General features: G+C 71.5%; 151 protein-coding genes, 7 tRNA genes and 3 pseudogenes (1 of these 161 only partly in view). 119 read left to right on the forward strand and 42 right to left on the reverse strand.

The genetic code is table 11. The features are described 5' to 3' along the window. The 3 genes in view from AC0665_RS24175 to AC0665_RS24185 are tightly spaced (at most 42 nt apart) and all read left to right on the forward strand, a layout consistent with a single transcriptional unit that may run on beyond the window. Positions 1–385, forward strand: partial view of a hypothetical protein gene (locus AC0665_RS24175; protein WP_478606842.1) — the 3' portion only. It extends 428 nt beyond the left edge of the window; 385 of the gene's 813 nt are visible here — the last part of the coding sequence; its start codon lies off the left edge, out of view; the stop codon is at positions 383–385. Further along, positions 382–1,584 (forward strand): type VII secretion-associated serine protease mycosin, encoded by a 1,203-nt coding sequence (mycP, locus tag AC0665_RS24180; RefSeq protein ID WP_478705767.1) that lies wholly within the window; start codon positions 382–384, stop codon positions 1,582–1,584. The genes AC0665_RS24175 and mycP overlap by 4 nt, the downstream gene beginning before the upstream one ends. Before the next feature lie 42 nt (positions 1,585–1,626). Further along, a complete protein-coding gene (locus tag AC0665_RS24185; protein ID WP_366050916.1) occupies positions 1,627–2,355 on the forward strand; it encodes an SseB family protein in 729 nt (242 codons plus the stop codon). A 7-nt stretch (positions 2,356–2,362) separates the two neighbouring features. Here AC0665_RS24185 and AC0665_RS24190 read toward each other — a convergent pair whose 3' ends face one another. Then, positions 2,363–2,719, reverse strand: a complete 357-nt coding sequence (locus tag AC0665_RS24190; RefSeq protein ID WP_363120295.1) for a DUF1844 domain-containing protein — start codon at positions 2,717–2,719, stop codon at positions 2,363–2,365. Positions 2,720–3,114: 395 nt separating this feature from the next. Here AC0665_RS24190 and infC point away from each other — a divergent pair, with 395 nt between their 5' ends. The 10 genes from infC to AC0665_RS24240 all read left to right on the forward strand — a co-directional run bounded on the left by infC (position 3,115) and on the right by AC0665_RS24240 (position 13,890). Beyond that, complete coding sequence (gene infC, locus AC0665_RS24195) at positions 3,115–3,765, forward strand: translation initiation factor IF-3 (protein ID WP_468410707.1); 651 nt, start codon at positions 3,115–3,117, stop codon at positions 3,763–3,765. Positions 3,766–3,873: 108 nt separating this feature from the next. Beyond that, positions 3,874–4,068 carry a 50S ribosomal protein L35 gene (gene rpmI / locus AC0665_RS24200; protein WP_003977225.1) on the forward strand — a complete coding sequence of 65 codons (195 nt, stop codon included), beginning with the start codon at positions 3,874–3,876 and terminating at the stop codon, positions 4,066–4,068. 98 nt (positions 4,069–4,166) lie between these two features. Then, the gene (gene rplT / locus AC0665_RS24205) at positions 4,167–4,550 is read left to right on the forward strand and encodes a 50S ribosomal protein L20 (RefSeq protein ID WP_363120294.1); all 384 of its coding nucleotides are present in this window, start codon (positions 4,167–4,169) and stop codon (positions 4,548–4,550) included. Between the two features lie 86 nt (positions 4,551–4,636). After that, a complete protein-coding gene (locus AC0665_RS24210) occupies positions 4,637–5,497 on the forward strand; it encodes a TrmH family RNA methyltransferase (RefSeq protein WP_478509777.1) in 861 nt (286 codons plus the stop codon). Positions 5,498–5,551: 54 nt separating this feature from the next. Next, the gene (locus AC0665_RS24215; protein ID WP_468410362.1) at positions 5,552–6,703 is read left to right on the forward strand and encodes a sensor histidine kinase; all 1,152 of its coding nucleotides are present in this window, start codon (positions 5,552–5,554) and stop codon (positions 6,701–6,703) included. A 128-nt stretch (positions 6,704–6,831) separates the two neighbouring features. Further along, positions 6,832–7,959 carry a phenylalanine--tRNA ligase subunit alpha gene (gene pheS, locus AC0665_RS24220; protein WP_478705768.1) on the forward strand — a complete coding sequence of 376 codons (1,128 nt, stop codon included), beginning with the start codon at positions 6,832–6,834 and terminating at the stop codon, positions 7,957–7,959. Further along, positions 7,959–10,472, forward strand: coding sequence for a phenylalanine--tRNA ligase subunit beta (gene pheT / locus AC0665_RS24225; RefSeq protein ID WP_468410360.1), 2,514 nt, complete (start codon positions 7,959–7,961; stop codon positions 10,470–10,472). The genes pheS and pheT overlap by 1 nt, the downstream gene beginning before the upstream one ends. Positions 10,473–10,603: 131 nt before the next feature. Further along, a complete protein-coding gene (locus AC0665_RS24230; RefSeq protein WP_478705769.1) occupies positions 10,604–11,638 on the forward strand; it encodes a PP2C family protein-serine/threonine phosphatase in 1,035 nt (344 codons plus the stop codon). A 259-nt stretch (positions 11,639–11,897) separates the two neighbouring features. After that, positions 11,898–13,238, forward strand: coding sequence for an NsdA family TPR-like regulatory protein (locus AC0665_RS24235; protein ID WP_468410356.1), 1,341 nt, complete (start codon positions 11,898–11,900; stop codon positions 13,236–13,238). Between the two features lie 106 nt (positions 13,239–13,344). Continuing rightward, on the forward strand, positions 13,345–13,890 hold the full coding sequence (locus tag AC0665_RS24240) for an NUDIX hydrolase (protein WP_468410354.1): 546 nt from the start codon (positions 13,345–13,347) through the stop codon (positions 13,888–13,890). Here the strand turns inward: AC0665_RS24240 and AC0665_RS24245 are convergent, their stop codons facing one another. Both AC0665_RS24245 and AC0665_RS24250 read right to left on the reverse strand, forming a co-directional pair. Then, positions 13,891–14,148: a hypothetical protein gene (locus AC0665_RS24245; RefSeq protein ID WP_363120286.1), complete on the reverse strand. Its 258-nt coding sequence runs from the start codon at positions 14,146–14,148 to the stop codon at positions 13,891–13,893. A 250-nt stretch (positions 14,149–14,398) separates the two neighbouring features. Then, positions 14,399–15,274, reverse strand: coding sequence for a 3-hydroxybutyryl-CoA dehydrogenase (locus AC0665_RS24250; RefSeq protein WP_185009286.1), 876 nt, complete (start codon positions 15,272–15,274; stop codon positions 14,399–14,401). Positions 15,275–15,453: 179 nt separating this feature from the next. Here AC0665_RS24250 and AC0665_RS24255 point away from each other — a divergent pair, with 179 nt between their 5' ends. Continuing rightward, on the forward strand, positions 15,454–16,683 hold the full coding sequence (locus tag AC0665_RS24255; protein WP_478705770.1) for a glycoside hydrolase family 10-like protein: 1,230 nt from the start codon (positions 15,454–15,456) through the stop codon (positions 16,681–16,683). A gap of 2 nt (positions 16,684–16,685) precedes the next feature. Here the strand turns inward: AC0665_RS24255 and AC0665_RS24260 are convergent, their stop codons facing one another. Continuing rightward, on the reverse strand, positions 16,686–16,886 hold the full coding sequence (locus AC0665_RS24260) for a DUF1918 domain-containing protein (protein ID WP_107458238.1): 201 nt from the start codon (positions 16,884–16,886) through the stop codon (positions 16,686–16,688). Positions 16,887–16,980: 94 nt separating this feature from the next. Further along, a complete protein-coding gene (locus tag AC0665_RS24265) occupies positions 16,981–17,901 on the reverse strand; it encodes a DMT family transporter (RefSeq protein ID WP_478705771.1) in 921 nt (306 codons plus the stop codon). Between AC0665_RS24265 and AC0665_RS24270 the strand changes: the two genes are divergently transcribed. The 3 genes from AC0665_RS24270 to AC0665_RS24280 all read left to right on the forward strand — a co-directional run bounded on the left by AC0665_RS24270 (position 17,900) and on the right by AC0665_RS24280 (position 20,483). Then, positions 17,900–19,336, forward strand: a complete 1,437-nt coding sequence (locus AC0665_RS24270) for an aminotransferase-like domain-containing protein (RefSeq protein WP_363120283.1) — start codon at positions 17,900–17,902, stop codon at positions 19,334–19,336. The two genes, AC0665_RS24265 and AC0665_RS24270, sit on opposite strands and share 2 nt — an antisense overlap. A 40-nt stretch (positions 19,337–19,376) precedes the next feature. Further along, the gene (locus tag AC0665_RS24275) at positions 19,377–19,817 is read left to right on the forward strand and encodes a GNAT family N-acetyltransferase (protein WP_478705772.1); all 441 of its coding nucleotides are present in this window, start codon (positions 19,377–19,379) and stop codon (positions 19,815–19,817) included. A gap of 72 nt (positions 19,818–19,889) precedes the next feature. Then, positions 19,890–20,483 carry a histidine phosphatase family protein gene (locus AC0665_RS24280; RefSeq protein ID WP_468410343.1) on the forward strand — a complete coding sequence of 198 codons (594 nt, stop codon included), beginning with the start codon at positions 19,890–19,892 and terminating at the stop codon, positions 20,481–20,483. On the opposite strand, the gene AC0665_RS24285 is transcribed toward AC0665_RS24280, so the two are convergent. Beyond that, positions 20,465–20,911, reverse strand: a complete 447-nt coding sequence (locus AC0665_RS24285) for a DUF6314 family protein (protein ID WP_478606840.1) — start codon at positions 20,909–20,911, stop codon at positions 20,465–20,467. The genes AC0665_RS24280 and AC0665_RS24285 overlap by 19 nt on opposite strands. A 137-nt stretch (positions 20,912–21,048) precedes the next feature. Here AC0665_RS24285 and AC0665_RS24290 point away from each other — a divergent pair, with 137 nt between their 5' ends. Next, on the forward strand, positions 21,049–23,535 hold the full coding sequence (locus AC0665_RS24290) for an alpha-L-arabinofuranosidase C-terminal domain-containing protein (RefSeq protein WP_478705773.1): 2,487 nt from the start codon (positions 21,049–21,051) through the stop codon (positions 23,533–23,535). Between the two features lie 120 nt (positions 23,536–23,655). Here the strand turns inward: AC0665_RS24290 and AC0665_RS24295 are convergent, their stop codons facing one another. The 3 genes from AC0665_RS24295 to AC0665_RS24305 all read right to left on the reverse strand — a co-directional run bounded on the left by AC0665_RS24295 (position 23,656) and on the right by AC0665_RS24305 (position 25,815). Continuing rightward, positions 23,656–23,859, reverse strand: a complete 204-nt coding sequence (locus tag AC0665_RS24295; RefSeq protein ID WP_478705774.1) for a hypothetical protein — start codon at positions 23,857–23,859, stop codon at positions 23,656–23,658. Positions 23,860–23,908: 49 nt separating this feature from the next. Continuing rightward, positions 23,909–24,910 carry an ArsR/SmtB family transcription factor gene (locus tag AC0665_RS24300; protein ID WP_478705775.1) on the reverse strand — a complete coding sequence of 334 codons (1,002 nt, stop codon included), beginning with the start codon at positions 24,908–24,910 and terminating at the stop codon, positions 23,909–23,911. A 215-nt stretch (positions 24,911–25,125) separates the two neighbouring features. Further along, the gene (locus tag AC0665_RS24305) at positions 25,126–25,815 is read right to left on the reverse strand and encodes a DUF6215 domain-containing protein (protein WP_468410337.1); all 690 of its coding nucleotides are present in this window, start codon (positions 25,813–25,815) and stop codon (positions 25,126–25,128) included. 172 nt (positions 25,816–25,987) lie between these two features. Here AC0665_RS24305 and argC point away from each other — a divergent pair, with 172 nt between their 5' ends. From argC to AC0665_RS24330, 5 genes are read left to right on the forward strand one after another with little or no spacing between them, the layout of a single operon-like run. Then, positions 25,988–27,016 (forward strand): N-acetyl-gamma-glutamyl-phosphate reductase, encoded by a 1,029-nt coding sequence (argC, locus tag AC0665_RS24310; protein WP_478705776.1) that lies wholly within the window; start codon positions 25,988–25,990, stop codon positions 27,014–27,016. After that, positions 27,013–28,164, forward strand: coding sequence for a bifunctional glutamate N-acetyltransferase/amino-acid acetyltransferase ArgJ (gene argJ, locus AC0665_RS24315; protein WP_468410333.1), 1,152 nt, complete (start codon positions 27,013–27,015; stop codon positions 28,162–28,164). Before argC ends, argJ begins: the two co-directional genes overlap by 4 nt. Then, positions 28,161–29,075 (forward strand): acetylglutamate kinase, encoded by a 915-nt coding sequence (gene argB, locus AC0665_RS24320; protein ID WP_468410331.1) that lies wholly within the window; start codon positions 28,161–28,163, stop codon positions 29,073–29,075. Before argJ ends, argB begins: the two co-directional genes overlap by 4 nt. Next, the gene (locus tag AC0665_RS24325) at positions 29,072–30,271 is read left to right on the forward strand and encodes an acetylornithine transaminase (protein ID WP_478705777.1); all 1,200 of its coding nucleotides are present in this window, start codon (positions 29,072–29,074) and stop codon (positions 30,269–30,271) included. The genes argB and AC0665_RS24325 overlap by 4 nt, the downstream gene beginning before the upstream one ends. A 7-nt stretch (positions 30,272–30,278) precedes the next feature. After that, positions 30,279–30,830: an arginine repressor gene (locus AC0665_RS24330; protein ID WP_478606517.1), complete on the forward strand. Its 552-nt coding sequence runs from the start codon at positions 30,279–30,281 to the stop codon at positions 30,828–30,830. A 166-nt stretch (positions 30,831–30,996) separates the two neighbouring features. Here the strand turns inward: AC0665_RS24330 and AC0665_RS24335 are convergent, their stop codons facing one another. The 6 genes from AC0665_RS24335 to AC0665_RS24360 all read right to left on the reverse strand — a co-directional run bounded on the left by AC0665_RS24335 (position 30,997) and on the right by AC0665_RS24360 (position 36,708). Then, a complete protein-coding gene (locus AC0665_RS24335; RefSeq protein WP_468410327.1) occupies positions 30,997–31,800 on the reverse strand; it encodes an FAD:protein FMN transferase in 804 nt (267 codons plus the stop codon). Next, on the reverse strand, positions 31,793–32,851 hold the full coding sequence (locus AC0665_RS24340; RefSeq protein ID WP_478606515.1) for an FMN-binding protein: 1,059 nt from the start codon (positions 32,849–32,851) through the stop codon (positions 31,793–31,795). The genes AC0665_RS24335 and AC0665_RS24340 overlap by 8 nt, the downstream gene beginning before the upstream one ends. Before the next feature lie 40 nt (positions 32,852–32,891). Next, the gene (locus AC0665_RS24345) at positions 32,892–34,274 is read right to left on the reverse strand and encodes a ferredoxin reductase family protein (protein WP_468636968.1); all 1,383 of its coding nucleotides are present in this window, start codon (positions 34,272–34,274) and stop codon (positions 32,892–32,894) included. A gap of 128 nt (positions 34,275–34,402) precedes the next feature. Then, positions 34,403–35,104, reverse strand: a complete 702-nt coding sequence (locus AC0665_RS24350; RefSeq protein ID WP_478509766.1) for a L,D-transpeptidase family protein — start codon at positions 35,102–35,104, stop codon at positions 34,403–34,405. A gap of 3 nt (positions 35,105–35,107) precedes the next feature. Beyond that, positions 35,108–35,695 carry a pyridoxamine 5'-phosphate oxidase family protein gene (locus AC0665_RS24355; RefSeq protein WP_366050901.1) on the reverse strand — a complete coding sequence of 196 codons (588 nt, stop codon included), beginning with the start codon at positions 35,693–35,695 and terminating at the stop codon, positions 35,108–35,110. 140 nt (positions 35,696–35,835) lie between these two features. Beyond that, entirely contained in the window at positions 35,836–36,708 is an 873-nt protein-coding gene (locus AC0665_RS24360) for a hypothetical protein (protein WP_478705778.1), read from the reverse strand. Between the two features lie 291 nt (positions 36,709–36,999). On the opposite strand from AC0665_RS24360, the gene argH reads away from it, so the two are divergent. The 4 genes from argH (at position 37,000) to AC0665_RS24380 (ending at position 41,731) form a co-directional block, all read left to right on the forward strand. Continuing rightward, on the forward strand, positions 37,000–38,433 hold the full coding sequence (gene argH, locus AC0665_RS24365; protein WP_478606512.1) for an argininosuccinate lyase: 1,434 nt from the start codon (positions 37,000–37,002) through the stop codon (positions 38,431–38,433). Between the two features lie 144 nt (positions 38,434–38,577). Beyond that, positions 38,578–39,549: an aldo/keto reductase gene (locus tag AC0665_RS24370; protein ID WP_478606510.1), complete on the forward strand. Its 972-nt coding sequence runs from the start codon at positions 38,578–38,580 to the stop codon at positions 39,547–39,549. A gap of 98 nt (positions 39,550–39,647) precedes the next feature. Continuing rightward, positions 39,648–40,199, forward strand: a complete 552-nt coding sequence (locus AC0665_RS24375) for a TetR/AcrR family transcriptional regulator (RefSeq protein WP_468410309.1) — start codon at positions 39,648–39,650, stop codon at positions 40,197–40,199. Next, a complete protein-coding gene (locus tag AC0665_RS24380) occupies positions 40,196–41,731 on the forward strand; it encodes an MFS transporter (RefSeq protein WP_478705779.1) in 1,536 nt (511 codons plus the stop codon). Before AC0665_RS24375 ends, AC0665_RS24380 begins: the two co-directional genes overlap by 4 nt. 269 nt (positions 41,732–42,000) lie before the next feature. Here the strand turns inward: AC0665_RS24380 and AC0665_RS24385 are convergent, their stop codons facing one another. Then, the gene (locus AC0665_RS24385) at positions 42,001–42,675 is read right to left on the reverse strand and encodes a lysophospholipid acyltransferase family protein (RefSeq protein WP_363120449.1); all 675 of its coding nucleotides are present in this window, start codon (positions 42,673–42,675) and stop codon (positions 42,001–42,003) included. Between the two features lie 386 nt (positions 42,676–43,061). Between AC0665_RS24385 and AC0665_RS24390 the strand changes: the two genes are divergently transcribed. From AC0665_RS24390 to AC0665_RS24400, 3 genes are all read left to right on the forward strand, one after another. Then, positions 43,062–44,225 (forward strand): glycerophosphodiester phosphodiesterase, encoded by a 1,164-nt coding sequence (locus AC0665_RS24390; protein WP_478606504.1) that lies wholly within the window; start codon positions 43,062–43,064, stop codon positions 44,223–44,225. Positions 44,226–44,315: 90 nt separating this feature from the next. Next, the gene (locus AC0665_RS24395; protein WP_366050894.1) at positions 44,316–44,810 is read left to right on the forward strand and encodes a sigma-70 family RNA polymerase sigma factor; all 495 of its coding nucleotides are present in this window, start codon (positions 44,316–44,318) and stop codon (positions 44,808–44,810) included. Between the two features lie 57 nt (positions 44,811–44,867). Then, positions 44,868–45,365: a GNAT family N-acetyltransferase gene (locus tag AC0665_RS24400; protein WP_366051023.1), complete on the forward strand. Its 498-nt coding sequence runs from the start codon at positions 44,868–44,870 to the stop codon at positions 45,363–45,365. A gap of 73 nt (positions 45,366–45,438) precedes the next feature. Here the strand turns inward: AC0665_RS24400 and AC0665_RS24405 are convergent, their stop codons facing one another. After that, positions 45,439–45,870: a hypothetical protein gene (locus AC0665_RS24405; RefSeq protein ID WP_478606501.1), complete on the reverse strand. Its 432-nt coding sequence runs from the start codon at positions 45,868–45,870 to the stop codon at positions 45,439–45,441. After that, the gene (locus tag AC0665_RS24410; RefSeq protein ID WP_478606499.1) at positions 45,851–46,210 is read right to left on the reverse strand and encodes a hypothetical protein; all 360 of its coding nucleotides are present in this window, start codon (positions 46,208–46,210) and stop codon (positions 45,851–45,853) included. The genes AC0665_RS24405 and AC0665_RS24410 overlap by 20 nt, the downstream gene beginning before the upstream one ends. Positions 46,211–46,279: 69 nt before the next feature. Here AC0665_RS24410 and AC0665_RS24415 point away from each other — a divergent pair, with 69 nt between their 5' ends. The 10 genes from AC0665_RS24415 (at position 46,280) to AC0665_RS24460 (ending at position 59,529) form a co-directional block, all read left to right on the forward strand. Beyond that, entirely contained in the window at positions 46,280–46,930 is a 651-nt protein-coding gene (locus AC0665_RS24415) for an HAD family hydrolase (RefSeq protein ID WP_478606496.1), read from the forward strand. Positions 46,931–47,304: 374 nt separating this feature from the next. Further along, a complete protein-coding gene (locus tag AC0665_RS24420) occupies positions 47,305–48,339 on the forward strand; it encodes a methionine ABC transporter ATP-binding protein (RefSeq protein WP_468636950.1) in 1,035 nt (344 codons plus the stop codon). After that, a complete protein-coding gene (locus AC0665_RS24425) occupies positions 48,336–49,043 on the forward strand; it encodes a methionine ABC transporter permease (protein ID WP_468410297.1) in 708 nt (235 codons plus the stop codon). Before AC0665_RS24420 ends, AC0665_RS24425 begins: the two co-directional genes overlap by 4 nt. Positions 49,044–49,105: 62 nt before the next feature. Beyond that, entirely contained in the window at positions 49,106–49,930 is an 825-nt protein-coding gene (locus tag AC0665_RS24430) for a MetQ/NlpA family ABC transporter substrate-binding protein (protein ID WP_468410295.1), read from the forward strand. Between the two features lie 140 nt (positions 49,931–50,070). Then, a complete protein-coding gene (locus AC0665_RS24435; protein WP_468410293.1) occupies positions 50,071–50,703 on the forward strand; it encodes a GNAT family N-acetyltransferase in 633 nt (210 codons plus the stop codon). A gap of 142 nt (positions 50,704–50,845) precedes the next feature. Beyond that, positions 50,846–52,066 carry a precorrin-6y C5,15-methyltransferase (decarboxylating) subunit CbiE gene (cbiE, locus tag AC0665_RS24440; protein ID WP_478606493.1) on the forward strand — a complete coding sequence of 407 codons (1,221 nt, stop codon included), beginning with the start codon at positions 50,846–50,848 and terminating at the stop codon, positions 52,064–52,066. Between the two features lie 367 nt (positions 52,067–52,433). After that, complete coding sequence (cobT, locus tag AC0665_RS24445; RefSeq protein ID WP_478606490.1) at positions 52,434–56,819, forward strand: nicotinate-nucleotide--dimethylbenzimidazole phosphoribosyltransferase; 4,386 nt, start codon at positions 52,434–52,436, stop codon at positions 56,817–56,819. Between the two features lie 183 nt (positions 56,820–57,002). Further along, a complete protein-coding gene (gene cobA / locus AC0665_RS24450; RefSeq protein WP_468410287.1) occupies positions 57,003–58,244 on the forward strand; it encodes a uroporphyrinogen-III C-methyltransferase in 1,242 nt (413 codons plus the stop codon). Positions 58,245–58,308: 64 nt separating this feature from the next. After that, positions 58,309–59,127, forward strand: coding sequence for a TrmH family RNA methyltransferase (locus tag AC0665_RS24455; RefSeq protein WP_468410285.1), 819 nt, complete (start codon positions 58,309–58,311; stop codon positions 59,125–59,127). A 9-nt stretch (positions 59,128–59,136) separates the two neighbouring features. Then, positions 59,137–59,529, forward strand: a complete 393-nt coding sequence (locus AC0665_RS24460) for an NUDIX domain-containing protein (RefSeq protein WP_478606487.1) — start codon at positions 59,137–59,139, stop codon at positions 59,527–59,529. A 33-nt stretch (positions 59,530–59,562) separates the two neighbouring features. On the opposite strand, the gene AC0665_RS24465 is transcribed toward AC0665_RS24460, so the two are convergent. Then, positions 59,563–61,023 carry a serine/threonine-protein kinase gene (locus AC0665_RS24465; RefSeq protein ID WP_478606485.1) on the reverse strand — a complete coding sequence of 487 codons (1,461 nt, stop codon included), beginning with the start codon at positions 61,021–61,023 and terminating at the stop codon, positions 59,563–59,565. Positions 61,024–61,218: 195 nt separating this feature from the next. Here AC0665_RS24465 and AC0665_RS24470 point away from each other — a divergent pair. From AC0665_RS24470 to AC0665_RS24485, 4 genes and pseudogenes are all read left to right on the forward strand, one after another. After that, positions 61,219–61,518: pseudogene (locus AC0665_RS24470) on the forward strand (hypothetical protein); the annotation flags it as partial. Between the two features lie 205 nt (positions 61,519–61,723). Further along, positions 61,724–61,930, forward strand: a complete 207-nt coding sequence (locus AC0665_RS24475) for a hypothetical protein (protein ID WP_363120246.1) — start codon at positions 61,724–61,726, stop codon at positions 61,928–61,930. 202 nt (positions 61,931–62,132) lie between these two features. Continuing rightward, complete coding sequence (locus AC0665_RS24480) at positions 62,133–63,074, forward strand: phosphotransferase family protein (protein ID WP_478606483.1); 942 nt, start codon at positions 62,133–62,135, stop codon at positions 63,072–63,074. Positions 63,075–63,152: 78 nt separating this feature from the next. Next, positions 63,153–63,434 carry a TFIIB-type zinc ribbon-containing protein gene (locus AC0665_RS24485; protein ID WP_311684290.1) on the forward strand — a complete coding sequence of 94 codons (282 nt, stop codon included), beginning with the start codon at positions 63,153–63,155 and terminating at the stop codon, positions 63,432–63,434. A gap of 61 nt (positions 63,435–63,495) precedes the next feature. Here AC0665_RS24485 and AC0665_RS24490 read toward each other — a convergent pair. The 5 genes from AC0665_RS24490 to AC0665_RS24510 all read right to left on the reverse strand — a co-directional run bounded on the left by AC0665_RS24490 (position 63,496) and on the right by AC0665_RS24510 (position 63,960). After that, a tRNA-Val gene (locus tag AC0665_RS24490) sits at positions 63,496–63,567 on the reverse strand. 43 nt (positions 63,568–63,610) lie between these two features. Then, positions 63,611–63,682: transfer RNA gene (locus tag AC0665_RS24495), tRNA-Val, on the reverse strand. A 22-nt stretch (positions 63,683–63,704) separates the two neighbouring features. Beyond that, positions 63,705–63,776, reverse strand: a tRNA-Val gene (locus tag AC0665_RS24500). 1 nt (position 63,777) lies between these two features. Beyond that, a tRNA-Cys gene (locus tag AC0665_RS24505) sits at positions 63,778–63,851 on the reverse strand. A gap of 36 nt (positions 63,852–63,887) precedes the next feature. Then, positions 63,888–63,960: transfer RNA gene (locus AC0665_RS24510), tRNA-Gly, on the reverse strand. Between the two features lie 177 nt (positions 63,961–64,137). Here AC0665_RS24510 and AC0665_RS24515 point away from each other — a divergent pair. The 3 genes from AC0665_RS24515 to AC0665_RS24525 are packed head-to-tail and all read left to right on the forward strand — an operon-like array spanning position 64,138 to position 66,878. Then, positions 64,138–65,181, forward strand: coding sequence for a chorismate-binding protein (locus tag AC0665_RS24515; RefSeq protein ID WP_478606481.1), 1,044 nt, complete (start codon positions 64,138–64,140; stop codon positions 65,179–65,181). Continuing rightward, positions 65,178–65,999, forward strand: a complete 822-nt coding sequence (locus AC0665_RS24520; protein ID WP_478606478.1) for an aminotransferase class IV — start codon at positions 65,178–65,180, stop codon at positions 65,997–65,999. Before AC0665_RS24515 ends, AC0665_RS24520 begins: the two co-directional genes overlap by 4 nt. Positions 66,000–66,053: 54 nt before the next feature. Continuing rightward, a complete protein-coding gene (locus AC0665_RS24525) occupies positions 66,054–66,878 on the forward strand; it encodes a GNAT family N-acetyltransferase (protein WP_478606475.1) in 825 nt (274 codons plus the stop codon). 25 nt (positions 66,879–66,903) lie between these two features. Here AC0665_RS24525 and AC0665_RS24530 read toward each other — a convergent pair whose 3' ends face one another. Continuing rightward, positions 66,904–67,428: a DsbA family protein gene (locus AC0665_RS24530; RefSeq protein ID WP_478606473.1), complete on the reverse strand. Its 525-nt coding sequence runs from the start codon at positions 67,426–67,428 to the stop codon at positions 66,904–66,906. 174 nt (positions 67,429–67,602) lie between these two features. Between AC0665_RS24530 and AC0665_RS24535 the strand changes: the two genes are divergently transcribed. Both AC0665_RS24535 and AC0665_RS24540 read left to right on the forward strand, forming a co-directional pair. Beyond that, positions 67,603–68,049, forward strand: coding sequence for a hypothetical protein (locus tag AC0665_RS24535; protein ID WP_478606471.1), 447 nt, complete (start codon positions 67,603–67,605; stop codon positions 68,047–68,049). 157 nt (positions 68,050–68,206) lie between these two features. Further along, the gene (locus AC0665_RS24540; protein ID WP_478606468.1) at positions 68,207–68,404 is read left to right on the forward strand and encodes a hypothetical protein; all 198 of its coding nucleotides are present in this window, start codon (positions 68,207–68,209) and stop codon (positions 68,402–68,404) included. A gap of 80 nt (positions 68,405–68,484) precedes the next feature. On the opposite strand, the gene AC0665_RS24545 is transcribed toward AC0665_RS24540, so the two are convergent. Continuing rightward, positions 68,485–69,045 carry a CGNR zinc finger domain-containing protein gene (locus AC0665_RS24545; RefSeq protein WP_363120238.1) on the reverse strand — a complete coding sequence of 187 codons (561 nt, stop codon included), beginning with the start codon at positions 69,043–69,045 and terminating at the stop codon, positions 68,485–68,487. 306 nt (positions 69,046–69,351) lie between these two features. Then, entirely contained in the window at positions 69,352–69,765 is a 414-nt protein-coding gene (locus AC0665_RS24550; protein WP_004002642.1) for an SsgA family sporulation/cell division regulator, read from the reverse strand. A gap of 191 nt (positions 69,766–69,956) precedes the next feature. Here AC0665_RS24550 and AC0665_RS24555 point away from each other — a divergent pair, with 191 nt between their 5' ends. From AC0665_RS24555 to AC0665_RS24585, 7 genes are all read left to right on the forward strand, one after another. Continuing rightward, positions 69,957–70,415, forward strand: a complete 459-nt coding sequence (locus tag AC0665_RS24555) for a TIGR02611 family protein (protein ID WP_468410267.1) — start codon at positions 69,957–69,959, stop codon at positions 70,413–70,415. A 46-nt stretch (positions 70,416–70,461) separates the two neighbouring features. Further along, positions 70,462–70,533, forward strand: a tRNA-Val gene (locus AC0665_RS24560). 737 nt (positions 70,534–71,270) lie between these two features. Continuing rightward, a complete protein-coding gene (locus AC0665_RS24565) occupies positions 71,271–72,560 on the forward strand; it encodes an ABC transporter substrate-binding protein (protein WP_478606465.1) in 1,290 nt (429 codons plus the stop codon). Next, positions 72,560–73,561 (forward strand): carbohydrate ABC transporter permease, encoded by a 1,002-nt coding sequence (locus tag AC0665_RS24570; RefSeq protein ID WP_363121056.1) that lies wholly within the window; start codon positions 72,560–72,562, stop codon positions 73,559–73,561. The genes AC0665_RS24565 and AC0665_RS24570 overlap by 1 nt, the downstream gene beginning before the upstream one ends. Beyond that, on the forward strand, positions 73,558–74,478 hold the full coding sequence (locus AC0665_RS24575; RefSeq protein WP_478606463.1) for a carbohydrate ABC transporter permease: 921 nt from the start codon (positions 73,558–73,560) through the stop codon (positions 74,476–74,478). Before AC0665_RS24570 ends, AC0665_RS24575 begins: the two co-directional genes overlap by 4 nt. Before the next feature lie 7 nt (positions 74,479–74,485). Next, entirely contained in the window at positions 74,486–75,115 is a 630-nt protein-coding gene (locus AC0665_RS24580; RefSeq protein ID WP_478606460.1) for a hypothetical protein, read from the forward strand. A 112-nt stretch (positions 75,116–75,227) separates the two neighbouring features. Continuing rightward, positions 75,228–77,963: an exo-rhamnogalacturonan lyase family protein gene (locus tag AC0665_RS24585; RefSeq protein ID WP_478606457.1), complete on the forward strand. Its 2,736-nt coding sequence runs from the start codon at positions 75,228–75,230 to the stop codon at positions 77,961–77,963. 65 nt (positions 77,964–78,028) lie between these two features. On the opposite strand, the gene AC0665_RS24590 is transcribed toward AC0665_RS24585, so the two are convergent. The 4 genes from AC0665_RS24590 to AC0665_RS24605 all read right to left on the reverse strand — a co-directional run bounded on the left by AC0665_RS24590 (position 78,029) and on the right by AC0665_RS24605 (position 82,403). Beyond that, complete coding sequence (locus tag AC0665_RS24590; protein WP_468410257.1) at positions 78,029–78,235, reverse strand: hypothetical protein; 207 nt, start codon at positions 78,233–78,235, stop codon at positions 78,029–78,031. A 10-nt stretch (positions 78,236–78,245) separates the two neighbouring features. Next, on the reverse strand, positions 78,246–79,598 hold the full coding sequence (locus AC0665_RS24595; protein ID WP_478606455.1) for a type III PLP-dependent enzyme domain-containing protein: 1,353 nt from the start codon (positions 79,596–79,598) through the stop codon (positions 78,246–78,248). Between the two features lie 267 nt (positions 79,599–79,865). Next, positions 79,866–81,527, reverse strand: coding sequence for a helix-turn-helix domain-containing protein (locus AC0665_RS24600; RefSeq protein WP_478705780.1), 1,662 nt, complete (start codon positions 81,525–81,527; stop codon positions 79,866–79,868). 396 nt (positions 81,528–81,923) lie between these two features. Then, positions 81,924–82,403: an RICIN domain-containing protein gene (locus AC0665_RS24605; RefSeq protein WP_468636920.1), complete on the reverse strand. Its 480-nt coding sequence runs from the start codon at positions 82,401–82,403 to the stop codon at positions 81,924–81,926. A 511-nt stretch (positions 82,404–82,914) separates the two neighbouring features. Here AC0665_RS24605 and AC0665_RS24610 point away from each other — a divergent pair. Continuing rightward, positions 82,915–85,461: a GH32 C-terminal domain-containing protein gene (locus AC0665_RS24610; protein WP_478705781.1), complete on the forward strand. Its 2,547-nt coding sequence runs from the start codon at positions 82,915–82,917 to the stop codon at positions 85,459–85,461. A gap of 120 nt (positions 85,462–85,581) precedes the next feature. Here AC0665_RS24610 and AC0665_RS24615 read toward each other — a convergent pair whose 3' ends face one another. Together AC0665_RS24615 and AC0665_RS24620 are read right to left on the reverse strand one after the other, a co-directional pair. Next, a complete protein-coding gene (locus AC0665_RS24615) occupies positions 85,582–85,884 on the reverse strand; it encodes a putative quinol monooxygenase (RefSeq protein ID WP_478705782.1) in 303 nt (100 codons plus the stop codon). Between the two features lie 39 nt (positions 85,885–85,923). Continuing rightward, a complete protein-coding gene (locus tag AC0665_RS24620) occupies positions 85,924–86,904 on the reverse strand; it encodes a carbohydrate kinase family protein (RefSeq protein WP_478705783.1) in 981 nt (326 codons plus the stop codon). A 251-nt stretch (positions 86,905–87,155) separates the two neighbouring features. On the opposite strand from AC0665_RS24620, the gene AC0665_RS24625 reads away from it, so the two are divergent. From AC0665_RS24625 to infA, 8 genes are all read left to right on the forward strand, one after another. Then, on the forward strand, positions 87,156–88,172 hold the full coding sequence (locus tag AC0665_RS24625) for a sugar ABC transporter substrate-binding protein (protein WP_366050866.1): 1,017 nt from the start codon (positions 87,156–87,158) through the stop codon (positions 88,170–88,172). Between the two features lie 143 nt (positions 88,173–88,315). After that, entirely contained in the window at positions 88,316–89,329 is a 1,014-nt protein-coding gene (locus AC0665_RS24630; RefSeq protein ID WP_468410241.1) for an ABC transporter permease, read from the forward strand. Continuing rightward, the gene (locus tag AC0665_RS24635) at positions 89,326–90,162 is read left to right on the forward strand and encodes an ATP-binding cassette domain-containing protein (protein WP_468410239.1); all 837 of its coding nucleotides are present in this window, start codon (positions 89,326–89,328) and stop codon (positions 90,160–90,162) included. The genes AC0665_RS24630 and AC0665_RS24635 overlap by 4 nt, the downstream gene beginning before the upstream one ends. Positions 90,163–90,239: 77 nt before the next feature. Next, positions 90,240–91,268: a LacI family DNA-binding transcriptional regulator gene (locus AC0665_RS24640; protein ID WP_478705784.1), complete on the forward strand. Its 1,029-nt coding sequence runs from the start codon at positions 90,240–90,242 to the stop codon at positions 91,266–91,268. A 122-nt stretch (positions 91,269–91,390) separates the two neighbouring features. Beyond that, positions 91,391–92,404, forward strand: coding sequence for a LacI family DNA-binding transcriptional regulator (locus AC0665_RS24645; protein WP_478705785.1), 1,014 nt, complete (start codon positions 91,391–91,393; stop codon positions 92,402–92,404). A 184-nt stretch (positions 92,405–92,588) separates the two neighbouring features. Beyond that, positions 92,589–93,923, forward strand: a complete 1,335-nt coding sequence (locus AC0665_RS24650) for a glycoside hydrolase family 68 protein (RefSeq protein ID WP_478705786.1) — start codon at positions 92,589–92,591, stop codon at positions 93,921–93,923. A 260-nt stretch (positions 93,924–94,183) separates the two neighbouring features. Beyond that, positions 94,184–94,978, forward strand: a complete 795-nt coding sequence (locus AC0665_RS24655; RefSeq protein ID WP_478606436.1) for a GNAT family N-acetyltransferase — start codon at positions 94,184–94,186, stop codon at positions 94,976–94,978. After that, positions 94,975–95,199 (forward strand): translation initiation factor IF-1, encoded by a 225-nt coding sequence (infA, locus tag AC0665_RS24660; RefSeq protein WP_478606434.1) that lies wholly within the window; start codon positions 94,975–94,977, stop codon positions 95,197–95,199. The genes AC0665_RS24655 and infA overlap by 4 nt, the downstream gene beginning before the upstream one ends. Positions 95,200–95,310: 111 nt before the next feature. Here the strand turns inward: infA and AC0665_RS24665 are convergent, their stop codons facing one another. Next, positions 95,311–97,728, reverse strand: a complete 2,418-nt coding sequence (locus tag AC0665_RS24665) for an SCO7613 C-terminal domain-containing membrane protein (RefSeq protein WP_478705787.1) — start codon at positions 97,726–97,728, stop codon at positions 95,311–95,313. A 61-nt stretch (positions 97,729–97,789) separates the two neighbouring features. Here AC0665_RS24665 and AC0665_RS24670 point away from each other — a divergent pair, with 61 nt between their 5' ends. Both AC0665_RS24670 and AC0665_RS24675 read left to right on the forward strand, forming a co-directional pair. Next, positions 97,790–98,236, forward strand: coding sequence for an SRPBCC family protein (locus tag AC0665_RS24670; RefSeq protein ID WP_478705788.1), 447 nt, complete (start codon positions 97,790–97,792; stop codon positions 98,234–98,236). A gap of 39 nt (positions 98,237–98,275) precedes the next feature. Beyond that, a tRNA-Val gene (locus tag AC0665_RS24675) sits at positions 98,276–98,347 on the forward strand. 67 nt (positions 98,348–98,414) lie between these two features. Here the strand turns inward: AC0665_RS24675 and AC0665_RS24680 are convergent. Next, positions 98,415–99,143: an exonuclease domain-containing protein gene (locus tag AC0665_RS24680; protein ID WP_468410228.1), complete on the reverse strand. Its 729-nt coding sequence runs from the start codon at positions 99,141–99,143 to the stop codon at positions 98,415–98,417. Positions 99,144–99,313: 170 nt separating this feature from the next. On the opposite strand from AC0665_RS24680, the gene AC0665_RS24685 reads away from it, so the two are divergent. From AC0665_RS24685 to AC0665_RS24700, 4 genes are all read left to right on the forward strand, one after another. Next, positions 99,314–99,880: a DUF4365 domain-containing protein gene (locus tag AC0665_RS24685; protein WP_361876385.1), complete on the forward strand. Its 567-nt coding sequence runs from the start codon at positions 99,314–99,316 to the stop codon at positions 99,878–99,880. Next, positions 99,877–101,106 (forward strand): hypothetical protein, encoded by a 1,230-nt coding sequence (locus AC0665_RS24690; protein WP_478606429.1) that lies wholly within the window; start codon positions 99,877–99,879, stop codon positions 101,104–101,106. The genes AC0665_RS24685 and AC0665_RS24690 overlap by 4 nt, the downstream gene beginning before the upstream one ends. Positions 101,107–101,198: 92 nt before the next feature. Continuing rightward, complete coding sequence (gene thrS / locus AC0665_RS24695; protein WP_478606426.1) at positions 101,199–103,175, forward strand: threonine--tRNA ligase; 1,977 nt, start codon at positions 101,199–101,201, stop codon at positions 103,173–103,175. A gap of 66 nt (positions 103,176–103,241) precedes the next feature. Then, positions 103,242–103,802: an HIT family protein gene (locus tag AC0665_RS24700; RefSeq protein ID WP_468636896.1), complete on the forward strand. Its 561-nt coding sequence runs from the start codon at positions 103,242–103,244 to the stop codon at positions 103,800–103,802. A 92-nt stretch (positions 103,803–103,894) separates the two neighbouring features. Here the strand turns inward: AC0665_RS24700 and AC0665_RS24705 are convergent, their stop codons facing one another. Beyond that, positions 103,895–105,562, reverse strand: a complete 1,668-nt coding sequence (locus AC0665_RS24705; protein ID WP_478509744.1) for a hypothetical protein — start codon at positions 105,560–105,562, stop codon at positions 103,895–103,897. Between the two features lie 170 nt (positions 105,563–105,732). After that, complete coding sequence (locus tag AC0665_RS24710) at positions 105,733–107,931, reverse strand: elongation factor G-like protein EF-G2 (protein WP_468410219.1); 2,199 nt, start codon at positions 107,929–107,931, stop codon at positions 105,733–105,735. A gap of 223 nt (positions 107,932–108,154) precedes the next feature. Between AC0665_RS24710 and pgsA the strand changes: the two genes are divergently transcribed. The 15 genes from pgsA to relA all read left to right on the forward strand — a co-directional run bounded on the left by pgsA (position 108,155) and on the right by relA (position 123,356). After that, positions 108,155–108,913, forward strand: coding sequence for a phosphatidylinositol phosphate synthase (pgsA, locus tag AC0665_RS24715; RefSeq protein WP_478705834.1), 759 nt, complete (start codon positions 108,155–108,157; stop codon positions 108,911–108,913). Then, positions 108,910–109,818: a phosphatidylinositol mannoside acyltransferase gene (locus AC0665_RS24720; RefSeq protein ID WP_478606423.1), complete on the forward strand. Its 909-nt coding sequence runs from the start codon at positions 108,910–108,912 to the stop codon at positions 109,816–109,818. Before pgsA ends, AC0665_RS24720 begins: the two co-directional genes overlap by 4 nt. After that, entirely contained in the window at positions 109,815–110,978 is a 1,164-nt protein-coding gene (locus AC0665_RS24725) for a glycosyltransferase family 4 protein (protein WP_363121080.1), read from the forward strand. The genes AC0665_RS24720 and AC0665_RS24725 overlap by 4 nt, the downstream gene beginning before the upstream one ends. A gap of 97 nt (positions 110,979–111,075) precedes the next feature. After that, positions 111,076–111,618 (forward strand): hypothetical protein, encoded by a 543-nt coding sequence (locus AC0665_RS24730; protein WP_468410206.1) that lies wholly within the window; start codon positions 111,076–111,078, stop codon positions 111,616–111,618. A gap of 137 nt (positions 111,619–111,755) precedes the next feature. Then, entirely contained in the window at positions 111,756–112,661 is a 906-nt protein-coding gene (pdxS, locus tag AC0665_RS24735) for a pyridoxal 5'-phosphate synthase lyase subunit PdxS (RefSeq protein ID WP_363121085.1), read from the forward strand. Positions 112,662–112,667: 6 nt separating this feature from the next. Then, complete coding sequence (pdxT, locus tag AC0665_RS24740) at positions 112,668–113,273, forward strand: pyridoxal 5'-phosphate synthase glutaminase subunit PdxT (protein ID WP_468636882.1); 606 nt, start codon at positions 112,668–112,670, stop codon at positions 113,271–113,273. A gap of 48 nt (positions 113,274–113,321) precedes the next feature. Continuing rightward, complete coding sequence (locus AC0665_RS24745) at positions 113,322–114,074, forward strand: YebC/PmpR family DNA-binding transcriptional regulator (RefSeq protein ID WP_031116589.1); 753 nt, start codon at positions 113,322–113,324, stop codon at positions 114,072–114,074. A gap of 105 nt (positions 114,075–114,179) precedes the next feature. Further along, on the forward strand, positions 114,180–114,710 hold the full coding sequence (gene ruvC, locus AC0665_RS24750) for a crossover junction endodeoxyribonuclease RuvC (RefSeq protein ID WP_363121087.1): 531 nt from the start codon (positions 114,180–114,182) through the stop codon (positions 114,708–114,710). Then, the gene (gene ruvA, locus AC0665_RS24755; protein WP_468410202.1) at positions 114,707–115,312 is read left to right on the forward strand and encodes a Holliday junction branch migration protein RuvA; all 606 of its coding nucleotides are present in this window, start codon (positions 114,707–114,709) and stop codon (positions 115,310–115,312) included. Before ruvC ends, ruvA begins: the two co-directional genes overlap by 4 nt. Positions 115,313–115,341: 29 nt before the next feature. Then, positions 115,342–116,412: a Holliday junction branch migration DNA helicase RuvB gene (gene ruvB, locus AC0665_RS24760; protein ID WP_468636880.1), complete on the forward strand. Its 1,071-nt coding sequence runs from the start codon at positions 115,342–115,344 to the stop codon at positions 116,410–116,412. 185 nt (positions 116,413–116,597) lie between these two features. After that, the gene (gene yajC / locus AC0665_RS24765) at positions 116,598–117,077 is read left to right on the forward strand and encodes a preprotein translocase subunit YajC (protein ID WP_363121090.1); all 480 of its coding nucleotides are present in this window, start codon (positions 116,598–116,600) and stop codon (positions 117,075–117,077) included. A 132-nt stretch (positions 117,078–117,209) separates the two neighbouring features. After that, positions 117,210–118,976 carry a protein translocase subunit SecD gene (secD, locus tag AC0665_RS24770; RefSeq protein WP_468636879.1) on the forward strand — a complete coding sequence of 589 codons (1,767 nt, stop codon included), beginning with the start codon at positions 117,210–117,212 and terminating at the stop codon, positions 118,974–118,976. Position 118,977: 1 nt separating this feature from the next. Further along, positions 118,978–120,096 carry a protein translocase subunit SecF gene (secF, locus tag AC0665_RS24775; protein ID WP_478705789.1) on the forward strand — a complete coding sequence of 373 codons (1,119 nt, stop codon included), beginning with the start codon at positions 118,978–118,980 and terminating at the stop codon, positions 120,094–120,096. Then, positions 120,093–120,632 carry an adenine phosphoribosyltransferase gene (locus AC0665_RS24780; RefSeq protein ID WP_478509739.1) on the forward strand — a complete coding sequence of 180 codons (540 nt, stop codon included), beginning with the start codon at positions 120,093–120,095 and terminating at the stop codon, positions 120,630–120,632. The genes secF and AC0665_RS24780 overlap by 4 nt, the downstream gene beginning before the upstream one ends. A 204-nt stretch (positions 120,633–120,836) precedes the next feature. Next, positions 120,837–123,356 carry a GTP pyrophosphokinase gene (gene relA / locus AC0665_RS24785; RefSeq protein ID WP_363121094.1) on the forward strand — a complete coding sequence of 840 codons (2,520 nt, stop codon included), beginning with the start codon at positions 120,837–120,839 and terminating at the stop codon, positions 123,354–123,356. A gap of 75 nt (positions 123,357–123,431) precedes the next feature. Here relA and AC0665_RS24790 read toward each other — a convergent pair whose 3' ends face one another. Further along, positions 123,432–124,661: a DUF349 domain-containing protein gene (locus AC0665_RS24790; RefSeq protein WP_363121095.1), complete on the reverse strand. Its 1,230-nt coding sequence runs from the start codon at positions 124,659–124,661 to the stop codon at positions 123,432–123,434. A gap of 136 nt (positions 124,662–124,797) precedes the next feature. After that, positions 124,798–125,640 (reverse strand): peptidylprolyl isomerase, encoded by an 843-nt coding sequence (locus AC0665_RS24795; protein WP_478705790.1) that lies wholly within the window; start codon positions 125,638–125,640, stop codon positions 124,798–124,800. A 167-nt stretch (positions 125,641–125,807) separates the two neighbouring features. On the opposite strand from AC0665_RS24795, the gene AC0665_RS24800 reads away from it, so the two are divergent. Both AC0665_RS24800 and hisS read left to right on the forward strand, forming a co-directional pair. Then, positions 125,808–126,515, forward strand: coding sequence for an MBL fold metallo-hydrolase (locus AC0665_RS24800; protein WP_468410188.1), 708 nt, complete (start codon positions 125,808–125,810; stop codon positions 126,513–126,515). 11 nt (positions 126,516–126,526) lie between these two features. Further along, positions 126,527–127,789, forward strand: a complete 1,263-nt coding sequence (gene hisS, locus AC0665_RS24805; protein WP_363121098.1) for a histidine--tRNA ligase — start codon at positions 126,527–126,529, stop codon at positions 127,787–127,789. A gap of 54 nt (positions 127,790–127,843) precedes the next feature. Here hisS and AC0665_RS24810 read toward each other — a convergent pair. After that, positions 127,844–128,242, reverse strand: a pseudogene (locus AC0665_RS24810) (LuxR C-terminal-related transcriptional regulator); the annotation flags it as partial. Between the two features lie 128 nt (positions 128,243–128,370). After that, a pseudogene (locus AC0665_RS24815) lies at positions 128,371–128,913 on the reverse strand (ATP-binding cassette domain-containing protein); the annotation flags it as partial. 143 nt (positions 128,914–129,056) lie between these two features. On the opposite strand from AC0665_RS24815, the gene AC0665_RS24820 reads away from it, so the two are divergent. From AC0665_RS24820 to nusB, 17 genes are all read left to right on the forward strand, one after another. After that, a complete protein-coding gene (locus AC0665_RS24820) occupies positions 129,057–129,713 on the forward strand; it encodes a vitamin K epoxide reductase family protein (protein ID WP_478606416.1) in 657 nt (218 codons plus the stop codon). 57 nt (positions 129,714–129,770) lie between these two features. Beyond that, positions 129,771–131,123, forward strand: a complete 1,353-nt coding sequence (locus AC0665_RS24825; protein WP_478705791.1) for a replication-associated recombination protein A — start codon at positions 129,771–129,773, stop codon at positions 131,121–131,123. Positions 131,124–131,435: 312 nt separating this feature from the next. Next, complete coding sequence (rpsD, locus tag AC0665_RS24830; protein WP_010046470.1) at positions 131,436–132,050, forward strand: 30S ribosomal protein S4; 615 nt, start codon at positions 131,436–131,438, stop codon at positions 132,048–132,050. 177 nt (positions 132,051–132,227) lie between these two features. Continuing rightward, a complete protein-coding gene (locus AC0665_RS24835; RefSeq protein WP_079128891.1) occupies positions 132,228–132,668 on the forward strand; it encodes a DUF948 domain-containing protein in 441 nt (146 codons plus the stop codon). A gap of 9 nt (positions 132,669–132,677) precedes the next feature. Continuing rightward, positions 132,678–133,031 carry a hypothetical protein gene (locus AC0665_RS24840; RefSeq protein ID WP_363121105.1) on the forward strand — a complete coding sequence of 118 codons (354 nt, stop codon included), beginning with the start codon at positions 132,678–132,680 and terminating at the stop codon, positions 133,029–133,031. Next, positions 133,031–135,703: an alanine--tRNA ligase gene (alaS, locus tag AC0665_RS24845; RefSeq protein ID WP_366050850.1), complete on the forward strand. Its 2,673-nt coding sequence runs from the start codon at positions 133,031–133,033 to the stop codon at positions 135,701–135,703. The genes AC0665_RS24840 and alaS overlap by 1 nt, the downstream gene beginning before the upstream one ends. Before the next feature lie 17 nt (positions 135,704–135,720). Further along, a complete protein-coding gene (gene ruvX, locus AC0665_RS24850; protein ID WP_468410168.1) occupies positions 135,721–136,185 on the forward strand; it encodes a Holliday junction resolvase RuvX in 465 nt (154 codons plus the stop codon). A 123-nt stretch (positions 136,186–136,308) separates the two neighbouring features. Beyond that, positions 136,309–138,015 (forward strand): endolytic transglycosylase MltG, encoded by a 1,707-nt coding sequence (mltG, locus tag AC0665_RS24855; RefSeq protein ID WP_478705792.1) that lies wholly within the window; start codon positions 136,309–136,311, stop codon positions 138,013–138,015. Continuing rightward, a complete protein-coding gene (locus AC0665_RS24860) occupies positions 137,996–138,835 on the forward strand; it encodes a shikimate dehydrogenase (protein ID WP_478606410.1) in 840 nt (279 codons plus the stop codon). Before mltG ends, AC0665_RS24860 begins: the two co-directional genes overlap by 20 nt. Before the next feature lie 51 nt (positions 138,836–138,886). Then, the gene (locus tag AC0665_RS24865; protein ID WP_478705793.1) at positions 138,887–139,300 is read left to right on the forward strand and encodes a hypothetical protein; all 414 of its coding nucleotides are present in this window, start codon (positions 138,887–138,889) and stop codon (positions 139,298–139,300) included. Between the two features lie 141 nt (positions 139,301–139,441). Continuing rightward, positions 139,442–140,626: a chorismate synthase gene (aroC, locus tag AC0665_RS24870; RefSeq protein ID WP_468410160.1), complete on the forward strand. Its 1,185-nt coding sequence runs from the start codon at positions 139,442–139,444 to the stop codon at positions 140,624–140,626. After that, positions 140,623–141,138 carry a shikimate kinase gene (locus AC0665_RS24875; RefSeq protein ID WP_478606408.1) on the forward strand — a complete coding sequence of 172 codons (516 nt, stop codon included), beginning with the start codon at positions 140,623–140,625 and terminating at the stop codon, positions 141,136–141,138. The genes aroC and AC0665_RS24875 overlap by 4 nt, the downstream gene beginning before the upstream one ends. Further along, positions 141,135–142,226: a 3-dehydroquinate synthase gene (aroB, locus tag AC0665_RS24880; protein ID WP_363121113.1), complete on the forward strand. Its 1,092-nt coding sequence runs from the start codon at positions 141,135–141,137 to the stop codon at positions 142,224–142,226. The genes AC0665_RS24875 and aroB overlap by 4 nt, the downstream gene beginning before the upstream one ends. Positions 142,227–142,420: 194 nt before the next feature. After that, positions 142,421–143,281, forward strand: coding sequence for a Pro-rich N-terminal domain-containing protein (locus AC0665_RS24885; RefSeq protein WP_468410154.1), 861 nt, complete (start codon positions 142,421–142,423; stop codon positions 143,279–143,281). A gap of 195 nt (positions 143,282–143,476) precedes the next feature. Continuing rightward, positions 143,477–144,592 carry an aminopeptidase P family protein gene (locus tag AC0665_RS24890; protein WP_478606405.1) on the forward strand — a complete coding sequence of 372 codons (1,116 nt, stop codon included), beginning with the start codon at positions 143,477–143,479 and terminating at the stop codon, positions 144,590–144,592. Positions 144,593–144,645: 53 nt separating this feature from the next. Continuing rightward, a complete protein-coding gene (gene efp, locus AC0665_RS24895; protein ID WP_030843148.1) occupies positions 144,646–145,212 on the forward strand; it encodes an elongation factor P in 567 nt (188 codons plus the stop codon). A gap of 2 nt (positions 145,213–145,214) precedes the next feature. Then, positions 145,215–145,649, forward strand: a complete 435-nt coding sequence (gene nusB, locus AC0665_RS24900; protein ID WP_184981683.1) for a transcription antitermination factor NusB — start codon at positions 145,215–145,217, stop codon at positions 145,647–145,649. A gap of 185 nt (positions 145,650–145,834) precedes the next feature. Here nusB and bldD read toward each other — a convergent pair whose 3' ends face one another. Next, the gene (bldD, locus tag AC0665_RS24905; RefSeq protein ID WP_006131213.1) at positions 145,835–146,338 is read right to left on the reverse strand and encodes a transcriptional regulator BldD; all 504 of its coding nucleotides are present in this window, start codon (positions 146,336–146,338) and stop codon (positions 145,835–145,837) included. 266 nt (positions 146,339–146,604) lie between these two features. Between bldD and pyrR the strand changes: the two genes are divergently transcribed. The 14 genes from pyrR to AC0665_RS24975 all read left to right on the forward strand — a co-directional run bounded on the left by pyrR (position 146,605) and on the right by AC0665_RS24975 (position 163,475). Continuing rightward, positions 146,605–147,171 carry a bifunctional pyr operon transcriptional regulator/uracil phosphoribosyltransferase PyrR gene (gene pyrR, locus AC0665_RS24910; RefSeq protein ID WP_468410148.1) on the forward strand — a complete coding sequence of 189 codons (567 nt, stop codon included), beginning with the start codon at positions 146,605–146,607 and terminating at the stop codon, positions 147,169–147,171. Positions 147,172–147,273: 102 nt separating this feature from the next. Continuing rightward, a complete protein-coding gene (locus AC0665_RS24915; protein WP_468410146.1) occupies positions 147,274–148,251 on the forward strand; it encodes an aspartate carbamoyltransferase catalytic subunit in 978 nt (325 codons plus the stop codon). Positions 148,252–148,256: 5 nt separating this feature from the next. Beyond that, complete coding sequence (locus AC0665_RS24920; RefSeq protein WP_363121119.1) at positions 148,257–149,543, forward strand: dihydroorotase; 1,287 nt, start codon at positions 148,257–148,259, stop codon at positions 149,541–149,543. Continuing rightward, positions 149,540–150,109 (forward strand): PH-like domain-containing protein, encoded by a 570-nt coding sequence (locus tag AC0665_RS24925; RefSeq protein ID WP_468410144.1) that lies wholly within the window; start codon positions 149,540–149,542, stop codon positions 150,107–150,109. Before AC0665_RS24920 ends, AC0665_RS24925 begins: the two co-directional genes overlap by 4 nt. Beyond that, a complete protein-coding gene (carA, locus tag AC0665_RS24930; protein WP_478705794.1) occupies positions 150,106–151,248 on the forward strand; it encodes a glutamine-hydrolyzing carbamoyl-phosphate synthase small subunit in 1,143 nt (380 codons plus the stop codon). The genes AC0665_RS24925 and carA overlap by 4 nt, the downstream gene beginning before the upstream one ends. After that, a complete protein-coding gene (carB, locus tag AC0665_RS24935) occupies positions 151,241–154,549 on the forward strand; it encodes a carbamoyl-phosphate synthase large subunit (RefSeq protein ID WP_468410141.1) in 3,309 nt (1,102 codons plus the stop codon). The genes carA and carB overlap by 8 nt, the downstream gene beginning before the upstream one ends. Positions 154,550–154,619: 70 nt before the next feature. Further along, on the forward strand, positions 154,620–155,726 hold the full coding sequence (locus tag AC0665_RS24940) for a quinone-dependent dihydroorotate dehydrogenase (protein WP_478705795.1): 1,107 nt from the start codon (positions 154,620–154,622) through the stop codon (positions 155,724–155,726). Next, complete coding sequence (pyrF, locus tag AC0665_RS24945) at positions 155,723–156,568, forward strand: orotidine-5'-phosphate decarboxylase (RefSeq protein ID WP_478705796.1); 846 nt, start codon at positions 155,723–155,725, stop codon at positions 156,566–156,568. The genes AC0665_RS24940 and pyrF overlap by 4 nt, the downstream gene beginning before the upstream one ends. A gap of 277 nt (positions 156,569–156,845) precedes the next feature. Further along, positions 156,846–157,169 carry an integration host factor gene (locus AC0665_RS24950; protein WP_003977346.1) on the forward strand — a complete coding sequence of 108 codons (324 nt, stop codon included), beginning with the start codon at positions 156,846–156,848 and terminating at the stop codon, positions 157,167–157,169. 59 nt (positions 157,170–157,228) lie between these two features. Beyond that, positions 157,229–157,822: a guanylate kinase gene (gmk, locus tag AC0665_RS24955; RefSeq protein ID WP_051814725.1), complete on the forward strand. Its 594-nt coding sequence runs from the start codon at positions 157,229–157,231 to the stop codon at positions 157,820–157,822. Between the two features lie 68 nt (positions 157,823–157,890). Further along, a complete protein-coding gene (gene rpoZ / locus AC0665_RS24960) occupies positions 157,891–158,163 on the forward strand; it encodes a DNA-directed RNA polymerase subunit omega (protein ID WP_003988945.1) in 273 nt (90 codons plus the stop codon). 114 nt (positions 158,164–158,277) lie between these two features. Further along, a complete protein-coding gene (coaBC, locus tag AC0665_RS24965; protein ID WP_478705797.1) occupies positions 158,278–159,480 on the forward strand; it encodes a bifunctional phosphopantothenoylcysteine decarboxylase/phosphopantothenate--cysteine ligase CoaBC in 1,203 nt (400 codons plus the stop codon). Positions 159,481–159,716: 236 nt separating this feature from the next. Further along, positions 159,717–160,925, forward strand: coding sequence for a methionine adenosyltransferase (gene metK, locus AC0665_RS24970; RefSeq protein ID WP_478509728.1), 1,209 nt, complete (start codon positions 159,717–159,719; stop codon positions 160,923–160,925). 327 nt (positions 160,926–161,252) lie between these two features. Continuing rightward, on the forward strand, positions 161,253–163,475 hold the full coding sequence (locus AC0665_RS24975) for a primosomal protein N' (RefSeq protein WP_478705798.1): 2,223 nt from the start codon (positions 161,253–161,255) through the stop codon (positions 163,473–163,475). Positions 163,476–163,665: the final 190 nt, after the last annotated feature.

Here is a 163,665-nt window from a genome sequence, read left to right on the forward strand (position 1 = left end):
CGGCCTGCTCTTCACCACGGCCGACGCCCCGGGCATGACCGCCCTCGCGAACCGTTTCCGCAACGAGCGCCTCGACCGCCGCAGCGACCTGATGCCGCTGCCGTACGCCGCCGAGGGCACGCCCGCCGCCGGCTTCGGCGCCCGGCAGCGCGCCGCCTGGACCGTCTCCGTGCTCACCGAGGCCCCCGTCGTCGTCTACGCCGTCTCCGGATGGGCTGACGGCCGCAGCGTCGACGACCCGCAGCCGGCCGGGGACGCCATGGAGGCCGGTGCCAGCACCGCCGCCGCCCAGGCCGGCCTCGGCAACGAGGCCAAGGGCCTGGCGGACCGCGTGGAACGCGACTTCCGCAGAAACGTCCGCTCGGCCTCGGAGCAGCCGTCGTGAAGCACACCCGGCCCGGGAAACCCGCGCGCAGGCCGTCCCGGAGGGCCGTCGCCCTCGGTGCCCTGCTCACCGCGAGCCTGGTGCTCCTGCCCACCGCCACCGCGCACGCCGACGGCATCCGCGCCCAGCAGTGGGCCCTGGAGGCCATGCACACCGAACAGGCCTGGCATACCACGAAGGGCCGGGGCGTCACCGTCGCCGTGCTGGACACCGGCGTCGAAGCCGACCACCCCGACCTGGCAGGCAACGTCCTGCCCGGCAAGGACCTGATCCGGTTCGGCGCCGAGCCGGGCGACCGCGCCTGGGCCCGCCACGGCACCGCCATGGCCGGGATCATCGCCGGCCACGGACACGGCCCGGGCAACGCCGACGGCATCGTCGGCATCGCCCCCGAGGCGAAGATCCTCCCGGTCCGCGTGATCCTGGAGGACGGCGACCCCTCCCGTGCCAAGGCCCGCAGCACCCGTGGCAACGCCCTCGCCGAGGGCATCCGCTGGGCCGCCGACCACGGCGCCGACGTCATCAACCTCTCCCTCGGCGACGACTCCGCGTCCGCGCACCCGGAACCCACCGAGGACCAGGCCGTCCAGTACGCCCTGAAGAAGGGGGTGGTCGTCGTCGCCTCCGCGGGCAACGGCGGCGAGAAGGGCGACCACATCTCCTACCCGGCCGCCTACCCGGGTGTCATAGCGGCCACGGCCGTCGACCGCGCCGGCACCCGCGCCTCCTTCTCCACCCGCCGCTGGTACGCCACGGTCAGCGCCCCCGGCGTCGACGTCGTCATCGCCGACCCCGACCACAAGTACTACGAGGGCTGGGGCACCAGCGCCGCCGCCGCCTTCGTCTCCGGCGCCGCCGCCCTGGTCAAGGCCGCCCACCCTGGCCTGGCGCCGGCCCAGATCAAGTCCCTCCTGGAGGACACCGCCCGCAACGCCCCCGCGGGAGGCCGTGACGACTCCCGCGGCTTCGGCTTCGTCGACCCGGCCGCCGCCATCGAGGCCGCCGGCCGGCTGAAGCCGGAGGGCCTGCACTCGGCGTCCTACGGCGCGCGGTACTTCGGCGACGGCCCGGACGACGCCGCCTCCGGCGACGGCACCGCCGACTGGGCCGCCCCCCTCGCGGGCGGCGCCGGCGGCGTGCTGCTGGTCGTGGCGGTCGTGCTGTGGCGCGGCCGCCGTACGAGCCGCGAGGACTACTGAGCCGCTGCGGGCGGCACGGCGACCGGCCGATAGGGTCGACGGGTGGCGAACAAGAACATCCCGGACCCCGGCTTCTCCGACGACGACGGCTCCGCCGACCCCCGGCTGAGCGCGGCGCTCGCCGCCTGGTCCGCCGACCGCGGCGCGCTGGGTCCGGTCCTCGACGCCCTCAAGGGTGCCCGGCTGCTCGTGCCCGTCGTGGCCGTCCTCGGCGAGGTCGAGGAGGACGAGCGGGGACTGCGCCGCGAGAAGACCAGCGACATGGCCGTACCGACCCTGAAGGCCGGGAACCGCACCGCCTTGCCGGCCTTCACGTCCACGGAGTCCCTCGCCCGCTGGGACCCGGCCGCCCGCCCCGTCGCCGTACCGCTGCATCAGGCCCTCCAGGCCGCCGCGCACGAGAAGGCGGACACGATCGTGCTCGACCTGGCCGGGCCGGTGCCCTTCGAACTGACCGGCCCCGCCCTGCTGGCCCTCGCCGAGGGCCGTGCCACCACGGACCCGCTCGCCGATCCGGCCGTCGTCGAGGCCGTACGGGCCGCCGTGGCCGCCGAGCCCGCCGTCCTGCGCGCCCACCTCGGCCCCGGCCAGGCCGACGGCACCCTCGCCCTGGTCGTGGACCCCTCCGCGGCCCCCGCCGAGGCCGCCCGGTCCGTGGCCCGGCGGATCGCCGCCGACGAAACGCTGAGGGCCCGCCTGGTGCGCGGTCTCGACCTGGCACTGCTGCCGGCCGAGGCGACGCCACCGGGCGAGCCCCTGTTCGTCCGCTGAGGCCGGGCTAGCCGTAGACCGGGCCCGTGTACTTCTCGCCCGGTCCCTTGCCCGGCTCGTCCGGGACGAGGGAGGCCTCGCGGAACGCCAGCTGGAGCGACTTCAGGCCGTCGCGCAGGGGGGCCGCGTGGAAGGAGCTGATCTCGGTCGCGGTCGCGTCCAGCAGACCGGCCAGGGCGTGCACCAGCTTGCGGGCCTCGTCCAGGTCCTTGTGCTTCTCGCCCTCCTCGGTCAGACCGAGCTTCACCGCGGCGGCGCTCATCAGGTTGACGGCGACCGTCACGATCACCTCGACCGCCGGGACCTCCGCGATGTCGCGGGTCATGGCGTCGAAGTCGGGGGACTCAGGAGGGGTCTCACTCATGCCTCACACGATAGGCGCAGGCAGCGGGTGATCCCCACGTGCCCCCGGCACGCCCCCATTCGCCCTTCCTGGCCCTTGCTGGTAATCTCGTGTAACGACCGGTCGGACACGTGTGCCTCACAGCCCGCGAGCCCGGCCCACAAGTGGAGGCTTTCGAACTCCCACCCGATCGCCCTCAGGGCGGCGGGTCACCGGTCAGGCGGTCCCGTCCCCGTGGCGGCGTTCCGTCCGAAAGCGTGCCCCGCGGCTTCCCGCGGCGGTGCTCCGGTAGTTCGAGGAGCCTCGCCTGGGATCGTGCGGGGCATTTTTGTTGCCTCGGTGCGGTTAGGTCTATCGAACACAGACGTTACGCGGCCGTCCGCCAGACTGCCGCGTGGTGCTACCGAGGAGGATCCATCAGCGCCGAGCCCCGCATCAACGACCGGATTCGCGTTCCAGAGGTGCGACTTGTCGGTCCCAGTGGCGAGCAGGTGGGCATCGTCCCGCTGGCCAAGGCACTGGAGCTTGCGCAGGAGTACGACCTGGACCTGGTCGAGGTGGCGGCGACCGCCCGTCCGCCTGTGTGCAAGCTCATGGACTACGGGAAGTTCAAGTACGAGTCGGCCATGAAGGCCCGTGAGGCGCGCAAGAACCAGGCGCACACGGTCATCAAGGAGATGAAGCTCCGGCCGAAGATCGACCCGCACGACTATGACACCAAGAAGGGTCACGTCGTTCGGTTCCTCAAGCAGGGCGACAAGGTCAAGATCACGATCATGTTCCGTGGTCGCGAGCAGTCCCGGCCCGAGCTGGGCTACCGGCTGCTGCAGCGTCTCGCGGAGGACGTGGCCGACCTCGGGTTCGTGGAGTCGAACCCGAAGCAGGACGGCCGCAACATGATCATGGTCCTCGGTCCGCACAAGAAGAAGACCGAGGCGATGGCCGAGGCCCGCCAGGCGCAGGAAGCCCGCAAGGCGGAAGCGAAGGCCAACCCCGGCAAGTCGCAGAACGCCGCGGAGACCGAGGCGCCGGCTGAGGAGCCCGCCGAGGAGCACGCCGAGGCGTGACTCCCCGGGACGCCAGTCCCAGGAAGCAACCGAAACAAGACGACGCTCCACCGTGCCCGGTTTCACGACCGGGCACCGGAGCGCCACCGACGAGGAGAGAACGGCGCTATGCCGAAGAACAAGTCGCACAGCGGTGCCAGCAAGCGCTTCAAGATCACCGGCTCCGGCAAGGTGCTGCGCGAGCGCGCCGGCAAGCGCCACCTGCTCGAGCACAAGTCGTCCCGCGTGACGCGTCGCCTCACGGGCAACGCCGAGATGGCCCCGGGCGACGCCGCGAAGATCAAGAAGCTTCTCGGCAAGTGACGTCCGGGCGCGTGAGCGCCGGACGTACGCCAGACCGGGACCCAATCGATTTCGGGTCGTGTGAGCACCCCCACGACCCCGCTACAAGGAGTTAACAAGTGGCACGCGTCAAGCGGGCAGTCAACGCCCACAAGAAGCGCCGGGCGATCCTCGAGGCGGCCTCCGGCTACCGCGGTCAGCGTTCGCGCCTGTACCGCAAGGCCAAGGAGCAGGTCACCCACTCGCTGGTCTACAACTACAACGACCGCAAGAAGCGCAAGGGCGACTTCCGGCAGCTGTGGATCCAGCGCATCAACGCCGCCGCCCGCGCCAACGGCATGACCTACAACCGCTTCATCCAGGGTCTGAAGGCCGCCAACGTCGAGGTCGACCGCAAGATCCTGGCCGAGCTGGCCGTCAACGACGCCGGTGCGTTCGCCGCGCTCGTCGAGGTCGCCCAGAAGGCGCTGCCGAGCGACGTGAACGCGCCGAAGGCTGCGTGACACCGGCTCGAGCCGATGTGACTGAAGGACCCGCAGGCCGGACGGTCTGCGGGTCCTGCTGTGCAGCTACCGAGAAAGCGAACCGGATGCCTCCCGCCACCCCCGAGCTCATCTCCCCCCGCTCCCCCCGCGTCCTGGCCGCGCGTCGCCTGGCCAAGCGGAACTTCCGGGGCAAGGAGCGGCTGTTCCTCGCGGAAGGGCCGCAGGCCGTCCGGGAGGCGGCCGGGCACCGGACCGGGGGCGCGGCCACGCTCGTGGAGCTGTTCACCACGCTGGAGGCCGCCGAGCGCCACTCCGACATCGTCGGGGCGGCCCGGGACGCCGGAGCCCGGGTGCACCTCGCCGCCGAGCAGGTCATCGCCGACATCTCCACCACCGTCACCCCGCAGGGACTCGTCGGTGTCTGCCGGTTCCTCGACACGCCCTTCGAGGACGTCCTCGCGGCCCGCCCCCGGCTCGTCGCGCTCCTCGCCAACGTCCGCGACCCCGGCAACGCCGGGACCGTGCTGCGCTGCGCCGACGCCGCGGGAGCCGAGGCCGTCGTCCTGACCGACGCCTCCGTCGACGTGTACAACCCCAAGGCCGTCCGCGCCTCCGTCGGCTCCCTCTTCCACCTGCCCGTCGCCGTCGGCGTCCCCGTGGAACGGGCCGTCGACGCGCTGCGGGGCACCGGTGTCCGGGTCCTGGCCGCCGACGGGGCGGGCGACCGCGACCTCGACGACGAGCTCGACAAGGGCACCATGGGCGGGCCGACCGCCTGGGTCTTCGGCAACGAGGCGTGGGGCCTGCCGGAGGAGACCCGGGCCCTCACGGACGCCGTCGTGCGCGTCCCGATCCACGGGAAGGCCGAGAGCCTGAACCTCGCCACCGCCGCCGCCGTATGTCTCTATGCGTCGGCGCGTGCACAGCGCGCCTCCGGAGGGTGCCGCTCCGTCACCGGGAACTAGTAGGGTGACCAGCTCAGGGACCCCTCTGTGGAGCCTTGGAGGTGGGGTACGGGGATGAGCGTCGGCACGAGCAGCGCACCGGGGGCCCAGGACGCCGGGAGCCCGCCCGCCGCGTCCCGGCCGCCCGGTGATCCCTCCGGCCTCGGCATCGACCCCGACCAGCTGCCCGACGGGCTCGTCGTGGCCGACGAGCGCGGGCGCGTCATCTGCTTCAACGCGGCCGCCGAGCGCATCACCGCCGTCCGCGCCGGGGACGCCCTCGGACAGCCGCTGGACAAGGCCCTGCCGTTAGAGGACCTGGAGGGCCGGCGCTGGTGGCAGCTGACCGACCCGTACGGCGGCCTGGCCATCCGCGTCGGACAGCCCGAGCGCAACCTGCTCCTGCCCGGCGGCCGTGAGGTGCTGGTGTGCGCGCGCTACGTCCGCACCCGGCCCACCGGACCGCTCCGGCGCCTGGTCGTCACCCTGCGCGACACCGAGGCCCGCCGCCGCACCGAGCGCAGCCACGCCGAGCTGATCGCCACCGTCGCCCATGAACTGCGCTCCCCGCTGACCTCCGTCAAGGGCTTCACCGCCACCCTGCTGGCCAAGTGGGAACGCTTCACCGACGACCAGAAGCGCCTGATGCTGGAGACCGTCGACGCCGACGCCGACCGCGTCACCCGGCTCATCGCCGAACTGCTCGACATCTCCCGGATCGACTCCGGCCGACTGGAGGTGCGCCGCCAACCCGTCGACATCGGCGCCGCCGTCGGACGGCACATCCAGGCCTACGTCGCCGCCGGGCAGCCCGCCGACCGGTTCCTGCTGCGCGTGCAGCAGCCGCTGCCCGCCCTGTGGGCCGACCCCGACAAGATCGACCAGGTGCTCAGCAACCTGCTGGAAAATGCCGTGCGGCACGGCGAGGGAACTGTCACGATCGACGTCACGGCCACGGCGTCCCTCCGCGAGGGCGAATACGCCGAGAACGCAGCCACGTCGGTCACCGTGAGCGACGAGGGGCCCGGCATCCCGGAGGAGTCCATGAACCGCGTCTTCACCCGCTTCTGGCGGGGCAGCAAGCGCGGTGGCACCGGCCTCGGGCTCTACATCGTCAAGGGCATCGTCGAGGCCCACGGCGGCACCATCACGGTCGGCCGCGCCCCCGGCGCCGGCGCCGAGTTCCGATTTACGTTGCCCGTGAGCGCTCCGGCCTATCTCGCCTGAGCCCCGCGGGCGCATTCGTATTCCTCCACCCCGTTAGACTCGGCCATTGGCACCTTTGTGTCCCACCAGACGGCCGTCCGAGTCGGTGACGGGGACCTTCAGCCAGCCAATCGGAAGCACGGGAAGAGATGTCGGCACCGAATAAGTCGTACGACCCTGTCGAGGTCGAGACGTTGAAACCGGAAGAGATCGAGCGCATGCGGGACGAGGCGCTCGCCGCCTTCGCCGCCGCGGACTCCCTCGAAGCGCTCCACGAGGCCAAGGTCGCCCAGACCGGCCCCACCTCGCCGCTGGCCCTCGCCAACCGCGAGATCGGCGCCCTGCCCCCGCACGCCAAGGCCGAGGCCGGCAAGCGCGTGGGCCAGGCCCGAGGTGCCGTGAACAAGGCCCTCGCCGCCCGTCAGGTGGAGCTGGAGGCCGAGCGGGACGCGCGGGTGCTCGTCGAGGAGGCGGTGGACGTCACGCTGCCCTACGACCGCGTGCCGTCCGGCGCCCGGCACCCGCTCACCACGATGATGGAGCGGGTCGCGGACGTCTTCGTGGCCATGGGCTACGAGGTCGCCGAAGGACCGGAGGCCGAGGCGGAGTGGTTCAACTTCGACGCCCTGAACTTCCTGCCCGACCACCCGGCCCGGCAGATGCAGGACACCTTCTTCGTCCAGGGCCCGAAGGGCACCGACGAGTCCGGGTCCGGCGTCGTACTGCGCACCCACACCTCTCCGGTGCAGGCCCGCGCGCTGCTCGACCGTGACCTGCCGGTCTACATCGTCTGCCCCGGCCGCGTGTTCCGCACCGACGAGCTGGACGCCACGCACACGCCCGTCTTCCACCAGATCGAGCTGCTCGCGATCGACGAGGGCCTGACCATGGCGGACCTCAAGGGCACCCTGGACCACATGGTCCAGGCCCTGTTCGGCGCGGACATGAAGACCCGGCTGCGGCCGAACTTCTTCCCGTTCACCGAGCCCAGCGCCGAGATGGACATGCTCTGCTACGTCTGCAAGGGCGAGTCCATCGGCAACCCCGACCGCCCCTGCCGCACCTGCTCGTCCGAGGGCTGGATCGAGCTCGGCGGCTGCGGCATGGTCAACCCGCGGGTGCTCACCGCCTGCGGTGTCGACCCCGAGAAGTACAGCGGGTTCGCCTTCGGGTTCGGCATCGAGCGGATGCTGATGTTCCGCCACAACGTCGAAGACATGCGAGACATGGTCGAGGGTGACGTCCGGTTCACCCGGCCGTTCGGGATGGAGATCTGATGCGGGTCCCGCTTTCTTGGCTGCGGGAGTACGTCGACCTGCCGGAGACGGAGACCGGTCGCGACGTGCAGGCCAAGCTCATTTCGGCCGGCCTCGAGGTCGAGACCGTCGAGCAGCTCGGCGCCGACCTCAAGGGTCCGCTGGTCGTCGGCCAGGTGGCGACGATCGAGGAGCTGACGGAGTTCAAGAAGCCGATCCGCTTCTGCACCGTCGACGTCGGCCAGGCCAACGGCACCGGCGAGCCCCAGGAGATCATCTGCGGCGCCCGCAACTTCGCCGTGGGCGACAAGGTCGTCGTGGCCCTGCCCGGCGCCGTCCTGCCCGGTGACTTCCAGATCGCCGAGCGCAAGACCTACGGCCGGATGTCGCGCGGCATGATCTGCTCCAGCGACGAGCTGAACATGGGCGACGACGGCACCAAGGGCATCATCGTGCTGCCGCCGGAGACCGAGATCGGCAAGGACGCCGTCGAGCTGCTCGAGCTGGTCGACGAGGTCCTCGACATCGCCGTCACACCCGACCGCGGCTACTGCCTGTCGCTGCGCGGTGTGGCCCGTGAGACCGCGACCGCCTACGGCCTGCCGCTGCGCGACCCGGCCCTGATCGACGTGCCCGGCCCGAACGCGCACGGCTACCCGGTGCGGATCTCCGACCCCATCGGCTGCGACCGCTTCACCGCCCGCACGGTGACCGGCCTCAGCTCCGAGGCCCGCTCGCCGATCTGGCTCCAGCGCCGGCTGCAGAAGGTCGGCATGCGCCCGATCTCGCTCGCCGTCGACGTCACCAACTACGTGATGATGGAGCTCGGCCAGCCGCTGCACGCCTACGACCGCTCCCTGGTCCAGGGCACCATCGGCGTGCGCCGCGCCGAGCCCGGCGAGAAGCTCACCACCCTCGACGGCGTCGAGCGCACGCTGGACGCCGAGGACCTGGTGATCACCGACGACCGCGGCCCGATCGGGCTCGCCGGTGTCATGGGCGGCGCCAACACCGAGATCGCCGACCACGACGACGTGGAGAACGCCACCTCCGACGTCGTCATCGAGGCCGCGCACTTCGACGCGGTGTCGATCGCGCGCACGGCCCGCCGGCACAAGCTGTCCTCCGAGGCGTCCCGGCGCTTCGAGCGCGGCGTCGACCCGCTGGCCGCGGCGGCCGCCGCGCAGCGCACCGTCGACCTGCTGGTCCTGCTCGCGGGCGGCACCGCCGAGGCCGGCGTCACCGAGGTCCTCGCCCCGTCCGCGCCGCGCACCATCACCATCCCGGCCGACCACCCGGACAAGGTCGCGGGTGTCGCCTACGGCCGCGAGACCGTCGTGCGCCGCCTCCAGGAGGTCGGCTGCGACGTGTACGGGCAGGACGAGCTCATCGTCACCGTCCCGTCCTGGCGGCCCGACCTCACCGACCCGAACGACCTGGCCGAAGAGGTCATCCGGCTGGAGGGCTACGAGAACCTGCCCTCCACGCTGCCCAAGCCGCCGGCCGGCCGCGGGCTGACCGACCGGCAGCGGCTGCACCGCCGCGTCGGCCGGGCCCTGGCCGGTGCCGGGTACGTCGAGGCGCTGAACTACCCCTTCATCGGCGAGCAGGTCTTCGACCAGCTCGGCCTGGAGGCGAACGACCCGGTGCGCCGCGTCGTGAAGCTCAGCAACCCGCTGAGCGACGAGGAGCCCGCGCTGCGCACCACGCTGCTGCCGGGTCTGCTCGCCGCCCTGCGGCGCAACGACGGCCGCGGCTCGCACGACCTCGCGCTGTTCGAGACCGGCCTGGTCTTCCGGCCGCGCGAGGAGCAGCGGGTCGCCGCGGTGCTCCCGGTCGACCGCCGCCCGACCGACGAGGAACTCGCCGAGCTGAACGCGGCGCTGCCCGAGCAGCCCCGCCACGCGGCCGTGGTCCTCGCCGGCGCGCGCGAGCAGGCCGGCTGGTGGGGCAAGGGCCGTCCGGCCGACTGGGCCGACGCGGTCGAGGCCGCCCGGGCCGTCGCGCGGGAGGCCGGTGCCGAACTCGTCATCCGCAAGGGGCAGTACGGGCCGTGGCACCCGGGTCGGTGCGCCGAGCTGGTGCTGACCGTCGACGGCGCCGAGCGGGTCGTGGGACACGCGGGCGAGCTGCACCCGCGGGTCGTGAAGGCCCTCGGGCTGCCCGCGCGCACCTGTGCGATGGAGATCGACCTGAACGCGGTGGAGGCCGCCGGCGACGCCACGGCCGAGGCCCCGCGGATCTCCACGTTCCCGGTCGCCACGCAGGACGTCGCCCTGGTCGTCGACGCGTTCGTGCCGGCCGCCGAGGTCGAGGCGGCGCTGCGGGACGGGGCCGGGGAACTGCTGGAGTCGATCCGGCTGTTCGATGTGTACGAGAACGCCGAGCAGCTGGGCGAGGGACGGAAGTCGCTCGCCTACGCGCTGCGGTTCCGGGCCTCGGACCGGACGCTGACCGTGGACGAGGCCTCCGCGGCCCGGGACGCGGCGGTGGCCCTCGCGGGCGAGCGGGTGGGCGCCGAGCTGCGGAGCTGAGGCGCCTCACTCGTTCGAGTGCTAAACGGCGGTGATCCCTACCCTCCGCGGATGCGCTGTCGACAGAATCGGACCGGCCTTCTCGGGCCGGTCCGATTCTGTGTGTCAGGGCCTATTGGGGGGCCATCGGCATGATCCGCATCAGGGGTCGGGTGCGCAGCCTCGGTCTGCCCACGGTGTGGGGCGCGGCGGCCGTCACGTACAAGCTGGCCTGCCCACTCGCCCAGGAGACCGGCCTACAGGCCCGGATCGTCACCAGCGCCGTGTTCATGGCGGTCGGGACCGGGCTCGTCCTGCATGTGCGGCGGTCGCTGCTGCGCGAGCTGCGGCAGCTGCGCCGTGTCGCGGGCGCCGCGCAGAGCGCGCTGCTGCGGCCGTTGCCCGCCCGCGTCGACGGCCTGGAGGTGGCGGCCGTCCAGGTGCCGGCGGAGCGTGGCACCGCGGTCGGGGGCGACCTGTACGAGGTCGTCGCCACCGAGCACGGCGTGCGGGCCGTGATGGGCGACGTACGCGGGCACGGCATCGGCGCGTTCGGCACGGTCGCCGCCGTGCTGGGCTGTTTCCGCGAGGCCTCGCACGACGAGGAGGACCTCGGCGGGGTGCTGCGCCGGCTGGAGCGGGCCCTGGACCGGCATCTTCGCCGGCAGCATCCGGCGAGCGCCGCCGAGGAGTTCGTGACACTCCTGCTCCTGGAGATCCGGCCCGACGGGGAGATCCTCGCCCTGAACTGCGGACACCCCTGGCCGTTCCGGATCGGCGGCGGCCAGGTGGAACAACTCGTCCCCGGCGACCCGTACCCGCCCGTGGGGGTGGCCCCGCTGCCGCCGGTGCTGCCGGCGGTGGGGCTCGGCCGTCTCGGGCCCGACGACGCGCTGTTCCTCTTCACGGACGGCGCGCTGGACGCCCGGGACTCCGGTGGCCGCTTCTTCCCCCTGGCGACCGAACTGACGCATGTCGTGAGGGCCGGCCCGCTCTCCGCGCAGAGCGTCGTCGGCAGGATCTCGGCCGCCCTGCGGCAGCACACCCGGGGCACCGTCCAGGCGGACGACATCGCCCTGCTGGTGCTCGGGGGCGGCCAGGGCATGTCCGTCAGCGGCGCGGGGAACCGGGCGAACGACCACCACGCGCCCGCGGCGGACGACCCGCCTCTGACACAGCGGCGATGACCCGCCAGGCTGAGCCGGCGGAGCCGTCCGCCCCGCCACGGAGTGTCGGGCAGGCGGCCGGGCGGACGGCGGGTACGGGCCGCCGCACTGTACGAGGGGGAGCCGGCGGCCCGGCCGGCCTCTTTCGAGGCAGTTCAGTCAACCGGCCGGCGACTGTGAGCGACAGCGCGCACACGGTACGGATTCGAGCACTCCGTTCACACCCCGTGTGAAGCCGGACCCACTAACCTGGCCGCACCGAGCCACCCGGGGGGCCCACATGCAGCCCAACACTCTGCTCGACGCGATCCTGGACGAGGCGGGGATCTCGCACGCGGGGCTGGCCGCACACGTCAATCAGGCGGGACGGGCGCGCGGCCTGTCCCTGAGGTACGAACACACCGCCGTCGCCCGGTGGCTGAAGGGGCAGCGTCCCCGGGGCCAGGTGCCCGACCTGATCTGCGAGGTGCTCGCGGGCCGGTTGCAGCGGCACGTCACCCTCGACGACATCGGCCTCGGCGTGCCCGGCGAGCCGGCCGCCGCGCACACCGGCTCGCTGTCCGGGTTCGTCGAACGGGCCACCGCCCTGTGGCGTTCCGACCAGCAGCAACGCCCGCACATCCTGGGCGCGCCCGCCCTCACCGGCACGCCCGCGGTGATGCCGGTGTGGGAGTGGGAGAACCCGCCCGAGGACGTGGACGTCTCCCGCGGCGGCAGACACCGTGTCACCACGGGCGACCTGGAGATGCTGCGGGCCGCCCGCGCGCACTACGAGCAGATGTACCGCAAGGCCGGGGGCATCGCGACGCGGGCCCGGATCGTCGGCTTCCTCAACGCCGAGGCCGCCCCGCTGCTGCGCGGCAGCTACACGGACGAGACCGGCCGGCAACTGCACCGCGCCACCGGCGGGTTGGTGGCGGTGGCCGGCATCTGCGCGTACGACTCCGACGCGCACGGGCTCGCCCAGCGCTACTTCCACCAGGCGCTGCGGCTCGCGAAGGCCAGCGGGGACCGGGGGCTCGGGGCGTACGTGATCGCCCTGCTGGTCAACCAGTCGCTGTTCATGCGGGAGTACCGGCAGTCCGTGGCCTTCGCGGAAGCGGCGCTGCGGGCCGCCGGCAAGCACATCACCCCGGCGCTCGCCTCCGACCTGTACGCGATGCAGGCCAAGGCGTACGCGCATCTGGGCGACGGGGGCAGCGCCCTGTCCTGCATCCGGCGGGCCGAGCAGGCGGCCGAGCGGATCCGGCGGGGCCACGAGCCCGACGAGACCGGCTATGTCCAGCCGGGGCTCGTCAACGTCCAGGTGGCCGAGGCGCTGCTGAGCCTCGGGGAGATCGCGGCCGCCGGGGAGCACGCCGCCGCCGCCGTGGACAACCCGGCGCACGACCGCGGCCGGGTGCACCGGCTGGCCATGCTCAGCACCATCGAACTGCGCCAGGGCAACGCCGACAAGGCGGTGGCCATCGCCGTGCAGATGGCCGAGCAGGCCCGGGGCATGGAGTCCCAGCGGCTGCGCGACCGGTTGCGCGCGGTGCGGGAGCACCTGGTGCGCAGCGGCTGCGCGGGCACGGCCGAGGCGGCCGAACTCATCGACGGGGCGCTGCGCGTACCGTTGTAGGTCCGGGCGGTGTTGCCCGTGTCGCTCCGAGGCGCTTCCCGTGCGCCTGCTGTCCGTACGTCCCTGCTGCGATATTGCCACTTACTCGACGGAAGGTGGCAGAACCGTGCAGTGGACGAAACACAACGAACAAGGTGTGTACTCAAACCGCTGGTTCAGTGTCAATCTCGCGGATGTCGAACTGCCGGACGGCCGGCACCTGGAGCACTTCCTCATACGGCTCAGGCCCGTCGCGGTGGCCACGGTCGTCAACGAGGCCAACGAGGTGCTGCTGCTGTGGCGGCACCGGTTCATCACCGACAGCTGGGGGTGGGAACTCGCGGCCGGGGTGGTCGAGGACGGCGAGGACATCGCCCGCGCGGCCGCCAGGGAACTGGAGGAGGAGACCGGCTGGCGGCCGGGGCCCCTGCACCACCTCATGAGCGTGGAGCCGTCCAACGGGCTCACCGACGCCCGGCACCACGTGTACTGGGCCGACGAGGGCGAGTACGTCGGGCACCCCGTGGACGACTTCGAGTCGGACCGCCGGGAATGGGTGCCCCTCAAACTCGTCCCCGACATGGTCGCCCGCGGCGAGGTCCCGGCCGCCAACATGGCGGCCGCGTTACTTCTGCTGCACCATCTCAGGCTCGGTCAGGACACGTTGCCCTGACTAGCGCCCCAGCGCCTGCCAGATCGCCACGACGAGGGCACCCACGGCGGTGAGGGCGGCGACCGCGGGCAGCGGCCAGCGCGCGTGTTCGAGCGTGTGGATCCGGGTGTTGAGCTCGTCGAGTTCCTTGGCGGTCTCCTCGGTGCGGTGACTGAGCAGCGCCAGTCCGCCCTCGACACGGGCGTAGGCCACATCGAGGCGGCGTCGTAACTCTGCGAGTTCTCCATGGACGACCGGATGCTCGGGATCGACGGTCACGAGTCCGCTCCTTTCCGTAGTCGCTTCACATCCCTTGCATGCGCATGAGGAGTCAACTCGCCTGGTGGGCGCCTGGGGAGAGTGTGCGACGGGCATATGCGAGCCCGGCGCGCACACGGTGTGTGAATGCCGCGGGCCCGGCACCAACCCAGGTGCCGGGCCCGTCGCTTGGCCGAAATCTGACCGTCCGTAATCAGCCTCGGGGGGGTACCCGGACCGACATGAGGAGGTGGCTGTGACAACCGGACGGTCAGGCGTACGTGTAGAAGCCCGAGCCCGTCTTGCGGCCCAGCCGGCCCGCGTCGACCATGCGCTGCAGGAGCGGGGGAGCGGCGTACAGCGGCTCCTTGTACTCCTCGTACATCGACTGCGCGACCGAGGCGACCGTGTCCAGGCCGATGAGGTCGGAGAGCTTGAGGGGGCCCATCGGGTGGGCGCAGCCCATCTCCATGCCGTTGTCGATGTCCTCGCGGCTGGCGATGCCCGTCTCGAACATCCGGATCGCGGAGAGCAGGTACGGGATCAGCAGCGCGTTGACCACGAAGCCGGAACGGTCCTGGGCACGGATCGCGTGCTTGCCGAGCAGCTTCTCGGTGAACAGCTGGGCGCGGCTGATCGTGCCCTCGGAGGTGGTGAGGGCCGGGATCAGTTCGACGAGCTTCTGCACCGGGGCCGGGTTGAAGAAGTGGATGCCGATGACCTGGTCCGGCCGCGAGGTCGCCACCGCCAGCTTCACCAGCGGGATGGAGGAGGTGTTGGAGGCCAGGATGGCGTCCGGCCGGGTCACGACCTGGTCCAGGACCTGGAAGATCTCGGTCTTGACCTGCTCGTTCTCGACGACGGCCTCGATCACGAGGTCACGGTCGGCGAACTCGCCGAGGTCCGTGGTGAAGCTCAGGCGGGCCAGCGTGGCCTCCTGCTCCTCCTCGGTGATCTTGCCGCGCTCGGCTGCCTTGGCCAGGGAGGTGAACAGCCGGGTGCGGCCGATCTCCAGGGCTTCGCCGGTGGTCTCGGCGACCATGACGTCCAGACCGGCCCGGGCGCACACCTCGGCGATCCCCGCGCCCATCTGACCGCAGCCCACGACTCCGACGCGTGCAATGTCTCCCGCTGGGATGTCCGTCACATCGTCCCTTTCGCTGCTGATCCACGACCGGCAGGCCGGCCGGGTCCCGGCGCCTGCTCCGTTCGTGCACGTTACCGCCAAGTATCGATGATCGATCACGGGGGGCGGGCCGCGTTCGGGCATGCTGGGCCCGGAGCGATCCGCGACGGTGCGGATCCGCGGCATTTTGGGGCATGCGGATGGGACGAGTCTCACGCAGGGCGTTCGCCGTGGCGGCGCTGTCGGCTTTCACGATGATGCCCCGGGCGTCGGCCGCGTCCGGCCACCGGGGCGGGGCGCCGGCCGCCGAGATGCGCGGGGTGTGGCTCGCGACCGTGGCCAACCGGGACTGGCCCTCGAAGTCCGGACTGGCCGCCTCGCAGCAGCGCTCGGAGCTGCTCACCCACCTCGACACGGCGGTCCGCAACCGGCTCAACACCGTGTTCTTCCAGGTCCGGCCCACCGCGGACGCCCTGTGGCCCTCGCCGTACGAGCCGTGGTCGCAGTACCTCACCGGCACCCAGGGCAAGGACCCCGGCTGGGACCCGCTGGGTACGGCCGTCGAGGAGGCCCATGCCCGGGGCCTGCACCTGCACGCCTGGTTCAACCCGTACCGGGTCGCCGTCCACGCCGACCCGGCCCGGCTCGCCGCCTCGCACCCCGCCCGCCGGAACCCCGAGTGGGTGGTGACGTACGGCGGGAAGCTCTTCTACAACCCGGGGCTGCCCGAGGTCCGTGCCTTCGTCGAGGACGCCATGCTCGACGCGGTGGCGAAGTACCCCGTGGACGGCGTCCACTTCGACGACTACTTCTACCCGTACCCCGTGGCCGGGCAGAGCTTCGACGACGACGAGGCCTACGACGAGCACGGCGGTGACTTCCCCGAGCGGGCCGCCTGGCGGCGGGACAACATCGACCGGCTGGTGCGGGAGACGGCGGACCGCGTCAAGGAGGTCCGGCCGGGCGCACGCTTCGGCATCAGCCCCTTCGGCGTGTGGCGCAACGCCGGGACCGACCCGCTCGGCTCGGACACGAAGGCGGGCGTGGAGACGTACGACGATCTGCACGCGGACACCCGCAGGTGGGTGCGCGAGGGCTGGATCGACTACATCGTCCCGCAGCTGTACTGGAACATCGGCTTCGCCGCCGCCGACTACGCGAAGCTGGTGCCCTGGTGGGCGGAGGTCGCACGCGGCAGCTCGACGCAGCTCTACGTCGGGGAGGCGCTCTACAAGGCCGGCGACCCGGCGCAGCCCGCCGCCTGGCAGGAGACCGGCGAGCTGTCACGGCACCTGAGCCTCGCCGCGGAGCACCCCGAGGTGCGCGGACACGTCTACTTCGCCGCCAAGGACGTGGCGGCCGACCGGATCGGGGCGATGGCGCGGGTGGTCGCCGACCACTACGGGCAGCCGGCGCCGCCACCGCGCTGAGGTCAAGGCCCGGTGGTGGTCTCCCGGTGCCGGATCTCCGTGTCGGGCCCCGGTGAGCACACGCCCTCGTGCCCGTCCTCGAACCGGACGCGGTACGGCGGGCCGCCCTCCTGGCCGAGCACCTCGACGATCTCGCCGACCTTGTCGTGCTGACCGACCACCCTGCCGTGCTGGACAAGCTGGTCGCCCACGGTTGCGCGCATCTGGGGCCTCCTCACGAGGTGCGGGGCAGCGGTCCGTGGCCTCGCCGGTCCACGGCAGGCGGCGTCTGCCGGCGGTGGCCGTGCGCCGTCCCGCTCAGCCGCGTGACCGCTGTGTGACGGCGATGCAGACCAGCACCGCCGCGGCCGTCAGCGGGGCGGCGACCGTGAGGTGCTCGCCCAGCAGCAGCACCGACCACACCAGTGTGAGCAGCGGCTGGGCGAGCTGCAACTGGCTGGCCTTGGGGATGCCGATGGCCGCCATGCCGCGGTACCAGACGACCAGTCCGGCGAACTGCGAGCCCGCCGCGACCCACAGCAGTCCGGTGACGCTGTGCGCGGTCAGCCGCACCGGCTCGTGCGTCAGGGCGAGCGCGGCCACGGACACGGTGAGAGGCAGGCACAGCAGCAGCGCCCAGCCGATCACCTGCCAGCCCGGCATGAGCCGGGCCAGCCGGCCGCCCTCGGTGTAGCCGGCCGCGCAGACCAGCAGTGCGGCGAAGAGGTACAGGTCGGCGGTGGTCAGGGCGCCGCCGCTCTGCTGCGCCGTGAAGGCCAGCACCGCCGCCGCGCCCGCGAGAGCGGCGATCCAGAAGGTGCGCGAGGGCCGGGCGCCGACGCGCAGCGCGGACAGGAGCGCGGTGGTCAGGGGGAGCAGGCCCACCACGACCGCGGCGTGCGCGGTGGTGGAGGTCCGCAGCGCCAGCGTCGTCAGCAGGGGGAAGCCGAGGACGACACCGGCTGCGACCACCGCGAGGCCCGGCCAGTGCCTTCGGGCGGGCGGCGGCACGCGCAGGGCCAGCAGACAGCCGCCCGCGACGAGCGCGGCCAGGGCGCTCCGCACGGCCACCAGGGACCAGGGGCCGAAGCCCTCCAGCCCCCAGGCGGTGGCCGGGAACGTGAGGGAGAAGGCGACGACGCCCAGCGCGGCCTGGAGGGTGCCGAAGCCGGGGCGCTCCGGCTCTGAGGGGGCGACTGCTATCGCTGGTGCGGCAGTAGCGCTACTCTGTGCTCTCATGCAAGAGCGTAGCAGCGTAGGTGACCTGGCGGAACGGCTGAGGCGGGAGCTGGACCGCTACTCGCCCGGTGGAAAGCTGCCGTCGAGCCGCGCACTCGTCGAGCGGTTCCGGGTCAGTCCGGTGACGGTGTCGCGGGCCCTGGCGCAGCTCGCCGCCGAGGGCCTGGTGGTCACCCGGCCCGGAGCGGGCGCCTTCCGCGCGCAGGCCCGGACGGCACCGGCCCCCGCCGGGGACACCTCCTGGCAGGAGGTCGCGCTCAGCGCCGACGGAGCCGCCGATCTGGTCCCGCGCTCGGTGGACGCCTCCGGGGTCCTGGTGTCGCTGGCCGCGCCACCGCCCGGCGTGATCGAGTTCAACGGCGGCTACCTGCACCCCTCGTTGCAGCCGGAGCGGGCCATGGCGGCCGCCCTCTCCCGGGCCGGACGCCGTCCCGGGGCCTGGGGGCGGCCGCCCATGGAGGGGCTGCCCGAACTGCGCGAGTGGTTCGCGCGGAGCATCGGCGGCGCGGTCACGGCCGCCGAGGTGCTGATCACCGCGGGTGGGCAGTCCGCGCTCACCACCGCCCTGCGCGCCCTCGCCCCGCCCGGCGCGCCGGTCCTGGTCGAGTCGCCGACCTACCCCGGCATGCTCGCCATCGCCCGGGCGGCGGGCCTGCGCCCGGTGCCCGTCCCGGTGGACGCCGACGGCGTGCGACCGGAGCTGCTCGCCGACGCGTTCCGCGCCACCGGCGCCCCGGCCTTCGTCTGCCAGCCGCTCTTCCAGAACCCCACCGGCGCCGTGCTCGCGGCCGGGCGGCGCGCCGAGGTGCTGCGCATCGCCCGGGAGGCGGGCGCGTTCGTCGTCGAGGACGACTTCGTGCGGCGGCTGGTGCACGAGGACGCCGGGCCGCTGCCGCGCCCGCTGGCCGCCGACGACCCCGACGGCGTCGTCGTCCACGTCTCCTCGCTGACCAAGGCGACCTCGCCGAGCTTCCGGGTCAGTGCCCTGGCCGCCCGCGGCCCGGTCCTGGAACGCCTGCGCGCCATCCAGGTCGTCGACACGTTCTTCGTGCCGCGCCCCCTCCAGGAGGCCGCGCTCGAACTCGTCGGCTCGCCCGCCTGGCCACGCCATCTGAGGGCGCTCTCCGCGGAGCTGAAGACCCGCCGCGACGCGATGACCGGTGCCCTCGCCCTGCACCTGCCCGAACTCGCCCTGCCGCACGTGCCGTCGGGCGGGTACCACCTGTGGCCGCGCCTGCCCGACGGCACGGACGAGTCCGTGCTGACCTCCGCCGCCCTGCGCGCCGGCGTCGCCCTCACCCCCGGCCGCCCGTACTTCAGCGCCGAACCGCCGGCCGCGCACCTCCGTCTGAGTTTCGCCGCGGTCGCCGGGACCGGGGAGATCGCCGAGGGGGTGCGGCGGCTGCGCACCGCCTGTGACGAGGTGTGGGGATAACCGCTCGACGGGTCCGCGGACGGCTGCGAGCATCGCGGACATGACCGACACGCCGCGCCCGCCCGAGGGCTACGAGATCTCCACCGACCCCGGTCGCCTCGACCGCGACCGCGTGCACCACTGGCTGTCCACCGACGCGTACTGGGCGCTGGGGCGTTCGCGCGAGCAGCAGGACCGCGCGATCGAGGGCTCGCTCAACTTCGGTGTCCACGACGCGGTGTCGGGGGAGCAGGTCGCCTACGCCCGGGTGATCACCGACCGGGCGACCTTCGCGTGGCTGTGCGACGTGTACGTCAGTCCGTCGGTGCGCGGCAAGGGCGTCGGGACCGCGCTGGTGGGCGCCGTACGGGACGAGACGCGGTCCTACGGGGTGCGGCGGGTGCTGCTCGCCACGCACGACGCGCACGGGGTGTACCGCAAGCTCGGGTTCGCCCCGCTGGAGCGGCCCGAGCACTGGATGGCGCTCCTCTTCGGCCGGTGAGAGCCGCCGCCTCTCGGTAACTCGTAGGTAACACCTCTTGACCTGCGTACTTGCGGCGCACACCATCGCCGCATGCCACTGAGGGTCACGTTCGTCGCCGCCGCGCGCAGCTCCGCGCTGCTCGCCGAGCGCTTCGAGGACGACAGGCCGCTGGACCAGGCCGGCTGGGGCGAGGTGGAGCGTGTCGCCCAGGGGCTGCTGCCGCTCGCCGCGGCGGAACTGCGCTACTGCTCGCCGGCCCCGCGCAGCCGCTCGACGGGGGAGGGGCTGGGGTACGCCCCGTTGGTGCAGCTGGGGCTGCGGGACTGCGACATGGGCCGGTGGCGCGGGCTGACCCTCGGCGAGGCCATGGCCCGGGAGCCCGACGCCGTGGACGCCTGGCTGGCCGACCCCCGCGCCACACCGCACGGCGGTGAGTCCCTGGTCGACTTCATCACCCGCGTGGGCGGCTGGCTGGACACCCGGCCCGTCGAGGACGGCTGCCGGGTGGTGGCGGTGGCCGAACCGTCCGTGATCCGGGCCGCCCTGGTGTACGTCCTGAAGGCGCCGCCCTCGACGTACTGGAACCTCGACGTCCGCCCGCTCTCGGCGACCTCGGTGACCGGCCGGGCGGGCCGCTGGAACCTGCGTTTCGACGGGGCGTCCGATCAGCCCTCGCGCGCGTAGCCGGTCCGCAGCACCAGGTCCTTGGCGGGGCCCCTGACCCGCCACACCGTCCGCCAGTGGTCCGCGTCGCGGACGGTGAACTCGCCGCGGTAGAGGTCCGCGGAACACGGGTGGTCGGCGACATGCCGACCGGTGCTCAGGTCCAGGTCGTGGAACGGCCGCATGTCGGCGAACCGCACGTCGGCCGTGCCGTCCGGGCCCGGCAGGAAGCGCAGGGTGCGCTCCGCGGGCCGGACGACGCCCTGCCAGACGAAGGTGCCGGACTCCAGGTGCAGCAGCGCGCCGGGCTCCTCCCCGTCCGCACGGAACTCGGTGGCGCCGGTGAACTCCCCTTCCGTGCCGGTCGCGAGATCCCGCACCGAGCGTGACACCCGCCAGCGCCCGGCCAGATACCCCAGTACGTCCGGCACTGGCCAGAACTCGCCCATCCCGCCCCGCTCTCCGTCCCGGCCGTTGCTGCGCGACCCATTGACGCGCATCCGCCCCCTCCCTATCTTGCCGTTCGAAGTGCTGACCAATGTCTGATATTTCGAACACTCCTCTACCAGAGAGCCGCGGAGTATCCATGCCACGCACCGCCGCCCGCACCCGCCGGAGAGCCGGTCTCACGACCACCGCCCTCCTGGCGGCGATAGCCCTCGTACCGGCCCCCGCGCACGCCGAGGACGTCACCGACTACGCGATCACCGTCGACCCGTCCGCCCAGGGCGCGAAGATCGACGACACGATGTACGGCGTCTTCTTCGAGGACATCAACCGGGCCGCCGACGGCGGTCTGTACGCCGAGCTCGTGCAGAACCGGTCCTTCGAGTACTCCACCGCCGACAACGGCTCCTACACGCCCCTGACCTCCTGGACGGTCGGCGGTACCGCCGAGGTCGTGAACGACTCGGGCCGACTCAACGAACGCAACCGCAACTACCTCTCCCTGGCCGCCGGTTCATCCGTCACGAACGCCGGCTACAACACCGGCATCCGGGTCGAGCAGGGCAAGCGGTACGACGTCTCCGTGTGGGCCCGCGCCGAGAGCGGCAGCACCCTCACCGTCTCCCTGAAGGACGCCGCGGGCAGCCTGGCCACCGCCCGCCAGGTCGCCGTCAAGGGCGGCTGGGCCAAGTACAGGGCCACGTTCACGGCGACCCGCACCAGCAACCGCGGCCGGCTCGCCGTCGCCTCGACGAACGCCGCCGCGCTCGACGAGGTGTCGCTGTTCCCGCGCGAGACCTACAAGAACCAGCCGAACGGCCTGCGCAAGGACCTCGCCGAGAAGATCGCCGCTCTGAAGCCCGGGTTCGTGCGCTTCCCCGGCGGCTGCCTGGTCAACACCGGCTCCATGGAGGACTACAGCGCGTCCTCGAACTGGCAGCGCAAGCGCAGCTACCAGTGGAAGGACACCATCGGCCCCGTCGAGGAACGCGCCACCAACGCCAACGTCTGGGGCTACAACCAGAGCTACGGACTCGGCTACTACGAGTACTTCCGCTTCTCCGAGGACATCGGCGCCATGCCGCTGCCGGTCGTCCCCGCCCTGGTGACCGGCTGCGGCCAGAACAAGGCCGTCGACAACGAGGCGCTGCTCAAGCGCCACATCCAGGACACCCTCGACCTCATCGAGTTCGCCAACGGCCCGGCGACCTCCACCTGGGGCAAGGTGCGCGCCCGGATGGGCCACCCTAAGCCCTTCCACCTGACCCACATCGAGGTCGGCAACGAGGAGAACCTCCCCAAGGAGTTCTTCGCCCGCTTCCAGCAGTTCCGCGCCGCCGTCGAGGCCAAGTACCCCGACATCACCGTCATCTCCAACTCCGGCCCCGACGACTCCGGTTCGACCTTCGACACCGCCTGGCAGCTCAACCGCGAGGCCAAGGTCGACATGGTCGACGAGCACTACTACAACAGCCCCACCTGGTTCCTCCAGAACAACGACCGCTACGACTCCTACGACCGCGAGGGCCCCAAGGTCTTCCTCGGCGAGTACGCCTCACAGGGCAACGCCTGGAAGAACGGCCTGTCCGAAGCCGCCTTCATGACCGGCCTCGAGCGCAACGCGGACGTCGTCAAGCTCGCCTCCTACGCCCCGCTGCTGGCCAACGAGGACTACGTGCAGTGGCGGCCCGACCTGATCTGGTTCAACAACCGGGCCTCCTGGAACTCGGCCAACTACGAGGTCCAGAAACTGTTCATGAACAACGTCGGCGACCGCGTGGTGCCGTCGAAGGCCACCACCACGCCGAACGTCAGCGGCCCCATCACCGGCGCCGTCGGCCTGTCGACGTGGGCGACCAGCGCCGCGTACGACGACGTGAAGGTCACCTCGGCCGACGGCACGACCCTGCTGAGCGACGACTTCTCCGGTGACGCCTCGAAGTGGAAGCACTCCGGCGCCGGCAGCTGGAGCATCCAGGACGGGGCCTACGTCCAGACCGACACCGCCGCCGAGAACACCATGGTCACGGCGGGCGACCCGGCCTGGAAGGACTACGACCTGCATGTGAAGGCCACCAAGAAGTCCGGCAAGGAGGGCTTCCTCGTCGCCTTCGGCGTCAAGGACACCGGCAACTACTACTGGTGGAACCTGGGCGGCTGGAACAACACCCAGTCCGCGATCGAGCAGGCCGTGGACGGCGGCAAGGGCACCCTGATGACGAAGGCCGGGTCGATCGAGACGGGCCGGGCCTACGACATCGACATCAAGGTGCGCGGCCGTCAGGTCACCCTGTTCCTCGACGGCAAGGAGTGGGGCAGCTTCAAGGACGACAAGCCGGCCGAGCCGTTCCGTCAGGTCGTCACCAAGGACGCGACGACCGGTGACCTGATCGTCAAGGTCGTCAACGCCCAGCCGGCCGAGGCCCGTACGGCCGTCGACCTCGGCGGCGCCAAGGTCGCCTCCACGGCCCGCGTGACCACGCTGGCCGCCGACGAGGACGCCGTGAACACCGAGACGGACACCCCGGTGACGCCGGTGACGTCCACCTTCCGGGGCGTGGCGAAGAAGTTCACGTACACCTTCCCGGCGAACTCGGTGACGTTCCTGCGGATCAAGCAGAAGTAGGACCCGCCGGCACGGGCCGCCGTCCCCCGGGCGGCGGCCCGTGCCGCGGCCGTCACTGGTAGCAGTGTGGGTGGAGCACATCAACCGGTGGAGGTCCGCCCACCCCGACCTGACACCCGCTCAGGCCAGGGTGGTGGAGCGGGCACGGGCGGCGGCGTGGCGGGTGTCGACGTTCGAGTTCCAGCGGGGCCGCCGGGGCACCGACGAGATCCTGAGCATCGACGAAGCCGCCGAGGCCGCCTTCGAACCCGCCGAGGCCCACGCGCTGCCGGCCACGCTCGGGTCGGCCGACATCGCCGACGCCGAGTCTGGCCAGGAGCCCAACCGGGCGCACCGCCTTGAGAACGCAGTCGAAAAGCCCGCGTCGCGGGGTTCAGACGGCCGAGCCGGTACGGCCTTCGAGCAGGCCCGCGCCGAGCGGCGTGACGGTGTGCAGCACGGCGTTGCCGAGCCGGTGGGTGCTGAGCAGGCCGGCGTCCCGCAGCACGGAGGCGTGGTAGCTGGCGGTGGCGGCGGAGACTCCGGTGCCCTGCGCCAGTTCCGTGGTCGTGGCGCCGTCGCCGGCGGCGTGACGGAGGATCTCCGCCCGGGTCCGCCCCAGCAGGGCGACCAGCGGCCTGGCCGGGGTGGCGGTGCCGTCGGCGGTGGGACCGGCAGGGTGGGAGCCCTCGTGCGTCATGGGGTAGACGACCACCGGAGGCAGCGCGGCGTCCTTCAGCACCGTCGGGTAGCGCCAGCAGAAGTAGGACGGCAGGACCAGCAGTCCGCGTCCGCGCAGGTGCACGTCCCGCTCCACGCGCAGTCCGCCCACCGTCAGCACGGGTGGCCGCCAGTGCAGTTCGGGGTGCAGGGTGCCGAGCAGACTGCCGGCGCCGGCGGCCGGTGTCCGGCTGCGCACGGCACGCTCGGCCTCGAAACGGGCGCGGACATGATCCCAGCAGGGCGCCAGATGATGGGTGAAGTAGTCCCGCACGGTGCGCCCCAGATGGTGCACCGCCTCCGCGTCGCCGGCTGCCAGGGCCCGGCCCCACGGTGGCAGCCTGCGTCCCGAGGCCGCGAGTTCGAGCAGGTCGTGGCGCAGCCGCGCGCGGGGCGTGGACAGCAGGGCGTCGATGCCCGGCTCCAGACCGCCCTCGCCGGCGGCGGGCGTGAGGAAGTCCGGCGAATAGCCCACGGGCGGCGCCAGACGCAGCAGTTGGCGCTCCGGTGCGCCGAGGGCCGGGCGCGCCCCGGCGCGCCAGCGGCCGAAGACCGCCCAGCCGTCCCGGCTCTGGAGCATGTGCATGCTCTGCAGGGTCTCCCACATCGGGTCGGGTGCCTGGGCGAATCGGATGCGGGTGAGGTCGTCGTCGGTGAAGTGAATGCGCAGGGCCATGCGAGCCATCCCCGTGGACACCGTGGGCATCCCCCGTGGTTGCCCCCCGGCGCCGGTCCACCCATGGTCGGCTTCCGTCCCGCGCGTCGCGAGGGCCTTCACAACATACCCACGCCGGGTACGGCCCCGTACGCCTCGTTCCGGCCACCGGGCCCCAGCCGCGCGGGCCCGGCCGCCGGGCCCCAGCCGCGCGGGCGCCGAGGCGGCGGGCCGGATCAGCCGCGCGCGGTCCAGCCCGGAACCGTGGGCAGCACCTTCTCGGCGACGCCCAGCAGCACCGCGTCCTCCGGCACCCCTCCGTCCGCGCGCCACATCACGACGTCCAGGGAGCCGCCGCGGTCCTTCGCGTCCCGGGCCACGCTCAGGGCCCGGGCCGGGACGCCGGGACCGCTGTCGGCGTCGCCGCCGTCCAGCCGGAAGCTGATGCTGAGGGTGCGCTCCGAGTAGAGGACCCCCGGACGGCCCAGGACCTTCTGCCGGCGGGCGTCGCTGCCGAGCAGGGTCTCCGACCCGGCCACCGGCAGGCCGTCGTAGGTGGCCGCCAGCGTCACGGTGTACGTCTCGAACTCCACCCGTGCCTGCGGTGTGCGGATCTCCTTGCCGCTGCCGGTCTTGAAGGAGCTGTCGCTGCCGTAGGCGGTCTGCGCGATCTCCGCCGGCGTGCCGAGCAGCGCGGCCAGGTCGGACCGGTTCAGCGCCTCGCAGAGCTGCGCGCCGGAGAGGTGCCCGCCCTTCGGGGCCGGGGTCTCCTCGTCGGAGCAGGTGGCGGGCTTCGGCACGCTCTCCTCGGCCGAGGTCTTCGCGAGCCCCCAGAACCCCGCGCCGAGCGCGCCCACCAGCACCACCGCCGCGAGCGCCTGCCCCCACGCGCTCGCGCTCGTCATGGTGTCGTTCTCCTCGGCCATGTCCCCCCACCCGCCGTGATCTCCTGCATGTGCCCGGGGACCCTAACCTGTGGTCATGGCCAGGACAAACCTGGTTTTCTGAAGCCCTTGCCGCGCCGCGGCCACATCCATGCATGGGATTGCATAAACGTGCAGCGAAACGTATAGTCATGCCCTCTAAGGAGGAGGTTCCATGGCGGTACGTGCGGCAGTGGCCGGAGCGAGTGGATACGCGGGCGGGGAACTGCTGCGTCTGCTCCTGGCGCACCCCGAGGTAGAGATCGGCGCCCTGACCGGCAACTCCAACGCGGGACAGAAGCTCGGTGCGCTCCAGCCGCACCTGCTGCCCCTGGCCGGGCGGGTGCTCCAGGAGACCACCCCGGAGGTGCTCGCCGGACACGACGTCGTCTTCCTCGCGCTGCCCCACGGGCAGTCCGCCGCCGTCGCCGAGCAGCTCGGCCCGGACGTGCTGGTCGTCGACATGGGTGCCGACTTCCGGCTGACGGACGCCGCCGCCTGGGAGAAGTTCTACGGCTCGCCCCACGCCGGAACCTGGCCCTACGGCCTTCCCGAACTGCCGGGCGCCCGCGCTGCACTGGAGGGGTCCAAGCGCATCGCGGTGCCCGGTTGCTACCCGACCGCCGTCTCCCTGGCCCTCTTCCCGGCGTACGCCGCGGGGCTGGCCGGGTCCGAGGCCGTGATCGTCGCCGCCTCCGGCACGTCCGGCGCGGGCAAGGCGCCCAAGCCGCACCTGCTGGGCAGCGAGGTCATGGGCTCGATGTCCCCGTACGGCGTCGGCGGGGTGCACCGGCACACCCCGGAGATCACCCAGAACCTCAGCGCGGCCGCCGGGCAGCCGGTCACCGTGTCCTTCACCCCGACCCTCGCGCCGATGCCCCGCGGCATCCTCGCTACGTGCAGCGCCAAGGCCGCCGACGGGGTCACGGCCGAGTCCCTGCGCGCCGCCTACGAGAAGGCCTTCGCCGACGAACCGTTCGTGCACCTGCTGCCCGAGGGGCAGTGGCCCGCCACGGCGTCCGTCCACGGTTCGAACGCCGTTCAGGTGCAGGTCGCGTACGACGAGGCCGCGGGACGGATCATCGTGATCAGCGCCATCGACAACCTCACCAAGGGCACCGCGGGCGGTGCCGTCCAGAGCATGAACATCGCCCTGGGTCTCGACGAGACCACCGGGCTTTCCACGATCGGAGTCGCACCGTGAGCGTCACGGCAGCCAAAGGGTTCACGGCGGCGGGCATCGCCGCCGGGATCAAGGAGAACGGCAACCCGGACCTGGCCCTCGTGGTCAACAACGGGCCCCGCCGCGCCGCCGCCGGCGTCTTCACCTCCAACCGTGTGAAGGCCGCCCCGGTCCTGTGGTCCGAGCAGGTACTCAAGAGCGGCCAGGTCTCCGCCGTCGTCCTCAACTCCGGCGGTGCCAACGCCTGCACGGGGCCGAAGGGCTTCCAGGACACCCACGCCACCGCCGAGAAGGCCGCCGAGGTCCTCGGCCGGGGCGCCATCGAGGTCGCCGTCTGTTCGACCGGCCTCATCGGCGTCCTGCTGCCCATGGACAAGCTGCTCCCGGGAGTCGAGACGGCCGCGGCCCAACTGTCCGAGCACGGCGGCGAGAAGGCCGCCATCGCCATCAAGACCACCGACACCGTCCACAAGACGTCCGTCGTCACCAAGGACGGCTGGACGGTCGGCGGCATGGCCAAGGGCGCGGGCATGCTCGCCCCCGGCCTCGCCACCATGCTCGTCGTCCTCACCACCGACGCCGCCGTCGACGACGCCGACCTGGACAAGGCGCTGCGGGCGGCCACCCGCACCACCTTCGACCGGGTCGACTCCGACGGCTGCATGTCCACCAACGACACCGTGCTGCTCCTGGCCTCCGGCTCCGCCGAGGTGACCCCCGCCTACGAGGAGTTCGCCGAAGCCGTACGGCAGGTCTGCGACGACCTCGGCCAGCAGCTCATCCGGGACGCCGAGGGCGCCAGCAAGGACATCAAGGTCGAGGTGGTGGGCGCCGCGACCGAGGACGACGCCGTCGAGGTCGGCCGCTCCATCGCCCGCAACAACCTCCTCAAGTGCGCCATCCACGGTGAGGACCCCAACTGGGGCCGCGTCCTCTCCGCGATCGGCACCACGTCCGCCGCCTTCGAGCCCGACCGGCTCAACGTCGCCATCAACGGCGTGTGGGTCTGCAAGAACGGCGGCGTCGGCGAGGACCGCGACAAGGTCGACATGCGCTACCGCGAGGTGCACATCGTCGCCGACCTCGCCGCCGGGTCCGAGACCGCCACCATCTGGACCAACGACCTCACCGCCGACTACGTCCACGAGAACAGCGCGTACTCGTCATGAGCAGTGGAGCGACACGCAAGCACACCGCGCTGCCCAAGGCGCAGATCCTCATCGAGGCCCTGCCCTGGCTGGTCCGGCACAACGGCAAGACGGTCGTCATCAAGTTCGGCGGCAACGCAATGATCGACGAGGACCTCAAGGCCGCCTTCGCCCAGGACGTCGTCTTCCTGCACCACGCCGGCCTCAAGCCGGTCGTCGTGCACGGCGGCGGACCGCAGATCAGCGCCGCCCTCGACCAGCACGGCATCGTCAGCGAGTTCAAGGCAGGCCTTCGGGTGACCACCGAGGACGCCATGGACGTCGTACGGATGGTGCTGGCCGGGCAGGTCCAGCGCGAGCTGGTCGGGCTGCTCAACCGGCACGGGCCGCTCGCCGTCGGCCTGACCGGCGAGGACGCGCACACCATCACCGCGACCAAGCACCAGCCCGAGATCGACGGCGAGCTGGTCGACATCGGGCGGGTCGGCGAGATCACCGCCCTCGACACCGGCGCCATCGAGGCCCTGCTCGCCGACGGCCGCATCCCGGTCGTCTCCTCGATCGCCCGCTCCCAGGACGACGGACATGTCTACAACGTCAATGCTGATACGGCGGCTGCGGCACTCGCTGCTGCACTGGGCGCCGAAACCCTCATGGTCCTCACGGACGTCGAGGGCCTCTACGAGGACTGGCCGCACAGCGACGAGGTGATCAGCCGCCTCACCGCCTCCGAACTGGAGCGCCTGCTGCCGGACCTGTCCTCCGGCATGGTGCCGAAGATGGAGGGCTGCCTGCACGCCGTGCGCAACGGCGTCACCACCGCCCGCGTCATCGACGGCCGGGTCCAGCACTCGATCCTGCTGGAGATCTTCACCGACGAGGGCATCGGCACGATGGTCGTGCCCGACGAACACGAGGGGGAAGCCGTATGACCGCCCAGCAGGAGTACGCCGAGCGGTGGCAGGGCGCGCTCATGAACAACTACGGCACCCCGCTGCTGCCCCTGGCACGCGGCGAGGGCACCCGCGTCTGGGACGCCGACGGCACCTCCTATCTCGACTTCGTCGGCGGCATCGCCACCAACGCCCTCGGCCACGCCCACCCGGCGATCGTCGAGGCCGTCACCCGGCAGATCGGCTCCCTGGGCCACATCTCCAACTTCTTCATGGCGGAGCCGACCGTCGCCCTCGCCGAACGACTGCTGCGCCTGTTCGGCCGGGACGGCAAGGTCTTCTTCTGCAACTCCGGCGCCGAGGCCAACGAGGCCGCCTTCAAGATCGGCCGGCTGACCGGGCGGACCCACGTCGTGGCCACCGAGGGCGCCTTCCACGGGCGGACCATGGGCGCCCTCGCGCTGACCGGCCAGCAGGGCAAGCGGGAGCCGTTCCTGCCGCTGCCGGGCGACGTCACCCACGTGCCCTTCGGCGACGCGCAGGCCCTGGCCGCCGCCGTCACCGAGGAGACGGCGCTCGTCGTCCTGGAGCCGATCCAGGGCGAGCTCGGCGTCGTCGTCCCGCCGGCCGGCTACCTCAAGGCCGCCCGGGCCATCACCGCCGCGACGGGGGCGCTCCTGGTCCTCGACGAGGTGCAGACCGGCATCGGCCGGACCGGGCACTGGTTCGAGTACCAGGCCCACGAGGGCGTCCTGCCCGACATCGTCACCCTCGCCAAACAGCTCGGCGGCGGCTTGCCGCTCGGCGCGACCGTCGCCTTCGGGCGGGCCGCGGACCTGCTCCAGCCCGGCCAGCACGGCACGACCTTCGGCGGCAACCCCGTCGCCTGCGCCGCCGGGCTCGCCGTCCTCGACACCATCGAGAACGAGGGGTTGCTGGAGAACGTCAAGCGGCAGAGCGAGAGGTTGCGGGACGGAATCGAGGCCCTCGGCCATCAGTTGATCGATTTCGTCCGGGGCTCGGGACTCCTCCTGGGTATCGTGCTCACCGAGCCGCTCGCGCCCCAGCTGCGCCAGGCGGCTCAGGAGGCCGGATTCCTGGTGAACGTGCCCGCCCCCGACGTCGTCCGGCTGATGCCGCCGCTGAACCTCGGCGACGACGAGGTGGACGCGTTCCTCGGGGCGCTGCCCGGCATCCTTCAGGCAGTGAACGGGGACGGACGATCCGGGGAATGAGACGACGATGAGCCAGGCGCAGGACCACGAGCAGCCGGGGGCGAACGGGCCCGCCGTGCCGCAGACCCGCACCGCACGCCACCGCCGGATCGTGGACATCCTCAACCGGCAGCCGGTCCGCTCCCAGAGCCAGCTGGCGAAGCTGCTCTCCGACGACGGGCTGAGCGTCACGCAGGCGACGCTCAGCCGGGACCTGGACGAGCTGAACGCGGTGAAGATCCGCAACACCGACGGTGACCTGATCTACGCGGTGCCCAGTGAGGGCGGTTTCCGTACGCCCCGGGCGCCGCTGGGCGGGTCGGCGAAGGAGGAGCGGATGCGGCGGCTCTCGCAGGAGCTGCTGATCTCCGCGGAGGCGTCGGCGAACCTCGTGGTCCTGCGTACCCCTCCGGGGGCGGCGCAGTTCCTGGCCTCGGCCATCGACCAGGCCGAGCTGCACGACATCCTGGGGACGATCGCGGGTGACGACACGCTGCTGCTGATCAGCAGGGAGCCGACGGGTGGGCAGGCGCTGGCGGATCATCTGCTGAGGCTGGCGCAGAACGGGCACGCGCCGTAGAGGTGCGGGTGGGTGGCTGCGTGCGGGTGGTGAGTGGCTTGTCGCGCAGTTCCCCGCGCCCCCAGGCCGGCCCCGCTGCGGGCATGCGTGCCGCTGAGGGCGGCACGGGTGGGCGCAGCGGCACCCCGCTACGCCGGGCTGCGAAACGCCCCGCCCCAGCCACAACTCACCCCAGCCTCGCCGCCAACCCCCCAGTGCAGCGCACCTCGTCGCCGGCCGTGATCAGCAGCGCTTCCACGTCCGGCAGCGACTCCAGCCACGCCAGACCCTCACGCGAGCCCATCGCGAACGCCGCCGTCGCCCAGCAGTCCGCCCACGTCAGCCGGGGACCCACCACCGTCACGGCGACCAGGTCGGTCACCGCCGAACGGCCCGTGCGCGGGTCGACGATGTGCGCGCCCCGTTCCGCCGTACCGGACGTGGCCACGGACAGCTCGTCCACCCCGGCCGCCGAGATGACCGCCGCCAGACCTCCCGGCCGCAACGGGTCGGCCACGCCCACCCGCCACGGCCGCTGCGCCCCCGGCGTCCCGAGGAGCTGCACGTCCCCGCCGCCGTTGAGGTTCACCCCGCACACCCCGGGCACCTCGGCCAGCCGGCGAGCCGCCCGTTCGACGGCCCAGCCCTTGACGATGCCGGTCGGGTCGAGACGGCCCTCGTACGAGGTGCTGAACCAGCCGCCGCTCAGCCGCTCCGCCTCGGCGGCCAGTTCCAGGATCTCGGCGACCTCGGGATCGCACTCCTCGACCGTCACCTCGCCGCGCTGCAACCGGGAGATCTGGCTGTCCTCGCGGTAGGTGCTGAACACCGCGTCGACCCGGTGCAGCCCGGCGACCGCCTCGTCCAGGGCCGCGCGCACCGCGGCCGGTTCCCCGCCGCGGACGTCGAAGGAGAAGACGGTCCCCATCGTCTCCTCGGTGTGACGTACCGCGGCGGGTGCCTGTGCGGGATCGGCCACCGTGTCAGCCACCGGCCTGGTCCAGCGCGGACTGGAGGGACTTCTTGTAGCCGGCGCTGGTGTAGGTGGCGCCCGAGACCGCGTCGATGTCGGCGGTTCCGGCGGCGACGGCGGCCTGGTTGAGGCGGGGTACCGAGCTCGAGGTGATCTGGTCGCTGCGGCCGCCCTTGGGGGCCTGGACCGCCTCGGCCTTGGTGATCTTCCCGCCCGCGACGGTCACCCGTACCTGGACGGGGCCGTACTGCGTCTGCGCCACGCTGCCGGTGAGGGTCCGAGTCGCGGCCTGGCCGCCCCCCGAGCCCGCGGCCTGCGAGGAACCGCCCCCGGCGGGGGCCTTGTCCAGGGCGGACTGGAGGGACTTCTTGTAGCCGGCGCTGGTGTAGGTGGCGCCCGAGACCGCGTCGATGTCGGCGGTTCCGGCGGCGACGGCGGCCTGGTTGAGGCGGGGTACCGAGGTCGAGGTGATCTGGTCGCTGCGGCCGCCCTTGGGGGCCTGGACCGCCTCGGCCTTGGTGATCTTCCCGCCCGCGACGGTCACCCGTACCTGGACCGGGCCGTACTGCGTCTGCGCGACATCGCCGGTCAGCGTCTGCGCGCCGCCGCCCGACCCCTGCTGCGGTCCGGCCGACGCCTTCGCCTTGTCCAGGGCCGACTGGAGTGACTTCTTGTAGCCGGCGCTGGTGTACGTCGCCCCGGACACCGCGTCGATGTCCGCGCTCTGCGCCGCCACGGCCGCCTGGTTCAGGCGCGGCACCGAGCTCGCGGTGATCTGGTCGCTGCGGCCGCCCTTGGGGGCCTGGACCGCCTCGGCCTGGGTGATCTTGCCGTTGTTCATCGTCAGGCGGACCTGCACGGCGCCGTACTGCGTCTGCGCCGCGTCACCGGTGACCGCGCCGTTCACACCGCCCTGCGGTGCCTGCCCGGCCGCCGCGGGCGGAGCCTGCCCCGCCGCCTGGGCCGACCCCGGGTCGGAGGCCGGCTTCAGGGACAGCAGCAGCACGATCCCGGAGACGGTGGCTGCGCCGGCGAGCACGGCGCGCCGGACGGGGTGAGACTTCCTCATCGTTTCCCAAACTCCTGAAGGGCTGTTGGTGTCCCGTCGCTCACATCTCGAACGACTCGTGATGGATACGGCGGGCGGGTACTCCCGCGCCGCGCAGTGCCTCGTAGACCGTCTGCGCGAAGCCGGGCGGCCCGCACATGAAGACGTCGTGGTTCTCGATGTCCGGGATCTTCCGCTGGAGGGACTCCGCCGAGATGTCGGGGCGCTCCCCGTCCGGGCTGTTGACCGCGTACATCAGCCGTGCGCCCCGCTCGTCGGCGATCTTGGCGAGTTCGCCCCACAGGGCCAGGTCCTGGGTGCTGTTGGCCCGGTAGAGGAGCGTGATGTCACCGGACGCGCCCGGCAGCGTCTCGAACAGGGCCCGCATCGGGGTGATGCCCACACCGCCCGCCACCAGCAGCACCTTGCCCCGGCTGCGGCGCTGCGCGGTCATCGCCCCGTACGGCCCCTCGGCCCACACCCGGGTGCCGGGCGTCAGGTCCCGCAGCCGCTCGGTGTGGTCGCCGATCGCCTTGACGGTGATCCGCAGCATGTCGGGGCGGGGCGCCGCCGACAAGGAGTAGGGGTGCGAGCTGAAGCGCATGCCCGGCGCCATGAACCGCCAGCGGAAGAAGTGCCCGGCCTCCGCGCCCATCCGGTGCAGCTTCCGCCCGCCGATCAGCACGGACACGATCCCCGGGGTCTCCTCGATGACCGCCTCGACCCGCATGCGGTGCCGCAGATTCAGCCGGATCGGGGTCAGGATCCGGTACCAGAGGACCAACGCGGTCACCACGCCGTACAGCCCGTACCAGAAGGTCTTGGCCGTGGGCTCGACGGCGAACTCGTTGCCCGTCGTGATCTGGTGCCAGAACGTCAGGTACACCGCGGCGTACGTGAGCAGGTGCACGTGGTACCAGGTGTCGTAGCCGATCAGCCGGCGTACGCCGCCGATCGACAGGATCCCGATGAGGAACAGCAGGCCGGTGCCGATGGCCGCCTTGCCCATGTCCGGCAGCTGGTTGATGGAGTCGGTCGTCTGCTGGACGATGTCGCCGAGTCCCTTGCCCGCCTGGAGGGCGTAACCCCACATGGTCAGGAAGACATGGGCGAGGACCAGGCAGAGCGTGTAGCGGCCGGTCATGGCGTGCCAGCGGGCGACCCGGTCCGTTCCCACCCGGCGCTCCAGCGCGGGCACCCGGGCCATCTGGAGCACCACCAGCGCCATGAGGTAACCGGCGAGCAGACCGGTGATCCGGCCCGCGGCCAGGATCTTGCTCGGGGTGTCCGCGAGGGACGGGGTGTTGTCCCACCACAGCCACAGCACGGCGGCCGCACCGGCCCACAGGGCGATCAGCAGCGGGACGGCCGGGGAGCGGCGCGGGCGGATGCGGCGCATCGTCTGGCGGCGGGCGGCACGTCCGCCTGCGAGCGTGGTGGTCACGGTTCCTCCGTGGGGACTTGACCCTTGGCCCACAGATACGTGCCGCGGCACGGGAGTGTTCAGCCGCCTGCCGAGTCGTGCGCGAACAGCGGTGACCACTGGTAACACTCAGCCGGGCCGGTGGCCTTTCACAGACGCGTGACGGCCGTGCTCCCGCTCCGCGTCCCCACGGCGATGTGCGGCCGCCGCGCGGGGTCGGCCCACAGGAGGATCCGCCGCATCGCGTCCTCGGGGACGGAGACACAACCGGCGGTCGCCCCGCGCCCGTCGACGTGGAGGAAGATGCCCGCGCCGCGCCCCCGCACGGGACGCTCGTAGTTGAAGCCGATGACGAGTGCGTGCGCGTACTGCGGGCGATAGGTGATCAGGTGCTCCGACTCGGCGGCCCGGCAGTCGGCCGCGCGCGGCTCGCTCCAGCGGTTGTAGGCGCGGGAGTCGTTGTCCTGGCACCACCAGGAGTCCTGCCGCACCCGGCGGTAGCGGTACGCCGTCCCGTCCGGCGCCGCCTCGATGCCGAAGGCGTACGGCAGGCCGTACAGGCCGGTGGGCGTGGTGTTCGTGCCCTGGGTGCGGGAGGTGCCCTCGACGAGTCCGTTCGCCCCGAAGCGCGCGGGCGCGGAGCCCTTCTTCACCCAGCGTCCGCCCCGGTCGCGGTCCCACCAGGTGACCGTGCCCGTCGTCGAGGCCCGTTTCGGGGCCACCGCGGTGATCAGCTGGGTGCCGCCACCGGTGTGGGCCATCCGGGCCGGCAGTGGCGGAGCGGGGGCGGACGGCCCGGTGCCGGGCACGACGAGACAGCAGACGGCGAGGGCGACGGCACCGGGGCGCATGCCTCAGACCGTAGAGGGAGGCAGCGGCAACGGCAGCCCGGGCAGTCCGTCCAGGCTGGTGGCGATGTACTCCTTCTTGGTGAAGTAGGCGCTCAGGGAGGCGTCGTCCTCCCGGGCGAACCGCTTGGCGTGCAGATCGCGGTCCGTCTCGTACGCCATGAAGGGCACCCCGTAGCCGCAGGTGTCGCGGACGAGTTCGGCGGTGACGACGATGATCGCGCGCAGGCCGTGCTGCGCGGGGTCGATGTCCGGGAAGTGGGCGAGGAGTTCCGGGAACCGGGGGTCGTCGCGGAAGACCGGTTCCCCCTTGCCGTGCACGCGGACGATGTTCGGCGGGCCCTGGAAGGCGCACCACATCAGGGTGATCCTCCCGTTCTCCCGCAGGTGGGCGATGGTCTCGGCGTTGGAGCCCGCGAAGTCCAGGTAGGCCACCGTGTGCTCGTCGAGCACCGCGAAGGAACCCGTGAGGCCCTTGGGGGAGAGGTTGACGGTGCCGTCGGCGGTCAGCGGGGCGGTGGCGGTGAAGAAGACCGGCTGCGCCTCGATGAAGGTGCGGAGCCGGCCGTCTATGCGCTCATAGGTCTTTCCCATGTCGAACGATTATGGTCGTGAATCTTTCGAGCGTCTAAAGAATTGCGGGATCCGGTCACCTCTGCCGGATCCCGCGTGCAGGCGTCGTCCGTGGCCGCCCCGGCCGGCGCTCCCACGGGGCGGCCACAGCGCCTGTCACCTCACTTGGTGAGCGTGCAGGCGGCCAGGGAGTCCAGGCCCTGCGGCTTGGCGGCGGTGCGGCCGATCGCGGTGGCGATGCGGTTGACGGTGGCGACGCGCTTGTCCTTGAGGGGGCCGAGGATGGCGTTCTGGACGAAGTTCGGGCCGCCCTGGCCGACGGTGTCGACCAGGCGCTTGTTCGCTTCCTGGATCTGCGTGTTGAGCAGGGCCAGGTTGCGGTCGACCTCTGCCTTGGCGGAGGCGGGGACGGCCGGGAGCTTCGAGCGGACGTCCGGGCAGGAGATCGTCCCGGCACGGCCGCCGTTGCCCGCGTTCCCTGCGTTGCCCGCGTTCCCGGCATTGCCGGCGTTCCCCTGGTTTCCGGCGTTGCCCGCGTTGCCGCCGGCCTGCGGCTTGCCGGCCGCGCCCCCGCCCGCGTTGGTGCCCGCGCCGCCGAGCGTGCAGGCGGCCAGGGAGTCCAGGCCCTGCGGCTTGGCGGCGGTGCGGCCGATCGCGGTGGCGATGCGGTTGACGGTGGCGACGCGCTTGTCCTTGAGGGGGCCGAGGATGGCGTTCTGGACGAAGTTCGGGCCGCCCTGGCCGACGGTGTCGACCAGGCGCTTGTTCGCTTCCTGGATCTGGGTGTTGAGCAGGGCCAGGTTGCGGTCGACCTCTGCCTTGGCGGAGGCGGGGACGGCCGGGAGCTTCGATCGGACGTCCGGGCAGGAGATCGTGCCGGGGCCCGCGAGTGTCCGGGCGCTGGTCCCGTCGCTCTTGGAGCCCTCCCCGGCGAGGGCGAATCCGGCGATCACCGTGCCGGACAGCGCCACCGCGGCGGCGCCGCCGATGAACGTGACGCGACGCTTGTTGTACTTCGGAAGAGCCCTGGACATGCGGATGCCTCACTAGGGGTCGGGGGGTTCGTCGGTCGAAACGCGGCGCCTGCGTTCGGCGAGAGGTACGGGTAAGCGGTTTCCCGTGTTCAACGGATCCTCAAATTCTTCTCGCGGACGTCCGGAGCCCGGCCCGCACCCCGAGTTCGATTGACGAATCATGCAGAGCTCTGCATACTCATGCATGACGATCGCAGCCCGGCGGGACCTCACGCACGCAGTAGCGTGACGACCGCCTCCCCGGCAGCGGGGAAGCGGTGGCACATCCACACCCACAGAGGAGTGCAGCAGGTGAGCAGCAACAGCGGTGACGTCCGGCTCTGGGGCGGTCGTTTCGCCGACGGTCCCGCCGAGGCCCTGGCGAAGCTGTCCGCGTCCGTCCACTTCGACTGGCGGCTGGCGCCGTACGACATCGCCGGTTCGCGTGCCCACGCGCGTGTGCTGCGCAAGGCGGGCCTGCTCACGGACGACGAGCTGACCCGCATGATCGCCGGACTGGACCAGCTGGAGGCCGACGTCGCCGACGGCTCCTTCGTGGGCACGATCGCCGACGAGGACGTCCACACCGCCCTGGAACGCGGCCTCCTGGAGCGCCTCGGGCCCGACCTCGGAGGCAAGCTGCGCGCCGGCCGGTCCCGCAACGACCAGGTCGCCACCCTCTTCCGCATGTACCTGCGCGACCACGCCCGGATCGTCGGCGGTCTGCTCGCCGAGCTCCAGGACGCGCTGATCGGCCTCGCCGAGGCCCACCCGGACGTGGCGATGCCCGGCCGCACGCACCTCCAGCACGCCCAGCCCGTCCTCTTCGCCCATCACGTCCTGGCCCACGTCCAGTCCCTCTCCCGGGACGCGGAGCGGCTGCGCCAGTGGGACGCCCGGACGGCGGTCTCGCCCTACGGCTCGGGCGCCCTGGCCGGTTCCTCCCTCGGGCTGGACCCGGAGGCCGTGGCGGAGGACCTCGGCTTTGAACACGGCAGCGTGGGCAACTCGATCGACGGCACGGCCTCCCGGGACTTCGTCGCCGAGTTCGCCTTCATCACCGCCATGATCGGTGTCAACCTCTCCCGCATCGCCGAGGAGGTCATCATCTGGAACACGAAGGAGTTCTCCTTCGTGACCCTGCACGACGCGTTCTCGACCGGCTCGTCGATCATGCCGCAGAAGAAGAACCCGGACATCGCCGAGCTGGCCCGCGGCAAGAGCGGCCGTCTCATCGGCAACCTGACGGGCCTGATGGCCACCCTCAAGGCCCTCCCGCTCGCGTACAACCGCGACCTCCAGGAGGACAAGGAGCCGGTCTTCGACTCCATCGACCAGCTGGAAATCCTGCTCCCGGCCTTCACCGGCATGATGGCCACCCTCACCGTCCACCGCGAGCGCATGGAGGAACTGGCCCCGGCCGGCTTCTCCCTGGCCACGGACATCGCCGAATGGCTGGTCAAGCAGGGCATCCCGTTCCGTGTGGCCCACGAGGTCGCCGGTGAGTGCGTGAAGGCCGCCGAGGCCGAGGGCAAGGAACTGGACGAGCTGACGGACGAGCAGTTCGCCAAGATCTCCGCCCACCTGACCCCCGAGGTCCGCACGGTCCTGAACGTCCCCGGCGCGCTGGCCTCCCGCAGCGGCAGGGGCGGCACGGCCCCGAGCGCGGTCGCCGTCCAGCTGGCCGAGGTGAAGGCCGATGTGGCGGCCCAGCACGAGTGGGCGGTGGCCAGGAAGCAGGCCTGAGGGGATCGCCCTCAGGGGTGCGGGGGAGTGCGCGGACCGGCGCGGGCGACCCGCACCCGCCGAAACACCGCAACGGCCGAGCTCAGGGACGAAGGTCATCGCGGGTTACGTTGGTCGTCAGCCGCCGACCGAACGGAGCCAGCGATGCCCTTCGCCCGTCTCGCGAACGCCACGACCCCCACCTGCCACATCGGCCTCGGCCTCGCCGCCGTAGGGCGCCCCGGCTACATCAACCTCGGCCGCAACGAAGACCTCGGCGAGGACCGCAGCGTCGAGACGCTCCGCGACCGCACCCATGAACTCCTCGACGCCGCCTACGCCCAGGGCGTCCGCTACTTCGACGCCGCCCGCTCCTACGGCCGCTCCGAGGAGTTCCTCGCCGGCTGGCTGAAGGACAGGCCCGGCCTCGACGACATCGTCGTGGGCAGCAAGTGGGGCTACACCTACACCGCCGACTGGTCCACGAACGCCGAGAAGCACGAGGTCAAGGACCACAGCCTGGCCACCTACGAACGGCAGCGCGCGGAGAGCGACGCCCTGCTCGGCGACCGGCTCGACCTCTACCAGATCCACTCGGTGACCCCGGACAGCCCGGCCCTCACCGACAAGGAACTGCACGCGAAGCTCGCGGAAGCCGCCGCGCGGGGCCTCACCGTCGGCTTCTCCACCAGCGGCCCCGCCCAGGCGGACGCGATCCGCGCGGCCCTCGCCGTGACGGTCGACGGCGAACCCCTGTTCCGCACCGTGCAGTCGACGTACAACGCGCTGGAGACCTCCGCCGGGCCGGCCCTCGCCGAGGCGCACGACGCCGGACTCACCGTGATCGTCAAGGAGGGCATGGCCAACGGCCGCCTCGCCGGGCCGCACGCCCCCCACGCGCTGAAGGAGATCGCCGAGCGGACCGGACTGGGCTGCGACGCGGTCGCCCTGGCCCTGATCCTCCGGCAGCCCTGGGCCGGTGTGGTCCTCTCCGGGGCCGCGACCACTGCCCAGCTCGCCTCCAACCTGCACGCCGCGGTGGTCGACCTCGACGACGACCAGCTGGCGCGCCTCGCCGCGCTGGTCGAGGAACCGCACGCGTACTGGCAGCGGCGCGCGCAGTTGCCCTGGCACTGATCGCCCACCCCTTTCCGGTGGCGCGCACCTGGCGTCATCGGTGAGTCACGCATGCCCAGAATGAGACATCAATGTCTCACCTGGGTTATGGTTGTCTCATGGCTGTCGATCCCGAGCATGTGCTGCGCGCTGCCGCGGCCCTGCTGACCCGCAAATCCACCGCGACGATGGACGAGGTCGCCAAGGCCGCCGGAATCAGCCGGGCCACCCTGCACCGGCACTTCGCCGGACGTGACGCCCTCGTCCGGGCGCTGGAGGCGCTCGGCATCGCGGAGTGCGAGGCCGCCCTGGACGCGGCCCGGCTGGAGGAGGGCACCGCGAGCGAGGCCGTACGCCGACTCGTAGGAGCCGTCGAACCGGCGGCCGGACTGCTGGCGTTCCTCTACTCCGAGAACCAGCTCTTCGAAGGCGAGGAGCAGAACGCGGGCTGGACCCTCCTCGACGACCGGATCTCCGCCCTGTTCCGGCGCGGCCAGCTCAGCGGTGAGTTCCGCATCGACCTCACGCCCGCCTGGCTCACCGAGGCGCTGTACGGACTGCTGGCCTCCGGCGCCTGGATGGTGCAGAGCGGCAAGGGCGCCCCCAAGGACTTCCAGCACATGATCGTCGAGCTGCTGCTCGGCGGCGCACTCAGAAGAGAGGAATCATGACCAGCACCCTGCGGCCGGCGAACCGCACCGAGACGGCGGAGCGCCCGGGCCGCTGGCTCGCGCTCGGCGTTCTCGTGCTCGCCGTGCTGCTGGTGGCCGTCGACGCGACCGTCCTCGGTCTCGCGACCCCCTACATCAGCGAGGACCTCAAGCCCTCCGGCACCCAGCTGCTCTGGATCGGCGACGTGTACTCGTTCGTCATCGCCGGTCTGCTCGTCTCCATGGGCAGCCTTGGCGACCGGATCGGCCGCAAGCGGATCCTGCTCATCGGCGCCACGGCGTTCGGCGCGATATCCGTCTTCAACGCCTACGCCACGACCCCCGAGATGATGATCGTCGCGCGGGCGCTGCTCGGTGTCGCGGGCGCCACCCTGATGCCGGCCACCCTCGCCCTGATCCGCAACCTCTTCCACGACCCGCGTGAGCGCAGTCTCGCCGTCGGCATCTGGGGCGCCACCGCCTCCGCCGGTACGGCCGTCGGCCCGATCGTCGGGGGGTTCCTGCTGGAGCACTTCTGGTGGGGTTCGGTCTTCCTGATCAACCTGCCCGTGATGGCCGTGCTGGTGCTCGTCGGGATCAAGCTGCTGCCCGAGTCGCGCACCGCGAACCCCGGGCCCTGGGACCTGAGCAGCGTCATGCTGTCGCTGGTCGGCATGATCGGCGTCGTGTACGCGATCAAGGAGGCCGCCACCCACGGCTTCGCCTGGGGCGCCCTGGCCGCGGGGCTGCTGGGCGCGGCCGCCCTGTACGGATTCGTCCGCCGTCAGCTGCGACTGCCGATCCCGCTGCTGGACATGCGGCTGTTCCGCCACCGCGGCTTCAGCGGGGCGGTGCTGGCCGACCTGCTGACCATTCTCGGCCTGTCCGGGCTGGTGTTCTTCCTCTCCCAGTACCTGCAACTCGTCCAGGGCAGGCGCCCGTTCGAGGCCGGTCTGGCGGAACTGCCCGCGGCCGTCGGCGCGGTGGTGGCCGGACTGATCGCGGGCCGCGCGGCCCGGCGCTTCTCGGTGAGGGCCGTCGTCTCCGGTGGTCTCGCGGCAATCGGTCTCGCGCTGGCCGCGCTCACGGTGCTCGGGCAGTCCACCGGCTATCCGCTGCTCGGCACCGCACTGCTGGTGGTCGGAGCCGGCGCCGGTTTCTCGTTCACCGTGACCGCCGACGTGATCCTCTCCAGCGTGCCCAAGGAGCAGGCGGGCTCCGCGTCCGCCGTGTCGGAGACGGCGTACGAACTGGGCGCCGCGCTCGGTATCGCCGCGCTCGGCTCGATCGTGACCGGCGTCTACCGCGACTTCACCGGCCCCGCGGGCACACCGGCCGCGGCCCACGAGTCCCTGGGCGGCGCGGTCGAGGCGGCGGCACACATGCCCGCCCACAGCGCCGACGTGATGCTGGACGCCGCCCGCACGTCCTTCGTCGACGGCCTGGCCCTCGCGGCGGGTGTCGGAGCCGCGGTACTCCTCGCGGCGGCGGTGGCGGCATGGTTCCTGCTACGGGGCCAGAAACTGGAAGACAGCGAACCACAACCGACATGAGAACCACGCCCTCAGGGGCGCGGGGAACTGCGCAACACAGGCACGGGGCTCCACGCGATCACGTCGTTGGGGCCATGCCCCTCAGGGGCGCGGGGAACTGCGCAACACAGGCACGGGCCTCCACGCGATCACGCCGTTGAGGTCATGCCGCCTCAGGGGCGCGGGGAACTGCGCGACAAGCCCCCACGCACCCGCAGCCGCCGACGATCCGAAGGCACCGACGATCCGAAGCCGCTCAAGCCCAGGGCGGCGACCCCGGGCCCGAAAAACTACGCCGCTTCCTTCGCCTTGCTCGCGTACATGTCCACGTACTCCTGCCCGGACAGCCGCATCACCTCGGCCATCACCGAGTCCGTCACGGCACGCAGCACATACCGGTCCCGGTCCATCCCCTCGTAACGGGAGAACTCCATCGCCTCACCGAACCGCACGGTGACCTTGCCCGGCCGGGGCAGCCCCGCCCCACCCGGCTGAAGCTTGTCCGTGCCGATCATGGCGAACGGCACCACCGGCGCACCCGTCATCAGGGTCAGCCGCGCGATACCCGTACGCCCCCGGTACAGGCGCCCGTCGGGCGACCGCGTCCCCTCCGGGTAGATGCCGAACATTCGGCCTTCCTCCAGCACCCGCCGCCCGGTCATCAGCGCGGCGACACCACCCCGGCCCCCGTCGCGGTCCACCGGGATCATGCCGACGCCCGTGAAGAACCAGGCCATCAGCCGGCCCTTGAGGCCCTTGCCGGTCACGTACTCGTCCTTGCCGATGAAGACGACCTGACGGTCGCAGACCAGCGGCAGGATCATCGAGTCGATGAACGTCAGGTGATTGCCGGCGAGGATGACCGGGCCACTGCCGGGAATGTGCTCCGCACCCTCCACCTGTGGGCGGAACATCAGGCGCATGATCGGACCGAGCACTGCCTTGATGAGCGCGAAGCGGGACAACGGACCCTCCGGTGTCAAGGGGTTCTGTATGAGTCTGTGCAGGTGAGGACGATACTCGTGGCCCCGGGCATCGCGCACATCGGGCACGGCGACTTCACCGAGGTCTTACGCACTGTTGACGCGTGTTTACCTGCGGTGGCGTGTCGCCGACGACATGTCACACGGCCGACACGATGTGACGCACATCGCCCGGGAGCACACCGGACGCGTTCCCAGAACGCGCGGGCCGAATCGAACGGATACGACGAGCCGTCAACTCATCCTCCCCACCAGCCACTACGACATCCGACATCACCCGCGTGTTCCACCCGGGGTCTCCCGCCGGTCATGTACGCGCCCCTACGATCGCCCCGCACCGGCAAGCCGAACGGCCAGGGAGGGCGCTCATGGGAACGCAGGAGTCGAACGAAGAAACGAGCGGTACCGGACGACGGGCCCTGCTCGGCGCCGCGGTGCTCGGCGCCGGTGGCGCGGTCCTCGGCATGGCCGGAACGGCCCGGGCCGACGGCGCCCGGCACGGCGGCGGGGGAGTGCGCAGCCTGCCCAGGCCGACGATCATCGGCCACCGCGGTGCCAGCGGCTACCGCCCGGAGCACACCTTCGGCTCCTACCAGCTGGCCCTCGACATGGGGGCCGACATCGTCGAGGCGGGCGACCTGGTCCCGACAAGGGACGGCCACCTGGTCTGCCGTCACGAGCCGGAGATCGGCGGCACCACGGACGTCGCCGACCACCCCGAGTTCGCCGGTCGCAAGAAGACCAAGCTGCTCGACGGCGTCTCCACCACCGGCTGGTTCACCGAGGACTTCACGCTCGCCGAGCTGAAGACGCTGCGCGCGGTCGAGCGCATCCCGGCCAACCGCCCGCACAACACCCTCTACAACGGCCGCTGGGAGATTCCCACCTTCGAGGAGGTCCTCAGGTGGCAGGACGAGCAGACCCGCAAGCGCGGCAAGCAGGTGTGGATCTACCCCGAGCTCAAGCACCCCACCTACTTCCGCAAGCAGGGCCTGCCGCTGGAGGAGCGCGTGGCCAAGCTTCTGCACAAGCACCGCAAGGACCGGCGCACCTCCCCGGTCATCCTCCAGTCCTTCGAGCCGACAAGCGTCCAGCGCCTGCACAGGCTCGTCGACAACCCGCTGGTCGTCCTGCTGTCCTCGGCGGACTCGCGCCCCTGGGACTTCGTCGAGACCGGCGACCCGCGCACGGTCGCCGACTTGATCAAGCCGGCCGGCCTCAGGGAGATCGCCTCCTACGCGCAGGGCATCGGCCCCACCCTGGACCTGGTCGTCCCGCGTGACGCCCAGGGGCGTCTGACCCGTCCGACCACGCTGGTCTCCGACGCGCACAAGGTGGGCCTGCTCCTGCACCCGTACACCCTGCGCAACGAGAACCCGTTCCTGCCCGCGGACTTCCGCAAGGGCACGGAGGCGGACGCCTACGGAGACGTCTTCGGCGCGTACGGGACGTACTTCGCGACCGGCATCGACGGCGTCTTCACCGACCAGCCCGACACGGGTCTGCTGGCCCGCGCCGACTTCCGCGGCTGAGGTCGTCAACACCGCACCTCACACCCCCCGGTCGAGTGAGCTTCGGCCGCCCGGGCAACCCACCGCCCGGGCGGCCGCGTCGCTCCGCATATGACGCACGACCTGGTCACCGCCCTGCGCCCGCTGCTCACCGCCGAGGCCTCCGCGGAGGCATATTCCGCCGGAACCGAGCCGGGCGACCTGGAGCAGGCGGTCTGGCTCCGCCTGCTGGAGCGCCTCGACGCCGAGGGCCCGCCGCTCGACCCCGAGGAGTGGCTCCGCAGGGCCGTCCGCTCCGAGGCGCGCCGCACCCGCCGTACGAGCCGCCTCGAACGGCCGTACGCCGGTGAACCGGTCGACGACGGCGGTCATGACCCCGAACAACTCGCCCTCGACGCCGCCCGAGGCCGGGCCCTGCGCGAGGCGGTGCGCCGCCTCCCCGGCCGCTGCCCCCGGCTCATCGAGGCCCTGCTCTCCCCGAAGGACCTGACCTACCGGGAAATCGCAGGGGAGTTGGGTATGTCACAGGGGAGTCTTGGACCGGAACGTTCCAGATGCCTGGGATGTCTGCGGAGATTGCTCACACCGGAGGTTGCGGCCCGCTGAGGACGGGGATAGGAGTGAGGGACCACCGGTGATCAGATGAGCGGGAGGCGTGCGCACATGGGCATGAGCGTGACCATCTCTGCGGCGACCGAGCAGGACGCGGAGCAGATCTTCAGGCTGCAGTACCTGTGCTTCCAGACGGAGGCCGCGCTGTACGGGAACTACCGCATCGACCCGCTCGTCCAAACCCTCGACTCGGTCCGGGAGGAAGTCGCCCGGGACTGCGTCTTCGTGGCCCGGCTCGGCGACGAGGTCGTCGGCTCGGTCCGCGGGTCGGTCACCGAGGACGGCGCCGCCGCGATCGGCAAGCTCTGTGTCCACCCCCGCCTCCAGGGCCACGGCATCGGAGCCCGCCTGCTGCGCGCGGCCGAAGCGGCCCTCGCCGACCGGCACGGCGCCACCCGCTTCCGCCTTCACACCGGCCACCGCAGCGAGGGCAATCTCCGCCTCTACCGCAAGGTCGGCTACGAGACGGTGGGCACGTCCCAGGGCTCCGACGGCGTACCGATGATCATCCTGGAGAAGCCGGCCGGCACCTACGCGGCGACGGCGTGATGTTCGGCCCTCTTTAGGGGCACGGGGGAACCGCGCGACGAGCCACGGACGGCCCGCGGCCGCCTGACGAACCTCAGGCGGCATCCCCATCGCGCGAACGCGAAGCCCGCAGCCAGTAAATGGCGGACACCGGCAAGATCACCGGAATGAAGAGATACCCCATCCCGAAGTCCGACCACACGGTCGCGTCCGGGAAGGCGGACGGCTCGGCCAGGGTCCAGGTCCCCACCGTCAGTACCCCCGCCAACTCGGCGACACAGCACGCCAGTGCGGCCTTGCGTGCCGTCTCCCCGCCCCGCACCAGCGAGTACGTGATGAACCCGTACACGACACCGGCCACTGCCGACAGCGAGTAGGCGAGCGGAGCCCGGTCGAACTCCGTGGCGATCTGATACGCGGACCGGGACACGGCCCCCACCACCATCACGCCGTACAGCCACACCAGCAGCGTGCCCGGCCCGCTGATCAGCCGCCGCCGGCCCACGTCAGCCTCCCCAGATGTCATAGAGACGCACCTCCAGCACGGCCAGCACCACGCCGCCCGCGGCGACCGTCACCGAACCCCACCGGGTCCGCTCGGCCAGCGACATGAACCCCGCCGCCGGGACGCACGCGAACGCCCCCAGCAGATACGCCACGAAGATCGTCGTGTCCTGCTCCGGCTTCTCGCCCCGCGCCAGCAGCACGATCCCCACCACCAGCTGGATCAGCGACAGCAGCGTGACCACGGCCATCCCGATGAAGTGCCAGTCCTTGGTGGGCTGGTCACGGTAGGCCGCCCAGCCGCACCAGGCGGCCAGCAGCAGCGCGGCGACGCCGGTCACCAGCGTCAGGACATCAAGCATGCTGCGACCTTATTACGGCCGAAAAGGCCCGATGCCTGCGGCCCCGGCCCGCACCGTAGGGTCGAGGGCATGACCATCCACGCCCAGGCCCTGCTCTTCGACAACGACGGAACCCTCGTCTCCTCCCTCGCCTCGGTGGACCGCTGCTGGACGCGGTGGGCCGGGGAGTACGGGATCACGGCCGAGGAGTTCGCGCGGGTGGAGCTGCACGGCCGGCCGGCCGCCGAGATAGCCGCCGACCTGCTGCCCGCCGAGGTCGTGCCGCGGGCCGTCGCGCGGATCGAGGACCTGGAGGTGGACGACGTCCCCAACGGCGGGGTGCACCTGCTGCCGGGTACCCGGGCCCTCCTCGACGCCCTGCCCGCCGACCGCTGGGCCGTCGTCACCTCCGCGACCCGGCGCCTTGCCGAGGCCCGGCTCGACGCCGTGGGCATCCTGCCCAAGACGCTCGTCGCCGCCGACGACATCGCCCGCGGCAAGCCCGACCCCGAGCCCTACCTGCTCGCCGCCCGCGCGCTCGGCGTCGACCCGGCGCACTGCGTGGTCTTCGAGGACGCCCCGGCGGGCCTCACGGCCGGCCGCGCCGCCGGCATGACCACCGTGGCGTTGACCACAACCCACCAGGCCCACGAACTCCACGCAGACCTGGTCGTCGAGAACCTGTCGGCCCTGTCCGTACTGGTCACCGAGCGGGGCGTGGAGATCTCCCCGCGCGGCTGAAACGCACCGCCTCTGTCCACGACTGTCCAGCATCCGGACAACGCGGGGCCGGTCAGGACCGTACACATGTTTTACTGACGGCATGACCACGACGAGCGACCGCATTCCCGCGACCGAGGCGACCATGACGCCCGGTGCTCGTTGTATGTGTCGAATGTGCGCCTTCTAGAGGGCCCCCGCACCACCCCCTGAGCTCGCGCCCCGAAGCGAGACGCGGCCCGTCCGCGCGCCCTGAGCGCTGCGCGACCGTCGCCGCCCCGCGCACATGTTCTCCCCGGTCGCACTCCCCAGCGAGAACCGTGTCGCGTCTTCGACCGAATGCACCTGTGCCCGGGCACACCCACGCCCGCGCACTCGACAGTGACGGAATCCCAGTGATCACCACCTCGGGCCTGACCAAGGTCTACCGTGCACGCGGCCGCGAGGTCACCGCCCTGGACGGCGTCGACCTGCACGTCCGCGAAGGCGAGGTGTACGGCGTCATCGGCCAGTCCGGCGCCGGCAAGTCCTCGCTCATCCGCTGCGTCAACCTGCTGGAACGCCCCACCTCCGGCACCGTGACCGTCGACGGGCAGGACCTCACCGCCCTGGCCGGCCGCGGCCCGCGCGCCGGAAGGGAGCTGCGCCGGGCGCGCAGCCGGATCGGCATGGTCTTCCAGCACTTCAACCTGCTGTCCTCGCGCACCGTCCAGGACAACGTCGAACTGCCCCTGGAGATCCTCGGCGCATCCGGGCAGGAACGCTCCCGCAAGGCGCTGGAGCTCCTCGACCTGGTCGGCCTCGCCGACAAGGCGAAGTCCTACCCCGCGCAGCTCTCCGGTGGCCAGAAGCAGCGCGTCGGCATCGCCCGCGCCCTCGCCGGCGACCCCAAGGTGCTGCTGTCCGACGAGGCCACCAGCGCCCTCGACCCGGAGACCACCCGCTCGATCCTGGCGCTGCTGCGCGACCTCAACCGCCAGCTCGGCCTGACCGTCCTGCTCATCACCCACGAGATGGACGTCGTGAAGTCGGTCTGCGACTCGGCCGCGCTGATGGAGAACGGGCGCATCGTCGAGTCCGGCACGGTCAGCGAGCTCCTCGCGACCCCCGGCTCCGAACTGGCCGCCGCCCTGTTCCCGCTCGGCGGCGAGGCCTCCGGCGAGGACCGCACGGTCGTCGACGTCACCTTCCAGGGCGAGAGCGCCACCCAGCCCGTCATCTCGCAGCTCGCCCGCACCTACAACATCGACATATCGATCCTCGGCGCCGCCATCGACACCGTCGGCGGCCTCCAGGTCGGCCGGATGCGCATCGAACTGCCCGGCCGCTACGAGGACAACGTCGTGCCGATCGGCTTCCTGCGCGAACAGGGCCTCCAGATCGACGTCCTGGGCCACGAGTCCGTACTGGTGAAGGAGAGTGCCAAGTGACCTGGTCCGAGATGCAGCCCCTGCTGGAGCAGGCGTGTTGGGACACGCTCTACATGGTCGGCTGGTCCACGCTCATCGCCATCGCCGGCGGACTGCCGCTCGGCATCCTGCTGGTCCTGACCGACCGCGGCGGCCTGCTGCAGAACCTCGCCGCCAACAAGGTCATCGGGCAGGTCGTGAACATCGCCCGCTCCCTGCCGTTCATCATCCTGATGGTCGCGCTGATGGGCTTCACCCGCTCGATCACCGGCACCACCATCGGCCGTGAGGCCGCCATCGTGCCGCTCGCCGTCGGCGCCATCCCGTTCTTCGCGCGCCTGGTCGAGACGGCCGTCCGCGAAGTGGACCACGGGCTCGTCGAGGCCGTGCAGTCCATGGGCGGCAACACCTGGACCATCGTCCGCAAGGTCCTCGTCCCCGAGTCCCTGCCGTCGCTGATCTCCAGCACCACCACCACGATCGTCGCCCTCATCGGCTACTCCGCCATGGCGGGCACCGTCGGCGCCGGCGGCCTCGGAGACATCGCCATCCGCTACGGCTACCAGCGCTTCGAGACCCAGCTGATGTGGATCACCGTCGCGATCCTCGCCGTCGTCATCTCGGTCATCCAGTTCGCCGGCGACTACGCGGCCCGCTCCCTGCACCGCCGCGGCGCCCACTCGGGCCCCGCCCCCAAACTGCGGCTCCTCAAAGCCGCCTCCTGAACCCCCCGTTCACACCCGACGGGGTCGCATCACCCGCAAGGTCATAAGGAAAGGCACTTTTCGTGCGTAACACCGCCAAGATCACCACCGCCGTCCTCGCCGCCGGAGCCCTCACCCTCGGGCTCACCGCCTGCGGCTCGGGCAAGGACGCCTCCGACACCTCCGGCCCCCTGGTCGTCGCTGCGAGCCCCGTGCCGCACGGCGAGATCCTCGACTTCGTCAAGAAGAACCTGGCGAAGAAGGAGGGCCTCGACCTGGAGGTCAAGGAGTTCACGGACTACACGTCGCAGAACCCCGCGACCCAGGACGGCTCGGTGGACGCCAACTACTTCCAGAACAAGCCGTACCTCGACGACTACAACAAGAAGAACGGCACCGACATCGTGCCCGTCGTCACGGTCCACCTGGAGCCGCTCGGCCTCTACTCCCACAAGGTCGAGAAGGCCGACGACCTGAAGAGCGGTGCGACCGTCGCCATCCCCAACGACACGGTCAACGAAGCCCGCGCCCTCAAGCTCCTCGCCGCCCACGGGCTCATCACCCTCAAGGCGGGCGTCGGCAACGAGGCGACCCCCTCGGACATCACCAAGAATCCCAAGAAGCTCACGTTCAAGGAGCTGGAGGCGGCCCAGACCCCGCGCTCCCTCGACGACGTGGACGCCGCCGTGGTCAACGGCAACTACGCGATCGAGTCCGACCTCGAGCCGTCCAAGGACGCCCTCGTCCTGGAGTCCCCGAAGAACAACCCCTACGGCAACTTCCTCGCCGTGAAGAAGGGCAACGAGGACGACCCGCGCGTGAAGAAGCTCGCCAAGCTCCTCACCTCGCCCGAGGTCAAGAAGTTCATCCAGGACAAGTACGCCGGCTCGGTGCTCGCCTCCTTCTGAGCCCCTGTCCGGCACCCGCGCACAGGGCCCTTCCCCCGCCCGCCGGGGGAAGGGCCCCGTGATGCGGACAAGTGCTTTCATGCTGCATGCTGGGCAGTTCAGCATGCCCTGAAGGTTCACCGAAGGTTACGGAGCGGCGCATGACGAGCACCTTCCCCAACATCTCCATCAGCACGGAGCGGTTGGTGCTGCGTCCCCTCGACGAAGACGACGTCGCCGCACTGGCCGCGATGATGAACGACGAACAGGTCGCGGCCTGGACCTCCGTCCCGCAGCCCTTCACGGAGCACGGCGCACGCACCTGGATCACCGAGTACGCCCCCGCGCAGCGCACCGAAGGACACGGAATCGACTTCGCCGTCACCGAGTTCCTCACCCAGCGCCTGGTCGGCGTCATCCAGCTCGGCAGGACCAACTGGCACGTACGCTCCACCGAACTGTCCTACATCATCGCCCCCTGGGCCCGCGGCGAGGGCTACGCCTCCGAGGCCGCCCTGGCCACCGCCCAGTGGCTCTTCGGGGACCAGAAGTTCGAGCGCATCGAGCTGCGCACGGCGGCCGACAACACCGCCTCCCAGCAGGTCGCCCAGAAGATCGGCTGTATCAGCGAGGGCGTACTGCGCAACGCCTGTATAGCCAGGGCCCGTGCCGAGGACGGCACATGGACCGACGTACGCACCGACTTCATCGTCTGGAGCCTGCTCCCCGAGGACCTGGAGGGCGTCGGCGAGCAGCTCCGCGACGGCTTCACGTCCTTCGGCGACTGGAACTGACCGGAACCGACCGGAGGACGACGGCGACGACCACACCGGCGCCCCCTCCGACATCTCCACCGGGTACCCTCACGGAGCCCGCCCCGGGGCGGATCCCCGCAACGACACGCACGACCTGCGAAAACCCTGGAGACTGACGACGATGGCCGACCGGGTCACGGTGATCGGCTGGGACGGTTCGCCGCTGACCGCCACGGCGAGCGCCGCCCTGGGCGCCGCCACACTGGTGGCGGGCGCCGCCCACCACCTGGCGCTCCCCGAAGTACCGGGCGGCGCCGAACGCATCCGCCTCGGCAGTGTCGCCCTCGCCGCCCGCCGCATCGCCGCCCACCGCGGCACGGCCGTCGTGCTCGCCGACGGCGACCCCGGCTTCTTCGGCGTCGTACGCGCCCTGCGCGCCCCCGAGTTCGGCCTCGAGGTCGAGGTCGTGCCCGCCGTCTCCTCCGTCGCCGCCGCCTTCGCCCGCGCGGGCATGCCCTGGGACGACGCACAGGTGGTCGTCGCCCACCCCCGCACCCTGCGCCGTGCCGTGAACGTCTGCCGCGCCCACCCCAAGGTGGCGGTGCTCACCTCACCCGGCGCCGGACCCGCCGAACTCGGCCTGCTCCTCGAAGGAGTCCACCGCTCCTTCGTCATCTGCGAGGAACTCGGCACCGCCCGCGAGCGCGTCTCCGTCGTCACCTCCGACAAGGCCGCCGACCACACCTGGCGCGACCCCAACGTCGTCATCGTCCTCGGCGGCCCGGCCGGACCCGGCACCGCGGGGGAGACGGGCGGCTGGATCTCCGGCCGCGACCCGTCCGCCGGACCGCGCGGCTGGACCCTGCCCGCCGACGCCTACGGCACGGACTTCGGCGAGGGCGAGACCCCGCTGCTGCGCGCCTCCCAACTCGCCCGCCTCGGGCCCCGCGTCGGCGATCTCGTGTGGGACATCGGCTGCGGCAGCGGCGCCTTCGCCGTCGAGGCCGCCCGTGCCGGCGCCGCCGTCCTCGCCGTCGACGGCCACCTGGACGCCTGCGCGCGCACCGACGCCGCCGCCCGCCGCCTCGGCGTCCAGCTCCAGATCGTGCACGGCACCGCCCCGCACGTTCTGGAGAACCTCCCCGAACCCGACGTCGTCCGCGTCGGCGGCGGGGGAGCGGCCGTCGTCTCGGCGGTCGCCGACCGCCGCCCGCAGCGCATCGTCACGCACGCCGCCACCCGCGACGCCGCCGAACTCATCGGCCGCGACCTGACCGAGCACGGCTACGGCGTCGAGTGCGCCCTGCTGCAATCCGTCGAACTCGACACCAGGGCCTGGACGGAGAAGGAGCGGAGCGTCGCGTTCCTGCTCAGCGGCGTGCTGCCGCGACGCGGGGCCTGACCCCGCCGCCGTCCCCGTGATCGGGTTGTCGTACCGCGCGCGGTAGGCTGGCCGATCGCTGCACCGCACAAGGACGCCCGGCGCTTCGTCGGGCAATGTCCGGAAAACCCGCCCGTTTTGGGGTGTGTGTGGTACGGCAGAACCGGAGGACGCGCAACGTGTCGCAGTCCACAGCGGAACCGGCGTGGATCAAGCTGCCGTGGGGGTGGTTCGACCGCGACAATGCCAGTGAATGGCTTTGTCGCCTTTTCCGGGCGGACCGTTCGTGCCGCTGGGGACGCACGCTCGTTCTTCACTGCGGGGCGGTCGGTGCGCCGTTCCGGGCGAGCTGGTCGTAGGAGCACTAACCGATGGGCGAGGGGTACGCATGACCGACACCGGCCAGGTCCCGGGCGAGGGACTGCCGGAGAGCGCAGGCATGGTGGAGCAGCCGGGCGCCCCCGCGCACGGTGCGTACACCTACCTCTCCGAGACCACCGCCGAGACCGAGGACGAAGACCTGCTGCTGTTGCCGGGCGCCCAGGGCGCCTGGGGCAACGAGGTCCCTCCGCCCGCGCCGGAGCCGGTCGTGGAGACCGTGCACCAGCCGGGCCCGCACGAGATCTCCGGCCGCGACAGCGGCTCGGTCGACCTCGGCGGCGTTCGCCTGCCCGACCCGCCGCCGATCCCGCCCATCACCCCGCGCCGGCCCCTGCACCTCGGCCCGCCGCTGCCCGACAGCTCCTCCAGCCCGGTCCGCTCCCTCGCCGACCGCGGCCCCGCCGACGCGCCCGTACGGCAGCCGGCACCGTCGCCGGCGGGCCCCGAGTACCTCGACGGCCCCCGCGCCCCCGAGACGCCCGCGGCCCCCGCCGCGCCCTGGGGCGAACAGGTGACCCACCCGGCTCCGGTGAGCGCCGGGGCGGCACCTGCGGAAACGGTTGTTCCGGCGGCGGACCCGATGGGCACGGCCCAGGCGGTCGCGACCCACACGACGACCCACACGACCCCGCCCGTGGCGGCCGGTGAAGACCCGTCCACTGCTCAGCACCAGACGCCCGCCGAGGCCGGTCAGGCCGCCCCCGCGGCGGTCGCCGCCGACGCCGGGGCGATGGACGCGGGCCCGGCACGGAACCAGGCCGACGCCACCGCCGAGCAGGCCGTCCCGGCTGACGCCGGTGGCGGGGCGGCGCAGGGCGCGGCCGCGGCTGCCCCGGAAGCCACGCTGCCGCCGGTTGTGGCGGACGCGGGCCAGGACGCCGGGGTGCCGGGGCCGGACTCCGCGGGCGAGCAGGCCGCGGTTGCGGACGCAGCCGAGCAGACCGTGACTTCGGCTCCTGCCCCCGAGACCGGGCAGACTCCTGCGGCGGTCCCCTTCCCGGAGGCCGCGTCCGGCCCGGAGCACGCCCCCGTCACCTCACCGGAGACCGTCGGCACGGAGACTGCGGCGCAGGCACCGGACGGGTCGGACGAGGCGGTGACCCCCGAGGCGGTCGCCAAGGTACCGGCCGCCGGTGCCGCGCCCGAGGCCGCCGCGCCGCATGCCGAGGCGGCGACTCCTGAAGCGGTTGCCCAGACACCGGCCACCGGCGTCGCCCCCGAGGCCGCCGCGCCGCTTCCTGACGCGGTGGTGCCTGAGGCGGCGGCGCAGGCGCCCACCCCGAACGGTGAGACCGAGGTTGTGGCACCTGCTGTGGACGCGACCGCAGCCCCGCAGGTCGCCGCGCCGCTTCCCGACGCGGTGGCGCCTGAGGTGGTGGCGGAGATGCCGACGGCGGGTGCCGAACCCGCGGCTGCGGCACCGGCTGCGGCACCTGCTGCGGACGTGACTGCGGCCCCGCAGGCCGCCGCGCCGCTTCCCGACCTGGCGACCCCGGAGGCGGCGGCGCAGGCGCCCACCCCGAATGCTGGTCCCGAGGCTGTGGCACCTGCTGCCGAGGCGACCGCGGCTCCGCAGGTCGCCGCGCCGCTTCCTGACCTGGCGACCCCGGAGGCGGCGGCGCAGGCGCCCACCCCGAATGCTGGTCCCGAGGCTGTGGCACCTGCTGCCGAGGCGACCGCGGCCCCGCAGGCCGCCGCACCGCTTCCGGAGGCGCCCGCTCCCGAGGCGGCGCCGCAGGTACCCGCCCCGGGTGTCGACCCCGAGGCTCCCGCCGCAGGCGTGCCCACGAGCGCCCCCGAGGCCGTTGCACACGTACCGGCAGCGGATGTTGATCCCGACGCCGCCGCACCGGGCGAGGACGCGAGCACATCCGAGACCGCCGCACCGGCCGTTGCCGTGAACACCCCCGAGGCCGTTGCGCAGCCCCTGGACGTGGCCGCCCCCGAGACCCCCGCACCGGCCCCTGAGGCCACCGCCCAGGAGACCCCCGCACCGGAGCACGTCGCCGCCCAAGAGGCCGCTCCCGAGCCTCCGGCCGCCCCTGCCGCGCCGCAGCCCGAGGCGACGGACTCCCAGGCGACGGACCCCCAGCCCGCCGCGCCCCACCCTGAAGCGCCCGGCCAGGACGCCACCGCGGCCCCGGCCCCGGACGCCCAGGGCGCCGCCCCCGCGCTCCCCGGAACCGCCGTGCCGGCCGAGGCCCCGCACCCCGCCGCCGCCCCGGACGCGTCCGCCCCGGCCCAGCCCTCCGCGGCAGCGGCACCCGATGAGGCCCCGGCCCCCGGGTCCGCCCCCGCCGCCGACGCGGTCCCGGCCGAGGTCCCCGACGCCGTCACGGTCACTCCCGCCGCCGAGCCCGCGACCCCGGCACCCGCCGAGGACGTCACCGTCGTACTCCCGGCCTCCGTCGCGGCCCCGGTCGCGGACGAGTCGGCCGGGCAGCCCGTGCAAGGCCCGCAGCAGTCACTGCCGGCACCGTCCGAGACGCTGGAGCCGTCCGCACCCATGACCACCGTCCCGGCACCACGCGACGGCGACGCCGAACTCGCCCAGAACGCCGACGACCTGGACACCCGGGCCGCCGAACAGGAAGACCTGGCCGACCAGGAACGCCGAGAAGAGAGCGCGGTCGCAGTGGCAGAAGCCCGACGGTCCACCGGCCCCGCCGCCCCCGGTTACGACCCCGCCGAACGCGAGGCCGTCCTGAAGGTGATGCGCGAACGCCGCGACATCCGCAACGGCTTCCGCAGCGACCCGATCCCGCACGAGGTGCTGCTCCGTGTCCTGGAGGCCGCCCACCACGCGCCCTCCGTCGGCCACTCGCAGCCGTGGGACTTCGTCGTCATCCGCTCCGCCGACACCCGGCGCGCGATGCACGAACTGGCCATGCGCCAGCGCGACGCCTACGCGAAGTCCCTCCCCAAGGGCCGGGCGAAGCAGTTCAAGGAACTGAAGATCGAGGCCATCCTCGACACGCCGGTGAACATCGTCGTCACCGCCGACCCGACCCGCGGCGGCCGCCACACCCTGGGCCGCCACACCCAGCCCCAGATGGCCCCGTACTCGGCCGCCCTGGCCGTGGAGAACCTCTGGCTCGCCGCCCGTGCCGAAGGCCTCGGCGTCGGCTGGGTCAGTTTCTTCGACGAGCGCGAGATGGTCCGCGCCCTCGGCCTGCCCGAGCACCTGGAGATCATCGCCTACCTGTGCGTCGGCTACGTCGACGAGTTCCCGGACGAGCCCGAGCTGTTGCAGGCCGGCTGGTCCAAGCGCCGCCCGCTGTCCTGGGTCGTGCACGAAGAGACATACGGCCGCCGTGCCCTGCCCGGAGAGGAACCCCACGACCTGCTCGCCGAGACCGTCGCGCAGATCCGCCCGCTGGACGCCAAGGCGCTCGGCGAGGCGTGGGAGCGCCAGAAGCGTATGACCAAGCCGGCCGGTGCGCTGGGCATGCTGGAGATCATCTCCGCCCAGCTGTCCGGTCTGTCCCGCCAGTGCCCGCCGCCCATCCCGGAGCCCGCCGCGGTCGCCATCTTCGCGGGCGACCACGGTGTGCACGCGCAGGGCGTCACCCCCTGGCCGCAGGAGGTGACGGCCCAGATGGTGGCCAACTTCCTCGGCGGGGGCGCGGTCTGCAACGCCTTCGCGACCCAGGTGGGCGCCGAGGTCTGCATCGTGGACGTGGGCGTCGCCGCCGACCTCCCGGCCACCCCGGGCCTGCTGCCCCGCAAAATCCGCGGCGGCACGTCCGACATGACGACCGGCCCGGCGATGACCCGCGAGGAGGCCAGGCAGGCCATCGAGGTCGGCATCGAGACCGCCCGCGACCTGGTCGCCGCCGGCAACAAGGCCCTGCTCACCGGTGAGATGGGCATCGGCAACACGACCGCGTCGGCCGCGCTGATCTCCGTCTTCACGGGTGCGGACCCGGCCGAGGTCACGGGCCGGGGGACCGGCATCAACGACGAGACCCTCGCCCGCAAGACGGAGGTCGTCCGCCGCGCCCTCGAACTCCACCAGCCGGACCCGGCCGACCCGGTCGGCGTGCTCGCCGCGATCGGCGGCTTCGAACACGCCGCCATCGTCGGCCTGCTCCTCGGCGGCGCCTCCCTGCGTACGCCGGTGATCCTGGACGGCGTCAGCGCCGGGGCCGCCGCCCTGGTCGCCCGCGCGATCGCCCCGGAGGTCCTGGCGGCGTGCATCGCGGGTCACCGCAGCGCCGAGCCCGGCCATGTCGCCGCCCTCAACAAGCTGGGCCTGCGCCCCCTGGTCGACCTCGACCTCCGCCTCGGTGAGGGCACCGGCGCCCTGCTCGCCCTCCCGCTGGTCCAGAGCACCGCCCGGGCCATGCACGAGGTGGCGACGTTCGACTCCGCAGGAGTGACGGAGAAGTAGGCCCGCCGTCGTCGACGTGGCTGCGTGACCGGGCGTTCCGCTGACCGGGACGCCCGCCCACGGACCACCCCTCGGCGGGCGCCCGGGTGCCCAGCCACCGGACCGCCCGAGCCGCTCTCCCGCCCGCCCATTAAAATCCGCACGTCAGGGCACTGAATACCGCCGCAACAGGAGCCGCACCCCATGGCCGAACACCCCGCCTACCCCGTAGGCCTCCGCCTCACCGGCCGCCGCGTGGTCGTCCTCGGCGGCGGCCAGGTCGCCCAGCGCCGCCTCCCGGCACTGATCGCGGCCGGCGCGGACGTCCTCCTCGTGTCACCCGAGGCCACTCCGTCCGTCGAGGCCATGGCGGACGCCGGCGAGATCACCTGGCAGCGGCGCCCCTACCAGGAGGGCGACCTCGCCGACGCCTGGTACGCCCTCATCGCCACCAGCGACCCCGAGGCCAACACCGCCGCCTCGGCCGAAGCCGAGCGGCACCGCGTCTGGTGCGTCCGCTCCGACGACGCCGACCGGGCGACGGCCTGGACCCCGGCCACCGGCCACAGCGAGGGCGTCACGGTCGCCGTCCTCACCACCGACGCCAAGGGGCGCGATCCCCGCCACACCGCCGCCATCCGCGACGCGGTCGTCGAGGGCCTGCGCGACGGCACGCTCGTCGCCCCGCACCACCGCACCCGCACCCCCGGAGTCGCCCTGGTCGGCGGCGGACCCGGCGACCCGGACCTGATCACCGTGCGCGGCCGCCGTCTGCTCGCCGAGGCCGACGTGGTCATCACCGACCACCTCGGCCCGCGCGACCTGCTCGCCGAACTCTCCCCGGGCGTCGAGGTGATCGACGCGGCGAAACTGCCCTTCGGCAGGTTCATGGCCCAGGAAGCCATCAACGACGCCCTGATCGAGCACGCGCGCCAGGGCAAGTCGGTCGTCCGGCTCAAGGGCGGCGACCCCTTCGTCTACGGACGCGGCATGGAGGAGGTCCAGGCCCTGGCCGAGGCCGGCATCCCGTGCACCGTCGTGCCCGGCATCTCCAGCTCCATCTCGGTCCCGGGCGCCGCCGGCATCCCGGTCACGCACCGGGGCGTCGCCCACGAGTTCACCGTGGTCAGCGGCCACATCGCCCCCGACGACGAGCGTTCCCTGGTCGACTGGCCGTCTCTGGCCAAGCTGACCGGCACGCTGGTGATCCTGATGGGCGTCAGCACGATCGGCAAGGTCGCCGAGACGCTCATCGCCCACGGCAAGTCCCCGGACGCCCCCGTCGCCCTGGTCCAGGAAGGCACGACGGCCGGCCAGCGCCGTGTCGACGCCACGCTCGCGACGGTCGCCGAGACTGTACGGACCGAGGACGTGAAGCCCCCGGCCGTGATCGTCATCGGCGAGGTCGTGAAGGTCGGCCCCAAGACCCCCGCGCCCCGAAAGTAACCCCGGGTAACACAACCCGTACCGAGCCGTTGGCACCGCACCCAGGACAAGGCAGTATCACCCTGTGGCCGATCTCATCACCGTCGAGGACCCCGACGACCCGCGTCTGCGCGACTACACCGGCCTGACCGACGTGGAACTGCGCCGCAAGCGCGAACCCGCCGAGGGCCTGTTCATCGCCGAGGGCGAGAAGGTCATCCGCAGGGCCAAGGAAGCCGGCTACGAGATGCGGTCCATGCTGCTGTCGGCCAAGTGGGTCGACGTCATGCGCGACGTCATCGACGAACTCCCGGCCCCGGTCTACGCCGTCAGCCCGGAGCTCGCCGAGCAGGTCACCGGCTACCACGTGCACCGCGGGGCGCTTGCCTCCATGCAGCGCAAACCCCTGCCCACGGCCGCCGACCTCCTCCGCACCGCCCGCCGCGTCGTCATCATGGAGTCGGTCAACGACCACACCAACATCGGCGCCATCTTCCGCTCGGCCGCCGCCCTCGGCATGGACGCCGTCCTGCTCTCCCCGGACTGCGCCGACCCCCTCTACCGCCGTAGCGTGAAGGTCTCCATGGGCGCGGTCTTCTCCGTCCCGTACGCCCGTCTGGACACCTGGCCCAAGGGCCTGGAGTCGGTCCGCGAGGCGGGCTTCACGCTTCTCGCCCTCACCCCCGACGAGAAGGCCCGGTCCCTCGACGAGGCCGCGCCGCACACCATGGACCGCGTGGCGCTCATGCTCGGCGCCGAGGGCGACGGCCTGTCCACCCAGGCCCTGGTCGCGGCCGACGAGTGGGTCCGCATCCCGATGTCCCACGGCGTCGACTCCCTCAACGTGGGCGCGGCGGCGGCCGTGGCCTTCTACGCCGTGGCCACGGGCCGGCCCCAGGTCTAGGACGCGTCCATGGAGCAGCGCGAGGCCGTCGTCGCCGTCCTCCTGCGCGGCGACCGTCTCCTCGCCGTGCGGCGCGGACCGGCGGTCGTCCGCCCCGGCTACTGGCAGCCCGTCAGCGGCAAGGTGGAACCGGGGGAGACCCAGGAGCAGGCGGTCGTCCGGGAGGTGCACGAGGAGGTCGGCCTCACCGTCGTGCCGGAGGCGAAGGTCTGGGAGTCGGAGACCGACGACCGCCGCTTCCGCCTCCACTGGTGGACCGCCCGCGCCGGCACCGGCGAGGTGGTCCCCGACCCGCGCGAGGTCGCCGAGACCCGCTGGGTCACCCCGCGGGAGTTCCTGGCGCTGGACCCGGTCTTCGACGGTGACCGGGAGTTCTTCGAACGGATCATGCCGGAGCTCTGACGGCCCGCCGAACAGCGGGCCGTCGTCCCACGGCTAGAAGCCCCGCGGAGAGCCGTCCTGCCGGACCTGCTCCTGCCGGACCTGTTCCTGCCGTACGCCGCCCCCGTCGCCGCCCAGTCCCCGGGCCGGGCCCTGACAGCCCTGCACCAGGGCGATGCCGACCGCCACCAGCAGCGTCACCACGACGAAGACGAACAGCCGCTGCCGCAGCAGCCGCGGGTTGGCGGGGCGCAGTTTGGTGCCCGTGTTCCGGGATGCCGGGCGTCCGGTGCCGCTGTGCGGGGCGGGGCGACTGCCGCTGCCCGAGCGGGTGCCGTTGCGCCCGGTGGGCGTCGGCCGCGACCCCGACCGCGACGGGGCGCCGCCGCGCGAGGCACCGGATCCGCGCACCGGAGCCCGGCCACGGCCCGTGCCACCCGTCGAACGGGGACCGCCCCCGGCCGACCGCGATCCGCCCCTGCTCGGGGAAGGCGTACCCTCCGGCGCCCCATGTCCGTCCCGGGACGGCGACCCACCACGCGGCGGGGGAGTGCTCCGGCCCCGCTGCGCCCCGGACGCCCCCACGCCCTGCGGCCCCTGCGGACGCCGGGTCCGCTCGGGGTAGGTGTCGGCGAGCCGGTCGGACTCGGCACCGCGCGGCGCGGGCGGCCGGACACCGGCGAGGTCCTGCGACTCCCGGGCCGCGATCTCCTTCAGCCTGAGGGACAGTTGGAGCGTGCTGGGCCGCTCCTCGGGGTCCTTGGCCAGGCACGCCCGGACGAGCGGTGCCAGCGCGTCGGGCACACCGTGCAGTTGCGGTTCCTCGTGCACGACGCGGTACAGCATCACCTCGGAGCTGCCGTGCCCGAAGGGCGAGTCCCCCATCGAGGCGTACGCGAGCGTGGCGCCGAGCGAGAACACGTCCGTGGCCGGTGTGACGGTGGCCCCGCGCACCTGCTCCGGCGCGAGGAAACCGGGCGAGCCGACCGCCGTGCCGACGTGGGTGAGCGTCGAGGCGCCGGTGGCCCAGGCGATGCCGAAGTCGATGATCCGCGGCCCCTTCGGGGACAGCAGGATGTTGGACGGCTTCAGGTCCCGGTGCACCACCCCGGCCTCGTGCACCGCGACCAGGCCCTCCGAGAGGGCGGCGCCGACGGCCGCGACGTCGGCGGCGCCGAGCGGCCCCTCGGCCGCGACCTTGTCGTGCAGGGAAGGGCCGGGTACGTACTGCGTGGCGAACCAGGGGCGGTCCGCGTCGAGGTCGGCCGCCACCAGGCGGGCCGTGCAGCCGCCGCGGATCCGCCGGGCCGCCGAGACCTCGCGGGCGAACCGTGAACGGAACTCCTGGTCCTCCGCCAGGTCGGGCCGGATGACCTTGAGCGCGACCCGCTGCCCCTTCTTGTCGGAGCCCAGGTAGACCACGCCCATCCCACCCGCGCCGAGCCGTCTGTGAAGCTTGAACGAGCCGACGACGCGCGGGTCCTCGCGCCTCAGGCGCATCATCGCCATGTTCATCCCCGCTGCCCGGTCCTGTGACGAGCCACAGCTTACGTTTCCACGGCCGCCCGCGCGCAGAGGCCGCGCCCTCTCAGGGTGATGGATTGTCAGTGGCCGGCGGGAGACTTGAAAGGCGGTCAGGGAGGGCGCGAGGAGGCGGACTTCGCCCAGCGGGTGCTCCCAACCGCCCGTGCGCTTAGGGGGATTGGTCCTGTGCAGGGTGATCGTGTGGAGATGGCCGTGGACGCCGGGAACACGACGCACACGTCAGTGGTGATGGCGAGCGGGGCGGGCCACAGGGTGGAGACGGCGGGGCGCCGAGGTGTCGTGGAAGTGAGCGAAGTCACCCGGCGGGGCTCCCCCACGCCGTGTGGGCAGTAGGGAGGGGCGGTCGGGCGCACCGCCCGCTGTATGGCGAATCGGGTGCCGATCCTGGCGGAACAGCCGGTTCCGCAGGAGGAGAGCACCGGCAAACCGGAACGATCCGGGCGCCCCGTCGGGGAAGACCCTGAGACCCGTGTCCCCGTCTCCACCCAGGGGAGTACACCGCAGGTGGCGACTCATCCTCCGGGAGGCCCGGCAATCGGTACGAGGGCATGACGCCCGAAGCGGGCCCGGCGCCTAGATTTGAGGTCAAGCGGCGGGTGGCAGCACTCGTCCCCCGAGGTCAGACGCCCGCCGCTGTCAACGACAACCGATCACGGTCAGGAGAGGGGCCATGGCCCAGACGGCTCCGCGGACGCTGCTCCGCGCAGAGGGACGCAAGGTGTACGCCGCCGCGTTCCGCCGCCGCCCGGGCCGTCGCCACCCGGTGGTGGCGACGCTGATGGCCCTTCCCCTGGCGGTCCTGCTCCTCCTCGTCTTCGACGGGTGGGAGACAGTGGCCACACAGGCGTCGTCCGTGGGAGAGATGCTGGGGCGCTGAGCGGCGACCCCAGGCCCGGAAGAGCGGTCCGGGCGGGGACATCCCACCCATGAAACCCCGTGGGGACGGGGGTGCGGCGGACGGCAAAAATGCCGGCGCAGCTGGGGAGCTGCGCCGGCATTGCTTTTGCCCCGCGGGCGTCGAGCACCGGAACGGTGCGGTTCCCTGCGGCGGGGCCCCTGTCTGCACGTACTCTCAGCCGGTGAACTCCGCCCCCGGGCCGCTCCTGGCCGATCTCACCGCCGAGGCCCGAGCCGCCGCCCACACGCGCTCATCGGCCTGCCCCTGCGGCGCGGCCACGCTCGCCGACCGCCCCGACGGCCTGGTGGTGCGGCACGCGGACACCGTCGCGAAGGCCCACCCCCCGGGCACCGACCCGGCCGAACTCGCCGCCCGCCTCACCCTCGCCGCCCGGCACCCCGGCATTCTCCTGCCCCCGCTGCACCCCACCCCGGTCGCCCTGCACGGCCGCCCGGTGACGTTCTGGCCGTACGGCACCCCCGTGGATCCGGACGATCCGGACGCCGCCCCCTGGGAGGCCGCCGCCGTTCTGCTCGCCCGCCTGCACCGCACCCCGGCCCCCGCGGACCTGCCCGCCATGCGCGGCCCGGTCAAGGCGGCCCGGGCCATCGCCCGGCTCCGCGAGGCCGGCCCGCACCCCGCCGCCGCCCCGGTGCTGCGCGCCTGGGCCACCCTCCCGCCGTGGTCCCGGGGCGAGGCCCCGATGCCGCACACCGGCACCCTCTGCCACGGCGACCTCCACCTCGGCCAGCTGGTACGCCACCCCGCCCCGGCGGGCCCCTGGCTGCTGATAGACGTGGACGACCTCGGCGTCGGCACACCCGCCTGGGACCTCGCCCGCCCCGCCGCCTGGTACGCCTGCGGCCTGCTCCCGCCCGACGCGTGGGACCGGTTCCTCACCGCCTACCGGCAGGCGGGCGGCCCGGCCGTCCCCGCCCAGGGCGATCCCTGGCCCGCCCTGGACGTCGCGGCCCGTGCCCTCACCGCGCAGACCGCGGCCCGGGCCGTGGTCAAGGCGGCCGCGGCAGGCCGGGCGCTGGACGACGTGGAACAGGCGGTCGTGGACGCCTGTGACCGAATGGCCGCCGTCCCGCCGCAGTCGGCGCAGGACCACGCGAAGTAGGGTGCAACCGATCACAGCGGGACAGAGTCTGTCCTGGCGAGAGGTGAAGCAGGACCGACGGCGAGGAGTTGAACGACCATGCAGTGTCCGAAGTGCCGTGCGCCGATGCACACGTACAACCGCAACGGTGTCCAGATCGAGCAGTGCAGCGGCTGCCGAGGAATCTTTCTCGACTACGGCGAGCTGGAGTCGCTGACCCGTCTGGAGGCCCAGTGGTCCCAGCCGGCTCCGCCACCCCCGCCCGCCCCGCAGGCCTACCCGGCCCCACCGGCTCCCGCCTGGGGCGCCCCGCACGGCGGCCACGGCCACCACGGTCACCACCGCCACAAGAGCTTCGGCCACATGCTGTTCTCTTCGTGACGTGAGGTCGTGACATCACCGGAGCCCCCGGCCGAGAACGGCCGGGGGCTCCGGTGTGATGTGGACGATACTGGGATTGAACCAGTGACCTCTTCCGTGTCAGGGAAGCGCTCTCCCGCTGAGCTAATCGTCCTCGGGACCATGACCACAGTCAGCGACGGGTCGTGGGCACTGCGTGCGCGATACTGGGATTGAACCAGTGACCTCTTCCGTGTCAGGGAAGCGCTCTCCCGCTGAGCTAATCGCGCGGGGCGGATCTCGAAGATCCAGTGGACGATACTGGGATTGAACCAGTGACCTCTTCCGTGTCAGGGAAGCGCTCTCCCGCTGAGCTAATCGTCCTTGGAGGTGGAGACGGGATTTGAACCCGTGTAGACGGCTTTGCAGGCCGTTGCCTCGCCTCTCGGCCACTCCACCAGGAGTGCGGGGGACCGGGATCCCCCTCTTCCTTCGAGCGGACGACGAGGTTCGAACTCGCGACCTCAACCTTGGCAAGGTTGCGCTCTACCAACTGAGCTACGTCCGCCTGTCGGTTCGGTCCGCTCTCGCGGCCCGGCGACGTGTTGAACTCTAGCGGATTCCGGGGCCAGTACAAAAACGCGTTTGTGCAGCGTGCTGCGCTTCCCCTGCTCAGCGACGTCACAGGGCCGCCCGGGGAGACATCCCCCGGTCACCCGCGGGACACCCGCCTAGACTCGACTGCGTGCTCGACCTCCCTCCTCTGGCCCGCTTCGGTGACCGTGTCGCCACCGGGCTCCTCGATGTCACCGACGATCCCGAAGCCCTGGAGTCCAGCGGCTTCTGGGCCGTCTGCGCCGACTTCGAGGGCCGTCTGGCCTGCGCCCGCTTCGCGGAGGTCCGGACGGCGCACGTGCCGGCTCCCGTGCCCGGCGCGTGGCACGGACCGGCTGCCGGCGACTGGACGTCCTCGCTCGACCGCGCCGCGTACACGGCCGCCGTGCGGCGGATCCGCGCCCACATCGCGGCCGGGGAGGTCTACCAGGCGAACCTGTGCCGGGTGCTGTCCGCGCCCGTCCCGCCCGGCGCCGACGTGGACGCGCTCACCGCGCTGCTGGCCCGGGGCAACCCGGCCCCCTATGCCGGAACGATTCGCCTGCCGGGGCACGGCGTGGAGATCGCCACCGCCTCCCCCGAACTCTTCCTGCGGCGCGACGGCCGGACCGTCGAGTCCGGGCCCATCAAGGGCACCGGCAGGACCGAGGCGGACCTGCTGGAGAAGGACTACGCCGAGAACGTGATGATCGTGGACCTCGTCCGCAACGACATCGGGCGGGTCTGCGCCACGGGCAGCGTCACGGTGCCCGACCTGTGCGCCGTGGAGAAGCACCCCGGGCTGGTCCATCTCGTCTCGACGGTCCGCGGGGAGCTGGCGGACGGGGCCGGCTGGGCCGAACTGCTCGGCGCCGCCTTCCCGCCCGGCTCGGTCACCGGCGCGCCCAAGTCCAGCGCCCTGCGGATCATCGACGCCCTGGAGACGGCGCCCCGTGGCCCCTACTGCGGCGGGATCGGCTGGGTGGACGCCGACCGTGGGACCGGGGAGCTGGCCGTCGGCATCCGTACCTTCTGGATCGACCGGTCCGACGGCACGCTGCGGTTCGGCACCGGCGCCGGCATCACCTGGGGCTCCGACCCGGAGGGGGAGTGGCGGGAGACCGAACTGAAAGCGGCCCGGCTGCTCGCGATAGCGTCGGGAACCCACGAGGCGAGGGAAGAGGACCTGACGTGAAGATCTGGCTCGACGGCGGGCTGCGGGACATCGAGTCCGCCCGTGTCTCCGTCTTCGACCACGGGCTGACCGTGGGCGACGGCGTCTTCGAGACCGTGAAGGCCGTGCACGGCCGGGTGTTCGCGCTCACCCGGCACCTCGACCGGCTGACCCTCTCCGCGCGCGGCCTCGGCCTGCCCGAACCGGACCACGACGAGGTGCGCCGCGCCTGCGCCGCCGTCCTGGAGGCCAACCCCGTGCCGCTCGGCCGGCTGCGCATCACCTACACCGGCGGTCACGGCCCCCTCGGCTCCGACCGCGGCGAGCACGGCCCCACCCTCGTCGTCGCCGTCGGCGAGACGACCCGCCGCCCCGACTCCACCGGCGTGATCACGGTCCCCTGGACCCGCAACGAGCGCGGCGCCCTCACCGGCCTGAAGACCACCTCGTACGCCGAGAACGTCGTCGCTCTCGCCCGCGCCCGCGAACAGGGCGCCTCCGAGGCCCTGTTCGGCAACACCGTGGGGCGGCTGTGCGAGGGCACCGGGTCGAACGTCTTCGTCGTCCTCGACGGTGAGATCCACACGCCGCCGCTCGCCTCCGGCTGCCTCGCGGGCATCACACGCGCGCTGACGGCCGAATGGACCGGCGCCATCGAGACCGACCTGCCGCTGGACGTCCTGGAGCGGGCCGACGAGATCTTCCTGACCTCCACCCTGCGGGACGTGCAGGCCGTGCACCGCGTCGACGGCCGTGAGCTGCCCGGCGCGCCCGGCCCGGTGACCGCCAAGGCCATGCGGATCTTCGAGGAGCGGTCCGGGAACGACCTCGACCCGTGAACCGCCCCGGATAATCGGCTGACCGGGGCCCTGGTTGCGGGTAGAACACCCCTGATGACCACGACCCTGCGGCCGACCGAGCCGCTTCAGCAGAACGACGACGGGACGCGCTCACGCCGTTTCCAGGTGTGTGTGAACAGCCGTCCCGTGGGGGTGATACACCTCGGCACACACCCGGTCTTCGGCGCGGCGGTGGCCCGGATCATGAAGCTGCGCATCGACGAACCGGACCGCGGGCGGGGCCGCGGCACCGTGGCCGCGCTCGCCGCGGAGGAGGTCGTGCGCGGCTGGGGGTGCCGCCGCATCGAGGCGACGGTCCCCGCCGAGTCCACGGCAGGACTCCGGCTCGCCACGGCGCTCGGCTACGTCGTCCGCAACCGCGGCATGGAGAAGCCTCTCGGGGACACCCCGCCCGACCTGCCGGAGGGCAGTCGCGCCCGGCCCATGACCGAGGCGGAGTTCGGCCCCTGGCTGGAGCAGGGCAAGGAGCACTACGCCCGCGGCTGGATGGAGCGGGGTGTCCCGGAGGCCGAGGCCCGGGCCAAATCGCAGCGCGACCACGCCACCCTCCTGCCCGAGGGGCTCGCCACCCCCGGCATGCTCATCAGCGTCGTCGAACACCTGGGCACACGGGTCGGCACGCTGTGGCTGGCGGTGCGCGAGAACAGCGCGTTCGTCTTCGACGTCGAGGTCGACGCCGCCCACCGGGGGAAGGGCCACGGCCGCACCCTCATGCTCCTGGCGGAAGCACAGACGATCGCCGAGGGCAGGCGGACCCTCGGCCTCAACGTCTTCGCCGGCAACACCCCGGCCGAACGGCTCTACGCGTCGCTCGGCTACGAGACGACGCAGTACGCCCTGTACAAGCCGCTGTTGTAACGGCCCGTGAGCCGGGCGAGGGCGGTCACTGCTCCTGCCCGGCCAGCAGCCGGTCGGCGATCTCCTCGATCCGCTCGCGCAGCCCCTCCTGGCTCTTGCCGCCGTCCAGCCGCTCACCGCCGATGACGTACGTCGGGGTGCCGGTCACGCCGAGCGCCTTGCCCTCGGCCTGGTCGGCGTCCACGATCAGGATGTGCCGGCCGTCGACCAGCGCGGTGTCGAACTCCTCGGCGTCCAGGTCCAGTTCGCGGGCCAGCTGGACCAGGAAGGGCTCACCCGCACGGGCCAGTTCCTCGACCCGCCCCAGCAGCGCCTCCACGTACGGCCATCCCCGGCCCTGCTCCCAGGCCTCCTCAGCGGCCTGGGCGGCGGCGAAGGCGTGCTTGTTCTTCTCCAGCGGGAAGTGCCGCAGCCGCAGCTCCAGACGGTCGCCGTAGCGGGCGCGCAGGGCATGGAGATCGTCCAGCGCGGTACGGCAGTCCGGGCACTGGAGATCGCACCAGATCTCGAGGACGGGAGCGGTGGAACGGTCGGGGGTGGAGTCACTCATGCCGACAGTCTCCCAGCAGTGGCGGCCGGGGGCGCAGCGCACCGGCACCTGCGGAGGAGACGACCCGGAGATGTCCCTGATGTCGGAGCGGACCATGGCCCGGCGGGGTGGGGCGGGTGCAGGATGGAAGGGACGAAGTGCCCCGACCCGACCGCGCCACGCCTGGAGGACCGGATGATTGCCGAGACCGTCTGCTCCGCCGTGTCCGCGGCAGGCCTGGGCATCGCCGTGATCACGGCGTACCGCAAGCGCTACCTCGCGGCGGTCCGCATCGCCGCGTACGCGCTCGTCCCGATCGGCCTCGTCATGACGGGGGTCGTCGAATGGCTGGCCGACACCGCGTTCAGCCCGACGGCCTGGGCCGGATTCGGCGTGCTCGGTCTCGCGTGGTTGCTCTTCATGACCACACGAGCCGTGGAGCGGCGTCGCGGCGGCACCCGCAAGGAGCGCAGGGCCGCGGCCCGCGCGGCGGAGCAGCCCGACGCGGTGGCCCCGGCGGCCTCGACGCCCGGCCTGGCCCGGGGCGGCGCTCGCCCGGCCGCGGCCCGTCCCGCCCCCGCCTCCCGGGGTGACGACGACTTCAGCGACATCGAGGCCATCCTCAAGAAGCACGGCATCTGACCGAGCGGCCCGCCCGGGGCCGAATCGTCACAGAGGGTCCGTCCGTGCGCGGAAGTGATCACAACCCGAACCGGACCTCACGGAATCGGCGCATCCCCGCACGCGACGACGTCGCCGATCGCGCCCGGCCGGGCGACTGCGTCATCATCGCCGCGAGATGCTGGACACGACGAAACAGAGCCACCCCGCACCGCCGCGGGACCGGCCGCACCCCCCGCGGGACGAGCCACGTCCGGGGCAGGACGAGCCGCGCGGTTGCCTCTTCGCCCTCTCCCAGCCACCGCTGATGATCTTCCTGGCGGTGATCGGGTGCCTGCTGCTCATGGCCGCGTTGCACGATCTGCTGTTGCTGTGAGCCTCAACCCGCGGTACCCGGCGCCACCCGCCGGGTCCGCGCCGGCGCTCTTTCCCGACCTCGCGGACCTGCGGCGGCTGTCAGCCCGCCGCCTCCTTGCGGCGCGCCCGGTACGCGGCCACATGCAGACGGTTACCGCAGGTACGGCTGTCGCAGTACCTGCGCGAGCGATTGCGGGAGAGATCGACGAAGGCGCGCCGGCAGTCGGGCGCCTCGCACCGCCGCAGCCGCTCCTGCTCCCCAGCCACCACGAAGAACGCCAGCGCCATCCCGCAGTCGGCGGCCAGGTGATCCGCGACCGAGGCACCGGGCGCGAAGTAGTGCACGTGCCAGTCGTAGCCGTCGTGATCCGTGAGCCGGGGGGTGGTGCCGGCGGCCGCGACCAGCTCGTTGATCTGCCCGGCGGCGCTCCGGGCGTCGGGGGCCGCGAAGACGGCGGCGAAGCGTTCGCGGATCCTGCGCACCGCGGAGAGGTCGAACTCCGAGAGCACCCCGACGTCGCTGATCTCGTGGTTGCGCACGAAGTCCGCGAGGGCCGCCACGTCCGGCAGCCCGTCCGCGGCCGTGTCGTCCTCCGGTGCGGTGTTCACCAGATCGACCACGGTGTCGAGGGCGCACCGGGTGTCGTGGGTGATCAGCACGATTCGCTCCCTGGCCTGAGGGTCGGGCGGGCGCCCGCCGATGCTGGCCGATGGTAACGGCTCCACCGCCGCCGGACCGCCCTCATGCCCGCACATGGCTTCGAATAGAACGCCGCCGGGCCCGCCGTGGTTCCCGCGGGCACCGGCAGGGGAGAGATGCCGACGGGGGAGTGGAGCCGGCACGCGAACCGGCGCCGAGCCGCGTGATCCGCGGTACCGGCGCCGGTGTCATCCCGTATGCGGTTGTCCGAGCCCGAGCCGTCTCCCCGAGTCGACGGCGCCGGGCGGCTTGGTGAGCGCCTCGCCCTAGCTTTCCGCCAGGATGTGCGAGAGCTCCTGATCGAGGTCGAAGTGCCGGTGTTCCGTGCCGGGGGGCACGGCGGCGTCGGTCCGCTTCAGGAAGGACTCCAGGGCCCGCGCCGGGGCCTCGAGCAGGGCCTCGCCCTCCGGCGAGCTCAGGGCGATGCAGACGACGCCCTGACCGTGACTGCGCGACGGCCAGACACGGACGTCGCCGGTGCCCGTAGGGCGGTGAAGTCCCTCGGCGAGGAGGTCGCGGGCGAACACCCACTCGACGGTTTCCTCGGCTCCGGTGTGGAAGGTGGCGTGCACGGCGTAGGGGTCGGCCGTGTCGTACCGCAGGCCTGCGGGGACAGGCAGGGATGACTCGCTCGACACAACGAGGCGCAGGTGCAGCTCGCAGCTGACCGTGGTGTTCATAAGCGCCAGGGCCTTTCGCTCAGTGTGCGCTCGGGGATTCGCACGTCGGCGAAATCGACATGCCACCTACGGTGCCGTTGTAAACCCCTCTGAGTGTTTTGCGTGCCTTTACGTAACTCTTCCGGCCGAGGGATCGTTCGCGGCATGCGGCCATTCCGGTGACTGGTTTCGCTCCGGTAGTGTTCGTCCGTATGAATACGGGGAGTAACGAGCCGGGCGAGGTGGCCGTGGCGTCGGACGAATCGGGGACGGGCGAGGTGCACGGCGAGCAGGACCGGGGCCTCGGCTCCCGGGCGCCGGAATTCATCAAGGCGCGTCGCGCGCTGCACCTGAGCTGGCAGGTCGGCGTTTTCATCATCGGCCTCGCGGTGGTCGTGGCCGGCATCATCATGCTGCCCCTGCCCGGTCCGGGCTGGGTCGTGATCTTCGGCGGCATGGCGATCTGGGCGACGGAGTTCGTCTGGGCGCAGCTGGTGCTGCGCTGGACCAAGCGGAAGGTCACGGAGGCCGCCCACCGGGCCCTCGACCCCAGGGTGCGGCGCCGCAACATCATCCTGACGTCGGTCGGGCTGGTGATCGTGGGCGTGATCGTCGGTTTCTACCTGTGGAAGTTCGGCGTCGTCATGCCGTGGAAGATCAAGGACCAGTGAGCGTCACACGCACCCCCTGACATGGGGTAATGTTCTTCCTGCGTCCGGGCGATTAGCTCAGTGGGAGAGCGCTTCGTTCACACCGAAGAGGTCACTGGTTCGAACCCAGTATCGCCCACCCGGACCGGCGGCCCACCTGCGACCAGCAGGTGGGCCGCCGTCGTTCTGCCAGCGGCGGGGCGGTGGTGCGGGTGCCCTCTCCGGCGGTGTTCGCCGGCCGGGTCCGACCTGCTGCCATCGGCTCCAGGGGCCCTGCCGCTGAACCCGATGCTCAGACCCCCGTCCGCTGGATCTGTCCGCCGGACCTCTGTCACCGCCTCCGCTGGTCAGGCCCGACAGCGCGCCCCTCACCGGTCAAGCTCCATGTCACCCCCGCCGAGCAGGGCCGGCACCCACCCTCCGCATCGCTTCGTTCCGGCCGACCTGGTGCCGCCCGGGGGAAACGTCAGCCCACCCGTCCGTTCCTGCTACCCCCACACCCAGCCCCACCCCCGCTCCGTAACCCCCAGTCGCCGCCCCCCTCACCCAGCTCCACCCCATCCCAGCGCCACATGGCCGAAACAGACCCACACCCCTGAACCCGCGACTCCCACCCCACCGTCGTCTTCCGGTCGCGCACAAAACTCACCCCGCCACCCGCACCCCGTTCGGCGATCCGACCACACCGCCGTCACCAGCGGCGTCGCCCCGCCCCGTCCCTGGTGCTGCCCGCTCCGCCCGCTCCAGCGGTCGGCTCTCGGTAAGAAAATCTTGTCCGAATCATTGACGCACCCTCAGCCCCTCCGTAACTTGTGCCAGCAAGCGCTTACTTGAAACGATTCATGCGAGCGGGACGACGTGCGGGGAGGTCCAACGGTGCTGAACGGCAGGAACGTTGAGAGACGTACGATTCTGAAGGCGGCCGGGGCTACGGCGGCCACGATGGGGCTGGCGGCGACCACCGGCTGCGGTGGCGACGGAGGGACCTCCGCGGACGGGACGGTGACGATCCGTTACGCGTGGTGGGGTGCGGAGGACCGCGCAGAGCGAATCAACAAGACGATCGAGCTCTTCCACAAGAAGTACCCGAAGATCAAGGTTAAAACGGACTTCCAGCCTTATCTCGACTTCTGGAAAAAGTTCAACACCCAGGCCTCCGGCGGAAATCCGCCGGACGTGTTCCAGAATGCGATCGGCTTCCTCCGGAAATACGACGCGAAGAACGTGCTGCTCGATCTCAGCGAGCAGGTCAAGGCGGGGCACCTCCGGATGGAGGGATTCCGCGCGGGCCTGGAGAAGTTCGGCGAGGTCGACGGCAAGCTCCTCGGCGTTCCGGTCGGTTCGAACTCCATGTCCCTGGTCATCGACAAGCCCGTCTACACGCGAGCCGGTGTGAAGCCGGAGCAGGGCTGGACGTGGGACGACTACCACGCGGCGATGAAGAAGATCCGTGACAAGACGGGGCGTGCGGGTGACACCGGCCCGTACAACATCATGTACCTCTACGACCTCTACCTGCGCCAGAACGGCAAGGCGTTCTTCACCGAGGACGCCCTCGGCTTCACCGAGGCGGATCTGACGGACTGGTGGACGAAGGCGAAGCAAGGCGTCGAGGACGGCAGCTATGCCAACCAGAAGAAGGTCGCCCAGATCAAGCCCAAGTCGGCGGTCGCCGGGGAGATCTCCGCCGGTGAGTTCACCTGGGACAACTTCACCGTCCGCTACACCTCCGAGGGCAAGAGCGAGTACGGCCTGGCCCCCATCCCGACCACGGACGGCAAGAAGACCGGCCAGTACCTGGGTTCCCTCATGCTGAGCGCCGCCAAGCGCACCCAGCACCCCAAGGAAGTCGCCCAGTTCATCGACTTCATGGTGCACGACCCCGAGGTCGCCAAGATCATGGGCTACGACCGCGGCGTCCCCGCGACACAGGCGCAGTTCGACGCGTACAAGCCGACCGACGAGGTCAACAAGGCGATCGCCGCCTACGAGGAGTCCCTCGTCAAGGCGGGCGTCCTGGAGCCCATCACCCCGCACCCGAACGGCGCGGACGTCTGCGAGGCCGCCTTCCTGCGCATTGGTGAGGAACTCGGCCTGGGCAAGCGCTCGGTGGCCGAGGCCGTCAAGCAGTTCTTCAGCGAGTCGAAGACGGCTCTCGGCACCTGATGGGAACCACCGTGACACACGCCCCTGCGATGGAGGGCCTGTCAAAGGACTCCGAGCCGCGGCACGGTCCGGTGACACCCGAGCGCCCCGCCGCCCTCAAGCGGCGGCGGCGCCGGGAGAACCTGGCCGGCTATCTCTTCATGTCCCCGTGGATCGCCGGGTTCCTGCTGCTCACCGCGGGCCCGATGATCGCCTCGCTCTACTACGCCTTCACCGACTACAACCTCTTCGACGCCCCCAAGTGGATCGGCCTCGGCAACTTCTCCGAGATGTTCGGCGATCCGCGCTGGCGCCACTCGGTGCAGGTGACGCTCTGGTACGTCGCCGTCGGCACGCCGCTCAAGCTGATCGCCGCCCTCGGTGTGGCCCTGCTGCTCGCCCAGAGCCGGCGCGGGCAGGCCTTCTACCGGGCCGCCTTCTACGCGCCGTCCCTCATCGGCGCGAGCGTCTCCGTCGCGATCGTCTGGAAGGCGATCTTCTCGGACGACGCGATCGTCGACCGCACCCAGAAGATGTTCGGCATCGACGTCGGCGGCTGGACCGGCGACCCGGACATGATCATCTACAGTCTGGTGGCCCTCACCGTCTGGCAGTTCGGCGCCCCCATGGTCATCTTCCTGGCCGGTCTCAAGCAGGTCCCGCGCGAGCTGTACGAGGCGGCCGAGGTCGACGGGGCGGGCAAGCTGCGGCGGTTCTGGAACATCACGCTGCCGATGATCTCTCCGGTCCTCTTCTTCAACGTGCTGCTGGAGACGATCCACTCCTTCCAGATCTTCAGCTCGGCGTACATCGTCGGCGGCGGCGCCGGTGGCAACGCCTGCGGTCCGGCCGACGGGTCGATGGTCTACACCTGCTACCTCTACGTCCAGGGCTTCGAGAACAGCCGCATGGGTCTGGCCTCCGCGATGGCCTGGCTCCTGCTGGTCGCGGTCGCCCTGGTGACGGCGGTGCTGTTCTGGTCCCAGAAGCGCTGGGTGCACTACGAGGAGGGCGCCCGATGAGCTCCCCCAATCTCTCGACTCCGCTCGATCAGGGGGCACCCCCATCGGCCACCGACGTCAAGGCCACAGCCGGAGCGCTCCGGCGCAAGCTGCCCGGCTCCCTCGCCTGGCACATCGGATCACTCCTGGTTCTCGCGGTGATCCTCTACCCGGTGATCTGGGTCATCGGCGGGTCCTTCAAGAAGAGCGACGAGATCGTCGGCAGCCTGGACCTCCTCCCGACCGACCCGGTCATCGCCAACTACAAGAGCCTCGCCGACGGCATCGCGGACATCTCGATCTCCACGTTCTTCTTCAACTCGCTGTTCCTCGCGGTGGGTTCCGTGATCGGGGTCCTGGTCTCCTGCTCGCTGACGGCCTACGCCTTCTCGAGGATCCGGTTCGCGGGCCGCAATCTGCTGTTCACGCTGATGATCGGCACGCTCCTGCTGCCGTACCACGTGCTGCTGATCCCGCAGTACGTGCTGTTCCGCAACCTTGAACTGATCAACACCTACACGCCGTTGCTGCTCGGGAAGTACCTGGCCACCGAAGCGTTCTTCGTCTTCCTGATGGTGCAGTTCATGCGCAACATGCCCAAGGAACTGGACGAGGCGGCCCGGCTCGACGGCTGCGGGCACTTTCGGACCTACTGGTCGATCGTGCTGCCGCTGAGCAGGCCGGCCCTGATCACCAGCGCGATCTTCACGTTCATCAACTCCTGGAACGACTTCATGGGCCCGCTGATCTACCTCAACGAGCCCGACAAGTACACGGTCTCGCTCGGCCTGAAGATGTTCGTCGACCAGGAGGGGCTGGCCAACTACGGCGGCATGATCGCCATGTCACTGGTCGCGCTGCTTCCGGTGCTCGCCTTCTTCCTCGCCTTCCAGCGCTACTTGATCGACGGCATGGCCACGTCGGGCCTGAAGGGCTGAGGCGGGCATGGCCGGGACACGGGTGAAGGCACGGGGGGAGTCGGCGTCGGCCCATGGGGCCTTTACTGCTCGAGCGGAGTCGAGAGCTTGGGGAAGGTTCGCGGTGTTCGCCGAGTGCCTGCTGACCGGTGTGTGGATCGCGGTGGCCTGTCTGGGAGTGGTCACCTACCCCGCCGCGTTCGCCGCCGGGGCGCGGCACCTGCGACGCCATACGGCACATGAGGGCGGCGGCCGGCGGGAGTTCGTCGCCGACTTCCGCACGGCCCTGCGCGGTGGGTGGCTCGCCGGGATCGCCGGGTGGGCCGCGGTGGGCGCGGTCTGGGTGGACGTGCGGGCGGCCCGGGCGGGGATTCCCGGCGGGCCGCTCGTCGGCGCCCTCGGTGTGGTCGCGCTCATCGGGCTCGTCGTCGCCGGGCTGCGCGCGTCGGCGGTGTGGGCGCCGGGCGCCCGCTGGCGGACGCTGCTGGCCGGGGCCGGGCGGCGCACGGTGCTCGACCCGGCCGGTTCCTTCCTGATCGTCGGCGGGCTGGCCGTGGTGGCCGTGTCCGCCTGGTTCGCCGCGCCGCTGGCGCTCCCCGTCCTCGGGGCCGTGGCGGCCGCGGCCGTCGCCGTGGAGGAGCGGTACCGGCACCGCTGACGGCGGTGCCCCCCTTCCAGGCCGGCGCCCCCGGCGCCGCGCCTTGCTCTGTCATGCCCCTGACCCCCGCACGGATTCGCTTCCCGCACGGACAAGGAAAGGCAGCATCGCCATGTCTCCCATCCCCCGCAGATCCCTCCTCAAGGCGGCCGCCGTCACCGGAGCCGCCACCCAGTTCAGCTGGGCACTGGGAGCCCAGGACGCCCAGGCCGCGCCCGGAGCCGAAGCCGCCGACGCGGAGCCGGTGACCCTGGACTGGCTGGAGGACGGCGGCCTCGGCGCCGCACCCGGCTCCACCCTCGGCGTGCCCTGGCCCAAGGGCGCCTACCAGAAGGACCAGACCTTCGCGCTGACGGACGCCGGCGGCAAGGCCGTACCCGTACAGTCCTGGCCGATCGCCTACTGGCCCGACGGCTCCCTCAAGTGGACCGCGCACGCGGTCGCCTCGAGCGACGGCAAGCTCACCCTCGCCCCCGGGACACCCGCCGCGCCCGAGAAGAAGGTCACCGTCGGCAAGCACGGCGGCACCATCGACATCACGACCGGCGTCATCACGGCGAGGATCGGCACATCCGGCTCCACCCTCGTCAAGTCCGTCACCCGGGGCTCCACCGAGATCGCGAAGAACGGCCGGCTCGTGCTGATCCGCCAGCCCGAGATCGAGGACGAGGACCAGGGCGCGGTCAAGACCGAACGCTTCGACGGCGCGATCTCCAAGGTCGAGGTCGAGCAGGCGGGCCCGGTCCGCGCGGTCGTCCGCATCGACGGCAAACACCGCAAGGGCGGCCGCAGTTGGCTGCCCTTCTCGATCAGACTCTATTTCTACGCCGGCGCCGACTCCTTCCGCATGGTGCACACCATCACCTACGACGGCAAGCAGGAACCGGGCAAGGCCAGTGGCGACTTCATCCGGGGCCTGGGAGTCCGCTTCACCGTGCCCCTGCGGGACGAGTCCTACGACCGCCACATCCGCATCGGCGGCGAGGGCACCGGAATGCTCCGCGAGGCCGTCAAGGGCATCACCGGACTGCGCCGGGACCCCGGCGCGGCCGTGCAGGCGGCCCAGTTCGAGGGCAGGAAACTGCCCGACCCGGCCACCTGGGACCAGCGGGTGACGACCCGGCTGCAGTACATCCCCGAATGGGGCGACTACACCCTCTCCCAGCTGTCCGCCGACGGCTTCACCCTGCGCAAGCGCACCAAGAAGGGGCACGGCTGGGTCGCCGCGGGCGGTGGCGGGCGCGCCTCCGGCTTCGGCTACGTCGGCGGGGCGAGCGGCGGGTTCTCCTTCGGGCTGCGCGACTTCTGGGAGAAGTTCCCCGCCCAGCTCGACATCCGGGACGCGCACACCGACGAGGCCGAGGTCACCCTCTGGCTCTGGTCGCCGGAAGCACAGCCCATGGACATGCGCTTCTACCACGACGGCATGGGCCAGGACACCTACCCGGAGCAGATCGAAGGACTCAACATCACCTACGAGGACTACGAGCCGGAGTTCGGCACCCCGTACGGCATCGCCCGCACCTCCGAACTCCTCTTCTGGGCCAACGAGTCGACACCGAGCCCCGACCGGCTCGCCGAGCAGGTCAAGGCCGTCCGCGTGCTGCCGCAGCTGGCCGCCCCGCCCAGGCAGCTCATCAAGGCCAAGGTCTTCGGCCCGGGCATGTACTCCGAGCCCGACCGCTCCACCCCGGCCAAGGCGAAGATCGAGGACCACCTCGACTTCCTCTTCACCTACTACAAGGACCAGGTGGAGCAGCGCCGCTGGTACGGCTTCTGGGACTACGGCGACATCATGCACACCTACGACACGTTCCGGCATCAGTGGCGGTACGACATCGGCGGCTACGCCTGGGACAACTCCGAGCTGTCGCCGGACCTGTGGCTCTGGTTCGCCTACCTGCGCTCCGGCCGCGCCGACATCTTCCGCTTCGCCGAGGCGATGACCCGGCACACCGGCGAGGTCGACGTCTACCACCTGGGCAAATGGGCGGGCCTCGGCACCCGGCACGGTGTGCAGCACTTCGCCGACAGCGCCAAGCAGCAGCGCATCGCCAACACCACCTACCGGCGCTACTACTACTTCCTCACGGCGGACGAACGCGTCGGCGACCTCATGCACGCCAACGTCGACTCCGACGAGACGTTCCTCGCCCTCGACCCGCTGCGCAAGATCCGCACCGAGCCGTACACCCCCGACCGGCACGCACTGTCGGTCGGCTTCGGCACGGACTGGAGCGGCCTGGTGTCGGCCTGGCTGACGGAGTGGGAGCGCAAGGGCCCCAAGTGGGAGAAGGCCAAGGCCCGCGTGCTGTCCACCATGGAGACCATCGCCGCCCAGCCCAACGGCTTCATCCAGGGCAGCGGCCTGTACGACCTGGACACCGGCAGGTTCGCCGTCGCCGGGGCCCCCAAGGTGGAGGTCTCGCACCTCTCGGCCGTCTTCGGCCTCAACGAGCTGTGCGCCGAGCTCATCGACCTCGTCGACATGCCGAAGTTCAACGAGGCGTACTTCGACTACTGCCGTTACTTCAACGCCACCAAGGCCGAGCAGAAGGCCCGCTACGGCTCCGACTTCGGCAACCTGCTGCTGTTCCAGGGCCACTCGCGCCTCGACGCGTACGCGGCCGTCAAGACCGGGGACGAGAAGCTCGCCAAGCGGGCGTGGGAGAAGTTCTACAACTCCGACGGCTACAAGGAGTCGGCGCCCTGGAAGACGGAGAAGCTGAGCGGCCCGGTCGCGCTGGTGCCGGGCAGTGAGGCCACCTGGGTCTCCACCAACGACACCGCGCTGTACGGCCTCGCCGCCATCGAGAACCTGGCGCTGCTCGGCGACAAGATGCCGTAACGGAAGCCGGGCGAACACAGGGCCGGACGAGCGGTTCCCGGGCGCCACTGCGGGAACCGCTCGTCCTAGTCGATGATCTGGTTGAAGAACAGCACGGCGGGGGCCAGCACCCCGCCCCCGACGCTCACCGCGACCGGCCACACATGGCCGGCCAGTGCCGCCAGGACGGTGGCACCGATGCCGACCAGGGCCGCCAGCAGGAAGACGATCGCGGCGCGCTGACTGAGGAGCGGTCCGTCCCGGCCGGGCCCGTCGCGGTCGGCCTGTGCCACCTCGGTGCCCCTACCCGGCGCTGCGAACGGGCTCGGGCGCCCGGCGCCGCGGCGGCACGAGGTGGGCCTCCTGGCCCGGCACGTCCCAGGGGTTCTGCGCCGGACGCAGCAGTTCGAAGCGGACGCCGCCGTCACCGTCCGTCCGGACCCCGTGCACGGCGGGCTCGGGCAGGCTGTTGTAGTGGAACGGCGTCGAGAAGTAGTAGGCGCCGGTGTCCGGGACGGTGACGAGGTCACCGGGCTCCAGCAGCGGCAACGCACGGTCGCGTGCCAGCAGGTCCCCGGCGAAACAGGCAGGTCCCGCGATGTCCTGGCGGACCGGTCCGCCCCGCTTGGCCCTGCCGCTTGCCTCGTGCGCCTCGATGCGCAGGGGCCAGGCGTCGGGGTTGAACACCGTCCGGGTGGCCACCTGCACACCGGCGTGGGTGACCGCGATCCGCCGGCCCCCCATGCTCTTCGTGTACTCGACGTACGCGGTGAGGAAGCCGTTCTTGGCCAGGACGGAACGCCCGAACTCGGTGACGATCTCGTACCGGCCGGAGAACAGCGCGGGAGCCTGTGCCCGCAACTGCCGGACATAGGTGTCGAACGTCGGCGTGGTCTCGTCGTCGGCGAAGTTGACGGGCAGTCCGCCGCCGATGTCGATGCCGACGACCTGACGCCGTCCGAGCGAGGCGTTGACCTCTTCGGCGAACGCCACGGCCCGGGCGACCCCGGCGGCCATGAGGTCGAGCGGGCAGCCCTGTGAACCCGCGTGCGTATGCACCCAGGTGAGCCACGGGTGGTCGTGGTAGGCGCGCAGCAGCCGCTGCCGGCTCCCCGGGTCCGCCAGGGGCACACCGAACTTCGACGTGCTCGTCGCGGTGCTCATCGCGGCGATGCTGCCCCCGCCGAGCTGGGAGTTGACCCGCACCCCGATCCGCGAGGCCGGGACGCGGTCACCGAGCGCCCGGTCGATCCTCGCCAGTTCCTGATAGTTGTCCACGTTGACGGTCACCCCCAGGTCGAGGGCGTGCCGCAGTTCGGCCTCCGTCTTGGCCGGTGAGTCGAACACGATCCGCTCCGGCGCGAATCCGGCGGCCAGCGCGCGGGCCAGCTCACCCGCGGTGGCCACCTCGCAGCCCATGCCGAGCCGCCGCAGCTCCGCCAGCACCGGCACCAGACAGTTCGCCTTGGCCGCGAACGCGTGCAGGACACCGGGGGACGTGGGGAAGGCGCGGTGCAGGGACGCGACGGTCGCGGCGACGCCGTCGAGGTCGACGAAGGCGGCCAGGGGGAACCGCTCGGCATCCAGCAGCCCCTGGCGCACCGCCTCCTGGAGGATCCGTTCGCGTCGCTCGGCGGCGGCAGTCAGTCCGGTCATGGTGTGCCCTTCCGGTGTCGTAGGCGCGGCGCCCCGGACCGCCCGGGGTGGACCACCAGGCTGCTCTCCGCGCCCGGCCGGCGTCTTCGTCGGATCCTCAAAGACACGGGCCGCACGGACGACGGGCGGCGGCAACAACTCGCCTTCCGGGCAGAGGCGTTGTGCGATACGACAACGGGGGAGCCTCCGGTTGGTGTCCGCGGCCGAACGACGGACCGCCCGCGCGCTCGCGCCTCGGCGCGGGGCGTCCGGCGCCGGGCCGGGCGTTCAGGGGCGGGTGCCCTCGGTCTCGCCGCCCAGACGCAACTGCACCTGGGCCAGCAGCCGGGCATCGGGGTCGCCCAGGTCCAGCCCGGACACCTGCGTGATGCGGCGCAACCGGTAGCGCAGACTGTTGGAATGGACGCCCAGGGCGCGCGAAGCGGCGGACACGTCCCCGAAGTGGTCGAGGTAGGCGCGCAGGGTCTCCACGAGGCAGCTTCCGCTGTGGTCGGCGTCGAACTCCCTCAGCCGGGCCACCGAGGTCCGCGCCGGCAGCGTCACCTCGCGCAGGACGTCGACGACCTGGAGGATGCCCACGGTGTCCGCGACGTCCTCGCTCCGCGCCACGGTGTGCGGCCCGCCGGAGGCGACGATCGCCTGGAGGGCCTGCTCGGCCGACCTGCGGGATTCGGGCGCCCGTGCCAGGCCGGGGACCACGTCACCGAGCCCGGCCTTCACCGTCGAGCCGATCGTCGCCGACAACTGCTCGGCGAGGGCGTGCCCGAGCCGTCTCACCTGGGCGTCGGCCCGCCGCGGGTCGCGTTCCAGCCCGCTCAGCAGGATCAGGGTCCTGCCTCCCGCCGGGACCACCACGACGCGGTGGCCGAGGGCCGCGCAGTGCAAGGTGAGCAGGCCGTGGAGCCCGGCCGGGCCGTCGTCCGCGGGGTGGCCGGTGCCGGTCCCCACCGCCAGGACGGCACAGGGCTCCCGGGGTGGCAGCCCGGCCCGCTCCGCGAGCACCTCGACCGAGCCGCGGTCCTCCAGCAGCGCCCGGGCCGCGTCCTCCACCAGCCGGCCGTCGGAGCTGTGGGTGCGGTGGTGCAGCAGATGGGCTGCGGCGGCCCGGACCGCCGCGCGCAGCGTCTCCGCGGCGTTCGGCGACAGTGGTCGACCGGCCACGGCCGCCACCCAGATGGACCCGAGCGCCTCTCCGCCCGCCCGCACGGCACCGACCAGACGCTCGGGATCCTGTCCTCGGGCGGGCCGGTGCAGCACGTCGTCCGCACCCCACAGCGCCTGGAAGAACCCCGCCTCCCGCATGGCCGCCACCCGCCAGGGCGGCACGCGACGGCCGAGGATGGTCAGCCGGCGCATCTCGTCCACGTTCTCCTCCGTGGAGGAGTAGGCCAGCACCCGCGACTCCGTGTCCTCGATCGTCACCGAGCCTCCCACCAGGGCGGCCACCGCGTCGGCCAGCGAGTCCAGGTCGCCCGGGCGTACGTCGCCGGCCGTGGGCACCGCGGGCGCGCCCGCCGCGGCCAGCCCCGCCCTCAGCACCCCCACCAGCTGGGCCCACGGGCACCAGGCGGTGCGGAAGAGCACCGCCGTGCCGCTCCCCTCCGCGGCCGTCTGCAACGCCCGCGCGGTGGACTCCGGCCGGCCCGGGCCGAACACCACGCCCGCCGCACCGGCCTCACCGGCCCGGCGCACCACGTCGACCGCGTGCGCGGAACGCGGGTCCACGCCGACCGCGAGGAGTAACTCCCGCGCTCGGATCGCCGGTTCCAGGGCGTCCAGCACATGGACACCGGTGACCTTCGCCCGCAGGCCCCGCGGGGCCGTGTGCAACTCCACGGCTCCCGCCCCCACCATCGAGAGCAGCCGCTCCAGCGTCGCCCCGTCCTCGGTGCCCGGCCCGATGCCCGACGATTCCCCCAGGTCCGTCACGGTGCCTCCCCGTCCCAGCCGACCGTGCCGCCGCCGGGCGGCCGTTCGGAGAAGACGTATGACATCACGGGCCTGTCCCGCAGTCGAGAGGTCCTTCGAGGCACACAGGCGCCGACGGCGCGAACCACGGGCGGCGCGCGCCCCCTGGCCGTTCGTCTGGATCAGCCGGTCGTCGGGTGGGGTGTGCCCCGCAGAATCCGGACCGCACCTCGGCCGATGGGTCGGCCACTGAGTTCACGGGTCCTGACAGGACTGCTGAGCGATGCCGGCGCCGCCGGCCTGGGTGACCGCCGTCGCATCGCCGTCGCGGCCGACGCTCGGCGGCCACCCGATGGCGGCCCGGCACGCTTCAGGCGGCACTCCCCGCGGTGGGGCGGCGAGCGTGCTCGTCCGGAGTCATCCCTGGTCCTCTGAGGAGGGATAGATCCGCCACAGCTGGGAGAGGTTCGGCCCGCCCCACATGCGGGTGAGGCCCACCAGCCGGTCGTTGCCCTGAAGGTGGTCGGCGATGGCCAGGGCGTAGCGCGGGTGCACGACCGAGACCATGTAGAAGTCGTTGCCGCGCTCCGCGTGGGAGATCAGGCGCCAGTGCTGGTTGAGGCTGTCGGTGCGTTCTCGAAGTGTCACGATGTCGGGCGGGTTGGCCCCCGCGGTGAGGCAGCGGCGGTTGGCGTACGACTCGATGCGCACGGTGCCGTCGGCGTTCTGCCGCAGGAACCACCGGTGCGAGTTGTTGTCCTTCGCGAAGGGGTCTTGTGCCCAGGTCTGGGTGTGGTTGCCGACACCGTCGTGCCAGTCGTTGCACATGAAGTAGGTGCCGGTGACGTGGTGGGTCATCGTCACCGATCCGCCCGCGAGCAGGAGGAGGTCGCTCAAGTCAGTGCTCCTCAGCCTCGAGTGTTTTTCACAGGAGCGGTTGCCCCCGCAACTCAGCGTAGGCAGCCGGCTGTTGTTGCGGAGCGTGGCGAACCGGTCGTTTCCCGAGGCCACAGCCTGTCCGGACGGTCTCGAACGAGTGGACGGCGGTACTCGGCGCACCTGACCGAGCGTCACCCACAGGTACCGCACCGAGCGCAACGCTGCGGCAGAGCACCGCTCGATTCGCACGGGCACGGTGACCACCTGGCGGCAGGGGAGAGCGGCAAGAACGAGAAACTGACAGCCGCCCCGAGAAGGCGCTGTCTCATACAAACCGCATCCACACCGTTGACGCGGCCACCTGACTGCGTCTCATAATCGGGCAGCCACTGTCATCGATGACACAAGTCAACGATGACACCCTCGGGCGGCGGCGGGGCAGCCTTCGTCGGGCCGGGGTGCACTTCTCGGTCGTCGCGCAGGGTTCTTTCCCACCGCCGCGTGGACGGCCGTGGGACAAGGAGCCGCTATGAGCCGAATACGCGTATCCCGGCAGGCCCGCATGCGGATGGCGACGGTGGTGACCGCCTGCGCCCTGTCGGCAGCCCCGCTCGTTCCTCAGGGCGTCGCACCGGCATACACCGAGACGTACAGACCCCAGTTCCACTTCACCCCGCAGAAGAACTGGATGAACGACCCCAACGGCCTCGTGTACTACAAGGGCGAATACCACCTCTTCTACCAGTACAACCCGAACGGCGACTCATGGGGCGACATGTCCTGGGGGCACGCGGTGAGCAAGGACCTCGTGCACTGGGAGGAGTTGCCGCTCGCCCTGTCGCACGACCACGAGGAGATGGTCTTCTCCGGCGGCGCCGTCGTCGACTGGAACAACACCTCCGGGTTCGGCACCAAGGAGAACCCGCCCATGGTGGCGATCTACACCAGTGCCTACAAGAACGGCGGCAAGCAGGCCCAGTCGCTCGCCTACAGCACCGACCGAGGCCGCACCTGGACCAAGTACCAGGGCAATCCCGTGATCGACATCGGCTCCGACAACTTCCGCGACCCCAAGGTGCAGTGGTACGCGCCGACCAAGAGCTGGCTGATGACGGTGTCTCTGTCCGCCGAGCACAAGGTGCGGTTCTACTCGTCCAAGAACCTCAAGGACTGGGAGCAGCAGAGCGAGTTCGGGCCGGCCGGTGCGACGGGTGGCGTGTGGGAGTGTCCGGACCTGTTCCCCCTCGCGGTCGACGGGGACCCGAAGAAGATCAAGTGGGTCCTGGTGGTCAACCTCAACCCCGGTGGCATCGCGGGTGGTTCGGCCGCCCAGTACTTCGTCGGAGACTTCGACGGCAAGAAGTTCACCCCCGAGGACAAGGGCACCTACACACCGCCCACGGGCGACGTCGTACAGGACTTCGAAGGCGCCGGCTTCGGGGACTGGACGGTGACCGGGACCGCGTTCGGCCGAGGGCCGGCGACCGGTCCGGTGGACGGCCAGGGAACCGTCTCGGGCTTCGACGGCAAGGGCCTCGCCAACAGCTTCCACGGCGGTGACGGCGCCACCGGCTCCCTCACCTCCCCCTCCTTCACCGTGACCAGCCCCTACCTGAACTTCACCATCGGTGGCGGGCGGCATCCGCACGAGGACGGTACCGTCCTGGAGAACACCCCGCCCGAGGGCACGCTCCTCGCCGACTTCGAGGGCGGCGGCTACGGCGACTGGACGGCGACCGGGGACGCCTTCGGCACGGCACCCGCCACCGGCACCCTCCCCGGCCAGCAACAGGTCTCCGGATACCTGGGCAACGGCCTGGTCAACACCTTCCGGAGCGGCGACTCCACCACCGGCACCCTCACCTCGCCCGAGTTCACCGTCGACAAGAAGCACATCAACTTCCTCGTCGGCGGCGGGAACCACCCGGCAGGCTCGGCCGGCCCCACCGCCGTCGAGCTGCTCGTGGACGGCCGGGTCGTGCGCAGCGCCACGGGGAAGAACTCCGAGGCGCTCAACTGGGCTTCGTGGGACGTCGGCGACCTGGCCGGCAAGAAGGCGCGGATCAGGATCGTCGACGACAACACCGGCGGCTGGGGCCATGTCAACGCCGACCACATCGTCATGTCCGACACCCCGGCTCAGCGCGTCTCCCAGGAGACGTCCGTCAATCTGATCGTCGAGGGCAAGGTCGTCCGCAGTGTGACCGGCACCGACAGCGAGACCCTGGACTGGGCGTCCTTCGACATGCGCCCGTACGTCGGCAAGAAGGCGCAGATCCGGATCCTCGACATGAACACCGGCGGCTGGGGCCACGTGCTGGCCGACCGGTTCACCACCGCGGACAGACCCGCCGAGTCCGCTCTGCGGCGCGCCGGCTGGGCCGACTACGGCAAGGACTATTACGCGGCCGTGTCCTGGGAGAACGTGCCGGGCGGCAAGCGCTACATGATCGGCTGGATGAACAACTGGGACTACGGCGGGTCCGTCCCCACCTCCCCGTGGCGCGGCGTGCAGAGCGTCCCGAGGGAGATGGCCCTGCGTACCGTCGACGGCCGGATCCGGCTCACCAGCAAGCCGGTGGGCAGCCTGGAGTACCTCCGGCAGAAGGATCCGGCGACGGCGTCCGGTGTCACCGTCGAGAGCACCTCGAAGTCCCTGACCGGCCTCGGGGCCGAGGGCAAGGCGCTCGACATCGAGGCGACCTTCTCCCTCGAGGACGCGGATCGCTTTGGACTCAAGGTGCGCACCGGCGCGGGCGGCGAGGAGACCGTCATCGGCTACGACACCGCCGCCCAGGAGCTGTACGTCGACCGCAGCCGATCCGGCGCCGGGGACTTCGGCAGCGCGTTCCCCGGCGTGCAGACAGCACCCCTGAAGGCCGAGAACGGCAAGGTCAGGCTGCGGATCCTCGTCGACTGGTCGTCCGTGGAGGTCTTCGGCGGACGCGGCGAGTCCGTGATCACCGACCAGATCTTCCCCGACCCCTCCAGCACCGGTGTCCAGGTGTTCGCCGAAGGAGGCAGCGCCACCCTCGACGGCCTCCGTGCGTGGCGGCTGAAGTCCATCTGGCGGTGACGAGCCGTCTCCCCGTGAAAACCGGGAGGCGCCACACGGGCACCTCCCGGCCGGAGCCGAACGCGGCGGCCACCACCACGTCCCGCTCCTCCTGGCGATGGGCCCGCCGGCCGACGCCCGTCAGGGACGCGTGTCCAGTGGATCGAGGAACGTCAGTACGGAGGCGTCCTCCTCGATCAGCGGAGTGAGCGCGGCGTTGAACGGGCCGCCGTACGGGGCGTTCAGGTGTACCTGGAAGGCGTCCTCGTCCCGGTAGACCTCGAAGATCCAGTAGCCGCGGGGGTCGGCCGCCTTGGTGTAGACGTCGAACGTCACGTTGCCTTCCTCCTCGCGCACCTTCAGGGCGTACTCCTGGATCAAGCGGGCGACCTCGTCCTCCGCTCCCTCTCGGGCGGTGAATTCGGCGAGCAGGGTCTTCGTCATGGTCTTCCGTCCTCGTCCGTGGGGTTCAGTGCGTGCGGTTCAGTGGGTGGAGTCGAGATGCCGGACCGCGCGGGCGCCCGGCGTGGGCTGCGGCAACTGGTCCCGCCAGGGCGGGTTCGGGCCGGCGACCGAGCAGGTCAGGGAGGCGACCCGCACGGCGAACAGGCAGGCCGCCTCGACGTCGGCGAGGCGCAGGTCCGTCAGTCTGCCGCCGAGGAGTCCGCGGGTGGCGAGGTGGTGCAGCAGGCCTGCCGTGAAGGAGTCCCCCGCACCGACCGTGTCGACGACCGGCGTCGCCACCGCCGGCACCCGCACGCGCTCCCCGTCGAGTGAGGCCAGGGCTCCTGCCGCGCCGCGCGTGATCACCACGAGCCGCGCTCCCGCCGCATGCCAGGTGTCGCACGCCTGCTCGGGCGGTGTTCCGGGCAGGAGGAGCTCCAGATCGTCCTCGCTCAGCCGCAGCACGTCCGCGAGGCCGCACCAGTGCGCCAGCCGGGCGCGGTAGACCTCGGGACGCACCAGGAGTGGGCGGACATTGGGGTCGATGCTGATGGTGGCCCTCGGGGCGGCCGCCGCCAGGAAGTCCTCGACCACCGCCGCTCCCGGCTCCCTGACCAGGGCCAGTGAACCGGTGTGCACGCAGGCGGTGCCGGCCAGGTCCACCCCGGCCAGTTCCGCGGTCGTCCACTGCCAGTCGGCGGTGGCCTGGGCGTGGAAGGAGAACGCGGCCTGGCCCTCGGCGTCCAGTTCGGCGACGGCGAGCGTGCTGGGCTCGGCGGCCTCGACGGCGTGCGAGAGGTCCACGCCGGAAGCCGCGAGGTGGGCCCGGAAGAGGCGGCCGAACACGTCGCCGGACAGCCGCGCGAGGAAGCGGGCGGGGGTGCCCAGGCGGGCCAGGGCCACCGCCGTGTTGGCCGGCCCGCCGCCCGGCAGGACGCGCAGGGCGAGTTCGTTCGGGGCAGGTGCGGGCTCGGTGAACGCGTCGGCGACGCATTCTCCGAGGACGGTGATCCGGCTCATGGGCTGCTCTTCTCTGGGACGCGCGGAGCGGAAACGGTCATGACCCGGGCACGCCGGTGTGCGCCTTCGGGGCGGGGCGGCCGCCGAGGGGCGTTGCCGATTTGTGACGAGTGCAAGGCATTGACGTTGCCGGTGAGCGGAGTCCATCATCCTCGCCAAGCAGTGTCAACGATGACATCGGTCATCGTTGACATCGCGGGACGGCAGGCCCCGCTGCCGACCACCCGCCCGACATCCCGCTGGAGTCGTTCATGTCACGCACCTCTCGTCTGCCCTCCTCTCTGCTCCGAGCCGCCGCGTGCACGGGCATCGCGGCCCTGACCCTGACCGCCTGTGGATCCGGATCGGGATCGGGCAGCGCGAGCACCGGCTCGGGCGAGGCCAAGGTCGGCCTGATCACCAAGACGGACACCAACCCGTTCTTCGTCAAGATGAAGGAGGGCGCGGAGAAGACCGCGAAGGCCGAGGGCGTCCAGCTCATGACCGCCGCGGGCAAGTTCGACGGTGACAACGCCGGGCAGGTCACCGCGATCGAGAACATGGTCGCCGCCGGTGTGAAGGGCATCCTGATCACCCCGAGCGACTCGAAGGCGATCGTGCCCGCGATCGAGAAGGCCAAGGCCAAGGGTGTCCTGGTCATCGCCCTGGACACCCCGACCGAGCCGCAGAGCGCGGTCGACGCCCTCTTCGCCACCGACAACCTCAAGGCCGGTGAGCTGATCGGCGAGTACGCCAAGGCCGCGATGAAGGGCAAGACCGCGAAGATAGCCGCCCTCGACCTCGCGCCGGGTGTGTCCGTAGGCGTCCAGCGGCACAACGGCTTCCTCAAGGGCTTCGGCGCCACCGACAAGGACGTCGCCTGTGCTCAGGACACCGGCGGCGACCAGTCCAAGGGCCAGACGGCGATGGAGAACTGCCTCCAGAAGGAACCCGGCATCAACGTCGTCTACACCATCAACGAGCCCGCGGCGCTGGGCGCGTACACCGCGCTCAAGGCCAAGGGCCGGGAGAAGGACGTCCTGATCGTCTCCGTCGACGGCGGCTGCACCGGCACCCGGGCGGTCAAGGACGGCAAGATCGCCGCGACCTCGCAGCAGTACCCGCTGAAGATGGCCGCCGAGGGCGTCAAGGCCGTCGTGACGTACGCCAAGGACGGCAAGAAGGCGTCGGGTTACACCGACACCGGGGTCACTCTGATCACCGACAAGGCGCAGGACGGGGTCGCTTCGAAGGACACCGCCTACGGCCTGGACAACTGCTGGGGCTGAGCCGCCGGCTCCCGCTGCCACCGTCCGACACCCCTCAGCGGGGCGGCCGCCCCCTCCTCCCCGAACCGGGACGGCCGCCTCCTCGTCCTCCTGCCGCCCTGAAGGGACGGACAAGGACTTCTGTCTTCCGACAAGGACCTCGCATGACTGCCACGTCCACGCCACCCTCCACGTCCACCCCGTACGCCGATCTCAAAGCGCCGACCACGGTCCGCAGGCTGCTCACCCAACCGACCACCGGCCCGCTGATCGCCCTCCTGCTGGCCTGTGTCTTCTTCACCGTCTCGACCGATCAGTTCCTCACCGGCGGGAACTTCTCGCTGATCGTCCAGCAGGTCATGGTCGTCGGCACGCTGGCCATCGGCCAGACGCTCATCATCCTCACCGCGGGCATCGACCTGTCCTGCGGAGCGGTGATGGCGTTCGGCAGCATCGTCATCGCGAAGATGGCCGCCGAGGGTTCCCTGCCGCCGCTCGCCGCGATCGCGCTGGGCCTGGTCGTCTGCGGCGGCTTCGGGATGCTCAACGGGGCCCTGGTGCAGAAGGTCCCGCTGCCGCCGTTCATCGTCACCCTCGGCATGCTCAACGTGGCGTTCGCGCTGACGCACATCTACTCCGAGGAGCAGACGGTCAGCAACCTGCCCGGCCCGCTGACGGCCCTCGGGCAGACCTTCCCGCTGGGCAGGACCGACATCACCTACGGCTCGCTGGTCACGATCGCCCTGTTCCTCCTGCTCGCCTACGCGCTGAGCAGCACCGGCTGGGGCCGCCACGTCTACGCACTGGGCAACAGCCCGGAAGCGGCGCGGCTGAACGGCATCCGCACCTCCCGGCTGACCATCGGCGTCTACACCGTGGCCGGTCTCCTCTACGGCGTCGCCGCCCTGCTGCTCATCTCCCGTACCGGAGTGGGCGATCCGCAGGCCGGGCAGACCGACAACCTCGACAGCATCACCGCCGTGGTGCTCGGCGGCACCAGCCTCTTCGGCGGACGCGGCTCGGTCCTGGGCACGTTCATCGGCGTCCTCATCGTCGGCGTCTTCCGTAACGGGCTCCAGCTGATGGGCGTCGCCTCGATCTACCAGACCCTGATCACCGGGGTCCTGGTGATCCTCGCGGTGACCGTCGACCAGATCTCCCGGAGGAAGGCCCGATGACCACGACCACCACCCAGACCCCCGTGCTGCAGGCCCGCGGTCTCGTCAAGCGCTACGGCCAGGTCACCGCCATCGACGGCGCCGACTTCGACCTGCTGCCCGGCGAGGTCCTCGCCGTCATCGGCGACAACGGCGCCGGCAAGACCAGCCTCATCAAGGCCCTCACCGGCGCGGTGGTGCCGGACGAGGGGGAGATTCGCCTGAACGGCGAGCCGATCCAGTTCTCCGGCCCGCAGAGCGCACGCGCCCACGGCATCGAGACGGTGTACCAGGACCTCGCCGTGGCGGCGTCCATGGACATCGCCTCGAACATGTTCCTCGGCCGCGAGCTGCGCCGCCCGGGCGTCCTCGGCAGTGCCTTCCGCATGCTCGACAAGAAGCGCATGCGCCAGGAGGCCGCCGAGCACATGGCGGATCTGAAGATCGGCCTGCGCTCGCTGACCCAGGCCGTCGAGACCCTCTCCGGCGGACAGCGGCAGGCCGTCGCGGTGGCCCGCGCGGTCGCCTGGGCCCGCAGCGTCGTCGTCATGGACGAACCCACCGCCGCCCTCGGCGTCAAGGAGTCCGGCCAGGTCCTCGACCTGATCCGCCGTGTTCGCGACAAGGGCATGCCGGTCGTCCTCATCAGCCACAACATGCCGCACGTCTTCGAGATCGCCGACCGGATCCACGTCCACCGGCTGGGCCGGCGCGCTGCCGTGATCAAGCCGTCCGACTACTCCATGGCGGAAGTCGTGGCCATCATGACGGGTGCCCTCACCGTCGACGAGGCCGGAGATACTGTCGTAGCGGATTCCGAGGCCGCGAAGGCCGCCGGAGTACAGGCCACCTGACAGCGCAACCCCGCTCCCGCATGTTCCGGCCGAGGCCGCGGCCCGGAACCGGGAGCATCCAGGAGACGGTTTACTCCATGGCAGCGAGCCGCCGACCCACCTTGGCCGATGTCGCCCGAGAAGTGGGTGTCAGCGCCAAGACGGTCTCCCGCGTCCTCAACGAGGACGGGCCCGTATCGGCCCGGACGCGGGAGCAAGTGCTCGCCGCGGTGGCCGAGTTGGGCTTCCAGCCCAACCTCATGGCCCGCAACATCCGCGTCGGCGGTCCGGACACGACCATAGGGCTGGTCATCCCCGACCTGGCCAACCCCTTCTTCGGAGCCGTGGCCCGCGGGATCGAGGACACGGTCCGGGACCGCGGACTGACGCTGCTCATGGGCTCGTCCGCGGACGACCCCGAGCGCGAACGCGCCCTGACGGCGCAGTTCCTGGCACGGCGCGTCAGCATCCTGATCGTCGTGCCGTCCGTCGGCGCCGACCACTCCGACCTCAAGTCGCACCGTACGGCGGGGCTGCCCGTCGTCTTCCTCGACCGGCCCGGGGTCGGCCTGTCCACGGACAGCGTCGTCAGTTCCAACCGTGCGGGGGCGCAAGAGGGCGTCGCGCACCTGGTCGCCCACGGGCACCGCCGCATCGGGTTCGTCGGCGACCTGCCGGTCAAGCTGTACACCCGCCGCGAACGCCTCGCCGGATACCGGGCGGCCCTGCAGGAAGCCGAGATCCCCTACGACCGCTCCCTGGTCGTCAGCGCGCACGATCAGCAGGGGGCGGAGGCCGTGACGGCTCAACTCCTCGAACTGACCGATCCCCCCACGGCCCTGTTCGCCGGGAACAACATCATGGCGCTCGGCATCGTCGCCGAGCTCGCCCGCAGCAAACGCAAACACGTGGCCGTCGTGGCCTTCGACGACGTCTCCCTCGCCGAAGCGCTGGAACCGGCCCTGACGGTCGTCGCCCAGGACCCCGAGGAGATCGGCCGCAGCGCCGCGGCCACCGCCCTGGCCCGGCTCGACGGCGACCGCTCCCGGGCCCGCACGATCACCGTGCCCACCCGGCTGGTCGTCCGTGGGTCGGGAGAGCAACGCATCCGGGACGGCGGTCGCTGACGGTCCGGCCCCCGGGCGGTGGACGCCCGGGGGAAACAGCGGCTGACGGACCCGACCGGCACCTGGGAACCGAGGATGTGCGAGTCAGGAGGCTGATCTGCGAGTTCGGGTACTGTACGGCCGTGGGAGAACGGGCGACCATCGGCGATGTCGCGGCCCGGGCCGGGGTGGGCGTCGGCACGGTTTCGCGCGTCCTGAACGACAGCGGGAACGTCAGCGAGGACACCCGCGAGCGGGTGCTGCGGGTGATCCGGGATCTGGAGTACCGGCCCAACCGGCGCGCTCGCGCCCTGTCCACGGGACGCACCCAGAGCATCGCCGTCATCGCGCCCTTCGCCACCGAGCCGTCGGTCGTCGAGCGGCTGCGCGGCATCTCACACGTGCTGCACGGCAGCGACCACGACCTCACGCTGCTCGACGTGGCCACCCCGGATCAGCGCGATCAGCAGTACCGGGCGGTGGCGGCCGGCGACCGCTTCGACGGGCTGCTGGCGATCTCACTCGCTCCCACCGACGAAGAGGTGAAGCAGCTGGTCCGGGCCGGTCTGCCCACGGTGCTGCTGGACTGTGAGCACCCGGACCTGCCCCGTGTGGTGATCGACGACGTGCGCGGCGGCATGCTGGCGACGCGTCATCTGCTGCAACTCGGCCATCGTCGCATCGCCTTCATGGGCGACGTCGCCGACGACCGTTTCCGTTTCAGCGCGAGCGCCCGTCGCCGCGAAGGCTGCGAACGGGCGCTTCAGGCGTACGGCCTCGCGCTGGAGGAGCCGTACGTGCGGATCGGACCGCACGGCCGTGCCGTGGCGCATCGCCTCACCGACGAGTTGCTGGCCCTTCCGGAGCCCCCCAGCGCGATCGTCACCGCGTCCGACACCCGGGCGCTGGGGGTGATCGAAGCGGCGAGGTCGGCGGGCGTGAGGGTTCCTCAGGACCTGTCCGTGGTGGGCTACGACGACCTCGACGTGGCGGCCTACGTGGGGCTCACCACGGTACGCCAGCCCCTGCGGGCCAGCGGCGGGATCAGCGCGCGCCTGCTGCTGGAGCGCATCGGCCGGCCCCTTGGCGCCCCCGTCGAGGAGATGCTGGAACTGGAGCTCGTGCCCCGGCGTACGACGGTCGCCGCGGGAGCCTGATCCACGCTGCGCCGACCTCGCTGGATCGGTTCCAACGAGTTCCACAACGCGACACCGACCGCTGTTCGTACGTGTGCATCTTTACCTCTCAAGTTCACCGCTTTTTACGGTAATTGAGGTACTGTCAACCATGGAACCGGTTCCACATCTTCCATTCGTTCCCTCTTCCCCCCAAGGGTGACGTATGCACAGAGCAAGACGAGTGCTGCTCCGGCTGGCGACGGGTGCGGCAACCCTCGCGATGCTGACCGGCATCACCACTCCCGCTTCCGCCTCCCCCCACGACCCGTCCCGGACGGGCACACGGCAGTACACCGCTGACGACGACTACACAGCCGTCTGGTCCCGCGCGGACGCCCTGAAACTCCGGCAGGACAGGACCAACACCGCCCCTCGCGTGTCACCCGACTTCCCGGTGATGACCGACAAGGTGTGGGTGTGGGACACCTGGCCGCTCACCAAGCTCAACACCAAGACCGCCACCTACAAGGGCTGGCACGTCATCTTCTCGCTGACGGCCCCGCGCTCGGTGCCGTTCGGCGACCGGCACTGGTACGCGAAGATCGGCTACTTCTACTCGCGTGACGCCAAGAGCTGGAAGTACGGCGGCGACCTGTTCCCGGCCGGCACCTCGTTCGGCTCACGTGAGTGGGCCGGCTCGACGGCGCTCATCGGCGACAAGGTGCACTCCTTCTACACCGCCTCCGGGCACGACAACGGCGGGGTCGACCCCAGCGACGCGCTGCAGCGTCTGGCGCAGGCGACCGGCAAGATCCACGCGGACAAGAACCGCGTGTGGTTCACCGGCTTCCGGGACCACCGCATCATCGCCCAGGCCGACGGCAAGCTATACCAGACCCTCGAACAGTCGCAACAAGGCCCGATCATCTACGCCTTCCGCGACCCGTTCGTCTTCCGCGACCCGCGAGACCGCAAGATCCACCTGCTGTTCGAGGGCAACACGGGCGGTACCGCGGGCACGTACCAGTGCACCGAGCGTGACATAGGTGACGTCCCGGCCGGCCACGAGGTGCCGAAGGACGCGAAGTACTACACGGGCAACATCGGGCTGGCCACGGCCGACGGCGCCGGCATGAAGAACTGGAAGCTCCAGCCCCCGCTCCTCTCGGCCAACTGCGTGAACCAGCAGACCGAGCGGCCGCACCTGATCATCCGCGGCGGCAAGTACTACCTGTTCACGATCAGCCACAAGTTCACGTTCGCGCCGGGGCTGAGCGGCTGGGACGGCCTCTACGGGTTCGTCGGCCCGGGGCTGCGCAGCGACTACCGGCCGCTCAACGGCAGCGCGCTGGTGCTGGGCAACCCCGAGGACGCCCCGACGCAGCAGTACTCGCACTACGTGATGCCCAACGGGCTGGTGGAGAGCTTCATCGACACGGTCCCGACGGCTGACGGCGGGACCCGCTTCGGCGGCACCCTCGCACGCACGCTCGTGCTGTCCCTGCACGGCGACAGGACGAGGCTGGCCGGTCAGTTGGACTACGGCTACATTCCATAGACCGCACCGAGCAGGTCGGGGGCGGCTGATCCGATCAGCCGCCCCCTTCCCGTACCGCCACCCGCAGGTCGGAAAAGGCTTTGAGCGCGGCCATGGCCCACTGCTACGGTCCGGGTCGGACCGTGAAGTCGCCGTAGGGAGGTGAGCCCCGTGAACGCAGTTACCCGTGGGTGCTCCCTCAACCCGTCACGGTCCGGCGGCTGACGTTCGGTGTCGCCAGGAGCGCCTGAGATCGAGGCACTCCTGGGAGGGAGACTCCGATGGACACAAAGCCTTACGCATCCCGCCTGAGCGAGAACGCGGTGACGGTCACTCGCGTCGCTGACAGGCAATGGCACGCACTGGAAGACGACCTGGTGGTCGGCCGCGGGCACGCGCTCCACCGGCCTGACGGGCGCTTGTTCGTCAGCATCGACGCCTGGCATGACGTCGCCTTCGACCGGCTCGCCGGAGTGATGGTCGCAAAACTGCCGGCGCCGCTGTACACGGTGGTCGACGAAGCGGACGCAGAGCTGACGGCCGGCTGGCGACGGGCCGGTTTCACGGTTCGGCGCCGCGAGTGGGAGTACGCCGTGCCGACCGACCCGCGGGTCACCGGGCTGGAAGAGGTCGCGCCGCCTTCGGGCGTGACGATCGTGCCCGCCGGTCAGGTGGACGAGGGTCAGCTGCGGGAGGTGGACCGCGCGATCCGGGACGAGGTCGAGGCGACGGCCGGGTGGTGGCAGTCCATGCCCGCGGAGGTGATGCCCCGCACCGAGGGTGACACCGTCGTCGACCCGACGAAGTACGCGGTGGCCGCGGCGCCTGACCGCTACCTGGGGCTGATCCGGGTGGTGACGGCGATCCGGCCGCGCATCGGGCTGGTCGCGGTCCGGGCCGGCGAACAGCGCCGTGGCGTGGCGCGGGCCCTGCTGGCCCACGCGCTCATCACGGCACACCGCTCCGGGTTCCCCACGGCCTGGACCGAGGTCCACGAGTCCAACCACGCGGCCACGGCATTGTTCGAGGGCGTCGGCGCGCGGCCGGTCAGCAGCAACCTGGAGCTGGTGCGATGACGAAGAACAAGAACGTCGTCGAGGTCGAGGGCAGGGTCGTCGAGTGCCTGCGCAGCGCCATGTTCACCGTGGAGCTGGAGAACGGCCACCAGGTGCTCGCGCACATCAGCGGGAAGATCCGCAAGAACTACATCAAGATCATGCTTGAGGACCGGGTGCTGGTGGAGCTCCCGCCGTACGACCTGACGCGCGGTCGGATCGTGTTCCGGTACCGGAACTAGGGCATTTTCCGAGGCGGTTGACGCATCGCTCGACCGTGTCGCGTTGTTCCCGCGTCGGGTTCGCCGGTCGGGGCCCCCTTTCGGGGGTCCCAACCCCTCAGGACCAGCTCACTAGCTCATCCTCCCCAGAACCTCCCGCATCCGCCGGACGTCCCGGATCCGCTGCTCGTACGTCGCCCCGAGCGCCAGCAGCAGGAGGCCGGCCAGGGCGGGAGGCGCCCAGCGGGGGAGGGCCCCCGTCACCTGGACGACGTACGGGGCCAGTTCGTGCAGGGTCACCAGGGACAGCACCCAGCCGCCGAGCACCAGCGGTGCCCGCAGCCGGTGCCGGGCGCCCAGCAGGGTGACCAGCAGCGCGGCGACGCCCAGCAGCAGCGGACGGGTCCACCGCGGGTCGGCCCAGGCCGCGACCAGGCTCGGCAGCAGGGTCGCGGCGAGCCCGGGGCCGTACGCCGTCCAGGAGGACACCCGCGGGTCGCGGCGCCGCCGGAGCGCTCCGACGAGCAGCGCCGGGACGGTCACGGGGAGGGTGTAGGCCTCCGGTGTGCCGACGTCCCAGGCGGCCAGGCGGACCCAGGCGGCCAGTACGAACAGGGCCGTGGCCGCGTAGCCGACGGAACGGCGCTCGGCGCGCAGGGCCGTGCCCGCGGCGATCACCCCGCACAGGCCCAGCACCAGCGCGAGCAACGGCGGGTCGGTGACGGCGAGAGCCGTGGCGACCAGCCCGACGGCCGCGCCCGTGGCCTCGACCGGCACCGTCGTCCGGGACGCGCCGAGACGCGCCGCCAGCAGGGCGGCAGCGGCGGGGACCACCAGGAGCAGCAGGGCGGTGCGGGCCGGCGGCCAGTCGGCGGCGGCACCGGACGCCGAGGCCAGCGCGGCGGCGTGGACGAGAGCGGCCGGAGCCGTGAAGGGCGAGACGCCCGCCCGCCAGGAGGCCGCGGCGAACAGCACCGTCAGCCCGGACAGCACGACGAGCGTCGCGGACTGGGAGGCGAGGGAGACCAGGGTGAGGCTGACAGCCGTGACCAGGGCGAGGACCAGAGCCGTGACCCGTGCCGCCGACACCGTGACCCGGCACGCGTACAGCGCCGCCGCCGTCACGACACCCAGGACCAGCATCCCCGCGACATAGGGAACCTGGAGGACCGCCGGAAGCGTCAGGACCGCTGCCCACAGCAGGGCCGGCGCACCCAGCCGGGCCCGCGCACGCCACGGCTCCGCGCGGACCGCCAGGGCCACCACGGCGGCGACCGCCACCAGCACGAGGGGAGCCATGGCCGCGTCGGGCGGCCAGGGCACGTCCACGGTCACCGCGGCACGGGCGTCGGCGGGAGCACCGCTCCACACCCGGCCGAGCAGGCCGGCCGGGCCCAGCACCACCACGGCGACGACCGGCAGGGCCCACAGCACGGCCAGCGCCTGCACGGCACCGGAGGCCCAGGCGAAGCCCAGCCGTATCGCGTCCGGCAGCCGCTCCACCCGCACCACCGCCAACAGGGCGATGCCGACCAGCAGATGGGCCGGAACCACCCACTGCGACGGCACCGCGAAACGTGCCACCCCGCCGAGCGCACCCACCACGAGCAGCCCGGACGTGATCGCGAGGCCGAGGGCCTGCCCGGTGCCCGGCCCGCGCCGGGCCGCACCCAGGGCGATCGCAGCGGCGAGCAGGAGCAGAGCCCCGGCACGGAAGGCGTCCCCCGGACCGTCGGCCGTCAGGGACAGCCAGCCGGAACCCAGCACGCCCCAGCCACCGATGCCGTACGCGCCCACCACCGCGGTGACCCGCACCGCCCCGGCAGGCGACCGCACCGCCGCCACCGCGTCGAGCCCGGCCGTCACCAGCAGCGCGGCCGTGATCAGGTACGGGCTCGCGTCGGCGGCCAGAGTCCACAGCAGCAGCGGGAACTGGGCCGCCGCCAGAGCGCAGGGCAGGGGCAGACGCAGCGCGGACGTGGCAGGCAGCAGGCCGTACGCCGACCAGGCCGCCGCGAGCACCGCCGTGGCGGCGGCCGCGTACCCGGTGCCGTCCGTGCCGGACAGGGCCGCCGCGTGCAGCGCGTAGGCGTCCAGGACGGTCAGGGCGAGCCCGAGACCCGCCACGGACTCGGCCGTCGACCGCAGGCCCCGCTTCAGCAGGGCCACGGGCGCCGCGAGCGTGGCCAGCGTGACCGCGCCGAGCACCAGCGCCCGGCCCGCGATCCCCAGGTGCCCCCAGCTGACCAAGGTGAACACGGCGGCCGCGAGCGTGAGCAGCACACCCCCGAGGATCAGGAGCAGATTCTGGACGCTGGGCGCGGCCGTCTCCGGACGGGGCGGTGCGGCGGCAGGCGGCCGGGCCGACGCGTGGGCACGCGACTGCTCCGGCTGGTGCAGGGCCGCCACCAGCCAGGCGCGACGGGTCAGCAACTGGGCGCGGCGGGCGTCCAGTTGCCACAGTTCGGCATCGAGGAGCCGCAGTTCCTCGGCCGGGGGCGGAAGGTGGGTCATGCTCCGCAGTGTGGCCCGCGTCACCTCGCAAGGCATGAGCGCGGATACTCAGGCGCGTACTCAGACCGTCCACGCCGTGACCGGGCAGACTCCCGGCATGGACTGGAACCGTTACCGCTTCCGCAGCCTGTGGGTCCTGCCCGCGCCCCCCGGCGCCGTGTACGACGTGCTGGAACGCCCCGAGGACTACCCGCACTGGTGGCCCCAGGTGCGCGAGGTGACCCGGCTCGACGACACCACCGGAGTGTTCCGCATCCGCTCCGTGGTGCCGTACGACATGACCTTCACGGCACGGGAGGTGCGGCGGGACCGGGCGGCCGGGGTGCTGGAGACCTCCCTGTCCGGGGACATCGAGGGCCGGGCCCGCTGGACGGTCGTGCCGCGGGGGACGGGCACACTCGCCCGGTACGACCAGACCGTCACCGTGCACAAGCCGCTGCTGCGGCGGCTCGCCGTGCCGGGACGGCCCGTCTTCCGCGCCAACCACGCGCTGATGATGCGGTCCGGGCGGCGCGGACTCCTCAGGCACCTCCGAGCGGTTTGAAGGAAACGCGCCCGGGCCTGTATGGTTCAGTGCGTTCCCGGGCGATTAGCTCAGTGGGAGAGCGCTTCGTTCACACCGAAGAGGTCACTGGTTCGAACCCAGTATCGCCCACCGGAAACAGCCGGTCCGTCACAGACGGACCGGTTTTTTCATGCCCTCGCCAGCCCTGACCAGGTGTTCAGGCCGCCGCCGGCAGTTCCGGACGCAGCGGCCAGGCCGGGTCGACCGCCTCGTCCACCCCGCTGCGCGCGAACCACGCCTGCAACCCCCGTGCCTGTGCCGCGTGCCACACCGCCTGGAGGGTGTGCAGCTCGCCCGGGGCGAGCCGCTCCAGCCGGGACGCGAACCGGCGGCCCACCGCCCGGGTGACCTCCAGTGCCGCCACGGCGTCGGCCGCCGCGTCGTGCGCGCCCTCCAGGTCGACGCCGTAGTGCGCGCACAGGTCGGTGAGCGTGCGACGGCCCTTGCGGTAGCGGTCCAGGTGCTTGTCCAGCACCCGCGGGTCGAGCACCGACAGCGGCGCCGACTCGAACCAGCGGCCGAGCGCCGAGGCGCGGTGCCGGCGCAACTCCCGGTCCAGCAGGGTCAGATCGAACGGCGCGTTCATCACCACGACCGGCCGCCCGGCGCGCGCCTGCTCGGCCAGCGCCTGCGCTATCTCGTACATCACCGGCGCCGGCCACCGGCCGTTGCGCTGGAGGTGCTCCTCCGTCAGTCCGTGCACCGCCGTCGCCTCGGCGGGCACCGGCACCCCCGGGTTCACCAGCCACCGGCTCACCCGCGGCCGGATGCCCGGGGCATCCTGGACGACGACGGCGGCCGACACGATCCGGTCGGTCTCGACGTCCACGCCCGTCGTCTCCGTGTCGAAGGCGGCCAGCGGCCCCTCGTACCAGCACGTCGTCATAGAGCACACAACCCCTCGTTCACCTTCGGCAGTTGACGTCCCGTCCGCTGCCCGATCCGGTGATACCCGGGCTGTTTGCGCCGTACGCCGGAAGGAGACAACAGGAGTACGGGTCGACGCAGTTCAGCGGCCCACAGCGGGGAAACACTTGTTCTGGAAGGCTGTTGGCCATGGCCATAGCGCAGCCCGAACGGGGCGGGCTGCTGCCCGAGCGCACGGCTCCCTCGCGCGGCACTCTCGCCACCACCGCCTGCATGGAGACCTTGCAGGTCGGCTATCTCCACGCCGTCGCGGCGGCCGCCGGCTGCTCGCTGTCCCAGCCCTTTCCCGACAACGGCATCGACTGGCACGTCAGCCACAGCGCCCCCGGCCACACGGTCGACGACGAGGTCACCATCAAGGTGCAGCTCAAAGCCACCTACCAGGTGCCGCCCCACCCCCCGGGCCGCACCTTCTCCTTCACCCTCGACAACGACCACCTGGCGAAGCTCGCCCGCACCCCCGTGTCGGTGCACAAGATCCTCGTCGTGATGCTGGTGCCGCGCTCCCAGGACGACTGGCTGCGGGCCGGCCACGACCGGCTCGACCTCAGGCACTGCTGCTACTGGACCAACCTCGCCGGACAGCCGATCACCGGCCGCCGCCGCACCACCGTGCGCATACCGACCTCACGCATCTTCGACGACCGGGCCCTGTGCGAGATCATGACGAGGGTCGGGACGGGAGGGAAACCGTGACGCACCGCCCGACCGAGGAGCCCCGCAGGCCGGTCCGGCCGCACCCCGTCGACACAGCGGGACGCACCGGTCACCCGCCCGAGCCCGCCGACGTCGACCCGGCCGTGCTGGGCGCCCTGCTGCGCCGGCACGGCTGGCAGCGACGCGGCGGCGCCCCCGGCCGCTACGGCCGCTGGACCCCGCCCGGCCCCGGCGCCGGCGGCACCAGTCTCCTGGTCCCCGAGAGCCGCGCCTTCCCCGACAGCGACGACCTGCTCGCGGAGGCCCTGCTCGCGCTGTCCCGCAGCGGCGCGCCCTCCGCCCGCGAGGTCCTGGTCTCCCTCACCGTGCCCAGCGACGAGATCCGCTGGTGGCACGACGTCCCCGCCGGGCCCGCCGGCACCGCGTCCTGGACCGTCGAGGACCGGCTGCGCGGCGCCGCCCGACGGATGCTGCTCGCCGCGGCCCTCGCCACCCGAGCGCGGGCCGGCTACCACGGCGCCCGCCACCGGCGCTCCGCCGCAGCGGCCCTGGCCGACGTCCTCGTCGGCTCCGCGACCGACGGCCGGCTCACCGCTTTCGTGCCCGTCGCGGGCGGACGCCCCCTGGCCGTACGCCTCCACCAGGCCCTCTTCGCGGCCCGGGAGGCCATCGACTACCAGCGGGCCACCGGCGGCATGGACGCCTTCGACGCGGCCGTCGAGGCCGGGGTGAGCCACGAGCTCACCGAGGCGCTCGTGGCCCTCGTCCGGGGCACCGAGGGCGCCCGGATCGCCGTCGCGTGGGCCCCGGCGGCCGGTGTGCCCGAGGGCTGCGCGCCCTCCGCCGAGCCCGTCGAGTTCTCACCCGGCGATCTGACCGTGCTGCGCGAGGCGGGCGCCCGCTACCTGCGCGAGGAGCCCGCCGTCCCGGTGCGGATCACGGGAGCGGTGGTCCGGCTGCGCCGGTCCGGGCCGCGCGGCGACGGCACCGTACGCCTGCGCGTGCTGGCCGGGGCCGACGTGCCGAACGTCCGGATCACCCTCGACGAGGAGGGCTACCGCATCGCCGGCCACGCCCACCTCGTCGGACTCCCGGTGCGGGTGCAGGGGCGGCTGGAGAGCCGGGGCGGGTTCCGCCGCCTCACCGGCGCCCACGGCGTCGTCCCCGTACAGGTCGACGACGCCGAGCGGGACCGGCTGCTGAAGGAGCTCCACGAGAACCTGGACTTCTTCGAGGAGGCCTGCGGAGGGGAGTGCGGGGACTGATTTCGCGAAGGGTGGTGTCGGGTCGGTACGATCCTTACTCGTGCGCGCGCTCCGGTATGGCGCACGCAGCCCCCTTCAGTCAGGAGAGACCGGTGTCAGACGTCCGTGTGATCATCCAGCGCGATTCCGAGCGGGAAGAACGCGTGGTGACGACGGGCACTACGGCCGCCGAGCTCTTCGCGGGCGAGCGCTCCATCATCGCCGCGCGCGTCGCCGGCGAGCTCAAGGACCTGTCGTACGCCCTGTCCGACGGCGACGAGGTCGAGGGCGTCGAGATCTCCTCCGAGGACGGCCTCGACATCCTGCGCCACTCCACCGCTCACGTCATGGCGCAGGCCGTGCAGGAGCTCTTCCCCGAGGCCAAGCTGGGCATCGGCCCGCCGGTCAAGGACGGCTTCTACTACGACTTCGACGTCGAGAAGCCGTTCACGCCCGAGGATCTCAAGGCCATCGAGAAGAAGATGCAGGAGATCCAGAAGCGCGGGCAGCGCTTCTCCCGCCGCGTGGTCACCGACGAGGCCGCCCGCGAGGAGCTCGCCGGTGAGCCCTACAAGCTGGAGCTGATCGGCCTCAAGGGCTCCGCCTCCTCCGACGACGGTGCGGACGTCGAGGTCGGCGCCGGCGAGCTGACGATCTACGACAACCTCGACGCCAAGACCGGCGACCTGTGCTGGAAGGACCTCTGCCGGGGCCCCCACCTGCCGTCCACCCGCGCGATCCCGGCGTTCAAGCTCATGCGCAACGCGGCCGCCTACTGGCGCGGCAGCGAGAAGAACCCCATGCTCCAGCGCATCTACGGCACCGCCTGGCCCACCAAGGACGAGCTGAAGGCGCACCTGGAGTTCCTCGCCGAGGCCGAGAAGCGAGACCACCGCAAGCTGGGCAACGAGCTGGACCTGTTCTCCATCCCCGAGCAGATCGGCTCCGGCCTGGCCGTCTTCCACCCCAAGGGCGGCATCATCCGCCGGGTCATGGAGGACTACTCGCGCCGCCGCCACGAGGAGGAGGGCTACGAGTTCGTCTACACCCCGCACGCCACCAAGGGGAAGCTCTTCGAGACCTCGGGCCACCTGGACTGGTACGCCGACGGCATGTACCCGCCCATGCAGCTCGACGAGGGCGTGGACTACTACCTCAAGCCCATGAACTGCCCGATGCACAACCTGATCTTCGACGCGCGCGGCCGCTCCTACCGCGAACTGCCGCTGCGCCTGTTCGAGTTCGGGACCGTGTACCGCTACGAGAAGTCGGGCGTCGTGCACGGCCTGACCCGGGCCCGCGGCTTCACCCAGGACGACGCGCACATCTACTGCACCCGTGAGCAGATGTCCGAGGAGCTCGACAAGACGCTCACCTTCGTGCTGAACCTGCTGCGCGACTACGGCCTGACCGACTTCTACCTCGAGCTGTCCACCAAGGACCCGGAGAAGTTCGTCGGCTCCGACGAGGCCTGGGAGGAGGCGACCGAGACGCTGCGCCAGGTCGCCGAGAAGCAGGGCCTGCCCCTGGTGCCCGACCCGGGCGGCGCCGCCTTCTACGGCCCGAAGATCTCCGTCCAGGCCAAGGACGCCATCGGCCGCACCTGGCAGATGTCGACCATCCAGCTCGACTTCAACCTGCCGGAGCGCTTCGACCTGGAGTACACCGCCGCGGACGGCACCAAGACCCGCCCGGTCATGATCCACCGCGCGCTGTTCGGCTCCATCGAGCGCTTCTTCGCGGTGCTCCTGGAGCACTACGCGGGCGCCTTCCCGGCATGGCTGGCGCCGGTCCAGGCGATCGGCATCCCGATCGGCGACGCGCACGTGGAGTACCTGGAGAAGTTCGCCGCCGCGGCCCGGAAGAAGGGCCTGCGCGTCGACGTCGACTCCTCCTCCGACCGCATGCAGAAGAAGATCCGCAACGCCCAGAAGCAGAAGGTGCCCTTCATGGTCATCGCGGGCGACGAGGACATGTCCCACGAGTCCGTGTCGTTCCGCTACCGCGACGGCTCGCAGGAGAACGGCATCCCCTTCGACGAGGCCATCGCGAAGATCCAGAAGGTCGTCGAGGAGCGAGCCCAGGTCTGATCTCACGCGCTCGAGGCCCCCGGGGGATCCCGGGGGCCTTTGCCGCCCCCCCCAGCTCGACGCCATATGCTGCACAGCATGACGAGTGAGCCGGAGCAGCAGCTGGGAGTGGGGACGCAGGACGCGTTCCAGCGTCTGTGGACGCCCCATCGGATGGCCTACATCCAGGGCGAGAACAAGCCGACCGGCCCGGGCGCCGGCGACGGCTGCCCCTTCTGCTCCATCCCGGCCAAGTCCGACGAGGACGGGCTCGTCGTCCGCCGCGGCGAGCAGGTCTACGCGGTGCTCAACCTCTACCCGTACACCGGCGGGCACCTGATGACCGTGCCCTACCGGCACGTCGCCGACTACACCGACCTCACGGCGGGGGAGACCGCCGAGCTCGGCGAACTCACCAAGCAGGCGATGACGGCCCTGCGCGCGGCCTCCGGCGCGCACGGCTTCAACATCGGCATGAACCAGGGCACGGTCGCCGGTGCGGGCATCGCCGCGCACCTGCACCAGCACATCGTGCCGCGGTGGGGCGGCGACACCAACTTCATGCCGGTGGTGGGGCACACCCGGGTGCTGCCGCAGCTCCTGGCCGACACGAGGAAGATGCTGGCGGAGGCCTGGCCGGCCACCTGAGCCCGGCGGTCGCTGTCAGCCCGTCCGGCGCTTGAGGCGGAGGCCGTTCAGACCGGTGGGGACACGAGCCCCCACCGGCCGACGCCGGAGGCCTACGCGTCGTACACGTCCGCCTTCTTCGGCGCAGCCTCCTGCACGGCCCCGCTGAGCGCCGCCGACCTGGATCCGAACTTCTCCACGTCCACGCCGTTCTCCCGCAGCACCTTCAGCGCCGCCGCGTGCACCACCCGCAGCACCGGCGTGGCCGCCCGCAGCGCGTCGTCCGCCATGAACCGGTGCCGCCACGGCTGATCCGCCCACGCGTGCCGCAGGCCGAACGGCTCCGGCAGCGTCAGGGAGCCGCCGAGCCAGTTCAGCAGCGGCGGGTACCAGGTCAGGGGGGCGCGCGCGGCCAGCCGTACGACCTCGTCGGCGTCGATCAGGGGCATCTTCACCGTGCGGGTCTCCCAGAAGCGGAAAGCCTTCTGGACCTTCTTCTCCTTGGCCGCCGGCTTCTCGTTGAACAGGGAGTTGACCGGCCCCAGGGCGTGCCCGGTGACCTCGATGCGCAGCGTGTCGTGCAGCACGGTCACCGTGATCAGCATCGTGATCACCAGGTGGCCGTCCCACAGGGTCCACTGCACACCCAGGTAGTGCCGGTCGCCGCTGCCGAACTGCTGCTTGTTGCAGATGTCCTGTATGGCGTGCGTCCGGACCGTGTACGCGTCGACGTCCGTGCCGCTCGGCCGGGACACCTCCGTCGCCTTCTCGCCGATCGGCGTGACGACCCAGTGCGTGATGGACGGCTTGGGGAAGCCGCCGGTGTTGATGGACGTACGCTCCAGCATGCCCAGGCCGCCCTGGATCGCCACGATGACGTCCCAGCTGCGGAAGGGGTGGAACTCCTTGCCCGGCTCGGCGGAGACCAGCTCCTCGGCCAGCTGCCAGCTGCCCCACCGGGTGCCCATGCCGAGTATGCCCTTGGGGCCCGCGTAGAAGACCGAGTTGGACCGCTGCTCGGCGGCGAGGCGGGCCAGTTCCTTGCGGACCTGCTCGGCCGCGTCACCGGGATTGCCGGGGACGGCCTCGGGGATCTTGGCGCCCACCCCGCCGCCCGACAGCAGGCTCGACCAGCGATCCCGCAGGTCACGCGCGGTCCGCTCGCAGATCTGCTTGGCCCAGAACCAGCCGACGACCGGCATGATCACCGCCGCGCGTCCGTACAGCGCCCAGAAGCCGGTGAACGGCATGCGGATCACGAAGAGCACGGCCAGCGCGCCCATGGCGAGCAGCAGGGTCGTGGCGAGGGCACCGGCCCGTTTGTCCTCGCGCTTGGTCATGGTGGTGCGCAGCGTGAACACCAGCAGCCACACGAGGAAGCCCGGCAGGAACAGCAGCCCGCAGATCACCGTGATCGCCGAGAGCCAGTTGTCGCGGTCGCGGCGGATGCGGTGGGCCGCGAGACAGTGCTCCACGACGACCTGGGGCTCGATGCCGAAGGACTGGATGACCGGCTTGCGCCCGGCACCCAGCATCCGGTCGATCACCGCGCGGGAGAAGGCCTCGCCCAGCCGGGGGCGGAAGATCTTCGCCCAGGGGCGCGGCGGGGTCACCGTCGACTGGTGCCACTCGTTGTCGGCGGCCAGGATCTTGGTGACCTCGTCGTCCCGGTAGGCCGCCGCGGCGAGCGCGTAGGTCGCCGCCGTCTGGCCGCTCGCACCCGCCAGGGGCACCTGGGCCCCCGGGCTGAAGTCGAATCCGTCCGTCACTGCCGCCCCCATCGCTGCCGCATCCGCATCTGCGGCCTTCCCGACTTCCGCGCTGCGCACACCTGTTGATCAGGTCATCAGCGTATCCGTCCGCATCGGCGCACGGGGGCGGGCGCCCGTCAAGCCGCCCGCCCCCGCGGAGGGAAGCCTCCACAGGGGCACTTGGGGGCGCCCGGCGCCAACTACGAGGCCTTGCGCTCCTCTTCACGAACCCGGTCCGCCACCTGCTGCGGCATCGGCTCGTGCCGCGCGTACCGGCGGCTGAACCCGGCGGTGCCGTGCGCCATCGACCGCAGATCGATCGCGTAGCGGCCGATCTCGATCTCCGGCACCTCGGCCCGGATCAGGGTGCGTCCGCCGGGTGTCTGCTCGGTGCCGAGCACCCGGCCGCGCCGCCCCGACAGATCGCTCATCACGGCGCCCACGAACTCGTCGCCGACCAGCACCGACACCTCCGCCACCGGCTCCAGCAGATGAATCCTCGCGTCGGCCGCGGCCTCCCGCAGCGCGAGCGCGCCGGCCGTCTGGAAGGCGGCGTCGGAGGAGTCCACCGAGTGCGCCTTGCCGTCCAGCAGGGTCACCCGCACGTCGATGAGCGGGTACCCGGCCGCGACCCCCTTCGCCGCCTGGGCGCGTACGCCCTTCTCCACCGACGGGATGAACTGCCGAGGCACCGCGCCGCCCACCACCTTGTCGACGAACTCGATGCCGGACCCGCCGGGCAGCGGCTCCACCTCGATCTCGCAGATGGCGAACTGCCCGTGCCCGCCGGACTGTTTGACGTGCCTGCCCCGGCCGGCCGCCTTGCTCGCGAACGTCTCGCGCAGGGACACCCGGTGGGGCACGACGTCGACCTGGACGCCGTACCGGCTGCGCAGCCGCTCCAGGGCCACGTCCGCGTGCGCCTCGCCCAGGCACCACAGGACCACCTGGTGGGTGTCCTGGTTCTGCTCGAGCCGCATCGTCGGGTCCTCGGCCACCAGCCGGGCCAGGCCCTGGGACAGCTTGTCCTCGTCCGGTTTGCTGTGCGCCTGGATGGCCAGCGGCAGCAGCGGGTCGGGCATCTGCCAGGGCTCCATCAGCAGCGGGTCGTCCTTGGCGGACAGGGTGTCACCGGTCTCGGCGCGGCTCAGCTTGGCCACGCACGCCAGATCACCCGCGATCACGTGCGGCACCGGCCGCTGCTGCTTGCCGAACGGTGTGGACAGGGCGCCGATCCGCTCGTCGACGTCGTGGTCCTCGTGCCCGCGGTCGGCCAGCCCGTGCCCGGAGACGTGGACCGTCTGGTCGGCGCGCAGGGTGCCGGAGAACACACGGATCAGCGACAGCCGGCCCACGTACGGGTCCGAGGACGTCTTCACGACCTCCGCGACCAGCGGGGCGTCCGGGTCGCAGGGCTTGAGCTCGCGCGGCTTTCCGTCGATCGTCGTCACCCGCACGGTCTCGTGCTCCAGCGGCGTCGGGAAGCCCCGCGTGATCAGCTCCAACAGCTCCACGGTGCCGAGCCCCTGCCGGGCGCCCTCGCCCGCCGGAGCGGCGGCCAGGACCGGGAAGAAGGCCCCGCGGGCGACGGCACGCTCCAGGTCCTCGATGAGCGTGGCGACCTCGATCGGCTCACCGCCCAGGTAGCGGTCCATGAGGGTCTCGTCCTCGCTCTCCGCGATGATCCCCTCGATGAGCCGGTTGCGGGCCTCCTCGATGAGCGGCAGCTGGTCCTCGCCCGGCTCGGACTCCTTGCGCTCGCCGGCCGAGTAGTCGAACAGCTTCTGCGACAGCAGCCCGATCAGCCCGGTCACGGGAGCGTGCCCGTCGGGGGCCTGGGGGCCGCGCAGCGGCAGGTAGAGCGGCAGGACCGCGTCGGGATCGTCCGCGCCGAAGGCCTCCGCGCAGGTGCGGGTCATCTCCTCGAAGTCGGAGCGGGCCGACTCCAGGTGCGTGACGACGATGGCCCGGGGCATGCCCACGGCCGCGCACTCCTCCCACACCACGCGGGTCGAGCCGTCCACGCCGTCCGAGGCCGACACGACGAAGAGGGCCGCGTCCGCCGCGCGCAGACCGGCCCTGAGCTCACCGACGAAGTCGGCGTATCCGGGGGTGTCGAGAAGGTTGACCTTGATGCCGTCCCACTCGACGGGCACCAGGGAGAGCTGTACCGAGCGCTGCTGCCGGTGCTCGATCTCGTCGTAGTCGGAGAGGGTGCCGCCGTCCTCCACGCGGCCCGCCCGGTTCACCGCCCCCGCCGTCAGCGCGAGGGCCTCCACCAAGGTGGTCTTGCCCGATCCGGAGTGGCCGACCAGCACCACATTCCGTACGGACTGGGGGTGGTCGGCCGCCTGTGCCCTGCCGGCGGCCCCAGGGTGTGTCTGTGCCTTGTCGCCCATGATCCTGCCTCCCGTGCACGGTGAGGTCACTGTGGGCGCGGACACGCGGGACCCGCGTCGCGTGCGGTGCGGCTCCGGCGACGCCCGCGGTCATTCGACCTTCCCACTGTCGTCACGGGGCGTCCATACGAACGACGTGATCCCACCGCCCACCAGGGGCGCACGGGTTCCCCCGAAAGGGGTCCGGGTGCCCGCACCTCGACCACGCGCGCGCGTGACTACGATGGGCCAGCCGGTGGCCAGCAGGGGCCAGACGGCGACACCGACCCTCGGGAAGGCCATGCTGAACAAGTACGCGCGTGCATTCTTCACGCGTGTCCTCACACCGTTCGCCGCGTTTCTGATCCGCCTGGGCGTGAGCCCCGACACCGTCACGCTCATCGGCACCGCCGGTGTGGTCGCGGGCGCGCTGGTCTTCTACCCCATGGGCGAGTTCTTCTGGGGCACGGTCGTGATCACGCTCTTCGTGTTCTCCGACCTCGTCGACGGCAACATGGCCCGCCAGCTCGGCCGCTCCAGCCGCTGGGGCGCCTTCCTGGACTCCACGCTCGACCGGGTCGCCGACGGCGCGATCTTCGGCGGCTTCATCCTGTGGTACGCGGGCGGGGGCGACGACCTCGTGCTCTGCGCGGTCTCGATCTTCTGCCTGGCCAGCGGGCAGGTGGTGTCGTACACCAAGGCACGGGGCGAGTCGATCGGGCTGCCGGTGGCGGTCAACGGGCTCGTCGAGCGCGCCGAGCGGCTGGTGATCTCCCTGGTCGCGGCCGGACTGGCGGGCCTGCACGCGTTCGGCGTGCCGGGCATCCAGTACCTGCTGCCCGTCGCCCTGTGGATCGTCGCCGTGGGCAGCCTCGTCACACTGATCCAGCGGGTCGTCACCGTCCGCCGGGAGTCCGCCGAGGCCGAGCAGGCGGCCGCCGCCGCGCAGGACGACGAGGGCGAGCAGCACAACGCCTCGCACGGGAGCGAGGCCGCCACGTGAGCGCCCAGGACCGGCTGACGGACGCGCTGTACGGCCTCGGCTGGAGCACGGTGAAGAAGCTCCCCGAGCCGGCCGCCGTACGGCTCGGGCGCACCATCGCCGACGCCGCCTGGAAGCAGCGCGGCAAGGGCGTGCTGCGCCTGGAGAGCAACTACGCGCGCGTGGTGCCCGGCGCGAGCCCCGAGCGCCTCGCCGAGCTGTCCCGCGCGGGCATGCGCTCCTACCTGCGCTACTGGATGGAGTCCTTCCGCCTCCCCGCCTGGAGCGCGGAGCGGATCGCGGACGGCTTCACCGCCAAGGACCTGCACCACCTCACCGAGGGCATGGACGCGGGCAGGGGCGTGATCCTCGCCCTGCCGCACCTGGCCAACTGGGACCTCGCGGGCGCCTGGGTCACCACCAAGCTGGGCATCCCCTTCACCACGGTCGCCGAGCGCCTGAAGCCCGAGACGCTCTACGACCGGTTCGTCGCCTACCGCGAGGGCCTCGGCATGGAGGTCCTGCCGCACAGCGGCGGCACCGCCTTCGGCACCCTGGCCCGGCGGCTGCGCGACGGCGGCCTGGTCTGCCTGGTCGCCGACCGCGACCTGTCGGCCTCCGGGGTCGAGGTCGACTTCTTCGGCGACACCGCCCGGATGCCGGCCGGACCCGCCCTGCTCGCCCAGCAGACCGGCGCCACGCTGCTGCCCGTCACCCTCTGGTACGACGACTCGCCCGTCATGCGCGGCCGCGTCCATCCGCCCGTCGAGGTCCCCGAGTCAGGCACGCGCGCCGAGAAGACGTCCGTCATGACACAGGCGCTGGCCGACGCCTTCGCCACCGGCATCGCCGACCACCCGGAGGACTGGCACATGCTGCAACGCCTGTGGCTCGCGGACCTCGACCCCGAGAAGGGGCGCCCGTGAGGATCGGCATCGTCTGCCCGTACTCCTGGGACGTGCCGGGGGGCGTCCAGTTCCACATCCGCGACCTCGCCGAGTACTTCCTCCGCCTCGGCCACGAGGTGTCCGTCCTGGCCCCCGCCGACGACGACACCCCGCTGCCCCCGTACGTGGTCTCGGCCGGGCGCGCGGTGCCGGTGCCGTACAACGGCTCGGTGGCCCGGCTGAACTTCGGGTTCCTCAGTGCCGCCCGGGTGCGCCGGTGGCTGCACGACGGTTCGTTCGACGTGATCCACATCCACGAGCCGACCTCGCCCTCGCTGGGCCTGCTGACCTGCTGGGCCGCCCAGGGCCCGATCGTGGCGACCTTCCACACCTCCAACCCGCGCTCCCGCGCGATGATCGCCGCGTACTCCATCCTCCAGGCCGCGCTGGAGAAGATCAGCGCGCGGATCGCGGTCAGCGAGTACGCCCGCCGCACCCTGGTGGAGCACCTCGGCGGGGACGCGGTGGTCATTCCCAACGGCGTCGACGTCGGCTTCTTCGCCGAGGCGGAGCCCAAGGCGGAGTGGCAGGGCGACACGATCGGCTTCATAGGGCGCATCGACGAGCCCCGCAAGGGACTGCCGGTGCTCATGAAGGCCCTGCCGAAGATCCTCGCCGCCCGGCCGCGGACCCGTCTGCTGGTGGCCGGACGCGGCGACGAGAAGGAGGCGGTGGAGTCCCTGCCCGCCGAGCTGCGCTCCCGCGTGGAGTTCCTCGGCATGGTCAGCGACGAGGACAAGGCCCGCTTCCTGCGCAGCGTCGACCTGTACGTCGCGCCCAACACCGGCGGCGAGAGCTTCGGCATCATTCTGGTCGAGGCCATGTCCGCCGGCGCCCCCGTCCTCGCCTCCGACCTGGACGCCTTCGCCCAGGTCCTGGACAGGGGAGCGGCGGGCGAGCTGTTCCCCAACGAGGACGCGGACGCCCTGGCCGACGCGGCCGTACGCCTCCTGGACGACCCGGAGCGGCGGGCGGAGCTGCGTGCGCGGGGGAGCGCCCACGTACGGCGCTTCGACTGGTCGACCGTCGGCGCGGACATCATGTCCGTCTACGAGACGGTCACGGCGGGCGCGGCGGCGGTGGCCGAGGACGAGCGGACGACCGGGCTGTGGGGGCGTCTGGGGTTCGCCCGGGACTGACCCGGGAGCCGTGGGGTGCCTTTCCGGTCCCGCCCGCCGCGACCGCGGGCGGGCGGGGTGAACCGGCGGTCCTGTCGTGCCGCTAGCCTTGCCGCCCGTGACCACCACTCTCATCTGGATCGCCGTCGCCCTGGTCGCGATCGGGCTCTACCTGAGCTGGACCGCCGGCCGGCTCGACCGTCTGCACGCCCGGATCGACGCCGCCCGGGCCGCCCTGGACGCGCAGCTGCTGCGCCGGGCCTCGGTGGCGCAGGAACTGGCGACGGCGGGGGTCCTGGATCCGGCCGCCTCCATCGTGCTCTACGAGGCCGCGCACGCCGCCCGGCAGGCCGAGGAGGAGCAGCGGGAAGTCGCCGAGAGCGAACTGAGCCAGGCGCTGCGGGCCGTCTTCGGCGAGGCCCCGCAGGTGGAGGCGGTGCGCGAGGCACCCGGGGGAGAGGAGGCGGCCCGGGAGCTCACCGAGGCGGTCCGGCGGGTGCCGATGGCCCGGCGCTTCCACAACGACACCGTCCGCGCGGCCCGTGCCCTGCGCCGCCACCGCAAGGTGCGCTGGTTCCGCCTGGCCGGTCACGCGCCCTTCCCCATGGCCTTCGAAATGGACGACGAGCCTCCGGCGGCCCTGGTGGCCCGGGCCGCCTGACCCCGTTCCCAGGGGCGTTTTCCGGCCGTCCGACGCAAAAAGGATCCACGGCGTTCCCATTGGCCCTTGCTGTGGACTGGTTCTCTCACGTTTCCTCAGTGCTGCAGAAATCCCCTTTTCCCTCAGCGAGGTCACCCGTGTCCATCTCCGAAAACCAGGCTCCCGCCACCGGTACCGCCCGAGTCAAGCGCGGCATGGCCGAGCAGCTCAAGGGCGGCGTCATCATGGACGTCGTCACGCCGGAGCAGGCGAAGATCGCCGAGGACGCGGGCGCCGTGGCCGTCATGGCCCTGGAGCGGGTCCCGGCCGACATCCGCAAGGACGGCGGCGTGGCCCGCATGTCCGACCCGGACATGATCGAGGGCATCATCGACGCCGTCTCGATCCCGGTCATGGCCAAGTCCCGCATCGGCCACTTCGTCGAGGCCCAGGTGCTCCAGTCCCTCGGCGTCGACTACATCGACGAGTCCGAGGTCCTCACCCCGGCCGACGAGGTCAACCACTCCGACAAGTGGGCCTTCACCACGCCGTTCGTCTGTGGCGCCACCAACCTGGGCGAGGCCCTGCGCCGCATCGCCGAGGGCGCGGCGATGATCCGCTCCAAGGGCGAGGCCGGCACCGGCAACGTCGTCGAGGCCGTCCGCCACCTGCGCCAGATCAAGAACGAGATCGCCCGCCTGCGCGGCTACGACAACAACGAGCTGTACGCCGCCGCCAAGGAGCTGCGCGCCCCGTACGAGCTCGTCAGGGAAGTCGCCGAGCTCGGCAAGCTCCCCGTGGTGCTGTTCTCCGCCGGTGGCGTCGCCACCCCGGCCGACGCCGCCCTGATGCGCCAGCTCGGCGCCGAGGGCGTCTTCGTCGGCTCCGGCATCTTCAAGTCGGGCGACCCCGCCAAGCGCGCCGCCGCCATCGTGAAGGCCACCACCTTCTACGACGACCCGAAGATCATCGCCGACGCGTCCCGCAACCTCGGCGAGGCCATGGTCGGCATCAACTGCGACACCCTGCCCGAGGCCGAGCGCTACGCCAACCGCGGCTGGTAACCACTCATGAGCACTCCTGTCATAGGCGTCCTGGCCCTCCAGGGCGACGTCCGGGAGCACCTCGTCGCCCTGGCCGCGGCCGACGCCGTGGCCAGGCCGGTGCGGCGCCCCGAAGAACTCGCCGAGGTGGACGGCCTGGTCATCCCCGGCGGGGAGTCCACCACCATCTCCAAGCTGGCCGTCCTGTTCGGAGTGATGGAACCCCTGCGCGCGCGTGTGCGGGACGGCATGCCCGTCTACGGCACCTGCGCCGGCATGATCATGCTCGCGGACAAGATCCTCGACCCGCGTTCGGGCCAGGAGACCATCGGCGGCATCGACATGATCGTGCGCCGCAACGCCTTCGGCCGGCAGAACGAGTCCTTCGAGGCGGCCGTCGACATCGCGGGCGTCGAGGGCGATCCTGTGGAGGGCGTCTTCATCCGCGCCCCCTGGGTGGAGTCCGTCGGCGCCCGGGCCGAGGTGCTCGCCGAGCACGGCGGTCACATCGTCGCCGTACGCCAGGGCAACGCCCTGGCCACCTCGTTCCACCCGGAACTGACCGGCGACCACCGGGTGCACGCCCTGTTCGTCGACATGGTGCGGGCGAACCGGACAGCCGAGTCCTTGTAGGATTCCTGCGTTCGTTGCTGAGATGGGTTACGCGAAGGAGACAGGCAGATGTCCGGCCACTCTAAATGGGCCACGACGAAGCACAAGAAGGCCGTCATCGATGCCAAGCGCGGCAAGCTCTTCGCGAAGCTGATCAAGAACATCGAGGTCGCGGCGCGCATGGGCGGCGCCGACCCCGAGGGCAACCCGACGCTCTACGACGCCATCCAGAAGGCCAAGAAGTCGTCGGTCCCCAACAAGAACATCGACTCCGCGGTCAAGCGCGGCGCCGGCCTCGAGGCCGGCGGCGCCGACTACGAGACGATCATGTACGAGGGCTACGGCCCGAACGGTGTCGCGGTGCTCATCGAGTGCCTCACCGACAACCGCAACCGCGCCGCCTCCGAGGTCCGCGTCGCCATGACCCGCAACGGCGGCTCCATGGCCGACCCGGGCTCGGTGTCGTACCTGTTCAACCGCAAGGGCGTCGTCATCGTCCCCAAGGGCGAGCTGACCGAGGACGACGTCCTCGGCGCCGTCCTGGACGCCGGTGCCGAGGAGGTCAACGACCTCGGCGAGACCTTCGAGGTCATCAGCGAGGCCACCGACCTGGTCGCGGTCCGCACCGCCCTCCAGGACGCCGGCATCGACTACGACTCCGCCGACGCCAACTTCGTCCCGACCATGCAGGTCGAACTGGACGAGGAGGGCGCCAAGAAGATCTTCAAGCTGATCGACGCGCTGGAGGACAGCGACGACGTGCAGAACGTCTTCGCCAACTTCGACGTGAGCGACGAAGTCATGGAGAAGGTCGACGCCTGACACGCGCACGGAAGCGACGGGCCGACGGGACACACCCCGTCGGCCCGTCGCGTTGTCGGTGGCACCCGATAGCCTGCACAAACAGGTGAGCGAAAGGGAGGGCGCGTGCGCGTACTGGGGGTGGACCCGGGGCTGACCCGGTGCGGTGTCGGCGTGGTCGAGGGCGTCGCCGGACGGCCGCTCACCATGATCGGCGTCGGTGTCGTGCGCACACCCGCGGACGCCGAGCTCGGCCACCGCCTGGTCGCGGTCGAGCAGGGCATCGAGCAGTGGCTGGACGAGCACCGGCCCGAGTTCGTCGCCGTCGAGCGCGTCTTCAGCCAGCACAACGTCCGCACGGTGATGGGCACCGCCCAGGCCAGCGCCGTCGCCATGCTGTGCGCCGCCCGCCGCGGGATCCCCGTCGCGCTGCACACCCCCAGCGAGGTCAAGGCCGCCGTCACCGGCAGCGGCCGGGCCGACAAGGCCCAGGTCGGCGCCATGGTGACCCGGCTGCTCCGGCTCAGCGCCCCGCCCAAGCCCGCCGACGCGGCCGACGCCCTCGCCCTCGCCATCTGCCACATCTGGCGCGCCCCCGCGCAGAACCGACTCCAGCAGGCCGTCGCCCTGCACACATCGAAAGGCCGTACGGCATGATCGCCTTCGTCAGCGGCACGGTCGCCGCGCTCGCCCCCGACGCCGCGGTCGTCGAGGTCGGCGGCGTGGGCATGGCCGTGCAGTGCACGCCGAACACGCTGTCCACGCTCCGCACGGGCCGGCCGGCCAAGCTGCACACCTCCCTCGTCGTGCGCGAGGACTCCCTCACCCTGTACGGCTTCGCGGACGACGACGAGCGGCAGGTCTTCGAGCTGCTCCAGACCGCGAGCGGCGTGGGACCGAGACTCGCCCAGGCCATGCTCGCCGTGCACACCCCCGACGCGCTGCGCCGGGCGGTGTCCACCGCCGACGAGAAGGCGCTCACCGCCGTCCCCGGCATCGGCAAGAAGGGCGCCCAGAAGCTGCTGCTGGAGCTCAAGGACCGGCTCGGTGCCCCGGTCGGCGCACCCGCCGTCGGCGCACCGGTCAGCTCGGGCTGGCGCGACCAGCTGCACGCCGCCCTCATCGGCCTCGGCTACGCGACCCGGGAGGCCGACGAGGCCGTGTCGGCCGTGGCCCCGCAGGCCGAGGCCGCCGAGGGCACACCCCAGGTGGGCCAGCTGCTCAAGGCCGCCCTGCAGACCCTGAACCGCGCCCGATAGTCCGCACCGAGATTCCCGAGGCACCCTCCATGAACTGGGACGACACGACCGACGCCGACGCCGCGGAGCGGCTGGTGGGCCCCGCCGCCGACGGTGAGGACCAAGCGGTCGAGGCCGCCCTGCGCCCCAAGGACCTGGACGAGTTCATCGGCCAGGAGAAGGTCCGCGAACAGCTCGACCTCGTTCTGCGCGCCGCCCGCGCACGGGGCGCGACCGCCGACCACGTGCTGCTCTCCGGCGCCCCCGGCCTCGGCAAGACCACCCTGTCGATGATCATCGCGGCCGAGATGGGCGCCCCCATCCGGATCACCTCGGGCCCCGCCATCCAGCACGCCGGCGACCTCGCCGCGATCCTCTCCTCCCTCCAGGAGGGCGAGGTCCTCTTCCTCGACGAGATCCACCGCATGTCCCGGCCCGCCGAGGAGATGCTGTACATGGCGATGGAGGACTTCCGCGTCGACGTCATCGTGGGCAAGGGCCCCGGCGCCACCGCCATCCCCCTGGAGCTGCCCCCCTTCACCCTGGTCGGCGCCACCACCCGGGCCGGCCTGCTCCCGCCCCCGCTGCGCGACCGCTTCGGCTTCACCGCCCACATGGAGTTCTACGAACCGGCCGAACTGGAGCGGGTCGTCCACCGCTCGGCCAACCTCCTGGAGGTCGAGATCGACCCGGCGGGCGCCGCCGAGATCGCCGGCCGCTCCCGCGGCACGCCCCGCATCGCCAACCGCCTGCTGCGCCGCGTGCGGGACTACGCGCAGGTCAAGGCCGACGGCCTGATCACCAAGGACATCGCGGCGGCCGCCCTCGCGGTGTACGAGGTGGACGCGCGCGGGCTCGACCGCCTCGACCGGGGCGTGCTGGAGGCCCTGCTCAAGCTGTTCGGCGGCGGTCCGGTCGGTCTGTCCACGCTCGCTGTCGCGGTGGGCGAGGAACGTGAGACCGTGGAGGAGGTCGCCGAGCCCTTCCTCGTACGGGAGGGCCTGCTGGCCCGCACCCCGCGCGGCCGGGTCGCCACCCCCGCCGCATGGGCGCATCTCGGCCTCACCCCACCCCGCTCCCAGACCACCGGAAACGGACAACAGGACCTGTTCGGGGCGTGACGGCGCCGTTACGGCTCCGAGGCGGCGAGGTCGGTGGCCGGAGCAGGAACCCCGGTGCCATGCTGAGCGTTGTTCCCTGCGCGCGGACTCGCTTAGACTCCGCCGATGCCGCCTTTGCCGGCGGCGTACACACCCCCAACCATCTGGCCGCTCACAGCGCGGTCGTGTGAAGGAAGTACCGACCCGTGAGTCTCCTGACCCTCCTCCCGTTCATCGTGCTCATCGGGGCCATGTTCCTGATGACCCGATCGGCCAAGAAGAAGCAGCAGCAGGCCGTGGAGATGCGGAACCAAATGCAGCCCGGCAGCGGTATTCGCACGATCGGGGGCATGTACGCCACGGTCAAGGAGGTCAACGAGGACACCGTCCTCGTCGACGCCGGTCCCGGCGTCGAACTCCTCTTCGCCAAGAACGCCATCGGTGCCGTCCTCACCGACGACGAGTACAACCGCATCGTCCACGGCGTCGAGCACGACCTGAAGTCCGACGCCGACATCGTCCCGGACGACGCCTCCTCCCTCACCGAGACGGGCGACTCCACCGCCGACGCCCCTGTTGACGACAAGGCTGTCGACCTCGGCAAGAAGGACGCGGCCGAGGACGTGCCCGAGGTGAAGACGGACGCAGAGCCGAAGAAGACCGACGGCGACTCCGAGGCGAAGTAGTCGTGACCCGGGGTGCGCGGGCCCGTCCCGCGCACCCCGGGACACGCCCAGCTCGCACGGAATCCCGACACCATGTCATGGCCGCCCGTCCGCCGATCCGGAGCGAGGTGGCCCGAGAGGGAGTACGAGAAGGTGGCCACACCTAAAAAGGGCAGGAGCGCGAGCGCCCAGAGCAAGCCGTGGCGCTCGCTGGCCCTGATCCTGATCGCCATCGCGGCGCTCACCGGTGGGATGTTCGCCTCGGGGCACACGAAGCCGCGTCTCGGCATCGACCTTGCCGGCGGTACGAGCATCACGCTCCGCGCGGTCCCCGAGGCCGGCAACGAGTCGGCGATCAACAAGACCAACATGGACACGGCCGTCTCCATCATGGAGCGCCGTGTCAATGGTCTGGGCGTCTCGGAGGCCGAGGTCCAGACGCAGGGCCGCGACAACATCGTCGTGAACATCCCCAAGGGGACCAACTCCGAGCAGGCCCGCAAGCAGGTCGGCACCACCGCCAAGCTCTACTTCCGCCCGGTCATCGCCACCGAGGTCTCCGGCGGCAAGGGCGCGCCCAGCCCGTCCCCGAGCCCCACCGGCACCCCCTCGGGGCAGCCGTCCGGCAAGGCGTCCGACAAGCCCGAGGCCACCGACAAGAACTCCGCCTCGCCGTCCGCCTCGCCCACCACCCAGGGCCGCGCGGTCACCGACGGGCTGAAGGCCGACGCCACGCCGTCCCCGAGCGCCTCCGACAAGGGCAAGGCCAGCCCCTCCCCGTCGGCGAGCGGCGGCACCGCCGAGGCGGACGCGAAGGCGCTGCAGGCGAAGTACGCCGAGCTCGACTGCACGAACGCCAAGACCCGCTCCAGCGTGGGCGACGGAGTCAAGGCCTCCCAGCCCACCCTGGCCTGTGGCAAGAACTCGGGCGGCCAGTGGCAGAAGTACATCCTCGGCCCCGCCGAGGTCGACGGCACCGACGTCGACAAGGCCCAGGCCACCCTGGACACCCAGCGGGGCGCGGGCTGGACGGTCCAGATGGACTTCACCGGCGGGGGTGCCAAGAAGTTCGGCGACATCACCGGCAAGCTGGCCCAGAACCAGCCGCCGCAGAACCAGTTCGCGATCGTCCTGGACGGCGACGTGGTCTCCGACCCGTCCGTCAATCAGGCGCTGACCGGCGGCAACGCGGAGATCTCCGGCAACTTCACCCAGCAGTCCGCCCAGGACCTGTCCAACATGCTGTCGTACGGCGCGCTGCCGCTCACCTTCAAGGTGGACAGCATGACGACCGTGACCGCCGCGCTGGGCGGTGACCAGCTTGAGGCCGGTCTTATCGCCGGCGCGATCGGTCTCGCGCTGGTCGTCATCTACCTGCTGGCCTACTACCGCGGTCTGTCCTTCGTCGCGATCCTCTCGCTGCTGGTCTCCGCCGCCCTCACCTACACGCTCATGGCCCTGCTCGGCCCGGCCATCGGCTTCGCGCTGAACCTGCCGGCCGTCTGCGGTGCCATCGTCGCCATCGGCATCACGGCGGACTCGTTCATCGTCTACTTCGAACGCGTCCGGGACGAGATCCGCGAGGGCCGTACGCTGCGCCCCGCCGTCGAGCGGGCCTGGCCTCGCGCTCGGCGCACCATCCTGGTCTCCGACTTCGTGTCGTTCCTCGCCGCCGCGGTGCTCTTCATCGTCACCGTCGGCAAGGTGCGCGGCTTCGCCTTCACGCTCGGCCTGACCACGCTGCTCGACGTCGTCGTGGTCTTCCTCTTCACCAAGCCGCTGCTGACCCTGCTGGCCCGTCGCACCTTCTACGCGAGCGGCCACAAGTGGTCCGGCCTCGACCCGAAGAGCCTGGGTGCGCAGCCGCCGCTGCGCCGCACCCGCCGTCCCTCCGCCCCCGTCGAGACGAAGGAGGCGTGAGATGTCGAAACTCGGCAACCTCGGCGCCCGGCTGCACCGCGGCGAGATCGGCTACGACTTCGTCAAGAACCGCAAGATCTGGTACGGCCTGTCGATCCTGATCACCATCACGGCCATCGTCGGCCTGGCGGTGCGCGGCCTGAACATGGGCATCGAGTTCCAGGGCGGTGCCGTCTTCACCACCCCGAAGAACATCAGCGTCTCGGTGTCCCAGGCCGAGGAGTACGCGGAAACGGCCTCCGGCCACGACGCGATCGTCCAGAAGCTCGGCGACGGCAGCCTGCGCATCCAGGTCGCGGGCATCGAGACCGACAAGGCCAACCAGATCAAGAGCCAGCTCTCGGACGACCTCAAGGTCGACGCGGAGCAGATCAACGCCGAGCTGGTCGGCCCCAGCTGGGGTGAGCAGATCGCCAACAAGGCCTGGCAGGGCCTGGGGATCTTCCTGATCCTCGTGGTCGTCTACCTGGCGATCGCGTTCGAGTGGCGCATGGCGGTCGCCGCGTTCGTCGCCCTGATCCACGACATCACGATCACGGTCGGCATCTACGCCCTGGTCGGCTTCGAGGTCACCCCGGGCACGGTGATCGGTCTGCTGACCATCCTCGGCTACTCGCTCTACGACACGGTCGTGGTCTTCGACAGCCTCAAGGAACAGACGCGGGACCTCACCAAGCAGACCCGCTGGACCTACAGCGACGTCGCCAACCGCTCGATCAACAGCACCCTGGTCCGCTCCATCAACACCACGGTGGTCGCCCTGCTGCCGGTCGCGGGCCTGCTGTTCATCGGTGGCGGTGTCCTCGGCGCCGGCATGCTGAACGACATCTCGCTGTCGCTGTTCGTCGGCCTCGCGGCCGGTGCGTACTCCTCGATCTTCATCGCCACCCCGCTCGTCGCCGACCTCAAGGAGCGCGAGCCGGCGATGAAGGCCCTCAAGAAGCGCGTCCTGGCCAAGCGGGCCCAGTCCGCCGCCAAGGGCGAGCCCACCGAGGCGCAGGAGGGCCACGAGTCGTACGCCGACGAGCCCGAGGACGCCGCACCCGCGGTCGTCGGGCCGCGCAACCAGCCCGCCTCCCGCAACCGCGGCCGTGGCCGCACCTCGGGGAAGCGCCGATGACCGACATCAGGGAACTGCTGCTCAGCCGCATCCGTGACGTGGCCGACTACCCGGAGCCGGGGGTGATGTTCAAGGACATCACCCCGCTCCTGGCGGACCCGGCGGCGTTCACCGCGCTGACCGACGCGCTCGCCGAGATCGCCGAGCGCACCGGCGCCACCAAGGTCGTCGGCCTGGAGGCCCGGGGCTTCATCCTCGGCGCCCCGGTCGCCGTCCGGGCCGGCCTCGGCTTCATCCCCGTGCGCAAGGCGGGCAAGCTCCCCGGAGCGACCCTCGCCCAGGCCTACGACCTGGAGTACGGCTCGGCGGAGATCGAGGTGCACGCCGAGGACCTCACCACCGGCGACCGCGTCCTGATCGTCGACGACGTCCTCGCCACCGGCGGCACCGCCGAGGCCTCGGTCCAGCTCATCCGCCGGGCCGGAGCCGACGTGGCGGGTCTCGCCGTCCTCATGGAACTCGGCTTCCTGAGCGGCCGCGCCCGCCTGGAGCCGGCGCTCAACGGTGCTCCGCTGGAGGCGCTGCTCACGGTCTAGCGGCCGCGCGGCCCTCCCGGCGGGGAACGGCACGACAACGCACGAGGCGGGCCCCGGAGGAATCCGGAGCCCGCCTCGTGCGTTGTCCGCGTTTCCGGGTAGACGGTCCTCACATTGGCCTGAAGGCGATCCTGGAGCTCAGGATCGCTACCATGGGGGTCCGGAGCCTGACCGGGGGACCCGGATCGCGCACGAGGAGCCCTCTTGCCAGACGAGGCCCAGCACCTGACCGCCGCCAAGCCCGAGTCCGCCTCGGCAGCCGCGGCGAAGCCCGCGCCGAACGCGCCCCACGCGAAGAACGACACACGCGGGCCGGTCGAGCACGCCCAGGCGGCGCCGGCCGACAAGTCGGAAGAGCAGTCGCGGCCCAAGCCCACCCCGCCGCCCGCGGTGCGGCAGAGCGCCGGACAGCCGGCCCGCTCCGGCTCCTCCAACCGCGTCCGCGCCCGTCTGGCCCGGCTCGGCGTGCAGCGCGCGAACCCGTACAACCCGGTGCTGGAGCCGCTGCTGCGGATAGTGCGCGGCAACGACCCGAAGATCGAGACGGCCACGCTCCGCCAGATCGAGCGCGCCTACCAGGTCGCCGAGCGCTGGCACCGCGGCCAGAAGCGCAAGAGCGGCGACCCGTACATCACGCACCCGCTCGCCGTCACCACCATCCTCGCCGAGCTGGGCATGGATCCGGCCACGCTGATGGCCGGCCTGCTGCACGACACGGTCGAGGACACCGAGTACGGCCTGGACGACCTGCGCCGCGACTTCGGCGACGTCGTCACCCTGCTCGTCGACGGCGTCACCAAGCTGGACAAGGTCAAGTTCGGCGAGGCCGCGCAGGCCGAGACCGTGCGCAAGATGGTCGTGGCCATGGCCAAGGACCCGCGCGTCCTGGTCATCAAGCTCGCCGACCGCCTGCACAACATGCGCACCATGCGCTACCTCAAGCGTGAGAAGCAGGAGAAGAAGGCGCGCGAGACCCTGGAGATCTACGCGCCGCTCGCCCACCGCCTGGGCATGAACACCATCAAGTGGGAGCTGGAGGACCTCGCCTTCGCGATCCTCTATCCCAAGATGTACGACGAGATCGTCCGGCTGGTGGCCGAGCGGGCACCCAAGCGCGACGAATACCTGGCCATCGTCACCGACGAGGTGCAGCAGGACCTGCGCGCCGCCCGCATCAAGGCGACCGTCACCGGCCGCCCGAAGCACTACTACAGCGTCTACCAGAAGATGATCGTCCGCGGCCGTGACTTCGCGGAGATCTACGACCTGGTGGGCATCCGCGTCCTCGTGGACACCGTCCGCGACTGCTACGCGGCCCTCGGCACGGTGCACGCGCGATGGAACCCGGTGCCCGGCCGGTTCAAGGACTACATCGCGATGCCCAAGTTCAACATGTACCAGTCGCTGCACACGACGGTCATCGGCCCCGGCGGCAAGCCCGTCGAGCTGCAGATCCGCACCTTCGACATGCACCGCCGCGCCGAGTACGGCATCGCCGCGCACTGGAAGTACAAGCAGGAGGCCGTCGCCGGCGCGTCCAAGGTGCGCTCCGACGCCCCCAAGTCGTCCGGCAAGGGCAAGGACGACCACCTCAACGACATGGCATGGCTGCGCCAGCTGCTGGACTGGCAGAAGGAGACCGAGGACCCGGGGGAGTTCCTGGAGTCCCTGCGCTTCGACCTGTCCCGCAACGAGGTCTTCGTCTTCACCCCCAAGGGCGACGTCATAGCGCTCCCCGCCGGTGCCACCCCGGTGGACTTCGCCTACGCGGTGCACACCGAGGTCGGCCACCGCACCATCGGCGCCCGCGTCAACGGCCGGCTGGTCCCGCTGGAGTCCACCCTCGACAACGGCGACCTGGTGGAGGTCTTCACCTCCAAGGCTGCCGGAGCCGGCCCCTCCCGCGACTGGCTCGGCTTCGTCAAGTCGCCGCGCGCCCGCAACAAGATCCGTGCCTGGTTCTCCAAGGAGCGCCGCGACGAGGCGATCGAGCAGGGCAAGGACGCCATCGTCCGCGCCATGCGCAAGCAGAACCTGCCGATCCAGCGCATCCTGACCGGCGACTCCCTGGTGACCCTCGCGCACGAGATGCGCTACGCCGACATCTCCGCCCTGTACGCGGCGATCGGCGAAGGCCATGTCTCCGCGCAGAACATCGTGCAGAAGCTGGTCCAGGCCCTCGGCGGCGAGGAGGCCGCCACCGAGGAGATCGACGAGTCGGTCCCGCCGGCCCGCGGCCGCAGCCGCAAGCGCCGCTCCAGCGCCGACCCGGGCGTCGTCGTCAAGGGTGTCGACGACGTGTGGGTCAAGCTGGCCCGCTGCTGTACCCCCGTCCCGGGCGACCCCATCATCGGCTTCGTCACCCGCGGCAGCGGCGTATCGGTGCACCGCAGCGACTGTGTGAACGTCGACTCGCTGTCCCGCGAACCCGAGCGCATCCTCGACGTCGAATGGGCGCCCACCCAGTCCTCGGTCTTCCTGGTCGCCATCCAGGTCGAGGCCCTGGACCGCTCCCGGCTGCTCTCGGACGTCACCCGCGTGCTGTCCGACCAGCACGTCAACATCCTGTCCGCGGCCGTGCAGACCTCCCGCGACCGGGTCGCCACCTCCCGCTTCACCTTCGAGATGGGCGACCCGAAGCACCTCGGCCATGTGCTGAAGGCGGTCCGCGGCGTGGAGGGCGTCTACGACGTGTACCGGGTGACGTCGGCGCGCAGCAAGTAGGCCGCCCGCGCGGCGACCACACGAAAGGGGGGCTTCCGTCCGACGTGGACGGAAGCCCCCCTTCGCGTCGGCTGATCAGCCTCCGAACTCCTGCAGCCCCTTCAGCGCCTGGTCCAGCAGCGCCTGGCGGCCGTCGAGCTCACGCTGGAGCTTGTCGGCCTTGGCGTTGTTGCCCTGCGCGCGGGCCTGCTCGATCTGGCCCCGCAGCTTGTCCACCGCGGCCTGGAGCTGGCCGGTCAGACCCTCGGCACGCGCACGCGCCTCCGGGTTCGTCCGGCGCCACTCGGTCTCCTCGGCCTCCTGGATCGCCCGCTCGACCGCGTGCATCCGGCCCTCGACCTTGGGCCGGGCGTCGCGCGGGACATGACCGATGGCCTCCCAGCGCTCGTTCAGGTTCCTCAGGGCGGCCCGGGCCGCCTTCAGGTCCGTGATCGGCAGGAGCTTCTCGGCCTCCTCGGCCAGCTCCTCCTTGAGCTTGAGGTTCTCCGACTGCTCGGCGTCCCGCTCGGCGAAGACCGAGCTGCGGGCCGCGAAGAAGACGTCCTGGGCGCCGCGGAAGCGGTTCCACAGGTCGTCCTCGTGCTCGCGCTGGGCGCGGCCCGCGGCCTTCCACTCGGACATCAGCTCGCGGTAGCGCGCGGCCGTCACGCCCCAGTCCGTCGAGTTCGACAGCGCCTCGGCCTCGGCGACCAGCCGTTCCTTGGTCTTGCGGGCCTCCTCGCGCTGCGCGTCCAGCTGCGCGAAGTGCTGCTTGCGCCGCTTGGAGAACGCCGACCGGGCGTGCGAGAACCGGTGCCACAGCTCGTCGTCGGACTTGCGGTCCAGACGCGGCAGACCCTTCCAGGTGTCCACCAGCGCCCGCAGCCGCTCACCGGCCGCCCGCCACTGGTCCGACTGCGACAGCTCCTCCGCCTCGGCGACCAGCGCCTCCTTGGCGTGCCGGGCCTCGTCGGACTGCTTCGCGCGCTGCGCCTTGCGCTCCTCGCGGCGCGCCTCCACCAGCTCCACGAGCTTGTCCAGCCGGACCCGCAGGGCGTCCAGGTCGCCCACCGCGTGATGCGCGTCGACCTGTTCGCGAATGTGGTCGATGGCGGCCTGGGCGTCCTTCGCCGACAGGTCGGTGGTCTTCACTCGCTTCTCGAGGAGGCCGATCTCGACAACCAGGCCCTCGTACTTGCGCTCGAAATAGGCCAGCGCCTCATCGGGGGAGCCTGCCTGCCAGGAACCGACGACCTGCTCGCCGTCGGCTGTACGCACGTACACGGTCCCCGTCTCGTCGACGCGGCCCCACGGGTCGCTGCTCACAGCGCCTCCTCCACATGATGCCTGCGAGGGGCCTGAAGCTCCCCCGGGCATCGTCCACAGTTTCGTCACGGCCAACATAGGCGACCGGCGGGGGGCGTGTCCGCATCCCGCGCGACCGAAATTTCGCAGTTGGGGCTCAGGATTCCGTGATCGTGGCCTTGTTGATCACGACCGTCGCGTTGGGCGCCGTATTGCCCGTCTGGGGGTCGGGGGCCTGCGCTCCCGCCTTGGCGATCTTCTTCAGGACCTTCATGCCCGCCTCGGACACAGTGCCGAACGGTGTGTAGTCGGGCGGCAGCTGACTGTCCTGGTAGACGAGGAAGAACTGGCTGCCGCCGCTGTCGCGGCCCTGCTTCGTCTGCGCGTTGTACTGGTTCGCCATCGCGACCGTGCCGGCCGGGTACACCCCGCCCTTGAGGCTCTTGTCCTTGAGGTTCTCGTCCGGGATGGTGTAGCCCGGTCCGCCCATGCCGGTGCCCTTGGGGTCGCCGCACTGCAGGACGTAGATGCCCTGGTCGGTGAGCCGGTGGCACTTGCTGTGGTCCAAGTAGCCCTTGCCGAGCAGGAAGTTGAACGAGTTGACGGTGTGCGGCGCAGCCGACGCCTTCAGCGCGACGTCTATCTCACCGCACGTCGTGTCCAGCTTCATCGTGTACTTCGCCGACGTGTCGATGGTCATCGCCGGCTCCTTCCTCCAGGTCTCCGACTTGACCTTGCCCGGGGCCGGCTTCTCGCACGGGTCCGGGGCCTTGCTCGGCGTCGCGCTCGGCGTGACCTCCGCGTTCGCGTTCTTCTTGCCGTCGTCCTCGAACGGCTTGGTCAGGAAGACCGTCACCGAGAGCACCACGACCACGCCGAGAGCCGAGGCGATCACGGAGTTGCGGATACGGGCCTTGCGTCGCGCGTCCGTGCGTCGCTGCTGCTGCCGCAAGAACTTCTCCCGGGCGAGCTGACGCCGCCGCTGTTCCTGGCTGACCACCGGGTTCTCTCCTCATGGGTCTCGAACGTCGACCGGTACGCGTGCGTCCTGTGTGCCGAGCGCCTGCGTGTGCCCCGTACCGTATATGGGTTCGCTGAGGAATCGGCAGCGCCGGTAGGCTCTGTGAGCAGCCGTAGCCGCCCGTATCGACACAACGAAGGACGATCGTGCTCATTGCCGGGTTCCCCGCCGGGGCCTGGGGGACGAACTGCTACCTCGTCGCCCCCGCCGCCGGTGAGGAGTGCGTGATCATCGACCCCGGCCATCAGGCCGCCGACGGCGTCGAGGAAGCGATCAGGAAGCATCGCCTCAAGCCCGTGGCGGTCGTCCTCACCCACGGCCACATCGACCATGTCGCCTCGGTCGTCCCGGTGTGCGGCGCGCACGACGTGCCGGCCTGGATCCACCCCGAGGACCGGTACATGATGAGCGACCCCGAGAAGGCGATCGGCCGTTCCATCGGGATGCCGCTGCTGGGCGAGCTGACCGTGGGGGAGCCCGATGACGTCAAGGAGCTGGCCGACGGGGCGAAGCTGGAGCTGGCGGGCCTGGAGCTGTCCGTCGCGCACGCGCCCGGCCATACCAAGGGGTCGGTGACCTTCGGCATGCCCGAGGCGGCGGACATCCCGCCGATCCTGTTCTCGGGCGACCTGCTGTTCGCCGGCTCCATCGGACGCACCGACCTGCCCGGCGGTGACATGGCCGAGATCCTCGAGTCGCTGGCCCGTGTGTGCCTGCCGCTCGACGACTCGACCGTGGTGCTGTCCGGCCACGGCCCCCAGACGACCATCGGCCAGGAGCGCGCCACCAACCCGTATCTGCGGCAGGTGGCCGCCGGCCAGGGAGCATCCCCGGCTCCCCGACGAGGAATGTGACGAGACCTTCCGTGAGCACCTTCAAGGCCCCCAAGGGCACGTACGACCTGATCCCGCCGGACAGCGCCAAGTACCTCGCCGTCCGTGAGGCGATCGCCGCGCCGCTGCGCAACTCCGGCTACGGCTACATCGAGACGCCCGGCTTCGAGAACGTCGAGCTGTTCGCGCGCGGGGTCGGCGAGTCCACCGACATCGTGACCAAGGAGATGTACGCCTTCGAGACCAAGGGCGGCGACCAGCTCGCCCTGCGCCCCGAGGGCACGGCCTCCGTCCTGCGCGCGGCGCTGGAGGCCAACCTGCACAAGGCCGGCAACCTCCCGGTCAAGCTCTGGTACTCCGGCTCGTACTACCGCTACGAGCGCCCCCAGAAGGGCCGTTACCGCCACTTCTCCCAGGTCGGTGCCGAGGCGATCGGCGCGGAGGACCCGGCGCTGGACGCCGAGCTGATCATCCTGGCCGACCAGGCCTACCGCTCGCTGGGCCTGAGCGACTTCCGGATCCTGCTCAACAGCCTCGGCGACAAGGAGTGCCGCCCGGTGTACCGGTCGGCGCTCCAGGAGTTCCTGCGCGGCCTCGACCTCGACGAGGAGACCCTGCGCCGCGCGGACATCAACCCGCTGCGGGTCCTCGACGACAAGCGCCCGGAGGTTCAGAAGCAGCTGGCCGACGCCCCGCTGCTGCGCGACTACCTGTGCGACGCCTGCAAGGCGTACCACGAGGAGGTCCGTGAGCTGATCACGGCGGCGGGCGTGGCCTTCGAGGACGACCCGAAGCTGGTGCGCGGCCTGGACTACTACACCCGCACCACCTTCGAGTTCGTCCACGACGGCCTCGGCTCGCAGTCCGCGGTGGGCGGCGGCGGCCGCTACGACGGCCTCTCCGAGATGATCGGCGGTCCCGCGCTGCCGTCCGTCGGCTGGGCCCTCGGCGTCGACCGCACGGTCCTCGCCCTGGAGGCGGAGGGCGTCGAGCTCGAACTGCCCGCCACCACCAGCGTGTTCGCCGTCCCGCTCGGCGAGGAGGCCCGCCGCATCCTGTTCGCCAAGGTCACCGAACTGCGCAAGAACGGCATCGCGGCCGACTTCTCCTACGGCGGCAAGGGCCTCAAGGGCGCGATGAAGAACGCCAACCGCAGCGGCGCCCGCTACACGGTCGTCGCCGGCGAACGCGACCTCGCCGAGGGCGTCGTCCAGCTCAAGGACATGGAGTCGGGCGAGCAGACGGCGGTGGGCGTGAACGAGATCGTGGCGGAGCTGGAAGCCCGGCTCGGCTGAACACCTCGCACACCCTCCGTACACGAGGAAGGCGCCGGTCGTACGGCGCCTTCCTCACTGCTCCGGCAGTCCCAGCCGCAGGGCGCTGGTGACCGCCGCGGTCCGGTCGTCCACTCCCAGTTTGGCGAAGGCCCGCAGCAGGTGCGTCTTCACCGTCGACTCCCCGATGAACAGCCGCCGCCCGATCTCCGCGTTCGTGCAGCCCTCGGCCACCAGCCGCAGCACGGCCGTCTCACGCTCGGAGAGCCGTGGCCGTTGCGGCTTCGTCCTCAGCCGGTCGACCAGCCGGGCCGCCACCGACGGCGCCAGGACCGTCTCGCCGCGCGCGGCGGCCCGTACCGCCTCCGCGAGTTCCGCTCGCGGCAGGTCCTTCAGCAGATAGCCCGCGGCCCCCGCCTCCACCGCCCGCAGGATGTCCCGGTCCGTCTCGTACGTCGTCAGCACCATCACCCGTCAGCGAGTCGTCGGCGTACGCCAGCGACACGCCGACCGCCACCGGACTCCCCGCGTGCCTAGGACGTTGGCCAACGCCCCCTGGCAGCGCGCAGCGCGACCATCTCCGGCCAGGCGGGCGCGCCCCCGGCGACCAGGGCCCGGGCCTCGGCGAGACCGCGCCGGGCCGCCGGGTCGAAACCGGTCGTCGGCTCGGGAGGTCAGCGCCGGCGCCTGGACGTGGCGCTGGGTGTCATCGGGGGCCCTGAGCTGCTGCTCCTGGACGACAGCGCCTCGATCCGGCTGCCCGCCCTCGCCTCCAGACCGACCAGGGCGATGACCTCCTCCGGGTTGCGCGGCCGGGGGTAGTAGCGGGCGAAGTGCCGCACCGTCTCCGGGACCGTCAACTCGGCGGGCGCCGATTCGTCCTGCCAGACGATTCCGACACGTGAACGCCACGCGCGCGTGCCGGTAGCCGGATCCGCCCCGAGCACACCTCGCCCGCGTCCCGGTTCCGGTCGCCCTGGAGGATCTCCACCGGGGTGCTCTTGCCCGCGCCGTTGGGCCCGAGCAGGCCCGAACACCTCGCCCCGCCGGATGCCGAGATCGATGCCGTCGACGGCGGTCACGCCCCCGTAGCGCTTGCGCAGGCCCCGCACGTCCACGGCGAGTTCGTATCCCTGTGCTGTCATACGACGAGCGTCGGCCGGAACACGCCCCTCGGGGACGACCGGGCGGCCGCCCTTATGTCCACTGAACGGTGGACAGGGGCACCGGTGCGGCACAATGGCCCCTGCCCGAAGATGTTCAGGTCTCAAGTGACGGAATCGGCGTGATGAGCAAGACGACAGTCAAGGACGTCTCCACCGAGCCCGAGCCGGAGCGCGCCGAGATCGCGCCCCGCGCGGAGGGCGGCAGCCGGGCCCTCGCCCTGCTGCTGGTGATCACCGGCGCGGCCGGACTGCTCGCCGCGTGGGTCATCACGATCGACAAGTTCAAGATCCTCGAGGCCAAGGTCGCGGGCACGACGTTCACACCCGGGTGCAGCCTCAACCCGGTCGTCTCCTGCGGCAGCGTCATGGAGAGCAAGCAGGCCGCGGTCTTCGGCTTCCCGAACCCGATGCTCGGCCTCGTCGCCTACGGCATCGTCATCGGCGTCGGCATGAGCCTGCTCGCCCGCGCCCGCTTCCCGCGCTGGTACTGGCTCACCTTCAACGCCGGCTGCCTCTTCGGCGTGAGCTTCTGCGCCTGGCTGATGTTCCAGTCCCTGTACCGGATCAACGCGCTCTGCCTGTGGTGCAGCCTGGCCTGGGTCGCCACCATCCTGATGTTCTGGTACGTGACCTCGTTCAACATCCGCAAGGGCTTCCTGCCCGCCCCGACCTGGCTCAGGAGCTTCTTCGGCGAGTTCACCTGGGTCATGCCGGTGCTGCACATCGGCATCATCGGCATGCTGATCCTGACCCGCTGGTGGGACTTCTGGCTCAGCTGAGCCGGGCCGCTGCCGGGGCCGGCCGGACTGTCGGTGCCGTGAACTAGGGTTTCTGACGTGGAGCCCGACCTTTTCACCGCCGCCGCCGAAGAACGCCAGGAGAAGGAGCCGTCCAGCAGCCCCCTGGCGGTGCGGATGCGCCCGCGCACCCTCGACGAGGTCGTGGGCCAGCAGCACCTGCTGAAGCCGGGCTCCCCCCTGCGCAGACTGGTCGGGGAGGCCTCCGGCCCGGCCGGACCCTCCTCGGTGCTGCTGTGGGGCCCGCCCGGCACCGGCAAGACCACCCTGGCGTACGTCGTCTCCAAGGCGACCGACGCCCGCTTCGTGGAGCTCTCGGCGATCACCGCCGGCGTCAAGGAGGTCCGCGCGGTCATCGACGGCGCCCGCCGCGCCTCCGGCGGGTACGGCAAGGAGACCGTCCTCTTCCTCGACGAGATCCACCGCTTCAGCAAGGCCCAGCAGGACTCCCTGCTCCCGGCCGTCGAGAACCGCTGGGTGACGCTCATCGCGGCGACCACGGAGAACCCGTACTTCTCGGTGATCTCGCCCCTGCTGTCGCGCTCCCTGCTGCTCACCCTGGAACCGCTCACGGACGAGGACATCAGGAGCCTCGTCCGCCGCGCCCTGACCGACGAGCGGGGTCTCAAGGGCGCCGTCGCCCTCCCGGAGGACACCGAGAGCCACCTCCTGCGCATCGCCGGGGGCGACGCCCGCCGCGCCCTGACCGCCCTGGAGGCGGCCGCCGGGGCCGCCCTCGACAAGGGCGAGGCGGAGATCGGCCTGACGACCCTGGAGGAGACGGTCGACCGGGCCGCCGTGAAGTACGACCGCGACGGCGACCAGCACTACGACGTGGCCAGCGCCCTGATCAAGTCCATCCGGGGCTCCGACGTCGACGCCGCCCTGCACTACCTGGCCCGGATGATCGAGGCCGGTGAGGATCCCCGCTTCATCGCCCGGCGCCTGATGATCTCCGCCAGCGAGGACATCGGCCTGGCCGACCCGACCGCCCTGCAGACGGCCGTCGCCGCCGCCCAGGCCGTCGCCATGATCGGCTTCCCCGAGGCCGCCCTCACCCTCAGCCACGCCACGATCGCCCTGGCCCTCGCGCCCAAGTCCAACGCCGCGACCACCGCGATCGGCGCCGCCCTGGAGGACGTCCGCAAGGGCCACGGCGGACCCGTGCCCGCCCACCTGCGCGACAGCCACTACAAGGGCGCGACCAAGCTCGGCCACGGCCAGGGCTACGTCTACCCGCACGACCTGCCCGAGGGCATCGCGGCCCAGCAGTACGCGCCGGACGAGCTGAAGGACCGCGAGTACTACGAGCCGACCCGGCACGGCGCCGAGGCCCGCTACGCGGACGCCGTGGAGTGGACCCGGAAGAACCTCGGTCGAAAGCGGTCCTGAGCACCCTGTAAACTCGATCGGAGTGCCGCGTCCCGTGCAGTCAGAACGGGGCAGTCGGCCGGAGCCGGTCAGGGGCATGGTCCCCCGGCAGGCTCCAGGAGCGTCGCGCACCGTCGAACGGTGTCGCGGGCAGCCCACCACCATCCGTCGTACGACGGCACCGGTCGGTGGGCCACTCGCGTGCTGCACGTATGTGCCCAGACCAGGGGAGCGGCTGCCCACCGAGGTCCACCAGGACCGCGGCGGGTTTCCCCGGCTGCGGATGCGACCTCCCACAACCCTGACAAGCCGATACAACGAAAGCGAAAAACAGTGGCGAACCAGTCCCGCCCCAAGGTCAAGAAGTCGCGTGCCCTCGGCATCGCGCTGACCCCGAAGGCCGTCAAGTACTTCGAGGCCCGCCCCTACCCGCCGGGTGAGCACGGCCGTGGCCGCAAGCAGAACTCGGACTACAAGGTCCGTCTGCTCGAGAAGCAGCGTCTGCGCGCGCAGTACGACGTGTCCGAGCGCCAGCTCGTCCGCGCCTACGAGCGTGCCTCCAAGGTCCAGGGCAAGACCGGTGAGGCCCTGATCATCGAGCTCGAGCGCCGTCTCGACGCCCTGGTTCTGCGTTCGGGCATCGCCCGCACGATCTACCAGGCCCGCCAGATGGTCGTGCACGGCCACATCGCCGTCAACGGCAAGAAGGTCGACAAGCCCTCCTTCCGTGTCCGTCCGGACGACGTCGTGCAGGTCCGCGAGCGCTCCAAGGAGAAGACCCTCTTCACGATCGCTCGTGAGGGTGGCTTCGCCCCCGACGGTGAGACCCCGCGCTACCTCCAGGTGAACCTCAAGGCCCTGGCCTTCCGCCTGGACCGCGAGCCGAACCGCAAGGAGATCCCGGTGATCTGCGACGAGCAGCTCGTCGTCGAGTACTACGCCCGCTGATCCTCGGCAGGCACGCGGTACCTCAGCCCGCCGTCTCCCCACCTGTCCGGGTGGGCGAGGCGGCGGGCTTTCGCGATTCCCCAGCTCCCGCGCGGGAAACCGGTACGGAGCGCAACCTCCGGCGCGATAGGCTCGTCGCACGACTTTTTCGATGTTCAGGCACGTTTCAGGGAGCGGGTGCACACAGTGTCCGGTGGAGAGGTTGCCGGGATCCTGGTGGCCGTGTTCTGGGCGATCCTGGTCTCCTTCCTCGCCGTCGCCCTGGCGAGGGTGGCCCAGACGCTCAAGGCGACCACCAAGCTCGTGGCGGACGTGACCGATCAGGCCGTCCCGCTGCTGGCCGACGCGTCCGCGGCGGTGCGCTCCGCGCAGACCCAGATCGACCGGGTCGACTCGATCGCCTCCGACGTCCAGGAGGTCACGTCGAACGCCTCCGCACTGTCGACCACCGTCGCCTCCACCTTCGGCGGCCCCCTGGTCAAGGTCGCGGCCTTCGGCTACGGCGTGCGCCGGGCCCTGGGCGGCCGCAAGGAGGACGTGCCCGCCAAGGCGTCCAGGCGCACCGTGATCGTGGGCCGTACGGTCACCCGGCGCAGCGCCCGAGGGAAGAGGGACTGAGAGCCAGCGATGTTCCGCCGCACCTTCTGGTTCACCACGGGCGTCGCCGCCGGTGTGTGGGCCACCACCAAGGTCAATCGCAAGCTGAAGCAGCTGACCCCCGAGAGCCTCGCGAGAACCGCGGGCAACAAGGCGCTCGAGGCCGGTCACCGCATCAAGGACCGTGCCGTCGGCTTCGCGCTCGACGTCCGCGACAACATGGCCGTGCGCGAGGCCGAACTGAGCGACGCCCTCGGCATCAACGAGAACCCCGAGCTTCCCGCACCCCGGCGTCACATCGCCATCGAGAACCGCAACCACCCGAAGTACGTCGAGGGTTCGACGTACCAGACGTACCCGTACAACCGGAATGAGGACCACTGATGGAGTCGGCTGAGATTCGCCGCCGCTGGTTGAGCTTCTTCGAGGAGCGCGGTCACACCGTCGTCCCTTCGGCGTCGCTCATCGCGGACGACCCGACTCTGCTCCTCGTCCCGGCCGGCATGGTGCCCTTCAAGCCCTACTTCCTCGGCGAGGTCAAGCCGCCCTTCAGCCGCGCCACCAGCGTGCAGAAGTGCGTGCGCACGCCGGACATCGAGGAGGTCGGCAAGACCACCCGGCACGGCACGTTCTTCCAGATGTGCGGCAACTTCTCCTTCGGCGACTACTTCAAGGAAGGCGCCATCAAGCTCGCCTGGGAGCTGCTCACCAGCGCCCAGGACAAGGGCGGTTACGGCCTCGACCCCGAGCGCCTGTGGATCACCGTCTACAAGGACGACGACGAGGCCGAGCGCATCTGGCACGAGGTCGTCGGTGTGCCGAAGGAGCGCATCCAGCGCCTCGGCATGAAGGACAACTACTGGTCCATGGGCGTCCCCGGCCCCTGCGGCCCCTGCTCCGAGATCAACTACGACCGCGGCCCCGAGTTCGGCGCCGAGGGCGGCCCCGCCGTCAACGACGAGCGGTACGTGGAGATCTGGAACCTCGTCTTCATGCAGTACGAGCGGGGCGAGGGCATCGGCAAGGACAACTTCGAGATCCTCGGCGACCTGCCCAGCAAGAACATCGACACCGGCCTCGGCCTCGAGCGTCTCGCCATGATTCTGCAGGGCGTGCAGAACATGTACGAGATCGACACCTCGATGGCCGTCATCAACAAGGCCACCGAGCTGACCGGCGTCCGCTACGGCGACGCCCACGCCTCGGACGTCTCCCTGCGCGTGGTCACCGACCACATGCGCACCTCCGTGATGCTCATCGGCGACGGCGTCACCCCCGGCAACGAGGGCCGCGGCTACGTGCTGCGCCGCATCATGCGCCGCGCCATCCGCAACATGCGCCTGCTCGGCGCCACCGGTCCGGTCGTGAAGGACCTGATCGACACCGTGATCGAGATGATGGGCCAGCAGTACCCCGAGCTCATCACCGACCGCGAGCGCATCGAGAAGGTCGCCGTCGCCGAGGAGAACGCCTTCCTCAAGACGCTGAAGGCCGGCACCAACATCCTCGACACGGCCGTCACCGACACCAAGGCCGCCGGCGGCACCGTCCTGCCCGGCGACAAGGCCTTCCTGCTCCACGACACCTGGGGCTTCCCGATCGACCTCACCCTGGAGATGGCCGCCGAGCAGGGCCTGTCCGTGGACGAGGACGGCTTCCGGCGCCTGATGAAGGAGCAGCGGGAGCGCGCCAAGGCCGACGCCCAGGCCAAGAAGACCGGCCACGCCGGCGCCGGCGCCTACCGCGAGATCGCCGACCAGGCCGGTGCCACCGACTTCGTCGGCTACACCGACACCGAGAGCGAGTCCACGATCGTCGGCATCCTCGTCGACGGCGCCTCCTCCCCGGCCGCCACCGAGGGCGACGAGGTCGAGATCGTCCTCGACCGCACCCCGTTCTACGCCGAGGGCGGCGGCCAGATCGGCGACACCGGCCGCATCAAGGTCGACACCGGTGCCGTCATCGAGATCCGCGACTGCCAGAAGCCGGTCCCGGGCGTCTACGTCCACAAGGGCGTCGTCCAGGTCGGCGAGGTGACCGTCGGTGCCAAGGCTCACGCCTCGATCGACGACCGCCGCCGCAAGGCCATCGCCCGTGCCCACTCGGCCACGCACCTGACCCACCAGGCCCTGCGCGACGCTCTCGGCCCGACGGCCGCCCAGGCCGGTTCCGAGAACCAGCCCGGCCGCTTCCGCTTCGACTTCGGTTCCCCGTCCGCCGTTCCGACGGCCGTGATGACCGATGTCGAGCAGAAGATCAACGAGGTGCTCGCCCGCGACCTCGACGTCCGCGCCGACGTCATGGGCATCGACGAGGCCAAGAAGCAGGGCGCCATCGCCGAGTTCGGCGAGAAGTACGGCGAGCGCGTGCGTGTCGTGACCATCGGCGACTTCTCCAAGGAGCTGTGCGGCGGCACCCACGTGCACAACACCGCCCAGCTCGGCCTGGTGAAGCTGCTCGGCGAGTCCTCCATCGGCTCCGGTGTGCGCCGGATCGAGGCCCTGGTCGGCGTGGACGCCTACAACTTCCTCGCCCGGGAGCACACGGTCGTCGCCCAGCTCCAGGAGCTGATCAAGGGCCGCCCGGAGGAGCTCCCGGAGAAGGTCTCCGCCATGCTCGGCAAGCTGAAGGACGCCGAGAAGGAGATCGAGAAGTTCCGCGCCGAGAAGGTCCTCCAGGCCGCCGCCGGTCTCGCCGAGTCCGCCAAGGACATCCGCGGCATTGCTGTCGTGACCGGCCAGGTCCCGGACGGCACCACCGCCGACGACCTGCGCAAGCTCGTCCTTGACGTGCGCGGACGCATCCAGGGCGGCCGGGCGGCCGTCGTCGCTCTCTTCACAGTGGTGAACGGAAAGCCGCTCACGGTGATCGCCACCAACGAGGCCGCCCGCGAGCGTGGCCTCAAGGCCGGCGACCTGGTGCGCGCGGCTGCCAAGACCCTCGGCGGCGGCGGTGGCGGAAAGCCGGACGTCGCCCAGGGCGGCGGCCAGAACCCGGCCGCCATCGGTGACGCCGTGGACGCCGTGGAGCGTCTGGTCACCGAGACCGCCAAGTAAGAGACGGGTCGGACAGCATGCGCAGAGGACGTCGACTCGCGATCGACGTCGGGGACGCCCGCATCGGGGTCGCCTCGTGCGACCCCGACGGGATCCTCGCCACCCCGGTCGAGACGGTCCCGGGGCGTGACATCCCCGCGGCTCAGCGACGGTTGAAGCAACTCGTCGAGGAGTACGAGCCCATCGAGGTGGTGGTCGGTCTCCCGCGCTCCCTCAAGGGAGGCGAGGGCCCGGCCGCGGTCAAGGTCCGGGGCTTCACCCAGGAACTGGCCCGCCTGATCTCCCCGGTTCCGGTCCGACTCGTCGACGAACGCATGACGACGGTGACGGCCAGTCAGGGACTGCGTGCCTCGGGCGTGAAGTCCAAGAAGGGCCGGTCGGTCATCGACCAGGCGGCAGCGGTGATCATCCTGCAACAGGCCCTCGAATCCGAACGGGTGTCAGGTAAAGCACCCGGCGAAGGCGTCGAAGTGGTCATCTGATCGCGATACGGTAACGTTCCGCGCGATGCGACGGCATTCGAACAGCCGCCGCACAGCAAAGAGGCGGGACGGGAGCCGGGGCCGGAAGCCGCGCCACCGCCGCCTCGCGGCTCTAGGGGATCGATGACTGAGTATGGCCGGGGCCAAGGCTCCGAACCGTGGCATCCCGAGGACCCGTTGTACGGGGACGGCGGATGGGAGGGGCAGCAGGCCCAGCAGGGTCAGCAGTCCCCGTACGGCGGCCAGCCGCAGCACTACCCGCAGCAGCCGCAGTACGGTGACTGGGGCACCGGTGACCAGGGCGGATACGGTCAGGAGCAGCAGAACCCGTACGACCAGCAGTACGTGGCGCAGGCCCACCCGCACCAGCAGTACCCGGGGCAGCCGGACCACGGACACCAGCAGGCCCAGGGCTACCACCAGCAGCCGTACGACAACGGCGGCTGGGCCGGCGAACCGCAGCAGCAGGTCTCGTACCCCGGTGATCCCCAGGACCCTTACGGGCAGCAGGCCGGTGCGTACGGAGAGGGCCGGCAGGACTACTACGGCACCCCCGACGCGTACCCGCCCCCCGAGCCGCCCGGCCGGCGTGGGGTCGAGCCCGCATCGGAACCGGAGACCGACTGGGACCCCGGACCCGACCAGGGCGAACACGCCTTCTTCGCGGGCGGGGACGACGATGACGACCGTGACGAGCCCGACGGGCGTCGCGGCCGCGACGACAAGCGGGGACGCGGCGGCAAACCGAAGAAGCGCCGCAACGGCATGGCCTGCCTGCTGGTCGCGGTGCTCCTCGGCGGCGGCCTGGCCGGTGTCGGCTACTTCGGCTACCAGTTCTACCAGGATCGTTTCGGCGACGCCCCGGACTACGCGGGGGACGGCAACGGGCAGCAGGTGACGGTCGAGATCCCCGAGGGAGCACTCGGGTACAAGATCGGTCAGGTGCTGAAGAACGCGGGGGTCGTCAAGAGCGTCGACGCCTTCGTCGCCGCCCAGCAGAGCAACCCCGACGGCAAGAGCATCCAGGACGGCGTGTACACGCTGCAGAAGCAAATGTCGGCCGACAGTGCGGTCGAACTGATGCTCAGTCCCAAGAGCCGCGACAACCTGATCATCGCCGAGGGCAAGCGCAACGCCGACGTCTACCGCCTCATCGACAAGCGGCTGGGCGTCAAGGCGGGCACCACCGAGGCGGTCGCCGAGAAGGACTACAAGAAGCTCGGCCTGCCCGCCTGGGCGCAGAACCACCCGAACGTCAGGGATCCGCTCGAAGGGTTCCTCTACCCGTCCAGCTACGGCGTCAGCAAGGGGCAGAAGCCCGAGGCCGTGCTCAAGCAGATGGTGGCCCGGGCCACCGCGGCGTACGAGAAGGCCGGCGTCGAGAAGAAGGCCAAGAGCCTGGGACTCGAGAACCCGTGGCAGCTCGTCACCGTCGCGAGCCTCGTCCAGGCCGAGGGCAAGACGCACGACGACTTCCGGAAGATGGCCGAGGTGGTCTACAACCGCCTCAAGCCCACCAACACGGAGACCAACCAGCTGCTCCAGTTCGACTCGACCTTCAACTACCTGAAGAACCAGAGCAACATCCACATCAGTGAATCCGAGATCAACAGCAACAAGGACCCGTACAACACGTACACCAACAAGGGCCTGCCGCCGGGGCCGATCGACAACCCCGGGGACGTCGCCTTGCGGGCGGCCCTGAATCCGACGAAGGACGGCTGGATCTACTTCGTGGCGACCGACGGTGTGCACAAGACCGAGTTCGCCAAGGACTATGCGCAGTTCCAGAAGCTCAAGAGGAAGTTCGATGCCAGCACAGGCAACTGACGCCCGCCGTGCCGCGGTGCTCGGCAGCCCCATCGCCCACTCCCTTTCCCCGGTCCTGCACCGCGCGGCCTACCAGGAGCTGGGCCTGGAAGGCTGGACCTACGACAGGTTCGAGGTCGACGAGGCCGGGCTGCCCGGGTTCTTCGAGGCGCTCGGGCCCGAGTGGGCCGGGCTCTCGCTGACCATGCCGCTGAAGCGGGCCGTGATCCCGCTGCTCGACGAGATCAGCGACACCGCCGCCTCGGTCGACGCGGTCAACACCGTCATCCGCACCGAGGACGGCCGCAGCATCGGTGACAACACCGACATCCCCGGCATGGTCGCCGCCCTGCGTGAGCACGGCATCGACAAGGTCGACGCCGCCGCCGTGCTCGGCGCCGGCGCCACCGCCTCCTCCGCGCTGGCCGCGCTCTCCCGGATCTGCCCGGGCGAGATCGCCGTCTACGTGCGCAGCGAGGCCCGGGCCGCCGAGATGCGGCAGTGGGCCGAGCGGCTCGACATCACCGTGCGCATCGCCGACTGGGCGGACGCCGAGCAGGCCCTGCGTGCCCCCCTGGTGATCAGCACCACCCCGACCGGTGTCACCGACACCCTCGCGCGGTCCGTACCGGAACGACCGGCGGCCCTCTTCGACGTCCTCTACGACCCCTGGCCCACCGACCTCGCCGCCCGCTGGTCGGCGTACGGCGGTGCCGTGGTCAGCGGCCTCGACCTGCTGGTGCACCAGGCCGTGCTCCAGGTCGAGCAGATGACGGGGCGGGGCCCCGCACCCCTGGATGCCATGAGAAAAGCGGGCGAGCGGGCTCTCGCCGCCCGCTAAGATCCGCTCTCGGTTCCGCAGGGGGCGGAACAGGGGAGGGGAACGTCCGTCATGTCCACAGGCCTGCCTCAGGCGTCCGTCAAGTCCCAGATATTCGAGTCCCTGCTCGGATTCCTGCCCGACTGGGTGCAGATCACGGTCCTGGCCCTGATCGTGGCCGCCGTCGTGGCGTCCTGGGTCGTCAAGATCAAGCGCAAGATCGCCTACCGGCGGGCCGTCCGCGCGGGGCAGCCGGTCCACGCCGCCGCCCAGTACGGACAGGGGCGCGGTGCGGACTACCTGGGGCAGTACGCGCCGCAGCAGACGCAGCCGGCCCGGCAGCAGGGCAGCGGGGCCGACCACCTGGGCGCCTACGCGCCGCAGCAGGCCGCGCCCGCGCCGCAGTCCAGCGGTGCCGACTTCCTCGGGGCGTACGCGCCGCAGCAGCGCCAGGGGGAGGGTCCGTCCGCGAACGCGTCCGCTTGATGGACCGGCCGCAGGGCACAGGGCCCCGGCGTGGGAGGATCGGAGACGGCGGACCGGGCCGCGCACCCGGTCGTGCCGTCGCCGTACGCGACGAGGCGCGTACGCAGGGCAGTACCGAGGCGCGAGCACTGAGGAGCACCGTTGAGCAGGTTGCGCTGGCTGACCGCGGGGGAGTCCCACGGTCCCGCACTCGTGGCGACGCTGGAGGGTCTTCCCGCCGGCGTGCCGATCACCACGGACATGGTGGCGGACCATCTCGCGAGGCGGCGCCTGGGCTATGGACGCGGCGCCCGGATGAAGTTCGAGCGCGACGAGGTCACCTTCCTCGGCGGCGTCCGGCACGGCCTCACCCTCGGCTCCCCGGTCGCGATCATGGTGGGCAACACCGAGTGGCCCAAGTGGGAACAGGTCATGGCCGCCGACCCGGTCGACCCGGAGATCCTCGACGGGCTCGCCCGCAACGCCCCGCTGACGCGCCCGCGGCCCGGCCACGCCGACCTCGCCGGCATGCAGAAGTACGGCTTCGACGAGGCCCGGCCGATCCTGGAGCGCGCCTCCGCCCGTGAGACGGCCGCGCGGGTCGCCCTGGGCGCGGTGGCCCGGTCCTACCTCAAGGAGACGGCCGGCGTCGAGATCGTCAGCCACGTCGTGGAACTGGCCGCCGCGAAGGCGCCGCGGGGCGTCTACCCGACCCCGGCCGACGTCGAGAAGCTGGACGCCGACCCCGTGCGCTGCCTGGACGCCGACGCCTCGAAGGCGATGGTCGCCGAGATCGACCAGGCCCACAAGGACGGCGACACCCTCGGCGGCGTGGTCGAGATCCTGGCGTACGGCGTGCCGGTCGGCCTCGGTTCGCATGTGCACTGGGACCGCAAGCTGGACGCCCGCCTGGCCGGTGCCCTCATGGGCATCCAGGCGATCAAGGGCGTCGAGATCGGTGACGGTTTCGAGCTGGCGCGGGTGCCCGGCTCCAAGGCGCACGACGAGATCGTGAAGACGGACGACGGCATCCGCCGCACCTCCGGCCGCTCCGGCGGCACCGAGGGCGGCCTGACCACCGGCGAGCTGCTGCGGGTCCGCGCGGCGATGAAGCCGATCGCGACCGTGCCGCGCGCCCTGCAGACCGTGGACGTCACCACCGGCGAGCCGGCCCAGGCCCACCACCAGCGCTCCGACGTGTCCGCGGTCCCGGCCGCCGGCATCGTCGCCGAGGCCATGGTGGCCCTGGTGCTCGCGGACGCCGTGGCGGAGAAGTTCGGTGGCGACTCGGTGACCGAGACCCGCCGCAACGTGACGTCGTACCTCGACAACCTCGCCATCCGATGAGCGGTCCCCTGGTCGTCCTGGTCGGCCCGATGGGCGTGGGCAAGTCCACCGTCGGGCAGCTGCTGGCCGAACGGCTCGGCGTCTCCTACCGGGACACTGACGACGACATCGTCGCCGAACAGGGCCGGACCATCGCCGAGATCTTCGTCGACGACGGCGAGTCCGCCTTCCGCGCGATCGAGAAGGCGGCGGTGCACCGGGCGATCGCCGGGCACGACGGGATCCTGGCCCTGGGCGGCGGCGCGATCCTCGACGACGGCACCCGCGCGCTGCTCGCCGGGCAGCGCGTGGCGTACCTGTCGATGGACGTCGAGGAGGCGGTCAAGCGCACCGGCCTCAACGCGGCCCGGCCGCTGCTCGCGGTCAACCCGCGCAAGCAGTGGCGCGAGCTGATGGAGGCCCGCCGCCACCTGTACGAGGAGGTCGCCACGGCCGTGGTCCCCACCGACGGCCGGACCCCCGAAGAGGTCACCGAAGCCGTCCTGGACGCACTGGAGTTGAAGGAAGCATGAGCGAGGCAGTGACGCGGATCCAGGTCGGCGGCACGGCGGGCACCGACCCGTACGAGGTGCTGGTCGGCCGGCAACTGCTCGGCGAACTCGCCGGGTTGATCGGCGACAAGGCCAAGCGGGTGGCGATCGTCCACCCCGAGGCGCTGGCCGAGACCGGTGACGCGCTGCGCGCCGACCTGGCCGAGCAGGGCTACGAGGCGGTCGCCGTCCAGGTGCCCAACGCTGAGGAGGCCAAGACCGCCGAGGTCGCCGCCTACTGCTGGAAGGCGCTGGGGCAGTCCGGGTTCACCCGCACGGACGTCATCGTCGGCGTCGGCGGCGGCGCGACCACGGACCTCGCCGGGTTCGTGGCGGCCACCTGGCTGCGCGGAGTGCGCTGGATCGCCATTCCGACCACCGTGCTCGCCATGGTCGACGCGGCCGTCGGCGGCAAGACCGGCATCAACACCTCCGAGGGCAAGAACCTCGTCGGCGCCTTCCACCCGCCCGCCGGTGTGCTCTGCGACCTGGCCGCGCTGGAGTCCCTCCCGGTCAACGACTACGTCTCCGGACTCGCCGAGGTCATCAAGGCCGGCTTCATCGCCGACCCGGTGATCCTGGAGCTCATCGAGTCCGACCCCGAGGCCGCCCGCACCCCGGCCGGTCCGCACACCGCCGAGCTGATCGAGCGCTCCATCCGGGTCAAGGCCGACGTCGTCTCGTCGGACCTGAAGGAGTCCGGCCTGCGCGAGATCCTCAACTACGGGCACACCCTCGGCCACGCCATCGAGAAGAACGAGCGCTACAAGTGGCGGCACGGCGCGGCCGTCTCGGTCGGCATGCACTTCGCCGCCGAACTGGGCCGTCTGGCGGGCCGGCTGGACGACGCGACGGCCGACCGCCACCGCACCATCCTCGAAGCGGTCGGACTGCCCCTGCACTACCGGCACGACCAGTGGCCCAAGCTGCTGGAGACCATGAAGGTCGACAAGAAGTCCCGCGGCGACCTGCTGCGCTTCATCGTCCTCGACGGTCTGGCCAAGCCCACGGTCCTGGAAGGACCCGACCCCGCCGTGCTGCTCGCCGCCTACGGCGAAGTGGGCCAGTAAGTCCACCGGCGCTCGTTCCGCCCGAAATCACCCTGCGGGCCGGGCACTTCGGGCCGCCCCCGGCCGTTCACACATCGACGACCGGGGGCGGTACCGTTCGGACGGGGGTGCCCCCACGCCCTTTAGGCTGTGGGGGAAAGCGGGCTCCCCCCGCTGTCAGCGCCCATCGCCTGTACGAGACGGAGTGGCACCGGATGCAGCACGCAGTGGGTTCTCCGCTGCCACCGCCCCACCGACCGGGGCACGGACCGGCCGGCGGCTGGTCGTCGGCCGCACATCACCCGGTTCCGCCGAACCCGGGAGCGCACCAGGGCTCCGCGCCCGTGCCCCCGCCGCTTCCGGCACCGGGCTATCCGGCGCCCCCGCCCGGACCGGCCGCGGCCATGCCGCCCTCCGGCCCGCCGGTGCCGGAGACCACCGGCCATGTGCCGCTGCCGCCCGGCGGTCCGGTCGCCATGCCGACGGCCCCGCCCGCCGCGGCGGCCTCCGATCCCACCGCCACGACGCTCGCGGTGCTGCTCATCGGCCCCGCGGGTGCGGGCAAGACCAGCGTGGCCAAGTTCTGGGCGGACCACCGCCGGGTGCCCACCGCCCACATCAGCCTCGACGACGTCCGCGAGTGGGTCCGCTCCGGCTTCGCCGACCCGCAGTCCGGGTGGAACGACAACTCCGAGGCCCAGTACCGCCTGGCCCGCCGCACCTGCGGCTTCGCGGCGCGCAACTTCCTGGCCAACGGCATCTCGTGCATCCTCGACGACGCGGTCTTCCCCGACCGCCCGGTCGTCGGCCTCGGCGGCTGGAAGCGCCATGTGGGACCCGGCCTGCTGCCGGTCGTCCTGCTGCCCGGGCTGGACATCGTCCTGGAACGCAACGCGGAGCGCTCGGGCAACCGGCGGCTGTCGGACGAGGAGGTCGCCCGCATCCACGGCCGTATGGCCGGGTGGTACGGGTCCGGCCTGCCGATCATCGACAACTCCCAGCTGGACGTCCCGGAGACGGCGAGGGTCCTGGACGACGTCCTGGCCCGCTCCATCGCCAGCCCACCCCAGTGGTGAACGCCCCTCAGTCGAGCGCCCCATAGGGGCGCGGGGAACTGCGCGACCAGCCCCCACCCAGCCGCGGACGGCACACGCCCCCGCGCGGCACGCCCCCTCCCGAAACAGCACCCCAACCCACCCTGACAAACCGGGCACCGCCCACTCAGACCCCCTCAACCAGCGCAAAACCGGCGGAGCCCATACGCTCGGGTCATGTCAGAGGTGTACGCGGCCCGCCGGACGCGTCTGAGGGAATACTGCAACGCGGGCGGCAGCGCGGCGGCGCTGGTCTCCCGCCCCGCCAATGTGCGCTATCTCGCGGGCGCGGCCCCGCACGGCGCCGTCCTCCTGCTCGGCAGGACCGAGGAACAGGACCTCCTGGTGTGCGCCGGCCCGACGGCCGACCGCCCGGCCCAGGAGCGCCCCGACGAGGCCCTGCGCGTACAGCTCCTGCCCGGAGTCGGCGGGGGTGATACGGCCGTCGCGGCCGCCCGCCTCGCCGACGGCCAGGGCGCCGACTCGCTCGCCGTGGAGGAGCACCACCTCACCGTGGCCCGGCACCGGGCGGTCGGCTCGGTCGCCCCCCGGCTGCGCCTGGCGGGCCTCGGCAAGGCCGTCGAGCAGCTCAGGGTCGTCAAGGACGAGGAGGAGATCTCCTGTCTGCGCATCGGCGCCGAGATCGCCGACCAGGCCCTGGGCGAACTGCTGGAGTCGATCCTCGTCGGCCGCACCGAGCGTCATCTCGCCCTGGAACTGGAGCGACGGCTCGTGGACCACGGGGCGGACGGGCCGGCTTTCCCGACGTCCGTCGGCACCGGGCCGAACGCCGGGCGTCCCGGACACCGGCCCACCGACCGCCGCGTCGAGGAGGGCGACTTCCTCTCCGTGTGCCTCGGCGCGACGTACCGCGGATACCGCTGCGAGATCGGCCGCACCTTCGTCATCGGCACCGCGCCCGCGGACTGGCAGATCGAGCTGTACGACCTGGTCTTCGCCGCCCAGCGCGCCGGGCGTGAGAGCCTGGTTCCCGGCGCCGCCTGCCGGGACGTCGACCGCGCCGCCCGTCAGGTCCTGGACTCCGCGGGGTACACGGAGGGCCTCACGATCCTGACCGGACACGGTGTCGGGCTCGAAATCGACGAGGACCCTCAATTGAGTCCCGCGGCCATGGGTAAACTGGACGCTTGCGTGCCGGTCACCGTCGAACCGGGGGTCCACCTCCCGGGCCGGGGCGGTGTCAGGATCGATGACACGCTCGTCGTCCGCCCCGAGGCGGACGGCGGACCCGAGCTACTCACCATCACGACCAAGGAGCTGCTCGCCCTGTAGCCAGGCAGGCGCGTGCACCGGGGTCGTACGTCAGTCCAGGAGATTCCGCAACCGTGGCTTCCACGAACGACCTCAAGAACGGCATGGTGCTCAAGCTCGAAGGCGGCCAGCTCTGGTCCGTCGTCGAGTTCCAGCACGTCAAGCCCGGCAAGGGCCCGGCCTTCGTGCGCACCAAGCTCAAGAACGTGCTCTCCGGCAAGGTCGTCGACAAGACCTTCAACGCCGGCGTCAAGGTCGAAACGGCCACCGTCGACAAGCGCGACATGCAGTTCTCCTACATGGACGGCGAGTACTTCGTCTTCATGGACATGGAGACCTACGACCAGCTGCACGTCGACAAGAAGGCCGTCGGCGACGCCGCGAACTTCCTGATCGAGGGCTTCACGGCCACCGTCGCGCAGCACGAGGGCGAGGTGCTCTTCGTCGAGCTGCCGGCCGCCGTCGAGCTCGTCATCCAGGAGACCGAGCCGGGCGTCCAGGGCGACCGCTCCACCGGTGGCACCAAGCCCGCCATCCTGGAGACCGGTCACCAGATCAACGTGCCCCTCTTCATCACCACCGGTGAGAAGATCAAGGTCGACACCCGCACCAGCGACTACCTCGGCCGGGTGAACAGCTAACCGTGGCTGCCCGCAACACGGCCCGTAAGCGCGCCTTCCAGATCCTCTTCGAGGGGGACCAGCGCGGCGCCGATGTGCTGACCGTCCTCGCGGACTGGGTCCGGCTCTCCCGGGCGGACACCCGGCAGCCGCCGGTCAGCGAGTACACGATGGAGCTGGTCGAGGGCTACGCGGAGCACGCGAAGCGCATCGACGAGCTGATCGCGCAGTACTCCGTCGGCTGGACCCTCGACCGGATGCCCGTGGTCGACCGCAACATCCTGCGGCTCGGCGCCTACGAGCTGATCTGGGTCGACGGGACCCCGGACGCCGTCGTCCTCGACGAGATGGTGCAGCTGGCGAAGGAGTTCTCCACGGACGAGTCGCCCTCGTTCGTGAACGGCCTGCTCGGCCGCCTGAAGGAACTCAAGCCCTCGCTCCGCCGCGACGAGGTCTGAGACGGATCACACGCCGGAGGGCCCGCAGCGACACCGCTGCGGGCCCTCCGGCGTCTTCATGCCTCCTGCGGGGCCCTGGCCCGCCACCTGGGTCCCCAAGGGCCACACAACGCCGCCGGGGTGGCCGAGAACCATACGGTTTCGGCCACCCCGGCGGCACGTTTCTGCTGGGCCCGCCGTGCGGGTCAGGCGTCCTCGTGGGACGCCACCGCGCGGCGCGCGTCCGCGTCCAGGACACCCCAGCTGATCAGCTGCTCGGTGAGGACGGAGGGGGACTGGTCGTAGATGACGGCGAGTGTGCGCAGGTCGTCCTGGCGGATCGAGAGCACCTTGCCGTTGTAGTCACCGCGCTGGGACTGGATCGTGGCCGCGTAGCGCTGCAGCGGGCCCGCCTTCTCGGCCGGCACCGTGGCCAGCCGCTCCAGGTCCAGGACCAGCTTCGGCGGCGGCTCGGCCGCCCCGCCCGGGGTGGTGCCCGGAAGCAGCTCCTGCACCGGAACGCCGTAGAAATCCGCCAGCTCGGCAAGGCGCTGCACGGTCACGGCACGGTCGCCGCGCTCGTACGAACCGACCACGACCGCCTTCCAGCGTCCCTGGGACTTCTCCTCGACACCGTGGAGGGAAAGGCCCTGCTGGGTGCGGATCGCCCGGAGCTTGGCCCCGAGCTGTTTGGCGTATTCGCTGGACATATAGCTCCCCGGCACTGTGTCGACGCGTCTGGCGTGGGTGCCAGGCCGCGCGGCTGGTAACTCACTGTGAGGTTACGCAGCGTTACTCTGCCGCGTCAAGCCGAATGGTCCGCACCGACTCTTCCGTGGTAGTGGCCTCGCATTGGGCCGGATGGGTGATCCATGGGGGCCGTTCGGGCGACCGTGGCGACCTGCTACCGTGTATGGCGCAATCCCGACGTCCTTTAAGGTCCGTCCCGTGAGGCGGAGAAGGAGGTCCGTTTCATATGGACACGCACGACACGCAGTCCGATGCCCGGCCCGTTCTCGAAGGGCCCGACATCGCGCGGGTACTGACCCGCATCGCCCACGAGATCGTCGAACGCGCCAAGGGCGCCGACGACGTGGTGCTCCTCGGCATTCCGACCCGGGGTGTCTTCCTCGCCCGCAGGATCGCGGACAAGCTGGAGCAGATCACCGAGCGCAAGGTTCCCTGCGGCTCGCTCGACATCACCATGTACCGCGACGACCTGCGCATGCACCCGCCGCGTGCGCTGGCCCGCACCGAGATCCCCGGTGACGGCATCGACGGCAGGCTGGTCGTCCTCGTCGACGACGTGCTCTTCTCCGGCCGCACCATCCGCGCCGCCCTCGACGCCCTGAACGACATCGGGCGCCCGCGCGCGGTGCAGCTCGCCGTGCTCGTCGACCGCGGCCACCGCGAACTGCCCATCCGCGCCGACTACGTCGGCAAGAACCTCCCCACGTCGTTGCGGGAGACGGTCAAGGTCCAGCTCGCCGAGGAGGACGGTCGCGACACCGTGCTGCTCGGTGCCAAGCCGGACGCTCAGTAGCACTCCGGGCGTACGCCGCTGTCGTACGCCGGCTCAGTGCGCGCGCCCGCGCGCCCGTCTGCCCCGAATCTCCCGTTTGAACTGCCTTACGGAGCCTGACAGATGCAGCGTCATCTCATCTCGGCCGCCGACCTCACCCGCGACGACGCCGTCCTGATCCTCGACACCGCCGAGGAGATGGCCCGGGTCGCCGACCGGCCGATCAAGAAGCTGCCGACCCTGCGCGGCCGCACGATCGTCAACCTCTTCTTCGAGGACTCCACCCGGACCCGGATCTCCTTCGAGGCCGCCGAGAAGCGGCTGTCCGCGGACGTCATCAACTTCTCCGCCAAGGGCTCCAGCGTCTCCAAGGGCGAGTCCCTGAAGGACACCGCCCAGACCCTGGAGGCCATGGGCGTCGACGCCGTCGTCATCCGGCACGGCGCCTCCGGGGCCCCCTACCGCCTGGCCAACTCCGGCTGGATCGACGCGGCCGTGGTCAACGCCGGCGACGGCACCCACCAGCACCCCACCCAGGCCCTGCTGGACGCCTTCACCATGCGCCGCCGCCTGATCGGCCCGGACGCCGGGCTCGGCCAGGACCTCGAAGGCAAGCGCATCACCATCGTCGGCGACGTCCTGCACAGCCGGGTCGCCCGCTCCAACGTCGACCTGCTGCACACCCTCGGCGCCGAGGTCACCCTGGTCGCACCGCCCACCCTGGTGCCGGTCGGGGTCGAGACCTGGCCCTGCGAGGTGTCGTACGACCTCGACAGCACGCTCCCCAAGTCCGACGCGGTGATGATGCTGCGCGTCCAGCGCGAGCGGATGAACGCGGCGTTCTTCCCGACCGAGCGCGAGTACTCCCGGCGCTACGGCCTCGACGGTGAGCGCATGGCGCGGATGCCCGAGCACGCCATCGTGATGCACCCGGGCCCCATGGTCCGCGGCATGGAGATCACCGCCGAGGTCGCCGACTCCGGCCGCTGCACCGTCGTCGAGCAGGTCGCGAACGGAGTGTCCATCCGGATGGCCGTTCTGTACCTGCTGCTCGGGGGCAACGAGCCCGCCGTCACCCACCCCCGTACCGAGGAGAAGTAAGACAGATGAGCAAGACCCTGATCCGTGGTGCGAAGGTGCTCGGCGGCGAGCCGCAGGACGTGCTCGTCGACGGCGGGACGATCGCCGAGGTGGGAAGCGGACTGAGCGCCGAGGGCGCCGAGGTCGTCGAGGCCGGGGGCAAGGTGCTGCTGCCGGGGCTGGTCGACCTGCACACCCATCTGCGCGAGCCCGGCCGCGAGGACTCCGAGACCGTCCTCACCGGCACCCGGGCCGCGGCCTCCGGCGGCTACACGACCGTCTTCGCCATGGCCAACACCTTCCCGGTCGCCGACACCGCCGGTGTCGTCGAGCAGGTCTGGCGGCTCGGCAAGGAGCACGGCTACTGCGACGTGCAGCCCATCGGCGCCGTCACCGTCGGCCTGGAGGGCAGGAAGCTCGCCGAGCTGGGCGCCATGCACGAGTCGGCCGCCGGTGTCACCGTCTTCTCCGACGACGGCAAGTGCGTCCACGACGCCGTGATCATGCGCCGGGCCCTTGAGTACGTGAAGGCCTTCGGCGGTGTCGTCGCCCAGCACGCGCAGGAGCCGCGGCTGACCGAGGGCGCCGAGATGAACGAGGGCGTCGTCTCCGCCGAACTGGGCCTCGGGGGCTGGCCCGCGGTGGCCGAAGAATCGATCATCGCCCGGGATGTCCTGCTCGCCGACCACGTCGGCTCCCGCGTGCACATCTGCCACCTGTCGACCGCCGGTTCGGTCGAGATCGTCCGCTGGGCCAAGTCCCGCGGCATCCAGGTCACCGCCGAGGTCACCCCGCACCACCTGCTCCTCACCGACGAGCTGGTCCGCACCTACAACCCCGTTTACAAGGTCAACCCGCCGCTGCGCACCGAGCGGGACGTGATGGCCCTGCGCGAGGCGCTCGCCGACGGCACCATCGACATCGTCGCCACCGACCACGCCCCGCACCCGCACGAGGACAAGGACTGCGAGTGGGCCGCGGCGGCCATGGGCATGGTCGGGCTGGAGACGGCCCTGTCGGTGGTGCAGGAGACCATGGTCGAGACGGGTCTGCTGGACTGGGCCGGTGTCGCCGACCGGATGTCCGTCACACCCGCGCGGATCGGACAGGCCACCGGCCACGGCCGTCCCGTCTCGGCAGGTGAGCCCGCCAACCTCACCCTGGTCGACACGGCATACCGTGGGCTGGTGGAACCCGCGGGCTTCGCCTCGCGCAGCCGCAACACCCCCTACGAGGGGCGTGAGCTGCCGGGCCGTGTGACGCACACGTGGCTGCGGGGCAAGGCCACGCTCGTCGACGGGAAGCTCACGTGACACCTGTACTCCTGCTGGCCGCCGAGAAGGAATCGGCGCAAGTGACCGACTGGGCCGCCCGCATCGGCTGGGTCGTCGGCCTCGCCCTGTTCGTCGCGCTCGTCTACTGGCTGATGCGCGAGGGCTGGAAGTGGCGCGGCACCCTCCAGGGCGACCTGCCCGAGCTGCCGGTCACCCCGGACGACCCGGGCCCGGCGCGCCTGACCATGAGCGGCCGGTACCACGGCTCCACCACCGCCGGGCAGTGGCTCGACCGCATCGTCGCCCGGGGCCTGGGCACCCGCAGCCGCGCCGAGCTGACCCTGACCGACACCGGTCTGGACGTCGTACGCCCCGGGGCGAGCGACTTCTTCGTCCCGGCAGAGCGGCTGCGCGAGGCCCGGCTCGACAAGGGCATCGCCGGCAAGGTGCTCACCGAGGGCGGCCTGCTGGTCGTCACCTGGGAGCACGGCGACCGGCTGATCGACTCCGGGTTCCGCTCCGACCACGCGGCCGAGCACACCGCTTGGGTGGAAGCCCTCACCACCATGATCGAAACGAACAGCAAGGAAGGCGCCGAACGATGACCACCTCCACCAGGGGAGCCGCCAGAACTCCCGCCGTACTCGTCCTGGAGGACGGCCGGATCTTCCGCGGCCGTGCCTACGGGGCCGTGGGGGAGACCTTCGGCGAAGCGGTGTTCTCCACCGGCATGACCGGCTACCAGGAGACCCTCACCGACCCCTCCTACCACCGCCAGGTCGTGGTGATGACCGCCCCGCACGTCGGCAACACCGGCGTGAACGACGAGGACATGGAGTCCCGGAAGATCTGGGTCTCCGGCTACGTCGTGCGCGACCCCGCGCGCGTGCCGTCCAGCTGGCGCTCCCAGCGCACGCTGGACGAGGAGCTGGACAGCCAGGGCGTCGTCGGCATCAGCGGCATCGACACCCGCGCCCTCACCCGCCACCTGCGCGAGCGCGGCGCCATGCGCGTCGGCATCTTCAGCGGCGACGCCGTCCGCGACGACGCCGCGCTCCTCGCCCGCGTGCAGGAGGCCCCGCAGATGAAGGGCGCCGATCTCTCCGCCGAGGTCGCCACCTCCGAGCCCTACGTCGTGCCCGCGATCGGCGAGAAGAAGTTCACCGTCGCCGCCGTCGACCTGGGCATCAAGGGCATGACCCCGCACCGCATGGCCGAACGAGGCATCGAGGTGCACGTGCTCCCGGCCACCGCCACCGTCGACGACGTCTACGCGGTGAACCCGGACGGCGTGTTCTTCTCCAACGGCCCGGGCGACCCGGCCACCGCCGACCACCCCGTCTCCGTGATGCGGGGCGTTCTGGAGCGCGGCACCCCGCTCTTCGGCATCTGCTTCGGCAACCAGATCCTGGGCCGCGCCCTCGGCTTCGGCACGTACAAGCTGAAGTACGGCCACCGCGGCATCAACCAGCCGGTGCAGGACCGCACGACCGGCAAGGTCGAGGTCACCGCGCACAACCACGGCTTCGCCGTCGACGCCCCGCTCGACCAGGTGTCCGACACCCCGTTCGGCCGCGCCGAGGTGTCGCACGTCTGCCTGAACGACAACGTGGTGGAGGGGCTCCAGCTCCTCGACCGCCCCGCCTTCAGCGTCCAGTACCACCCCGAAGCGGCAGCGGGCCCGCACGACGCCGCCTACCTGTTCGACCGCTTCGTCTCCCTGATGGAGGGCCAGCGTGCCTAAGCGCACCGATATCCAGTCCGTCCTGGTCATCGGCTCCGGCCCGATCGTCATCGGCCAGGCCGCCGAGTTCGACTACTCCGGCACCCAGGCGTGCCGCGTCCTCAAGGCCGAGGGTCTCAGGGTCGTCCTGGTGAACTCCAACCCGGCGACGATCATGACCGATCCGGAGATCGCCGACGCCACCTACGTCGAGCCGATCACGCCCGAGTTCGTCGAGAAGATCATCGCCAAGGAGCGCCCCGACGCGCTGCTGCCCACCCTGGGCGGCCAGACGGCCCTCAACACCGCCATCTCCCTGCACGAGAACGGCGTCCTCGACAAGTACGGCGTCGAGCTGATCGGCGCCAATGTGGAGGCGATCCACAAGGGCGAGGACCGCGACCAGTTCAAGGTGGTCGTGGAGGAGGTCCGCAAGAAGATCGGGCACGGCGAGTCCGCCCGGTCCTACATCTGCCACTCCATGGACGACGTCCTCAAGGGCGTCGAGGAGCTCGGCGGCTACCCGGTCGTCGTCCGCCCCTCCTTCACCATGGGCGGCGCCGGCTCCGGCTTCGCCCACGACGAGGAGGAGCTGCGCCGCATCGCCGGGCAGGGCCTCACGCTCTCCCCGACCACCGAGGTGCTCCTGGAGGAGTCCATCCTCGGCTGGAAGGAGTACGAGCTGGAGCTGATGCGCGACAAGCACGACAACGTCGTGGTCGTCTGCTCCATCGAGAACTTCGACCCCATGGGCGTCCACACCGGCGACTCGATCACCGTGGCGCCCGCGATGACCCTCACCGACCGCGAGTACCAGATCCTGCGCGACGTCGGCATCGCCGTGATCCGCGAGGTCGGCGTCGACACCGGCGGCTGCAACATCCAGTTCGCGGTGAACCCCGAGGACGGCCGCGTGATCGTCATCGAGATGAACCCGCGTGTCTCCCGGTCCTCGGCGCTCGCCTCCAAGGCGACCGGCTTCCCGATCGCCAAGATCGCCGCCAAGCTCGCCGTCGGCTACACGCTGGACGAGATCCCGAACGACATCACGCAGGAGACCCCGGCCTCCTTCGAGCCGACGCTCGACTACGTGGTCGTGAAGGCCCCGCGCTTCGCCTTCGAGAAGTTCCCGAGCGCCGACTCCACCCTCACCACCACCATGAAGTCGGTCGGCGAGGCCATGGCCATCGGCCGCAACTTCACCGAGGCCTTCCAGAAGGCGCTGCGCTCCCTGGAGAAGAAGGGCAGCCAGTTCACCTTCGTCGGCGACCCCGGCGACAAGGAGCAGCTGCTCCGTGACGCGGTCCGGCCCACCGACGGCCGGATCAACACCGTCATGCAGGCCATCCGCGCGGGCGCCACGCCCGAGGAGGTCTTCGACTACACGAAGATCGACCCCTGGTTCGTCGACCAGCTCTTCCTGATCAAGGAGATCGCCGACGAGCTGGCCGAGGCCCCCGAGCTGACCACCGATCTGCTCGCCGAGGCCAAGCGGCACGGCTTCTCCGACCAGCAGATCGGCGAGATCCGCGGCCTGCGCGAGGACGTCGTCCGCGAGGTCCGGCACGCCCTCGGTATCCGCCCGGTCTACAAGACGGTCGACACCTGCGCCGCCGAGTTCGCCGCGAAGACGCCGTACTTCTACTCCTCCTACGACGAGGAGACGGAGGTCGCCTCCCGCGAGAAGCCGGCCGTCATCATCCTGGGCTCCGGCCCGAACCGCATCGGCCAGGGCATCGAGTTCGACTACTCCTGCGTCCACGCCTCCTTCGCCCTGAGCGACGCGGGCTACGAGACCGTGATGGTCAACTGCAACCCGGAGACCGTCTCCACCGACTACGACACCTCCGACCGCCTGTACTTCGAGCCGCTGACGCTGGAGGACGTGCTGGAGATCGTGCACGCCGAGCAGCAGGCCGGACCGGTCGCGGGCGTCGTCGTCCAGCTCGGCGGCCAGACCCCGCTGGGCCTGGCGCAGGCGCTCAAGGACAACGGCGTGCCGATCGTGGGCACCTCGCCCGAGGCGATCCACGCCGCCGAGGACCGCGGCGCCTTCGGCCGGGTCCTCGCCGAGGCCGGCCTGCCGGCCCCCAAGCACGGCACCGCCACCACCTTCTCCGAGGCCAAGGCCATCGCCGACGAGATCGGCTACCCGGTCCTGGTGCGCCCCTCGTACGTCCTCGGCGGGCGCGGCATGGAGATCGTCTACGACGAGACGCGCCTGGAGGCGTACATCGCCGAGTCGACCGAGATCAGCCCCTCGCGGCCGGTCCTGGTCGACCGGTTCCTCGACGACGCCATCGAGATCGACGTCGACGCCCTCTACGACGGCGAGGAGCTCTACCTCGGCGGTGTCATGGAGCACATCGAGGAGGCCGGCATCCACTCCGGCGACTCGGCGTGCGCCCTGCCCCCGATCACCCTCGGCGGCTTCGACATCAAGCGCCTGCGCGCCTCCACGGAGGGCATCGCCAAGGGCGTCGGGGTCCGCGGCCTGATCAACATCCAGTTCGCGCTCGCGGGCGACATCCTCTACGTCCTGGAGGCCAACCCGCGCGCCTCGCGCACCGTCCCCTTCACCTCGAAGGCGACCGCGGTGCCGCTGGCCAAGGCCGCCGCCCGCATCTCGCTGGGCGCCACCATCGCCGAACTGCGCGCCGAGGGCCTGCTCCCGGCCAACGGCGACGGCGGCGAGCTGCCGCTCGACGCGCCGATCTCCGTCAAGGAGGCCGTCATGCCGTGGTCGCGCTTCCGCGACATCCACGGCCGCGGCGTCGACACGGTCCTCGGCCCGGAGATGCGTTCCACCGGCGAGGTCATGGGCATCGACTCCGTCTTCGGCACGGCGTACGCCAAGTCGCAGGCCGGCGCCTACGGCCCGCTGCCCACCAAGGGCCGCGCGTTCATCTCGGTCGCCAACCGCGACAAGCGCTCGATGATCTTCCCGGCCCGCGAGCTGGTCGCCCACGGCTTCGAGCTGCTCGCCACCTCCGGCACCGCCGAGGTCCTCAAGCGCAACGGCATCAACGCCACGGTCGTGCGCAAGCAGTCCGAGGGCACCGGCCCGAACGGCGAGAAGACCATCGTCCAGCTCATCCACGACGGCGAGGTCGACCTCATCGTCAACACCCCGTACGGCACCGGCGGCCGCCTCGACGGCTACGACATCCGTACGGCGGCCGTGGCACGCTCCGTGCCCTGCCTGACGACGGTCCAGGCCCTCGCGGCGGCGGTGCAGGGCATCGACGCCCTCAACCGCGGCGACGTGAGCGTCCGCTCGCTCCAGGAACACGCCGAACACCTGACCGCGGCCCGCGACTAGCAGCCCCGAGGGGGACACCGGAAACGGTGTCCCCCTCTTCGTGAGGACGCCATGTCCTCGTGAGGACACCATGTACAAGATCTTCTTCCGTCTCGTCTTCAAGCGGCTGGACCCGGAGCAGGCCCACCACCTGGCCTTCCGCTGGATCCGCCTGGCCGCCCGCGTGCCCGTGCTGCGCACCTTCCTCGCGGCCGCCCTCGCGCCCCGGTACAAGGAGCTGCGCACCGAGGCCCTCGGGCTGCGGATGCACGGCCCCTTCGGGCTCGCCGCGGGCTTCGACAAGAACGCCGTCGGCATCGACGGCATGGCCATGCTCGGCTTCGACCACGTCGAGATCGGCACGGTGACCGGCGAGCCCCAGCCCGGCAATCCCAAGCAGCGCCTGTTCCGCCTCGTCGAGGACCGGGCGCTGATCAACCGCATGGGCTTCAACAACGAGGGCTCCCTCCGCGTCGCCGCCCGCCTGGCCTCCCGCACGCCGGTGTTCAAGCCGGTCGTCGGCGTGAACATCGGGAAGACCAAGGCCGTCCCCGAGGAGGAGGCCGTCGCGGACTACGTGAAGTCCGCCGAGCGGCTCGCGCCCTACGCCGACTACCTGGTCGTCAACGTCTCCTCCCCGAACACGCCCGGGCTGCGCAATCTCCAGGCCACGGAGGCGCTGCGCCCGCTGCTGAGCGCGGTCCGCGAGGCCGCCGACCGCACGGTGCCCGCCCGCCGCGTCCCGCTCCTGGTGAAGATCGCGCCGGACCTCGCCGACGAGGACGTCGACGCCGTCGCCGACCTGGCCGTGGAGCTCGGCCTGGACGGCATCATCGCCACCAACACCACCATCGCGCGCGAGGGACTCGGCCTGAAGTCCGGCCCCGCGCTGGTCGAGGAGACCGGCGGCCTGTCCGGGGCACCCCTCAAGGAGCGCTCCCTGGAGGTCCTGCGCCGCCTCTACGCGCGCGTGGGCGACCGGATCACCCTGGTGGGCGTGGGCGGCATCGAGAACGCCGAGGACGCCTGGCAGCGCATCCTGGCCGGTGCCACGCTGGTCCAGGGCTACAGCGCCTTCGTCTACGAGGGCCCGTTCTACGCTCGCGACCTCCACAAGGGGCTCGCAGCGCGCCTGCGCACGAGCCCGTACCCCACGCTCGCCGACGCGGTGGGCGCCGACGTGAGGAGGACGGCATGAGTGCCCCGGAACCCTTCGGCGCGCGCCTGCGCCGGGCCATGGACGAGCGCGGCCCGCTGTGCGTCGGCATCGACCCGCACGCGTCCCTGCTGGCCGAGTGGGGCCTGAACGACGACGTGGCGGGCCTGGAGCGGTTCAGCCGCACGGTCGTGGAGGCGGTGGCCGACCGGGTGGCCGTGCTCAAGCCGCAGAGCGCCTTCTTCGAGCGCTTCGGCTCGCGCGGCGTCGCCGTGCTGGAGAAGTCGGTCGCCGAGGCCCGTGCGGCCGGCGCGCTGGTCGTGATGGACGCCAAGCGCGGAGACATCGGGTCCACCATGGCCGCATACGCCGAGTCCTTCCTGCACAAGGACGCGCCGCTGTTCTCCGACGCGCTGACGGTCTCGCCGTACCTCGGCTACGGCTCGCTCGCCCCGGCGATCGCGCTGGCCCGGGAGAGCGGCGCCGGCCTGTTCGTGCTGGCGCTGACCTCCAACCCGGAGGGCGGCGAGGTCCAGCACGCCGTGCGCTCCGACGGGCGGAACGTGGGAGCGACCATGCTCGCGCACCTGGCCGCCGAGAACGCGGGGGAGCGGCCCCTCGGGTCCTTCGGCGCGGTCGTCGGCGCCACCCTCGGTGATCTGTCGATGTACGACCTGGACATCAACGGCCCGCTTCTCGCGCCCGGCATCGGCGCCCAGGGCGCGACGCCGGCCGATCTCCCCGGGGTCTTCGGGGCGGCGGTGCGCAACGTCGTGCCGAACGTCAGCCGTGGAGTGCTACGCCACGGTCCCGACGCGGTCGCTCTGCGTGACGCCGCGGAGCGCTTCGCGGAGGAGATCCGTCACGCCGTGACGTCTTCATGAGGCGGTCCAGACCTTCGGTCGAGACCTTCGATGAGTGGTCCGGAGCCCGCTTGAGTCTGAATACATCCTCAAATCCGGGGCAGTATGTCCTAAATGTCCGTTCAGATGAAGGCTGACCAGGACTTTTCCGCTGTTCTCGCTGACTCTGGCGGACTTGCCCGCTAGTCTCCGACGAGAGTGAACGGGCAAGCGTGTTGCTCGTAGCTCCCCAGGTGTGGGGCGACTAGGTTCCTCACCGGTCCGTATCCGACAGTTCGACATCCGAGGTGACGTAGGCGTGGCTCTTCCGCCCCTTACCCCTGAACAGCGCGCAGCCGCGCTCGAAAAGGCCGCCGCGGCTCGCCGGGAGCGGGCCGAGGTCAAGAATCGACTCAAGCACTCCGGCGCCTCCCTTCACGAGGTCATCAAGCAGGGCCAGGAGAACGACGTCATCGGCAAGATGAAGGTCTCCGCCCTCCTTGAGTCGCTGCCCGGCGTGGGCAAGGTCCGCGCCAAGCAGATCATGGAGCGACTCGGTATCTCCGAGAGCCGCCGCGTGCGGGGTCTCGGTTCCAACCAGATCGCCTCCCTGGAGCGCGAGTTCGGCAGCACCGGTTCCTGAACCGGGCATCCCGGGGGAAGCGAGTCCCGGGCACTCCGGGTTTGCTGGATAATCGCTGCATGGCTGCAACACCCCGGGGGACGTCCCCCGTACCCCCGGACGTACGTCCGCGGCTGACCGTGCTCTCCGGCCCCTCCGGGGTCGGCAAGAGCACGGTCGTCGCCCATATGCGCAAGGAACACCCCGAGGTCTGGCTCTCGGTGTCGGCGACGACCCGCAAGCCCCGCCCCGGCGAGCAGCACGGAGTCCACTACTTCTTCGTCTCCGACGACGAGATGGACAAGCTGATCGCCAACGGCGAGCTGCTGGAGTGGGCCGAGTTCGCCGGCAACCGCTACGGCACGCCGCGAGCGGCTGTGCAGGAGCGCCTGGAGAACGGCGAGCCCGTGCTCCTGGAGATCGATCTGCAGGGTGCCCGCCTGGTCAGGGAGTCGATGCCCGAGGCCCAGCTGGTGTTCCTGGCTCCGCCCTCCTGGGAGGAGCTCGTCCGCAGACTCACCGGGCGGGGCACCGAGCCGCCCGAGGTGATCGAGCGCCGGCTCGACGCGGCGAAGATCGAACTCGCGGCCGAGCCGGAGTTCGACACCACCCTGGTCAACACCTCCGTCGAGGACGTGGCTCGCGAGCTGCTAGCCTTGATGGACGTCGTGTGACCATCGCCGGTCGTTCCGCCCGGCAGATCAGCCCGACAGAATCTTTCCCATCCATCGGAAGGTAGAGCGTGTCCTCTTCCATCTCCGCGCCCGAGGGCATCATCAACCCGCCGATCGACGAGCTCCTCGAGGCCACCGACTCGAAGTACAGCCTCGTGATCTACGCGGCCAAGCGTGCCCGCCAGATCAACGCGTACTACTCGCAGCTCGGCGAGGGTCTCCTCGAGTACGTCGGTCCTCTCGTCGACACCCACGTCCACGAGAAGCCGCTCTCGATCGCCCTCCGCGAGATCAACGCGGGGCTCCTGACGTCCGAGGCCGTCGAGGGCCCGGCGCAGTAAGCAGGATTGACAGCTTCACGCTGACTCATCCACAGGCCCGGCAGGCCGACTGCCGGGCCTGTGGTGTGTCATGGAGTCGTACGGTGTGCCGGTTGCCGAGGTCCGGGGAGAGACGTGGACAAGCCGAAGGTCGTTCTGGGGGTCAGCGGGGGCATCGCCGCGTACAAGGCCTGTGAGCTGCTGCGGCGGCTGACGGAGTCGGGCCATGACGTGCGGGTGGTGCCCACCGCCTCCGCGCTGCACTTCGTCGGCGCCGCCACCTGGTCCGCGCTCTCCGGCAACCCGGTCTCCACCGAGGTCTGGGACGAGGTGCACGAGGTGCCGCACGTGCGCATCGGGCAGCACGCCGACCTGGTCGTCGTCGCCCCCGCCACCGCCGACATGCTCGCCAAGGCGGCCCACGGCCTCGCCGACGACCTCCTCACCAACACACTCCTCACCGCCCGCTGTCCGGTCGTCTTCGCGCCCGCCATGCACACGGAGATGTGGGAGCACCCGGCCACCCAGGAGAACGTGGCGACGCTGCGCCGCCGCGGCGCCCTCGTCATCGAGCCGGCCGTGGGCCGCCTCACCGGCGTCGACACCGGCAAGGGCCGGCTCCCCGACCCGGGCGAGATCTTCGAGGTCTGCCGCCGCGTCCTGGCCCGGGGCGTCACCGAGCCCGACCTCGTCGGAAGGCACGTCGTCGTCAGCGCCGGCGGCACCCGCGAACCCCTGGACCCCGTCCGCTTCCTCGGCAACCGCTCCTCCGGCAAGCAGGGCTACGCCCTCGCCCGCACCGCCGCCGCCCGCGGCGCCCGCGTCACGCTGATCGCGGCCAACAGCACCCTGCCCGCCCCGGCGGGCGTGGACGTCGTCCCGGTCGGCACCGCCGTGCAGCTGCGCGAGGCGGTGCTGCGGGCCGCCCCCGAGGCCGACGCCGTGGTGATGGCGGCCGCGGTGGCGGACTTCCGCCCGGCGGCGTACGCGACGGGCAAGATCAAGAAGAAGGACGGGCAGGACCCGGAGCCGATCACCCTGGTGCGCAATCCGGACATCCTCGCCGAGATCTCCGGCGACCGGGCCCGCGCCGGACAGGTGATCGTCGGCTTCGCCGCCGAGACGGACGACGTCCTCGCCAACGGCCGCGCCAAGCTCAAGCGCAAGGGCTGCGACCTGCTCGTCGTGAACGAGGTGGGGGAGCGCAAGACCTTCGGCTCGGAGGAGAACGAGGCCGTCGTCCTCGGCGCCGACGGCAGCGAGACCGCCGTGGCGCACGGCCCCAAGGAGGCCCTGGCCGAAACGGTCTGGGACCTGGTGGCCGAGCGCCTGCGCTGAGGTCCCGCCTCCCGCACACCGCTCGAAAGCGGCTGGATCAGGGCGTGGCGCCTCTGGCCAACGCCGCTCGGCATTGGGCAGAATGCCCGTGCCGCAGGTCACAGCACTCCCGAGTGGCGAGACAGGGGGACCGTGGCCGAAGCGTGACCCGTAAACTGTTCCACGGATGGCGCCGGGTGCAGCCCCCGCCGTCCGCCCATGATCAGCCAGCAGCCGCTGCAACCCCAGGGAGCGTTGTGTCCCGTCGCCTGTTCACCTCGGAGTCCGTGACCGAGGGTCACCCCGACAAGATCGCTGACCAGATCAGCGACACCATTCTCGACGCGCTTCTGCGTGAGGACCCGTCCTCCCGGGTCGCCGTCGAGACCCTGATCACGACCGGCCTGGTGCACGTGGCCGGCGAGGTCACGACCAAGACGTACGCGGACATCGCGACGCTGGTCCGGAACAAGATCCTCGAGATCGGCTACGACTCCAGCAAGAAGGGCTTCGACGGCGCCTCCTGCGGCGTGTCGGTGTCGATCGGCGCGCAGTCCCCGGACATCGCCCAGGGCGTGGACACGGCGTACGAGACCCGCGTCGAGGGCGACGACGACGAGCTCGACAAGCAGGGCGCCGGCGACCAGGGCCTGATGTTCGGCTACGCGACGGACGAGACGCCGACGCTGATGCCGCTGCCGATCTTCCTGGCCCACCGCCTGTCCAAGCGCCTGTCCGACGTGCGCAAGAACGGCACGATCCCCTACCTGCGCCCGGACGGCAAGACGCAGGTCACCATCGAGTACGACGGCGACAAGGCGGTCCGTCTGGACACCGTCGTCGTCTCCTCGCAGCACGCCTCCGACATCGACCTGGACTCGCTGCTGGCTCCCGACATCAAGGAGTTCGTCGTCGAGCCGGAGCTGAAGGCGCTCCTGGACGAGGGCATCAAGCTCGACACGGAGAACTACCGTCTGCTGGTCAACCCCACCGGCCGCTTCGAGATCGGCGGCCCGATGGGTGACGCCGGACTGACCGGCCGCAAGATCATCATCGACACCTACGGCGGCATGGCCCGCCACGGCGGTGGTGCGTTCTCCGGCAAGGACCCGTCCAAGGTCGACCGCTCCGCCGCGTACGCGATGCGCTGGGTCGCCAAGAACGTGGTCGCCGCGGGCCTCGCCACCCGCTGCGAGGTCCAGGTCGCGTACGCCATCGGCAAGGCCGAGCCGGTCGGTCTGTTCGTCGAGACCTTCGGCACCGCCAAGGTCGACACGGACCGGATCGAGAAGGCGATCGACGAGGTCTTCGACCTCCGCCCGGCCGCCATCATCCGCGACCTCGACCTGCTCCGCCCGATCTACTCCCAGACGGCGGCCTACGGCCACTTCGGCCGTGAGCTGCCCGACTTCACCTGGGAGCGCACGGACCGCGTGGACGCGCTGCGCAAGGCCGCGGGCCTGTAGTCCCGTCCTCCAGGGCATCGCGTGAGGCCCGGCACCCTTCGGGGGGCCGGGCCTCCGCCATGACTCCCGGGCCCGCTCACCCGCGCCGCGTCCCCAAAACCGCTCGCGGACGGCGGCGGACGATCCCTACGTTGGGGGAGCGCCGGGGCGCCCGGTGCGAAGGTGACGGATCCTTCTGGGCTCGCAGGAGCCCCCGCGGGTTCGAATCCCGCCGCCGGCCGGGCGGTGCCCGGTGGCGTGGCCGAGTGGTCCAAGGCGCGTGCACGCCGTCACCGAGGGGAACTCGGGCGCCTTCGCCTGTCAGTGGTCTTTGGTAAGAATGCAAGCGTGAGCAGCGAGAACGAACCAGCGGGTGACGGGGCGCAGGGGGCGCCGCCCGAGCAGCTCGCGCTCATCCGGGAGAGCGTGCGGCAGGCGAAGACGCCCCGGGCCAAGCCGCGGACCTGGCGGGGCGCCGCGCTCGCCAAGGAGCGGCCCGTCGCGCGGGTCCTCGTCGACAAGGGCGTGCTGCACCTCGACCGCTACTTCGACTACGCCGTGCCCGAGGAACTGGACGAGCAGGCACAGCCCGGCGTACGGGTGCGGGTGCGGTTCGGGGCCGGGCGGCACCGGGTGCGCGAGGGCCGCCGCGAGGGCGGAGGGCTGATCGACGGGTTCCTCGTCGAGCGGCTGGCCGAGTCCGACTACTCCGGACCGCTGGCCGCCCTCGCCCAGGTCGTGTCCCCCGAGCCGGTGCTCAGCGCGGAGCTCCTGGGACTGGCCCGGGCGGTCGCCGACCGGTACGCGGGCAGCCTCGCCGACGTCCTGCAGCTCGCCGTCCCGCCGCGCAACGCCCGGGCCGAACAGCGTCCGTCGCCCGAGCCCCTGCCCCCGCCTCCCGCGCCCGACGCCGGCTCCTGGCAGCGGTACGAACGGGGGCCCGCCTTCCTGGAGTCCCTCGCCTCGGGCGGCGCACCCCGGGCCGTGTGGAACGCGCTGCCCGGGCCGCAGTGGAGCGAGGAACTGGCGCGTGCCGTCGCCGCGGCGCTGGCCTCCGGGCGCGGGGCGCTCGTCGTCCTGCCCGACGGGCGGGCTGTCGCCCGGGTTGACGCCGCGCTGACCGCCCTGCTCGGCCAGGGGCGGCATGCCGTGCTCACGGCCGACGCGGGCCCCGAGAAGCGGTACACGCAGTGGCTCGCCGTGCGGCGGGGTTCCGTCCGGGCCGTGATCGGGACCAGGGCCGCGATGTTCGCGCCTGTCCAGGACCTCGGTCTGGTCGCCCTATGGGACGACGGCGACGACAGCCACAGCGAGCAGCACGCCCCGCAGCCCCACGCCCGGGAGGTGCTCCTGCTGCGGGCCGCCCAGGACCGGTGCGCTTTCCTGCTGGGCAGCTGGGCCTGCACGGTGGAGGCCGCGCAGCTCGTCGAGACCGGGTGGGCGCGGCCGCTGGTCGCCGGCCGGGACCAGGTGCGCGCCGCGGCTCCGCTCGTGCGGACCGTCGGGGACCAGGATCTCGCCCGGGACGAGGCCGCCCGGGCCGCCCGGCTGCCGACCCTCGCCTGGCAGGCCGTCAGGGAGGGCCTGCGGCACGGCCCGGTGCTGGTGCAGGTGCCCCGGCGGGGATACGTGCCGCGCATGGCCTGTGCCGCCTGCCGAGCCCCCGCCCGGTGCCGGCACTGCTCCGGGCCGCTGGAGGCCGCGGACGGCGGTGCGCTGAGCTGTGGCTGGTGCGGCCGTGAGGAGAGCGGCTGGCACTGCCCGGAGTGCGGGGGCTTCCGGCTGCGCGCCTCGGTCGTGGGGGCCCGGCGGACCGCCGAGGAACTCGGGCGGGCGTTCCCGGCGGTGCCCGTGCGCACCTCTGGCCGTGAACACGTGCTCGACACCGTGCCCGGGACGCCTGCGCTCGTGGTGAGCACACCCGGCGCCGAGCCGGTCGCCGAGGGCGGCTACGCGGCGGCGCTGCTGCTGGACGGGTGGGCCATGCTCGGGCGTCCCGACCTGCGCGCCGGTGAGGACGCGTTGCGGCGGTGGATCGCGGCCGGGGCTCTCGTCCGGCCGCAGTCCGCCGGCGGCACGGTGGTGATCGTGGCCGAGCCGACCCTGCGGCCCGTGCAGGCGCTCGTGCGGTGGGACCCGGTCGGCCACGCGGTGCGGGAACTGGCCGAGCGGGCCGAACTGGGTTTCCCGCCGGTGTCGCGGATGGCGGCCGTGTCGGGGCCGGCGGAGGCGGTCGCCGACTTCCTCCGTACGGCCGAACTGCCGCCGGAGGCCGAGATGCTGGGGCCGGTGCCGCTCCCCGTCACCGCTCCGGGGCGTCCGCGGCGGACCGGGGCTCCGCCGCCCGGGGAGCAGTGGGAGCGGGCGCTGGTGCGGGTGCCGCCCGGGAAGGGGACGGCACTGGCTGCCGCGCTGAAGGCCGCGCAGGCCGCCCGGATGGCTCGCGGGAGCGGAAGCGGCACGGGCGGCGGGAGCCGTGGCAGCGGTGGCAGGGCCGGTGGCCGGGGAGGCGGCGACGGCGGTGGGACGGCCGGGGTGTGGGTGCGGATCGATCCGGCCGACATCGGGTGAGTGGCCCCCGGGGCTCGACGCCGGTGCGGTGCATGGGCCCCGGGTGGTTGTGGCGCGCCGGTGCGTGTCAGGGGCCGCCGGGGCGACGGCGGTGGCGGTGGGACGGCCGGGGTGTGGGTGCGGATCGATCCGGCCGACATCGGGTGAGTGGCCCCCGGGGCTCGACGCCGGTGCGGTGCATGGGCCCCGG

The sequence above is a fragment of the Streptomyces sp. NPDC043685 genome, assembly GCF_056436585.1.

Excerpts from the sequence above, each read along its gene's own strand:
- AC0665_RS24915 (WP_468410146.1), top strand. The coding sequence starts at position 147,274 with ATGCAGCGTCATCTCATCTCGGCCGCCGACCTCACCCGCGACGACGCC.
- infA (WP_478606434.1), top strand. The coding sequence starts at position 94,975 with ATGACGAAGAACAAGAACGTCGTCGAGGTCGAGGGCAGGGTCGTCGAG.
- AC0665_RS24305 (WP_468410337.1), bottom strand. The coding sequence starts at position 25,815 with ATGGCCGAGGAGAACGACACCATGACGAGCGCGAGCGCGTGGGGGCAG.
- argC (WP_478705776.1), top strand. The coding sequence starts at position 25,988 with ATGGCGGTACGTGCGGCAGTGGCCGGAGCGAGTGGATACGCGGGCGGG.
- AC0665_RS24550 (WP_004002642.1), bottom strand. The coding sequence starts at position 69,765 with ATGAACACCACGGTCAGCTGCGAGCTGCACCTGCGCCTCGTTGTGTCG.
- AC0665_RS24285 (WP_478606840.1), bottom strand. The coding sequence starts at position 20,911 with ATGGGCGAGTTCTGGCCAGTGCCGGACGTACTGGGGTATCTGGCCGGG.
- AC0665_RS24325 (WP_478705777.1), top strand. The coding sequence starts at position 29,072 with ATGACCGCCCAGCAGGAGTACGCCGAGCGGTGGCAGGGCGCGCTCATG.
- AC0665_RS24410 (WP_478606499.1), bottom strand. The coding sequence starts at position 46,210 with ATGCTTGATGTCCTGACGCTGGTGACCGGCGTCGCCGCGCTGCTGCTG.
- AC0665_RS24400 (WP_366051023.1), top strand. The coding sequence starts at position 44,868 with ATGGGCATGAGCGTGACCATCTCTGCGGCGACCGAGCAGGACGCGGAG.
- pyrR (WP_468410148.1), top strand. The coding sequence starts at position 146,605 with ATGGACACGCACGACACGCAGTCCGATGCCCGGCCCGTTCTCGAAGGG.
- AC0665_RS24355 (WP_366050901.1), bottom strand. The coding sequence starts at position 35,695 with ATGGGAAAGACCTATGAGCGCATAGACGGCCGGCTCCGCACCTTCATC.
- AC0665_RS24360 (WP_478705778.1), bottom strand. The coding sequence starts at position 36,708 with ATGTCCAGGGCTCTTCCGAAGTACAACAAGCGTCGCGTCACGTTCATC.
- AC0665_RS24710 (WP_468410219.1), bottom strand. The coding sequence starts at position 107,931 with ATGGGCGACAAGGCACAGACACACCCTGGGGCCGCCGGCAGGGCACAG.
- AC0665_RS24395 (WP_366050894.1), top strand. The coding sequence starts at position 44,316 with ATGACGCACGACCTGGTCACCGCCCTGCGCCCGCTGCTCACCGCCGAG.
- AC0665_RS24255 (WP_478705770.1), top strand. The coding sequence starts at position 15,454 with ATGGGACGAGTCTCACGCAGGGCGTTCGCCGTGGCGGCGCTGTCGGCT.
- ruvX (WP_468410168.1), top strand. The coding sequence starts at position 135,721 with ATGCGCAGAGGACGTCGACTCGCGATCGACGTCGGGGACGCCCGCATC.
- AC0665_RS24525 (WP_478606475.1), top strand. The coding sequence starts at position 66,054 with ATGACCACGACCCTGCGGCCGACCGAGCCGCTTCAGCAGAACGACGAC.
- pheT (WP_468410360.1), top strand. The coding sequence starts at position 7,959 with ATGCGGGTCCCGCTTTCTTGGCTGCGGGAGTACGTCGACCTGCCGGAG.
- AC0665_RS24630 (WP_468410241.1), top strand. The coding sequence starts at position 88,316 with ATGACTGCCACGTCCACGCCACCCTCCACGTCCACCCCGTACGCCGAT.
- AC0665_RS24190 (WP_363120295.1), bottom strand. The coding sequence starts at position 2,719 with ATGAGTGAGACCCCTCCTGAGTCCCCCGACTTCGACGCCATGACCCGC.
- AC0665_RS24885 (WP_468410154.1), top strand. The coding sequence starts at position 142,421 with ATGCAGCACGCAGTGGGTTCTCCGCTGCCACCGCCCCACCGACCGGGG.
- AC0665_RS24570 (WP_363121056.1), top strand. The coding sequence starts at position 72,560 with ATGGGAACCACCGTGACACACGCCCCTGCGATGGAGGGCCTGTCAAAG.
- AC0665_RS24210 (WP_478509777.1), top strand. The coding sequence starts at position 4,637 with ATGCCTCCCGCCACCCCCGAGCTCATCTCCCCCCGCTCCCCCCGCGTC.
- AC0665_RS24595 (WP_478606455.1), bottom strand. The coding sequence starts at position 79,598 with ATGACCGGACTGACTGCCGCCGCCGAGCGACGCGAACGGATCCTCCAG.
- AC0665_RS24330 (WP_478606517.1), top strand. The coding sequence starts at position 30,279 with ATGAGCCAGGCGCAGGACCACGAGCAGCCGGGGGCGAACGGGCCCGCC.
- AC0665_RS24475 (WP_363120246.1), top strand. The coding sequence starts at position 61,724 with ATGGCCCAGACGGCTCCGCGGACGCTGCTCCGCGCAGAGGGACGCAAG.
- mltG (WP_478705792.1), top strand. The coding sequence starts at position 136,309 with ATGACTGAGTATGGCCGGGGCCAAGGCTCCGAACCGTGGCATCCCGAG.
- AC0665_RS24585 (WP_478606457.1), top strand. The coding sequence starts at position 75,228 with ATGTCTCCCATCCCCCGCAGATCCCTCCTCAAGGCGGCCGCCGTCACC.
- AC0665_RS24555 (WP_468410267.1), top strand. The coding sequence starts at position 69,957 with ATGAATACGGGGAGTAACGAGCCGGGCGAGGTGGCCGTGGCGTCGGAC.
- AC0665_RS24635 (WP_468410239.1), top strand. The coding sequence starts at position 89,326 with ATGACCACGACCACCACCCAGACCCCCGTGCTGCAGGCCCGCGGTCTC.
- AC0665_RS24460 (WP_478606487.1), top strand. The coding sequence starts at position 59,137 with ATGGAGCAGCGCGAGGCCGTCGTCGCCGTCCTCCTGCGCGGCGACCGT.
- AC0665_RS24465 (WP_478606485.1), bottom strand. The coding sequence starts at position 61,023 with ATGAACATGGCGATGATGCGCCTGAGGCGCGAGGACCCGCGCGTCGTC.
- AC0665_RS24290 (WP_478705773.1), top strand. The coding sequence starts at position 21,049 with ATGCCACGCACCGCCGCCCGCACCCGCCGGAGAGCCGGTCTCACGACC.
- AC0665_RS24685 (WP_361876385.1), top strand. The coding sequence starts at position 99,314 with ATGGCCATAGCGCAGCCCGAACGGGGCGGGCTGCTGCCCGAGCGCACG.
- AC0665_RS24580 (WP_478606460.1), top strand. The coding sequence starts at position 74,486 with ATGGCCGGGACACGGGTGAAGGCACGGGGGGAGTCGGCGTCGGCCCAT.
- AC0665_RS24485 (WP_311684290.1), top strand. The coding sequence starts at position 63,153 with ATGCAGTGTCCGAAGTGCCGTGCGCCGATGCACACGTACAACCGCAAC.
- AC0665_RS24890 (WP_478606405.1), top strand. The coding sequence starts at position 143,477 with ATGTCAGAGGTGTACGCGGCCCGCCGGACGCGTCTGAGGGAATACTGC.
- AC0665_RS24535 (WP_478606471.1), top strand. The coding sequence starts at position 67,603 with ATGATTGCCGAGACCGTCTGCTCCGCCGTGTCCGCGGCAGGCCTGGGC.
- AC0665_RS24300 (WP_478705775.1), bottom strand. The coding sequence starts at position 24,910 with ATGGCCCTGCGCATTCACTTCACCGACGACGACCTCACCCGCATCCGA.
- pgsA (WP_478705834.1), top strand. The coding sequence starts at position 108,155 with ATGGGCCAGCCGGTGGCCAGCAGGGGCCAGACGGCGACACCGACCCTC.
- AC0665_RS24655 (WP_478606436.1), top strand. The coding sequence starts at position 94,184 with ATGGACACAAAGCCTTACGCATCCCGCCTGAGCGAGAACGCGGTGACG.
- AC0665_RS24375 (WP_468410309.1), top strand. The coding sequence starts at position 39,648 with ATGGCTGTCGATCCCGAGCATGTGCTGCGCGCTGCCGCGGCCCTGCTG.
- AC0665_RS24265 (WP_478705771.1), bottom strand. The coding sequence starts at position 17,901 with ATGAGAGCACAGAGTAGCGCTACTGCCGCACCAGCGATAGCAGTCGCC.
- AC0665_RS24620 (WP_478705783.1), bottom strand. The coding sequence starts at position 86,904 with ATGAGCCGGATCACCGTCCTCGGAGAATGCGTCGCCGACGCGTTCACC.
- AC0665_RS24575 (WP_478606463.1), top strand. The coding sequence starts at position 73,558 with ATGAGCTCCCCCAATCTCTCGACTCCGCTCGATCAGGGGGCACCCCCA.
- AC0665_RS24670 (WP_478705788.1), top strand. The coding sequence starts at position 97,790 with ATGGACTGGAACCGTTACCGCTTCCGCAGCCTGTGGGTCCTGCCCGCG.
- AC0665_RS24260 (WP_107458238.1), bottom strand. The coding sequence starts at position 16,886 with ATGCGCGCAACCGTGGGCGACCAGCTTGTCCAGCACGGCAGGGTGGTC.
- AC0665_RS24415 (WP_478606496.1), top strand. The coding sequence starts at position 46,280 with ATGACCATCCACGCCCAGGCCCTGCTCTTCGACAACGACGGAACCCTC.
- AC0665_RS24745 (WP_031116589.1), top strand. The coding sequence starts at position 113,322 with ATGTCCGGCCACTCTAAATGGGCCACGACGAAGCACAAGAAGGCCGTC.
- AC0665_RS24700 (WP_468636896.1), top strand. The coding sequence starts at position 103,242 with ATGCTGCACAGCATGACGAGTGAGCCGGAGCAGCAGCTGGGAGTGGGG.
- ruvB (WP_468636880.1), top strand. The coding sequence starts at position 115,342 with ATGAACTGGGACGACACGACCGACGCCGACGCCGCGGAGCGGCTGGTG.
- aroB (WP_363121113.1), top strand. The coding sequence starts at position 141,135 with ATGAGCGAGGCAGTGACGCGGATCCAGGTCGGCGGCACGGCGGGCACC.
- AC0665_RS24640 (WP_478705784.1), top strand. The coding sequence starts at position 90,240 with ATGGCAGCGAGCCGCCGACCCACCTTGGCCGATGTCGCCCGAGAAGTG.
- AC0665_RS24875 (WP_478606408.1), top strand. The coding sequence starts at position 140,623 with ATGAGCGGTCCCCTGGTCGTCCTGGTCGGCCCGATGGGCGTGGGCAAG.
- AC0665_RS24215 (WP_468410362.1), top strand. The coding sequence starts at position 5,552 with ATGAGCGTCGGCACGAGCAGCGCACCGGGGGCCCAGGACGCCGGGAGC.
- cbiE (WP_478606493.1), top strand. The coding sequence starts at position 50,846 with ATGGCCGACCGGGTCACGGTGATCGGCTGGGACGGTTCGCCGCTGACC.
- AC0665_RS24665 (WP_478705787.1), bottom strand. The coding sequence starts at position 97,728 with ATGCCTTGCGAGGTGACGCGGGCCACACTGCGGAGCATGACCCACCTT.
- AC0665_RS24610 (WP_478705781.1), top strand. The coding sequence starts at position 82,915 with ATGAGCCGAATACGCGTATCCCGGCAGGCCCGCATGCGGATGGCGACG.
- cobT (WP_478606490.1), top strand. The coding sequence starts at position 52,434 with ATGACCGACACCGGCCAGGTCCCGGGCGAGGGACTGCCGGAGAGCGCA.
- AC0665_RS24340 (WP_478606515.1), bottom strand. The coding sequence starts at position 32,851 with ATGAGGAAGTCTCACCCCGTCCGGCGCGCCGTGCTCGCCGGCGCAGCC.
- AC0665_RS24615 (WP_478705782.1), bottom strand. The coding sequence starts at position 85,884 with ATGACGAAGACCCTGCTCGCCGAATTCACCGCCCGAGAGGGAGCGGAG.
- AC0665_RS24435 (WP_468410293.1), top strand. The coding sequence starts at position 50,071 with ATGACGAGCACCTTCCCCAACATCTCCATCAGCACGGAGCGGTTGGTG.
- AC0665_RS24235 (WP_468410356.1), top strand. The coding sequence starts at position 11,898 with ATGCAGCCCAACACTCTGCTCGACGCGATCCTGGACGAGGCGGGGATC.
- rpmI (WP_003977225.1), top strand. The coding sequence starts at position 3,874 with ATGCCGAAGAACAAGTCGCACAGCGGTGCCAGCAAGCGCTTCAAGATC.
- alaS (WP_366050850.1), top strand. The coding sequence starts at position 133,031 with ATGGAGTCGGCTGAGATTCGCCGCCGCTGGTTGAGCTTCTTCGAGGAG.
- pyrF (WP_478705796.1), top strand. The coding sequence starts at position 155,723 with ATGAGTGCCCCGGAACCCTTCGGCGCGCGCCTGCGCCGGGCCATGGAC.
- AC0665_RS24625 (WP_366050866.1), top strand. The coding sequence starts at position 87,156 with ATGTCACGCACCTCTCGTCTGCCCTCCTCTCTGCTCCGAGCCGCCGCG.
- AC0665_RS24840 (WP_363121105.1), top strand. The coding sequence starts at position 132,678 with ATGTTCCGCCGCACCTTCTGGTTCACCACGGGCGTCGCCGCCGGTGTG.
- AC0665_RS24405 (WP_478606501.1), bottom strand. The coding sequence starts at position 45,870 with ATGACATCTGGGGAGGCTGACGTGGGCCGGCGGCGGCTGATCAGCGGG.
- AC0665_RS24270 (WP_363120283.1), top strand. The coding sequence starts at position 17,900 with ATGCAAGAGCGTAGCAGCGTAGGTGACCTGGCGGAACGGCTGAGGCGG.
- ruvA (WP_468410202.1), top strand. The coding sequence starts at position 114,707 with ATGATCGCCTTCGTCAGCGGCACGGTCGCCGCGCTCGCCCCCGACGCC.
- AC0665_RS24540 (WP_478606468.1), top strand. The coding sequence starts at position 68,207 with ATGCTGGACACGACGAAACAGAGCCACCCCGCACCGCCGCGGGACCGG.
- AC0665_RS24705 (WP_478509744.1), bottom strand. The coding sequence starts at position 105,562 with ATGGGGGCGGCAGTGACGGACGGATTCGACTTCAGCCCGGGGGCCCAG.
- AC0665_RS24680 (WP_468410228.1), bottom strand. The coding sequence starts at position 99,143 with ATGACGACGTGCTGGTACGAGGGGCCGCTGGCCGCCTTCGACACGGAG.
- AC0665_RS24350 (WP_478509766.1), bottom strand. The coding sequence starts at position 35,104 with ATGCGCCCCGGTGCCGTCGCCCTCGCCGTCTGCTGTCTCGTCGTGCCC.
- AC0665_RS24280 (WP_468410343.1), top strand. The coding sequence starts at position 19,890 with ATGCCACTGAGGGTCACGTTCGTCGCCGCCGCGCGCAGCTCCGCGCTG.
- argB (WP_468410331.1), top strand. The coding sequence starts at position 28,161 with ATGAGCAGTGGAGCGACACGCAAGCACACCGCGCTGCCCAAGGCGCAG.
- AC0665_RS24920 (WP_363121119.1), top strand. The coding sequence starts at position 148,257 with ATGAGCAAGACCCTGATCCGTGGTGCGAAGGTGCTCGGCGGCGAGCCG.
- AC0665_RS24865 (WP_478705793.1), top strand. The coding sequence starts at position 138,887 with ATGTCCACAGGCCTGCCTCAGGCGTCCGTCAAGTCCCAGATATTCGAG.
- AC0665_RS24530 (WP_478606473.1), bottom strand. The coding sequence starts at position 67,428 with ATGAGTGACTCCACCCCCGACCGTTCCACCGCTCCCGTCCTCGAGATC.
- pheS (WP_478705768.1), top strand. The coding sequence starts at position 6,832 with ATGTCGGCACCGAATAAGTCGTACGACCCTGTCGAGGTCGAGACGTTG.
- pdxT (WP_468636882.1), top strand. The coding sequence starts at position 112,668 with ATGAGCACTCCTGTCATAGGCGTCCTGGCCCTCCAGGGCGACGTCCGG.
- AC0665_RS24860 (WP_478606410.1), top strand. The coding sequence starts at position 137,996 with ATGCCAGCACAGGCAACTGACGCCCGCCGTGCCGCGGTGCTCGGCAGC.
- secF (WP_478705789.1), top strand. The coding sequence starts at position 118,978 with ATGTCGAAACTCGGCAACCTCGGCGCCCGGCTGCACCGCGGCGAGATC.
- AC0665_RS24780 (WP_478509739.1), top strand. The coding sequence starts at position 120,093 with ATGACCGACATCAGGGAACTGCTGCTCAGCCGCATCCGTGACGTGGCC.
- AC0665_RS24820 (WP_478606416.1), top strand. The coding sequence starts at position 129,057 with ATGAGCAAGACGACAGTCAAGGACGTCTCCACCGAGCCCGAGCCGGAG.
- AC0665_RS24230 (WP_478705769.1), top strand. The coding sequence starts at position 10,604 with ATGATCCGCATCAGGGGTCGGGTGCGCAGCCTCGGTCTGCCCACGGTG.
- AC0665_RS24390 (WP_478606504.1), top strand. The coding sequence starts at position 43,062 with ATGGGAACGCAGGAGTCGAACGAAGAAACGAGCGGTACCGGACGACGG.
- AC0665_RS24940 (WP_478705795.1), top strand. The coding sequence starts at position 154,620 with ATGTACAAGATCTTCTTCCGTCTCGTCTTCAAGCGGCTGGACCCGGAG.
- AC0665_RS24275 (WP_478705772.1), top strand. The coding sequence starts at position 19,377 with ATGACCGACACGCCGCGCCCGCCCGAGGGCTACGAGATCTCCACCGAC.
- AC0665_RS24370 (WP_478606510.1), top strand. The coding sequence starts at position 38,578 with ATGCCCTTCGCCCGTCTCGCGAACGCCACGACCCCCACCTGCCACATC.
- carA (WP_478705794.1), top strand. The coding sequence starts at position 150,106 with ATGACCACCTCCACCAGGGGAGCCGCCAGAACTCCCGCCGTACTCGTC.
- AC0665_RS24650 (WP_478705786.1), top strand. The coding sequence starts at position 92,589 with ATGCACAGAGCAAGACGAGTGCTGCTCCGGCTGGCGACGGGTGCGGCA.
- bldD (WP_006131213.1), bottom strand. The coding sequence starts at position 146,338 with ATGTCCAGCGAATACGCCAAACAGCTCGGGGCCAAGCTCCGGGCGATC.
- cobA (WP_468410287.1), top strand. The coding sequence starts at position 57,003 with ATGGCCGAACACCCCGCCTACCCCGTAGGCCTCCGCCTCACCGGCCGC.
- gmk (WP_051814725.1), top strand. The coding sequence starts at position 157,229 with ATGGCTGCAACACCCCGGGGGACGTCCCCCGTACCCCCGGACGTACGT.
- AC0665_RS24380 (WP_478705779.1), top strand. The coding sequence starts at position 40,196 with ATGACCAGCACCCTGCGGCCGGCGAACCGCACCGAGACGGCGGAGCGC.